At 71.6% G+C, this 230,686-nt stretch carries 199 protein-coding genes and 9 pseudogenes; 86 read left to right on the forward strand and 122 right to left on the reverse strand.

Going from position 1 to position 230,686, the window contains the following annotated elements:
* Positions 1-18: 18 nt before the first annotated feature.
* The 3 genes from BS75_RS00585 to BS75_RS00595 form a co-directional block, all read right to left on the reverse strand.
* Positions 19-357, reverse strand: a complete 339-nt coding sequence (locus tag BS75_RS00585) for a cyclic-phosphate processing receiver domain-containing protein (RefSeq protein ID WP_081982014.1) — start codon at positions 355-357, stop codon at positions 19-21.
* A gap of 160 nt (positions 358-517) precedes the next feature.
* Entirely contained in the window at positions 518-1,081 is a 564-nt protein-coding gene (locus BS75_RS00590) for a hypothetical protein (protein ID WP_152646269.1), read from the reverse strand.
* 439 nt (positions 1,082-1,520) lie between these two features.
* Positions 1,521-2,921: an IS1380 family transposase gene (locus BS75_RS00595; protein WP_034086771.1), complete on the reverse strand. Its 1,401-nt coding sequence runs from the start codon at positions 2,919-2,921 to the stop codon at positions 1,521-1,523.
* Positions 2,922-3,164: 243 nt separating this feature from the next.
* Here BS75_RS00595 and BS75_RS00600 point away from each other — a divergent pair, with 243 nt between their 5' ends.
* Both BS75_RS00600 and BS75_RS00605 read left to right on the forward strand, forming a co-directional pair.
* The gene (locus BS75_RS00600; protein ID WP_081982015.1) at positions 3,165-4,388 is read left to right on the forward strand and encodes an IS701 family transposase; all 1,224 of its coding nucleotides are present in this window, start codon (positions 3,165-3,167) and stop codon (positions 4,386-4,388) included.
* Positions 4,389-4,576: 188 nt separating this feature from the next.
* The gene (locus BS75_RS00605; RefSeq protein WP_042438669.1) at positions 4,577-5,548 is read left to right on the forward strand and encodes an ADP-ribosylglycohydrolase family protein; all 972 of its coding nucleotides are present in this window, start codon (positions 4,577-4,579) and stop codon (positions 5,546-5,548) included.
* A gap of 42 nt (positions 5,549-5,590) precedes the next feature.
* Here BS75_RS00605 and BS75_RS00610 read toward each other — a convergent pair whose 3' ends face one another.
* Complete coding sequence (locus BS75_RS00610) at positions 5,591-5,935, reverse strand: hypothetical protein (protein WP_034086773.1); 345 nt, start codon at positions 5,933-5,935, stop codon at positions 5,591-5,593.
* 106 nt (positions 5,936-6,041) lie between these two features.
* On the opposite strand from BS75_RS00610, the gene BS75_RS00615 reads away from it, so the two are divergent.
* Positions 6,042-6,605, forward strand: coding sequence for a DinB family protein (locus BS75_RS00615; RefSeq protein ID WP_034086774.1), 564 nt, complete (start codon positions 6,042-6,044; stop codon positions 6,603-6,605).
* A gap of 143 nt (positions 6,606-6,748) precedes the next feature.
* Here the strand turns inward: BS75_RS00615 and BS75_RS49025 are convergent, their stop codons facing one another.
* A complete protein-coding gene (locus tag BS75_RS49025; protein WP_231607636.1) occupies positions 6,749-7,483 on the reverse strand; it encodes a transposase family protein in 735 nt (244 codons plus the stop codon).
* 700 nt (positions 7,484-8,183) lie between these two features.
* Here BS75_RS49025 and BS75_RS47630 point away from each other — a divergent pair.
* Both BS75_RS47630 and BS75_RS00625 read left to right on the forward strand, forming a co-directional pair.
* Positions 8,184-8,336 carry a hypothetical protein gene (locus BS75_RS47630; protein WP_156164191.1) on the forward strand — a complete coding sequence of 51 codons (153 nt, stop codon included), beginning with the start codon at positions 8,184-8,186 and terminating at the stop codon, positions 8,334-8,336.
* A 206-nt stretch (positions 8,337-8,542) separates the two neighbouring features.
* Entirely contained in the window at positions 8,543-9,283 is a 741-nt protein-coding gene (locus tag BS75_RS00625) for a DUF6193 family natural product biosynthesis protein (RefSeq protein ID WP_034086775.1), read from the forward strand.
* Positions 9,284-9,325: 42 nt separating this feature from the next.
* On the opposite strand, the pseudogene BS75_RS51260 reads toward BS75_RS00625, so the two are convergent.
* Positions 9,326-9,544 (reverse strand): annotated as a pseudogene (locus BS75_RS51260) (Tn3 family transposase); the annotation flags it as partial.
* 6 nt (positions 9,545-9,550) lie between these two features.
* A complete protein-coding gene (locus BS75_RS00630; protein ID WP_152645963.1) occupies positions 9,551-9,994 on the reverse strand; it encodes a hypothetical protein in 444 nt (147 codons plus the stop codon).
* Between the two features lie 595 nt (positions 9,995-10,589).
* On the opposite strand from BS75_RS00630, the gene BS75_RS00635 reads away from it, so the two are divergent.
* The gene (locus BS75_RS00635; RefSeq protein WP_197091878.1) at positions 10,590-11,030 is read left to right on the forward strand and encodes a 4'-phosphopantetheinyl transferase family protein; all 441 of its coding nucleotides are present in this window, start codon (positions 10,590-10,592) and stop codon (positions 11,028-11,030) included.
* Here BS75_RS00635 and BS75_RS00640 read toward each other — a convergent pair.
* From BS75_RS00640 to BS75_RS00650, 3 genes are read right to left on the reverse strand one after another with little or no spacing between them, the layout of a single operon-like run.
* Positions 11,017-12,294: an MFS transporter gene (locus BS75_RS00640; RefSeq protein ID WP_034086777.1), complete on the reverse strand. Its 1,278-nt coding sequence runs from the start codon at positions 12,292-12,294 to the stop codon at positions 11,017-11,019. The genes BS75_RS00635 and BS75_RS00640 overlap by 14 nt on opposite strands.
* A 22-nt stretch (positions 12,295-12,316) precedes the next feature.
* Entirely contained in the window at positions 12,317-13,612 is a 1,296-nt protein-coding gene (locus BS75_RS00645) for a cytochrome P450 (protein WP_034086778.1), read from the reverse strand.
* Positions 13,599-14,570 (reverse strand): alpha/beta hydrolase, encoded by a 972-nt coding sequence (locus BS75_RS00650; protein WP_034086779.1) that lies wholly within the window; start codon positions 14,568-14,570, stop codon positions 13,599-13,601. Before BS75_RS00650 ends, BS75_RS00645 begins: the two co-directional genes overlap by 14 nt.
* A 222-nt stretch (positions 14,571-14,792) precedes the next feature.
* On the opposite strand from BS75_RS00650, the gene BS75_RS00655 reads away from it, so the two are divergent.
* A complete protein-coding gene (locus BS75_RS00655; protein WP_042438664.1) occupies positions 14,793-16,088 on the forward strand; it encodes a cytochrome P450 in 1,296 nt (431 codons plus the stop codon).
* A gap of 323 nt (positions 16,089-16,411) precedes the next feature.
* Here BS75_RS00655 and BS75_RS00660 read toward each other — a convergent pair whose 3' ends face one another.
* Complete coding sequence (locus BS75_RS00660; RefSeq protein WP_034086780.1) at positions 16,412-17,617, reverse strand: cytochrome P450; 1,206 nt, start codon at positions 17,615-17,617, stop codon at positions 16,412-16,414.
* 235 nt (positions 17,618-17,852) lie between these two features.
* On the opposite strand from BS75_RS00660, the gene BS75_RS00665 reads away from it, so the two are divergent.
* Positions 17,853-18,674, forward strand: coding sequence for an alpha/beta fold hydrolase (locus BS75_RS00665; protein ID WP_034086781.1), 822 nt, complete (start codon positions 17,853-17,855; stop codon positions 18,672-18,674).
* A gap of 4 nt (positions 18,675-18,678) precedes the next feature.
* Here BS75_RS00665 and BS75_RS00670 read toward each other — a convergent pair whose 3' ends face one another.
* The 13 genes from BS75_RS00670 to BS75_RS00730 all read right to left on the reverse strand — a co-directional run bounded on the left by BS75_RS00670 (position 18,679) and on the right by BS75_RS00730 (position 31,791).
* On the reverse strand, positions 18,679-20,265 hold the full coding sequence (locus BS75_RS00670) for an AMP-binding protein (RefSeq protein WP_042438662.1): 1,587 nt from the start codon (positions 20,263-20,265) through the stop codon (positions 18,679-18,681).
* 41 nt (positions 20,266-20,306) lie between these two features.
* Positions 20,307-21,098 carry a DUF3050 domain-containing protein gene (locus tag BS75_RS00675; RefSeq protein ID WP_034086782.1) on the reverse strand — a complete coding sequence of 264 codons (792 nt, stop codon included), beginning with the start codon at positions 21,096-21,098 and terminating at the stop codon, positions 20,307-20,309.
* A 79-nt stretch (positions 21,099-21,177) separates the two neighbouring features.
* Positions 21,178-22,143, reverse strand: coding sequence for an alpha-ketoacid dehydrogenase subunit beta (locus BS75_RS00680; protein ID WP_034086783.1), 966 nt, complete (start codon positions 22,141-22,143; stop codon positions 21,178-21,180).
* Positions 22,140-23,117, reverse strand: coding sequence for a thiamine pyrophosphate-dependent dehydrogenase E1 component subunit alpha (locus BS75_RS00685; RefSeq protein WP_231607637.1), 978 nt, complete (start codon positions 23,115-23,117; stop codon positions 22,140-22,142). The genes BS75_RS00680 and BS75_RS00685 overlap by 4 nt, the downstream gene beginning before the upstream one ends.
* Positions 23,114-24,025 (reverse strand): phytanoyl-CoA dioxygenase family protein, encoded by a 912-nt coding sequence (locus BS75_RS00690; protein WP_034086784.1) that lies wholly within the window; start codon positions 24,023-24,025, stop codon positions 23,114-23,116. Before BS75_RS00690 ends, BS75_RS00685 begins: the two co-directional genes overlap by 4 nt.
* Before the next feature lie 16 nt (positions 24,026-24,041).
* On the reverse strand, positions 24,042-25,070 hold the full coding sequence (hppD, locus tag BS75_RS00695; RefSeq protein ID WP_034086785.1) for a 4-hydroxyphenylpyruvate dioxygenase: 1,029 nt from the start codon (positions 25,068-25,070) through the stop codon (positions 24,042-24,044).
* Between the two features lie 79 nt (positions 25,071-25,149).
* Positions 25,150-26,445, reverse strand: coding sequence for a beta-ketoacyl-[acyl-carrier-protein] synthase family protein (locus tag BS75_RS00700; RefSeq protein WP_042438660.1), 1,296 nt, complete (start codon positions 26,443-26,445; stop codon positions 25,150-25,152).
* Positions 26,442-28,076, reverse strand: coding sequence for a class I adenylate-forming enzyme family protein (locus BS75_RS00705; RefSeq protein WP_034086786.1), 1,635 nt, complete (start codon positions 28,074-28,076; stop codon positions 26,442-26,444). The genes BS75_RS00700 and BS75_RS00705 overlap by 4 nt, the downstream gene beginning before the upstream one ends.
* Entirely contained in the window at positions 28,073-28,660 is a 588-nt protein-coding gene (locus BS75_RS00710) for a beta-ketoacyl synthase chain length factor (protein ID WP_042438657.1), read from the reverse strand. The genes BS75_RS00705 and BS75_RS00710 overlap by 4 nt, the downstream gene beginning before the upstream one ends.
* Positions 28,657-29,781: a beta-ketoacyl synthase N-terminal-like domain-containing protein gene (locus BS75_RS00715; RefSeq protein ID WP_042438655.1), complete on the reverse strand. Its 1,125-nt coding sequence runs from the start codon at positions 29,779-29,781 to the stop codon at positions 28,657-28,659. Before BS75_RS00715 ends, BS75_RS00710 begins: the two co-directional genes overlap by 4 nt.
* A complete protein-coding gene (locus BS75_RS00720; RefSeq protein WP_034086787.1) occupies positions 29,774-30,040 on the reverse strand; it encodes a hypothetical protein in 267 nt (88 codons plus the stop codon). Before BS75_RS00720 ends, BS75_RS00715 begins: the two co-directional genes overlap by 8 nt.
* Entirely contained in the window at positions 30,037-30,306 is a 270-nt protein-coding gene (locus tag BS75_RS00725; protein ID WP_034086788.1) for an acyl carrier protein, read from the reverse strand. The genes BS75_RS00720 and BS75_RS00725 overlap by 4 nt, the downstream gene beginning before the upstream one ends.
* Before the next feature lie 69 nt (positions 30,307-30,375).
* The gene (locus tag BS75_RS00730; protein WP_034086789.1) at positions 30,376-31,791 is read right to left on the reverse strand and encodes a class I adenylate-forming enzyme family protein; all 1,416 of its coding nucleotides are present in this window, start codon (positions 31,789-31,791) and stop codon (positions 30,376-30,378) included.
* A 556-nt stretch (positions 31,792-32,347) separates the two neighbouring features.
* Between BS75_RS00730 and BS75_RS00735 the strand changes: the two genes are divergently transcribed.
* Both BS75_RS00735 and BS75_RS00740 read left to right on the forward strand, forming a co-directional pair.
* Positions 32,348-33,040, forward strand: a complete 693-nt coding sequence (locus BS75_RS00735) for an SGNH/GDSL hydrolase family protein (RefSeq protein ID WP_034086790.1) — start codon at positions 32,348-32,350, stop codon at positions 33,038-33,040.
* Positions 33,037-34,107: a methyltransferase gene (locus tag BS75_RS00740; protein ID WP_052069073.1), complete on the forward strand. Its 1,071-nt coding sequence runs from the start codon at positions 33,037-33,039 to the stop codon at positions 34,105-34,107. The genes BS75_RS00735 and BS75_RS00740 overlap by 4 nt, the downstream gene beginning before the upstream one ends.
* A 6-nt stretch (positions 34,108-34,113) precedes the next feature.
* Here BS75_RS00740 and BS75_RS00745 read toward each other — a convergent pair whose 3' ends face one another.
* The 5 genes from BS75_RS00745 to BS75_RS00770 form a co-directional block, all read right to left on the reverse strand.
* On the reverse strand, positions 34,114-34,614 hold the full coding sequence (locus BS75_RS00745; RefSeq protein WP_034086791.1) for a GNAT family N-acetyltransferase: 501 nt from the start codon (positions 34,612-34,614) through the stop codon (positions 34,114-34,116).
* Between the two features lie 282 nt (positions 34,615-34,896).
* Positions 34,897-35,697, reverse strand: coding sequence for a hypothetical protein (locus BS75_RS00750; RefSeq protein ID WP_034092143.1), 801 nt, complete (start codon positions 35,695-35,697; stop codon positions 34,897-34,899).
* A 5-nt stretch (positions 35,698-35,702) separates the two neighbouring features.
* A complete protein-coding gene (locus BS75_RS00755; protein ID WP_042438696.1) occupies positions 35,703-36,620 on the reverse strand; it encodes a radical SAM protein in 918 nt (305 codons plus the stop codon).
* A gap of 191 nt (positions 36,621-36,811) precedes the next feature.
* Entirely contained in the window at positions 36,812-37,234 is a 423-nt protein-coding gene (locus BS75_RS00760; protein WP_034086792.1) for a helix-turn-helix domain-containing protein, read from the reverse strand.
* Between the two features lie 259 nt (positions 37,235-37,493).
* Complete coding sequence (locus BS75_RS00770; protein WP_034086794.1) at positions 37,494-37,763, reverse strand: hypothetical protein; 270 nt, start codon at positions 37,761-37,763, stop codon at positions 37,494-37,496.
* A 345-nt stretch (positions 37,764-38,108) separates the two neighbouring features.
* Between BS75_RS00770 and BS75_RS00775 the strand changes: the two genes are divergently transcribed.
* The gene (locus BS75_RS00775) at positions 38,109-38,927 is read left to right on the forward strand and encodes a helix-turn-helix domain-containing protein (RefSeq protein ID WP_052069075.1); all 819 of its coding nucleotides are present in this window, start codon (positions 38,109-38,111) and stop codon (positions 38,925-38,927) included.
* Positions 38,927-39,139 carry a DUF397 domain-containing protein gene (locus BS75_RS00780; RefSeq protein ID WP_034086795.1) on the forward strand — a complete coding sequence of 71 codons (213 nt, stop codon included), beginning with the start codon at positions 38,927-38,929 and terminating at the stop codon, positions 39,137-39,139. Before BS75_RS00775 ends, BS75_RS00780 begins: the two co-directional genes overlap by 1 nt.
* Before the next feature lie 268 nt (positions 39,140-39,407).
* Here the strand turns inward: BS75_RS00780 and rho are convergent, their stop codons facing one another.
* Complete coding sequence (rho, locus tag BS75_RS00785) at positions 39,408-40,562, reverse strand: transcription termination factor Rho (RefSeq protein WP_034086796.1); 1,155 nt, start codon at positions 40,560-40,562, stop codon at positions 39,408-39,410.
* A 753-nt stretch (positions 40,563-41,315) separates the two neighbouring features.
* On the opposite strand from rho, the gene BS75_RS00790 reads away from it, so the two are divergent.
* Positions 41,316-44,786, forward strand: a complete 3,471-nt coding sequence (locus BS75_RS00790) for a S8 family serine peptidase (protein WP_034086797.1) — start codon at positions 41,316-41,318, stop codon at positions 44,784-44,786.
* Between the two features lie 156 nt (positions 44,787-44,942).
* Here BS75_RS00790 and BS75_RS00795 read toward each other — a convergent pair whose 3' ends face one another.
* Positions 44,943-46,211: a GDSL-type esterase/lipase family protein gene (locus BS75_RS00795; RefSeq protein WP_063771516.1), complete on the reverse strand. Its 1,269-nt coding sequence runs from the start codon at positions 46,209-46,211 to the stop codon at positions 44,943-44,945.
* 178 nt (positions 46,212-46,389) lie between these two features.
* A pseudogene (locus BS75_RS00800) lies at positions 46,390-46,770 on the reverse strand (MBL fold metallo-hydrolase); the annotation flags it as partial.
* Positions 46,771-46,914: 144 nt separating this feature from the next.
* On the opposite strand from BS75_RS00800, the gene BS75_RS00805 reads away from it, so the two are divergent.
* Positions 46,915-48,294, forward strand: a complete 1,380-nt coding sequence (locus BS75_RS00805) for an MFS transporter (RefSeq protein WP_160312273.1) — start codon at positions 46,915-46,917, stop codon at positions 48,292-48,294.
* Positions 48,295-48,492: 198 nt separating this feature from the next.
* Here BS75_RS00805 and BS75_RS00810 read toward each other — a convergent pair whose 3' ends face one another.
* From BS75_RS00810 to BS75_RS00830, 6 genes are all read right to left on the reverse strand, one after another.
* Entirely contained in the window at positions 48,493-48,975 is a 483-nt protein-coding gene (locus BS75_RS00810) for a hypothetical protein (protein ID WP_034086798.1), read from the reverse strand.
* 28 nt (positions 48,976-49,003) lie between these two features.
* Positions 49,004-49,135, reverse strand: coding sequence for a hypothetical protein (locus BS75_RS51265; protein WP_267970487.1), 132 nt, complete (start codon positions 49,133-49,135; stop codon positions 49,004-49,006).
* 192 nt (positions 49,136-49,327) lie between these two features.
* Positions 49,328-49,864 carry a GNAT family N-acetyltransferase gene (locus BS75_RS00815; RefSeq protein ID WP_034092149.1) on the reverse strand — a complete coding sequence of 179 codons (537 nt, stop codon included), beginning with the start codon at positions 49,862-49,864 and terminating at the stop codon, positions 49,328-49,330.
* A 310-nt stretch (positions 49,865-50,174) separates the two neighbouring features.
* A complete protein-coding gene (locus BS75_RS00820) occupies positions 50,175-50,408 on the reverse strand; it encodes a hypothetical protein (protein ID WP_034086799.1) in 234 nt (77 codons plus the stop codon).
* 34 nt (positions 50,409-50,442) lie between these two features.
* Positions 50,443-50,829, reverse strand: coding sequence for a hypothetical protein (locus BS75_RS00825; protein ID WP_034086800.1), 387 nt, complete (start codon positions 50,827-50,829; stop codon positions 50,443-50,445).
* A gap of 397 nt (positions 50,830-51,226) precedes the next feature.
* The gene (locus BS75_RS00830) at positions 51,227-51,796 is read right to left on the reverse strand and encodes a TetR/AcrR family transcriptional regulator (RefSeq protein WP_034086801.1); all 570 of its coding nucleotides are present in this window, start codon (positions 51,794-51,796) and stop codon (positions 51,227-51,229) included.
* 103 nt (positions 51,797-51,899) lie between these two features.
* Between BS75_RS00830 and BS75_RS00835 the strand changes: the two genes are divergently transcribed.
* Complete coding sequence (locus BS75_RS00835) at positions 51,900-52,811, forward strand: alpha/beta hydrolase family protein (protein WP_034086802.1); 912 nt, start codon at positions 51,900-51,902, stop codon at positions 52,809-52,811.
* 29 nt (positions 52,812-52,840) lie between these two features.
* Here BS75_RS00835 and BS75_RS00840 read toward each other — a convergent pair whose 3' ends face one another.
* Positions 52,841-53,704, reverse strand: coding sequence for a helix-turn-helix transcriptional regulator (locus BS75_RS00840; protein ID WP_042438650.1), 864 nt, complete (start codon positions 53,702-53,704; stop codon positions 52,841-52,843).
* Positions 53,705-54,130: 426 nt separating this feature from the next.
* Between BS75_RS00840 and BS75_RS00845 the strand changes: the two genes are divergently transcribed.
* The gene (locus BS75_RS00845; protein ID WP_034086803.1) at positions 54,131-55,018 is read left to right on the forward strand and encodes an oxidoreductase; all 888 of its coding nucleotides are present in this window, start codon (positions 54,131-54,133) and stop codon (positions 55,016-55,018) included.
* Between the two features lie 196 nt (positions 55,019-55,214).
* Here the strand turns inward: BS75_RS00845 and BS75_RS00850 are convergent, their stop codons facing one another.
* Positions 55,215-55,574 carry a hypothetical protein gene (locus BS75_RS00850; RefSeq protein ID WP_034086804.1) on the reverse strand — a complete coding sequence of 120 codons (360 nt, stop codon included), beginning with the start codon at positions 55,572-55,574 and terminating at the stop codon, positions 55,215-55,217.
* Between the two features lie 278 nt (positions 55,575-55,852).
* Positions 55,853-56,830: an alpha/beta hydrolase gene (locus tag BS75_RS00855; protein ID WP_034086805.1), complete on the reverse strand. Its 978-nt coding sequence runs from the start codon at positions 56,828-56,830 to the stop codon at positions 55,853-55,855.
* A 123-nt stretch (positions 56,831-56,953) separates the two neighbouring features.
* On the opposite strand from BS75_RS00855, the gene BS75_RS00860 reads away from it, so the two are divergent.
* Complete coding sequence (locus BS75_RS00860) at positions 56,954-57,439, forward strand: MarR family winged helix-turn-helix transcriptional regulator (RefSeq protein ID WP_034086806.1); 486 nt, start codon at positions 56,954-56,956, stop codon at positions 57,437-57,439.
* A gap of 213 nt (positions 57,440-57,652) precedes the next feature.
* Here the strand turns inward: BS75_RS00860 and BS75_RS00865 are convergent, their stop codons facing one another.
* A complete protein-coding gene (locus BS75_RS00865) occupies positions 57,653-58,294 on the reverse strand; it encodes a winged helix-turn-helix transcriptional regulator (RefSeq protein ID WP_331281389.1) in 642 nt (213 codons plus the stop codon).
* 87 nt (positions 58,295-58,381) lie between these two features.
* Between BS75_RS00865 and BS75_RS00870 the strand changes: the two genes are divergently transcribed.
* The gene (locus tag BS75_RS00870; RefSeq protein WP_042438647.1) at positions 58,382-59,779 is read left to right on the forward strand and encodes an MFS transporter; all 1,398 of its coding nucleotides are present in this window, start codon (positions 58,382-58,384) and stop codon (positions 59,777-59,779) included.
* Between the two features lie 174 nt (positions 59,780-59,953).
* On the opposite strand, the gene BS75_RS00875 is transcribed toward BS75_RS00870, so the two are convergent.
* Both BS75_RS00875 and BS75_RS00880 read right to left on the reverse strand, forming a co-directional pair.
* A complete protein-coding gene (locus tag BS75_RS00875) occupies positions 59,954-60,487 on the reverse strand; it encodes an RBBP9/YdeN family alpha/beta hydrolase (protein ID WP_034086808.1) in 534 nt (177 codons plus the stop codon).
* A gap of 241 nt (positions 60,488-60,728) precedes the next feature.
* A pseudogene (locus tag BS75_RS00880) lies at positions 60,729-61,127 on the reverse strand (SAM-dependent methyltransferase); the annotation flags it as partial.
* A gap of 331 nt (positions 61,128-61,458) precedes the next feature.
* Between BS75_RS00880 and BS75_RS00885 the strand changes: the two are divergent.
* Complete coding sequence (locus tag BS75_RS00885; RefSeq protein WP_042438645.1) at positions 61,459-62,178, forward strand: DinB family protein; 720 nt, start codon at positions 61,459-61,461, stop codon at positions 62,176-62,178.
* 1 nt (position 62,179) lies between these two features.
* Here BS75_RS00885 and BS75_RS45810 read toward each other — a convergent pair.
* Both BS75_RS45810 and BS75_RS00890 read right to left on the reverse strand, forming a co-directional pair.
* Positions 62,180-62,455, reverse strand: a pseudogene (locus tag BS75_RS45810) (methyltransferase domain-containing protein); the annotation flags it as partial.
* A gap of 173 nt (positions 62,456-62,628) precedes the next feature.
* Entirely contained in the window at positions 62,629-63,123 is a 495-nt protein-coding gene (locus tag BS75_RS00890; RefSeq protein ID WP_052069078.1) for a hypothetical protein, read from the reverse strand.
* Between the two features lie 39 nt (positions 63,124-63,162).
* Between BS75_RS00890 and BS75_RS47635 the strand changes: the two genes are divergently transcribed.
* Complete coding sequence (locus BS75_RS47635; protein WP_152645960.1) at positions 63,163-63,525, forward strand: hypothetical protein; 363 nt, start codon at positions 63,163-63,165, stop codon at positions 63,523-63,525.
* 157 nt (positions 63,526-63,682) lie between these two features.
* On the opposite strand, the gene BS75_RS43840 is transcribed toward BS75_RS47635, so the two are convergent.
* Positions 63,683-64,114: an RICIN domain-containing protein gene (locus tag BS75_RS43840; RefSeq protein WP_197091879.1), complete on the reverse strand. Its 432-nt coding sequence runs from the start codon at positions 64,112-64,114 to the stop codon at positions 63,683-63,685.
* 278 nt (positions 64,115-64,392) lie between these two features.
* Here BS75_RS43840 and BS75_RS00905 point away from each other — a divergent pair, with 278 nt between their 5' ends.
* Together BS75_RS00905 and BS75_RS00910 are read left to right on the forward strand one after the other, a co-directional pair.
* Entirely contained in the window at positions 64,393-66,054 is a 1,662-nt protein-coding gene (locus tag BS75_RS00905; RefSeq protein ID WP_052069080.1) for a DUF2079 domain-containing protein, read from the forward strand.
* Positions 66,055-66,084: 30 nt separating this feature from the next.
* Positions 66,085-66,429, forward strand: a complete 345-nt coding sequence (locus BS75_RS00910; RefSeq protein ID WP_034086811.1) for a VOC family protein — start codon at positions 66,085-66,087, stop codon at positions 66,427-66,429.
* Between the two features lie 175 nt (positions 66,430-66,604).
* Here BS75_RS00910 and BS75_RS49030 read toward each other — a convergent pair whose 3' ends face one another.
* The gene (locus BS75_RS49030) at positions 66,605-66,769 is read right to left on the reverse strand and encodes a hypothetical protein (RefSeq protein WP_169790790.1); all 165 of its coding nucleotides are present in this window, start codon (positions 66,767-66,769) and stop codon (positions 66,605-66,607) included.
* A gap of 930 nt (positions 66,770-67,699) precedes the next feature.
* On the opposite strand from BS75_RS49030, the gene BS75_RS00920 reads away from it, so the two are divergent.
* Both BS75_RS00920 and BS75_RS00925 read left to right on the forward strand, forming a co-directional pair.
* Positions 67,700-68,956, forward strand: coding sequence for a hypothetical protein (locus BS75_RS00920; RefSeq protein WP_152645958.1), 1,257 nt, complete (start codon positions 67,700-67,702; stop codon positions 68,954-68,956).
* 185 nt (positions 68,957-69,141) lie between these two features.
* Positions 69,142-70,149: a hypothetical protein gene (locus BS75_RS00925; protein WP_231607638.1), complete on the forward strand. Its 1,008-nt coding sequence runs from the start codon at positions 69,142-69,144 to the stop codon at positions 70,147-70,149.
* Here BS75_RS00925 and BS75_RS00930 read toward each other — a convergent pair.
* Positions 70,131-71,450, reverse strand: coding sequence for a hypothetical protein (locus BS75_RS00930; protein ID WP_052069081.1), 1,320 nt, complete (start codon positions 71,448-71,450; stop codon positions 70,131-70,133). The genes BS75_RS00925 and BS75_RS00930 overlap by 19 nt on opposite strands.
* A 142-nt stretch (positions 71,451-71,592) precedes the next feature.
* On the opposite strand from BS75_RS00930, the gene BS75_RS00935 reads away from it, so the two are divergent.
* Positions 71,593-72,357 carry a GntR family transcriptional regulator gene (locus BS75_RS00935; protein WP_197091880.1) on the forward strand — a complete coding sequence of 255 codons (765 nt, stop codon included), beginning with the start codon at positions 71,593-71,595 and terminating at the stop codon, positions 72,355-72,357.
* 134 nt (positions 72,358-72,491) lie between these two features.
* Positions 72,492-73,271 carry a polysaccharide lyase family 7 protein gene (locus tag BS75_RS00940; protein WP_081982023.1) on the forward strand — a complete coding sequence of 260 codons (780 nt, stop codon included), beginning with the start codon at positions 72,492-72,494 and terminating at the stop codon, positions 73,269-73,271.
* Positions 73,272-73,627: 356 nt separating this feature from the next.
* On the opposite strand, the gene BS75_RS00945 is transcribed toward BS75_RS00940, so the two are convergent.
* The 6 genes from BS75_RS00945 to BS75_RS00970 form a co-directional block, all read right to left on the reverse strand.
* Positions 73,628-74,524 carry an NAD(+)/NADH kinase gene (locus BS75_RS00945; protein WP_034086816.1) on the reverse strand — a complete coding sequence of 299 codons (897 nt, stop codon included), beginning with the start codon at positions 74,522-74,524 and terminating at the stop codon, positions 73,628-73,630.
* Positions 74,521-75,513 (reverse strand): SPFH domain-containing protein, encoded by a 993-nt coding sequence (locus tag BS75_RS00950; RefSeq protein WP_034086817.1) that lies wholly within the window; start codon positions 75,511-75,513, stop codon positions 74,521-74,523. Before BS75_RS00950 ends, BS75_RS00945 begins: the two co-directional genes overlap by 4 nt.
* A 308-nt stretch (positions 75,514-75,821) precedes the next feature.
* Positions 75,822-76,295, reverse strand: a complete 474-nt coding sequence (locus BS75_RS00955; RefSeq protein WP_034092158.1) for a hypothetical protein — start codon at positions 76,293-76,295, stop codon at positions 75,822-75,824.
* Between the two features lie 142 nt (positions 76,296-76,437).
* The gene (locus BS75_RS00960) at positions 76,438-77,199 is read right to left on the reverse strand and encodes a GNAT family N-acetyltransferase (RefSeq protein ID WP_034086818.1); all 762 of its coding nucleotides are present in this window, start codon (positions 77,197-77,199) and stop codon (positions 76,438-76,440) included.
* A gap of 78 nt (positions 77,200-77,277) precedes the next feature.
* Entirely contained in the window at positions 77,278-78,747 is a 1,470-nt protein-coding gene (locus BS75_RS00965; protein WP_081982024.1) for an MFS transporter, read from the reverse strand.
* A gap of 22 nt (positions 78,748-78,769) precedes the next feature.
* Positions 78,770-79,228, reverse strand: coding sequence for a MarR family winged helix-turn-helix transcriptional regulator (locus BS75_RS00970; protein ID WP_197091881.1), 459 nt, complete (start codon positions 79,226-79,228; stop codon positions 78,770-78,772).
* 147 nt (positions 79,229-79,375) lie between these two features.
* On the opposite strand from BS75_RS00970, the gene BS75_RS00975 reads away from it, so the two are divergent.
* The 3 genes from BS75_RS00975 to BS75_RS00985 all read left to right on the forward strand — a co-directional run bounded on the left by BS75_RS00975 (position 79,376) and on the right by BS75_RS00985 (position 83,726).
* Positions 79,376-80,395 (forward strand): ATP-binding cassette domain-containing protein, encoded by a 1,020-nt coding sequence (locus BS75_RS00975; RefSeq protein WP_034092161.1) that lies wholly within the window; start codon positions 79,376-79,378, stop codon positions 80,393-80,395.
* Positions 80,392-81,228: an ABC transporter permease gene (locus BS75_RS00980; RefSeq protein ID WP_034086819.1), complete on the forward strand. Its 837-nt coding sequence runs from the start codon at positions 80,392-80,394 to the stop codon at positions 81,226-81,228. The genes BS75_RS00975 and BS75_RS00980 overlap by 4 nt, the downstream gene beginning before the upstream one ends.
* 218 nt (positions 81,229-81,446) lie before the next feature.
* Positions 81,447-83,726: a protein kinase domain-containing protein gene (locus BS75_RS00985; protein WP_034086820.1), complete on the forward strand. Its 2,280-nt coding sequence runs from the start codon at positions 81,447-81,449 to the stop codon at positions 83,724-83,726.
* Between the two features lie 78 nt (positions 83,727-83,804).
* On the opposite strand, the gene BS75_RS00990 is transcribed toward BS75_RS00985, so the two are convergent.
* Together BS75_RS00990 and BS75_RS00995 are read right to left on the reverse strand one after the other, a co-directional pair.
* Entirely contained in the window at positions 83,805-84,161 is a 357-nt protein-coding gene (locus BS75_RS00990) for a darcynin family protein (RefSeq protein WP_034092162.1), read from the reverse strand.
* A 94-nt stretch (positions 84,162-84,255) separates the two neighbouring features.
* Positions 84,256-85,149, reverse strand: a complete 894-nt coding sequence (locus BS75_RS00995; RefSeq protein ID WP_034086821.1) for an NAD(P)H-binding protein — start codon at positions 85,147-85,149, stop codon at positions 84,256-84,258.
* A gap of 102 nt (positions 85,150-85,251) precedes the next feature.
* Here BS75_RS00995 and BS75_RS01000 point away from each other — a divergent pair, with 102 nt between their 5' ends.
* Positions 85,252-86,199, forward strand: coding sequence for a LysR family transcriptional regulator (locus BS75_RS01000; RefSeq protein ID WP_034086822.1), 948 nt, complete (start codon positions 85,252-85,254; stop codon positions 86,197-86,199).
* 39 nt (positions 86,200-86,238) lie between these two features.
* Here the strand turns inward: BS75_RS01000 and BS75_RS01005 are convergent, their stop codons facing one another.
* Positions 86,239-88,200: a S53 family peptidase gene (locus tag BS75_RS01005; protein ID WP_231607639.1), complete on the reverse strand. Its 1,962-nt coding sequence runs from the start codon at positions 88,198-88,200 to the stop codon at positions 86,239-86,241.
* A gap of 402 nt (positions 88,201-88,602) precedes the next feature.
* Here BS75_RS01005 and BS75_RS01010 point away from each other — a divergent pair, with 402 nt between their 5' ends.
* Positions 88,603-88,905, forward strand: a complete 303-nt coding sequence (locus BS75_RS01010) for a hypothetical protein (RefSeq protein ID WP_034086823.1) — start codon at positions 88,603-88,605, stop codon at positions 88,903-88,905.
* 79 nt (positions 88,906-88,984) lie between these two features.
* On the opposite strand, the gene BS75_RS01015 is transcribed toward BS75_RS01010, so the two are convergent.
* Both BS75_RS01015 and BS75_RS01020 read right to left on the reverse strand, forming a co-directional pair.
* Positions 88,985-89,515 carry a GNAT family N-acetyltransferase gene (locus BS75_RS01015; protein ID WP_331281390.1) on the reverse strand — a complete coding sequence of 177 codons (531 nt, stop codon included), beginning with the start codon at positions 89,513-89,515 and terminating at the stop codon, positions 88,985-88,987.
* A 200-nt stretch (positions 89,516-89,715) separates the two neighbouring features.
* A complete protein-coding gene (locus BS75_RS01020; RefSeq protein ID WP_152645956.1) occupies positions 89,716-89,901 on the reverse strand; it encodes a hypothetical protein in 186 nt (61 codons plus the stop codon).
* Positions 89,902-90,222: 321 nt separating this feature from the next.
* On the opposite strand from BS75_RS01020, the gene BS75_RS01025 reads away from it, so the two are divergent.
* Positions 90,223-90,546, forward strand: a complete 324-nt coding sequence (locus tag BS75_RS01025) for a nuclear transport factor 2-like protein (protein ID WP_034086826.1) — start codon at positions 90,223-90,225, stop codon at positions 90,544-90,546.
* Positions 90,547-90,848: 302 nt separating this feature from the next.
* Here BS75_RS01025 and BS75_RS01030 read toward each other — a convergent pair whose 3' ends face one another.
* Positions 90,849-91,769 (reverse strand): NAD-dependent epimerase/dehydratase family protein, encoded by a 921-nt coding sequence (locus BS75_RS01030; RefSeq protein WP_034086827.1) that lies wholly within the window; start codon positions 91,767-91,769, stop codon positions 90,849-90,851.
* 50 nt (positions 91,770-91,819) lie between these two features.
* A complete protein-coding gene (locus BS75_RS01035; protein WP_231607640.1) occupies positions 91,820-93,082 on the reverse strand; it encodes an SGNH/GDSL hydrolase family protein in 1,263 nt (420 codons plus the stop codon).
* Positions 93,083-93,212: 130 nt separating this feature from the next.
* Here BS75_RS01035 and BS75_RS01040 point away from each other — a divergent pair, with 130 nt between their 5' ends.
* Positions 93,213-94,193, forward strand: a complete 981-nt coding sequence (locus BS75_RS01040; RefSeq protein WP_042438640.1) for an AraC family transcriptional regulator — start codon at positions 93,213-93,215, stop codon at positions 94,191-94,193.
* Positions 94,194-94,429: 236 nt separating this feature from the next.
* Here the strand turns inward: BS75_RS01040 and BS75_RS01045 are convergent, their stop codons facing one another.
* A complete protein-coding gene (locus BS75_RS01045; protein ID WP_034086829.1) occupies positions 94,430-95,260 on the reverse strand; it encodes a MerR family transcriptional regulator in 831 nt (276 codons plus the stop codon).
* Positions 95,261-95,524: 264 nt separating this feature from the next.
* Here BS75_RS01045 and BS75_RS01050 point away from each other — a divergent pair, with 264 nt between their 5' ends.
* On the forward strand, positions 95,525-96,271 hold the full coding sequence (locus tag BS75_RS01050; RefSeq protein ID WP_152645955.1) for a hypothetical protein: 747 nt from the start codon (positions 95,525-95,527) through the stop codon (positions 96,269-96,271).
* Between the two features lie 95 nt (positions 96,272-96,366).
* Here BS75_RS01050 and BS75_RS01055 read toward each other — a convergent pair whose 3' ends face one another.
* Both BS75_RS01055 and BS75_RS01060 read right to left on the reverse strand, forming a co-directional pair.
* Positions 96,367-97,116, reverse strand: a complete 750-nt coding sequence (locus BS75_RS01055; protein WP_034086831.1) for a hypothetical protein — start codon at positions 97,114-97,116, stop codon at positions 96,367-96,369.
* Positions 97,117-97,454: 338 nt separating this feature from the next.
* Entirely contained in the window at positions 97,455-97,955 is a 501-nt protein-coding gene (locus BS75_RS01060) for a DinB family protein (RefSeq protein WP_231607641.1), read from the reverse strand.
* A 61-nt stretch (positions 97,956-98,016) separates the two neighbouring features.
* Here BS75_RS01060 and BS75_RS01065 point away from each other — a divergent pair, with 61 nt between their 5' ends.
* Complete coding sequence (locus tag BS75_RS01065) at positions 98,017-98,988, forward strand: helix-turn-helix transcriptional regulator (protein WP_034086833.1); 972 nt, start codon at positions 98,017-98,019, stop codon at positions 98,986-98,988.
* A gap of 139 nt (positions 98,989-99,127) precedes the next feature.
* On the opposite strand, the gene BS75_RS01070 is transcribed toward BS75_RS01065, so the two are convergent.
* From BS75_RS01070 to BS75_RS01080, 3 genes are all read right to left on the reverse strand, one after another.
* Positions 99,128-101,770, reverse strand: a complete 2,643-nt coding sequence (locus tag BS75_RS01070; protein ID WP_034086834.1) for a glycoside hydrolase family 48 protein — start codon at positions 101,768-101,770, stop codon at positions 99,128-99,130.
* Positions 101,771-102,391: 621 nt separating this feature from the next.
* Positions 102,392-104,905, reverse strand: a complete 2,514-nt coding sequence (locus tag BS75_RS01075; protein ID WP_042438632.1) for a collagenase — start codon at positions 104,903-104,905, stop codon at positions 102,392-102,394.
* A gap of 140 nt (positions 104,906-105,045) precedes the next feature.
* Positions 105,046-106,002, reverse strand: a complete 957-nt coding sequence (locus BS75_RS01080; protein ID WP_034092166.1) for a LysR family transcriptional regulator — start codon at positions 106,000-106,002, stop codon at positions 105,046-105,048.
* Between the two features lie 402 nt (positions 106,003-106,404).
* Between BS75_RS01080 and BS75_RS43845 the strand changes: the two genes are divergently transcribed.
* A complete protein-coding gene (locus BS75_RS43845; RefSeq protein WP_052069083.1) occupies positions 106,405-108,369 on the forward strand; it encodes an Ig domain-containing protein in 1,965 nt (654 codons plus the stop codon).
* 127 nt (positions 108,370-108,496) lie between these two features.
* On the opposite strand, the gene BS75_RS01095 is transcribed toward BS75_RS43845, so the two are convergent.
* Positions 108,497-109,177, reverse strand: a complete 681-nt coding sequence (locus BS75_RS01095; protein ID WP_042438630.1) for a GntR family transcriptional regulator — start codon at positions 109,175-109,177, stop codon at positions 108,497-108,499.
* A 267-nt stretch (positions 109,178-109,444) separates the two neighbouring features.
* On the opposite strand from BS75_RS01095, the gene BS75_RS01100 reads away from it, so the two are divergent.
* The 6 genes from BS75_RS01100 (at position 109,445) to BS75_RS01125 (ending at position 116,622) form a co-directional block, all read left to right on the forward strand.
* On the forward strand, positions 109,445-110,440 hold the full coding sequence (locus tag BS75_RS01100) for an ABC transporter permease (RefSeq protein ID WP_034086835.1): 996 nt from the start codon (positions 109,445-109,447) through the stop codon (positions 110,438-110,440).
* Between the two features lie 61 nt (positions 110,441-110,501).
* Positions 110,502-112,256, forward strand: a complete 1,755-nt coding sequence (locus tag BS75_RS01105) for an ABC transporter substrate-binding protein (RefSeq protein ID WP_034086836.1) — start codon at positions 110,502-110,504, stop codon at positions 112,254-112,256.
* A gap of 55 nt (positions 112,257-112,311) precedes the next feature.
* Positions 112,312-113,289, forward strand: a complete 978-nt coding sequence (locus BS75_RS01110) for an ABC transporter permease (protein WP_034086837.1) — start codon at positions 112,312-112,314, stop codon at positions 113,287-113,289.
* Positions 113,286-114,329: an ABC transporter ATP-binding protein gene (locus BS75_RS01115; RefSeq protein WP_034086838.1), complete on the forward strand. Its 1,044-nt coding sequence runs from the start codon at positions 113,286-113,288 to the stop codon at positions 114,327-114,329. Before BS75_RS01110 ends, BS75_RS01115 begins: the two co-directional genes overlap by 4 nt.
* Entirely contained in the window at positions 114,326-115,396 is a 1,071-nt protein-coding gene (locus BS75_RS01120) for an ABC transporter ATP-binding protein (protein WP_042438627.1), read from the forward strand. The genes BS75_RS01115 and BS75_RS01120 overlap by 4 nt, the downstream gene beginning before the upstream one ends.
* Positions 115,366-116,622, forward strand: a complete 1,257-nt coding sequence (locus tag BS75_RS01125) for an aminotransferase class V-fold PLP-dependent enzyme (RefSeq protein ID WP_152645954.1) — start codon at positions 115,366-115,368, stop codon at positions 116,620-116,622. Before BS75_RS01120 ends, BS75_RS01125 begins: the two co-directional genes overlap by 31 nt.
* Before the next feature lie 42 nt (positions 116,623-116,664).
* On the opposite strand, the gene BS75_RS01130 is transcribed toward BS75_RS01125, so the two are convergent.
* The 7 genes from BS75_RS01130 to BS75_RS01160 form a co-directional block, all read right to left on the reverse strand.
* The gene (locus tag BS75_RS01130; protein ID WP_331281391.1) at positions 116,665-118,089 is read right to left on the reverse strand and encodes an aldehyde dehydrogenase family protein; all 1,425 of its coding nucleotides are present in this window, start codon (positions 118,087-118,089) and stop codon (positions 116,665-116,667) included.
* A 285-nt stretch (positions 118,090-118,374) separates the two neighbouring features.
* A complete protein-coding gene (locus BS75_RS01135; RefSeq protein WP_034086839.1) occupies positions 118,375-119,817 on the reverse strand; it encodes an aminopeptidase P family protein in 1,443 nt (480 codons plus the stop codon).
* 232 nt (positions 119,818-120,049) lie between these two features.
* Entirely contained in the window at positions 120,050-121,570 is a 1,521-nt protein-coding gene (locus tag BS75_RS01140) for a DEAD/DEAH box helicase (RefSeq protein ID WP_034086840.1), read from the reverse strand.
* Between the two features lie 389 nt (positions 121,571-121,959).
* Positions 121,960-122,163, reverse strand: a complete 204-nt coding sequence (locus tag BS75_RS01145) for a cold-shock protein (RefSeq protein WP_034086841.1) — start codon at positions 122,161-122,163, stop codon at positions 121,960-121,962.
* Positions 122,164-122,472: 309 nt separating this feature from the next.
* Positions 122,473-122,694, reverse strand: coding sequence for a hypothetical protein (locus BS75_RS01150; RefSeq protein WP_034086842.1), 222 nt, complete (start codon positions 122,692-122,694; stop codon positions 122,473-122,475).
* 122 nt (positions 122,695-122,816) lie between these two features.
* Positions 122,817-124,913, reverse strand: a complete 2,097-nt coding sequence (locus BS75_RS45820) for an NEW3 domain-containing protein (RefSeq protein WP_081982029.1) — start codon at positions 124,911-124,913, stop codon at positions 122,817-122,819.
* Between the two features lie 59 nt (positions 124,914-124,972).
* Entirely contained in the window at positions 124,973-126,637 is a 1,665-nt protein-coding gene (locus BS75_RS01160) for a glycoside hydrolase family 27 protein (protein ID WP_231607643.1), read from the reverse strand.
* Between the two features lie 275 nt (positions 126,638-126,912).
* Between BS75_RS01160 and BS75_RS01165 the strand changes: the two genes are divergently transcribed.
* The gene (locus tag BS75_RS01165) at positions 126,913-127,416 is read left to right on the forward strand and encodes a hypothetical protein (protein ID WP_034092175.1); all 504 of its coding nucleotides are present in this window, start codon (positions 126,913-126,915) and stop codon (positions 127,414-127,416) included.
* Here the strand turns inward: BS75_RS01165 and BS75_RS01170 are convergent.
* Positions 127,395-127,868 carry a flavodoxin family protein gene (locus BS75_RS01170; protein WP_034086843.1) on the reverse strand — a complete coding sequence of 158 codons (474 nt, stop codon included), beginning with the start codon at positions 127,866-127,868 and terminating at the stop codon, positions 127,395-127,397. The two genes, BS75_RS01165 and BS75_RS01170, sit on opposite strands and share 22 nt — an antisense overlap.
* A 239-nt stretch (positions 127,869-128,107) precedes the next feature.
* On the opposite strand from BS75_RS01170, the pseudogene BS75_RS43100 reads away from it, so the two are divergent.
* A pseudogene (locus tag BS75_RS43100) lies at positions 128,108-128,607 on the forward strand (transposase); the annotation flags it as partial.
* 29 nt (positions 128,608-128,636) lie between these two features.
* Here the strand turns inward: BS75_RS43100 and BS75_RS01180 are convergent.
* The gene (locus tag BS75_RS01180) at positions 128,637-129,797 is read right to left on the reverse strand and encodes an IS30 family transposase (protein ID WP_034086844.1); all 1,161 of its coding nucleotides are present in this window, start codon (positions 129,795-129,797) and stop codon (positions 128,637-128,639) included.
* Positions 129,798-129,846: 49 nt separating this feature from the next.
* Here BS75_RS01180 and BS75_RS01185 point away from each other — a divergent pair.
* From BS75_RS01185 to BS75_RS43850, 4 genes and pseudogenes are all read left to right on the forward strand, one after another.
* Positions 129,847-130,593, forward strand: a pseudogene (locus BS75_RS01185) (IS256 family transposase); the annotation flags it as partial.
* A gap of 35 nt (positions 130,594-130,628) precedes the next feature.
* A complete protein-coding gene (locus tag BS75_RS01190; protein WP_152645953.1) occupies positions 130,629-131,099 on the forward strand; it encodes a hypothetical protein in 471 nt (156 codons plus the stop codon).
* Positions 131,100-132,058: 959 nt separating this feature from the next.
* A complete protein-coding gene (locus BS75_RS01195) occupies positions 132,059-132,388 on the forward strand; it encodes a CU044_2847 family protein (RefSeq protein ID WP_152645964.1) in 330 nt (109 codons plus the stop codon).
* A complete protein-coding gene (locus BS75_RS43850) occupies positions 132,385-136,821 on the forward strand; it encodes an nSTAND1 domain-containing NTPase (RefSeq protein WP_052069085.1) in 4,437 nt (1,478 codons plus the stop codon). Before BS75_RS01195 ends, BS75_RS43850 begins: the two co-directional genes overlap by 4 nt.
* 134 nt (positions 136,822-136,955) lie before the next feature.
* On the opposite strand, the gene BS75_RS01205 is transcribed toward BS75_RS43850, so the two are convergent.
* Positions 136,956-137,888 carry an IS3 family transposase gene (locus tag BS75_RS01205; RefSeq protein ID WP_052069086.1) on the reverse strand — a complete coding sequence of 311 codons (933 nt, stop codon included), beginning with the start codon at positions 137,886-137,888 and terminating at the stop codon, positions 136,956-136,958.
* Positions 137,889-137,928: 40 nt separating this feature from the next.
* A pseudogene (locus tag BS75_RS52035) lies at positions 137,929-138,153 on the reverse strand (transposase); the annotation flags it as partial.
* A 51-nt stretch (positions 138,154-138,204) separates the two neighbouring features.
* On the opposite strand from BS75_RS52035, the gene BS75_RS52040 reads away from it, so the two are divergent.
* The 4 genes from BS75_RS52040 to BS75_RS01225 all read left to right on the forward strand — a co-directional run bounded on the left by BS75_RS52040 (position 138,205) and on the right by BS75_RS01225 (position 143,370).
* Positions 138,205-138,636: a DddA-like double-stranded DNA deaminase toxin gene (locus tag BS75_RS52040; RefSeq protein ID WP_408022581.1), complete on the forward strand. Its 432-nt coding sequence runs from the start codon at positions 138,205-138,207 to the stop codon at positions 138,634-138,636.
* Between the two features lie 194 nt (positions 138,637-138,830).
* Positions 138,831-139,274: a hypothetical protein gene (locus BS75_RS45835; protein ID WP_231607645.1), complete on the forward strand. Its 444-nt coding sequence runs from the start codon at positions 138,831-138,833 to the stop codon at positions 139,272-139,274.
* A 353-nt stretch (positions 139,275-139,627) separates the two neighbouring features.
* Positions 139,628-140,857: a tyrosine-type recombinase/integrase gene (locus tag BS75_RS01220; protein WP_034086849.1), complete on the forward strand. Its 1,230-nt coding sequence runs from the start codon at positions 139,628-139,630 to the stop codon at positions 140,855-140,857.
* A 131-nt stretch (positions 140,858-140,988) separates the two neighbouring features.
* Positions 140,989-143,370 (forward strand): tyrosine-type recombinase/integrase, encoded by a 2,382-nt coding sequence (locus BS75_RS01225; protein ID WP_156164192.1) that lies wholly within the window; start codon positions 140,989-140,991, stop codon positions 143,368-143,370.
* 17 nt (positions 143,371-143,387) lie between these two features.
* On the opposite strand, the gene BS75_RS01230 is transcribed toward BS75_RS01225, so the two are convergent.
* Positions 143,388-144,746, reverse strand: coding sequence for an ISKra4 family transposase (locus tag BS75_RS01230; protein WP_156164193.1), 1,359 nt, complete (start codon positions 144,744-144,746; stop codon positions 143,388-143,390).
* 56 nt (positions 144,747-144,802) lie between these two features.
* On the opposite strand from BS75_RS01230, the gene BS75_RS01235 reads away from it, so the two are divergent.
* From BS75_RS01235 to BS75_RS01255, 5 genes are all read left to right on the forward strand, one after another.
* Positions 144,803-145,138: a hypothetical protein gene (locus BS75_RS01235; protein WP_052069089.1), complete on the forward strand. Its 336-nt coding sequence runs from the start codon at positions 144,803-144,805 to the stop codon at positions 145,136-145,138.
* 260 nt (positions 145,139-145,398) lie between these two features.
* Positions 145,399-145,830 carry a thioredoxin family protein gene (locus tag BS75_RS45480; protein ID WP_160312347.1) on the forward strand — a complete coding sequence of 144 codons (432 nt, stop codon included), beginning with the start codon at positions 145,399-145,401 and terminating at the stop codon, positions 145,828-145,830.
* Positions 145,827-146,336, forward strand: a complete 510-nt coding sequence (locus BS75_RS01245; protein ID WP_034086850.1) for a hypothetical protein — start codon at positions 145,827-145,829, stop codon at positions 146,334-146,336. The genes BS75_RS45480 and BS75_RS01245 overlap by 4 nt, the downstream gene beginning before the upstream one ends.
* Positions 146,337-146,550: 214 nt before the next feature.
* Complete coding sequence (locus tag BS75_RS01250; protein WP_231607646.1) at positions 146,551-147,198, forward strand: hypothetical protein; 648 nt, start codon at positions 146,551-146,553, stop codon at positions 147,196-147,198.
* Complete coding sequence (locus BS75_RS01255) at positions 147,191-149,074, forward strand: TniQ family protein (protein WP_034086851.1); 1,884 nt, start codon at positions 147,191-147,193, stop codon at positions 149,072-149,074. The genes BS75_RS01250 and BS75_RS01255 overlap by 8 nt, the downstream gene beginning before the upstream one ends.
* 162 nt (positions 149,075-149,236) lie before the next feature.
* On the opposite strand, the gene BS75_RS01260 is transcribed toward BS75_RS01255, so the two are convergent.
* From BS75_RS01260 to BS75_RS52045, 4 genes and pseudogenes are all read right to left on the reverse strand, one after another.
* Positions 149,237-150,136, reverse strand: coding sequence for an aminoglycoside phosphotransferase family protein (locus BS75_RS01260; protein ID WP_034086852.1), 900 nt, complete (start codon positions 150,134-150,136; stop codon positions 149,237-149,239).
* A 184-nt stretch (positions 150,137-150,320) separates the two neighbouring features.
* The gene (tpg, locus tag BS75_RS01265) at positions 150,321-150,875 is read right to left on the reverse strand and encodes a telomere-protecting terminal protein Tpg (RefSeq protein ID WP_034086853.1); all 555 of its coding nucleotides are present in this window, start codon (positions 150,873-150,875) and stop codon (positions 150,321-150,323) included.
* A 28-nt stretch (positions 150,876-150,903) separates the two neighbouring features.
* Positions 150,904-152,847, reverse strand: coding sequence for a telomere-associated protein Tap (tap, locus tag BS75_RS43105; protein ID WP_408022582.1), 1,944 nt, complete (start codon positions 152,845-152,847; stop codon positions 150,904-150,906).
* A pseudogene (locus BS75_RS52045) lies at positions 152,832-153,185 on the reverse strand (hypothetical protein); the annotation flags it as partial. The pseudogene BS75_RS52045 and the gene tap, both read right to left, overlap by 16 nt.
* 137 nt (positions 153,186-153,322) lie before the next feature.
* On the opposite strand from BS75_RS52045, the gene BS75_RS01275 reads away from it, so the two are divergent.
* The 4 genes from BS75_RS01275 (at position 153,323) to BS75_RS01290 (ending at position 162,404) form a co-directional block, all read left to right on the forward strand.
* A complete protein-coding gene (locus tag BS75_RS01275; RefSeq protein ID WP_042440030.1) occupies positions 153,323-156,316 on the forward strand; it encodes an ATP-binding protein in 2,994 nt (997 codons plus the stop codon).
* Between the two features lie 209 nt (positions 156,317-156,525).
* Entirely contained in the window at positions 156,526-156,735 is a 210-nt protein-coding gene (locus BS75_RS01280; RefSeq protein WP_034086854.1) for a hypothetical protein, read from the forward strand.
* Positions 156,736-156,879: 144 nt separating this feature from the next.
* On the forward strand, positions 156,880-159,465 hold the full coding sequence (locus BS75_RS47645; protein WP_152646188.1) for a carboxypeptidase regulatory-like domain-containing protein: 2,586 nt from the start codon (positions 156,880-156,882) through the stop codon (positions 159,463-159,465).
* Between the two features lie 23 nt (positions 159,466-159,488).
* Positions 159,489-162,404 (forward strand): protease-associated domain-containing protein, encoded by a 2,916-nt coding sequence (locus BS75_RS01290; RefSeq protein WP_034086855.1) that lies wholly within the window; start codon positions 159,489-159,491, stop codon positions 162,402-162,404.
* Between the two features lie 82 nt (positions 162,405-162,486).
* Here the strand turns inward: BS75_RS01290 and BS75_RS01295 are convergent, their stop codons facing one another.
* From BS75_RS01295 to BS75_RS01305, 3 genes and pseudogenes are all read right to left on the reverse strand, one after another.
* A complete protein-coding gene (locus BS75_RS01295) occupies positions 162,487-162,732 on the reverse strand; it encodes a hypothetical protein (protein ID WP_034086856.1) in 246 nt (81 codons plus the stop codon).
* Positions 162,729-163,883, reverse strand: coding sequence for an inorganic phosphate transporter (locus BS75_RS01300; protein WP_034086857.1), 1,155 nt, complete (start codon positions 163,881-163,883; stop codon positions 162,729-162,731). The genes BS75_RS01295 and BS75_RS01300 overlap by 4 nt, the downstream gene beginning before the upstream one ends.
* A 162-nt stretch (positions 163,884-164,045) precedes the next feature.
* Positions 164,046-165,125 (reverse strand): annotated as a pseudogene (locus BS75_RS01305) (family 2 encapsulin nanocompartment cargo protein terpene cyclase); the annotation flags it as partial.
* A gap of 504 nt (positions 165,126-165,629) precedes the next feature.
* Here BS75_RS01305 and BS75_RS01310 point away from each other — a divergent pair.
* Complete coding sequence (locus BS75_RS01310) at positions 165,630-166,175, forward strand: DUF5994 family protein (RefSeq protein WP_042440028.1); 546 nt, start codon at positions 165,630-165,632, stop codon at positions 166,173-166,175.
* Between the two features lie 28 nt (positions 166,176-166,203).
* Here BS75_RS01310 and BS75_RS01315 read toward each other — a convergent pair whose 3' ends face one another.
* The gene (locus BS75_RS01315) at positions 166,204-168,579 is read right to left on the reverse strand and encodes a phosphoketolase family protein (protein WP_034086858.1); all 2,376 of its coding nucleotides are present in this window, start codon (positions 168,577-168,579) and stop codon (positions 166,204-166,206) included.
* Between the two features lie 384 nt (positions 168,580-168,963).
* Between BS75_RS01315 and BS75_RS45845 the strand changes: the two genes are divergently transcribed.
* From BS75_RS45845 to BS75_RS01335, 3 genes are all read left to right on the forward strand, one after another.
* Positions 168,964-170,835, forward strand: coding sequence for a PAS domain S-box protein (locus tag BS75_RS45845; protein ID WP_081982037.1), 1,872 nt, complete (start codon positions 168,964-168,966; stop codon positions 170,833-170,835).
* Between the two features lie 97 nt (positions 170,836-170,932).
* Positions 170,933-172,543 carry an MFS transporter gene (locus tag BS75_RS01330; protein WP_034086859.1) on the forward strand — a complete coding sequence of 537 codons (1,611 nt, stop codon included), beginning with the start codon at positions 170,933-170,935 and terminating at the stop codon, positions 172,541-172,543.
* Positions 172,533-173,159 (forward strand): TetR/AcrR family transcriptional regulator, encoded by a 627-nt coding sequence (locus BS75_RS01335; RefSeq protein ID WP_034086860.1) that lies wholly within the window; start codon positions 172,533-172,535, stop codon positions 173,157-173,159. Before BS75_RS01330 ends, BS75_RS01335 begins: the two co-directional genes overlap by 11 nt.
* A 12-nt stretch (positions 173,160-173,171) precedes the next feature.
* Here the strand turns inward: BS75_RS01335 and BS75_RS01340 are convergent, their stop codons facing one another.
* On the reverse strand, positions 173,172-173,696 hold the full coding sequence (locus tag BS75_RS01340; protein ID WP_042440025.1) for a universal stress protein: 525 nt from the start codon (positions 173,694-173,696) through the stop codon (positions 173,172-173,174).
* A gap of 463 nt (positions 173,697-174,159) precedes the next feature.
* On the opposite strand from BS75_RS01340, the gene BS75_RS01345 reads away from it, so the two are divergent.
* The 3 genes from BS75_RS01345 to BS75_RS01355 all read left to right on the forward strand — a co-directional run bounded on the left by BS75_RS01345 (position 174,160) and on the right by BS75_RS01355 (position 176,936).
* Positions 174,160-174,873 carry a hypothetical protein gene (locus BS75_RS01345; protein ID WP_152646187.1) on the forward strand — a complete coding sequence of 238 codons (714 nt, stop codon included), beginning with the start codon at positions 174,160-174,162 and terminating at the stop codon, positions 174,871-174,873.
* 129 nt (positions 174,874-175,002) lie between these two features.
* The gene (locus tag BS75_RS49035; RefSeq protein WP_034086862.1) at positions 175,003-175,488 is read left to right on the forward strand and encodes a hypothetical protein; all 486 of its coding nucleotides are present in this window, start codon (positions 175,003-175,005) and stop codon (positions 175,486-175,488) included.
* A complete protein-coding gene (locus BS75_RS01355; protein WP_052069092.1) occupies positions 175,479-176,936 on the forward strand; it encodes a copper resistance CopC/CopD family protein in 1,458 nt (485 codons plus the stop codon). Before BS75_RS49035 ends, BS75_RS01355 begins: the two co-directional genes overlap by 10 nt.
* Before the next feature lie 7 nt (positions 176,937-176,943).
* Here the strand turns inward: BS75_RS01355 and BS75_RS01360 are convergent, their stop codons facing one another.
* Positions 176,944-177,129, reverse strand: coding sequence for a DUF5808 domain-containing protein (locus tag BS75_RS01360; RefSeq protein ID WP_034086863.1), 186 nt, complete (start codon positions 177,127-177,129; stop codon positions 176,944-176,946).
* 304 nt (positions 177,130-177,433) lie between these two features.
* Here BS75_RS01360 and BS75_RS01365 point away from each other — a divergent pair, with 304 nt between their 5' ends.
* Positions 177,434-178,966 carry a glutamate synthase subunit beta gene (locus BS75_RS01365; RefSeq protein ID WP_034086864.1) on the forward strand — a complete coding sequence of 511 codons (1,533 nt, stop codon included), beginning with the start codon at positions 177,434-177,436 and terminating at the stop codon, positions 178,964-178,966.
* A gap of 50 nt (positions 178,967-179,016) precedes the next feature.
* Here BS75_RS01365 and BS75_RS01370 read toward each other — a convergent pair whose 3' ends face one another.
* Positions 179,017-179,214 (reverse strand): hypothetical protein, encoded by a 198-nt coding sequence (locus BS75_RS01370; protein WP_034086865.1) that lies wholly within the window; start codon positions 179,212-179,214, stop codon positions 179,017-179,019.
* Positions 179,215-179,367: 153 nt separating this feature from the next.
* Here BS75_RS01370 and BS75_RS01375 point away from each other — a divergent pair, with 153 nt between their 5' ends.
* Together BS75_RS01375 and BS75_RS01380 are read left to right on the forward strand one after the other, a co-directional pair.
* Positions 179,368-180,627, forward strand: coding sequence for an MFS transporter (locus tag BS75_RS01375; RefSeq protein WP_197091883.1), 1,260 nt, complete (start codon positions 179,368-179,370; stop codon positions 180,625-180,627).
* 82 nt (positions 180,628-180,709) lie between these two features.
* Positions 180,710-181,297 carry a class I SAM-dependent methyltransferase gene (locus tag BS75_RS01380; RefSeq protein WP_034086866.1) on the forward strand — a complete coding sequence of 196 codons (588 nt, stop codon included), beginning with the start codon at positions 180,710-180,712 and terminating at the stop codon, positions 181,295-181,297.
* 53 nt (positions 181,298-181,350) lie between these two features.
* Here the strand turns inward: BS75_RS01380 and BS75_RS01385 are convergent, their stop codons facing one another.
* The gene (locus BS75_RS01385) at positions 181,351-182,220 is read right to left on the reverse strand and encodes an SDR family NAD(P)-dependent oxidoreductase (protein WP_034086867.1); all 870 of its coding nucleotides are present in this window, start codon (positions 182,218-182,220) and stop codon (positions 181,351-181,353) included.
* 58 nt (positions 182,221-182,278) lie between these two features.
* On the opposite strand from BS75_RS01385, the gene BS75_RS01390 reads away from it, so the two are divergent.
* Positions 182,279-182,959 (forward strand): TetR/AcrR family transcriptional regulator, encoded by a 681-nt coding sequence (locus tag BS75_RS01390; RefSeq protein ID WP_034086868.1) that lies wholly within the window; start codon positions 182,279-182,281, stop codon positions 182,957-182,959.
* 65 nt (positions 182,960-183,024) lie between these two features.
* Here the strand turns inward: BS75_RS01390 and BS75_RS01395 are convergent, their stop codons facing one another.
* A complete protein-coding gene (locus BS75_RS01395) occupies positions 183,025-183,786 on the reverse strand; it encodes a G1 family glutamic endopeptidase (protein WP_052069093.1) in 762 nt (253 codons plus the stop codon).
* A gap of 287 nt (positions 183,787-184,073) precedes the next feature.
* Between BS75_RS01395 and BS75_RS47650 the strand changes: the two genes are divergently transcribed.
* Positions 184,074-184,241, forward strand: a complete 168-nt coding sequence (locus BS75_RS47650) for a hypothetical protein (protein ID WP_231607647.1) — start codon at positions 184,074-184,076, stop codon at positions 184,239-184,241.
* 54 nt (positions 184,242-184,295) lie between these two features.
* Here BS75_RS47650 and BS75_RS01400 read toward each other — a convergent pair whose 3' ends face one another.
* From BS75_RS01400 to BS75_RS01415, 3 genes are all read right to left on the reverse strand, one after another.
* Entirely contained in the window at positions 184,296-185,636 is a 1,341-nt protein-coding gene (locus BS75_RS01400) for a hypothetical protein (protein ID WP_152646186.1), read from the reverse strand.
* A 231-nt stretch (positions 185,637-185,867) separates the two neighbouring features.
* Positions 185,868-187,142: a hypothetical protein gene (locus BS75_RS01405; RefSeq protein WP_052069094.1), complete on the reverse strand. Its 1,275-nt coding sequence runs from the start codon at positions 187,140-187,142 to the stop codon at positions 185,868-185,870.
* A complete protein-coding gene (locus BS75_RS01415; protein ID WP_034086872.1) occupies positions 187,139-187,660 on the reverse strand; it encodes a SigE family RNA polymerase sigma factor in 522 nt (173 codons plus the stop codon). Before BS75_RS01415 ends, BS75_RS01405 begins: the two co-directional genes overlap by 4 nt.
* Before the next feature lie 331 nt (positions 187,661-187,991).
* Between BS75_RS01415 and BS75_RS01420 the strand changes: the two genes are divergently transcribed.
* Complete coding sequence (locus BS75_RS01420; RefSeq protein WP_160312304.1) at positions 187,992-189,641, forward strand: XRE family transcriptional regulator; 1,650 nt, start codon at positions 187,992-187,994, stop codon at positions 189,639-189,641.
* Between the two features lie 221 nt (positions 189,642-189,862).
* On the opposite strand, the gene BS75_RS01425 is transcribed toward BS75_RS01420, so the two are convergent.
* The 3 genes from BS75_RS01425 to BS75_RS01435 form a co-directional block, all read right to left on the reverse strand.
* Positions 189,863-190,582, reverse strand: coding sequence for an alpha/beta fold hydrolase (locus BS75_RS01425; RefSeq protein ID WP_034086873.1), 720 nt, complete (start codon positions 190,580-190,582; stop codon positions 189,863-189,865).
* 172 nt (positions 190,583-190,754) lie between these two features.
* On the reverse strand, positions 190,755-192,065 hold the full coding sequence (locus tag BS75_RS45850) for an MFS transporter (protein WP_081982041.1): 1,311 nt from the start codon (positions 192,063-192,065) through the stop codon (positions 190,755-190,757).
* 74 nt (positions 192,066-192,139) lie between these two features.
* Entirely contained in the window at positions 192,140-193,714 is a 1,575-nt protein-coding gene (locus BS75_RS01435; RefSeq protein ID WP_042440024.1) for a sulfatase family protein, read from the reverse strand.
* Between the two features lie 167 nt (positions 193,715-193,881).
* Here BS75_RS01435 and BS75_RS01440 point away from each other — a divergent pair, with 167 nt between their 5' ends.
* Positions 193,882-195,669, forward strand: coding sequence for a sulfatase (locus BS75_RS01440; RefSeq protein WP_034086874.1), 1,788 nt, complete (start codon positions 193,882-193,884; stop codon positions 195,667-195,669).
* A gap of 46 nt (positions 195,670-195,715) precedes the next feature.
* Here the strand turns inward: BS75_RS01440 and BS75_RS01445 are convergent, their stop codons facing one another.
* On the reverse strand, positions 195,716-196,312 hold the full coding sequence (locus BS75_RS01445; protein ID WP_034086875.1) for a PadR family transcriptional regulator: 597 nt from the start codon (positions 196,310-196,312) through the stop codon (positions 195,716-195,718).
* A gap of 48 nt (positions 196,313-196,360) precedes the next feature.
* A complete protein-coding gene (locus tag BS75_RS01450; protein WP_081982042.1) occupies positions 196,361-197,341 on the reverse strand; it encodes a formylglycine-generating enzyme family protein in 981 nt (326 codons plus the stop codon).
* A gap of 188 nt (positions 197,342-197,529) precedes the next feature.
* Here BS75_RS01450 and BS75_RS01455 point away from each other — a divergent pair, with 188 nt between their 5' ends.
* The 4 genes from BS75_RS01455 (at position 197,530) to BS75_RS01470 (ending at position 201,906) form a co-directional block, all read left to right on the forward strand.
* On the forward strand, positions 197,530-198,759 hold the full coding sequence (locus BS75_RS01455; RefSeq protein WP_063771573.1) for a PP2C family protein-serine/threonine phosphatase: 1,230 nt from the start codon (positions 197,530-197,532) through the stop codon (positions 198,757-198,759).
* A gap of 29 nt (positions 198,760-198,788) precedes the next feature.
* Positions 198,789-199,574 (forward strand): GNAT family N-acetyltransferase, encoded by a 786-nt coding sequence (locus BS75_RS01460; protein ID WP_034086876.1) that lies wholly within the window; start codon positions 198,789-198,791, stop codon positions 199,572-199,574.
* Positions 199,575-199,741: 167 nt separating this feature from the next.
* Positions 199,742-200,452, forward strand: a complete 711-nt coding sequence (locus tag BS75_RS01465) for a Type 1 glutamine amidotransferase-like domain-containing protein (RefSeq protein ID WP_152646185.1) — start codon at positions 199,742-199,744, stop codon at positions 200,450-200,452.
* Between the two features lie 245 nt (positions 200,453-200,697).
* A complete protein-coding gene (locus BS75_RS01470) occupies positions 200,698-201,906 on the forward strand; it encodes an AI-2E family transporter (RefSeq protein WP_408022510.1) in 1,209 nt (402 codons plus the stop codon).
* A 330-nt stretch (positions 201,907-202,236) separates the two neighbouring features.
* Here BS75_RS01470 and BS75_RS01475 read toward each other — a convergent pair whose 3' ends face one another.
* Both BS75_RS01475 and BS75_RS01480 read right to left on the reverse strand, forming a co-directional pair.
* Positions 202,237-203,067, reverse strand: a complete 831-nt coding sequence (locus BS75_RS01475) for an SDR family oxidoreductase (RefSeq protein WP_042440022.1) — start codon at positions 203,065-203,067, stop codon at positions 202,237-202,239.
* A 176-nt stretch (positions 203,068-203,243) separates the two neighbouring features.
* Positions 203,244-203,855 carry a PadR family transcriptional regulator gene (locus tag BS75_RS01480; RefSeq protein ID WP_034086877.1) on the reverse strand — a complete coding sequence of 204 codons (612 nt, stop codon included), beginning with the start codon at positions 203,853-203,855 and terminating at the stop codon, positions 203,244-203,246.
* A 90-nt stretch (positions 203,856-203,945) separates the two neighbouring features.
* On the opposite strand from BS75_RS01480, the gene BS75_RS01485 reads away from it, so the two are divergent.
* From BS75_RS01485 to BS75_RS01500, 4 genes are all read left to right on the forward strand, one after another.
* Entirely contained in the window at positions 203,946-205,094 is a 1,149-nt protein-coding gene (locus tag BS75_RS01485) for an LLM class flavin-dependent oxidoreductase (protein WP_034086878.1), read from the forward strand.
* The gene (locus BS75_RS01490; RefSeq protein ID WP_034086879.1) at positions 205,091-205,822 is read left to right on the forward strand and encodes an SDR family NAD(P)-dependent oxidoreductase; all 732 of its coding nucleotides are present in this window, start codon (positions 205,091-205,093) and stop codon (positions 205,820-205,822) included. The genes BS75_RS01485 and BS75_RS01490 overlap by 4 nt, the downstream gene beginning before the upstream one ends.
* Positions 205,819-206,760: an alpha/beta hydrolase gene (locus BS75_RS01495; protein ID WP_034086880.1), complete on the forward strand. Its 942-nt coding sequence runs from the start codon at positions 205,819-205,821 to the stop codon at positions 206,758-206,760. The genes BS75_RS01490 and BS75_RS01495 overlap by 4 nt, the downstream gene beginning before the upstream one ends.
* A 221-nt stretch (positions 206,761-206,981) precedes the next feature.
* Entirely contained in the window at positions 206,982-209,717 is a 2,736-nt protein-coding gene (locus BS75_RS01500; protein WP_174515084.1) for an FAD/NAD(P)-binding protein, read from the forward strand.
* A gap of 34 nt (positions 209,718-209,751) precedes the next feature.
* On the opposite strand, the gene BS75_RS01505 is transcribed toward BS75_RS01500, so the two are convergent.
* From BS75_RS01505 to BS75_RS01515, 3 genes are all read right to left on the reverse strand, one after another.
* Positions 209,752-211,056: an RNA polymerase sigma factor gene (locus BS75_RS01505; protein WP_034086881.1), complete on the reverse strand. Its 1,305-nt coding sequence runs from the start codon at positions 211,054-211,056 to the stop codon at positions 209,752-209,754.
* Positions 211,056-211,475, reverse strand: coding sequence for a YciI family protein (locus BS75_RS01510; RefSeq protein WP_034086882.1), 420 nt, complete (start codon positions 211,473-211,475; stop codon positions 211,056-211,058). Before BS75_RS01510 ends, BS75_RS01505 begins: the two co-directional genes overlap by 1 nt.
* 121 nt (positions 211,476-211,596) lie before the next feature.
* On the reverse strand, positions 211,597-212,100 hold the full coding sequence (locus BS75_RS01515) for a hypothetical protein (RefSeq protein ID WP_081982043.1): 504 nt from the start codon (positions 212,098-212,100) through the stop codon (positions 211,597-211,599).
* 165 nt (positions 212,101-212,265) lie between these two features.
* On the opposite strand from BS75_RS01515, the gene BS75_RS01520 reads away from it, so the two are divergent.
* On the forward strand, positions 212,266-213,957 hold the full coding sequence (locus tag BS75_RS01520; protein WP_034086883.1) for a DUF885 domain-containing protein: 1,692 nt from the start codon (positions 212,266-212,268) through the stop codon (positions 213,955-213,957).
* Positions 213,958-214,029: 72 nt separating this feature from the next.
* Here the strand turns inward: BS75_RS01520 and BS75_RS43110 are convergent, their stop codons facing one another.
* The 15 genes from BS75_RS43110 to BS75_RS01595 all read right to left on the reverse strand — a co-directional run bounded on the left by BS75_RS43110 (position 214,030) and on the right by BS75_RS01595 (position 227,833).
* Positions 214,030-214,530, reverse strand: a complete 501-nt coding sequence (locus BS75_RS43110) for a hypothetical protein (RefSeq protein WP_231607648.1) — start codon at positions 214,528-214,530, stop codon at positions 214,030-214,032.
* Between the two features lie 264 nt (positions 214,531-214,794).
* The gene (locus BS75_RS01530) at positions 214,795-215,301 is read right to left on the reverse strand and encodes a hypothetical protein (protein ID WP_034086884.1); all 507 of its coding nucleotides are present in this window, start codon (positions 215,299-215,301) and stop codon (positions 214,795-214,797) included.
* A gap of 41 nt (positions 215,302-215,342) precedes the next feature.
* Positions 215,343-215,831, reverse strand: a complete 489-nt coding sequence (locus BS75_RS49795) for a hypothetical protein (RefSeq protein WP_052440105.1) — start codon at positions 215,829-215,831, stop codon at positions 215,343-215,345.
* The gene (locus tag BS75_RS49800) at positions 215,828-216,328 is read right to left on the reverse strand and encodes a hypothetical protein (protein ID WP_034086885.1); all 501 of its coding nucleotides are present in this window, start codon (positions 216,326-216,328) and stop codon (positions 215,828-215,830) included. The genes BS75_RS49795 and BS75_RS49800 overlap by 4 nt, the downstream gene beginning before the upstream one ends.
* Positions 216,325-217,443, reverse strand: a complete 1,119-nt coding sequence (locus BS75_RS49805; RefSeq protein ID WP_052069099.1) for an MCE family protein — start codon at positions 217,441-217,443, stop codon at positions 216,325-216,327. Before BS75_RS49805 ends, BS75_RS49800 begins: the two co-directional genes overlap by 4 nt.
* The gene (locus BS75_RS01550) at positions 217,440-218,564 is read right to left on the reverse strand and encodes an MCE family protein (protein WP_034086886.1); all 1,125 of its coding nucleotides are present in this window, start codon (positions 218,562-218,564) and stop codon (positions 217,440-217,442) included. Before BS75_RS01550 ends, BS75_RS49805 begins: the two co-directional genes overlap by 4 nt.
* Entirely contained in the window at positions 218,561-219,592 is a 1,032-nt protein-coding gene (locus BS75_RS01555) for an MCE family protein (RefSeq protein WP_152646193.1), read from the reverse strand. Before BS75_RS01555 ends, BS75_RS01550 begins: the two co-directional genes overlap by 4 nt.
* Positions 219,589-220,623: an MCE family protein gene (locus tag BS75_RS01560; RefSeq protein ID WP_034086887.1), complete on the reverse strand. Its 1,035-nt coding sequence runs from the start codon at positions 220,621-220,623 to the stop codon at positions 219,589-219,591. Before BS75_RS01560 ends, BS75_RS01555 begins: the two co-directional genes overlap by 4 nt.
* A complete protein-coding gene (locus tag BS75_RS01565; protein WP_034086888.1) occupies positions 220,620-221,651 on the reverse strand; it encodes an MCE family protein in 1,032 nt (343 codons plus the stop codon). Before BS75_RS01565 ends, BS75_RS01560 begins: the two co-directional genes overlap by 4 nt.
* Positions 221,648-222,847, reverse strand: coding sequence for an MCE family protein (locus BS75_RS01570; protein WP_034086889.1), 1,200 nt, complete (start codon positions 222,845-222,847; stop codon positions 221,648-221,650). The genes BS75_RS01565 and BS75_RS01570 overlap by 4 nt, the downstream gene beginning before the upstream one ends.
* Positions 222,844-223,707 carry an MlaE family ABC transporter permease gene (locus BS75_RS01575; protein ID WP_042440081.1) on the reverse strand — a complete coding sequence of 288 codons (864 nt, stop codon included), beginning with the start codon at positions 223,705-223,707 and terminating at the stop codon, positions 222,844-222,846. Before BS75_RS01575 ends, BS75_RS01570 begins: the two co-directional genes overlap by 4 nt.
* Positions 223,708-223,710: 3 nt before the next feature.
* Complete coding sequence (locus tag BS75_RS01580) at positions 223,711-224,484, reverse strand: MlaE family ABC transporter permease (RefSeq protein ID WP_034086890.1); 774 nt, start codon at positions 224,482-224,484, stop codon at positions 223,711-223,713.
* A complete protein-coding gene (locus BS75_RS01585; RefSeq protein WP_034086891.1) occupies positions 224,481-225,449 on the reverse strand; it encodes an ABC transporter ATP-binding protein in 969 nt (322 codons plus the stop codon). The genes BS75_RS01580 and BS75_RS01585 overlap by 4 nt, the downstream gene beginning before the upstream one ends.
* A gap of 18 nt (positions 225,450-225,467) precedes the next feature.
* Positions 225,468-227,042 carry a hypothetical protein gene (locus BS75_RS01590; RefSeq protein WP_152646194.1) on the reverse strand — a complete coding sequence of 525 codons (1,575 nt, stop codon included), beginning with the start codon at positions 227,040-227,042 and terminating at the stop codon, positions 225,468-225,470.
* Between the two features lie 167 nt (positions 227,043-227,209).
* On the reverse strand, positions 227,210-227,833 hold the full coding sequence (locus BS75_RS01595; protein ID WP_034086892.1) for a hypothetical protein: 624 nt from the start codon (positions 227,831-227,833) through the stop codon (positions 227,210-227,212).
* A gap of 327 nt (positions 227,834-228,160) precedes the next feature.
* On the opposite strand from BS75_RS01595, the gene BS75_RS01600 reads away from it, so the two are divergent.
* Positions 228,161-229,414: a helix-turn-helix domain-containing protein gene (locus tag BS75_RS01600; RefSeq protein WP_034086893.1), complete on the forward strand. Its 1,254-nt coding sequence runs from the start codon at positions 228,161-228,163 to the stop codon at positions 229,412-229,414.
* A 49-nt stretch (positions 229,415-229,463) separates the two neighbouring features.
* Positions 229,464-230,432, forward strand: coding sequence for a Ppx/GppA phosphatase family protein (locus tag BS75_RS01605; protein ID WP_042440082.1), 969 nt, complete (start codon positions 229,464-229,466; stop codon positions 230,430-230,432).
* Positions 230,433-230,686 lie beyond the last annotated feature (254 nt).

The following is a 230,686-nucleotide window of genomic DNA, read 5'->3' on the forward strand; positions in this document are numbered from 1 at the left end:
CTGAGGCGGTCGGGCTCCCTAGGCCATTGCCCGCCGGACGCGGTAGTTCCAGCGTCCGAGTGACCGGACCACGGTTTCGGCACCGACAGGGTTGGCGCTGTGAACGAAGACCACTCCGATCTGAAAGGGCCGGCCGTTGAAGGCGGCTTCTTCCAAGAGGGTCACCACCGGCATGATGGTGTCGTCGCCGCCGAGATCGTGGTCGAGCCAGAGCTCGTCGATGAAGCTGTCCCGGTGCTCCTCCAGCAGCTGGATGCCTTCGCAGCTGGTCCGGGCAATTCGCGTGGCCCTGGGGAGCGGTCGGAGGTCGTCTATGCCGAGGACAACGGGCGTCGGCGCGGCGGGGGCTTCTTTCACTGGATTACTGTCCCAGTAGGCGGGCGGGACAACCAAGAGCCGGCCTCGTCCGCAAACTCACAGCCACCCGCCGGGGCAACGCCAGAATCGGACCCCCGACGTGCCCTGGCTGTTCCCCGGTGGCAGCCCGGCGCCCGGCCAGCGGCTGTCGGGCGGCTGCTCAACCCTCGTTGAGCAGCCATGAGTAGAACGCGGCCCCGTCGGATGGGAGCGGAGCGTCCACCTCCTGCTGACGGAGCCAGACGGCAGCCATGGACAGCTCTCCGTAGGACGAGAACTCCTCACCCTGCGCCACGACGACAGCCGCTGCACCGACCCGCCAGGCAGCGAAGTGCCAGGCCTCGGGCTCTGTCTCCAAGGTGAGCGTCAGCTGCGGTTGCCCGAGTACGCCCGACACCAATTCACAGCCGTGCTGCCAACCCTCGAAGAACGGGACAGCGTCAGCAGCGAGAACATCCCACCCGTCGAGCTCGCCGAGCTCATGGAACCCGTCACCGAGCGGGCCGTCCTCGGCCTCGTCGCGCGGATCGAAGTAGCAGAACGGCAGGTGGAAGCTGGGCTGCTGATCCTCCCAGTCCCCCAGCGAGACAGCGGGCACAAGTCGGTGTCCCGACGCGGTCTCGAAGCAATCGTCCTGCTCCCGCCATCCCTGCTCGTCAACGAACTGAGCGAGGCCGGAGCGGATGAAACCCATCCCGGCAAGCTCACCCAGCTGGCTGATCAAGGACGACGTCAGCGGCTGCAACCGAACTCTCAAAGTGACCCCACGGGCTCTCCCGAACGACAACGTGCCAGTCGATCATCCAGGAGCTGCCGAGCCCGCCACGCACCAGGGCCTGAGGCGACTCGGGAGATCGCCCGGGGCACAACCTCCACGCCATCCAGCTCACGCCCTGGCCCTCCACTGGCGTCTTCGAGCGGTCACTCGCTGTTTTGGACCGGCCGGCGCGCCGCCCACGCTGATCCCGAATCCACCGGCTGATCATTTCGGGGTTGCTCTCCTGCCCGTGGACAGTCGGCCGCTGAGGGCACGGGTTTGAGGGTGTGCGGCAGCCGCCGTGCGCGGGTCGCGGCCTGTCCAAGGGGTTGTGCGGTGTGGTGGCCGGTTGGTGGCGGTGTCGCCGGTGGCCGTCAGGCCGTCGCGGTGCGGGATCGGGTGGCGGTCAGGCCACCGGGCGCGGTGGTGGCGAGTGGACGGCCTCGAACAGGCCGGTGAAGGCATCGCGCCAGGGCCAGTGCTCGGGCAGGTGAACTGTCAGCTTCGTGCGGGCGGTGCGCGCGAGCCGGGCTGGGACATTCACCAGGTGGGCGCGCAGGGTGGCGGTGGTGGCCTTGGCGTGGAAGAGCGAGGTCAGCGCGCCGGCTGCCCGCAGCAGGTTGTGCGACATCGCCCACAGGGTCAGCCATGCGGCGTTGGCCTGGAAGTTCCCGGACGGCAGGTGGGCCAGCGGCCCGGACTTCCCGTCCGCGATGGCCTGTTCCACCACGGCGTGCTGCCGGTGGTGCAGTTCGGCCTGCAGTAGCGCGAAGGGGCTGTCGGTGAAGACGGGGTGGTAACGCCAAGCGGTGAACAACTCGCCCTGGCCCTGGGCGGCTTCGGCGTTCAGGCGGCGGACTCGGCGCACGATCAGCCGGGCGGTGACCTGCTCGGACTTCCTTCGGCCGGTGAAGGCGGTGTAGGGGATCTCGGCGACCTCGGCGTCGGAGACCATCTCGCCGGTGTCCGGGTCGACGAAGGCGTCGGGGTAGCGGATCACCGTCCACGCGTCTTGGGGGATGCGGCCGATCGCCCTGGCGATGGAGGAGTTCATGCCGGTGGTCAGGGAGAACCGGGCACCGGCCCGGCGGCAGGCCGCGACCACGTCGGCGGTGTAGAACTTGCTGTCCGCGCGCATCAGGCGTATCCCGTTCGCGCCTGCCTCCTTCGCGATGGCCAGGGCCTCGCCCACGAAGCTTTCGGCTCCGCGAACGTCGGCGGCCTTGCCGCGGCGCAGGCGGACCGCGCCGATTACGGGCCGGGCGATCGGGGTGGAGAAGGTGGCCAGGACTGGGTGCAGGGTGCGCTGGCCCTTGAGGCGGCCGACCTCGGCGCCCTGCTTGGCGTGGCCGTACACGCGGCGGTGGGTCGGGTCGATGTCGATGAACAGCAGCGTGCCGGCGCCGGGCAGCAGCGGGGTGCTGCGGGCCAGTGCGGCCAGGAAGTCGCGGTGCACGCGGTGGAGTTGACGGTTGTGGCCGTGGGTGAAGGAGCGCAGGAAAGTACCCAATGTGGAGGGCGCGCGGACCGAGGTGAAGGCGCGGTCCATCGCGCCGTGCCGCAGCCGCGCCGAGTCGTCGATGCTGTCCGCGCCCGCGCACATCGCGGCGAGCAGCGACATCACCTTGGCTGCCGGGTTGGCGCCGCCGCTGTTGTCGGCGCCCTCGATGCGGAGCACGGACGCGGCCAGCTGCCGCAGGCCGGCCCGCTCGGCCAGCCGGACCAGCGACAGCAGCCCGGCGTCGGCGATCAGGTTCGGCTCATCGAAGACGGCGGAAACCGCTGTGGCGGCATGGCAGGATTGCATCTCGCGGATGTTCTCTCGATCTGGCGACTTGGTTCTGTAGGAAGTCCCATCGTCCCAGGTCAGAGAGCATCCGCGTCGTTATGTCCAGGCCCCGGACAGGTCATTCATCGGTGGATTCGGGCTGATTGACCGTCGATCCGCGTCAAAAACCCCGTGCCATCCACCACCCACCGCTTCTAGTACTACAGCCGGTTGTTCACGTGACGTGATGGCGGCTGGCTCGTTACTCCATTCGTGGGAGTGATGCTGCCGCCAGGTGCGGTGCCGACGGGCGAGTTGAGCGAGGCTGATGTCCGTTCCATGGAGGGTGAGTTGGAGGCGCTGTGTGCCTCGGTGGACGATGTGTTCGCCCGCCCGGCCTCGCGGGAGAACCTGCGGGCGATGATGCGCGGGCTGCTGGCTGAGGTGCCGCGCAAGAACCTGTGGCAGCTGGCCGAGTTCGCCGGTCACCCCAACCCCGACCGGCTGCAGGGCTTCCTGGCCAAGGCGGCGTGGGACGCGGACGAACTGCGCGACCGGGTCCGGGACTATGCCGTCGCCGCCCTGACCGCCCCGGATGCGGTACTCATCGCGGACGAGACTGGTGACATCAAGAAGGGCACCAAGAGCGCCGGGGTGCAGCGGCAGTACACCGGAACCGCAGGCCGGATCGAGAACGCCCAGGTCAGCGTCCACCTGTCCTACGGCTCCAGCCGGGGTCGGACACTGATCGACCGCGAGCTCTACCTCGGGAGGACATGGGCTGGAACCACCGCCGAACATGAACGGCGCAGTGCCGAGCAGGGCATCCCGCCCGAGCGCGCCACGCAAGTGGCCACCAAGCCGGAACTGGCCCGGCGGATGGTGGAACGCGCCGTGCGGGCAGGGGTCCCGTTCTCCTACTTCCTGGCCGACGAGGTCTACGGCCAGGCCCGCGCCCTGCGTGCCTGGCTGGAGGAACAACGCATCCGCTACGTGCTGGCCATCCCCAAGGACGAGGCGCTGCCACTGCCCGACGGGCGCACCCGCCAGGCCCGCGAACTGTACGCGGCCGTGCCCGAGGACGTCTTCGAGCGCCGTTCGTGCGCCGACGGCGCCAAGGGCCCGCGCGACTACGACTGGGCCATCGTCCAACTCGCCCACACTGATCTGGAGTTGGAGCGCCACCTGTTGATCCGGCGTTCCACCGTTCCGAACAAGGTGAACAAGAAGACCGGCGAACTGGTCCGCGAGGTCGCCTACTTCCTGTGCCACGCCGACACCGGCACCACCCTGTCCGCACTGGTGACCGCCGCCGGGCAGCGCTGGATGGTCGAGGAGTCCTTCCAGGTGGCCAAGGGCCAGGTCGGACTCGATGAGCACGAGGTACGCAAATGGTGCTCGTGGTACCGGCACACCACCGTATGCATGCTCGCCATGGCCTTCCTGGCCGACGTCCGGAGCCGGCTAATACCGCACCGTCCACCGACAGTCGACCCCCGACCGTGAACGAGATCCGCCGCCTGTACGACCGCATCGTCCAGGCACCAGTGCGCACCGCCCGCACCTGGCTGACCATGCACTGGCACCGCTGGCGCACCCGCCACCAAACCCGCGCCCGCCACAGCCACTACCGCACCCGAACCGCCCGCGCTCACTCACCGTAAAACCACCGGCTGTAGTACTAGGCTGCCGGCATGGATCGTGACCAGCGGGTGACAGGTGCCGTAGTCGGCTCGGCGGTCGGTGACGCGCTGGGCGCGCCCTTCGAGTTCAGCAGGGAGCGCACGTTCTCCACGCGCTTCCCGGAACCGGACCCCGACAGGGAGATGTGCGGAGGCGGGAGCTGGGATCCCGGCGAGGCCACCGACGACACCCAGATGGCCGTGCACCTTGCCGAGTCACTGCTGGAACGCGACGGCATGGACCTGCCGGACATCTTCGCCCGCTTCCAACGCTGGGCCACCGACGACCCCATGGACATCGGCCTCCAGACCGAGAGCGTGCTCACCAATGGCCACCCCTGGGACCGGGCCGCCGCGGTCCACTTCCAGACCAACCACCTCGCCGCAGGCAACGGCTCCCTGATGCGCGCCACCACCTCCGCTGTCTACTTCGCCCGCGCCGGACAGCAGATCACCATGGACGCGGCCCGCCGCATCGCCGCCCTCACCCACGGCGACCCCGCCGCCTGGGAAGGCACCGCGATCTTCCACGAGCTCGTCAGGATCGCCCTGGACGGCGGCGACCCCATCACTGCCCTGCCCGACATCCTGCCTCTCGTCGACCCGGACCAGCGCCAGCGCTACGCAGTTGTCCTTGCCCCCGACTGGCACCCCGACCGGGCCACCGAGTTCAACGGCGCCGTCTGGCCGTGCCTCGGCTCCGCCGTCTGGGCGCTACGCACCACCTTCTCCTTCGAGGACGCCCTCCGCAGCGCTGTGGACCTGGGCGGCGACACCGACACCGTCGCTGCCGTCACCGGCGGCCTCGCGGGTGCGGTGTACGGAATGGACGCCATACCCGTGTCGTGGATGCGCCCGCTCCATGTTCTCCTGCCGGGATCCGGCGGTCGGGAGCTGGACTTGGCCGACCTGGCGGGACTCGCCGCGCGCCTGGACGGAACTTCCAGGAGTCGGCTGGACCATCACGTTGGAGGCCTGGAGTGAAATCATGATCAATCTCCGTAGCCAACGCGAGCTCTCGCGGCTTCAGCGGTCCTTCGACCAGTCTTGAACGAGCTCCCACGTCGGAGAGGGCTGGTCGCCGACAATCCACGACGCCTCGGGGTACTCGCCCGACAGGTTCGCGACCAGGAACTCGCCGAACCCGCCGTCGAAGCGAAACCACGACCCTGATCGGTTCCAGGCAATGAGTCTTCGCCATCTTCGAACATGCAGGTCGGAGGCTCTGGTGTGGCGCTCGCTGAGGATACTCATGCTGGTCTCGGGCGGAAGCCTGCAGTCTTGATCATCCGCCATGTCATCGGTCGAGGCCCCGCCGGCCGAGTTGTTAATGTCAAACAGCCACTTGCGGAAGCGCGGCCCGAAGGGCACATCAGCTCCCCAGCGTCATCCACCGGTGCGCGGTACGGTCGCGTCCCACGGCCGGCGACGGCATCCGCGAGGGTCGCCAGGTCTCCGTCGTATGTAGTGTACGGAAATGACAAGAAGCGAGCGGCTCGCGGAGCAACTGGACTGGCACTGGCACAGGAACCTGCGGCCGCGGCTGCATGGTCTTACCGATGAGGAGTACTTCTGGGAGCCGGTGCGCGGCTGCTGGAGCATCCGCCCACGTGGCACGTCGGCCGCACCGATGTCGGAAGGTTCGGGGGAATGGACGATGGACTCCGCGTCCTCTGACCCGGTGCCGGCGCCGGTGGCCACGATTGCCTGGCGGCTGGGGCACATGATCGTCTCGTGCCTGGGCTATCGGGTCGGATGGTACTTCGGCGGCCAGGACGTCGACTTCGATGCCTTCGCTTACGCGGGAACCGCTGACGAGGCACTGAACCAGCTCGATGAGATGTACGGGAGATGGAACGCGGGGGTCCGCGAACTCTCGGACGCCGACCTGGAGAATCCGCCCCCGATGGGTCCCGAGGGGTTTCCCATGGAGAACAGGGTCCTGCACGTCAACAGGGAGCTGATCCATCACGGCGCCGAGATTTCCCTGCTGCGCGACCTCTACCGCTGGCAGGACGGAGCCGTGCCGCGCCGAATGTAGGTTTCCGGTAACCGGCGATCGAGCCTCGGAATCCCACGTGGACCCCGTGACGCGTCAGCGGTTGACTTCGAAGTTCGTCAGGACGAGGAGGGCGGTGGCGCGGGCGGGGTCGGTGCGGAGCCTGGTGAGGATCCGCCAGGCTTTCAGGTTCGCGAAGCCGTGTTCGACGGGCGTCCGGCGGCCAGGACCTGGTTGGCCTGCTTTTGACCTGAGGTGAGCTTGCGGGTGCGGGTGGCCTTGTAGCCGGTGACGATGACCTGGTCGTCGGGGTTCTTGGGTTTGTCCACGTCGATGAAGCCGAGGTCGGCGAGAGCACCGAGGCCAGCCGCCTTGAGGTGCTCGACGATCTTGTCGTGGCGGGTGGCGGTGGCGTCGTGTGTCCGGCCCGGCCGGGCGGCGGATATCCACATCAGCCTGCCCCTCTCATCGGTCAGGGCGAGGAAGTGCAGGCCGTGACGATGGTGCTTGCCGGAGTAGTTGGGCCGGTTCGCGGCTCCCGTGCGCCGCTGGGTGGGGATCAGAGTGCCGTCGATCAGAACGACTTCCCCGCCTCGCGCGGCTGTCTTGCGAAGCGCCCGGTCCAGGCGCGGGGCCCTGGCGGCGAGGAGGTCGATCATCTCGTCACGGCAGCGCCGCAGGGTGGACTCGGGCACGCCGTTGCCGCCGGCCGGGTCGAGTAACCGCTGGTCGTGCCGCAGCATCGCCAGCACGAGCACCGCGACCCGGCCCGGCGGCTGTGACCTGAACGGGGAGTTGGTCGCCTTCAGTCGGGATCGCAGCAGCTCGGCGAGGTAGTCGATCGTGCTGGTGGTTCTGGCAACGACGACCTCATGATGCGGATCACCGGGAGTCCGGATCACCGCAGACCGGGCAGTCATACTCGTCGGCCGAGTCCGGAGCAACCGGATGGCCGCAGTAGTCACAAGGCCGCGTGTCCTCGTCGGCCGGGTGCCGGTTCACCGGGCCGTTGTCGCTACAGGTGGCTGCCCGACGCCTCACCAGGCAGCCACCTCGGCTCGGATCCGGGGCAACGCCCATGGCTCCAGTGCGCCTCCGACGAAGTCGGCAAGGAACTGGACCGCGCTGAGCATCCGACCAGAGGCTGGCCGGTCCTCGGCACATGTCGTGTGCGCAGCGACGGGCCAGGTGTGACGACCGGACCGAAGGTGGCCACGGGCGCGCCGGAAGTGGGGCACCAGGCGCGACTGACGGGAAGCCGTCATCGAGCACGACGTGAGCCCCGTCGAGAGCACGGCACTGCCCCCAGGAGCCGGGGCCGCACGTGGTCATACGGACGATACGCCGCCGCGACTGGTCGACCATGGGGATGGCCTCGCCGGGACGACGAGGACTGGACGGCGCGGGCAGTTGCACCCGCATGATCAAACAGTCCATGCCCAGGACACCATCCCGACCCCAACCGGCCAGACCCTTCGATAGGAAGGCAGATTGATGAACGAAGCGGAAAATGAAAGGCGATCAGCTTGCTCGGGTGTAGAATATGAAGACGTAAGGCGGCCTCCAGGGTCGGCGTCAGGATGATGCCGACGGGTCGCCCACCATCAGGGGGACATCACCATGACCAACCAACTCGAAGCGGCTCGGGCGACGATGGACGAGCGTCGGCGGGTGAGCGAGGAGTACCGCCTCGTCCGCGCGGCTCGACTCAACCACCGGGCCCAGCGCGCCACCCAGCGCGCCCGCCGGGCCCTGGCCAGCCTGACCGCATGAACAGCCCTGCCGCAGCGGGCCGTCACCGAAGTACCGGTGACGGCCCGTCCGGTTTTCCAGGCCGGCTGCCGTAGGCGCAACCGGCGTCACCAGCGGTCTTCCCCTTCCGGCCAGCCGGCCGCGTCCTACCGGGTCGTGTCCGTTTCGACCGAAGCGCTTTGAGGCCCGAGCCACTGCTGGGGTGGGGGCTCAGGCACAATCGAGCCGTGCCTACCCCTCCTGATCCTTCCGCTCTGTACCCAGATGTCGCGGCCCTGGGCAGCCTCGCTGCCGCGCTTCGGGCCGAGGCTGAGGGCTGCCTCGGCGCCGTCCCTGTCACATCCTCGGATGCGGATCCGCTGCGCCACGCGGCCGTCGCCAGCACCCTGCCTCACCGCGAGCCGCTGCAGATCAGCGCGTGGTCCCACGAACGTCGGTGGTCGATTCGCGGCACGGAGCCCTTCCAGGGCCTGTCACTCCTCGACGGCAGGACAGAGGATCTGACGGAGGTCGCCAGGGCTGCCCGGGCCTGGCACGACGGGGCAGCTCTGGATGAAATTCGCCGAGCGGTCCCCTTCGTGCACCTGACCGGCAGGACCGAGGTGCCAGACCACCATCCCGCGCGTCTTACGGAATCCGAGTGGCAGAGCATGCGCCAGAAAGCGGCTGAACTGGAGTACACCTGGAAGGAGCCGTACCAAGCCCTGATCGAGGCGGCATACGCCGAACCGGCGCTGCGTGCCCTCTATCCGTTCACCAGCCACTGGGCACTGCGCTTCGCGGCCACCACCCGCCCGGACCTGACCGTCGTCGGACCATGCCTGACGGCGGGCAGCGACGGCACGTTCGGCCTGGGCCGGGGCATCATCACTCCGGACCTCGGCCGGTTCGCCACAGCGCATGAGGCTGTGGCACTGGCCGTCCAGCACCTGCCATCCGGCCTCGGCCCGGTCACGCTCGGCAGATGATCGACACAGGGCCCCTTCACCCCTGGTCTGCCTGGTCCGGGCACGCAATGGTCGCAGGCCGCCAGGCAGTTCCGGCAGCTGGAACGAGTATTCGCCGAGCATGTTGACGTGGTGGCGCACGAACGGCGAAAGACGGGCCACGTCCTGGTCGCGGACCTCGAAGCCGTCGGCGCGGAGCTGGGCGACGGCTTCGTCAAGGTAGCGGGTGTTGAAGAGCACCAGGGCGTTGAGGACCAAGCCGAGCGCGCCGATCTGGTCTTGTCCGAACTAGCTCAGCTCGTCCCAGATGGGAAGCGCGCTGGTGTCGGCAGTCGGATGCGCACCGTCGAACCAGTGCTCGCGCACGGGCTGCGGAGCGTCGAGGCTGAAGCGGCGGCGGGGGCCCGCGGCCCACAGCCAGTTGGTCGGATCGGTGAGGACCCCGTGCAGTTCGGGCCCTGTCACCAGGACAGGGGCGACGGCGCGGTGGCTCTCCCCCTCGTGGACGGCCAGCAGCCCGCGTTCGGCGAGATCGAGGGCCACGCCGGCGAGCTGCGGGACCAGGGCGCGTTGCTCGTCCTCGGTGAAGCTGCGTGGGGGCGGAGCCTGGGCAGCACCGGCCCAGCGCAGGGCCACGCCGTAGTTCTGGACCATCCCGGCCAGGGAGTACCCCGAGATGGCACGACGCATGAGTGTCTGTTCGGCGATCGTCAGCGAATCCCAGGGGTGCATGACGTGCATGCTCTCACTGCGAGCGGCCTGAGCCGTACCTGATTATGCGGCCAGGTCGGCCATCAGCCCAGGTGAGAAGCCTGGCTCCCACTGGAGCCTGTCTGACAAATGATCACCGGACGGGGCAGGCGCGGTTCAATTGCCTTGCCGTTTGGACGCCGGCCGATGATCCTGGGCCGGTGCCAGGACAGGGAAAGCGAAGGCGGCGGCAGGAGGTCGCAAGGGAACGGCTGGCTGCTCGTACCGCGCCGGACGCGGGACGGTGGGACGTGATCGTTGAGACCGAGGACAGCACAGGACTGCGTATCCACGTGCGGTCTGGACACCCCGCGAGTCGGACCGGTGAACCCGGGCTCAGCTGGGTGCAGCTGACGACGCATTAGGCTGGGCCCATGCTCTCAGCCGTGTCGGGACCGGTCGCCGTGCCGCGGGTCGAGGTCCTGGTGGGTCGGGTCGCGGGGGCGAGCGGCAGGCGGCGCGGGGGCTGGCGTTGGAGTTGGCGGCGCGGGTGTGCGGGGTGGCGGTGGCGGGGTTGCGGCTGGAGCGGGCGGCGAGTGGGCGGCCGTACGTGGTCGGCGGCGGGGGGCGGGTGGAGGTGAGCCTGAGTCATGCGCGGGGGGTGGTCGCGGTGGCGGCGAGCCGGGAGTCGGCGGTGGGGGTGGACGTCGAGGCGGTGCGTCCGCTCGCGGTCGGGGCGCTGGCCCGGCGCTGGTTCCCGGCCGACGAGGCGGCGTGGATCGGACGGTGGGGGCCCGGGCGGGAGCCGTCGGCCTTCCTCTGGCTCTGGACCCAGAAGGAGGCGATGGCCAAGGCGCTGGGCCAGGGCCTGGGCGGCGGAGTCGGCCTGCTGCGCGCAGTGGCGCTGCCGGACGAGTGGCCGACCGGGTGGGCGCAGCGGTGCTGGCCGCTCACCGCAGTGCCGGAGGTTGCAGAACTCGCGGTGAGCGCTGGTGAGTTGGACGGGTTGATGGTCGCGGTCGCGGCCGCGGGCCCGGGCGCGGCGCGGGTGGATGTCCGGATCGCTAGAACGGACTGACCGGATCCTGATCCAGGCCGCGCAGGGCGCGGTCGCCCTGCAGCCAGAGGGCGGTGGCGCCGTACAGCGCGGCGGCGAGCAGGATCGCGGTGCGGGCGCCCTGGGAGTCGGCCAGCAGGCCGAAGAGCGAGGGGGCCAGCCAGCTGACGCTGGAGCCGAGCAGTTGGACGGCGTTGCCGGTCTGCGCCTGGAGGTCGTCGGGGGTGATCCGGGTGGCCCGGACCTGGAAGACGATGATCGCGGGCATGATGGTGAAGGTGCTGACGGCGCCCAGCACGGTCATCAGCCAGACCCAGGGCGCGAACGCGATGCCGACCGCGCAGAACGGCAGCAGCCAGGACGTGATCAGCACCCAGGCGCGACCGCCGAGGAGCTTGGCCAGCCGCGGGCCGAGCAGTGAACCGCCCAGCCCGCAGAGGGCGTTGACCGACACCATGGCACCGACCTCGGTCGGGTCGGCCCCCCGGCTGCGGGCCAGCACGATCACCATCAGCAGCATGCCCGCGGCGACCGCGTTCACCGCGGCTCCCCACAGGGCGTACATCCGCAGGTAGGGGTTGCCCAGGACGTAGCGCAGGCCGGCGGTGACGACGCGGCGCAGCGGTTCACGCCGGGCGCCCGTGGCGGGCCGGCGTTCGGGGTCGAGCGGGCTGCGGACCAGGGCCGAGGTGACGGTGATCGCCCCGAAGGAGAGCGCGTCCAGGCCGAACGGGAGCGACTGTGCCAGGCCGAAGAGCGCGCCGCCGACCGGCGGCCCGATCATCGCGGCGGCCTGGCCGCGGGCCTGGGTGAGGGCCATCGCGGCGGGCAGTTGGGCGGACGGGACGACCCGGCGCACCGCGCCGCGGCTGGCGCCGGTGAAGAACGCCGAGGAGCAGCCCTGCACCGCGCCGACCACCATCAGCTGCGGCAGCCAGATGTGGTGGGCCAGCACGGCCGGCACCACGCTGCCGACCGCGAGCAGTTGCAGCAGGGAGGTGACCACCATGATGCGCTTGCGCGGGTAGCGGTCCGCGACCACCCCGGCGGGCAGCAGCATCAGCAGGCTGCCGACCAGGGTGGCGCTGCCGACCAGGCCCGCCTTGGCCGCCGAGCCGGTGGCGGCCAGCACCAGCAGCGGGTAGCAGATGCCCGACATCTGGGTACCGAGCGCGGACACCGCCTGCCCGCTCCACAGCAGGTTGAAGTCGCGGTTGCGGTGCAGCGGTCGCGGCTCGGCGGGCCGGCCGTCGACGTCGTCGTCGGAGGTCTGTTCGGTGGTCACCGGGTGCGCCCCCGTGGTGCGGCTAGCACACGCTGACCGGGAAGTCGGCGAAGCCGCGCAGCACCGTGCCGCGGCGGACCGGGGCGCCGGCGGCGGCCAGCTTCGGGAAGCGCTCCAGCAGCGCGGGGAAGAACACCGCGGCCTGCATCCGGGCCAGCGGCGCGCCCAGGCAGTGGTGCACGCCGCCGCCGAAGGAGAAGACGGTCGGGCCGCCGGTCCTGGTGATGTCGAAGACGTCGGGGTCGGGGAAGGCGCACGGGTCCCGGTTGGCGGCGCCGAGCATCATCACCACCTGCCCGCCCGCCGACACCGGGACGCCGTCGATCACGCCGTCCTCGCCCGCGACCCGGGCCATCGCCTGCACCGGGGTGTCGTAGCGCAGCATCTCCTCCACCGCGCCGCCGACCAACCTCGGTTCGGCGCGCAGCAGTTCCGCCTGGTCGGGATGGGCCAGCAGGGCGGCCAGACCGTTCAGCAGCATGTCGACCATGCTCTCGATGGCGGCGCTGAAGACCAGGGTGAGCGTCTGTTCCAACTCGTCCTGGGTCAGCGGCTCTTCGGCCGAGCCGACCGAGCCCGCCGAGCCCGCCGAGCCCGCCGAGCCCGCCGAGCCCGTCGCACCGGCCGGGTCCGTCGCCGCGACCAGGGCGGTGGTGACGTCGTCGCGGGGGTCGGCCCGGCGGCGGGCCGCGAGTTCGCCGAAGTAGCCGGTGAGCGCGGCCCCGGCACGGTCGATGACCGCGAGGTGGGCGTCCACCCCGCCGCCGTCCACGGCGAGCCGCAGGCCCTCCAGGGGCTCCCGCAGCCGGGGCTGGTCCTCCTCGGGCACGCCGAGCACCTTGCCGATGACCGCGATGGGCAGGCCGGCCGCGAGCACCTCGTGCAGGTCCACGGGCGAGCCGTCGGCCCCCTGCACGGCGACCTGGTCGAGGATCCGGCCGGTCAGGTCGGCCACGTACGCGCGCAGGGCGGCGGCGCGGCGCTGGGTGAAGGCGCCGCCGACCAGCCGGCGCAGTCGGGTGTGGCCGGGCGGGTCCTGGAAGAGGAAGGACTCGGTGGTGGCCCGCAGGCCGGGGTGGTCGCGCCAGTCGGGGCGCTTGAGGTCCATCCAGGCCGCGTTCTGCGCATGGAAGCGGGGGTCGCGGCTGACGGCCACGCAGTCCTCGTAGCGGGTGAGCAGGAGGCCGCCGCCGGGTGTGGGGTGCACCGGGGAGTGCGTCCGCAGCTGCGCGTAGTGCGGGTACGGCTGCGCAGTGCCCTGCGGGGTCCGCAGGGCCGCCAGCGCCTCGGCCACCGGGTCCGCGTCAGGCGAGGTCATCGGCGTGCCCCCGGTCCGCGGCGGTCGGGGCGAACGCCGCCCGCAGTTCCCGGGCCGCCTGGTCGACGGCCGCCCGGCCGCCGTCCAGTACCCCGGACATCGCGAAGAAGCCGTGCACCATGCCCGGGTAGCGGGTGGCGCTGACCGGGACGCCCGACTCCCGCAGCCGTTGCGCGTAGCTCTCGCCCTCGTCGCGCAGCGGGTCGTACTCGGCGGTGATGACGGTGGCCGGGGGCAGCCCGGCCAGGTCCTCGGCGCGCAGCGGGGAGGCCAGCGGGTGGTCGCCGTCCCGGACGTCGGACAGGTAGTGGCCCCAGTACCAGTCCACCGAACGGTGGTTGAAGAGCAGCGGGTCGGAGTTCTCGCGGCGCGAGGGGGTGTCGGCGCGGTAGTCGGTGTTGGGGTACACCAGCAGCTGGTGGACCAGGGCGGGGCCGGAGCGCTCCCGGCCCAGCAGGGTGACCGCGGCCGCGAGGTTGCCGCCGGCGCTGTCGCCGCCGACGGCCAGCCGGGCCGGGTCTATGCCGAGGCTCTCGGCGTGGTCGGCCACCCAGCGCGCGGTGGACCAGCAGTCCTCGACGGCGGCCGGGAAGGGGTGTTCGGGGGCCAGCCGGTAGCCGACCGAGAGGGTGGTGCAGCCGACCGCGTTGGTCAGGCTGCGGCAGAGCGCGTCACAGGTGTCGATGGTGCCGAGCGTCCAGCCGCCGCCGAAGAAGTAGAGCAGCGCGGGGTGCGGGCCCTCGCCGACCGGGCGGTAGACCCGCAGGGTGAGCTCCCCGCCGGGTCCGGGGATGGTCGACTCGGTCACCTGGCCGACCGGTTCGGGGTCCCCGGCGGCGCTGCGGATGTCGGCGAGGTCGGCCGCGCGGGCGCGCTCGACGGTCATCTCGTACAGCGGCGGGGCCGCCGATCGGGCGCGGCGCTCACGAAGGGCCTGGACCTGTGGGTCGAGTGGCATCGGGCTCTCCCGGTCGGGGAACGCAGGGCGGAGGTGCGGTCGGCAGCCTGCCGAGACCCTACGGTGACCATGGAGCAGAGGGCAATGATCCCAACCGAGTTGATCGGTCCTCGACTGAACGCCCGAGCCGGCGGGGACCTCGACGGGGCGGACCCGAGCGCCCCAGAATGACCCCGGCGCGGACCACTGGACCGCTGAACCCCTGATCGAGGAGGCTGGCCGATGGGCGAGGACCGGAGCACCGAACCGGAGGCATCGGAGGAGGAGGCGACCGAGGAGGAGGCAACCGAGGCGCTGCTGGCCCGGCTGGGCACCCCACAGGGGCGCGCCGACCCCTACCCGGTCTACGCCGAGCTGCGTGCCCTGGCACCGGTCTGCCGCAGCCGGCGCGGGCAGGTCTTCCTGACCGGCCACCGGGACTGTGCGGAGCTGGTGCGCAGCACGGCCTTCCGGGCCCAGGGTCCCGACTGGATGGACCGGGTCTCCCCCGGCTGGCGCGAGCGCCCGGGGAAGGTCGCCACCATCGAGGCGATGCTCTTCCGCGACCCGCCCGACCACACCCGCCTGCGCCGGCTGGTCAGCGGCGCCTTCACCGCGCGCCGGATGGCGGCGCTGCGCGAGCAGGTGGGGCAGCTGGCCCGAACCGCGCTGGACGAGATCGCCGACGCGGGGGCGGACGGCGGCGTCGTCGACCTCCAGGCGCTGCTGTCCCGTTCGCTGCCGGTCTCGGTGATCGGGACCATGGTCGGTGTCCCGAAGCAGGACTGGGGGCTGCTCCAGGAGTCCATGTCCGCGATGATGCAGGTGGTCGAACTCAGCGTGGACGAACCGGCGCTGGCCGCCGCGGACCGGGGCGCCGAGACCCTGATGGACTACTTCGCGGCGCTGGTGGCCGACCGCCGCAAGGAGCCCACCGACGACCTCGCCTCGGCGCTGGTGGCGGTGCGCGACGAAGCGTCCGCCGACCGGGAGGGCGGCGGGGAGGGCGGCGGCCTGAGCGAGCCGGAGCTGCTGCAGACCCTGCTGCTGCTCTTCATGGCGGGCGTCGACACCATGGTCAACCACCTGGTGAACGGGACCGCCGCGTTCCTGGCCCACCCGGCCCAGGCCGACCTGCTGCGCGCCGACCCCGCGCTCGCGCCGGGCGCGGTGGAGGAGGCGCTGCGCTACGACGCGCCGATCCAGATCCTGGCCCGGGTGGCCGCCGAGGACGTGACCGTCCGACAGACCCCGGTGGCCGCGGGCACCCTGGTGATCGGGCTGCTGGGCGCCGCCAACCGGGATCCCGAGCGGTTCCCGGACCCGGACGCGTATCTCATCACCCGGCCCGGCACCGGTTCGGTCTCGTTCGGCGGCGGCATGCACTTCTGCCTGGGCGCACCGCTGGCCAGGATCGAGTCGGCGGCCTTCTTCCCGGCCCTGCTGGAGCGGTTCCCGAAGCTTCGCCCAGCCGGCGAACCGGTGCGCCGGGGCATGGTGCTGCGCGGTTTCGAGTATTTCCCGGTGACGCTGCGCTGATATCCCCGGGGAAGTGATCGTCCGGAATTCGATCAACCGGTGTCCGGGTTGTCCATCTTGGCAGGACCGCGATTCCCGACTATCTTGAAATTGCTCCACCGCACGTGCCCTGTCCAGTGTTCCGAACGAATGGAGGCCAGCTATGAGCCGTGTCACCGAGGACCCCAACGTCACCGAGGACTTTGTCGCCGAGGACGCCAGCGTCACCGAGGACTGAGTTCCGACCGGCCCCTTCGGGGGCTGATTCGAACCCGGGCCGGTGCGACCGAATCGCTGATTCGGTCGCACCGGCCCGGCCCGTTCCCACCGGCCGCGTCAGCGCGTCACCAGGCCACCGGGAGGGACAGCAGCGGGTGGATGAGCGCGCCCTCGGCGTACCGGACGTCCTCGGGCGCGATGGCCAGCCGCAGCCCCGGGAACCGCTCGGCCAGGCCGCGCAGCGCGAGCGACAGCTCCAGCCGGGCCAGCGGGGCGCCGGGGCAGAAGTGCGCGCCCAGGCCGAAGGTCAGGTGCGGGTTGGCCGTCCGGTGGATGTCGAAGCGCTCGGGGTCGGGGAAGTGCCGCGGGTCGCGGTTGGCGCCGGGGATCGACACCTGGACGGCCCGCCCGGCCTGCACGCTGCCGGCCGAGAGCGGCGTCTCCTCGGTGGCGACCCGCAGGAAGGCGCCCTCGCTGGGCACTTCGAAGCGCAGCACCTCCTCGACCGCCGGGCCGGTCAGCGCCGGGTCGTCGCGCAGCGCGGCGAACTGCCCGGGGTGGCGCAGCAGCGTGAACACGCCCCGGGCCAGCGTGGACGCGGTGTTCTCGTGGCCGCCGATGAGCAGCGCCGTGACCATCTGGACCAGTTCCGCCTCGGAGAGTCGCTGCTCCACGTCGCAGGCGGCCACCAGGACGTCGACCAGGTCCTGGCCGGGCTCCTTGCGACGCCGGTCCAGGAAGGCCCGGATGTAGGCCAGGAACTCCTTGTTGGCCCGCAGCCGCTCCTCGGTACTGGCCTGGTCGACGGCGAAGAAGACCCCGGTCCACTCCTGGAAGAGCCCGGTGTCCTCGGCCGGCACGCCCACCAGCGCGCACATCACCGCGATCGGCAGCACCCCGGCGAAGTCCTTCACCAGGTCGGACGGCGGCCCGGCGGCGGCGATCGAGTCCAGCAGGCCGTCCACGATCCGCTGGACCACGGGCCGCCAGACCGGCTCCTGGCTGGGGCTGAAGGCGCCCTGGATGGTCTGGCGGAAGCGGCCGTGCTCCGGCGGGTCGTGGTTGATGATCGCGTCGGGGTGGTCGGACATGTCGGCCTCGCGGACCATCCGCGGCGCCCCCGGGTAGCGCAGGTTGCGGCTGAAGCGGCGGTCCCGCAGGACCTTGGCGACGTCCTCGTAGGCGACCACCAGATGCGCCTGGTCGCCGCTGGGCAGCAGCACCTCGCCCAGCGGGCACTGCTCGCGGCGGAGCCGGTGCTGGCGCGAGGAGGTGCCGAACTCGTCGGGGTGCAGCGGGAAGGGAAAAGCGTCGGGCTGTTGGTCGGCCATGGTCTCCACCGGTTCGGGAATGATTGTCAGCGGACAGTCCGAGGGTTTTCCGGATATCTCCTCCGGGAAACCGGTGACGACCGCCCGCGCGACCCGGTGTTAATTCCGGGCGCGGGCGGCTGGATATTCCGGGCACAGTTGTCCGGGGTGCGCTCCGGGGCGATTCCGTGCATTATCCCCGGGGGTGCGCCATGATGTTCCGTGATATCCGTCCTCTCGTACAGGGAGTGTTCCGATGGTGAGTGTGCCGACGTATCCCGGATTCGAGCCGCTGATCGAGATCGCGTCCGGCAGCGGGGACCCGCTGTTCTGCGTGCACCCGGCGGCCGGAATCGCCTGGGAGTACGCGGCGCTGGCGCCGCACCTGGACCCCGGGCGCCGGGTGCTGGCCCTCCAGGCCGAGGGCCTGGCGGATCCGGGGCTGCTCCCGGACTCCGTGGAGCAGGCCGCCGAGCGGTTCCTGGGGCTGGTCCGCGAGGTGCAGCCGCACGGCCCGTACCGGCTGCTCGGCTGGTCCTTCGGCGGCATCGTGGCGCACACCATGGCGGCCCGGCTCCAGGCCGGGGGCGAGCAGGTCGCCCTGCTCGCCCTGCTCGACTGCTTCCCCTACGACCCGGCCAGCCCCGCGCAGGAGCCCACCGAGCAGGAGTACCTCACGACCCTGCTGGAGAACGCCGGCTGCGACCCGCGCCGCCTGGTCGCCCCGGACGGCGCCCCGCTGGACGAGGAGCGCGCCCTGGCCGTGCTGCTGGAGCGCGGGCACCTGCTGGACGGCCTGGAGGACCACCGGCTGGCGGCCGTCCTCCAGGTCTTCCTGCACAACATCCGGCTGCGCCGGCGGTTCACCCCGGAGCTGTTCCGGGGCGACCTGCTGTTCGTCAAGGCCGCGCTGGAGCGGACCGCTCCGCTCAACTCGGCCGAGACCTGGCAGCGTTACGTCGACGGCCGGATCGATTCTCACGAGATCGACACCGAGCACCGGCTGATGATGCGCCGGGAGCCGGCCGCCGGGATCGGCCGGCTGCTGGCGCCGAGGCTGGCGCGGACCGGGCGGTAGGCCGTCACCGGGGCGCCAGGTCGGAGACGGTCCGGCGCTCCGGGTCCTCGTAGTGCCGGGCCCGCAGCGCCCGCTTGTCCACCTTGTCCAGCGCGGTCCGCGGCAGCGACTCCACGAAGTCGATGCCGCGCGGCACGTGCAGCTCGCTCAACTCCGTCTCCACCAGCGCCTGCAGCTCCTCGACCGTGACGGTGGCATCCGGCGCCAGCACCACGTAGGCGTGCACCACCTCGCCCCAGCCCGGGTCCGGCACCCCGATCACCGCGGCCGCCCGGACGTCCGGGTGGGAGCTCAGCACGTCCTCCACCGGGCGGGTGTAGACGTTGGCCGCGCCCACACTGGTGACGATCATGTCCTTCTTGCGGTCCACCAGGAAGAGGTAGCCGTCCTCGTCCAGGTAGCCCAGGTCACCGGTGTGGAGGAAGCCGCCGGCCATGGTCCTGGCACTGCCCTCGGGGTCGTTCCAGTAACCCGTCATGACCAGCGAGCCGGCCACGCAGACCTCGCCGATCTCGCCGGTGCCCAGCAGTTCGTCCTTCTCGCCGTGGATCTCGATCCGGGCGTCCGCGAACGGCTTGCCGGCCGAGGCCAGCCGCTCGGGGTGCTCCGGGTCGTTCACCAGGAACGGCTGGTCGGCGACGAGCGGCAGCTCGCTCAGCCCGTAGACCGGCCGCAGCACCGGCCCGAACCGCTCGATGCCCTGGGCGAGCCGGGTCGGCGAGATCGGACCGCCGCCGCAGTTGAGATAGCGCAGGCTGCTGAGGTCCGCGCCGTCCAGCAGCGGGCTGTCCAGCAGCTCGGACAGCCGGGCCGGTGAGATGAAGGCGCTGGTCAGCCGCTCGTCCCGGACGGTGTCCAGGAAGGCCGGGAGGTCGACCTTCTCGGCCAGCACCAGCAGGCCGTCCTCGGCGAGCGTCAGCAGCGCCGGCATCTGGCCGCTGACGTGGACGAACGCGGTGGTGGACAGGTGGCGCATGCCGAGCTCGCCGATCGAGCGGTAGTAGCCGGCGGCGGCCAGCAGCGCCAGGAAGAAGCGGTGCTCGTGGTGGACCAGCCGGGGCCGTCCGCTGGTGCCGCCGGTGTAGAAGAGCGAGGACGGCTCCGGGGTGCCGGGCGCCCGGACGAACTCCGGGCCGCCCGGCTCGACCGGCTCCAGCAGGTCGGGGCCCGAGCCACCGGGGCCGACGCAGAGGATCTGCAACGGCGCTTCCCTTTGGGTCAGTTCCTCGGTGAGCCGCCCGGTCCGCTCCGGGTCGTAGATCAGCACCTCGACCTGGGCCAGCTCGATGAACTCCACCTGCTCGCGGTAGGGAGGGTAGCGGGCGATCCACACCGTGCGGCAGCCGAGCAGGTGCAGCGCGAGCTGCAGGGCGATCGACTCGGGCAGGTTCCTGACCAGCAGCGCGACCCCGGCGCCGGGACGCACCCCCTGATCGCGCAGCTTGGCCGCCAGGTCCAGGACCATGGTCCGCATCTGGGCGTAGCTCAGCCTGCGCTCGGCGCAGACCACCGCCTCCCTGTCCCCGCAGGCGGCGAAGAGTTCCAGCAGCTGCTCGACGTAGTTGACGCTCGGTGCCGACTGTTCGGTCATCGGTGCCACTTCCTTCTCGATGTGGGTGTGGTGATGGGCGGTCAGCTGAGGGTGGCGGCGTGGATCGCGGTCCAGAGTTCGGTCCGGGCCTCCAGCGCGGTGCGCACCGTCTCGGCGCAGGCCGCCCAGGTGGCGTCGTCCTCGCCGCACAGGTCGATCAGCATCTGCATCGCCATCGGGGTGTGCTGCTCGCCGTCCACCTCGATGTGCCGGGCCAGGTAGTCCTTGAAGGTGCCCAGTTGGCCCTTCTCGTCCTCGATGCTGATCACCTGCTGGAACATCTCGGGGATCAGGTCCTCGCGGCCGAAGGCGAAGGCGGCGGCCTGGCAGTGGACGGGTGCGGTCTCGATGATGCTCCAGGTGACGGCCACGAAGTCGACGGCGGCCTGCGGCGCCGCCGCGAGCTTGAGCGCCTCGGTCACCGCCGTCCCCTCGCGCAGCAACTCCACGAAGGCGGTGATCGGGCCGGTGTCCGCGCCGGACTCCGCCATGCCCGCGATGTAGAGCTCGAAGTGGCTGGTGAAGCCGTCGCCGAGCTCGTCGCTCTCCTCCACCAGCACGATGTCGTTGATCAGTCTTCGGCTCGCGGTCGGCCCGCTGGGCACCCAGGGCACCGAGACGCAGGTCAGGGTGCGCTGCAGGCTCTTGAGCAGCGACATGAAGTCCCAGACCGCGAAGACGTGGGTCTCCTGGAAGGTCCGCACGGCCTCCAGGCTGTTCAGCCGCCCGTACATCGGGTGGCCGAGGACCGTCTGCCGGGCCGGCTCGATGGCCTGTTGGAGGGCGGCGAGTCCGGGGTGCTGACGGTCCCAGTGGTAGCGGTCGGTGCTCATGGGAGGGATCTCCTTACTCGGTGCAGGGCGGTTCGGGGGGCGAGCGGTTCAGGAAGTCGGAACGGGGTCGGGAGCAGGGTCAGTCCATGACGGACCGGACGGCGTGCCGCAGTTGGTCCCGACTGGGCTGGAGGGCACGGTCCAGGCCCAGGGCGAACGGCAGCACGGCGCCGTCCGGCCGGGTGACCCGGCGCGGGGCGGTGCGCAGCGGCGTCCCGCGCTCCACGACGCCGGTGATCACCTCCGCGCCGAACCCGCACATCCGGTTGGAGTCGTCGACCACCACCAGGCGGCCGGTCCGGGCGACCGAGGCGGACAGCGCCGCCCAGTCGAAGGGGTAGACGGTGCGCGGGTCGAAGACCTCCACCGAGATCTCGCCGGCCAGCTCCTCGGCCACCGCGAGCGCGTCGTACACCAGCGCCCCGGCGGCGACCACGGTGACGTCCTCGCCCGGCCGGTGGATCCGGGCCGATCCGATCGGGACGGGCACCAGTTCGGTGGTGACGTCCTCGCGCACGCCCAGCGCACCCGCCGGGGCGAACAGCACCACCGGGTCGGGGTCGCGGATCGCCGAGACGAGCAGGCCGTAGGCGTCGGCCGGGGTGGCCGGGAGCAGGGTCTTCACCCCGACGTGGGCGAAGAGGCTGTACGGGTGGTCCGAGTGCTGGCCCGCCCATCCGTCGCGCGAGCCGGAGCCCGGCACCACGTAGGTGACCGGGGCCGCGATCTGGCCTCCGGTCATCAGCGAGGTCTTGTGGGCCTGGTTGGCGATCTGCTCGAAGACCAGGAAGAGCAGCGAGGGGATCTGGAACTCCACCACCGGCCGCATCCCGGCCAGCGCGGCGCCCAGCGCCAACGAGGTGAACGCCTGCTCGGAGAGCGGGGTGTCCACCACCCGGTCGGCGCCGAAGCGGGCCTGCAGGCCCGGGGTCAGGCCGGCCAGGCCCGCGCCGACGTCCTCCCCGAAGACGCAGACCGCGGGGTCGCGGGCCAACTCGTCGGCGAGCGCCCGGTTGAGGCCCTTGGCGTAGGAGAGCTTGGTCACGTCAGGGCTCCTGCCCGGGGCCGCAGCCCGTCGGCGTACAGGTGGTCGAGCGCACCGGCCGGGTCGGGGTGGGCGCCGGCCAGCGCGAACTCCACTGCCTCGGCCATCAGTCGATCGACCTCCCGGTCGATCTCGGCGCGCCGCCCGGCGCCCGGGTCGCAGCGCTCCAGCGGGTCCCGCTGCCGCCAGGAGTCGATCTCCTCGGCGCTGCGGTAGTTCAGCCTGACCCGGCGCTCCATGGTGTGGTGGCCCTCGAAACGGTAGGTACGGCACTCCAGGAAGGAGGGCCCGGCGCCGGACCGGGCGCGTTCCACCGCCCGCTCGGCGGCCGACCGGACGGCCTCGACGTCCATGCCGTCCACCGCCTCGGCCGGGATCCCGAAGGCGGCCGCGCGCCCGAGCGCCGAGCCGGCCACGCCGGCCCGGACCGACAGTGTGGTGGCGTAGCCGTTGTTCTCGCAGACGAAGAGCACCGGCAGCCGCCAGAGCGCGGCCAGGTTCATCGCCTCCAGCAGTACGCCCTGGTTGAGCGCGCCGTCACCGAAGAAGGTCACCACCACCCGGTCCAGGCCCTGGCGCAGGGCCGCCCAGGCGGCGCCGGCCGCGATCGGCGCGCCGGCGCCCACGATGCCGTTGGCGCCGAGCACCCCGAGCGACAGGTCGGCGGCGTGCATCGAGCCGCCGCGGCCGTGGTTGAGGCCGTTCTCCCGGCCCGCCAGCTCGGCCAGCATCCGGCGCGGGTCGGCGCCCTTGGCCAGCACGTGGCCGTGCCCGCGGTGGGTACTGGTCAGCTGGTCGTCGGCGCGCAGCGCGGCGCAGACGCCGACCGCGACGGCCTCCTGCCCGATGTAGGGGTGGATGCCGCCGACGATCTCGCCGGACTTCACCAGGGACAGCGCGGTCTCCTCGAACGCGCGGATCAGGCGCATCCCCCGGTAGAGCGCCTCCGGGGTCACCGGGCTCGCCGGGCTCACCGGGGGTCCTTCCAGGTGGTCGGGCAGTAGGTCGGATCCGCGTAGTCGGGGTCGCCCCCGGCGGTGCGGCGCACCAGGACGTCGTGGTTGTAGACCACCTGCGTGCCGTCCGCCTTGGTGTACGGGCGGTAGTGGTTGGCGCCGTCCTGCAGGTGCAGCGAGATCGCCCGGCGCGGGCGGACCGAGAGGTTGGCGCCGCTGCCGTGGTAGGTGAGGCAGTGGTGGAAGCTCATGTGGCCGGCCGGGATCACCACCGGGACCTTGGTCACCTCGGCCTCGTTGAACCGGGCGGTCTGCGCCAGGATCTGCTCCAGCTCGCCGCGGTCGCGCTGGGCGAAGTGCCGGGTGGAGTCGTCGCCCTCGACCTCCTTCCACCGGTGGCTGCCGTCCACCATGGTGATGGTGCCCATCTCCTCGTCGCAGTGGTGGAACGGGATGAACGCGGTGAGCATCCGGTCCGAGCTGCAGGTCTGCCAGTAGTGCCGGTCGGCGTGCCAGGGCACCAGGTTGCTCGGCTCCGCCGGGCGCGGCGGCTTGAGGATCAGGGTGGACTGGAAGATCCGGACCTCGTCCGACTCCGCCAGCCTCGCCGCGACCGCGCCGATCAGCGGCTTGCGCAGGATCGCGGCGATCTCCTCGCTCTGGTGGTGGATGTAGTCGTTGTGGCGCTGCACGTCGCCGTCGGCCGGCTGCCAGTCGGCCAGCCGGGCCGGGCGCACGGGCAGCGGACGGTCGACCCGCCCGGCGTAGAAGCGCTCGCTCGCGGCCTCCAGAGTGGCCAACTCCTCTTCGCTGAGCAGGCGCCGGGAGAGGTACCAGCCGTGCTCGGCGTAGCGGCGGACGTCCTCCGGCGAGGGCAGCAGCTCCCGGTCGGCGTCGGTCAGGGTGAACTCGGCCAGTGATGTCACGATTCGCCTTCCTGGGTCAGGCGTGGGAAGCGTCGGTGCGCTCCACGGCCTCGTAGAGTGCCTTGATGTTGGCGCTGCCGAAGGTGAGCGCCCCGCGCCGCTCGATGACCTCCAGGAAGAAGGTGCGGCGCGGGTGGACCGAGCGGGTGAAGATCTGGAAGAGCTGCCCGCCGTGGTCCCGGTCCACCAGGATGTTCAGCCGGCGCAGCGTCTCCAGTGGGATCACCGAGTCGCCGAGCCGCTCGCGCAGTTGGTCGTAGTAGCGCTCGGGGGTGCTGAGGAAGCGCACGCCCCGCCCTTCGAGGGTCTGCACGGAGAGCGCGATGTCGTCGGTGCGGAAGGCCAGGTGCTGGACGCCGACGCCCCGGTGCTGTTCCAGGAACCCGTCGATCTGGCCGGGGTCGCGGCTGGTGTCCGGCTCGATCAGGGTGAGCGTGACCCCGCCGGACGGGCTCTGGACGACGATCGAGTCCATCCCCTGGCTGCCGACCGCGATGTACTCGGTGAAGATCTGCCGCAGGCCCAGCGTCTGCTCCAGGAACTTCACCGTGCGGGCCAGTTCGCCCGAGGGGACGCAGACCGCGAGGTGGTCGAGCTCGACCAGCAGGCCCTCCGGCCCCTCGTCGGCGGGCGCAGGATCGCGCTGGACGAACCGCAGCTCCACGTCGCCGAAGCCGCGGATCGCGGCGCTGACCACCCGGCGGCCGTCCTCCTGGTGGGCGACGGGCGCGGAGAGCGGGTCGGCCCCGGCGGCCACCGCGCTCGCGTAGCAGGCGGCCGCGTCGTCGCAGGAGAGCCCGATCGCCGCCACGCCGTCGCCGTGCCGCCGGACGAACCCGGCCACGGGGTCGGCGGGGTCGTCCGCGGAGGTGAACAGCAGCCGGATGCCGCCCTGACGCAGCAGCACCGCGCTCCGTCCCGCCGGCAGCGGTGCGGCGCCCGGGTGGGGCCCCTCCTGGAAGCCGAAGGTCCCGGCGAGCTCGCGGGCCGCCTCGTCGGCGTTCACGACGTGGAACTCGACATGGTCGATCCGTTGGATGCTCATGGTGCGGTGACCGTCCTCTGCGGGTGCGCTGCGGGTGCTCGGCGATGGGTGCCCGGCCTGCCGGTTCGGGGAGCGGGGATCACTGGTGGGAGGGGTCGGGGACGGCGGTGCCGGCACGGGCCAGCCGGGTGCTCGGCGCGCCGAAGACCAGGCTCAGGTTGTGGCCGCCGAAGGCGAAGGAGTTCGAGAGGGCGGCCCGCACCCGCACCTGCCGCGCCGCGCCGCTCACGTGGTCGAGCTCGCAACCGGGGCCCGGCGCATCGAGGTTGAGGGTCGGCGGCAACAGCCCGTGGCAGAGCGCGAGGATGCTCGCCACGGCCTCCACCGCTCCCCCGGCGCCGAGCAGATGGCCGGTGGCGCCCTTGGTGGAGCTGACCGCCGGGCCCTGGTCGCCGAAGACCGCGCGCAGCGCGGTGGCCTCGGCGACGTCGCCCAACTTGGTGCCGGTGCCGTGGGCGTTGACGTAGCCGACGTCCCCGGGCGACAGTCCGGCCGAGGCGAGGGCCGCCCGCATGGAGTCGGCGGCGCCCTCGCCGTCCGGGCGGGGCGAGGTGGGGTGGTGGGCGTCGGTGCTGGCGCCCCAGCCGAGCAGGTCGGCGTGGCCGGCGGCGCCGCGCGCGTCCGCGTGCTCGGCGCGCTCCAGCACCAGCACGGCACTGCCCTCGCCGAGCACGAAGCCGTTCCTGCGGTGGTCGAAGGGCCGGCTGGCCTCCGTCGGATCCTGCCAACCACTGGCCAGTGCGCGGGCGTTGGTGAAGGCGGCGGCGATCGTCGGATGCAGCGAGGACTCCGCCGCCCCGCAGACCACCACGTCCGCCTCACCGCCGCGGATCAGCCGCAGCCCCTCGGCGATCGACTGGGCGCCCGCCGCGCAGGCCGTCACGATCGACGAACTGTAGCCGCGGATACCGTACTTGATGGCGATCCGGGCCGAGCCCATATTGGAGAGCATGCCGGGCAGCAGGTAGGGGCTCACCCCCGGTCGGCCGCGCAGCTGCCGGTTCTGCGAGTGCTGCTCGAAGGTCTGCAGCCCACCGCCGCCGGTGGACACCACCACGGCGACCCGGCGCGGGTCCACGTCGCGGCCCACCACCAGCCCGGCGTCCGCCATCGCGTCGTCCGCGGCCGCCAGCGCCAGCAGGACGAAGCGGTCGACCGCCTTGGTCTCGGTGCGCGGCAGCACCTCCAGCGGGTCGATCCAGGGGGCGATCCCGGCCGACTCCAGCCAGCCGCCGGCCGGATGGTCCTCGGCCGGACGGCAGAGGCCGGAGCGGCCGGCGAGCAGCGCCTCGAAGAACTCCGCCGGCTTGCGGCCGAGCGGGGTGACCAGGCCCATGCCGGTGACGACCGCGCCGGGCCGCGCCGGGGCGCTCATCTCTCCGCCTCCGCGCCGGCCGCGAGCGCGGCCAGGTGCTGCTCGCGCAGCAGGACCTTGCGCACCTTGCCGGTCGGTCCGAGCGGGATCGCGCTGTCGTCCACCGCGACCACCTGCCGCACCGTCACGGCCACCGCCTCCTCCAACGCGGCCTTGACCTCCTTGGTGCGGTCACGCCCGCGGTCCGCCCCCGCCGCCAGCTGGAGCAGCACGTCGGTGATCACCCGTTCCCCCTCGCGCACGGCGACCACCGTGCAGTCCACCACGTCGGGGCAGGCCACCAGCACCCGCTCCTCGGACATCGCGGTGTGCAGGCGGTGGCCGTCGCCCAGGTCCACCGAGTCCACCGCGCGGTCGACGTGGTAGTAGTAGCCCTCCGCGTCCCGGTAGACCAGGTCGCCGGTGAGGAAGTAGCCGCGCACCCTGGTGCGGTAGGTGGTCGCCGAGTCGTTCCAGTAGCCCAGCGCCAGGGTGGGCGAGCGGGTGCCCAACTCGCCGATCTCGAACGGCTCCAGTGCCTCGCCGGCCGGGTCGAGCACGGCGCAGTCGACGAACGGGTGCGGCTTTCCGACGCAGCGGCCGTAGCGCTCGGTCTCCGGCGTGTGGGTGATGTGGAAGTGCGAGTGGCCCATCTCGGTGGAGCCCAGGCCGTCCACGAAGGCCGAGCCGGCGATGCGCTGCCGGCGCCGGTCCACCAGGGCCTCCCGGCTGCCCTGCGCCACCAGGTGGCGGATGTGCGTCTCGTGGGCGCAGTCGCCGGTGTTCCACCAGAGCGCGACCGAGGCGAGGTCGCGCCCGGACAGGTCGTACCGGGCCAGGTCGGACCAGGTGGCGGCGAAGCCGAGCACGCCGTTCGGGCGCCGCAGCTCGATCGCCTCCAGCACGGCGGCGCCGCTCTGCTCCGACAGCAGGGCGATCTCGGCGTGCGAGCTGAGCGCGAGGTTGAGCGCGATCAGGGTCGCGGCGTGCGCGGCCGGCAGTGCGCTGAGCAGCCGGTCCGACCCCTGCGGACGCGGCAGCGCCAGCCGGTAGCGGACCGCCGCGTACAGGCTGTCGTGCGAGTGGACGACCGCCTTGGGCAGTCCGGTGGTGCCCGAGGAGTGGGTGATCGCCACCGGATCCTGCGGCGCGTGGCGGTAGGCGGGCGGCGCGGCGTCCGGGTCGGCCGCGCCGAGCGAGCCGATCTCGGGCAGCAGCGGCGTGCCGGTGTCGTACCCGGCCAGCGCCGCGCGGTGCCGCTCGTCGGTCAGCACGCCCACCGCAGTCAGCCGCCGGATGTAGCGGGACGCCTTCTCGGCGTCCAGTCGCGGGTTGATCAGGGCCGGGATGGCGCCGAGCCGGGTGAGCGCCAGGGTGGCCAGCACGGCCTCGCCCGCCGCGTCGGCGATCACCACCACCGGGTCCCTGGGGCCGATCCCGAGGGCGGCCAGCGCGGCTGCCCTGGCCCGCACCCGGCGGTCCAACTCCCTTACGGTGAAGGGCGCCCACGCGGGGACCCGGTCGACGTCGGTGTCGAAGGCCAGCATCGGCTGGTCCAGGCCGATGCCGAGGGCCATCCGGGCGGACAGCACGTTTCCGGCGCCGACCTGCGGATCGGCGGCGAGACTGGCACGGATCTGACGGACGCTCACGGTCGCTGGTCCCTTCCTTCACGGGTCACGAGTCTTCGGGGTACTGCCGCGGCGGCGACGAGCACGGCCACCGCGTGGTCCGGTCCGCCCGGCCCACCCTGGTCGGCCGCGACGACCAGGACCTGCTCCGCGTCGCCGTCCTCGATCAGCAGGGCGGCGCAGCCCAGCGCATCGGCCAGGACGGCCTCGGCGGTGTCGCCGAGCGGGGCCGTGCACACCACCGGGCCGTCCAGCCCCCAGCGGGCCGCGACGTGGCCGGCCACGGCGTTGGGGTTGGACTGGTAGAACAGCAGCGGCGGCACCTGCCGCCCCTCGGCCAGCGCGTCCGCGACCACCGCGCGGGTCACCGTGTCGCCGCGGGCGCTGGCGATCAACAGACCGGTGCACGGCGCCGGTTCGAACGGCGGCCGGTCCCGTAGGCAGCGTCCGGCGACCTCGGCGACCAGCGGCTGGAAGCTGGACAGGATGAAGCCGGGCACCGGTGTCACGGTGTCCCCCGGCCCCTGCGGCCACTGCGCGCCGGCCAGCACCACCAGGCCCTGTGCGGCGGCGGGGCCGGCGAGATCGAGGGCCGGCCCGTTCATGCCGCACCCACCAGGAGCGCCGTGTTGGCCCCGCCGAAGGCCGAGTTGAGGCTCAGCGCGTAGCGGGCGGTGCTCGGCCGGGGGTGGTCGAGCACCAGGTCGAGCGGGGACTTCGGGTCGGCCGCGCCCAGCCCGGCCTGCACCGGCAGCCGGCCGCTGCGCAGCGCCCCGACCGTGACCACCAGTTCCAGCAGGGCCGAGCCCTCCAGGGCGTGGCCGTGCGCGCCCTTGGTCGAGCTCACCGGTACCGTGCCGACCGCGTCGCCGAACACCAGCCGCAGCGACTCGACTTCGGCGCTGTCGCCGAGCACGGTGCCGTTGGCGTTGGCGTTCACGTAGCCGACCCGGTCGGCGCCGATCCCGGCCCGGCGCAGCGCGGCGTCGATCGCCCGGGCCAGGCCCAGCCCGTCCGGGCGGGGACGGACCACGTGGTGGGCGTCCCCGGCCCGGCCCCAGCCCGCGAGCACCGCCAGGGCCGGCACCCCGCGGGCCGCGGCGGCCTCCGCCGCCTCCAGCACGACCGTGGCCACGCCGTCACCGAGCAGCACGCCCTTGCGGTCCGCGGCGAACGGCCGGACCTCGCCGTCCCGGGCCAGCGCCCGGCCGGCGTCGAAGAGCGCGTACTGGATCGGCTCGACCAGGTACCCGGCCGCCACCACCACCAGGTCCGCGCGTCCGGAGGCGATCAGCGCGGCGGCGTCGGCGACGGCCGTGCTGCCCGCCACACAGGCCGTGGTGTAGAGGCGGCTCACCGGGAGCAGCCCGCACCGGGCCGGCAGCGCCCGGGAGAGCGGCCCCTCGGGCGTCGGCCCGTCGGCGTGCACCGCCAGCAGCAGCGCGTCGCACGCGACCGCTCGCGGGTCCGCCTGCGCCTGGGCCAGAGCCCGGCCCACCGAGCCGGTCAGCTCCTGGAGCAGCGTTCCGGCGTCCGGCAGCAGCGCGGCCCGGTCGACCCGGAAGGCCTTCGTGCCGAACCGGTCGACGGCGGCGAACGCGGCCGTACCGGCGGTGACCCGGGCCTGCACCAGGGCCGCGCCACGACCGTGCGCGCTGACCGCGTCGAGACCGGTCACCACGACCCGCCTGGCGGTGGCGGGCCGGGGCGACCGCGCGTCACGCATGACCGGCGCTGCCGACCAGCGCCTCGCGCAGCACCTCGGTGGCGACGGTCACGGTGACCATCCGGTCGAGGTCCTCGTCGCTCAGGTCGAGCACCACGCCGTAGCGCTGCTCCACCTCCGTGAGCAGCCAGGTGAGTTCGAGCGAACCTACGACCTCGTCCACCTGGCGGGGTTCACGGCTGCCGAAGGCCGCCAGCATGGCGACCACGTCGTCACGGCCGATCGGGTCGTCACGACCGTCGGGAGAGGCGAGGCTCATTCAGCTCTGCCCGCAGCGTCCACGGCCAGCCGCGCGGCCAGGGCGGTGGCGAACTCGCCGAGGTTCAGCGTCGCCAGGGTCTCGACGTCCTCGTCGCTGAACTTGAGGCCGTAGGCGTCCTCCAACTGGACGGTCAACTCGGCCAGGGCGAGCGACTCCAGGTCGAGGCCGGCGGGTCCGAGGTCGGTCTCGTCGGTGACCTCGTCCACGTCGTAGTTCATGTCCCGCAGCGCCTGGACGATGAAGGTGCTGATCTCCTCTTTCACGGTGCTCTACCTTTCGGACGGCCGCGCCCGGTCGCCCCGCCGCGGCGGGGTGGGTGGTGCGCGGCGGGATCAGGAGGCGGGGTGCTCGGCGGCGGCCCGGCGCAGGGCGGCCGGGTCGCGCAGGGTCTTGCCGGTCGTGGTGCGCGGGAGCCCGGGCAGCACGTGCAGCCGCCGGGGGCGCTTGTAGGGTGCCAACTCCCTTACGAGCGAAGCCTGGACGATGTCGACGGTGGTTCCTTCGAGCGCCAGGTAGGCGTCGATGCCCCCGTCGTGGACGACCACCGCCTCGGTCACTCCGGGCAGCGCCGTCACCGTGCGTTCGACCTCGGTGAGGTCGACCTTGAGACCGCCGATCGAGATCTGCGAGTCGAGTCGGCCCAGCAGGGTCAGCAGGCCGCTGTCCCGGTCCACGGTGGCAGCGTCCCTGGTGTGCAGCCAGCCGTCCGCCCAGCGCGTCGGATCGCTGCTGCCGAGGTAGGGGGAGGCGGCCGCCGCGATCAGCAGCTCGCCGTCCTGGACCCGCACCCGCATACCGTCCGCCGGTTCGACCGAGGGGTGGTGACGGCCGGTCAGATCCGTGGCGATCATACCGAGCTCGGTCATCCCGAACATGGTCCCCAGCGGGACGCCGTAGCGCTCCGTGAACACGGCCGGCAGTCCCGGTCGGACCAGCTCGCCCGCCACGATCATCCGGGTCAGCTGCGGGAAGCGGCGCGCATCGCTCTGGGCGGCCAGCAGTTCGGCGTGGAAGGGGACGCCGAGCACCGTGGTCGGCAGTTCGTCCACCGCCACCGCGTCCAGGATCCCGACGCCGGTCAGCCGCTCGGGGAAGTCCAGTCGGGCACCCGCGTGCAGGCTCTGCAGCAGGCCGCCCACCAGGCCCAGCACATGCACGACGGAGGCGAGCAGCACGATCCTCGCGCCGCGGGCCGGGTAGTCGGCCAGCCCGTCGTAGCGGGCCAGTTCGCGCACCAGGTCCTGCGGGGTGCGGGCGATCACCTTGCTCGGGCCGGTCGAGCCGGAGCTCAGCTGGACCAGGCAGTGGTCGCTCTGCGCCGGGCGGCCGCCCGGCCTTCGGGCGAGGACCGCCTCGACCTCGCTGTAGCCGCGCAGCGCGGCGCCGCCGGTCCGCTCGGCCGTCACCACGAACTGGGGGTCCAGCCGGTCCAGCGCCCGGTCGACCTCGGCCTGCGTCAGCCGGTGGTCGAGCAGACTCACCTGGGCGCCGGACTGCCAGGCGGCCAGCAGCACGGCGATGTACGTCAACGAGGGTGGCAGCCGCAGGACCACCGTGCCGCCGGACACCAGTCCCGCCACAGAGAAACGTTTTTTCTGCTCAGCGACCAGGTCGAGCAGTGCTCCCCGGGTCACGGTGCGGCCCAGCCGCAGACACGGTTCGTCTGCCGGACCGACGAGCAGGTAGTGGTCGACCCAGCCGTCGTGCGGCGGGACCCTCGATGGGTGGGGCGTGGCGGAACCTAACATCGCGTCTCCCGGATAAGGGGGCGATCGGCAGGCGCGAAGCCGGTTTTGGCTTTCTCGCGCCGTAAAATTCCCACACCCGACCGGGCTGGTCAAGGCTCCCTGTGAGGAGGATCTGCGCCGTCGGGGCACGCGGTGAAGGCCCGCACAGAGTGAAGGCCACAGGGACGGGCGCCGTGATCTGGGACCTGTTTTCCGGACGTGACTATTGGGTAGCACTGCACCGGATGGGGGCCTCGGGACCCTTGGGGTCAGGCACCAGCAAAGAAGTCGGCGGGCCTCCGGATCCCGCAATCGACCTGATTCACCCTCACATCGCGGCACGAAAGCCGCAGTTGACGCTTCTCACCGCCGCCCGGACAGAAGGGGTCCAATGGTGTCCGGAACACCCGTAGTCGCACGAGCGCCCCAACTCCTCGCACTCTGCGCAGGCGCTCGCAGAGGTCCGACGATCCCCGGACCGCATCCTGCCGGCTGTCCACCGACCGACATTTCGATATACAACGGCCTTGCAAATATCGGCGTTTGAGTATCGATCACAGAAGGGAACACACCTCCCATGTCCATAGCCCTCACTCCCGGCGAAGTCGCCGACCCCTACTGCCTGCGTGACGGAGAGGCGGCCGCCGTACTCGCCGGGCACCCCTGGCAGCGCTTCGCGGTGCTCGGCGACAGCATCGCCGAGGGCCTGGGCGAGCCCAGCCCCGGCTACCCGGACGAGCCCTGGGTCGACCGGATCGCCGCCGAGCTCGCCGAGCTGCGCCCCGGCTTCGCGTTCCACAACTTCGGCCGCCGCAACACCCCCTCGGAGCAGGTCCGGGCCGAACAGCTCGACGAGGCCCGGGCGTTCGCCCCCGACCTGGCCCTGGTCGCCTGCGGCGGCTTCAACCTCCTCAGCCGCTCCTACGACGCCGACGCCGTCGAGGCGGACCTGCAGGCCATCGTCGAAGGACTGCAGGCCGGCGGGGCCGTGGTGATCACGGTGAGCATGTTCGACGGCTCCTACTCCCCCGCCGTGCCCGAGGAGTACCGCCCCGCGATGCGCGCCCGACTGCACGATCTGGCGGAGCGCACCCAGCGGCTGGCGGGTCGACTGGGCACCGTCCAGGTGAACCTGATCGGCCATCCGGCCTCGCAGGAGGCGGACCTCTACAGCGCGGACGGGCGGCACGGCACCCGGCGCTCGCACGCCATCGCCGCCGCCGAGACCGTCCGCAGCCTCGGCGCGCGGGTGCGCAGGGACCAGCCGTGACGCAGCCCGCTCCGACGGGCGACGGGCAACCCGGGATCGCCGAACGGGCCGCGCTGTTCGGCGTACTGACCGGCGGCTGGATCGCCCAGGCCTGCTACGCGATCACCAAGCTCGGCATCCCCGACCTGCTGGCCGACGGCCCGCGCACCGTGGACGACCTCGCCGCCGCCTGCGACGCCGACCCCCGCGCCCTGCACCGCACCCTGCGCGCGCTCACCGCGAGCGGCCTGCTGCTGCGCAGCGCCCCGCGCAGCTTCGCCCTCACCGCCACCACCCGGCTGCTCTGCTCGGACTACCGGCGCTCCAGCCGCGCCACCGCGCTGATGTTCGGCGAGGAGGTGCACGGCGCCTTCGGCGAGATCATGCACACCCTGCGCACCGGGCAGCCGGCCTTCGAGCACCTCCACGACGTCCCTTTCTACGACTACCTCGGCGAGCACCCGGAGGCCGCCACCACCTTCCACGCCGCGATGGGCGCCGCCGCCGTCCCGGCCGCCCTCGCCGCCTGCGACCTGGCCGGGCTGCGGACCGTCGTCGACATCGGCGGCGGCGAGGGCGGCCTGCTGGCCAAGGTGCTGGCCCGCCACCGCACGGCACACGGCACCCTGGTGGAACTCCCGGAGTCCATCGACCTGGCCCGCGCCCGCCTCACCGAGGCCGGGCTGGCGGACCGCGTCGACCTGGTCGCAGGCAGCTTCTTCGACGAGAGGACCGTCCCGGCCAGCGCCGACCTCTACACGCTCTCGCGCGTCCTGCACAACTGGGACGACCCGAGCGCGGTGGCAATCCTGCACCGGGTCCGCCAGGCGGTGCCACCGGACGGCCGGCTGCTGCTGTTCGAGTACCTGGAGGACCACGAGGAGCCGGCCACCGCCCGTCCTGGCCCCTTCGCCGCACAGGCCAAGCTGATCGACCTGCTGATGCTGGTGATGGTCGACGGCCACGACCGCACCCTCGACCAGTACCGCGACCTGCTGACCGAGGCCGGCTTCGCGATCCGCTCCGTCGTCGCCGCCCCCTCGCACGCCTCCCGCAGCGAGAGCGCGATCGAGGCGGTGCCGGTGTAGCGCGGGCTACGGCCGGAGGGCCAGGTCGCGCCGGTACCAGGTGCCCGACTTGCCGCCGAGGTCGGCCGGGTCCGCCGGGCCGACCGGGGCGAACCCGGCCTTGGTCAGCACCTTCCGGGAGGCGGCATTGGCGTGGGCGGCGGCTGCCCGCAGGGTGCGCAGCCCATGCCGCGCCGCCGCCAACCGGCACAGCTCCCGCACGGTCGCGGTCGCCACGCCGTGGCCGGCGACGTGCTGCGCGACCCGGTAGCCGAGGTCGGCGGAGCCGTCCTCGAAGTCGTACAGGTTGAACCGGCCCAGAACCGAGCCGTCCTCGGCGAGCAGCACGTAGTAGGCGCAGCTGCCGGCCTCCTGCTCGGCCAGCAGGGCGCGGTGCCGGTCGGCGAACCGGTCGTAGAACTCGTCTCCTCGGTCGGAGACCGAGGCAGCGAAGTAGGCGCGGTTCGCCAGCTCGAAGGCCAGGACCGCCGGGGCATGGCCGGCGTCCAGCCGCTGCAACTCGGGCACCTGCGCGACTCTATCCGGACGGCGCGCCGAGGCCACGTGATTTTCCACCGGCGGCAGCCGGGCTCCGTGGCCGAGGGACTCGGCGGCCACGGCGGCGGCCTACGCGGCGCGGGCGAACTCGGGGGTGGTGCGCACCACCTGGCGCAGGAACTCGGCCCGCCGGATGACGTCGCCCGGTGCTCTAGCCCGCGCCGGGCGGCCAGCTCCCCCGGAGCGTCCGACCGCCCTGGGGGATGTCCCGCCGCCGGAGAGGCAGCGAGCCGCTGTTGCGGGGCCGTCTCCTCACACCGAGATCCCTCGGTGAGTCGTCCACTCCTCGGCCGACCGTGCCATCGCGCCGAACCACTCGGCCTCGGGCGACCGCTCGAAGAACCTACGGAGCATGTACACGTACGCAGTAGCGAACGCGTCCACGGACTTCGGATCCGCATTCGCCCATGCAGGGCAGTGAGCCGCCCAGCCCTCGGCAGACTCAGGCGAGTGTCCGGACGAGATGAGTTGCAGGACGAGGCAGGCCGGGTCGATGAACGCCGCCCCGCGCGTCGGCCACGCCCAGTCCACAACCCAGTTGACCCGCTCGCCGATCAGTAGGTTGTCCTCGTTGATGTCGGTGTACAGCAGCGTGTCGCCCCGGAACAGTTCGGCTTCTGCCTCGTTCTGGGCGAAGCGGTCCCACCGGGTCTCCGTCCAGTCTGCGGCGATTCCCGGGAGTTCCAGCCGGCCGACGCGGTTGACCAGTTCAACGATCACGGGGAGGTCCGCCGACCCCGGCGTGAAATCGGCGAACCTTCCCTTGATCACCTCGAAGCCGAGGACTGCCCACGCGTCCTCGTCCGAGTGCCACAGCAGTTCCGGGGAGAGCGGACGGACGAACGGGTTGATCAGCTGTTCCCGGACCAGGGAGTCGAGGCGTCCGCCCGGTTGGTTGCGTACGGCCTTGACGAAGAACGGCCCCTTCTCGCACTCGACCAGGGCAGTGAGGTCGGACATGGAGCCTCGTTCGGTGCGCTGGACGTCGGTCACGTCGCCGGTGTGAGGGTGGATCTGTGCCCAGAATTCCGGGCCGGGAAGGCTGTCGCTCACGTTCGCTACCTCTTCGGGCCGCAGGTGCTCGGCGGGGTGCCGGGGCCGCATTCCGTGTTGTCGTCGGGTCCGCAGGCGCTTTTGGGGCCGCAGTAACTGTCGGGGCCGCAGGGGGCGTTGTCGGGGCCGCACTTCTTGCCCCAGCCGGTCGCCGTCTGGATGGCCGCCACGGCGTCGTGCATGGCCGTGCCGTCGATGATAGAGGCGAGGGGGTCATCCCTGACGTTACCGACACCGATGAACCCCGACATGACGCACGGGGACACCTTCCCCGTGGGGTCGATGGCAGCATGTACGCCGCACTGCCCGCACAGCTCGCTCATGTCCGGCTCGTGGCCCTGCGACCCACGCCCGAACTGTCGTACGCGGTCGACGCGGATGCGGGTCACGCCCAGCGCCGCCAGGTCAGCCCTCGCGGCTTCTCCGTCGTCCGCATCATCCGTGATGATGCCGACCCGCAGGGACACCCCAAGGCTCATGGCCTTCTCGATGTTGGCCCGGGTCTTGCGGTGGCTCGCCCGGCCTGTCACGGCGTCGTGCTTCCCGGCCCGCGACGAGTAGTACGACGTGGCGAGGCTGAGTCCGGCACGCTGGTACAGCTCCCAGTGCTCCGGGGAAGCGTGGACCAGGTTCGAGAACACCTCGACCTCCAGGCCCAACCCCAACGCGTGGTCGGCCAGCTCGCGGAAGTCCGGGTGCATGGTCGGCTCGCCGCCGATGAACTGGACCGTGGCAACGCCGAATGCGGCGGCCTGGTCGAGCGCCCGCGTCCAGTCCTCGCGGGTCATGGTGCCGTGGGTGCCTTCCGGGCCGGACTCGTTGTAGCAGTGAGTGCAGCCAAGCTGGCACTTGCGCGTCAGGTCGAACGACACCGACCGCGTACGGGTTGCCTCGTCCTGACCCGGCTCTATGGTCGTGGTCACGGTCACGTTCCCTTCGTTGGATCGTGCGTGGCCCGTTGGGCGATGCGCCCAACGGGAGGTAGGGCCCCGGCGGGATCGCCCGCCGGGAGTTGGTGCCCGCCCCGGTCCACGGTGGAGAGCCGCGTGGCCGGGGCGGGAGTCTTGGGGAGCCCCGGCCATTCGCCACGGGGGAGGCGGACAGCCGGGGCCGATCAGCGGGTGCGGACGTGCGGACGGGAGGCCTCCGCCTCCATCGGCAAGACGACTTCCGCGTGGGACATCGGGCACTCGGCACCCAACGGGTTCTCGTGCGGCGCCACGTGCCGCCGCGTCACTGCCACCCTCCGAGCGCACCAGGAGTCGGGGCAGCGGATGCCAGTGATGTGTATGACCACGTCGGCGGAGCCGGTCGCCTCGAGTCGCTGGATGTTCACCCGCGTGCTGCCCGGTGCGGACCCTCGCGGGCGGATGGTGACCCCCGCCTCCTTGAGCATCGCCTGCACTGTCCCGGGCGACACGCTCAGCTTGGACGCGATCCGGCGTATCGACGTGGGGAGGGCGTAGAGCCGTACTGCCTCGGTCTTGCTCGCGTCCCAAATCGCCTGCGGGATAAGGCGCTTGTCCGGGTCTCTCATACCTGCTGTCCCCTCCGCGCGTACTCCGGGTAGTTGAGTACGGCCACGTCGGGTTGAGCGGCGTAGTCCGCAGCCATCTGGAGACGTCGCTTCAAGCAGGGCCCGCACCCGGAGACGGGGGCCGTGCCACCCGGCGTGTGGATCGGGCCGAGGTATCGGACCGGCAGCCATTCGAGGCAGAACCAACAGAAGTTCGTGCCCCAGAGTCGGGCATCCTCCTCGGCCACGCTTCGCGCCGGCAACCCGAGATCGAGGGAGATCATCCGTCCTCCCACTGCACCGGGCTGATCTCCCGGGACGCGGCGAGCAGTTTGAGCGCCTCCGTGATCGTCTCCAGGACGGGGACGGACACAGTGCCGAGGCGAACACGTTCCTCCCCGAAGGGATCGACCATGACAGCGGGGGTCGCCCCGTCCAAGCGCAGGAGATGCATCTGCGTCATGAAGTCCAGGCGGGCCACGTAGGTCCGATCGGCGCGCGGTCCCTTCACGGCCGGGGCTTCGTCGCTGTACTCGGTCTGATCGTCCACGGCCCGTGCTCCTTGCTCGATCTTCATGACGCCTTCCGGCCTGCAACAGGCCGGACGCAGCGCGGGCACTCGCAAGGGGGGTACACCTGTGAGGACCGTGGGCCGTCCCCGCTGACGATCGTTTCCGGCCGGAGCTGGCGTCTCGCCCCGGTCGCGGCGTTGACTGTGTAGACGCTCATTTGCATGCCTTCACCAACCATCGCTCGCGCCTCCTTCCCGACGACCTCGGGCATCTGGCGCTGTCCGTGGCCTGTTCGTTTGTATCCCCAGGATCGGCGCGCGAGCGTATTCTCGATAGGCGATTGGGCGTCACGGATCTTCCGTGACAAGCGGATTGGGGTACACGTGAGCGATTCCGAGACCATCGAGGCCACGACCCCGCCGACAGCCGCGAGTCAGTTCGGGCAGGAGGTAGCGCTGTGGCGCGATCACATGGGGATGACCCAACAGCAGCTTGCCGAGGCAACGGACTACACCCGCTCCTACGTGGCAATGGTTGAGACCGGGGAACGTCTCGGCTCCGATCAGTTCGCGAAGAACTGCGACGGCGTGTTCAACACCCCCGAGTCGTTCACACGCTTGAGGGAGCGCCTGTCCCGCGCCGTCCTGCCGCCATGGTTCGAGCCGTACGCCCAGTTGGAGCGGGAGGCACGGATTATCCGGTCCTTCCAGAGTCAGGTGATGCCGGGCTACCTCCAGACCGAGGATTACGCACGGGCGATGCTCGCCGCCGTCCGACCGGAGAACCTTGAGGATCTGGTCAGCGGTCGGATGGCTCGCCGCCGGGTGCTTGAACGTGACGACCGGCCGCATGTATGGCTGATCCTCGATGAGTTGGTACTGCGGCGGACAATCGGCGGACCGGCCGTGATGGCTGCTCAGCTCCAAGAGCTGCTTGAGGCGATGGAGCATCCGCGCACAGTCGTTCAGGTGGTTCCCGAGGACCAGGCGTCGCACGCCGGGCTCGCCGGGCCGTTCACACTGCTCGACCTTGCCGGGGGTGAACAAGTCCTTTGGGTTGACGGGCACTCGCAGGGCAGGATGGGTTACGACAGCGCGGAAACGGCAGCGGCAGTCCACTCCTATGATCTGCTGCGGGCGGTCGCAGAGTCACCCGAGAAGTCCGCCGAGATTGTCTGCACATACCTGGAAAGGCTGAAGTAATGCACAGCGCGATCGAGCTGAACAACGTCAAGTGGCGCAAGTCCACGTACAGCACCAACGGCGGAGATTGCATCGAGCTGGGCGAGGGTATGCCCGGCGTCGCTCCCATCCGTGACTCGAAGGACCCGAGCGGCCCCGCCCTGCTCTTCCCCGCTGCCGCCTTCGCGGCCTTCGTGGGTGCCGTCAAGGCCGGGGAGTTCCCTTCCGTCTGAACTCCCCGCAGCCCCCTTGAGCCCCCTCAGGGCCGACCGTTCGCCCTGAGGGGCTCTCGTGTGCCCCCTCAGACCCGCGCCGCGCCGACCCTCCCCACAAGGCACTCAAGCGCCCGCTGACTCAGAAGAGCAGGAGCCCAACGAGAGTCGATGACAGCGCTGGGGCGCGGTCACTACCACCGTCGGTGGATTGCCGGAGCGGGACCGCCGCGACGGAGTCGTTGGGGAGTGCCGTGCACTGCCCGCGATCCCGAGCCACGGCGGCGGCCTACGCGGCGCGGGCGAACTCGGGGGTGGTGCGGGCCACCTGGCGCAGGAACTCGGCGTTGTCGGCCGTGTGCTTCAACCGCTCCAGCAGCAGCTCGACCGCCTGCTGCGGCGACTGCGCCTGCAGCGCACGGCGGAGCCGGCGAACAGCGTCCAACTCCTCGGGTGAGCAGAGGATCTCCTCCCGGCGGGTGCCGGAGGGGGCGGCGCTGATGGCGGGGAAGACCCGGTGCGCGGCGAGGGTGCGGTCGAGGCGCAGCTCCATGTTCCCGGTGCTCTTCAGTTCCTCGAAGTAGTAGTCGTCGGCGCGGGAGCCGGTGTCCACGAGCGCGGTGGCGATGATGGTCAGCGAGCCGCCGCCCTCGATGTTGCGGGCGGCACCGAAGAGCTGCTTGGGTGCCAGCAGCGCGCCGGCGTCGACGCCGCCGCTGAGGGTGCGGCCGCTGCCCGCGGTGGCGGTCGTGTTGTGGGCGCGACACAGGCGGGTGAGGGAGTCGAGCAGCAGGACGACGTCCTGACCCGACTCGACCAGTCGCTTGGCACGGGCGATGGCGAGGGCCGCGAGAGCGGTGTGGTCCTTGGCGGGGCGGTCGAAGGTGGAGGAGAGCACCTCGCCCTGGACCGACCGGGTCATGTCGGTGACCTCCTCGGGGCGCTCGTCGAGCAGGAGCACCATCAGGTGGCACTCCGGATGGTTGCGGGAGACCGCATCGGCGATGGCCTGCAGGATGAGGGTCTTCCCGGTTTTGGGCGGGGCGACGATCAGCCCCCGCTGACCCTTTCCGACAGGGGCGAGCAGGTCGATCATGCGGGTGGTGAGCCGGCCCGGGTCGGTCTCCAGGCGCAGCCGCTCCTGCGGGTGGATCGGGGTGAGGTCGGCGAAGTGCGGCCGCCCGGCGAGGGCGTCGGGCGCCAGCCCGTTGACGCGCACGACGCGGTCCCCGGCCAGTTCGACGAGGTCGCCGCGGCGCAGTCCGTGGCGCCGGACCTGCTGCGGCGTGAGCCGCAGGTCGTCGGCGCCGGGCAGGTAGCCGTGGGCGCGCAGCATGGTGTTGTTGCCGACCTGGTCGAGGACACCGCTGACGGTGGCCTCCCGGGCGGAGCGGGGTTCGGTTTCGGGCGAGGTCGAGGTCGAGGTTTCGAGTTCGGTGTTCATGGTGGCTCCTTCTGAGAGCAGGTGTGAAAGCAGGGGTGGGGAGCACGCGGGCAGGCGGGGCTTGGCCTCGCGGGGCCTGGCGGCACGGCGCGGCGCGGCGCGGCGCGGTATGGCGCGGTATGGCGCGGCGCGGTATGGCGCGGCGCGGTATGGCGCGGCGCAGGGCGGCACGGCGCGGCGATGGAGAACGCCGGAGGCTGCTGCGTGACGGGTGTGGCACGGAACTGCGGGCTGCGCCTGGTCGCCGGTCGCGAAAGGACGGGCTGCGTCAGGGGGAGCCGGTGGTGCGGAACACACGGGTGGCCGACAGAGCGGCGTTGTCACGTGCTGGAGCTACCGTAGCACCGAGTGGCCATCCCCCGGCAACCCCTTCAGCGGAACCGGTGCTCCTGAACCGTCCAACACCCGGGTGGCGGGATCTGTTCCCGGCCTCTTTCCCAAGCGTCTGCTCCGGGCTCGACGGGCGGGACACCCCGGCTCGGGGTGACGAAATTCGACTGGTGATCAGATTCCTTTCTTCGCAGGTGTGGTGGCCTCAGCTCCGCTGAGCTGCGGACGGCCGGAGACCGGACTTGGCCCTTCCGAATGTGCCACGAGATTGGATAGATCGTCCTCTTGTCAGTGGGGTGTCAGGTGCGCTGGAATGCGTGGGCTTGTCGGGAAGGGTGTTCCGAGGGATGACGCACGTCTCGCAAGTGCCGAACGCATCTCGGGCCGATCTTCCCCGACGCCATGATGGACGAAGGGAAATCGATGATCAGCTGGCACAGGGCCAGACTCGCAGCCGTCACCGTCACAGCCGCCTCCGTGGTCCTCGCGATGGGGACCAGCGCAAACGGAGCACCGACAGTCACCGCCGCCAAGTCCACGGCGGGCGGCGCGGCGGTGCCGGTGATCGTGATTCTGAAGGATCAGCTGACGGCGGTGCCGGCGGATGCCGCGCACCTCAGCGCCCGCAAGCAGCAGACCGCGGCGGCACAGCAGCCGCTGATCGCCATGGCCAAGGCCGCGGGCGCGACGCACATCAGCAGCTATGTGCTGGGCAACGCGTTCTCGGCCACGGTCAGCCCGGCGCTGGAGGCGGACCTGGCGGCCGACCCGGCGGTGGCCTCGGTGCTGCCGGACCTGCCGGTCCCGGTGGCTCCGACCACCACGCCGGCCCCGGTCGCCACCGGTGGCGGGACCAGTACGAAGGGGGCGACCGGCAGGAGCACGACCACGAAGGCCAAGCCCGGGACGACCCAGTACCCCAGCACCGTCTGCCCGTCGAACCCGGCCAAGCCGCTGCTGGAGCCCGAGGCGCTCTACTCCATGCACGTGGCGAGCACCCCCGGGTCGCCCGGCGCCTCGGCACTGGTGGACGGCTCCGGCGTCAAGGTCGGACTGATAGCCGACGGGCTCGACCCGAACAACCCCGACTTCATCCGCGCCAACGGCCAGCATGTCGTCACCGACTACCAGGACTTCTCCGGATCCGGCACCAGCGCCCCCACCGGAGGCGAGGAGGCCTTCGGTGACGCCTCGTCAATTGCTGCTCAGGGACGGGTCAGCTACGACCTGTCGAACTTCGTCAACCCCGCCTACCCGCTGCCGGCCGGCTGCAACATCCGGGTCCAGGGTGTCGCCCCCGGCGCGTCGCTGGTGGTGCTGAAGGCCGACGGAACGCTCTTCACGAACTCCTCAGTCCTGCAGGCCATCAACTACGCCGTGGTCACCGACCACGTGGACGTGCTCAACGAGTCGTTCGGGCAGAACGAGACCCCGGACAGCGGACTGGGCAACGCCCTTGAGGTGTTCAACGGCGAGGCGGTCGCCGCCGGCGTCACCGTCGTCGCGTCCTCCGGTGACGCGGGCGTCACCAGCACGATCGGCAACCCGGGCGCCGACCCCAACGTCATCTCGGTCGGCGCGTCCACCGACTCCCAGCTCTACGAGCAGACCGGCTACGCCCTCGGCCGGAACTCCAACGGCACCTGGGCCAACGACCAGATCTCGGCGCTGTCCTCGGGCGGCTACACCCAGACCGGCCGCACCGTCGACCTGGTCGCCCCGGGCGAGGCCAACTGGGCGCTGTGCTCGACCGATGTCGCCATGTACTCGGAGTGCACCAACTACAACGGCCAGCCGAGCCCGGTCATCGCGTTCGGCGGGACGAGTGAGTCCTCGCCGCTGACCGCGGGCGCGGCGGCGTTGGTCATCGAGGCCTACCGGAACACCCACAACGGCGCCTCCCCCGCACCGGCCCTGGTGAAGTCGCTGCTGGTGGGCACGGCGGAGGACCTCGGGGTACCCGCCTCCGAGCAGGGCGCGGGCCTGGTCGACGCCCGGGCGGCGGTCGAGGCCGCGGAGAGCTACCAGGGCGGCACCGGTACGGCGGCCGACCACAACGTCGCGGTGACGACCGGTCAGCTCGACATCACCGGCCACCCCGGCTCCCGCCACAGCGAGAGCGTCACCGTGGTCAACACCGGTCGCAAGCCGACGACGGTGAGCGCGACCACGCGCACCTTCGTCCCGTTCGGTGACAGCCAGCAGACCGTGCAACTCAACTCGACCACCGACCAGCCGTTCGTGTATCCGACGAACGGAGCGCCCTGGGTCGAGCACCAGGCCACCTTCACCGTCCCGGCCGGGGCCGACCGGCTGTCCGCGGCCATCGCCTGGCAGGGCGTCGCCCAGGCGAGCGGCGGCTCGTCCGTGACCCCGGTGGTCCGGATGACCCTGCTCGACCCGTCCGGCCGGTTCGAGACCAACACCAGGCCGCAGGGCGGCGCGGTCTCGGCCAACTACGGTGCCGTGGACGTGTCGCACCCGGTGGCGGGCACCTGGACGGCGATCCTCTACACCAACGCCGGAACCGACGGCTTCACCGGTCCGGTACTGCTGGACACCGCGACCCAGAAGGCGGTCACCGACGGAGCCGTCAGCCCCTCGTCGCAGACCCTGGCCCCCGGGCGGACCGGCGTGTTCCACGTCCGGCTGACCACCCCGGCGAGCAGCGGTGACAGCTCCGAGTCGGTCGACGTCTCGGCCTCCGACGGCCAGCAGCTCAGCGTCCCGGTCACCCTGCGGGCCCTGATTCCGCTCTCGCACAACACGGGCACCTTCAGCGGGACGCTCATCGGCGGCAACGCGCGCGCGGGCTCGCAGGCGCAGACCGCCACCTACTCCTTCGACGTCCCCAAGGGCAAGAAGGACCTGCAGGTCGGGCTGGCCCTCGGCCAGGACACCAATGTGGCAGTCCAGGGTGTGCTCATCAGCCCGGACAACACTCCGATCGACTCGGAGGGCAACTACCTGCTGAACGCGCAGGGCGTGCCCACCGGCACCGGGGCCACCCTCTCGACCACCGCGATCGACCCGGCCCCCGGCCGGTGGCGGTTCGTGGTCGAGGAGGTCAACCCGGTCAGCGGCGCCGAGCTGTCCCAGCAGTACACGGGCACGGTCGCCTTCGACCGGGACCTGGCCACCGCCAAGGGCCTTCCGACCGGGACCAGGACCCGCCTGGCCGCCGGCGCGCCGACCACGGTGAATGTGACCTACACCAACACCACCGGGGCCCAGCAGTGGATCGGCGTCGACGGCCGCCTCGACACCATGGCGCAGCTGCCGCTGGTGCCGTTCGGCCCGGCGACGGTGCCGCTGCCCCTCTCCTCGACGTTCCCGCCGAGCTTCCTGGTGCCGCCGGGCACGGTGGCGGTCCAGTCCACGGCCACCTCCACCACCCCCGCGCAGCTGGAGCTGGAGAACAGCACCGGCCTGCCGGACGTCTTCGGTGACCTCAACTCCGCGCTGAACGGCGGCACGGTGTCGGTCGCGAACTCGGCCGCCGCCCCCGGGCAGCAGTCGGCACCGGGCTTCTGGGCCACGGTCGTGCAACAGGTCGGCCCGTTCCCGGCCGGCGGCGCGGTCGCGGGCAGCACCACCGTCACGGCGTCGGCGCTCACCCAGGAGTTCGACCCGGCGGTCAGCTCCGGCGTGGGCGACCCGTTCGCCGCCGGTGTGAACGCCTCGGCGGCTCCGGCGGCCCCGGTGCTGGTCCAGCCGGGCGCCCGGGTCACCATCCCGGTGACCATCACGCCCAGCGGCGCGAAGGGCAGCCAGGTGCACGGCGTGCTGTACCTGGTGTCCGGAGCCAACGGAATCAGCGCGACGAACCAGTACGTCGTGTCGGTCTCCGGTGACGTGCTGGCGGCCCTGCCGTACAGCTACAGCATCGGCTGACCCGAGGGCGCACCGTTGAAGGACCTTGCGCGGGAAGGCGATCGCCTTCCCGCGCAAGGTCCTTTCGGACGCCGGGACGACCGGCGGGACGGCGCCCTCGGAGAGCTCCCGGCTCCCGGCCCCCGGCTGTCGGTACGGAGGGGCACGGCGACCCGGCTACGCCCTGCCGAGCGCCTTCGGCAGCAGCAACCGGGACCGCGGCGGGACCGGGCCGACGGCCACCGGTACCGGGCAGGGCACGGCCGAGGTGCGGCTGAGCAGGACCATCCCGGAAGCGTCGCGGCCCGGCGTGTTGTGGCAGGCCCAGTTGCCGGTGGCCCGGGCGGCGATCAGGGTCAGGCAGCGGCCGAGGCCGAGTTGGGCGTAGTAGTTCGGGTGGAAGGACTCCTGGGTCGTGCCCTGGAGGTAGTAGTAGTCGAGGAAGCGCGACCACTCGCTGGTGACCGCCGAGGGACCCTCGGTCCCGGTCGCCTGCCGGGTCGCGGTGGAGCACACCTCACGACCCTGCAGGACGTCGCGCAGATCCAGGAACTGCACGCCCCTGGCGGCGGCCACCGCGGCGAGGCGGTTGGAGATCTGCGGGACCAGCGAGTCGCGGGCCCAGTCCGAGTCCGCGTCCCAGAAGGGGCATCCTCCGGTCTCGATCCGGCTGATACCCCGCTCGGGGTAGCGGTTCTCGTTGCCACGGGGAATCGGCGACGGATAGGACTGCAGCACGATCCGGTAGTCGCGCGCCGAGTACCGGTCGGCGGCCATCACCGCCCTGATCTCGTCGATGGACTTGGCGACACCGGCCATGGCCGCCGCCATCCTCGCGTCGATCGCCTTCTGCTGAGTGGCGTAGCAGTAGGAGTCGTAGGCCACGTAGTCCTCGACGCAGGCCGTGATCACGTCACCGAAGCCGAGATCGTTGCCACCGATGGACAGGGCGATCACCTTGACCTGGTAGTGGGCGGCGACGACCGCGAGCTGGTCGGCCTGCGGGGCCTCGCCCTTGAAGGACTTACCGCCCTGCGAGGCGCGGAAGATGTTGGCTGTGGTCGCGCCGGAGCAGGCGAGGTTGATCTGCGCCTGGGCCACGGTCGGGGCGCTGCGCACCTCGGCGACGTCCGAGCGGTCGCATCCGTTGGCGTAGGTGCTGCCGTAGACGAGAGCGGGGTCGTAGCCGCTGCCGGTCCAGGCGCGGTCCGTGCCGTCCCGGCTGCCGCCGCTGTCGTCGCTGTTGCCCTTCCAGCGACCGGCCTCACCGGAGATGTAGCTGTCCCCCATCGAGACGACGGCGGTGGCCGGGACGGCGCCGGCCGTGGCGGCCGCGGGGACGGCCGTCGCGGCGCGGGCCTGGACGGCCGCGACGGGTGCCAGCGCGAGCGCCGCGCAGACCAGCAGTCCGATCCCCCGGGGACGGTGACGATGGATTCCGAGCACAGTACAGCTCCCGTGAACGAACGCGCGGAGGACGGCGGAGATCCGTGGACACTGTCCCGTCCGACGACGCCCCGAAGCTAACACCCACGCAGTCCGTGCCACCGTCACGGACAGGCGCCGTCGGCCGCTGCCGCCGAACTTTCAGCCGTTCGGCGGGATGGTCAGCAGCGCCCACGGATCAGTCCAGCTGGAGGCGGTCCAGCAGTCCGGCGGCGGCGAAAGCGGCTTCGAGTTCGGCGCGTCCCTCACTGAAGTGGGCCCAGCTGTCGAAGTGGACGGGCACGACCCGGCGGGCTTCCAGGATCGCGGCCGCCTCGGCTGCCTGGGCGCTGTCGAGGGTGAGCAGCGCACCGTCGAACAGTCCGGTGCGGGCCGCACCCGCGAACAGGACGGCGGTGTCGACGGGACCGGTGCGCTCGGCGATGGCCCTGACCAGGTCGAGTGAGGCGTTGTCACCGCTGACGTAGACCGTGGGCAGGTCGGCCGCGCTCAGTACGAAGCCGATGACGTCGCCGCTGACGGGCTCGCAGCCCTCGGGCCCGTGCTGGGCGGACAAGGCCCCCCGACATCGCACCCTCGTGACGGTCCGTCCCTTCTGACCAGCAAGTCAAGGACGTCCGAGCAGTTCGCAGACTGCGTCTGCCGGGATGCCGACTGTCCGGCACCCTTCATGGGTCGCGGGTTGAGCTGGCACACTCAGCTCATGATCGAACGACTGTTAATCAACCGAGCCCACGCAAGGCTCTGGTTAGGCGGCCAAATATCCCAGCTCGGTGACATGGTCTTCGACACGACAGTGTTGTTGTGGATCGTCACCGCTGTGGCCAAGGGCCAGAGTTGGGCACCGGAGGCCGGCTCCGGAGTGCTGATCGCCGAAGTGGTTCCGGTACTGGCGGTGAGCGCGTTCGCCGGCGTCTATGTCGACCGCTGGAACCCGAAACGCACCATGCTGGTGAGCGACGCCCTTCGTGGCCTGTTGATGAGCTCCCTCGTGCTGCTCGCCCTGCTACCCGAGGGGGCCGTCTCCAGAGCCGGGCAGCTGATCTGGATCTATGCCGTGGTGTTCCTGTGCAGCATCGTCTCCCGCTTCTTCCTGCCCGCTCGACTCGGCATCGTCACCGACCTCGTCGCCCCCGAATCGCTGGCCAAGGCGTCGAGCCTCTCAGGCGTCAGCAGTTCGATCGCGGGCCTGATCGGCCCGGTGCTCGCCGCCCCGCTGCTGTTCTCCGCCGGATTGCAGTGGGCCATGATCCTGAATGTGGCAAGCTTCGGCGGCTCCTTCCTGCTCATCGCGGCTGTTCCGTACCGACGTGCGGCCGACGCGGGATCGACCACCCCAGGGGGCGGGACCGCCCCGCAGGTGCGGCGCTCGGGCTTCCGCAGCGAGCTCACCGCCGGGCTCCGGGTGATCTGGCGCAGCCGGGTGCTCCGGGTGCTGGTGATCTGCGCCTTGATAGTGAATCTCGGAGCCGGGCTGCTCACGACCCTGAACGTCTTCTTCGTCCAGAACAACCTGCACACCGACACCAAGTACTACGGCGTACTCGCCACCTGCACCGCAGTCGGTGATCTCATCGGCGCCCTGCTGTCCGCGACCGTAGCCGCCCGACTCGGCGTCAACCGGGCCTTCACCTTCACCCTGGCCCTGTCCGGAGCGATCCTCCTCGTGTACGCCCGACAGTCCGAATTCGCCGTTGCCGCAGCCCTCTTCATCCTGATGTCGCTCCCCATCAGCGTTCTCAACGTGGCGATCACGCCGATCCTGATCGGTGCGACCCCCCGCGAGCTGCTCGGGCGCGTCGCGGGCGTCTTCCAACCGTTGACCCAGGTCACCAACTTGGCCGGCATGGCCCTGGCCGGTTACCTGGCCTCCACCCTCCTCCGTGGGTTCCACCATCGCATCGTCGGTGTCTGGATGGGGACCTACGACCTGATCTTCTCGGTCGCCGGCCTGCTGTTCATCCTCGGCGGGTTCGTCGCCTGGCGGGGCCTGCGCACCGGCTCGGTGTCGACGGAACCGGAGACCGGGGCTGGGACCGGGACCGGAGCACCGGAGACCGCTCCGGACAGCGTTCCCAACTGACCTGATGCGACCGCCGAACTGACCCGGCGGCCGTCCCCGCATGTCGGGACGGCCGCCGCTGTCGCGGGTCCTCCGGGGCCGCCGCGCCCGGCGAGCGGTTGCACAATCACAACCTACGGGCGGGGGGAGAAAATTCGGCAGGCCTGGCTGCAGCGCGCCGAACGCCCGCTCTCTCCGTGCCGCGGCTCCGGTGCCCCGTCAGCCCAGATCCACCTTGTAGATCAACCCCTGCGCGTTCGTCATGATGTTCAGCCGGTTCGGCACGTAGTCGAGGGAGACGGGGGTGTTCGGACCCACGACGCGGGCGTCTTGCTGGGGCAGCGCCGATGCGCTGATCTGGCCCGGCCCTACCGGCAGGCCGTTTGCGACGATGGTCTTGCCCACGAGCAGCCGCTGCCAGCAGTCGAGTGCCTTCTCCAACTGCGGCGACACCAGGTTCGAGGTGAGCGGGCAGGCCGGCGCTGACGAGCGGAGCCCGTCCGCCCGCGCCGCCTGCGCGTTCGGCGCAACGCCGACCAACAGGGCCGCGCTCACGCCGCAGGCGGCACACACCTGCAGAGCGCGCGACAGGAACTTCATGGGACGCGTCGGATGCATCAGGATGTCTCCCTCGATCAGGCGGATCGGGTCTTCGCCCGATCTCCGACCCACCAGACTCCAGGACAATGAGTAGCCGATCAACTTCGTTCAGTCATATTCATCCACTTGGTCAGACCCCGCGCCACGGCAGGGGGACCACGGCGCGCGTCTCCCGGCCGAGTTCCAGCGCGCGCAGCGGGACGGCGGCGACCACCGGCCGACAGGGCGAGTTGCGGGCAACGGCCGGTTCGCGAGGCGTCACCGGGCAACTTGACGCGCCGTCATCGGGAGCTGCCCCAGGGCGCAGCCGGGGCGGCGCGTTCACCAGGGTGCCGGCGGCTCCCCTGCCGTGCCGGACAACGGCCAGGACCCGCTCGTAGTAGATGGCGAGGCTGCTGTCCGGCGGGACAGCGGGTCGGCGGGACAGCGTCCACGGGGCCGAACACCGGGTGCGTCAGAGCTGTCTCGTGGTGAACAGGGTGGTCCCGTACACCGCGTCCACTTCCTTCCGCTCGGTCTCGGTGAACCCGACCTTGGCCAGCACACGGCGAGAAGCGGTGTTCCAGTCCCAGACCGTGGCCCACAGACGTTCGCAGCCAGATGATCTAGCCCATTCCAGAACCGCCAACGAGGCCTCGGTCGCATATCCCTGCCGCCACGCTCGGCGCAGCAGCTCGAATGCCAGTTCCGGTTCCCCCGTCGGTCCTCGCCCGCTGTCGACCAGCCCGCAGTAGCCGATGACGTCGCCGGAGGCCTTCCGCTCGACCGCCAGCAACCCGGTCGACCACAGCTGGTTGGTGCGGATCGAATCCTCCAGCTCCGCGACCGTGGGGTGTCCGTCCGCGTCGATTCGGCGGTGCGGCGGCACGCGTGGATCACGTTCGGTCCACAGCTCACGCTGGACGGCAGCCTCGGCTACCCGCCAAGGCCTCAGCAGCAGGCGGCTCGTCTCGATTACAACTTCGCTGCCCGGACTCGCGCCACCTGTCATGACGGCAACCATCTCACGCGCGAACGCGCTGCCACGTCCCGGGGCGCGCGGTCGGTCCTGCCCCGACGCCATCCAACCGGAGACCGGGCAGGGGTGGACCGGTGCGGCTTCCGCATCCCCCGTCGGGCGCCTGGGTGATGCGCCCTGGGGCTGGGTTCAGCTCCCAGGAGGAGAGGCTCTCGTCGGAGCGGGCGGGCCACAGCGCCAGGTGCCGCTTCCCGGCACGTTTGTGGCGAGCGTCACCTCGGCGTCCCGACCCAGGCTCTGCCGCCGCAGTCGCCGCCGCCGCCGTTCCGCCAGGTCCTCCGGGCTACGCCCGGACACCGCCGCCGGGGCCGCGCAGCGACTGCGCTTCCAGGCCGGTGACGGTGACGCGGGCGGCGATGGACACCGGCTCGGGCGGCGTCGCGGGGGTGTCCCCGGTGTCGCCCTCGTTCCGTGGTGCGGTTCGGCCCCCATGGCACCGGGACAGCGGGCCGCAGCCGGGCCCGCCCTTGTGCCGGTACCGCTGACCGGTGCTGGTGCCGGTGCCGGTGACCAGCACCGGCGCCGGTCAGCGGCGGCCGCCAGCGCGCCGGTCAGCGGCGGCCGCCGGCGCGGCGGTCGTCGGCCAGGGAGGTCAGCGGACCGTACTCGTGGGCGAGCTGCTGCCAGGTCAGCGTGTCGCCGCAGCGCGCCTCGTGGTCGGCGGGGGCGAAGCCCGGCATGGTCCAGGTCCCGGTGGCGGGGGCGCGCAGCCACAGGTCACCGTCGCCGTCGACCACGGTCTGCGGGGTGGGGTCGGGCTCGGCCTGGTCGGTGGGGGCCCAGGTGGCCCTCCCCGGGTGCGACGCGCGGCGCAGCTCGGTGGTGGCGACCTGTGCAGCGAGGTCGCGGGCTCCGCTCTCGACTGCCTCGACCGAGGCGAGACGGTAGGCGTCGGCGAGGTTGGGCAGGGCGGCGGGCTGGTTGCGCTTGGAGCTCAAAGGGGATCCTCCCGACCATTGAGGCGTCATGTCCGTTTTGACGCCTCGGATAGGGGGAGCTTATCCGGGTCCGGCAGCATGCCCGGAGCGGACGGAGCGGACGGAGCGCCCGCCGGGCCCGCCGGGCCGACCAGAACCGTCCCCAGCGCGGTCGACGGCGCCGGAAACCGGCCGCGCGACCCGCACCGACCCGACCACATCTTCTCGGCGCCGATGCCTTCCGCCGACCCGATTCTCCGATTGAGCCGACTCCACCGAACCGGCACGGCACTCCTTCCGGTGAGCCCCGGTCACGACCTCCGCGCGCCGGTGCCGGCCCTGCTCGGCAACAGGGTCGGCCCGGGTGCGGATCGCGGTCCGGCAAGGGCAGGCGGTGGGTGCGGGCCGGGTCCTGTCGCTACGCCTGGCGACGGCATCCGACGAGGAGGGTGGCGACCATCTTCTTGGCGTCGGCCTGGTCGTAGTCGGGGCCGGTGATGCAGAGGTTTCCGATGGCGCGCATGAGCGTGTAGGCGGTGATGCCGGGGCTGAGTTCGTCGGCGGCGGCGCAGGCGTCGAGCAGCGTTGCAAAGGCCGGGACCAGGGTGTCGAGCATCAGGGCGTGGAGGTTCTCCAGCCCTGGATCACCGGACCCCAGGGCGGCGCCGAGGCCGTGCTTGGTCACCAGGAACTCCACGAACGCGTCCGCCCAACGGGTCAGGGCGGTGAACGGGGAGGCCGATCCCTCCAGGAGCTGGGGGGCGAGTGCGGTGCAGGTGTCGATCTGGTGCCGGTAGACGGCGGTGACCAGGTCCGCCCGGGTCGGGAAGTTCCGGTAGATCGTGCCGACGCCGACGCCCGCGCGTTCGGCGATGTCGCGGATGGGGGCCTGGACGCCCTGGTCCACGAAGACCGCCGCCGCGGCCGCCAGCACGCCGCTGCGGGTGCGCTGCGCCTGGGCTTGGCGTACTCCGACCGGTTCCGGCACGGGATCCTCCTCTTGCTCGCGGAACAATGTTCCGCTAAATTGGCGGAACGACGCTCCGCCAAAGTATGGCAGAGCGATCCCATGGAGAAAGTGCAGGTCCCCCATGTCTTCCCGCCACCTCGACCAACGGATCGTCTCGGTCAAGCCCATCACCGTTCCCGCGCCCGGCCGCAGCGTCGACCTGATGGTGAAGGTCACCGCTCCGCTGGTGGGCCAGAACCTGCCCGTCATCGTGTTCTCCCACGGCAACGCATGGTCCCTGGACGGATACGAGCCCCTCGTCGACCGGTGGGCCGCCGCCGGATTCGTCGTGGTGCAGCCCACCCACCTGGACTCCCGCCGCAACGGCATCGGATGGGACGACCCGCGCTTCGCCACCATCTGGCGCGTCCGGATCGCCGACCTCCACGCGGTCCTCGACGGCCTCGGCGACATCCTCCGCCAGGCCGGCGACCTGGAGAGCCGCGTCGACCGTGAGCGCATCGCGGTCGTCGGCCACTCCTGGGGCGCCCAGACCGCCGGCGCGATCCTCGGCGTGCGCGTGCTCGACGCCGACGGCGTTCCCGGAGAGGACTTCTCCCACTCTGCCGTCTCGGCCGGCGCGCTGATCGCCGCGACCGGAACCGGCGACACGCTCACCCCGTTCGCCGCCGAACACCTCCCGTTCATGAGGCCGGACTACTCCACCATGACCACCCCGGCCCTGGTCGTCGCGGGCGGCAAGGACCAGTCGCAGCTCTCCACCCGGGGACCGGAGTGGTTCACCGACGCCTACCACCTCAGCCCGTCCCCGAAGAGCCTGCTCGCCATCGCCGAGGGCGAGCACACCCTGGGCGGCGTGGCCGGCGAGAAGGTCGCCGAGACCACCGACGAGGACCCCGCCCGCGTCGCCCTCGTCGCCGACGCGATCTCCGCCTACCTGCTCGACACCTTCAAGGTCGACGGCGCCGCGTGGACCGACCTCCACAACACCGCTGCGGCCGGCGGAGGTTCGTGGAGCATCTCCAGCAAGTGAACCCGGCTGCCCGCCACGGGCCATGCCCTTCAGTCAGCGGTCTGCGGAGGACCGGTCCGGAAGCGCTGCGCTCCTATCACGCCGAGCAGTTGCAGCTTCTGATGGCTCTCGGTACCGGGTGGGGCCGTGTAGACCAGCAGGGACTGGGACTGGGCCGGGTCCAGTAGGACCTGGCAGTACAGCTCCATCAGGCCCAGCTCCGGGTGGAGCAGCCGCTTGCGCTGCTCGGTCAGTCGCAGGCCGACCTCGTGCGCGTTCCAGCAGGCCGCGAAGTCGGCGCTGCGTTCCAGGAGCGTGTCGGCGAGGTCGGCCGCCCGTGAGTCCGCGCCCTCGCGGGTGACTGCCTCCCGCAGCTGCGAGGTGAAGGTTCGGCCGAGCAGCTCGTGGTCCTGCGGCGGGTAGAGCAGCCGTGCGGTCGGGTCGGTGTACCACCGGTAGACGATGCTGCGTGCCCGGCCCGTGAAGTGCGTCTCGTCGCCGACCAGCGCGACGGAGAGACGGGTCTGCACCAGGGTTTCCCCGAGCCCGGACACGACCTGGGCCGGGGTGTCGTCCAGCCGGTCCAGGATCCGCATCATGCCGGGGCTGACGTGGTCGCCCCGCATGGTCCGGAGCGGGGTGCTGTGGCCTGCCAGCAGGAACAGGTGGTCCCGCTCGTCGCGGGTCAGATGCAGGCCGCGGGCGATCCCGGCCAGCATCTGCTCGGACGGCTGGGGACCGCGCTGCCGTTCCAGTCGGCTGTAGTAGTCGGTGGACATGTCCGCGAGCGCGGCCACCTCCTCGCGGCGCAGCCCGGCGGTGCGACGACGCGAGCCCCGGGGCAGGCCGACGTCCTCGGGTTGCAGCAGCTCGCGGCGCTTGCGCAGGAAGTCCGCCAGTCCGGCCCGGTCCATCAGCGTCTCCTCATCCCAGGGCCGAGAACCACTCGACGACCGTGCGTCCGTACCGCTCCGGCCGGAGGTCGGAGGTCGGAGCGCGCGCCGACCGCCACGCCGGTCTTCTCGTCGTACCGGTGGACGTGGTGGGTGGACAGCCCCGGCACCTTCACGTTCTCCAGCAAGGTCACACTCCAGCATCGTCACATGGTCGCAGGCATCGCTCGCCCGACCGGTCACGAAGGACCGCGTCCACTCCGGATCCAGGCTCACACGCGGCGGCGTGCCCAACAAGGAACTCGCTGTCCACGGCTCGGCGATCCGTGGCTGGGCGGGTCCTTGTTCCGCCCGTGGATTCCGGGTGCAGTGGTGGAGACGGCCGCCGACGCGGCGGATTCGACAGTCGCGCGGACCCAGGGCGCGCCCGGACCGACAGGAAACACCATGACGAAGTGGACCGCCGCAGAACTCCCCGATCTGACCGGGCGCACGGCCGTGGTCACCGGTGCGACGGGAGGCATCGGCCTGATCACGGCCCGGGAACTGGCCGGGGCCGGTGCCCGGGTGGTGCTCGCGGTCCGCGACACCGGCAAGGGCGCGAAGGTCGCCCGCGCCATGGCCGGGGACACGCAGGTGCGGCGCCTGGACGTGTCCAGCCTGGATTCGGTGCGGGCATTCGCGGGCGCGTGGACCGGGGACATCAACATCCTGGTCAACAACGCCGGAATCATGCAGGTCCCCTTGGCCTACACCGCCGACGGCTTCGAGTCCCAGGCGGCGACCAACTACTTCGGCCCGTTCGCCCTCACCAACCTGCTGCTGCCGCACATCACCGACCGCGTCGTCACCGTCTCCTCACAACTGCACCGCCGCGGGCAGGTGCGCACCGACGACCTGAACTGGAGGGCGCGCAGGTACAGCCCGACCACCGCCTACTGCGACTCCAAGCTCGACGTGACCCTGTTCGCGATCGAGCTGGACCGCCGGCTGGCCGCTTCGGGAAGCCGGGTCCGCTCACTGCTGGCGCATCCCGGGATCGCGGCCACGAACCTGACCTCCCACGTCGGCGGATTCCCCGGGTTCATGAGCCGGGCCATGCGGTTCATGACCAACGACGCCGAGATCGGCGCACTGTCGACCCTGTTCGCCGCCGTCGAGGACCTCCCCGGCGGCTCCTACGTCGGCCCGAGCGGCGTCGGCGGCATCAAGGGCCACCCGGCGGTGGGCAAGCCCTCCCGCGCGGCTCTGGACCCGGACACCGCCCGCGCGCTGTGGACCGCCACCGCCGAGCTCACCGGCACCGGCGCCCAACCGGCGCCCAACCGGTCGTGACCGACCAGGACGCGCATCGAGGCATGGTCAGTCCTCGGATCCACTACTCTCGCGGCGGGGCGTGATCCGGTACACCGTCCCGTCTGACGCACATCCAACTGTGGGCTGCGGACTGGAAGTTCATCGACCGCTGACAGGCAGGGGCCCACCGTCACCAGCGTCCTGGTGACGGTGGGCCCCAGTCGGTGGCCCCAGGTCAGGACTTCGTCAAGGTCCAGGAGGTCGACGCCCCGGCGGGACCGGCGATCTGCAGGCCGTGGACGTAGTAGGCCTGGCCCGCACCGTTGAAGCCGGAGCCGGTGAAGGCGGAGGCGGCCCCGTCAGCCCCGGCCGCCTGCCAACCGGCGGCGTAGGAAGGGCCGGCCGCGTCGCCGCGGCCATCGCCGTAGGAGCCTGCGGAGGAGAGCACGCCCGAGCTGGACGCGCCGTCGCCGTTCGCGGTGGCGGAGTGCTGGGCGTAGACGGGCCCGGTGTCCGCCGAGGCGGCACCGGCGGCGCCCATCAGCGCCGAGACCATGATCGTGCCCAGGACCGCAGACTTCGCGAGGTTGCGCATGAGACAACTTCCTTCGTTCGACCAGCCGCACGCGGAATCACCTGCCGCAGAGGGTGATTGGGCCCATTCGCTCCGCCCCCTGGGGCGGTGGCCCGGCCGTGTGCACCCGCGGCCACCGGACGGTATCTGCCCCGCACCCGCCATCCGAATGCACCAAAGCCCTCGCCCTGGTACATGTTCATCCTTTCCGGCGATATATGAATGGAACAGCCTTCTTCGGGACAGTCCCGTCCAGGGGCGTAGCCACAAGCAGGCCGCTGGAGCCCTGTTCGCTCGGATCAGGCCTGGCTGGAGCCCTGGGTGAGGGCTTGGCGCAGGGTGGTGGTGGCGAGGTTGATGGCGGACTGGGCGGCGTGGGTCTCGCGCAGGGCGTTGAGCATGACGAAGTCGTGGATGATGCCCTGGTAGCGGACCGCGGTGACCGCGACGCCGGCGGTGCGGAGCTTGTTGGCGTAGGCCTCGCCCTCGTCGCGCAGGACGTCGGCCTCGCCGGTGATGACCAGGGCCGGGGGCAGGCCGGTGAGTTGCTCGGTGGTGGCGCGCAGCGGGGAGGCGGTGATCTGGGCCCGTTGGGTCTCGTCGGTCGTGTACTGGTCCCAGAACCACTGCATGCCGTCGCGGCGCAGGAAGTAGCCCTCGGCGAACTGGTGGTAGGAGGGGGTGTCGAAGCGGGCGTCGGTGACCGGGTAGAAGAGCACCTGGTGGAGGAGGGTGACGTCGCCGCGCTCCTTCGCCATCAGGGTCAGCGCGGCGGCCATGTTGCCGCCGACGGAGTCGCCGGCCACGGCGATGCGGGTGCCGTCCAGGTCCTTGGTGGCGCCGTGGGTGGTCATCCACTGGGCGACGGCGTAGTTCTGCTCGATGGCGACGGGGTAGCGGGCCTCCGGGGAGAGGTCGTACTCGGGGAAGACCACGGCGGCGCCTGCGCCGACGGCCAGTTCGCGCACCAGGCGGTCGTGGGTGTGGGCGTTGCCGAAGACCCAGCCGGCGCCGTGGATGTAGAGGACGGCGGGCAGGGCCCCGGTGACGCCGGCCGGGCGGACGATCCGGGCCCTGACGCTGCCGGTCGGACCGCCGGGGACGGTGATCCACTCCTCGTCCACCGCCGGCCGGGCGACCTCACCGGACTGGACGTCGTCGACCGCCGCGCGGCCCTCGGCCGGCGGGATCTGGAACAGGTACGGGGGCTGCGCGGTGGCTTCGGCGAACGCGGCGGCCGCGGGTTCGAGGACCGGCGCTGTGGCGTGCTCGGACATGGGGGACTCCTTCGGATCGGGGCTCGGTTCAGCTCGACAGCCAGAAACCTAGTCCACGATTACCTCGTGCACAAGTTTCATTGACACGTGGAAATCGCCCACACTCGGAGCTATCATGATCGGATGACCAGCCGTGATCCCGACCAGCAGCCCGAGCCGGAGCTCTCCCTGCTCCTCGACGACCAGATGTGCTTCGCCCTGTACGCCGCCTCCCGCGCCGTCACCGGGCTCTACCGGCCGATGCTGGAGGAACTCGGGCTCACCTACCCCCAGTACCTCGTACTGCTGGTGCTCTGGAACCAGGACGAGGCCTCCGTCAAGGAGCTCGGCGCCGCGCTCCACCTCGACTACGGCACGCTGACCCCGCTGCTCAAGCGACTGGAGGCCAACGGACTCCTGCGCCGCGAACGCCGCCCCGACGACGAGCGCGCGGTCCGGATCTCGCTCACCGACGCAGGAACGGCCCTGCGCGAGCGCGCCCGCCGCATCCCCACCGCGATCGGCGACGCCATGGGCCTGGACCCCGAAGCGTTCGAACAGACCCGCGCCACCCTGCGACAACTCACGCAGAACGTCACCGCCCGCACCACCCGTACCACCCGTGCCTGACCCACAGCCCGTGGCCCGCAGACGACGGACACGGTCGGCTGCCCCGGGCCCGTGCACGACGTCGGCCTTCAGGACCTGATTGAGGTCTTGAAGGCCGACGCTGTCGTCCGGGGCGGCCGCGGATCGCGGTGCAGCCGATGCTCCGCCCTCCTGCGGGCTCCGCCCGCGCTCAGCCCCCGACCCGCAGGCGATGTGCCACCGTCGGAGCGTGGCTCACCGCCCGGGCGCGGCCTCGGATCCCGGGACGGTCGGGCCCTGGCGGACCCAGCCCGGGGAGTGGATCTCCAGGCGGACGTCCGGGCCGCGCACCTCCGCCCCACAGGTACGGCAGGTCCAGGCCGCGTCCAACGGGTGGTCGGGATGGTCCGGGTGGTCCGCCGGACGGTGCCGCAGTACCACCGGCGGCTCGGCCGTCACCCAGCGGTCGCCCCAGGCGAGCAGGGCCTGGGTGAGCGGGGCGAGGTCCCGCCCGGCCTCGGTGAGGTGGTACTCGTAGCGCGGCGGGCGCTCGCTGTAAGCGCGGCGCTCGACCACCCCCGCCTCCTCCAGAGCGCGCAGCCGGGCGGTGAGCCGGTCGCGCGGGGCACCGGTGTTGCGAACGATCCGGTCGAAGCGGTGATTGCCGTAGAACATCTCGCGCACGGCGAGCAGCGCCCACTTCTCGCCGAGGATCTGCAGCGCGGCGGCGATGGAGCAGGGGCGGCCCGGCAGCGGAACGGCGGCAGAGCGGCCTGCCGCAGGCCGGGAGCCGGCGGGCCGGCCTTCGATGGGCCGGGTGTCGGCGTGCCGGGCGTCGGTGCGCTGGACGTCGGCGGGCTGGGCGTCGGCGGGCTGGACGTCGGTGTGCTGGGTCACTCCACCAGCCTGCCACAGAGGGTTGTGGTTTCAGACTCACTACCGCTAGCGTTCCTGGACATGGAGCTAGTTGGAATATCAAACCCAGTGCCTGTGTCAGCCGACCGGGACCGGCCGCACCGTCGGGTCGCGTTCCTGGTGGTAGCCGCTGCGGTGTTCGTCTCGAACCTCGACCTGTTCATCGTCAACGTCGCCCTTCCGGCGATGCAGCAGCACTTCCACGGCAGCAGCCTGGCCACCCTCTCGTGGGTGCTGAACGGCTACGCCATCGTCTTCGCCGCGCTGCTGGTCGCGGCCGGACGGCTGGCGGACCGGATCGGACACCGCCGGGTGTTCCTCGCCGGTCTGGCCGTCTTCACCCTTGCCTCCGCGCTCTGCGCGCTCGCCCCGGCCGTCGGCTGGCTCGACGCCGCCCGGGTGGTCCAGGCGGCGGGCGCCGCCGCGCTGATGCCGACCTCCCTCGCGCTGCTGCTGGACGCCACTCCCCCGGCCGAGCGCCCCGGCGCCATCCGGGCCTGGGCCTCGATCGGCGGAATCGCCGCCGGGCTCGGACCGGTCCTCGGCGGCCTGCTGGTCGAGGCCGACTGGCGCTGGGTGTTCATCGCCAACGTCCCGGTCGGCGCAGCCGCCATCGCCGTCGGCGCCCGCGTACTGCCCAGGCTGCGCGGCAAGGAGGACGGACCGCTGCCGGACCTGTTCGGCGCGGGACTCCTCACCGCCGCCATCGCCGCTCTCGCCGTGGCCCTGGTCAAGGGCGACGACTGGGGCTGGGACTCGGCCCGGGTCCTCGGCGGGCTGCTCGCGGCCGTCCTGCTGACCGGCTGGTTCCTGCGCCGCTCGGCACGCCACCCCGCTCCCATCGTCGAGCTGCCGCTGCTCCGGGTGCCCAGCTTCGCCGCGGCCAACACCGCCGCGCTGCTGTTCACCGTCGCCTTCGCCGGGATGCTGCTGACCTCGGTCCTGTGGTGCCAGCAGGCCTGGGGGTACTCGGCGCTGCGCACCGGCCTGGCCATCGCCCCGGGCCCACTGCTGGTGCCGCCGGTCGCGCTGGGCAGCGCCGTGCTGGTGCGCAGGCTCGGCGCCGGGCGGCTGGCCGCGCTCGGCACCCTGCTGTTCGCTGCCGGCATCGGCTGGTGGGTCGCCACCATCGGGGTCCGGCCCGGCTACGCCACCGAGCTGCTGCCCGGGATGCTGCTCACCGGCCTGGGTGTGGGGCTGACCCTGCCCACCCTGATCGGGTCCGCCGCAGCGGCGCTGCCGCCCACGCGCTTCGCCACCGGCTCGGCGGTCACCACGATGGCCCGGCAGATCGGCGCGGTGGTGGGCGTGGCGCTGACGGTCAGTCTGATCGGCACCCCGCACGGACCGCAGGCCGCGCTGGACGCCTTCCGACGCGGCTGGACGGCGGTGATCGTGGCGGCGCTGCTGGCCTCTGCGGCCTCCCTGGTACTCGCCGTCGCCCAGCGCCGGGCGGCGGCGAGGTAGCCCCCGGGCCCCGGGCCGCCGTCGCCGACCGGGCAGGGAACGTCGCGGCCATCGGCCAGCACGGCGAACGGGAGCAGCACCCGGACGGCAATCGGGCCCGCACGGCGAACGGGCCCGCACGGCGCTGCTCCCGCAGCCGGCTCCGCAGACAGCCCGCTCCGCAGCGGCGATCCGCTAGTCGATGAGTCTGTCGAGCAGCGGGAACTCCGGGTAGGGCTGGTCGTAGTCCCCGAAATGCCCCTCGTCGCGGATGATCTGCGTGCCGCCCAGCCGATCGAACATGGCGCGCCCCTGCCTGTCGTCGCAGCCGTAGGGGTCATGGGTCGAGTTGACGAAGTACAGCTCGCGGGCGTGGGACTTGATCGCCGCCCAGTCGTAGTCGCCCTGCAGGACCGGCTCGTCCTCGGTGTTCGGCCTGGTGCAGTACCCGGCGACGAGGACGGCCTGGGCCACCGTCACGTCGATGTGTTCAAGGACGGCGAGGAGCAGCGCGGCACCCCCGGAGTGCCCGACCAGTACGGTGCGCTCGTTGAAGTCGTGGTCGGCCAGGACCTTCGGCAGGAACGAGTCGACGGGCTCCACATTGAGGCCGGGGTAGTGCGGGATCGCGACGTCGTAACCCCGCCCGGCCAGCTGTCGGCCCAGCCACGGGTACCAGCAGACCTCGGGGTTCCCACCTGTTCCGTGGAAGATGATGGCGTTCTGCACAGGATGTCCTTTCCTCCGCCGGTGCTACCACCGATGATGCCGGTGCCCACTGACACCCGCCCCGGCTCCGGAGCTGCGAGGCCACCGGTTCGATCAACGGGATTCGATGGTGCTGCCGGGCGCCCCTGTGGGTGACCTGCGCGTTCCCCTGCGCGGTCACCGTCGCGGCGTGGTGCGGCCGGCTCCGGCCGGGTTCCGTCGCGCGGCGCCGGACCCGATGTCGTTTCCTGGCCCTGCGTCCTCAGCCGATCGGCTTCTCCCAGACCGAGACGTGCTGGGCGCTGTCCTCGGCGAAGGGCCTGCGTGTCCACCCCTCCCAGCGCTCACGCAGCCTCAGCCCGGCGAGTTGGGCCATGAGGTCCAGCTCCGCGGGCCAGACGTAGCGGAAGGGGATCGTACGGGCCTCGCCGCGGCCGTCCGGTGTGACCGTGATGTAGTGGCAGGTCGCGTCCTGGGTGACGGTGTCGTAGACGGTGTAGGCCCACTCGGTCGGACCTGTGTTGAACTGGACGATGTTCTGCCCGGCCGGAATCCTGCGCAGTTCCGGAACCATCACCTCGACGACGCAGCAGCCTCCGGGCGCGAGGCGCCCGGCGACGTTGCGGAAGCAGGCGACCTGGTGTGACTGAGCACTGTAGTTGGCGGGTGAGCGCTGACAGTCGAGCGAGGTGATCTGGCGCCTTCTGCAGAGCGCCCGCCCACGCCCTCACTACGTCGGCCTCAAAGTCGAGCTCGACTCACTTGCCGCCTCGCTTGCACAAACGATCGACGCCCGACTACCCGCAGCCCTGGGCGTCAACTACCGCGACCAGAAGTCATCTAGCTAGAAAGTCGCAGTGCGGCCAGGCTGCTGGAACCGGGCCTCTCGGAAACCCGGTGTGGATCATTCTTCGCGCTCGGTCAGGACCTGGAAGAGGCCAAATCAAGCCGGGGAAGCCGGCTTGTCGGTGCTCGGACCTAATATGCGGAGCATGACGCGATACGTTGACGAGGATCTGCACGGTGCGGAGTTCCGCGAGTGCGATCTGACCGGGGCACGCCTGATCGGCGTCGTCATGCAGGATGCCGTGATCGACGGGCTCATCACCAACCTCGTGGTGAACGGTGTTGAGGTCACCGAGTACGTCGAGGCAGAGCTCGACCGGCGTCATCCGGAGCGGGTGCTGATCCGCTCCGAGGACCCTGCCGACCTGCGCGAGGCATCGCGTCGGCTCCGTGCCGGCTGGGCCGCCACGATCGAGCGAATCCGGCGTACGCCCGGCATCGAGCGCCGCAGCATGAACGACGAGTGGTCGGCGGTGCAGACGATGCGCCACCTGGTCTTCGTCCACGACTCGTGGTTCCGCCGCTGCTGCCTGGGCTCGACGGAGCTGTTCACGCCGATGGGCATCGGGACGACTGTCGAGCCCTACCGTGGAGCGCACGGGCTTGACCTCTCGCTGAATCCGGCCCTCGACGAGATCGTGAGCGTGCGTGACGCACAGGCCGCCGAGCTCCAGGCGTGGCTCGACGAGGCCACCGCACCGGCGCTCGCGGCACGAGCGCCGGTGCCCGACGACGATGTCTGGCCGCCGTACGCCCGGGGTCGCTCGGTGCGGCAGTGCCTCGGCACGGTGCTCAACGAGACCTTCGAACACCACGGCTTCTGCGTCCGCGACCTCGACCTGATCGAGGCACAGGACGCCGAGTAGGGATGGAGACGCCGATCCCCTCGGCTCCAGGCTTGGCGCGCAGGCGAGCCACCATCGCCCGGGACAGGTCAATGCCGTGAACCGGAACACCCCGCCGGGCAAGTGGCAACGCGATGCGTCCCGTCCCGACGCCCAGCTCCAGTGCCCTCCCGTTGCCCGCCAACTCCGCGAGGAAGTCCACGGTTTGCCCAATGGCGTCACCCTGGAACTCGGAGCCCGAGGACTCGTCGTACCGCTCTGCTTCACGCTCGCCGAAGTGTCCGTCCGCATCCGTCATCAGCGGACCGAACCTTGGCGGCAGCCGACGGTGCTGACATTTTCGGAGCGGTCACGGCCCCCACCGGGAAGCCGGCGACCACCGGTTCGTGACGCCGCGAGTCGGCCCGCCCGGCAGGCGCACGGCCCGGCCGCACATGGGGCGGCCGGGCCGTCAGCGGCGCGGAGTTCGCGTCACGGTGCGAGCTGCCTGGTCCAGGAGATGGGGTAGGTGGCCGTTACCTTGCCGCTGCAGGTCCTCGTGTACACGGCCGGGCGGCCCGCCGTGTAGGTGATGGTGGCCTCGGTGTAGCGGAGCTCGCCGGGGTGGCCCTTGACCGCAGCGCTGCCCAGAACCTCCACCACGACGGGGTAGTAGTGGATGTGGCCGTGGGCGCAGTAGGGAATGCAGTCATTCTCCCTCTCGGTCCCGTAGGCGCTGGCCAGCTGCGGCGTCCAGCTGGTCCAATGCAGGCCCATCAGCCCGATGCCGTCGTCCGCGCAGGTCAGCACGATCGCCCCCGGCTTGACCTGCGCCCTGCCGGAGCAGTCGGGCACGACGTGTTGCGGAGCGGATGCGGTAGCGGGCGCGGCCGCAGTCGCGCCGCGCGTCACGGTCGCCGCGCCGGCCGCCCCGGGCAGTCCCAGGCCCAGCCCGACCGCGACCGCGATCGTCGCGGCTGCCCCCATCGCGACCGATCTCGAGCGTCCCCAGTGCACGTTCATGTAATGCCCCCCTGTGTCCAGTTGCTGCATCTGACGGACCAGAAGACGCCGCACGTGCCGCTGCGGTTGCGCAGTCTTTCAACAGCCCTGCGACCGCTCGGCAACCGCACCCTGGGTGCAGCCAACCCCGAGCCCGCTGTGCTGGACGGGCTCGACCGCGCCACCGACGCCCTGCGCGGCCTCGGACACCGGGTCACCGACGACGACACCGACCTCCCGGCCGGCCTCCAGTTGCGCCAACTCATCGCCCCGCACCACCGCGACGACCACCTCCTCGCGGTCGCGGCCACCCTGGAGGACAAGAACAAGATCGTCAAGCCCGCCGTGGCCACTGCAGAGCTCTACTTCACCACGCAGGCTTGGTAGACGTCCTGGCGGCCGGCCCGTACCTGGAGGCCCTGCACCGGCACGTAAATGACGTTCGCGCAGATGATGACCGGCCGCCACGAGTGCGGGTGGGCCGACTGCGTCCATGGGGTGGCGATACTGCCCAGATCCGGTGCCTCGGGGCCGGGGCGTCGCCTTACTGCCAGCGCTGGTAGGAGCCGCTGTTGTCGTGGCTCATGTACACGCGGCCGTTGAGGTTGGAGTCCAGGAGGAGGCCGGTGGCCTTGTTGGTGAGCTTCCAGCCCTCGCTGTAGTGGACCTCGTACCAGCGCTGGTTGTTGCCACCGTTGCAGCTGAGCGCGTAGACGCTGCCGGCGGTGCCGTTGGCGCCGGGGGTGTTGTTGCTGTCCAGGCACTGGCGGGTGGCGGTGTTCGTCTCGGTCCAGGTGCCGTCGCCGTTGCTGGAGTCGCTCCAGTTGGTGTAGACGTCGGAGGGTATGCCGGCGCTGATGTCGCGGGTGCCGATCGCCGAGCCGTTGGTGTTGGCGGCGACCTGGGCGAGGTACATGCTGGTGGCCGCGTTCTTCCAGGTGACCACGGAGGTCGTGGCGTCGGCGGTGCTGGTCACGCCGACCACAACGGTGGCGGCCGCGATCAGACAAAGCGCGGTCTTGGCAATGATTTTCAACTGACGTGCCGTTCGTCTTTCGAATCTTCGCCGATTCAGTTCGGGCACAATGAAACATACTTGCATACAATCGGTCAATGCACGGAACGGTAACGGCCGAATTGATGTCGCGTCAGTGGTTCCGTCGACACTCCAGGGGGCCGGAGTGTCTGACTCCAGCCATAAAAGGATCTTGTTATGATCAGCTGGATCGCTCGCCAGCAACCGAGGGAACCCCCATGAACCCTGCGTTCACCAGGCCATTCCCGCAGGCGGCCAAGCGGTCGGCAGGTCAGGACCCCTCGGCCTGGGGGGCGCGGAGCGGCCCTCTGGCCGAGGGCGCCGCCAGCTTCTTCGGCGTCCTCCATATGACGCTTTCCGTGCTGCACGACCGCCAGTTGCATTCCGGCGGATTCGACCTCGGAATCTTCGAGCAAGCCATCAAGGCCTATTCCCGGGGAAGAGCTCCCATCGTTCCACTGAAAGGCCCGGGAGCCAATATCCTCGGCGACCACTTCAGCCCGATCCTGGCTCTCCTCGCACCGGTCTACCGCATCTTCCCCGGCACGTTCACGCTCCTGGCCGCGCAGTCGCTGCTGGCGGCGCTCTCACTGGTGCCGCTCACCCGCTGGGCCCACGCCGCATGCGGACCCAAGGCCGCCTGGTGGACCGCGATCGGCCTGGGCTGCTCATGGGGACTGGCCGAGATGGTGCACTTCGACTTCCACGAAGTGGCCTTCGCCGTACCGCTGCTGGCCTTCGCCCTGACCGCCGCCGGCCAGGAGCGCTGGCGCGCCGCCGCCCTCTGGTCCCTGCCCCTGCTCCTGGTCAAGGAGGACCTCGGCGCTACCGTCGCCGTACTGGGCTGCTACATCGCCTGGAAGGGGCCCCGCCGAACCGGAATCCCCCTGGCCCTGCTCGGCTGCGCCGCCAGCGCCCTGGAAGTCCTGGTCCTGATCCCCGCGGCCAACAGCAACCACACCTTCTCCTACGCCTCCCAGATCAGCGCCGGTCACAGCCCCTGGGCTGCCGCGGCAGCGCTCCTCTGGCCCCCCGTCAAGTGGCTGACCTGCCTCATGGTGCTGGCCCCCACCGGCTTCCTGGCCCTGCGCTCCCCCCTGCTCCTGCTCGCCGCCCCCACCCTGGCCTGGCGCTTCACCGCCGACAACCCCGCCTACTGGGGCACGCACTACCACTACAGCGCCGTGCTCATGCCCATCGTCTTCGCCGCAGCCGTCCACACCCTCGCCGGCCACCGCCGCCCCTCCGCGCGCACCGTGCGCGCGGCTGCCGCCCTCGGACTGGCCTTCACCGCCGCCACCGTCGCCGTGTACCCCCTCCATGAGGTCCTGCTGCCCAAGACCTGGGCCCTGACAGCCCATGACACCGATGCGCGCCGACTGCTGGACATGGTTCCCGACGGCGTACAGATCGCCGCCTCCAACCACTTGGCGGCTCAACTGGTTGCCCGGACCACCGTCACCGAGGCATGCCAGGCCACCGCACCCGAGTGGGTCATCTACGACACCACCGACCCCACCAGCGCAAGTTGCCCCCTGTCCCGTCTCGCCGACACGATCGGGCAGCATCCCCTCGACGGCTACGAGGTGCTGGCGCGCAGTGACGGTATCAGCCTCCTGCGGCGTATCCGACCTTGCCCGCGACCGCCTGCGGTATCCCGTGCACCCTGCCCCGATCGACAAATTATGTGCACCGCTCCGGAACGTCCCGCCACGGCGCTCCCGTGCGAGTCCGCCACCGGATCCCGTCGATCAGCTACCGACGGGAGTACATCGCGGGTCGCCCCGGCCTCACGCCCACGGGCAGCAACGGTGCCAGCACGGCCCACTGTTCGTTCGCCAGATCTCCACGTCCCACGACAAGATCATCGCAGACCTTGATCCACTTTAAACAGACCCTAGCATGACCTCATGACCTTGGATCTGTTTGCAGGCGTCCCCGTCCGCGACTACGCCGCAGCAGCGGCCTGGTACGAGCTCCTCCTCGGCGCCCCGCCGGCATTCCTGCCGAACGACACGGAGGCGGTGTGGGAACTCGCCGACCATCGGTACTTGTACATCGTCGTGCGGCCCGAGCACGCCGGGCACGCCCTGCACACGGTCTTCGTCAGCGACTTCGACGCCCGCATCACCCAGATCGCCGAGCGGGGCCTGGAGCCGGCCCAGCGCGAGACCTACGCCAACGGTGTCCGCAAGGCCACCTTCCGCGACCCGGACGGCAATGCGATCGGGTTCGGCGGCGCCGCACCCGCCTGACGACACCTCCGGCTGGTGGCCCCTCGCATGGACGCTGTCCGTGGATCCTGCCGCGACCTGCTGCCCTGCGGGGTCGGCCCAGAAGCCCGCAGGGCCGACCGAAGCCGGCCCGGCCGGACTCTGACCGCCCGACCGCCCGACCGCCGGGTTCGGCGCATCAGGGCGGCAGCGCTCATCAGCGCTTCAGGAACCGCAGGTAGAACGCCGCGAACACCAGGACGATGCCGACGTTCGCCAGCAACCGCTCCCAGAACTGCTGTCGGAAGAACAGCACATCCACGCCAACCACGACAGCCACCAACGCGAGCACGTAGAGCACGACGACTGCCTGTCTTCCCATCCCCCCTTTCTACTACACGCGGTTGCCCTGGGAGCGGAACGCACGCATCCTCGGTGACGGCCGACCCCACAAAGCCGCCCTCGGTCGCATGGAATGGGACTACCTCGGGTCATCGGTCTGCCAGGGGCAGCGGAACTTTCCGGGCCGCAGGCGCCATGCTTCGAGAGCGCCTGTCGGTTCCGCTTCGTCGGCGGCGATCGCGGAACTGGTCAGGACGGCCCCGATGTCGTGGTCGTCGAATCCGTGGATGCGCTCTGCGTCGTAGTCCCAGGCAGCCAGCCCAGGGCGTCGGCCGGCCCGGCGGCCCGGCCCGTGGCGGCGCCCACTCGGAACATGTGGTCGTCGACCGCGCGACCTCGCGGGGCCGCCAGTCCCAGCACGGCCTCAATCGGTGAGGCCGTGCTGGGCGTGTGCGCTGTCGTCGTCTCGTTCGCGGACTCGTCGGTCATCCCACGATCATGCCGCGCCGGGCGTCGGCCGGTGGCCGACCGCTCGGCGCAGGTCTGCCGTGAGTCGGCCTCATGACCAGGTCGCGGCATGGGAGAAGTCGGAGACGAGTACGGGCTCCAAGGCGCGGGAAGTCCCGGAACCGGAAGACCCGCCTCCAGGCCGGGGCCAAATCACCTGGGACCGGACATACATGACCTGGCATCAAATACTTCGCAATTGCTGCATGACATTGGGAAACCAATGCGGGTATTCCCCCGTAAATGCGACTGTGGGCCTGTTGTGAAAATCCCAAGGGCTGTGTAAGCATTCCGTCGCCCAAGTCGCCACTTGGGCCCCGGCGGTCACAAGGCGTTTGTCACCCTTTGGGACGGTGCGCCTCGGATCCACTGTGACGCGTTTGCCGCCGTTCGCGAACGATGTGGCGGCCCCAGGGGGCTGCCGCAGAACCGAGTGGGGGAACGAATGAAGTCCATGCGAGGTATGACTCGTACGCGGCGCCTGCGAATAGCGGCGCTGCTGGGCACGATCGGCGTGTTCGCGAGCGTTGGGGCCGCACCGCCTGCAGGGGCCGCATCCGGGGCGAAAGCGCCTTCGGCGCCGAACTCCAGCTGCTACCCGAGCGGCGGCTCCTTCCACTGCTACGCGATCGGGTGGGACAACACCCACGGTCCCTACGACGGGATCGGGGTGACCCGCAACGACATCAACATCTCCGGGATAGCTGCGGGTTCGAACTGCGCCGGGGTCCCGGGGAGCGGCTGGAGCATCAGCGGCGGCGTGGCCTACCAGTCGCAGTGGATCACCCTTGCCGGCGCCCAGGGACAGGACTGGGAGGAGCTCGGCACCGGGCACCGCTGCGACTACGAGAACTTCTGGTACTGGGGCTACGGACTGAACGGGGCCTGGTACCCGCTCGGCACCGAGAACCAGAGCTACATCGGCCCCAACGCCCAGCACCGGTTCAGCATCTACCGGACCGGCAACACCTGGCACTACGAGATAGACAACACCGTCATGGGCGCCACGGCCGACTGGGGGACGACGACCGGCACCAGCATCCAGTTCGGCCTGGAGAGTTGGGACGCCGGCGCGAGCACCACCGGTCAGCCGTACTCCGACATCAGCTACCTGAGTTCCGGAACCAGCCACGCCATCAGCGGCCGCCAGGGCACAACCATCGACCCGTGGATGTGCGGACAGTGGAGCTCGGACACCGAGTGGTGGGCCGGCGAAGGCGCGGGCTGCGGATACAAGTCCTCCTCGGTCGCCACCTCCGCCGACGCCCAGGCCGCTCCTGCTCCGGCCGCCGCCGCGCAGGCCGCCCTCCCGCTGAGCGGAACGGCGCGAATCGGCGGCGGACTGACCAGCAGTCAGCTGGTCACCAGCTGCGGGACCAACGCCCGAACGGCGACCGACCAGTGGGGGCAGGCCACCTCGGTCCTCAGGGCCTACGGCAGCTCGGCGAAGTCGGTCACGGACTGGAAGACCCGCTACCTGGGCAAGACCGGCAAGACGCTCGACTCCAGCCAGGTCGACGCGGCCGGCCCGGTCGCGGTGTGCGTGATCGCCGGTGACTACAAGATCCCCACCCCGCCGCCGGCCCAGGGCTCCACCACGCCCACCCCCACGTTCGACCTGGCCGTGGTGACAGTCGACAGTCACGGCACGGTCAAGCCCTTCGCCTACGGGAATGCCACCACCCTGGCCGGTCTCCTCGGTACGGCACCGGCTCAGTAGCCGTTCACCTCGTTCGGGGCCCGGCAGCTGCCGGGCCCCGCTGCGACCCCACTGCGGGGGCATGGCACCCGCCCCGGACCTTCTCGGCGCGGGTGAGTGCGGCGCCATCGGAAAACCTCTTGCTCCCCGGTCCGGCTGCTTGGTGGAATGCAGGAGTTTCGACGGCAGGGGGGAACAGCTTGGCGGTGTTCGGGTGTGCAGGCTGCGGCGCGGTGCTGACGGCGGCGGTGTTGGAGGTGGCACTGCCGATCCACCTGGCCGACACCCACTGGGAGACGCTGCACCCGCCGTTGCTGGAGGCCGGCACCTACGCCGTCGACCCCGCGCCGGCCGGCCCGCCGTGGCGGCAGTGGGACGGGCTCGGAGTGCGCGAGGCGCCGGAGCAGGGGCTGTTCGCGCCGTTCGGCGCACTGTCCGACGGACCGTCGGACACCGTCCTCCTCGCGCCCGGCGACATGCGTGGCACCGGGCTGATCCTTGAGCGGGCCGGGGGCTACTGCATGGGGATCAACGGCAGCGACGGCCCCAACCTCGCGTGCCTGGCCTGCGATCTGCCGGTTGGAACGAGGATGGACGACTGCGGCTGCTGGCAGGTCGTCCGGCTCGTCCCGCAGGCGGTGGTGCGGCTGCCCGGCCCCCCGGAGCGGCCGGTCATGGACTGGGCGGAGCTGCTCGCCACCGGCGCCCTGCAGCACCGGCTGAGCGAGTACTGGGACATCCCGGCGGGCGTGGCCCTCGCCCAGGTGGTGGTGGCTGCCGGGGGCGCACCGGTCGAGGTGGCGCCCGGGCCGGTCGCGGAGCTCCTCGGCCGGGTACTCGGCGCGCTGCTGCCCGCCGGGGAAGGGGCGAAGCGGCTGGACCTGGCGGGCCCGGGGTACGGCGAGCCGGCCACCGACCTGGCGCTGGTGCCGGTCCATCCGCAGACCGGAGACATGTGGCAGCCGCGTGGCGGGTCGGTGCCGGTGCCGGTGCCCATGGATGCCGCGCTCTGGGCCGAACTCGCCTTCCCGCCGCACCGGACGCGACTGCCGGTGGTCGGCGGACTGCCGGCCGGCGTGGAGCGGGACGACCCGCTCCCGCCGCACCCCTGCTACCCGCGCAGTCCGTCCCGGGAGGCGCTCCGCCACACTCTCGCGCGGATGCCCGCTGTCAGGGAACCGTGGCTGCGGGCGATCTACGACCGGGACTGGTGACCCGTCAGGGGCGTTACGGACCCGGACGATGACGCTCCTGCAGCACTGCTCGGCCCGTTGATCAGCAGGAACGGATCGGCCGCCCCGGCCGCCAGCAGGTACCAGGCGGTTGCACCGATGTGCGGGGCGGCGTAGTAGTCGTCGCCGTCGCAGTCGCTGAGGTTGTCGCCGGAGGCGGCGTCGATTCCCTTGCCGTCCTGGTTGGGTGCGGTGGTCTGCGCCAGTTGGATCGAGTTCAGGTAGCCCTGGGCCTTCGCTGCGTCGCCGGGGGCGTTGCGGACGGCGAGGGCGGCTGCGAGGTGGGCGGTGCCCTCGAACCAGACCTTGCTGCGGTCGCACGCGCCGAAGCTCACCCCGGTGAAGCTGCCGCTGGTGACGGCCAGGTTGGTGATGTCCCAGTCGATGGAGGCGGCATAGGTCGGGTCCTTGAAGGCCAGGTAGCTCCAGGTGTTGACGTCCTCGGGCAGGAATCCCTTGTTGAGGGTGACGCCGCTCTCGTCGGTGCCGACCCAGAACTTCTTCGCGTCGGCGTCCCACATCGCGTGGACGAAGGTCTCGGCGTGGGTCGCGGCGGAGGTCCAGGCGCTGTTGCCGGTCTCCTGGGCCAGCATGCTGAAGAAGGCGTACACGTCGATGTTGTGCTCGGTGGACTTCCACTCGATCTTGCTGCTGCCGTCGTAGCCGCCGGTGTAGCCACCTGCGCCCCGGGTGTCGTACGTCTTGCTCCTGACCCAGTCGGCGACGTCGGTCGCGCCGGTCAGGTAGGAGGTGACGTGGGTCCTGGCGTAGAGCTGGACGAGGGCCTGGCCGACCCAGGCCATGTTGCCGACGTCGCTCGTCGGATCGGTGGCCTTGACCTTGCTCGCACTGGTCAGCGGTGTCGGGGCGTAGGCGGCGCGGATGCGTCCGTCGTGGCTGGAGTCGTGGGCCTGCACATACAGCAGGGCGTTGCCGATGACCTGCGCCCGGGCGATGTCGTCGGCCGTGCCACGGGCCAGCAGCGCGTCCACCACCAGGGCGTCGTCGTAGGTCACCGAATCGGTGAAGGTTCCCATCGCCTTGTCGGCGACGAAGCTCTGCACCAGCCGGGGTTCGGTACCGGTGGCGTACTTGTCCATCATGTTGTCCAGGAAGGTGTAGGCGTTCGCCTCGCTGGACGCCGACACCTCGGTCCCGGCCGTTGCTGCCTTCGCGGGGGTCTGCAGGCCGATGGCGCAGGCTGCGACCAGCGCACTTGCAAGGGCCACACCCAGCGGGCCGCGCAGGCCGGACCTTCGCGCGGATCGGTGTTGGTCCGACATGTTCGCACCTCTTGTTCGGTTCGAGGTTCTGCTCGGGCTACGCCAGTCTCGGGGTGACCTTTTGTCATGTCAAGAAGCCTTACTAGATAACCTTCTGTCAATCCAGTTGGCCTGGAACCGGCTTGGACTTACCATTCGACAGGTGACGAGCCATGCCGACACCTCCCCCGCATCGACCGATCGCCCCCGCGTCGCGCCCAAGCGCGCCCGCGCCCGTCAGGCGATCATGGCGCTGATCTCCCAGCACATGGGCGGCGAGGCGCTGCCGTCGGAGCACGAGCTGTGCGAGCAACTCGGGGTCTCGCGCCCGACCCTGAGGGCCGCCGTCGACGAACTCATCGAGGAGGGCGTGCTCGTCCGGCAGCAGGGCCGCGGCACCTTCACCAGCCCGCGCAAGATCGCCCAACCACTGGCCCCCAGCGCCGGCGTGGCCAACTCGTTCCGCGTGCCGCTGACCGAGGGCCTGTGGCAGAGTCGCACGCTCCACTTCGAACGGAGCAGCGCCGGAGCCCGGTTCGGCAGGGAGCTGCAGGTCGCCCCGAACACGCGGATCGTCTTCGTCGAGCGGCTGCGGATCGTCGACGGGACGCCGTTGGCCGTGGAGCGCCTGCGCATTCCGGACCACTTCGTCCCGGACATCACCGCCGAGGACTTCGAGAGCGGTTCCTTCTACCAGCTCCTGCACTCCCGCTACGGGATCACCATGGCCCGCGCCAAGCAGTCGATCGAGGCCACCGTCACCGACGAGCGGGAGTCCGCCTTCCTGGAGACCCCGCCGTACTCCCCGGCGATGCTGCTGGAGGTCACCACCAGGGACACCGGGAACCGCATCATCGAGTACACCAGGTCCGTCTACCGCGGCGACCGCTACCGCATCGACTCGGAGCTCGTCTTCGACGTCCCGTGAGCGAACCACCGGCCCGGCGCAGCGTCAAGCACCGCAGGGGAAAGCTCACTTGGCGCCACCCACGGTGCGCCGGCCGACCGGGGAGCTTTCGCGAACCAGGTTCTGGTTAGGCATCCTTACAATAAGCTCGGCGCATGATGCGAATGAAGTGGACAGCAGCAGCGACCGGCGTGCTCGCCCTGGCTGCCGGAGTCGGTACGACCGCACTGGCCTCGGCCAACCCGGTGAGACCCGCCACCACGAGAGCGGCCGCCCCGATCAGCCTCAGCAGCTGGGACGGCCTGCTGCTCCCCGTCGACTCGGCCGGTCAGCCCTCCGGCAAGGACGCCGAGGTGCTGAGCCCCGCCCGACTGATCTCGCCCTGGCTGACCCAGGACAGCGGCGGGGCCCTGACCTTCTGGGCGCCCTCGGGGGCGGCCACCACCCCCGGCTCGCTGCACTCGCGCACCGAGCTGGAGTCCGCCGACAAGTACGCCGTGGGCACCGAGAAGCACGTGCTCGACGCCACCCTGCAGGTCCTCCGACTGCCGCAGAGCAACCCCGAGATCTGCGTCGCCCAGCTGCACGCCGGTGGCAGCGGGGGTTCGTCCCCCTTCGTCATGGTCGACTACAAGTCCGGCGAGCTCTACGTCATGGTGGCCTCGGGAACGAGCGCCCCGGCGGACTTCTACACCCTGCTCACCGGCGTCCCGCTGGACACCTCGTTCTCCTACCGGGTCGCGGACAACGGCAACGGGACGCTGACGCTCTCCGCGGCGTCCGGCAGCCAGAAGCAGTCCTACACGGTCGCCGTTCCGCGTGTCCTGGTCGGCGCCTCCGGGCACTTCTCGGCGGGCGACTACCAACAGGGCACGGTCAGCGAGGGAGCCGACGACGGCGGCCGGGTCCAGTTCACGGCCCTGACGCAGAGCTAGCCGGCGGGGCCCCGGCGCCGGCAGTCCGCTCAGAGCCGTCGGGGCCCGACGCCGTCCCCGGCGAGCGCGTCACCGGGGTTCAGCAGCGCGCACGCCTTCATCGAGAGACATCCGCAGCCGATGCACCCGGTGAGCTCGGCCTCAAGCCGAACGCCGAGTTCTTCGCCGAGATCGGCGCCCCGGGCGGCAGCGCGAGGCTCGGTCCGGTCGGACGGGACCATCCGACCGTGGCGGCACTGCCGTTGCAGGGCGCCACCGCCCCAGCCCCGCCTCGGATCTGACGACCCGACACCGCGAGGCGCCGCGGGCGGTGCCTCCGGGGTGGCCGGAGCGGCGCACGGACCGGGCCGAGCGGCTCAGCCCAGCAGCTGCAACCGTGCTTCCGCCACCCCGACCCGGACGACCTGGCCCCAGGTGAGCTCCAGTGCGTCCGTCTCCACCCCGTCGCCGAAGGCGACCAGCCGGTCGGACTCCACCGTCAGCGAGAGTCGCTGGTCCTCGGCGAGCAGGCCCTGGACGACCGCGGTGCCGGTGGTCGGCGAGGGCCAGGCCTCACGGACGAACCAGGCCAGCCCGGCGACGGTCGGCGCGGGCAGCCGCAGCGCGCTGCCGCGCTCCAGCCAGGCGGAGCGGCACCAGCCGGTGGCCCCGGTCCCGGTGCCGACCAGCACGCCCGAGCTGGCCTGCGACTCGGCGGCGGAACCCGCCTCCAGCCGGTAGCGTGCGGTCTGGTGGCCCGGCTGGCCGAGATAGACCTCGTTGAGGGCCAGCAGCCGCTGGCCGTCGTCGGCGACGGCCTCGACCATGGTGCGCGGGTCGAGCCGGCGGTCCACCCCCGACCCGACCGAGGCCCGCAGCAGCCCGGCCGCGTCCTCGGCCCGGTGGCGGACCAGGACGCCGGGGTTCCGGCCGGGCTCGGTGTCGATACCCACCACCGGCTGGCCGTCGAGGTACTTGGCGACATTGGCGACCAGCCCGTCCTGGCCGACGACCACGACCACGTCGTCCGGCGCGAAGAGGAAGCGGGACAGGTCGGCGCGCTCCACCCGGGCCCGCCGCCAGTCGGGCGGGACCGCCGCGGCGGCGAGCGCCAGCGCGGATTCGGCCGACCGGTGCCGCTGCTCCACCGGTCCGATCTCCCGCCCCCGACTGCTCAGAAAGAACTCGGCCTGACCGCGCGTTCCATGACGGTCGATCAACTCTTGGTACTCAGTCCGGCGGTGGACGAGTACGGCGCGCGGGGCCAGGCTCACCGGGCGAACCTGCCGATCAGCTCGGTGAGCAGGTCCGGGGTCAGCGTCAGCTGCTCGACCTTGGGCAGGTTCCCGGCCAGTTCCAGCAGGGCCAGCGCGTGCAGCACCGCCGGCTCCACGCTCTGGTGCGCGGCGAGCCGGTCCGCCTCGGCGGCGGCGTTGGCCGCACCGAGGACGCGGACCGCCTCGGCCTCGGCAGTGGCCAGGGTCGTCCGCCGACCCGCCTCGGAGTCGGTGCGCACGGTCGCAGCGGCCGCCTGCTCCTCCGCCTCGCGGCGGGCGTTGGCCCCCTGCTGGGCGACCAACTGCTCCTCCCGACGCGCGAGTTCGATCCGACTGTCGAGCTCGTTGCCGGAGATCGCCCGCTCCCGCTCGACCGCAACGGCACGGCGCTCGTACGTCGCCCGGTCCGCCTCCTGCTGGATCTGTTCGCGGGCCGGGGTGCGCAACGCCCGCTCGACCTCGGGTTCCGGCCGCAGCGCGACCACCCGGACGCCGATCACCTCAAGTCCGGTCTCGCTCAGCCGGGGCTCGGCCCCCAGGCCCTCGGCCATCCGCGCCCGCACCGAGGCGACGCCGTCGGCCAGCGCCTCGGCGAGCGTGGTCCGGGCGAGCAGGTGCAGCGCGTGCTGCTGGGCGGTCTCGGTGAGCAGCGTGCCGATCTGCTCCAACGGCGCCGCGCGCCAGGTCCCGCTGTCGGGGTCGATGCTGAAGTCGAGCCGGGTGGCGGCGGTGGACGGGTCGGTGATCCGGAAGGTCACGGCGGCCTGCACGGTGACATCCTGGAAATCCGCCGTGCGGGCGTGGAAGAGCATCGCCAGTTCGCGGTCGTCTATGGGGACTTCGGAGAGCACCGAGGTGAGCGGCCGGAACCGGAAGGCGAGCCCGGGACCGTCGTGGACGACCCGACCCCGACTCAGGTGCCGGACATGCGAGGTGGGCGCCGCCCGCAGGTGGTGGAGCCCGAAACGGGTACTGATGTCGGCCATGTCGCACCTTCCTTTTCGTCACTCGGACGATATATGGATCCCTCCTTATCGTCAACCTGACACAAACACCCCCGGGCCGGTCCCCCTGCGCTCGGTCGGCACCGGGCCGGAGGCCGCCGGTGCGCCGCCGGTGCGCCGCCGACGACGACCGCGCCGGGGTCTTCGGGGGCGAGGTCCCGCCTTCCCGGTACTGGGCGCCCTGGACCGCCGGTCTCAGCGATAGCCCGGCCCCGGAACCCTGCCGGGCGGGTGACCGCCCGGCAGCGGCCCCACCCCAGCGGCCGACCGGCGGCACCCCCGCAAGCCTGCTACTCGTCTACGCCGGTGGGCGCCGGAGCGTAGATCGTCGGCCAGTCCTCGCCGGACTGGATCGCGGCGACGACCTCGGCGGCGGAGCTGCCCGCCGGCACGTCGAGGACCACCGTCTCCTCCCCGGCCTGCCCGTAGGCGACCGGGTCCACCGTGGTGACCACCCGCAGCAGCCGGACGGCGTCCGGATCGGTCAGGGGCCGCTCGGGAAAGTCCGCAGCCTCGGCGTCCGCGTACGAGAGCAGTCTCGGGTAGGCCATCACGTCGACGGTGAGCCGGTCACCGCGCAGGGCCCGCTCCACCCAGGCGTCGGTCTGGAGGATGTACACCGCGCCGTCGACCTCGGCGCCCCACACCGCGACGCCTGCGACGGCGCGTTCGCCGACCGGACCGGCCGGATCCACGGCCACCACGAGGTGGACGTCCTCCGGGGCGTCCGGGTTGATTCCACTGCACAGCCAGGCGTCCGCCATGGAGTTCCCCTCACCGGTCGAGTGGGTCACCCTACCAAGTCCGGCGTTCCGCCTCGGGAGGGTGCTCGGCGGCGCGCACCGGCGGATCCTCGCCGCCAGCGGTCGAGGCCGTCAGCGGTTGAGGCCGTCAGCGGTTGAGACCTCAGCGGTTGAGGAAGGAGTGGTTGCGGCCGAGTTCGGTGAAGCCGCGGCGGGCGTACCACTCGCGCGGCCAGTCGCTCACGTCCGCGGTGAGGAAGAGCTGCGGGATTCCGGCAGCGGCGGCAAATGCCAGGCCGGTCGCGAGCAGGGTGTCGCCGTGGCCCTGCCCACGGTGCGGCGTGGCGGTGACCAGGTCCTCCAACTGGGCCAGCCCGGCGGTGGGATCGAGGTAGAGGTCGGCCCAGGCCGCGATCTCCCCGTCCGGCGTCCGGGCGGCCAGGAAGAGCACCCGCTCGGCGCCGCGCAGCCGGGCGGAGCGGCGCTCGGTGAGCTGCCGGGCGAGCTCCTCGTCCGGGCTCCAGTCCAGCTGCTGCCGGAACACCGCCGCTCGCAGCTCGGCCAACTCGACCTGGTGCGCGGCGTGTTCGGGCAGTGCACAGCCGGCCGTCCCCCGGGCCATGATCAGCTCGGTGTCCCGGGCGTAGCCGACTGCCGCCAGCACCGGGGTGGCTCGCGCGCCGAGCGCCCCGTCGAGCACCGTGATCCGGTACTGCCGACGTGTCCCGAGGCCCTGCGCGGCCAGGCCGGGCAGGGCTGCCGGGTCGGCGTCCGGGGTGTCGACGATCAGCTGGTTGTGCTCCTGGGAGCGGGAGAAGTCCGGGTCGCGAACGGCGAAGGCCCCGGGCAGCTCGACGATTTCAGCGGCCTGGCGGCGGGCGAAAGCGGCGCGGAAGGCGGTCACACGCTCAAGGAGATCCGACACCTCGTCATAGTCGGCTTCCCCGCTGCCGCAGGCAACAGCTTTTCTCCCGGCGGGCCCTCCCCCGTCGCCGGAGGTTGATCAGCGGCTCGGGCGATCGGCGGGGGACCCGGTGCGCAGAGTGCGGTCGGCGATGGTCATCAGGACCAGGGCGATACTGACGCCGACCATGATCCAGGCAATCAGGTGCATGCCGTGGTCCGACACGCTGGTGTGGAAGACGACGCCGGTGATCGCGGATGCGGCGATCGAGCCGATGTAGCCGAAGGTCCGCAGCAGGCCCGAGGCGGTGCCGAGCAGTTCGGCGGGCGCCTGGCTGTACAGGGCGGTCTGGTTGCCGGCGGCAGCCGTGCCCATGACGATGCCGAAGACCAGCGTGACCACCACGACCCAGCCGATCCAGGCCGACGCGCTGAACAGGAGCACTCCGGCCGATCCGACCAGGCAGGCCAGGGCCGCGGCGATGACCGGGCCCCGGACCAGGTTGCGCCGCGATATCGGTGAGATCACCAGGCCCGAGACGAGCGTCATGGGGAGCAGCAGCAGTCCCGCCTCGGTCTCGGACAGCCCCCGCACGGCCTGGACCCACTGCGTGACGCCGTACAGCACGACGTAGACGCACAGCAGGACCAGTCCGTAGCGCAGATAGGTACTGGTCAGGGCCCGGTTGCCGGCGAGCAGGCGGAAGTCGAGGAACGGGGACCGGGCGCGCAGCTCCCACAGCACCAGGCCGATCCACACAGCCACGGAGACGGCCAGCAGGTACCAGTGCGCGGTGGGCAGGCCGAACAGGAACAGCAGCAGCGCGATCATCGCGGCGGCGAAGCCGGCGATGCCGACCACGTCCAGAACGGCCGCGATGTCACGGGCGCTGCGAGTGCGGTCCAACGGGCCGTCGGCGGACACCCAGAGCAGCGTCGCCACCAGGGCGACCAGCGCGACCAGGACGTTGACGAAGAACACCGCCCGCCAGCCCAGCGCGCCCACCAGCACGCCACCCAGCGGCAGGCCGAGGGAGGCGGTGGCGATACCGGCGATCTGCAGACCGCCCAGCACCCCGCCCGGGGGCCGCTCCAGGCCCGCGTCATGGGCGCGTCGGCGGATCAGCAGCATCGCCGTCGGATAGGCGCACGAGGTGCCCAGACCGATCAGCACCCGGCTGACCAGCAGCGTCAGCAGGTTCTGGGCGAACCCGCCGACCAGTCCGCCGACGACGACCAACCCGATGCCGGTCAGGAAGACGCGTCGCGGTCCGAACACCTCGGCGGCCTTGCCCGCCGTGGGCTGCGCGATCGCGCTGGCCAGGTACAGCGCTGTGACCAGCGCGGCGGTCTGCCCGATCGAGACGCCCAGCCCGTGGGCGATCGGCACCAGCGCGGTGGCGATCAACGAGCTGTTGACGGGGTTGAGCGCCGAGCCGAGGAACAGCGGTGTGGTGAACCGCCACGAGAACGGGTTCTCGGGCGGCGTCGCCGTCGCGGCGGGGGCGCCGGCCGAGGATTCGGTCGAGGCCCCAGGGGTGGACCCGGATGTGGACCCGGTCGAGGGCATCAGATTCTCCCGTACCTGGTGGTCACAGGAGCTCGGCGAGACGTTCCAGCAACCGTGCGGCGGTGTCGAGGGCCGCGATCTCCTCGTCGGTGAACGACTCGGCCAGCGCGCCGGCGATCCGGTCCACGATGACGCTGCGGCCCGAGGTGACAGCGGCCTGTCCCGCCGGGGTCAGGCTCAGGATCATGCGGCGCCCGTCGACGGAGTCCGGCTGCCGCACGACCAGTTCACGCTTTTCGAGGCCGGCCACCGTGGCCCCCATCGCCTGCGGGGTGATCTGCTCGCGCCGGGCCAGCTCCGCGGTCGTGGACGGACCGAGCCGGTCCAGCCGCGACAGCGCCGTCAGCTGGGGCACGCTCAGGTCCCCCTCGGACACCGCCTCCTGGGTGCGGCGCCGGAAAGCCCCGACGCACACCCGCAGCCGGGTGGCGGTCTCATGGACCGCCGCGATCCGCTCGGGCGACTTCTGGATGTCGTTCACCTTTAGAAGGCTAGACTTCCAAAGGTGAACTTGCAAGCCTGACCTTCTATGTTCTCCTCTTCGACCGAACCGCCCGTGTCAGCGATATGTCAGCGGCTGGAGGAGGCCGCCAGCACGGTGTCAGCGGGGCCTGACATCCTGCTGGGCATGAAGCAAATCGACAAGCGCCCCGAAGCCGGCCGCCCGGTGGCGGTGTCCGTGCGGGGACTGGTCAAGCACTTCGGCGAGACCAAGGCCCTGGACGGCGTGGACCTGGATGTGCACGAGGGCACCGTCCTCGGTGTCCTGGGCCCGAACGGCGCCGGCAAGACCACCCTCGTCCGCTGCCTGTCCACCCTGATCGTTCCGGACGCCGGCAAGGCCGTCGTCGCCGGGTACGACGTGGTGCAGCAGCCCCGACAGCTGCGCCGCGTGATCGGCCTCACCGGTCAGTACGCCTCGGTCGACGAGAAGCTCTCCGGCCGCGAGAACCTGTACCTCATCGGCCGGCTGCTCGACCTGTCCCGCAAGGAGGCCCGGTCCCGCGCGGACGCGCTGCTCGAACGGTTCTCGCTCACCGAGGCCGCGACCCGCCCGGCCCGTACCTACTCCGGCGGCATGCGCCGCCGCCTGGACCTCGCCGCGTCGATGATCGGCCGCCCGCACGTCCTGTACCTGGACGAGCCCACGACCGGTCTCGACCCCCGCACCCGCAACGAGGTGTGGACCGAGGTCAAGTCCATGGTGCGGGACGGTGTGACGGTGCTGCTCACCACCCAGTACATGGAGGAGGCCGAGCAGCTGGCCTCCGAGCTGACCATCATCGACCGCGGCAAGGTCATCGCCAACGGCGGCACCGACGAGCTCAAGGCGAAGGTCGGCGGCCGCACCCTGCGGGTCCGCCCGTCCGACCCGCAGGAGCTGCGCCCGTTGGCCGACGCCCTGGACGAGCTGCGGCTGACCGGCTCCGCCACCACCATCGACACCGAGTCCCACGAGGTCCTCGTGCCGATCATCAGCGACGAGCAGCTGACCACCGTGGTCGGCGCGGTCACCGCGCGCGGCCTGACCATCGGCTCGATCACCACCGAACTGCCCAGCCTGGACGAAGTGTTCCTGTCCCTCACCGGCCAGAAGGCATCCGCCCCCCAGGACGCCAGGACCGAACTCCAGGAGGTCGCCGTATGAGCGCCACCCTTGCCTCTCCCACGGCCCCCACCATCACCATCGCGGCCGACCCGAAGATCGGCCTGCGCGGCCACCTGCGCCACACCAGTGCGCTCATCCGCCGCAACCTGCTGTGGATCAAGCAGGACCCCGAGTCCATGATGGACGCGGTCCTGATGCCCGTCATCTTCACGCTGCTCTTCGTCTACGTCTTCGGCGGCTCGATCGGCAAGGCGCTCGGCGGCGGCCAGGGCGCCTACGTCCAGTACGTGATCCCCGGCATGATCGCGATGATGAGCATGAACATCGCCCAGGGCGTCGGCACCGGCTTCAACGAGGACTTCAACAAGGGCATCATGGACCGCTTCCGGTCACTGCCCATAGGCCGGGGCTCCGTCCTGGTCGCGAAGATCGTCGTGGAACTGCTCCGCCTCCTGGTCGCCACCATCGTCGTCATGATCATCGCGCTGCTGGTGGGCTTCCACGTCAACGGCCACTGGGGCGGCCTGCTGGCGTCCATCGGACTGTCCGCGCTGTTCGGCTCCGCCATCATGTGGATCTTCCTGGTGCTCGGCGTGACCATGAAGAACGCCCAGTCCGTGCAGGCGATGGGCTTCCTGGTGATGATGCCGCTGCAGTTCGGCTCGTCGATCTTCGCGCCGACCAGCTCCATGCCGGGCTGGCTGGACAGCTTCACCAAGTACAACCCGATGTCCGGCCTGGCCGACACCGCCCGTGGCCTGATGACCGGCGGCCCGATCGCCCACGGCCTGACCGTGACCCTCGCCTGGACCATCGGCCTCACCGTGATCATGGCACCGATCGCGATCCGCAAGTTCACCCGCAAGACCTGAGCCCCGGCCGCCCGGCTGCTCACCGGTGACGCCGGTGCGAAGGAGGGCAGTTGGGCTGCCGGGTACTCGGTACCGGCGCTGCCGAGCGGGGACCGGGTCGGCCTCGCGCGGAAGCCGACGCGAAGGCGGCTCCTCGCTTGGCTACACTGGCGCCCGCTGCCGCAGCGCCCCCCGGGGTGGACGGGCCGAGAGGCAGCCATCGAGACGGGGGAACCGGCGTGGAGCCACTGGAGCATGACGACCCATCGACGATAGGCCCCTACCGGCTGGTGGCCAGGCTCGGCGTGGGCGGGATGGGGCGGGTGTACCTGGCCCGGTCGGCCGGGGGCCGCACCGTGGCCGTCAAGGTGGTCCGCGCCGACCTCGCCGGGGACCCGGAGTTCCGGACCCGCTTCCGGCGCGAGGTGGCCGCGGCGCAGTCCGTGGACGGCGCCTACACCGCTCCGGTCGTCGACGCCGACCGCGACTCGGCGACCCCCTGGCTGGCCACCGCCTTCGTGCTCGGCCCCTCGCTGGCCGAGGCCGTGGCGCAGTACGGGCCGCTGCCCGAGGACAGTGTCCGGACCCTGGGCGCCGTCCTCGCCGAGGCGCTCGCCTCCGTCCACGGCAGCGGGCTGATCCACCGCGACCTCAAGCCCTCCAATGTGCTGCTGGCCGCTGACGGCCCTCGGCTCATCGACTTCGGCATAGCCCGCGCGCTCGACGGCGAAGGCCTCACCACCACCGGCTTGGTGGTGGGCTCCCCCGGCTTCATGTCCCCCGAGCAGGCCACCGGACGCGGGGTGGGCACCGCCGGGGACGTCTTCTCCCTGGGCTCCGTGCTGGTCTTCGCCGCGACCGGGAGCGGGCCCTTCGGGCAGGACTCGGCCCCCTCGATGCTCTACCGGGTGGTCCACGAGGACCCGGACCTGACCGGGCTGCCCTCCGGCCTGGCCGAGATCCTGCCCGCCTGTCTGGCGAAGGACCCCGCGCGGCGGCCCACCCCGGCGCAGCTGGCTCGGCTGCTGGCCCCGGAGGGCACCCCGACCCGGCTGGCCGGAAGCTGGCTGCCGGCCCAGGTGGCCTCCGGGATCGCCCGGCACGCGGCCCGGGTGATGGAGATGGAGACGCCCGCGCCGCGCAGCGGCTCGGGCGCGCGGGACCCGCGCCTCGGTGACGTGGCGGCCGTCGACCGCCGGGACGACGCGAACGACCCCGGTACCGTGCGCCTCGGGACCCCGTCGGCAGCGCCCGCCTCCGGACCGGCGGCGACGGCGGTGCCGCCGGCCGCGGGGTCCGCGACCCGCCGCAAGGTACTGTTCGGCGCCCTGGGCGTGCTGGGCGTGGTCGTGGCAGGAGGCGGCACCGCGCTGGCGCTGGAGTCCGGTGGCGGTCCGAAGCCGAAGCCGTCCGGCCCCACCACGGGCCCCGGCGGCCACTCCTCCGGGCCATCCGCCAGTGCCTCCCCCACTGGGGGGTTCCCCACCAGGGCCGCGGGCGTCCCGCCGCAGCCGCTGTGGACCTTCCCCGGCAGCGGGATGCAGATCGCACCGGTCCTGGCCACCGGCGGCAAGGTGTACGCCTTCGGGGACGCGAGCACCGCCCTGGACGCCCGCACCGGCAAGGTGCTCTGGACCGGCCCGCAGTTCGCTCCCGGCAATATGTTCGCCACCGCCGGGATGCTGGCCGGAGGCTACCTGATCGGCGTCAACCCGGGAACGCTCGACCTGTTCGGGCTGGACCCGGCCACCGGCGGCCAGCTGTGGAACCTCCACACCATCGGCGCGTACTCCCCCGGGACGCTGCTGGCCGCCGACTCGACCACGGCCTACATGGTCGGCACCGACCTGGCGACCACCTCCAAGACCTACATGCTCGCCATCGACCTGAAGACCCGGACGCTGCGCTGGGCGCAGCAGCGCAACGCCGCCGCCGACTACGAGGTCGCCGGCTCGGTCTCCGGCGGCTACCTCGTCTACGCCAACGACAAGGGCAACGTGGTCGTGCGGAGCACGGCGGACGGTCGGCAGCTGTGGTCGAAGGACTTCTCGAACCCGAACCCGGGTCAGCCGGTGTACCCGCTGATCGTCGGCGGCACCCTCTACATCGGCGGCTCGCCCCTGCTCGGCTTCGACCTCGCGAGCGGCAGGCAGGTGTTCACCGCGAACGCGCCCTCGGGCGACAGCTACCAGCTGCCCCTGGCGGTCGGCGATCGGCTCTTCGTCCAGGACGTGACCGGGAACCTGGTGTTCGCCCTGGACGCCGCGAGCGGTTCGGTGGACTGGCAGACGCCGCTGCAGATCGGGCTGACCGGCGACCCCGCGGTGGCGATCGGGTCCACCCTCTTCGTCGGCGCCAACGCCGACCCGTGCGCGGTGTACGCCTTCACCGAGTCCGGGGGGCACCAGTTGTGGAACTTCCAGGACGGCCAGACCGACAAGGACTGGTACCTCAGCACCGACGGAACGATGCTCTTCGCGGTCCACGGCGACAAGGTCTACGGCCTGCCGCCGGTCTAGGCGGCCGAGTCCGAGGGGTCGGTGACCGCGGTCGGTCACCGACCCCTTCGAGGCCCGGTGGCGCGGCCGGGCGGTGGGTCAGGTGGCGACGGTGGCGACGGGTTCCAGCCCGTAGGTTCGGGCGTAGCCGTTCTCGGTGCCGACGAGGAGGTCGACCACCTCGAAGTAGCGGTCCCAGAACGGGGTTTCACGCAGCGCGTCGATCAGGAGCTGGTAGGCGCGGTGGTCGTCGGCCTCCCACACCCAGACGTCGGTGACGCGCGCGGAGTAGAACTCCGTGTCGTAGAAGCGTGACCGGACGCCGGAGGTCCTGGCCCGGATGGCCGGCAGGACCTGGGTGGTGAAGGCGTCCACGCGTTCCTGGACGGTCAGGGCGAGCCACTCGGGTGTGGTCTTGACCAGCATGAACGCCGTGACCGGCGGTTCGGTGGGCATCAGGGTCTCCAATCGGGGTCTCCAAGGGATGGCAGGTGGTCGTGGTCGGCCGGGCGCCCGGAGTTCCGGGTGTTCCGGCGCCGGGTGCTGGAGTTCAGGAGAGGACGGCGGACTTGAGGGTCTGCGCGCACCACTGCTCGAAGCTGGTGGGCGAGGCGGTGTCCGGGGTGCGGGCGACGCCGGCGTCGAGGCCCGCGTCCTTGGCCCGCTTCATGTCGACGATGCCCTGGACGAATGCCTCGTTGAGGCCGTAGCCGACGAGGGTGCTCTGCAGTTCGTCGAACGGCTGGCGTTCGTAGCGGACCGGGCGGCCCAGCTGCTCGGTCATGATCCGGGCCAGGTCGTTGGGAGAGAGGTCCTGCGGTCCGAGGACCGGGACGCTGTCGGCGCCGGTCCACGAGCGGTCCAGCAGCAGACCGGCGGCAGCGGCCGCGATGTCGGCGACGGCGACGAGGGGGGCCCTGCGGTCGGCGTCGACGACGTCGGTGAAGACGCCCTTCTCGCGGATCGAGGCGGACTCCTCCAGGAGGTTCTCGAAGAAGGACGGGTTGGCCAGGGCCCGGTAGGCGACGCCGGCGCCGATGATGAGGTCGTCCATGGCCAGAGAGGCGGTGACCAGGCCGGCCCGGTCGGCCACCGCGGTACCGCGGCCGAGGGCGGAGACGCCGACGACATGGCCGACGCCGCGGGCGACGAGCGCCTTGACGGCGGGGCGGGTGAAACCGCTGTAGGCGTCCTCGGGGGTCAGCGAGGCGTCCGGGGGGACGAGCCAGAAGACGGCGTCCGCACCCTCGAAGGCCCGGTCGAGGACCTCGGCCTCCGCGTGCGAGCCGGTGATCACCTCGACGCGTCCGCGCGCCGCGTCCGGAAGCCGGGCCGGATCGCGGACGATCACCCGCAGCTCCTCGCCTGCGGCGGGGGCCGACTCCAGGAGCCGGGAGAGCAGCTGACGGCCGATGTTACCGGTGGGAGCAGTAATGACAATCATGAAAACCTCGCAGGTCGCGCGGATCGGGACACCCCCATCCTGCGAGCGCACAGCACGTTGCCACAATGGGAACATCAGCAAGGAGTCATTGACTGAAATGGAATGATGCTGGTGAACAGCCCGGATCCGATCATCGACGCCAATCTCGCCATCGCGCTGGACGCGCTGCTGGCCGAGCACAGCGTCACCCGCGCCGCCGCGCGTCTGCACACCTCACCCGCCGCCATGAGCCGCACCCTCGCCCGACTGCGCCGCATCCTCCAGGACCCGCTGCTGGTCCGGGCCGGACAGACCATGGTGCCCACGCCGCGCGCCCTGGCCCTGCGCGAGGAGGCCGCCGCGGTGGTGGCCCGCCTCGGAGCACTGCTCGGCCCCGGCGCCAGCGTCGACCCCGCCGGCCTGCACTGCACCTTCACCCTCCAGGCCGCCGACCTGGTCGGGGCGGCGCTGGCCCCCGGGCTGCTGCGGCTGGCCCAGCAGGAGGCGCCGGGGGTCTCGTTCCGGGTCCGGGCCGAGGAGTTGGAGGCCGGACCCGCCCTGCGCGACGGCAGGATCGACCTGGAGGTCGGATCCATCGACCACGTGGACCCCGAGACCCGGGTCGAGGAACTGGTCAGCCTCCGGATGGTGGCGGCCGTCCGCTCCGGCCATCCGCTGACCGAAGGGCCGCTGACCGCGGCCCGGCTGGCAGCCGCCGCGCACGTGGCGGTCAGCCGCCGCGGCCGGTTCACCGGCCCCGTCGACACCGCCCTGGCCGAGCAGGACCTCCAGCGGCGGGTCAACGTCGTCCTGCCCAGCCACCTGGCCGCGATGACCCTCGCCGCCCGCAGCGACGTCGTCTGCCTCGTACCCGCCGCACTCCCCGGCGCCGCTCCCTCGCCCCTCACCCACGACGCCGTCGCCCTCGGGCTGCACCTCCTCGACATCCCCCTGGCGCTGCCACCACTGACCATCGGCATGGCCTGGCACCCCCGGCACACGGCCGACGGGGCCCACCGCTGGCTCCGCGACAGCGTCCGCCGGGCTCTCTGCCCGACCGACGGCGGCTGACACCGACGGCGGCTGCCGAGAGCACCGTGGCGGACGCGGTCAGTGGCCGAGGCGCAGGGCGGCGATGAAGGCGGCGCCGTTCGGGGTGCCGATCCCGGTCATGGTGTCGTAGCCCTTGGCGGTCAACTGCTGGGTGTCGGAGCGGTTCTGGGCGTCGAAGACGTCGACGTCCGCGCTGGAGAAGGAGTCGGTCGGCGCGATGTACGCGGCCCGGTTCTGCAACGGCGTGGACCTGTCGAAGGGCAGGGCGTCGTGGAACGCCTGGGTGTCGGCCAGGCGGTAGAGCAGCGGGTCGATGAAGCCGTAGGGAGACTTCTGGCCCTGCTGGGCGTCCGCGACCAGGCCCGCGACCAGCGGGGTGGCCAGGCTGGTACCGCCGTTCGCCACGGTGAGGTAGGGCCCGGGCTTCCCGTCGGGGTCGGTGCTGGTGTAGCCGATCAGCATGCCGGTGTCGGGGTCGGCGTCGGCGGCGATGTCGGGCACCGTCCGGCCGAGCACCGTCTTGCCGGCCACCTTGACCTGTGCCATCGACGCCGGGACGACGCCGTGCTGGTACGACGGCTGCGGGTAGACGTCGCTGACGCCCCCTCCGCCGCCGTTGACGCCGTCGTCGCTCCAGGTGCTGCCGGCCAGTGAGCCGAAGTCGTCGGACCAGCCGGTCTCGAACAACCGGTTCCCGGTGGCCCCGATGCCGAGGGTGGTGCCGCCGACCGCCACCGCGTACGGGTCGGAGTCGGTGACCGTCAGGCCGGGGGTGTCGCCGGAGGCGAAGTACATGCCGACTCCCTCGGCCGCGGCCCGCACGTCGATGGCGTGCACGGTCTGCGGCGACACCTCCCCCAGCGGGATCTGCCACGAGTTCGACGCGATGGAGGCCAGGGGCTGGTGGCCGTTCCCGGTCAGCACGGCCGAGGCGGCGTCCAGCAGCGCCTGGTCCTCGTCGCAGCCGGTGCCCACCACCATCACCTGGTCCGCGCCCGGCGCCATGGCGTAGACGGCTTCGGAGTCCATCTCCGCCTCGACGTCGACGGGGGGCGACTGCGTCGCACGCTCCGTCGCCGCCGAGGGCGCCTTGCAGGCGCTCCCCGCCTGGATCTGCCGGAACTGGGAGGGCTTCGGCAGCGGCAGGTGGTTGCTCCGGGCGTAGGCCGTCAGCGTCTGGAACATCGCGGTCGGCGCCTCCTCCTCGGTCAGCGCCACGGTCTGGCCGCTGCCGGTGTCCTTCGACGTCGCCCCGTAGCCGGCGCGGAGCTGCGCGGCGGAGTACCCGCACACCGGCAGCGAAGCCTGGTTCAGCCCCTGGTAGGCGGGGCGCAGCGGGTGCGCGTGCTGCGCCCAGTACTGGGAGCAGGTCGCCGCCCCGGCCGGGGTGCCGCCCTGCGGAGCCGCCACGGCCGTGCCCCGCGACGCGGCGGACGAGCTGCTCAGTCCCGTCACACCGAGCACGTCGGAGGCCAGCGGGGCGGGCACCGACACCGCGCGGTCGTTCGACGTGAACAGCGACGACCGGCCCGCCGAGCCGTCCGCGGCACCCTTGGCGCGGTACTGGCCGATCCGCACCTGGAAGGCCGACTCGACCGCCGAGACCGGCCCGGTCGCTGACACGTAGTCACGGCCGCCGTCGACCTGTACTCCCGTCAGCCCCTTGCCGCTGAGCCACGCCGCCACCGCCCCGGCCCGCGCGGCGGACGGGCCGAACCTGGCGGTGTAGGCGTCCGGGCTCAGGTAGTGGTGGAACTCGGGGCTGCCCGGCGTGGCCACCGCGTCCGCGTACGCGGAGGCGCCCGCCGCGTCCGCGGTGAGCCACACCTGGACGGTCAGCTGCTGCGTCGCGGGCGCGGCCCCCACCCGCACGGCGGTTCCCACCGCGACGGGGACCGACCCGGGCAGCGCGACGGCAGCCACCGTACGCGCGGAGCCCGGTGCTCCTGCGGCCCCGCCGCCGGCCACCATCGCCGCTGAGGCTGCGATCGCGGCCGCCGTGTGAACAAGCCCTCCCATAATGCTTCCGCCCTCCGGCAACCGCAGCGCCCCCACGGCCGCTGCTCTCCTCCCCGACGACGTAGTTCGCGCACTCCTCGGTTGCGGACCACGCCAACGCACTCTTCGCCCACACTCTCGCCGAAGGCAGCGGGTGAGCCGTCCTCGAGCCGGCCGGCTGCCGCTCGGTCGGAGGCCGGGGCGGTACGCCGTAGGGGACCGGGTGCACCGTGGCACTCAGCCGGATCCTCCGGTTGCACCTCTGAGCCCCATACAGCAACTGCCCTGCTGTCAGGGACACTTCCATTGAAATGACTTTGTCGGCCGATGCGCTGGATACGTTCGCTTCGTTGAAGAACTGTCGTCGGTCGGCCTGACAGGTTCCGCCAGGCCGGGTCGACACACTACCGAAGGGAACTACGGATGTTTTCCAGCGCGGCCATCTTCGGCATGGGGCTCAAGGCCGGTTCGAAGGCGCTGCTCGGCTCCTCGCCGATCGACGAGAACGGCGACCAGTCCGCCGACTACGACAAGTACAGCTACCACTGGGAGCTCCCCAGCCAGGTGCAGGCGGACTCGATCACCAACGGGAACCTCAACTGGCAGACCGTTCAGGTGGATGTGCCCGACAGCACGGCGGGGCAGTCGCTCACCTTCAAGGTCACCATCACCTCCCCGGACGGGGCCAAGAGCCTGAGCGCCTCCCAGTCCTACACCGTCCAGTAGCGGACGGTCGGCAGTGAGCTCGACCGCGCCCGGCGGCACCGGGCGCGGTCGACGCGGCTGCCCCTGCCCGGGGGGAGGGTCAGCTGTCGCCCGGCAGGAGCGAGTACATGAACATGTCCCGGCGTTCGCCGCCCACCTGCTGCCAGCTCCTCATCAGCCCCTCACGGGTGAAGCCGGCGCGCTCGGCAGTCCTCCGGGACCCTTCGTTCCAGGGCTCCACACAGAGTTCGAGACGGGGGATTCCAAGATCCTCAATGGCCCAGCGGGCCACTGCGGTCAGAGCCGCCCCGGCGGCCCGCTGCCCCCGCGCCGACTCGACCACCCAGTAGCCCAGCGATGCCCGCCCCGCGCCGACGGTCCGCAGCCACAGTCCGACGTTGCCCACGGGCCTGCCGTCCTTCGCCACAATGACGAACGGACAACCGGTCCCGGTGGCAGCACGGTCCCATTGACGCTCGACGAAGGCGACTCCCGCCGCTTCGGAGTACGGCGCCGGCACCGTGGTGATCAGCGGGATGTACTCGTCCGCCGCGGCCTCGCGGACCAGCTCCAGGTCGGACAGGGTCCAGGGCCGAAGGGTGAACCCGTCATCCGCTGCGAGCTCAGGCACATCAAGTGGTTCCATGGCCGTATCCTGTCGTCCGCACGGATCGGCCGCATCCGAAAATCCGGAACGGCCCGGCCGGGGTACCCACGTTGATCTTCCACATCTCGTCCACGTCCGGGCCGGACAGCACTTCGGGGGAGCCACCACGGCCGCCCGGCGAGCGGCCGTGGAGTGGACCGGTCAGGCAGACCACTGGAGCGAGGTCAGCTGTCCTCCGGCTGGACCGCGCAGGCCGGGGCGAGGGCCGGCAGGAGCACGCTGACCACGCCACGGCAGGCGGCAGCCTCCTGCTCATTCCTCGGGCCGTCTGCGGCGGCCGACTGGGCGAGGGCCAGCGGTGCCGCCAGCAGCAGGGCACAACAGGTCAGGCCGAGGGCGGAGAACTTCACGGCGGACTTCTTCACGGACGACTGGGCAAGCAACATGTCAGCCCTTTCGATGGCGTGGATCGGCGGATGGTCGAGCCATCCCTATCGAAGCGGCCGACACAAAGCACGGAAGCTCCGCCATCCGTGAGCGTGTCCGAACGGTGCCTTGCCACCGGCGGGCAGGAGCCCTGCTCGCCGCCGGCACGGGAACTCGGCGTCACATCGGCCCGGCGTTCTGGCTCCCCCGCCCCTCCCCCCTTCGGATGACCACTACCAGTCACCAACAGTCACCTTGCGTAATAGCATGGTGGCAGTCGACCCGTTTCCACGAGGAGCTTCGCCATGACCATCGCCACCGCCAAACTCTCCGACCCCACGGTCCGGGCCCTGGTGACTGCGATCAACGACAACGACCGCGCCGCCTTCCTCGCCCTGCTCGCGGAGGGCGCGACCATGTCCGACGACGGATCGGACCGCGATCTCGAACAGTGGGTCGACCGCGAGATCTTCTCCTCGCGCGGACACATGGAGGTACAGACCGAGTCCGACGGTGGCCGCGCGCTGGTCGCGAACTTCCGCAACGAGACCTGGGGCGAGATGCGCACCGCCTGGAGGTTCACGGTCGAGGGGGGCAAGGTGAGCCGCTTCGAGACCGGGCAGGCCTGATCGCAACTGCAGCTGTCGGTCGGCGGATCAGGTCCGCGGGGGGGGTGAGCCGCCCGCCCGGGACGGGGCTCGGCGAGGCATCCGGGTCCTGGAGCGGACGGGTCAGGCAGCGGTGCCGCACCAGGTCCGTCCGCTCGGCCGAAGTCAGTCTCTTCGGCTCGCCGAGGAAGTCCAGGTCCGAATAGAAGAGTCGGCGGACGCGCATCGAGCGGATCACGCGGTGCAGCATAGGCAGCCCCGCCCCGCCCGTGCGGTCGACCGGGATTCCCGTGGGACGGTTTCGCGGGAACCGGCGGAAGGCGCTACCCGGTGAACGCCCCGGCCGTTTCGAGGAGGACCTCGTCGAGCGGGGTCGGCACCAGGCCGAAGGTCTGTGCGGTCAGCGAGGCGTCCAGGAGGCAGGGTCGCAGGTACTGGTACTGCATCTCCCACATCTGCGCGACGATCGGATCGGCGAGGCCGGCGTTGTGCAGGTCCAACGCGGACATGGCGGCCAGTCGGGGCACGGGCGCGCCGGCGAGCTCGGCGAACCGCGTCGCCAACTGGCGTACCGAGCCGTCGGAGACGGGCGGAACGTGCCAGGCCCGTCCCCAGGCCCGCTCGTCCCGGCTGAGGGCGACCAGGGTGCGGGCGACGTCGCCGGGGTAGCCCCAACTGTGCGCTGCGTCCAGGTCCGCCGGAACGGTCGCGGTCTCGCCGGCCAGCACCGGGGGCGCGACCAGCAGGTTGAACACCGACAGTTGGCCGGGGCCGATGAAGTCGCCTGGCCGCACCTCGGTGAAGCGGATCCGGCCCGCTCGGTGGGCGGCGATGGCGTCCGCCCACATCCGTGCCCTGACCCGTCCCTTGACGGTGGTCGGCGACAGGGGACGGTCCTCGGTCAGCGGAGTGTCGGCGGGGCCGTACCCATAGGTGTTGCTCAGGTTGACGTAGCCGGCGCCGGTGCGCTCGGCCGTGGTCAGCAGTGCGGCGGCCAACGCGGGTGTCTCCACCGGCAGCCGGTCGTACGCCGGCGTGGCGCAGTTGAACAGCGTGGTGGCACCGTCCGTCAGCTCGGTCAGCCGGTCGGCGTCGCGGACGTCCGCGGCGATCCGCTCGATCAGCGGATGCTCCGGTCCGCCGCCGCGTCGGCTGAGGATGCGGACGCGGTCACCGGACTCGGCGAGCAGGCGCGCGGTGGCGGTTCCGGAGGCACTGGTTCCGACAATGACATGGAGTGGCATCGTGATCCCTTGAGGTGGTGAACTGGGCTGCTGCGGGCTGCGGGTGGCGCTCAGCCGAGGTCGGCGAGGTCGACGGCGTCTGCCATGGCCCGGTATCCGGCGTCGTTGAGGTGGAGGTGGTCACCGGAGTCGAAGGCGGGGTTGAGCCGGTCCGGGGCGGCAGGGTCGGCCAGGGCGCGATCGAGGTCGACGACGGCGTCGTACCCGCCCGAGGTCCGGATCCAGCTGTTGATGACGGCGCGCTTGGCCTCGCTGCGCGCGGTGGAGAAGGCCGAGGGCCCGGCGGGCAGCACGGTGGCCCCGACGATCCGCAGTCCGGCGGCGCGGCCCTGCCGGATCAGATTGCGGTACCCGGCGATGACCTGCTCGGCGGAGACCTCGGTGTACGGCTCGAAGACCGGGAACGGCGACACCCCGGCCACCTCGCTGATGCCGATGTCGTTGATGCCGAGCAGGATGACCACCGTCCCCAGCCCCGGCTGGCCGAGGACGTCGCGCCGGAAGCGGGCTGTCGCCCGGTCGCCGAGCCAGGCCGAGTCGACCGTCACCCGGTTGCCGCCGATGCCCTGGTTCAGCACGGCGCGCGGTCGGCCCGTCGCGGCCAGCCGTTCGGCGAGCGCGTCCGGGAAGCGGCGGTCGGCGTCCGGGCTGCTTCCCGTTCCGTCGGTGAGCGAGTCGCCGAACAGGGCGATGCCGGACGGCCGTGCCGCTCCCCCGGACACGTCGATGCCGCTCAGGTAGTACCAGGACTGCGTGGTCTCGGTGAACGCCGAGCCCCCGGCGTCGGCCCGGTGGTCACCGGTGGCCCGGTAGCCGGTGGCCAGGGCCTGGGCGTGATACGTCGCCGGGCCGGTCGGTGCGGCCAGGTACAGCGTGACGGCCAGCCGTTCCAGCGCCGCCGTCCCGAAGGGCACCGGGTCGCTCGCGCACTCGGCGCCGGCCGGGACGGTGAAGGTCCGTTCCCCCGCGACGGTGAGGTGGCGCAGCCCGTCCGCCCGGACGGCGGCCCCGCCCGCGCTGCGGGCGACCGTGGCCCCGGCAACCGTGAGCGGACCGGTCCCGTGGAGGTTCGACAGCCGGACCCGGACGGCGTCGCCGCCGACGCTCAACCGGACCACCTGACGGACGCTCTGGAGGGCGAAACCCTGCTCGGACCAGTTGGGCGCGAAACCGGCTCCCGGGCGTTGCATCGAGGTGCTCCAGCCGGCCGCCCAGCCAGTGGTGCCGGGCGCGACGGAGGTTGACGTCGAGTCAGGCCGGGCGGCGGCCGTCGTGGTGGCCGAGCCGGACTGTCGGTGGGGCAGGGAAGGCACAGGCACTCCTCCGGAAGCGGTGGGTGGTGCATCGGTTGCTTCCACCGTAGGGATCCGGAGTTGGACGCTGAATGTCCTTCTGTCCGTACTTCTTGTCCGAGCGTCTCATCGGGCTTGGTACGGTGACGACATGGACGTACTCGGCGACGTACTCGCCGCCATGCGCGCGGGGCGGCCGTATGCAGGGCGCACCCGGTGCTGGGAGCCCTGGGGGGTGCGGTTCCCGGCCGGCGACTCGGCCTGCTGCCACATCGTGCTCCAGGGCGCGTGCTGCCTGATTCCCCCGGAGGGCGCGCCGATCGCCCTCGACGTCGGTGACGTGCTGTTCACCGCCCCGGGACACGGGCATGTGCTGGCGGACCGGCCCGGCAGCCCGCTGGTCGACTTCCGCCCCTCGCGCGACGACCGCTCCCTCATCACCGAGCTGAACATCCCCGGCCCCGGCCCCGCCACGGAGATGCTCTGCGTCTGCTACAGCTTCGACCGCATCCGCCCCCATCCGCTCCTGGCCGACCTGCCGCCGGTGATCCACCTGCCCGCCCGGGTCGGGAGCCACGCCGCGCTCCGTGCCACCGTCGACCTGATCGGCGACGAACTGCGGCGGCCGCGCGTCGGCACCGAGGCGATCCTCGCCCCACTGGTCGACATGCTGCTGATGTACGTCCTGCGGGTCTGGATCGACGAGCAGTCCGGCCACGCCACGACCGGCTGGGCCGCCGCCCTGACCGACACGGCCGTCGCCACCGCGCTGCACCACATCCACCAGCGCCCCGAACACCCCTGGACCGTCGAGGAACTGGCCACCCGCTCCGGCGTCTCCCGTGCCACCTTCGCCAAGCGGTTCACCACGGTCGTCGGCCAACCGCCCCTGGCGTACCTCACCTGGTGGCGGATGACGACGGCGGCCCAACTGCTGCGCGGGACCGACGCGCTGCTCCCGGTCGTCGCCGAACGCAGCGGCTACAGCTCGGAGTTCGCGTTCGCGAAGGCCTTCAAACGCGAGTACGGCATCCCTCCGGGCCGCTACCGACGACAGCCGCCCTCCTTCACCGGTACCGCCGGCTACGCATCCGCCGGGAAGCCCGCACCGACCTCCACCGGCCCTTCCTGACTCCCGGTCGCACGATCGGCTGTCGGCGACGTCGTGGAGGGCCCCGGATCCGACCGGGCCGAGGTCGCAGGGCAGATGGCGTACGGCGGCCGCCACGGCCTCAGGTCGGGCAGTACGACGACCATGCCCGCACCCCAGCCCGCCACCTGCAGGCTCAAAGTCGTGGTGCCAGGGACAGGGGGCCGGTGCCACCGCGTCAGGACATCGTCGTGGGCGCCGGTGCTTCGCGCCTCGGTTCAGCGCAGCGACACGGCGAATTCGGTGTCCGGCCCGGCTCCGGGGTTGGCCGAGTTGAAGATCAGCACGCTGCGCACGCCGTCCGACGGCTGGCGCTGCTGCTCCGAAGCCCACGCGAACAGGGACTCGATGGCGACCTCGGCCTCGGCCCCGCTGCCCCAGGCTCCGGGCGACCCCTGCCGGACGAACGCCTCCTGGTGCGCGGGCTCCTTGCGCAGCGTGAGGTCGGGGAACCTGGCCGCGATCTCGGCGGCCTGGTCGTCGGGGACGGGCCAGCACCACTCGACCGGGCCGTCGCTGTCCCCGCTCACCTCCCCGTGGAAGATCGTGAACGGTGCTCCGGCGATCCCCTCGACCCGGGGGACGCCGCCCCGGGCCAGTCGGTGGATGAACAGCTCTCGGCCCATCGGAATCACCTCGTCCTGGTGCACCCTGCGGATGAGGCCGAGCAGGCTGCGCTCGGGGATCTCGCGGACGGCGACTTCGTACATGGCGGACTTCTTTCCCTGAAGGCGGTCAACGAGGTAGCCGACCAGTTCCCGCTGGGCGGCGCGCTCCCTCTCGGTCGCGGCCCAGTAGGTTCGGATCTCTTCGGCGGCCGACGCCGCCTCCAGGGCCAGCATGTCCCTGATCCGGGCCAGCGGGACACCGATCCGGCGCAGCAGGGCCACCACGCGGGCCCGCTCCAGCTGCGTGTCCGCATACCAGCGGTAGCCGGTCTCCGCGTCGACCTCTGCCGGGACCAGCAGTCCGAGTTCGTCGTACAGACGCAGCGCCTTGGGCGACAGCCGCGACAGACGTGCGAACTCACCGATACTGACCAGGCCCATGACGACTCCCTCGTTCCGGGCGGTTGCCCGGCACGACCACTATGCGGCTTCCCCAAAGGTGAAGGTCAAACAGCACACCGGCCGACGAAGCGCGGCCGCAGGCGGGAGCAGCGCCATCCGCGCTCGGCACCTGACCGCCCCCCGGTCCTCGCATCGCCCGGCGGCCCCGGCCGGCTTTCGCGCCCGCGACGACCACGACATGGGGTTCACCGTTGAGGGTCCTGGAGTCGCCCGACCCGGTGCAACCCGTCCAGGGCCGCCTGCTTGGATGAGCGCATGACGGATTGGTCAGCGCTCACCGACGCATGCGGTTCCGCGGAACACGTGCCTGGCCTCCTGGACCGGTTCGAGGCCGATCCGAGCGGCATGTGGTCCGAGTTGATGGATCACCTGTGTCCGCAGCTGGATACCGCCTTCACCGCCAGTTTCGCCGCGCTTCCGCGCTTGGCCGAGATCGCGGCTGTGGGCAGCCAGGACGCCCTGAGCTGGGTGCTGCCGGCAGCGGGGGCAATCGCCGCGTGCTCCCCCGGGCTGTCCGAGCCCGACAGCCCGCTGACGGTCCACTCGGCTCCGCTGGCGGCTCTGCACGACCTCACTGATCACCGCCTGGGCCGGACAGCCGAGGCCGAGGAGTACGTGAACCTGCTGCAGGCCCTGCTCTCCTTCGAGGGCGTTGAGATCTGGGATCGTTGCCTGGGTGGCCTGCGGACTGGGGAGTACGAGGTCGACTGCCCGTACTGCGGCGTCGACGTGTTCGTCGTCGTCGGCCAGGACGAGTCCTTCTGCTGCACCGAGGACTACGCGTTGCGAGAAGTCGAGAAGTCGCCCCTCCGACCGGCGCCATCGCCGGAGTTGAAGGGGCTGCCTCGGCGGCTGTTCACCCGGGCGACGGCGGACGGGCAGGAGGGTCTGGCTCATGGCGTTCGCCACCTCTTCGGGCGGGCCGCCTGTCCGGACTGCGGGACCGACTTCTCGGTGGCCGAGCGAGTGGCGTCCAGTTGGATTCCCTGATCGACCCGGGACTGCGTACGGGCCTCGCGCGGCTGCTGCCGGTCCGTGCCCTCACCCGGGCCTCGCAGCCGAGGGCCCGGGCCAGGAGCACCAGGTCATCCCTGTTCGTCCGCGCTTCCGGGAGTCGCCGAGCCGCCGTCACCCGCCCCGGGACTCGGGAGGCTGCGCCCGGGAGCGTCGGCGGCTTCGGCCGGTTGCGCCGGACGGCCTGGGCCACCGGGTCGGCGGCGTCCCACAATCGCGGTCATGAGGCCGAACAGGAGCAGGAGCAGAGCGAGGATCGGGAAGACCAGGAGGTCGGCGCCGGAGAGGGGACCGCCATCGATCCCCGGAGTGATCTGGTTCCCCTCGTTCGCCGCGCGGGCGTCGGCCGCTGCGATCGCGGACGTGTTCCCGGATGCCCAGGAGGCGTCCGCCGATGCTACGGCCTCCTCCCCGGGCACCACAGCCTCCCGGACGGATGCGGCGAGCGCCGCGAGCGCCGACTGCGGATCCCTCGGAAAGCGTGCCTGCGCGGCCCGGGCATAGCCGTCGGACACAGCCGAGGGGATGAAGGCCGAGCTGGCTCCCAGCCGGTCCCCCACCAGGACGACACAGCTGTACGGCAGCATCCCCGGCCGATCATTGGAGTAGTCCAGGATGTCGGCCACGTCGTCCGGCGTCCCATCGGCCAGGACGGCAGCACTGTCCGGCAGCTCCGCCGCGCACATCGCACCGTCCGAGGAGCCGACGATCGTCTGCAGGGCCGACAGCTGCCGGGCGCTCACCAGCACCGACGGGGCTATGTACACCGGGTCGTCCCGCAGCGCCAGACCGGCGACGTCGACGGGGCCGAACAAGGTCACCGAGGCTGGAGACGCCGTCGCCGTCGGTGGAGACGGTGAGGACGAAGCCGCGCCCAGGACTGCGGCGATCGTCAGCGCGAACCCCGTCAGGAACAGGACCGGCCTGGCCCGGCCCCGTAACCTGTGCCCACCCGCCGTATCCGCCCCCATCACGGCCCCCTGCCCTGGACGCATCCTGTCCCCCAGCCTCCCACCCGTCCGCTCCCCGGGGAACCCCGAACGCGCCCGCAAGGCCGGCGACCGCCCGCATCCCGGAGCACCGCGTCCGCGATCTCTCCGCCGAGGCCGGAGCGGCCGGAGCGATCCTCCGGTCCCGTGCCCCGGCCTCGGGTGAGCGGTCAACCCATGGTCTTCTGACCGTCGATCGCCTCGCGGAGGATGTCGGCGTGGCCGGCGTGCTGAGCGGTCTCGGCCACGATGTGGATGAGGACCCGCCGTGCGGACCGGCTGGCGCCCGGCGGGAACCAGGGCGCCTCCGGCAGCGGCTGCGCCGCGCCGAGGTCGGGCAGGGTGCGCACCAGCTCGTCGGTGCGCTTCGCGATCAGCTCGTACTCGGCGACGACCCCGGCCAGCGTCTCGTCCTCGTGCAGCACGAAACCGTCGGCGTGCTCGGCGTAGCTGTTCTCGGTCATCGCGATCGCGGCCGGTCCGTCGACGATGAAGTCGATCCAGCCCTTCTCGGTCCGCGCGACATGCTTGATCAGCCCGCCCAGGGTGAGTTCGCTGACGGTGGTGCGCTTCCGGGCCTGGTCGTCGGTCAGTCCCTGCACCGTGTGCAACAGGAACCGTCGGTGTGCGGCGAGGCTTTCCAGCAGGTCATCACGCTCGTTGGTGGTCATGAAAAGAACTCTAGAAGCCATTGCGGTCACTTTCTGACCGCAATGGCGCGAAGCTGGGAACATGGCCAACACCAGTTCCCGAACCCTGCGTCTGCTCTCGTTGCTGCAGAACCACCGGCACTGGCCGGGCGGGGAGCTGGCCGAGCGGCTCGGGGTCTCGGCGCGCACGCTGCGGCGCGACATCGACCGGCTCCGCGAGCTCGGCTACCCGGTCACGGCCAGCCGCGGCGTGGACGGCGGCTACCGGCTCGCCGCCGGTGCGGCGCTGCCCCCGCTGGTCGTCGACGACGACGAGGCGGTCGCGATCGCGGTCGGGATGCAGGCCGCAGCGCTGGGCGCGGTGGCGGGCATCGAGGAGGCCGCGGTGCGCGCGCTGGCCAAGCTGGTGCAGGTGATGCCGCCCCCGCTGCGCCGCCGGGTGGACGCGCTGCGCGCCGCCACCGACCCGTCGAGCTGGAGCGCCCCGACCTCGGCCGCCGCCGACCCGGCGGCGCTCATCGCGCTGGCGCTGGCCTGCCGCGACACCGAGCGGGTCGAGTTCGACTACACCGACCGCAGCGGCGAGCCCTCGCAGCGGCAGGTGGAGCCGCACCGTCTGGTTCCGCTGGGCCGCCGCTGGTACCTGGTGGCCTACGACCTGGTCCGCCACGACTGGCGGACCTTCCGACTCGACCGGCTCGGCGCACCGCGGACCACCGGCCTCCGGTTCCGCCCACGCGAACTGCCCGCCCCCGACGCGGCGGCGTTCGTCCGTGCCCGGGTCGCAACCCAGCCCACAGGTCATGCGGTGGAGGTCCGGGTCCATGCCCCGGCCGCGCAGGTGCAGGCCCGGCTGGGGCAGTGGGCCACCGCCGAACCGATCGACGCCCGGCACTGCCTGCTGCGGATGACCGCCGACACCCTCGACTGGCCCGCCATGGCGCTGGGCAGGCTCGGCGCCGAGTTCGAGGTCGTCACCCCGCCCGAACTGGTGGCGTACCTGAGCGAGTGGAGCGCCCGCTTCGCACGCGCCACCCGGCAGACCGACCGCTGAACAGCCCCCGGCCAGGGCCGGCTCCGCCGGGTGTCGGACCCACCGGGCCCATCCGCTACGTCATGCGGCCGGCCACGCCCGGAGGGTGGGCACCTACAGCCGCGCACCGCTCAGCGGGCGGCGCGCGGCCGGGGGCTGTTCAGGTGGAGGTGACGGTCACCTTCGGGGCCGTGTTGGTGCCGCTGTACGTGGCGCCGAAGCCGAAGCTGGTGCTGGCCCCCGGGGCGATGGCGTTGTTGTAGGACAGGTCGTTGGCGGTGACCGAGGTGCCGGTCTGGGTGTAGCCGGCGTTCCACATGTTGGTGATGGTCTGGTTGCCCGGCCAGGTCCAGGTGACCTGCCAGGTCTTGGTGGCGGTGGTGCCGTTGTTGGTGATGGTGACGTTGCCGTTGAAGCCGGTGCCCCAGTCGCTGCTGACGCTGTAGACGACGGTGCAGCTCCCGCCGGGGGCCGCGGCCGCAGTGGTGACCGAAAGCGCGGTGGAGGCCGCCGAGGTGTCGCCCGCCGGGTCCTGCGCCGTGACCGTGTACGAGTAGGTGGTGGCGGCGGTCAGTCCGGTGTCGGTGTACGAGGTGCCGGTGGTCAGGCCGACCTTGGTCGATCCCCGGTACACGGTGTAACCGGCCACGCTGCTGGACGGGTCGGTGGACGCGGTCCAGGACAGGGTCACCGAGGTGCTCGTCACGTTCGAGGCGGCCAGGCCGGTCGGCACCGTCGGCGGGGTCGCCGTCGGGCCGGTGCCGCTGCCCTCGAACAGCTCGCCGTAGACCGCGTAGGCCATGGCGATGTCCGCCTGCGCCCAGAAGCGGTGGTAGTTGAAGACGGGCGCGGCCCCGCCGTTCAGGTAGGTCTGCACCTGCGACCAGTTCGGGTCGCTCCTGTACCAGGAGCGGATGGAGGTGAAGGTCGCCCCGGGCACGACCGCGTCGCCGTTCGGCATCTTGCCCGACCAGCCGGACGGCACGTACACCGTGGCGCCGAACGAGCTGTAGTCGGTGCGGGTCTCCGGCACCGAGATGCCGATGGTGTCCGCGAAGGTCGCCATCACGTCGAGCAGGCTCTTGGCCAGCGCTCCTGACGTGGTGTCACCCGACTTGGCCGAGTAGTACATCAGGGTCTTGGCGTACGCCGCCGCGACGCCGACGTCGTTGCCGTAGTCGACCACCGAGACGTGCAGCCCGGAGTTGGCCCCCGGGGAGCTCGGGTTCCAGGTGTCCGGCTGCCCGGACCAGCCGAGCGTGGACGGGATCTGGAAGTCCGTCGCGGTGACCGTGGTCTGCGAGACCGCCCAGGCGATCCACTTCTGCAGCAGCGCCTGGGCCTTGGCGTCGCCGGTCACGTAGTAGTACTCCGCGACCCGCTCCATCGACCAGGCCTGGAAGCCGAACCAGTTGTTGCTCGGCGGGTCGTGGTAGACCGGCTCCCAGTCGTAGGCCATGCCGTAGAAGGTCGAGGTGCCGGCGGGCGGGGTGGCGTACTGGCCCTCCCAGCTGTTGGTGCAGCCGCCGGCCATGGCGCCCTCGGCCGACTGGAGCCACTGGTAGAACTCCAGCTGCCGGGTCAGGCTGCCCGACCAGTCGCTCTGCGCGGTCGGGGACTGCGGGGTCAGCGTGGCCACGGTGGACAGGGCCCAGGCCGCCAGCGGGTTCTGGTACCCCTGGTGCGAGGCGCCGTCGCCGATCCGCCAGGCCCAGCCGGCGCCGGGCTCGCCCCCGCCCCAGGCGTAGTACCAGGACAGCAGGTAGTGCTCGGAGCTGCGAGCGGTGCCGGCCGCGCAGGTGCCGGCATTGGTGCAGTCGCCGATCTGCTTGAAGTACTTGTCGAAGAACGCGTACCGCAGGTAGTCGCCCATCTTGGCGGCCTTCGCCACCGAGGCGGCGATCTGGCCCTCGGCGCCCTGGGCCGAGGCCCACCGGTAGGCCCAGTAAGCGGCCTGCACCGCGCGGGAGTCGGCGTCCGGGGCGTCGGTGTACTTCCACTGCTTGGAGTAGGCACTGGTCTGTGCCACGAACAGGTCGAGGTACCCGTTCGGGCCGCCGTAGTTGAACAGGTCGGTGCAGGGCTGCGGGATGGTCAGCCACACCGACTCGGCGGATCCGCGCTGGTAACTGTTGATGTACGAGGGCCCGGCCGCGGTGGGGCCGTTCTCCGCGCCGGTGCCGGGGGCGTTGCCGTAGCCGTACTTGTTGTCGACGTCCAGCAGCCAGTGCATGCCGTAGACGTCCGCGGTGCCGTAGGTCGAGGTCAGCTCGTTGGCCAGCGGGTCCTGGCCGACCGGGACCGAGGTGTTGAGAGCACTCGGGTAGTCGCTGGGCGACGGCCACTCCGGGGCGTAGGTGGCCGGCGAGTCGGGGTTGTACGAGCTGTTGGTCGGCTGGTCGGCGTGCTGGGGGATGATGTAGTGCTCGGCGGTGGTCCAGGCGTTGTTGAACGGCGTCCAGTCACCGGTCACCCGGCCGTAGGTGGCCTCCAGCCACATCCAGAAGCTGAACGCCTCCGAGGTGGTCTGGTGCCCGTAGTCCGGCGCCTCGACGATCAGCGTCTCCACGCTGTGGTAGGGCACCCCGGCCGCACTGAAGTAGCCGTTGGCCGAGTTCTTGATCTTGTTGTACTGGGTCAGGAACTGCTGGGTGTACGGGTCCGTCGCGGTCGTAGCGCCGGTCGTACCCGGTGCGGCGGCGATCGCCGCCGCAGCTCGGCCGATGGCGGGCGCGGCGGCCACGGCCACCAGCGCGCCGCCGACAGCGGCCGCGAACCGCCTCCGGGACAGGGAATCAGTCATGACGGGACTTCTCCTTCGTGGACCTGGGGACTTCGGAAGGGGCCTGGGCGGCACGGGGACTGCGCGTGGTTCAGCGCTCCGCAAGCCGTGGGAGCGCTCCCAATATTCAAGGGCACCGACCCCTTCGCTGAGTGGGTGAAAGGAGGTGGCGACAGCGGTCCGACCCGCATGGCATCTTCAACTCCCGTAGGAAGATGCTTGGATGACGCCGAGTCATATGAATTCAGCTATCCGGGAGCCCGTCAAGGGGGCGCGCTGCGTTCACTTGTCAAACGGATGTCAGGGCGAGGTTGGGCCGACGGACCGTCGGGGGCCTTGACGGGGCCGCATTTGGGGGCGACGATCGGGAGCGCTCCCAGCTGGGCGGCAGGGGCACTCCCGTGGGTGACGGCCGCGCTCGCACAGGTCGCGGCCCGGTGTCCCGGTACCGGCGTCCCGAAGCGTCGACAACGGCCTCTTCCAGCTCGGACCGGTCCTACGGACACCCCCGGGCGCGAGGGCGCCCTTGCTCGGGCCGCCACGGCTGTGGCGGCCCGAGCAAGGGCCCGTGCGTCCGGGAGCACCGCCGGTTGACAGCGGCCCCGCTCCCGACCGCCCGTGGGGCTCAGTACTCCGCGGGGCTCAGTACTCGGTGGTCACGGTGACTCCGCTGAACGCGGAGTCGGCGTACAGGCTGAAGTACCGGTAGCCGGCGGTGGTATTGGTGACGGTGATGGTCTGCGCGGTGCCGGAGCCGGTCGACGCGGCCGTGTGGTTGGCGCCGTCGGCCCAGTCGGTGGGGTCGTAGTACAGGTAGGCGGTCCCGGTGCCGCCGGTCGTGGCGACCGTCAGCGTGGTCGTTCCGGCCGGGAGGTAGATCCAGTAGTAGTCGAGGTTCCCGGCCGTCGCGGACTGGTTCGTCCGGAAGCAGTCCTGGTCCATCTGCTGCGGGTTCGAGCCGGTGCACGGGCTGGTCACGGTCACCGACTGGGAGGTGCTGGACGTCTTCCCGTTGCTGTCGGTCACGATCAGCCCGACGGTGTAGGTTCCGGCCGCCGCGTAGGAGTGCGAGGGGTTCTGCGCCGTGGACGTCGTCCCGTCGCCGAAGTTCCAGGCCCAGTTGGTGATGCTGCCGCTGCCGGACTCGGTGGACCGGTCGGTGAGGCCGGCCGTCAGCCCGGTGGCCGCCGCGCCGAAGGCCGCCGTCGGCGAGCCCTGGGCGCCGCTGGCGATGTTGTCGAGCCAGGTGTTGAAGTCGGCGTCGTAGCGGGTGCCGATGGTGTCGGTGTAGTAGTCGTAGCCGGCGGTGTAGTTGCCGACCCGGTAGTCGTTGAGGATCGCCTGCAGGTCGGCGGGGTGTTCCTCGACCATGTAGCGCACCGCCAGGTAGCTCCACGGGAAGACCCGGTCGTCGTTGCTGTTGGCGTACGTGGTCTGCCACAGGGTGCTCAGCGCGTAGGTGTGCTCGCCGGCGTCGGTCACCGCGTCGGTGTCGGTGACGCCCCGGTAGCCGGCGGAGATGTAGCCGGAGATGCCCTCGATCCACCAGATGTTCGGGTCGACCTCCATGTCCGCCCAGGTGCCCATCGTGTCGTAGCGGGCGTCGAGGAAGTGCGTGTACTCGTAGTTCAGGTTCCAGATGTCGTCCGTGTACCCGTCGGCGCCGGAGTCCTGGTAGAGGATGGAGTAGTCCTGGTTCCCGGGCGTGGCCGGGGTGTTGTAGATGGTGATGCCGCCGTTGTCGGTGGTGATGCCGTAGATCACCGGGCCGTAGATCTCGTAGTCGAGGGAGCTCGCGAAGACGACGATGTTGTCAGTGTCGTTGTACTGGCCGGGGATCGGCCCGCTGTCCTTCACCACGTTCTGGAAGTACGCGTCCTGGCCAGCCAGTTCGGTGCACGCCACGTTCAGTTCGGACGGGCTGAGCGACTGGGCCAGGATGTTGGTCTCCGAGTTGCACGCGTGCGTGATCGGCAGCGCTGCCGCCGTCGCCTGGGCCACCAGGTTGCAGACGCCGTAGTACGAGCAGTCGGCCGCGTCGTAGCCGTTGGCCTGCTGCGCCACGGACATCCACAGCGCGGCGGTCGGGCCGGAGATCGACGAGGCCTGCAGCAGGCCCAGCATCAGCGGCCGCACCTGCGCCTGGAGTGCGGGGATCCGGACGTACGCGGCGAGGTCGTTGCCGGCGTCGGCGTCCATGAACGTGTTGCCGCCGCCGAGCAGGCCGGTGTGGTCCAGCGCGAAGGCGTCGAGTGCGTTGATGACACTCGGATCGGCGGTCAGCGCGGTCACGAAGGCGGGGTTGAAGGCTCCGCGCCACAGCGGGGTGTAGACGTCGTAGATGACGCCGTCCATGCCGCCGACCGCGTCCCAGGAGCTGGTGTACGCGCTGAGCAGCCGCTGGTAGACGCTCAGGTAGTCGCTCTGCAGGTTGGCGCTGTCGCTCAGGATCACCGCGTAGCCGAGGACCTCGCCGTTGCCGGTCGAGACGTCGGCCGTCCGGGGGTCGGCGAAGAAGGTGTTCAGGGCGTTCTCGACGTCCGTGGACAGCGTCGCGTCGTAGCTGCCGACGTCCGTCGTGTCGTAGTACTGGACGTAGTACCCGGCCTCCAGGTACTGGATGAGCTGCCCGATTCCGGTCGAGTCGTCACCGGTGTAGCTCGACGCCAGCCCCTGGTACGCCTGGGCGACGGTGACCATCTGCGACTCGTTGAACAGCGCCTGCGCGTCGCTGCCGGTCACCGTGAACAGCGAGTTGATGCAGTCGCTGGTCGAGTTCTCGACGTACGAGGCCAGCGCCGGGCCGGTCAGGGCGGAGAAGGCGGCCGGGGTGCAGGCCTGGGTGGTGGCGGAGTTCGTGGCCCGGGTCCGGCCGGCGGGCTTCGCCGGGGAGGTCGTGGTCTGCGACGCCGTCGGTCGCTGTGGCGGGAGTTGGCCGACGGCCAGCCGTCCGTACTGGACGGCGGCCGCGTCCGTGCCGCCGGCGAGGGCACCCGTGGGCGCGGGCTCGGCCGGGCGGTGCGATCCGGCGGCGGGCCGGGCCGAGGCGGTCGAACCGGTCGCGGCCAGGGCCGGAGCGGTCGCCACGCCCACCAGCATGGTGACTATCGCCGTGCCGGAGGCCAGCAGTCTGGGCAGGAGGTATCGGCGGGGCATTGCTGCTCCTTCGGAGTGGGGGTCGCTTCGTGAATCGTGCGGGAAGCGTGTGACGCACCGTCTCATCGCACGCAGGCTCGAACAATGCGGGAAGGAACAGCAATTGAAGTGGATCCGTCACAACATCCGGGGCTGCTTCTTTACCGGGGCGACCCTCGGTGGCTCCGGGTGGCGCGGGCCTGCCGGGTCGGGACACCGTCCATCAGGCTCCGGTAGGAGGCGGCGGCCGAGTCCCGGAGCGCCGCCACCAACTCCTCGCCGACGCTGGCCCTGCGCCAGGCCAACAGGTAGCGGCACCGGACGGGCGTGCCGACCAGGGGCCTGACGATGACGCCGGGGATCGGCCGGGTCGTCGCCTGCACCAGGCAGACCCCGAGCCCCTCGGCGATCATGTGCTGCAGCTGGAGCCGGTCGCCGAGGAACTCGTGCACCAGCACCGGACTGAATCCGGCCGCCTCGCAGGCGGCATAGAAGACGCCCGGCCACCCCGCGCCGTCGTCGGGGGTGACGAACCAGGGCTCCTCGGCCAGGTCGGCGAGGTCGATCGCCGCGCAGTGCCTGAGCCGGTGCCCCGAGGGCAGGGCCACGCAGGAGGGCTCGGTGACGATCCCGCAGTGCCCGACGGCCTCGGAGTGCCGCAGCTCCTGCCCCGGGTAGTCCACGCCGATCGCGGCATCGAGCCCGTCCCGCTCCAGCAGGTCGACGATCTGCGAGGACTCGTAGACGCTGCTCACCGTCACCACCAGGCCGGGCAGGTCGTTGCGGATCCGCCCGACCAGTCCGGCCAGGATCGGGGAGTTGGTGGCGGCCAGCCGCAGCACCGGTTGATGGACCGCCTCCTCGGCCGGTTCCCGGCCGACCGCCTCGGCCCGGGCCAGCACGTCGCGCGCGCGGGAGACGACCCCCGCGCCGTAGCGGGTCGGCCGCACGCCCACCGTGTCGCGCTCGAACAGCGGCTTGCCGAGGTGGGCCTCGATCCGGCGCAGCTGCGTGCTCATCGCCTGCTGCGAGCAGCCGAGGCCGGCCGCGGCCCGGCCGATGCTGCCTGCGTCCGCGACCGCGCACAGCGCCCGTAGGTGCCGGAGCTCCAGTTCCATCCGCACTCCCCCACTTCCTCGCAGCGATCGGGCAGTTGTGTGAATGCTAGTCAGAACCCGGATGTCATCCCGGTTTTCGGTCAGCTTGAGGCGAACTCCGGCCCGAGGGACCGGAGTCGTCCCGCCTCGCGCGGGAGGTCCGGTCGGCGCACCGCGGACGGGCGGCGCCGGCCGCCCCTGGCTCTCCCGACAGCGGCGGCCGCTGAGGCGGCGTCAGTGTTCTGGAATCCCCGTGCCCGACAGACCCTTGTGTGTCGTGCGACACGTCAAATATGCTATTGCACTGACGGTGACTGGCCGTCAGAAAGTCAACCCGAGAGGGGACTGTGTCACGTGCGCAGACTCAGATCCGCTGTCTTCCGTCGCGGCCGATCCATCGCCCTCGGCAGCCTCGTCGTTGCCGTGGCCGCCGCAGGCCTGACCAATCCACTGGCCGCCGCGGCCAACCCCCACCCCGCCTCGGCAGGGTGGAGCAGGACCGCGGACGGCAACTGGGTGCAGGTCCAGCCCGGCACCCCGATCGTCGCCAAGAGCGTCGCCCGGCCGAAGGCGGCCGCGCCCCTCGGCAAGCGCAGCGCCACCCCTCCCGGGCCGGCCTCGACCAAGACCTCGGCCGGCAAGACCGGCGGCGGTGAGAAGCCGCAGCTGGCGGACGGTTCGGACCCCGGCGACGGCAACGACGGCGACGGCTCCGTGGCCAACGAGTACGACCTGCAGGTCCAGTACAAGGGCGGCCAGGACTCCAGCGGCGTGATCACCGGTGCGCCCAAGGTGTACCTGGTGGTCTGGGGCTCGCAGTGGGGCACCGCCTCCACCGACTCCAGCGGTGACACCGCCCTCTCGGGCGACCCCGACGGAGCCGTCCCCTACCAGCAGGACTTCTTCAAGGGCCTGGGCAGCGCGGGCGACGGCTGGAGCGCGGTGCTGACCCAGTACTGCGAGGGCATCCCGGCCGGCACCATCCAGTGCCCCTCGACCGCGCCCCACATCCAGTACCCCAAGGCCGGCAGCGTGCTGGCCGGGGTGTGGGTCGACAACAGCGCCGCCGCGCCCCAGTCCGCCACCGAGACCCAGCTCGGGGTCGAGGCGGCCGCCGCCGCGCAGCACTTCGGCAACACCACCGAGGCGCAGAACCGCAATGTGCAGTACGTGATCGACTCGCCGCAGGGCACCGACCCGGACAAGTGGAAGGAGCTCGGCTACTGCGCCTGGCACGACTTCGAGCGCTCCTCGGACGGCCAGCTCGCCTACACCAACATGCCGTACCTGCCCGACGTCGCGGGCTGCGGCGCCAACTGGTTCGGTGAGAACACCCCCCGCGGGCTGCTCGACGGCTACGGGATCATCGGCGGCCACGAGTACGCCGAGACCCTGACCGACCCGAACACCCCCGGCGGCTGGACCGACGCCACCGGCCAGGAGGTCGCCGACAAGTGCGCCTGGATCCCCTACGGCTCCAACGGCGGCCTGTTCTTCGAGAACCTCTCCACCGGTTCCTTCCCGCTGCAGACGATCTGGTCCGACGAGGACCACCTCTGCATGTCCTCCGATCCGATCTCCACCGGACCGGTCCTCACCCTCAGCACCATGTGCAGCCGCACCGACCCACCGGGGCAACCGCTGTCGATACCGGCGGTCGCGGCCGACAGCACCGGCGACGCGGTCACCTACAGCGCGACCGGCCTGCCGAGCGGGCTCTCCATCGCCCCGTCCACCGGCGTCATCTCCGGTACCACCAGCGCCTCCGCCAACGGCTACTCACAGATCACCGTGAACGCCTCCGACACCGCCGGGAACACCGCCACCACCAGCTTCTGGGAGGGGCTGTTCGCCGGCGGGCAGCACGGCTGCTCCGCCGTCCAGCAGCTGATCGACCCCGGCTTCGAGAACGGCTCGGCCGACGTCGACCACACGATGATGACCGATCCCTGGAGCCCGTCCGAGTACAACATCATCACCCCGTCCAGCCTCCACTCGGCGCACTCGGGCAGCTGGTACGCCTGGCTCGGCCAGGACTCCGGCACCACCGACTCGATCACCCAGTACCTCGACACCTACCCGGGGTACAGCTCCGCCAACTTCTCCTTCTGGTTGGACACCGAGACCACCAACACCAGCGCGACCACTCCGGACACGCTGTCGCTGATCGCCATCGACCAGTACACCGGCCAGCCGATCGGCACGGTCAAGACCTGGTCCAGCTACGGATCGAGCCCCGGCTACCAGCAGCAGTCGGTCGACCTCTCGCCGTTCATCGCCAAGGTGGGCTGGGGCACCACCGTCGGCCTCGAACTGGTCTCCAACGAGGCCGGGACCACGCCGGCCACATCGTTCCTGGTGGACGACACCTCGGCCACCGAGTACTGACCCCGTGCGACGCGACCGGCACGACTGATCGCTGACACCGTTCCGGGCGCGCCCAGCATCCTGGGTGCGCCCGGAACCGCGCGCCCGCCGGGCGCGGGCGGCTCCGGCCGCCGGGGCTGAGGGCCGGTCAGTCCTGCGGCGTCGCCCAGAGCGAGCGCACATGTCCCAGATGGAGCGTGATCGCCTCCTCGACCCGGGGCAGGTCCCTGGCGATCATCAGATTCAGCAGCTGCTCGTGCTCCTCGGCCGAGGCGACCAGTCGGCCGGCCTCGACCAGCTGGTTGAGACCGTAGAGGCGGGAGCGCTTGCGCAGGTCGCCGACGGTCTCCACCAGGTGCCGGTTGCCGGTGAAGGCCAGCAGCCCGAGGTGGAACCGGCGGTCCGCCTCGACGTAGGCGATCAGGTCGCCGGACCGGGCCGCCGCGACGATCTCGGCGGCCACCGGCCGCAGCGGCTCCAACTGCTCGGCGGTCGCACCGGCGGCCACCCGCACCGTCGCCGGGATCTCGATCAGCGCGCGGATCTCGGTGAAGTCGTCCAGGTCCTGGTCGGTGAGGCCGACGATCCGGAAGCCCTTGTTGCGCACCACCTCGACCAGCCCCTCCTTGGTCAGGTCGAGCATCGCCTCGCGGACCGGCGTGGCCGAGACACCGAACTCGGACGCCAGCATCGGCGCGGAGTAGACGATCCCGGGACGCAGTCTGCCCGCCACCAGGGCAGCCTGCAGCTCATGCGTGATCAGCTCCCGCAGGCTGCGCCGCTCGTTCATGGACGGCAGATTGAGACCGCTCAGGGGCTCGATGCTCATGGCTCCTCCTCGGTTGTACAACATCATCCTGCACCATCACGCGACACCCGATCGGCCATGTGGCTTCTTGTGCGGAAGCGGCGGGATGAGTGGCTACGAGGCGTCGCAGGCCCGAGAGTTATGCAATTGCACTGTCATATTTGATACTTAACGCTTGACTAGGGCTACCAATGGCGACACAGTCGCTCACAAGACAATAGAGCAACGTGACATTGCACTGGCACTGATGATGCGTGCCGTCCACGTCACCAGCCCCGGGGAGCACTCATGACCGCACTCCTCACCGACCCCCCGCCGTCCGCGAGCGCCGCGACGGCCACCGCCTTCGAAGGCCGTTCGCCCGCCGCGCTCGCCTGGCGCCGCTTCCGCCGGGACCGCACCGGCGTCGCCGCCGGCCTGGTGGTGGCCCTGTTCTTCGTGGTCGGCCTGGGCGCGCCGGTGATCTCCTGGCTCTACGGCAAGAACCCCTACACCACCTACGGCCAGAACCAGCCCGCGCTGCTCGACCAGTTCGGCTACCCCGTCGGCTCGATGGGCGGGATGAGCAGCCACTTCTGGCTGGGCATCGAGCCGGGACTGGGCCGAGACGTCTTCACCCAGCTCATCTACGGCATCCGCACCTCGCTGCTGATCTCGCTGGCCATCGTCCTGATCATCACGGTGATCGGCACCCTGGTCGGGGTCGCGGCCGGCTATGCGGGCCGTTGGATCGACTACTCGGCGAGCCGGGTGATCGACGTGATCCTCTGCTTCCCGGCGACCCTCTTCTTCGTCGCGTTCATCCCGGTCGCGCAGTCGGCCTTCGTCAGCCCGACCGAGGCCGTGCCGACCTGGATGCGGGCGACCACGGTGATCCTGGTGCTCTCCGCCTTCGGCTGGGCCTCCACCGCCCGGCTGCTGCGCGGCCAGGTGCTGTCGCTGCGCGAGCGGGAGTTCGTCCAGTCCGCCCAGGTGATCGGTGTGCCCGCGCGCCGGATCATCCTGCGCGAGCTGCTGCCCAACCTGTGGACGCCGATCCTGATCTCGGTCTCGTTGGCGGTGCCGAACTACGTGACCACCGAGGCCGCCCTCTCCTTCCTGGGGGCGGGCATGGTCGAACCCACCCCCGACTGGGGCCGCATGATCCAGCGCGGCGCCGAGGTCTACAACGCGGACTTCAGCTACATGCTCTTCCCCGGCCTCGCCATGCTGATCTTCGTCCTGGCCTTCAACCTGCTCGGCGACGCCGTGCGGGACGCGCTCGATCCCAAGTCCAGCCGCTGAAGCCCGGCTTGCTCCCGTCCCGACCCGAAGTGCACACCCGATCCCAGCCAAGGAAACTGCCATGCCCCTGAACAGACGTACCGTCAACCTCCTCGCCGCCGCCGTCGCGGCCGGGGCCCTGGTCACCGTCTCGGGCTGCCACGGCTCCAGCGGCAGCGCCGCCGCCGTCACTCCCTCGGGCCCGGCGGCCAAGCAGGCCGTCGCCCTGGGCACCGCGGCCGAGTCGGACGCCCCCGATCCGGCCGTCCCCGGGGCGAAGACCGGCGGCACCGTCACCGTGCTGCAGCAGAACGACTTCAGCCACCTGGACCCGGCCCGGGTCTACAGCTCCGCCAACCAGACCGCCGACCTGCTGCTCACCCGCCAGCTGACCAGCTACCAGTACGTCGACGGGGTCACCCGGCTGGTCGGCGACCTGGCCACCGACACCGGCACGCCCAGCGACGGCGACCGGACCTGGACCTTCACCCTCAAGCAGGGGATCAAGTACCAGGACGGCTCGCCGATCACCGCCCAGGACGTCAAGTACGGCGTGGAGCGGACCTTCGAGTCCGCGCTCAGCGGCGGACCCACCTACCTGCAGACCTGGCTCACCGGCAAGTCGGACTACTCCGCCGCCTACCCCGGGCCCTGGAACGGCCAGGACCTCCCGGCCATCCAGACCCCCGACGCGCACACCATCGTGTTCCACCTCGCCGGCCCGCACGCGGACTTCCCCTACGCGGTGGCGATGCAGGCCTACAGCCCGGTGCCCCGGGCGCACGACACCAAGAGCGCCTTCGACCTCGCCCCCTTCTCCTCCGGCCCCTACATGGTCCAGAGCCACCAGGCCGACAAGTCGATGGTGCTGGTCCGCAGCGCCGGCTGGAGCCAGGCGACCGACCCGGTCCGGCACGCCTACCCCGACGAGTGGAAGTTCGAGTTCGGCGGGCAGCCGCTGGACATCGACCAGCGGCTGATCGCCGCCAACGGCGCCGACCGCACCGCGATGACCTTCAACACCCTGGTCACCAGCGATGTCGCCAAGCAGGTGCTGAGCACCCCGTCGCTGCTGGCCAGGACGGTGGACCAGGTGTCGCCGTTCTCCACCTACTTCGACATCAACAACCGGCGGATCACCGACCCGAAGATCCGCGAGGCCCTGCTGATGGCCTTCCCCCGGCAGCAGGTCCGGCTGGTCTTCGGCGGCCCGCTCTACGGCGACTACACCAATACCATCCTCTCCCCGGTGACCAACGGCTACCAGGCCTACGACCTCTACCACGCCCCGGTCACCGGCGACCCGGTGGCGGCCCAGAAGCTGCTGGCCGCCAGCAGCGACCCGCACCCCACCATCGTCTTCGCCTACCAGGGCACCACCCAGTGGGAGGCGGCGGCCGTGGCCGTCGCCACCGCGCTGGACAAGGCCGGTTTCAAGGTGGTGACCCAGGAGGTGGACAGCAAGGACTACTACGACGAGATCGGCGACGTGAACAACAAGTTCGACCTCTACTGGGCCGGTTGGGGCCCGGACTGGCCCAGCGCGGACACCGTGATCCCCCCGCTCTTCGACGGCCGGCAGATCGCCCCGGACGGCTCCGACACCATGCTCTTCGACAACCCGTCGGTGAACGCCGAGATCGACCGGATCGGCGCCGAGACGGACCTCGCCCAGCAGGACGAGGACTGGGCCGCGCTGGACAAGACGATCATGGGCCAGGTGCCGATCATCCCCTGGGTCGACCTGCGCCAGGTCTCGATGTACGGGCCGGACCTGGGCGGCGTGCACCTGGGCTTCATCGGCACCGTCTACCCGCTGGACGTCTACGTGAAGTGAGCACCGCCCCTCGAAGCCCCCTCGCCCACCCGCCACCTCCCGCCATGGAGCACACGTGCTGCGCTTCCTGATCCGCCGGGCCGCGGGGGCGGCGCTGATCCTGCTGGTGATCAGCGCCGTCACCTACGTCCTCTTCTTCGCCATGCCGTCCGATCCGGCGCTGCTGGCCTGCGGCAAGCAGTGCACCCCGCAGCTGCTCGCCACCATCCGACACACCATGGGGATCGACGCCCCGCTGTGGGTGCAGTACGGGCACTTCCTCGAAGGGATCTTCGTCGGGCGCCACTACGGCGCGGCCGACTGCTCCGCGCCCTGCCTCGGCTACTCCTTCGTCAACGAGCAGCCCGTGCTGCAGACGCTGCTCAACCGCTTCCCGGCGACCCTGTCGCTGGCGCTCGGCGCGGGGGCGCTGGTGCTCAGCTGCGGTGTCGGGCTCGGCATGATCGCCGCGCTGCGGCGCGGCCGGGCGCTCGACAAGGCGTCCATGGGGCTCGCCCTGGTGGGCGCCTCCGTGCAGATCTACTTCTTCGGCATCGTCGTCCGCTACATCTTCGTCGACCAGCTCGCCTGGCTGCCGCTGCCCGGCTACACCTCGCCCGGCAGCTCGCTGACCGGCTGGGCCGGCGGGATGCTGCTGCCCTGGATCACCCTGGCCGTGGTCAATGTCGCCACCTACGCCCGGTTCACCCGCTCCTCGATGCTGGAGGCGCTGGACGAGGAGTACGTGCGCGCGGCCCGCGCCAAGGGGCTGACCCCCTGGGGCGTCTACGTCAAGCACGCCTGGCGGGGGGCGATGACCCCGGTGATCACCATGTTCGGGATCGACCTGGGCCTGTTCCTGGGCGGCGCCGTGATCACCGAGACGACCTTCAACATCCCCGGCATCGGCAAGCTCGCCGTCGACTCCGTGGCCGACTCCGACCTGCCCATGCTGATGGGGACGGTGCTGGTCGCGTCCACGGCCATGGTCGTGGCCAATGTCGCGGTGGACGCCTGCTACGCCCTGATCGACCCCCGGGTGCGTGCGTCATGAGCGAGGAGCCCGAACGGGCGGCCGCCGAGCCGTTCCTGAGCGTGCGGGACCTCTCGGTGCGCTTCGCGACCGAGAGCGGCCAGGTCCAGGCCGTGGACCGGCTCTCCTTCTCCGTGGAGCGCGGACGGACGCTCGGCATCGTCGGCGAGTCCGGCTCCGGGAAGTCCGTCACCAGCCTGGCCGTGCTGGGCCTGCACAACCGCGACCGCACCACCGTCACCGGGAGCATCCGGCTGGACGGCGCCGAGCTGGTCGGCGCGGGCGAGCCGCGGCTCCGCTCGCTGCGCGGCAGCCGGATGGCCATGGTCTTCCAGGACGCGCTGACCGCCCTCTCGCCGTACCACACCGTCGGCGACCAGATCGCGGAGACCTACCGCAGGCACACCCGCTGCACCCGCCGGGCCGCCGCCGAGCGGGCGGTGGAGATGCTCGGCGTGGTGGGCATCCCCTCGCCCCGGACCCGGGTCAAGGACTACCCGCACCAGTTCTCCGGCGGCATGCGCCAGCGGGTGATGATCGCCATGGCCCTGGTCTGCGACCCGGACCTGCTGATCGCGGACGAGCCCACGACCGCGCTGGACGTCACCGTCCAGTCGCAGATCCTGGACCTGCTGGCCGGGCTCCAGGAGACCTTCCGGACCTCGATCGTCCTGATCACCCACGACCTGGGGGTGATCGCGGGCATCGCGCACGACGTCCTGGTGATGTACGCGGGGCGCAATGTCGAGCAGGGCCCGGTGGAGGACGTGCTGATCACCCCTCAGCACCCCTACACCGCCGGGCTGCTGGCCTCGGCGCCGCTGCTGGGCGGGGACGTCGACCTGCCGCTGCGGCCGGTGCCGGGCAATCCGCCGAGCCTGCTGGCGATCCCCGCCGGCTGCGCCTTCCACCCCCGCTGCGGGGCCAGCTCGCTGCTTCCGGCAGGGCACTGCTCCACGGAGCGCCCCGTCCTCAGCGGCACCGCCCCGCACCTGGCCGCCTGCCACCTCGACCGGGAGCAGCGCGCCACCCTCCGCCGGACCGAGGAGACCTCCCGATGACCGAGTTCGCCAAGGCGCCGGCCGCAGCCGCCACTGCCGCTGCCGACTCGTCCGTGCCGCTGCTCGAAGCGGTCGGCCTGACCAAGCACTTCGCGGTCCCGACGGCCGGCCTGCTGCCGTCCCGGCGGTCCGCCCGGCCGGTGCTCCGCGCCGTCGACGGCATCGACCTGGTGGTGCGCGCCGGGGAGAGCCTGGGCGTGGTCGGCGAGTCCGGGTGCGGCAAGTCGACCGCGGGCCGGCTGCTCACCCGGTTGTACGAGCCGACCTCGGGCGTGCTGCGCTACCGGGGCCAGGACATCACCCACGCCTCCCGGCGGGAGCTGGCGCCGATCCGGGCCCAGATCCAGATGGTCTTCCAGGACCCCTATGCCTCGCTCAACCCCCGGCAGACGGTGGGCGGCATCATCGCGACCCCGCTGGAGGTGCACCGGATCGACCCGCCGGGCGGCCGGAAGGCGCGGGTCCAGGAGCTGCTGGAGACGGTCGGCCTCAACCCGGAGCACATCAACCGGTTCCCGCACGAGTTCTCCGGGGGCCAGCGGCAGCGGATCGGCATCGCCCGGTCGCTGGCGCTGGAGCCGCGGGTGATCGTGGCCGACGAGCCGGTGTCCGCGCTGGACGTGTCGATCCAGGCGCAGGTGGTCAACCTGCTCCAGCAGCTCCGCCGCGACCTGGGCATCGCCTTCGTCTTCATCGCCCACGACCTGGCGGTGGTGCGGCACTTCTCGCAGCGGGTGGTCGTGATGTACCTCGGCAAGGTGGTGGAGAGCGCACCTCGGGACGAGCTGTACCGGTCGCCGCAGCACCCCTACACCCAGGCGCTGCTGTCCGCGGTGCCGGAACCCGATCCCCGGCCCGCCGCGCGGGCCGCGGCCTCGGCGGCCCGGATCCGGCTCACCGGCGACCTGCCGAGCCCGGTCGACCCGCCCTCGGGCTGCCGGTTCCGCACCCGCTGCCCCCGGGCGCGGGAGCTCTGCGCCGAGCGGGAGCCGGCGCTGGAGAACCGGTCCGACGGCGACCGCTCCCATCTGACGGCGTGCCACTTCCCCGGGCCGGTCGCCGGATGAGCGGCGGCGGCCGGGCGTGGGCCTGGTCCCGCGCGGGGGGCCGGACCGCGGTGCCGGACGAGGTCCTGCGCTGGGACCGGGAGCACGACCCGGACGAGGTCCGGGCGCTGTGGCCGCTCGACCCCGGCGTCGCGCACCTCAACCACGGCTCCTACGGGGCGGTGCCGCGCCCGGTCCAGCAGGAGCAGGACCGCTGGCGGGCCCGGATGGACGCCAATCCGGTCCGCTTCTTCCGCCGTGAGTGGCAGCCGGCGGTGGCGGAGGCCCGGCTGCGGGCCGCGGACTTCCTCGGCGCCGACCCGGACGGCATCGCCCTGGTGCCCAATGCCACGGCCGGCGCGGGCGCCGTGCTCGCCGCCTTCCCGCTGCGGGCGGGCGACGAGGTGCTGGTGACCGACCACGGCTACGGCGCGGTGACCGCCGCCGCGCGACGCGCCTGCGCCCGGGCCGGTGCCCGGCTGGTCACCGCCGCGTTCCCGCTCGTCTGCACCGAGGAGCAGATCCGCGCGGCGGTCCTGGGCGCGGTGGGGGCGCGGACCAGGCTCGCCGTCCTGGACCACGCGACCTCGCCGACGGCACGGCTGCTCCCGGTCGCCCGGCTGGTCCCGGCGCTGCAGGCGCGGGGTGTGGCGGTGCTCGTCGACGGGGCCCACTCCCCCGGCATGCTCCCGGTCGACCTGGGCGTGCTGCGTCCGGACTTCTGGGTCGGCAACTTCCACAAGTGGGTGTGCGCGCCGCGCGGTGCGGCGGCCCTGTGGGCGGCGCCGCAGCACCGGTCCCGGCTGCCCGCCCCGGTGGTCTCCTGGCGCGAGGACGAGGGCTACCCGCACAGCTTCAGCCTGCCCGGCACGGTCGACAGCAGCGCGATCCTCTCGCTGCCCGCCGCCCTCGCCCTGTTCGAGCGGCTCGGCGGGCAGCGGCGGATCATGGCGCGCAACAACGCGCTGGCCGGCTACGGCCGTTCGGTGCTGGCGGACGCCCTGGGCCTGGGCCGCGCGGAGTACCCGCAGGAGGCCGGGATGTCGATGGCGGCACTGCCGCTGCCCGAACGGCTGGCCGGCCCGGACCGGGTGCAGATGCTGCTCGCCGACCGGGCGGGCGCCGAGACCGCGGTGAGCGAGTGGCAGGGCCGGCTGGTGCTGCGGATCAGCGCCCAGCTGTACAACCGCCCCGAGGAGTACCGGCGGCTGGCGGAGGCGCTGCCCGCGCTGCTCGCCCAGGCCTGAGGGCGGTCGGACGGGGGGCGGCCGGCGCCGCCGGGCGGTCGGTCATCGTCGGCCTCCGGGGAGCAGGCTGACGGTGCGGCTCTCGGTGTAGAACTCCAGCGCGGCCCGGCCCTGTTCGCGCGGCCCCAGGCCGGACGCCTTGCTGCCGCCGAAGGGGAGGTGGAAGTCCACGCCGGTGGTGGGGGCGTTGACCTTGAGCATCCCGACGTGCAGCTGTCCGGCGAGGGCCAGCGCGGTGTCGAGGTCACGGGTGTGGACCGAGGCCACCAGCCCGTGCCGGACGCCGTCGGCCAGGGCGACGGCCTCCTCGACGGTGGCGGCGGTCCGCAGCAGGGCGATCGGTGCGAACACCTCCTCGACGGCCAGGGGGTGGTCGTCGGGTACGCCCTCCACCAGGGTCGGGGCGCTGTACCAGCCGGGCCGGTCGAGCCGGTCGCCGCCGGCCAGCACTCTGCCGCCGGCGGCGGCCACGCCCTGCTGCAGCCGGGTGACCCGGTCCAGCGCGGCGGGTCCGATCAGCGGCCCGCAGGCGGTGCCGGGATCGCCCGGGTCGCCGACGGGGAAGTCCCGCAGCGCGGCGGCCAGGGCCTCCCGCAGCGGCTCGGCGGCGCTGCCGACCGCGATGACCCTGCTGGTGGCGGTGCACTTCTGCCCCGCGTAGCCGGCCACGGCGGCGGCGACATGGCCGGCCACCGACTCGATGTCGGCGTCGGGAAGGACCAGCGCGGCGTTCTGGCCACCGAGTTCGGCCTGCACCGGGATGCCCCGCCCGGTCGCGGCGCGGACCACGCTGCGGCCGACGGCGGTGGAACCGGTGAAGGAGACGACGTCGCTGACGTCGATCAGGGCCGCGCCCTCGTGCGCGCCGCCGGGCAGCAGGGAGAAGACGTCGGCCGGCAGTGCCTCAGCGAGCAGTCCGGCCAGCCTGGCCGCGCAGGCCGTGGCCTCCGGGGCGGGCTTGAGCAGCACGCAGTTGCCGGTGGCCAGGGCCGGTGCGGCCTTCCACAGCGGGATGGCCAGCGGGAAGTTCCAGGGGGTGATCAGTCCGGCCACCCCGTGCGGGTGGCGCCGGGTGTAGAGGAGGCCGTCGCCGGCGGACGGGTCGTGGATCTCGCCGACCGGCAGGTAGGGCGCCTGCGCGTAGTAGCGGAGGATCGCCACCGCCCTGGCGACCTCGCCGCGCGCCTCGGCCGCCGGCTTGCCGACCTCGCGGACGATCAGCGCGGCGAAGCCCTCGGCGTCGGCGGCGAGCGCCGAGGCGGCGGAGTCGAGCGCGCCGGAGCGGAACGCCGCGCCGACCCGCAGCCAGCCGGGCTGGGCGGCCCGGGCACGCTCGGCGGCCCGGGCGACGGCCGCCGCGCCGACCGGTTCGACCAGGGTGACGACGTCTTCCGGGTCGGCGGGGTTGCGGCTGGCGAGTGCGGCCGTCGGGTCGGTCGGCAGGTCGGCCGTGCTGCTGGTGCTCACAGGAGGAACCCTTCGGGGAACGGGTCGATGGGATCGCACAGGTACCGGCCGGTGGCGGTGGGCAGCACCGCCGACGGTCGCGGACCGTGGCGCTGTGCAGGGTGGCCGAGCGGGCGGCGGCGCCCCGGGACCGCGACGCCGACCTGCCTCCACCGACCACATCAGTACTATGTCACACAGCATATGGGTTGGCCAGGGCTCTCCGGGACTCGCCACGAGCACGCCCGGGCAGCAGGAAGCCGCCCTCGATCGGCATGAGCGATCAAGGGCGGCCCGGTGCCGCGGTCAGCGCAGCGACGCCATCCAGGTCTCGACCTCGTCGGCCTGGCGCGGCAGCTCCGACGAGAGGCAGACGGCGCCGTCGCCGGTGATCAGGAAGTCGTCCTCGATCCGGACGCCGATACCGCGCAGCTCCTCCGGGATCGTCAGATCGTCGGGCTGGAAGTACAGGCCCGGCTCGACGGTGAGGACGTGGCCGGCCTCCAGCACGCCGTCCAGGTAGGCCTCGCGGCGGGCGCTCGCGCAGTCGTGGCAGTCCAGGCCGAGCATGTGGCCCGAGCCGCAGACGGTGTACCGGCCGTACAGGGCGGAGTCGGGGGCCGCCGCCGGGCCGCCGGGGCGCAGGCCCCAAGCGTCCAGGCCCTCGGCGACGACCCGCATCGCGGCGTCGTGGAAGTCGCCGAAGCGCGCGCCCGGTCGCAGCGCCGCGATGCCCGCCGACTGGGCGGCGAAGACCAGGTCGTAGACCCGGCGCTGCACATCGGTGAAGTGTCCGTCGATCGGCAGGGTCCGGGTGACGTCGCCGGTGTAGCAGGAGTCGGCCTCGGCCCCGGCGTCCAGCAGCAGCAGCTCCCCCTCCCGCACCGGGCCGTCGTTGCGCATCCAGTGCAGGGTGCAGGCGTGCGCGCCGGCCCCGGCGATGGTCTCGAAGCCCAGCCCGTAGCCCTCCAGCCGGGCCCGCCGGTTGAAGGTGCCCTCGATCCAACGCTCGCCCCGGGCCAGGCCGGTGGCGCGGCGCAGCTCGCCGGCCACGTCGTGGAAGCCGGCGACCGTGGTCCGCACGGCCGAGCGCAGCTGCCCGATCTCCCACTCGTCCTTGACCAGCCGCAACTCCGAGAGGAAGGTCCGCAGTTCGGCCTCGGCCCGGTGGGCCGGCGGCACCAGCGCGTCGACCAGGGCGTCCTCGCCGCGCAGCACCCTGGTCGGGACGGTGCCGCTCAGGGCCCCGGCCAGGGCGTCGCGGGTGTCGGCCGCGATGCCGAAGGCGTCGGCGGTCTCCGCGAGGGTCCGGCGCCGCCCGATCCAGAACTCGCCGTGCTGTCGACTGCGGTAGAACTCGGAGCTGTTCGGTCCGCCGTCGCGCGGCGAGCGCGGGCGGGTGAACACGGTGACCGAGTGCCCGGTCCCGGTGGGCTCGAAGACCAGGACGCTGTCGGGGACGGCCGACGCCCCCTGTTCGGCGGTCAGATGGAGGAAGGCGGAGTGCGGCCGGAACGGATGGTCGAAGTCATTGCTCCGGACCTTGACGCCCCCCGACGGAATGACGATCCGCTCACCGGGGAACCGCTCCGACACCGCCGCCCGCCGCTTGGCCGCGTACACCGCCCCGGGGAGCAAGGGCAGTTCGCGGCCGGTCTCCGCCCAGCCCTGCTGGAACGACGCGGCCAACGCGTCCGGCGTCGCACGATCGTGGCTCCCGGCTCCGTGCACGCCGCCCTGTTGCTCCACCGCATACCTCCCCTTGTCGCCGTCAGGCCGAGAGGAAAGTACCATTTCACATGTGACATAGCTAGATCCGAGCCGCCGCAGGGACCGCGCTGCGGAGGACTGCCGCCTGCCGTCCCTGCCGCATCATCCTCCACCCCGGCGGGATTGCGCCCGGGCAGCGGCACGCACGGAGGGCCCTCGACCTGAGTCGAGGGCCCTCCGTGTACCCGGCCGACGAGGGCCGGGGCTGGAACTACGCGGTGACGGCGGCACGCCGGGGCGCGCGGCTGCGGGCGCCGGGGGCGCCCTGCGCACTGCGGGAACCGGAGGCCGCCGAGCGGTAGCGCTGGTCGCGGCCGGAGGAGCCGCTGCGGCGGGGCCGCTCGACCACCGGGTTGCTGACCACGACCGGCACGCCGGTGGGAACCCGGGCGCCGGTGATGGAGGCGAGTTCGGCGTCGCTGGAGTGGACCTGGCTGGTGCGCGGGGTGATGCCGGCGGTCTGCATCATCCGGGTCATCTCCCGGCGCTGGTTGGGCAGGACCAGGGTGACCACGGTGCCGGACTCGCCGGCGCGGGCGGTGCGGCCGCCGCGGTGCAGGTAGTCCTTGTGGTCGGTCGGCGGGTCGATGTTGACCACCAGGTCGAGGTTGTCCACGTGGATGCCGCGGGCGGCGACGTTGGTGGCGACCAGCGCGGTGACCTGGCCGTTGCGGAACTGGTCCAGGGTGCGGGTGCGCTGGGGCTGGGACTTGCCGCCGTGCAGCGCCGCCGCCTTGACTCCGCTGGCCAGCAGGTCCGCCACCAGCCGGTCGGCGCCGTGGCGGGTGTCGGTGAACATGATGACGCTCCCGGACCGGGAGGCGATGTGGGCCACGGTCGCGTTCTTGTCGCTGTTCTGGACGTGGAGCAGGTGGTGCTCCATGGTGCTGACGGTCGCGGTGGAGGGGTCGACCGAGTGGGTGACCGGGTCGTTCAGGAAGCGGCGGACCAGCCGGTCGACATTGCGGTCCAGCGTGGCCGAGAAGAGCATGGTCTGGCCGCCGGGGGCGACCTGCTCCAGGAGTTCGGTGACCTGGGGCAGGAAGCCCATGTCGGCCATCTGGTCGGCCTCGTCCAGGACGCTCATGGTGACCTGGTCCAGCCGGCAGTCGCCGCGCTCGATGAGGTCCTTGAGCCGGCCGGGGGTGGCGACGACCAGCTCGGCCCCGCGCTGGAGCGCCTGGGCCTGCCGACCGATGGACATCCCGCCGACCACGGTCGCCAGCCGCAGCCGGACCGCGTGGGCATAGGGCGTCAGCGCCTCGGTGACCTGCTGGGCGAGTTCCCGGGTGGGGACCAGTACCAGGGCCAGCGGCTGGCGGGGCTCGGCCCGGCGCCCGGCGGTGCGGGCCAGCACGGCCAGGCCGAAGGCGATGGTCTTGCCGGAGCCGGTACGGCCGCGCCCGAGGACGTCGCGGCCGGCCAGCGAGTTGGGCAGCGTCGCCGCCTGGATCGGGAACGGCGCGGTGACGCCGTGCCGGGCCAGCGTGTCGAGCAGGGCGCGGGGCATGTCCAGGTCGCTGAACGACTCGACCGCCGCGAGCGCGGGCGTGGTGCTGACGGGAAGCGCGAACTCGCCCTGGACGGAGGAGTTCTGACGGCCCCTGGGAGCCGAGGAACGCTGGCCTCCGCCGGAGCGGCGTCCGTAGGAGGAGCCGGAGCCTTCGGCGCGCGAGGCCGAGCGGGCGTGGGGACTGGAGCTGCGGTCGGACGAGCGGCTGGAACGGATCACTGGAGGACCTTCCTCAGGGGGCACGTGTCGAGGAAGGCTCCAGGCCGCAACCGAGCGGGGGAGCTCACACGAACGAGCCAGAAGAATGAATGCGGGGCGTGGACGGTGGAACCGTGCGGCACGTCACCTGCGGTCGGCGCGCACCCGAAGGAAACGGGGCGGCAGAAACCTCGAACCGTGCTCGCGGGATGAGAATCCGGAGAGTCACGGCAGGGGGCGATACCCGAACGCGGCGCTGAGCGTCTCGCGAGGAAGGGTCGCCGGTGGCGGAGCCAGGGAGCCCGAAAAGCGGGCCGGAGAGAACCTCAGGGAGGTGGTGCCACCTGCCCGCGCCACCGTTCGGATGGCGCGGGCAGGTGCTTCGCAGCAACCAGCGCTGCGGTCAGACGTCAGATCGGACGGATGTTCTCGGCCTGCGGGCCCTTCTGGCCCTGCGTGACGTCGAACTCGACCTTCTGGCCCTCAAGCAGCTCGCGGAAGCCCTGGGCGTTGATGTTCGAGTAGTGGGCGAAGACGTCGGCGCCGCCACCGTCCTGCTCGATGAAACCGAAGCCCTTTTCCGCGTTGAACCACTTCACGGTGCCAGTAGCCATATATGTATCTCCTTGATGGGGCGTGTACCGGAGCGCGCATGCCGCGTGCTCCGCACTGCCGTGATGATGACCAGCCCGGAACGTGTCCGGGAAAACAGAAATGCGCCTGTCGGCTACAACCAGCAGGCGCACACATAAGTTCATGGGAACCACAACTGCAACAAGACTCACTGTAGCAGGCGGAGCGGGGGCTGTGGGCCCGGCTCGGCAGAATCGGCGGAGCACGACCGACCGGACCCGGCCGGGGCGACTCGGGGCCTCGCGCGAAGCGCTACGCCCACCGGAGCCCCGGCCGGACCCGGACAGTCGCTAAAGACCGGTCAACTGGGAGTACGGGCTGGTGATGCGCTTGAGGAGCGCGCCGAAGTCGACCACGACCGCGACGCCGGCCTCGACCTCGGTGACCCGGCCCAGGCCGTAGACGTCGTGGGTGACTCGGCTGCCCACCGCGAAGAACCTGTCCGGGGGCTCAGCCGCGGCCTTGAAGGGGCTGGACGGCAAGTAACGCTTGGCCATTCGCATATTTGTCATTACGCCCAGTATGCCCGCAGCGCCCGCGCCCGCGACAGTCCAGGGGCCGTGGAGCCGCGCGCGGCTTCCCGGGGTGGGCCGGGTGGGCGGGGAGACCCCCTCAGATCTCCCCGCCCGGCGGGTCAGCTCTGGCTGAAGCCGGAGAAGTCGGCCTCGCCGATGGTGCCCGCGCTGTGGGAGCAGGTGAACACTCCCACGTCCTGGGTGGCGGTCGCGCCGGGCGCGGTCGCCGTGCCGACCAGCGTCCAGGTGCTGTCGTCGGTGGAGTAGTAGCCGGTGTAGGTGTCGCCGGAGCGGACCAGCTTGAGCCAGGTGGGGTAGGCCGCAGTGCCGCTGCCGCTGTTCGACGGGGCGCTGTTGCTGTCGAGCTGCCCGCTGCCGGTGCTGTCCCACTGCACCACGTAGCCCTCGCCGGGCGCCTCGGCCAGGATCACGTAGCCGGGGGACACACCGGGTTGGGTGATGTCGTCACGGACCATGATCCCCGCCTTGGCCCAGACGCTGGTGTCGGACTGTCCGGTGACCTCGACCACGGTGGTCGAGCCGTCGTGCTCGGCGCCCTGCTGGTAGACGGTGCTGTACTCGTCGGTGCTCCCGTACAGGTCGGCGCCGGCGCCCTGGACGGCCAGGTTGCCGCCCTGCTGCCCGAAGGTGGCGGTGTTGTCGGTGAAGGTCTTCCAGGGCGCCTGCACGGGCGACGGAATGGTGACCGTACCGGGCGTGGTGACCTCCTCGGTGCCGCCGCTCCAGCCCATCGCCGCCGTGGCGTCCAGGGTGTAGTCGGCGATGGGTGCGGGCAGTGTCGCCGGGGGTGTGACCCGGAACGCGGCGATGGCCTCGTGACCGGTGGCGACCCGTCCGAAGGCCGTCTTGGTCAGCGGCTTGACGTTCCATCCGGTCGGCGCCTTCAGTCCGAGCCGGACATTGGTGACCGCGGTCCCGTTGTTGGTGAAAGTGGTCGTCACCGTGCTGGGCTGCCCCGCGACGGCCTGCTGCGGCACGGCGTTGGCCAGGGTGCTGCTCGGCGCGTACTGGCCGGGCCGGGAGGCGGCCGCGACCCGGTACAGGACGGTGCCGTGGGCCGGGACGAAGGCGCTGACCGTGCCGCGGGTCTCGGTGGTGGTGTGCGCCCACAGGTCGCGGACGGTGTAGTCCTTGGCGCTGGGCAGCCCGGCCGCGGCGGCGGTGGTGGAGATGGTCGCGGGGGTGTCGTTCTCGTTGAACAGCGCGACCGCCACGCTGCCGTCGGACAGGGGCTTGGCCAGCACGTCGAGGCCGTTGGCGGAGGAGATCTCCACGCCCTGCTTGCCGAGGCTGTCCTGGTCGACGGCGATGACCTCCTTGTTGCCGTAGATCGCCAGGGTGGCGGGCGAGGCGGTGGTCAGGTCGGTGCCGGAGATCAACGGTGCGGCCATCTCGGCCCACAGCGAGAACTCGGACTGGTCCTCGGTCGGGGTCATCCCGTTGCCGACCTCAAGCATGTCGGGGTCGTTCCAGGCACCGGGGTGGGCTCCGGCCGCGAGCGCGACATTGGTGTGGAAGTTGGAGAGCATCGAGCCGTAGGAGGCGTTGATGTCCCCGGTCGTCCGCCACAGGTTGCCGACCGAGCCGCCCCAGCTCGCCACGTTCTCGTCGCCCCAGTCGCAGAGGCTGAAGACGATCGGGCGGCCGGTGGCGGCCAGGGCGTCGCGCATGGCCGTGTACCTGGTCTGCGCGGGGATGCCCTGGTTGTTGCAGTTGTCGTACTTGAGGTAGTCGACGCCCCAGGACGCGAAGCTGTCGGCGTCCTGCTGCTCGTGGCCGAGGCTGCCGGGGTAGCCGGCGCAGGTGTAGGTGCCGGCCGACTCGTAGATCCCCAGCTTGAGGCCGAGCTTGTGGACGTAGTCGGCGACGCCCTTGATGCCGTCGGGGAACTTGGTCGGGTCGGGCACCAGGTTGCCGGCCGCGTCGCGGTTCGGGCTCATCCAGCAGTCGTCGATGTTGACGTACTCGTAGCCGTCGGCCTTGAGACCGCTGCTGACGATCTTGTCGGCGGTCGCCTCGACGAGCTTCGCGCTCACGTTGCAGCCGAAGGCGTTCCAGTCGTTCCAGCCCATGGGCGGAGTGAGGGCGAGTCCGTTGTCGAGCGCTGCGGCCGGTGTCGCGGCGGTGACCGTGACGACGGCCACCGGCGCCATGGTGAGTGCGGCCGCGAGTAACGTGGCCCAGGTCTTGCGCATGCCTTCTCCTAGGGTGGTGGGATCCGGGCCGGAGCGGGCCGCCCCGGCGCGGGGTGTCGCTACTGCCGGGTCCACTGCTGGTTGGCTCCGCCGTTGCAGCCGTAGACCTCGACCTGGGTGCCGTCGACGTTCCCGGACGGCAGGTTGCCCCCGGTGACATCCAGACAGAGCCCCGACTGGGTCGCGTTGGTGAGGTAGCCGGAGGAGTTCAGCGACCACTTCTGGCTCGCGCTCCCGTCGCAGGGCTGGAGCTGCACCGCCGTGCCCCAGGCGAGGCTGCCGCCCGCCGTGCCGAGGCAGTCGGCGCCCTGGTAGGCGCGCAGGTCACCGGCCGAGGTCGCGGACCACTGCTGGTTGTAGCCGCCGTTGCAGTCCCAGATCTCGATCTTCGTGCCGGGGGCGGTCTGGTTGTCGTAGGCGTCCAGGCAGCGCCCGGACGAGGCGGAGACCAGTTCCGTGGCCGGGCTGATGGTGAGCGGCTGCGGGGTGACCCGGTACATCACCGTGCCGCCGGCCGGGACGGTGGCGCTGATGCTGCCGTCCTGACTGGTCGAGGTGGTGTTCGCCCACAGGTCGTCGAGCGTGTAGCCGGGGGCCGGGGGCAGGCCCACGGCGGCCGCCGTGGTGCTGATCGTGGCGGGGGTGCCGGTCTCGTTGAACAGGGCGACCGCCACGTCGCCGTTGGCGAGGGTCCGCCGCAGCACGTCCAGGCCGTTGTCGTCGGAGACCTCGGTGCCCTGCTCGCCCAGGCTGTCCTGGTCGACGGCGATGACGCCCTTGTTGAGGTAGACGCTCAACGCCTGGGCGCTGATGGGGTCGCCCGCGGTGCCCGCGCTCTCGCCGGCCGAGCGGAAGTCGGCGCCGGAGATCAGCGGAGCGGCGAGGATCGCGGCGACGGAGAGTTCCGACTTCTCCTGGTCGTAGCTGAGGCTCGCGCCGGGCGCGGTGTCGATGTCGTTCCCGGTGGCCAGCATGTCGATGTCGTTCCAGCCGCCCGGGCCGGCGTACTGGGACAGCGAGAGGTCGTCGTGGACCAGCCGCAGCAGGCCCGCGAACGAGGCGTCCCGGTCGCCGTCGATCCGCCACATGTTGGCGACGCTGCTGCCCCACACCCACGGGGTCTCCCCCTGCGCCTGGGGCTGGAGCGACAGGCTCAGCACGATCGGGCGGCCGGTGGCGGCGAGGGCGTCGCGCATCCAGCCGTCGCGGGTCTCCAGCGGCAGCTTCTCGTCGCCGACCCGCTGGGAGGGGTCGCTGGCCTCGCAGTTGTCGTACTTGAGCAGGTCCACGCCCCAGGAGGCGAACAGGGCCGCGTCCTGCTGCTCGTGGTCCAGGCTCCCGGGGAAGCCCTGGCAGGTGTGCAGGGTCGGGCTCTCGTACAGGCCGAGCTTGAGGCCCTTGCTGTGGACGTAGGCGGCGACGGCGGCCATGCCGTCGGGGAACTTCTGCGGGTTCGCCACCAGGTTGCCGTTGGCGTCCCGCGCACTCGCCATCCAGCAGTCGTCGATGTCGACGTAGTCGTAGCCGGCCTGTTCGAGCCCGGAGGAGGCGATGAAGTCGGCGGTCTGCTCGACGAGTTGCTCGGTGACATTGCACCCGAAGGTGTTCCAGTCGTCCCAGCCCATGGGCGGGGTGCGGGCGACGCCGTTGTCCAGCGCCTGGGCGGGAGCGGCGGAGCCGAGGGTCACGCCGAGCGCGGGGACGGCGAGGGAGAGAACCAGCACGATACGCGGCAGAAACGTTCTTCGTCGGGCACGGCGAGGGGCATCGCAGGCGGTGCGTCTCATGGCTGCTCCGGTGTCGTGGACGGCAGGGGCATAGAGGTTTGCATATGTTGATTCTTGCGAATCGAGCGGTCAGGCTCGCCCAGATTCAAACAGACTGTATCCATGTGACATGTCACATGGAAAGAGGTCCGACGCCGCTGCTTTTCGACGGGCCGACGGTCACCGTCACGTCCGGACCCGGGCCGCGCCCTGCCCCTGTCATCATGGCGGGCGTGAACTCTCCCGCTGCGGCGCCCGGTGCCGACCTGGTCCAAGCCCGTTGGCGTGCCCGGGAGGCGCCCTACGGGGACTTCGTCCTGTTCTCCGACGGATCCCTGTCGGTGATGAAGCTCATCCGCTTCTCCCCCGCGGATCGGCTCCATGACCCGCGGGCCGAGCACTGGCAGTGGTGGGAGGTCCTCCGGGCCACCGCGTGGACTCCCACTGACTGGATGGACGTCGACACGACGTTCGCCTCATCCACCTGCGCCGGAAGCCGTGCCCTCGCCGGCGAGTCGTCGGACCACGGCAGCATCGGCTGGGTCGCCCTGACCCGGGACGACGACCAGCAGACCCTGGAGTGGCTCGCGGTCTCCTGCTCGTCCAATCCCTTCGCCGAAGTCGCCCTGGACGGAGCCACGGTGACCGCCACCAGCACCTCGGGCCGCGTCTGGACCTTCCCCCGGAGCGCTCCGCAACAGGTGCGGATCGATGCTCAGGACAGCGCGCCGAGCTGAGCCTGCAGCCGTTCGGCGAACGCGCGCGCGGCCGCCAGGTCGCCGGCGCCGGGCCGCGCCCTGTTGAGGCCGCCGACCAGCTTGAAGGGCAGCCAGGTGTCGAACGCCCGGCACGAGAAGGCGTCGCCCACCTCGAAGCCCTTCTGTTCGAGGAGCCGGGCGAGGGGACGGGTGAAGGGCCGGAACGGCAGTTCCGGCAGCCCGCTGGTGGCCAGGACGAACGCCCTTCGCCGCTCCCCCTCGGGCAGCGACTCGACGAAGCGGAGCAGCCGCGGGTGGAACTTGCCCGAGAAGATCCCCGAGCCGAATCCCACCAGGTCGCAGTCGGCGAGTTCGGCCGGGTCCAGCTGCTCGGGCTCGACGACCGGGGCCGACAGGACCTGGCCCATGACGTCGGCGATCCGCTTCGTGTTGCCGTGGGACACGGACGTGCACACGATGACGGCCTTCATGATCGTTCCCCTTCGGTGTCGGCTTCCCCGGTGGCTGCGGCCGCACGGCGCGGTGCGCTCACAGCCAACCGTTGGACAGGACACCGCCGCAGGATGTGACATCGCCGCACGGGCGGCTGTGCCGTGACACGGTAGTTGGAACTGGTGACGTGGGGTCTGTACGCTCAACGGTGGGACTCCCGAGACAGGGAGTGTAGTTGATGACTAATCAGGTTCTGGATGCTGAGGGGGGCTCCGAGATGCCGCAGGTGCTGGAGGGACTCGAGCTGGGGGCGCTGGACGGGCTGGTGGCCCAGGCCCGGCAGCGTGGTCTGCAGCTGACTGGGGAGGGCGGGCTGCTGCAGGAGCTGACCCGGCGGATCCTGGAGTCCGCGCTCGAGGGTGAGATGACCGACCACCTGGGCGCGGGGATGCACGAGCGCGTCGAGGAGGGTCCGCGGGAGAACCACCGCAACGGGCACCGGGCCAAGACGGTGCAGACCGAGATCGGGCCGGTCGAGATCCAAGTTCCCCGGGACCGGGCCGGCAGCTTCGAGCCGCAGCTGGTCAAGAAGCGTCAGCGGCGGCTGGGCGGGATCGACGAGATGGTGCTTCACTGTCGGCGAAGGGCCTGACGCACGGGGAGATCTCCGCGCACCTGGCCGAGGTCTACGGCGCGAGCGTGTCGAAGCAGACGATCTCCACGATCACCGACAGCGTGCTCGCGGGGATGGTGGAATGGCAGAACCGTCCGCTGGACAGCGGGCGGTTTCCATCAGTCGTTGCGAATTAGCTGGTCATGGGCCGTGTGAGGAATCCTCTCATGGCCTCGATGGGGGTCTTGTCGCCGAGGACGAGGCGGGGGCGGCGGTTGAGTTCGTCGGCTACCGCTCGCAGGTCGTGGGCACTGTGAACGGACAGGTCGGTGCCCTTGGGGAAGTACTGGCGGAGCAATCCGTTGGTGTTCTCATTGGTGCCGCGTTGCCAGGGCGAGTGGGGGTCGCAGAAGTAGATCCGGAACCCGGTCAGGGCGGAGGTGTCCTCGTGCAGTGACATCTCGCGGCCCTGGTCCCAGGTGAGGGTCTTGCGCAGTTGCTGCGGGATGGAAGCGGTCTGGGCGATCAGGGCGTTGCGGACCTGTGGGGCTTTCCAGCCGTCGGGCAGGTGGATGAGTCTGACGTAGCGGGTGGTCCATTCGACCAGGGTGCCGATGGCGGAGCCCTGATGGCATCCGATGATCAGGTCGCCTTCCCAATGTCCCGGAACCGTACGGTCGTTGACTTCGAGCGGCCGTTGATGGACCAGGGTCATATTCTTGATTTTGTTGGGTATTGGAACCCCGCGCCTGTGGGCCTTGCGCTTCTTGCGGCCGGTTCGGAGCTTGCCCTCCTTGAAGCCGAGCAGCCCGGCGTACAGGGCCCGGTAGATCGTCTCGGGGCAGGCCTGCATCGCCGGCTGTTCGGGGTAGGTGCGCGCCAGGAACCGGGAGGTCTGCTGTGGTGACCATTTCCCGGTCAGCTTCTCGCGCACGATGTCTCGCAGGTCCTCGCCGGCCCGGATCTTCTCGGCCTTCGGGCGTCGACGGTTCAGCAGCGCCTGGTTGTGCGCCCACCAGGGCTGGTAGCGGCCGTCTGGCTTGCTGTTGCGCTGGATCTCGCGGTAGATGCTCTGGAAGCTCTTGCCGATCTCGGCGGCGATCTGCTTGACTCCGCGGTCGGCGTGGAGCCCGTCGGCGATGGCGATGCGGTCGTCCTGGGTCAGGAATCGCGGGGATATCGGGGCAGGGTCATCGACGATCATGCTGCCAGCATCTATGAACCACAGGGACCCGCAGCTCGTGGACACCCCTACCTCTCGAGCGGCGGCTGCACCCTTGTACCCCAGGCGCAGCAGTTCGAAGTACCTCCTCTTGACGGCGGTCTCTACCTTGTTCGGCGCGTATCGGGGCATCGAATCGTTCTCCTGTCGAACGTTCGCAATCACCGATAGAACTCAAGGCGTGTACCCGGTCGTCTTCATCGACTGCATCCACGTCAAGATTCGGGACGGCCACGTCGCCAACCGGCCGATCTACATGGCCATCGCCGTCACCACCGAGGGCAACCGCGACATCCTGGGCTTGTGGGCCGGCGACGGCGGCGAGGGAGCCAAGCACTGGATGCAGGTCCTGACCGAGATCAAGAACCGGGGCGTGCGCGACGTCCTCATGCTGGTCTGCGACGGCCTGACCGGCCTGCCCGACGCCGTCAACGCCGTGTGGCCGGACACGATCGTGCAGACGTGCGTCGTCCACCTGCTGCGGAACAGCTTCAAGTACGCCGCCCGCCAGGACTGGGACAAGATTGCCAAGGCACTCAAGCCGATCTACACCGCCGCGACCGAGGAGGCCGCGATGGAACGGTTCCTGGAGTTCGAGCGGGACTGGGGCAGGAAGTACCCGGCGATCATCGGCCTGTGGAACCGGGCCTGGGCCGAGTTCGTGCCCTTCCTCCAGTTCGACGTCGAGATCCGCAAGATCGTCTGCACCACGAACGCGATCGAGAGCGTCAACGCCCGCATCCGCAAGGCCGTCCGCGCCCGCGGACACTTCCCCACGGACGCCGCCGCGCTCAAGTGCGTCTACCTGGCCGTCATGAGCCTGGACCCCACCGGTACCGGCCAACGCCGCTGGGTGATCCGCTGGAAGGCAGCCCTCAACGCCTTCGACATCGCCTTCGACGGCCGCCTCACCACCAACCGCCGCTAACAGAAGTCCCACCGCTCGCTGGACAGACCCGAGAGTTGAACCCGTTCAAATTCTCTGGCACCGTTGGCCCCCAGGTGATCGAATGCGCCTTGGGGAGTTGGGGGAGCGAAGTGCAGGAAGAGCTACTGGGAAATCCGCGATGGCGGATCGCACTATGGACACTGCTGGTCGAGGTCACCAGCCTCACCGCCGGCCTGGCCGTCCCAGGGTGGTTCATCCTGATCTTCTCGTCCGGCTGCTTCAGTCCAGGTCAGTCGGATCAGACCGAACCGCAGAACTTCGACCCAACACTGGTCATCGGCGGGGTGGCCCTGGCCTGTGTCGCCGTGATCAGCGCGGTGATGGCCCTGAAGCTCCTCTTCGCGAGCGAACGCGGCGACGCCAAGCGCGTCCGCTGGCTGCAATGCCAGCTATCGGTGCAACTGGCGCTGATCCTCACCATCGCCGCTCTGATGACGGCACTCCATGACCCCCACCGAATCGACCAGTGCTACCCCACTCACTGACAAAGCCGTCAAACTTCGCTGTCAATCAGTGAAACCTCGCTGTCAACGGACACCCGCCGTTACACCCAGCGGGTGACGCGGGGTCAGCTTCAGTAGTCTTCGCGCCGCCCTGTCCGGGCGGCCCGTTCGCGTTCTTCCCGCTCGGCCCGCTCGATCAGCATTCCACGCAACGGCTCGGAGACGGCGGAGAACCGCGCTTCCAGCGCTGCCCTGGACGCTGCCCGGCTCGGCTGCCGCGCCAGCGGGCGGGGCGCTGGACCGGCTCCGGCTGCCCGGCTCCGGCGCTGGGCCGAGGGGTGGGCATCGGCGGGGTCGGGTTCTGGCTGCTGGGCGTTGCGCCGGTTGACTTCGGCGAGCAGCTGCTGCAGGTCGGTCCGGGCTTGTAGGGTCCGTACGCTGCCCGGTGGCGTCCGCGGCTGCCGTTCGACCGGCGGGACGGGGGGCTGGGTGGCGCTGTGCCGGGTCTTCCAGGCGGTGTGCAGCTTGCTCGGCCCAGTCGGCGACTTGGCGGGCCAGGACGAGCGGTGTCCTGGGTCCTCTGGGCGAGGAAAGCGGCGGCGGCGTCCTGGTATGCCTGCCGGAGGGCGGCCTGCTCATCGGCCTCGGCCTGGGCCGGGGCGTTCCACCTGCTTTGAAGACGAGTTCGTTCATCTCCGTGCGGGAGCGGTCGCTCAGGTCGCCGGTCATTGCTCCGGTGACTGGGCACGCCCGTTGAGCTGGGCACGGTTGACCAGGCAGTCCCTGGGCGTATCGTCGTTCCATCGAGGCACGCCGCCGGTCGTGGACGTGTAATCAAGCGGGTCGTTCGTGGGCGTTGGGGTGGTGCCGGTGGCCCGATCGCGGTTGAATGCCAACTCTTGAGCATGCACATGTCCCGGTGCTGCGGGGCCAGACTCCAGGGGGATCCAGTGAAGTACCTTGTAGAGCTGCCGATAGGCGGTCCAGTTGGTCCGCCTGTGATGGTGGGCGTGGAGATCGAGCAGGCCACCGAGGGCCTCGTCGAGGTGTCGAGGCCCGGCCAGGCGGTCGCACGGGCCACCCGGTCGCTCGGGGAGATGCTCGCCAGCATACGCCCAGTGGCGGAGAGCTTCCTCGACGGCTTCACCGGTATGGCCAATCCGCCCGACGAGATCGGCCTCGAGTTCGGGCTCTCGCTCTCAGCCGACGCGAACCTGGTCGTCGCCACCACCGCGACACAGGCCAATTTCAAGATCACCCTCGCATGGCGCGGGTTGCCGACCCCAGAACCGGAAGCCGGGTCTGTCCGGGCGCCCGAGGGGACGCTATGACGCAGCACGCCCCCCACCTGGAGGGTGCTGGTCCTGAGACCCTGAAGCCCGCCATTCTGCGGATCTACGCGGAAAGGCCCGGCGCAAACGGGGAGAAGACGTCCGCGGGCGTCGGATTCCTCGTCGACGACCAGTTCGCGCTGACGTGCGCGCACGTGGTGTACCAGGCACTCGGTCTGACAGCAGGCGCCCCGAAGCCCGAAGGAGCGGTCATCACAGTAGACCTGCCGCTACTGACGACCGCGTTCGGGAACGGAGCGGTCCTCACCGCGAGTGTCGAAGAGTTGATGCCGCGTCAGCCCACAGGCTCGGGCGACGTGGCGGTGCTCCGGCTGAGCGCGCCTGTACCTGGGGCGCGGCCGGTACGGCTCGTCGAGGCCCACGGAGTCTGGAACCACCGGGCAGGTGCCTTCGGACTGCCGGGCGCGCGTCCGGACGGCGTTTGGCACAGCGGTCTGCTCAAGGCACCGCAGGCCGCCGGATGGATCCAGATGAACCTCGACCCGGCATCAGGCGGCTACGCCGTCTCCCAGGGCTTCAGTGGCGGGCCGGTCTGGGACGAGACGCTGGGCTGCGTGGTCGGCATGATGGCGATCGCCGAAACCGGCGCTCCGGCGGTCAGTTACCTGATCCCCACCGAGCGCCTGGCCGCTGCGTGGCCGCGGTTGCGCGACCTGATTCTGCCCCCGTCCCCCTTCAGGTCCCTCAAGCCGTTCGAGGAATCCGACCAGGTGATCTTCCACGGTCGGCAGGAGGACTCCGAGCGCATCGCAGCGGCAGTCGGCCGACGCGGCTGGACAACGCTGATCGGCCCCACGGGCAGCGGGAAATCTTCCTTGGTCCGTGCTGGGGTTGTTCCTTTGCGGCGCACGGCGGGCGAGATTCCGGTCGTCGTCCGCCCCTCGCACGGCAGCAGTCCCCTACGTGCCCTGGCTGCCGAACTCGTGCCGCTGGTAGCGGGTACCGACAGGCAGGGGCCGCTCTCGGCCGCCGACGACCTCGCCGACCGGCTCGCCCGAGAGGGCCTGCACAACATCGTGCCGCTCATTGTCGGCCAAAACAGCGCCTCGCGGCTGCTGGTGGTGATCGACCAGTTCGAAGAACTGCTCGATCACCACCAAGGCGACATCCTTGCGCTGGTGGCACTGTTTTCCGGCGACAGACGCCCTGCAGCTGTCCGTGTACTGGCCACGCTGCGGGCCGACTTCGTGGAGCCGGTGCTCAGCCATCAGGTTCTCGGGCCCCTGGTCAGCCAGACGTTCGAGGGCCTGATGCCGATGAGCCGCGACCAGTTACGCCAAGCGATCACCCAGCCGGTCGAGACCGTACCGGGCGTCTACTTCGAGCCGCAGCTCGACGGGCAGATCCTCAAGGACACCGGCACCGACCCTGGCGTCCTGCCACTACTGGGCTTCACTCTCGACCTGCTGTGGGGCCACCAGGAGAACGGCATGCTCACCTTCCAGGCCTACCACGCGCTCGGGGGTGTCGCCGGCGCACTGGCCACATACGCCGACAGAGCTTGGGCGGACGTCCCGGACGCGGACAGGGCCGCCGCCCAGCGCCTGCTGCCGCGACTGGTGCGCGTCCCCATCGGGTCCGAAGCTCCCACACGCCGCGTCGTACCGCGCACGGAGCTCAGCGACGACGAGTGGCGCGTCGCCCAGCTCCTGGCCGCCGCCAGACTGCTCGTCATCCGCACCAGAACCGATACCGACCGCGAGAACGCCTCATGTTTAGACGCCGAGTCCGTCGAACTCGCCCATGAAGTGCTCCTCATCGCCTGGCCGATGCTCGCGCAGCAGGTCGCCGCCGACAACGCCTTCCTCACCTGGCACGAATCCCTGCGCCACGACGTCAGCCGGTGGGAGAAGGCGCAGCGCCCTGCCGACCTGCTGCCCACCAGGATCGCGCTCTCCAGTGCCCGTCCGTGGTACCCCGACCGCGCCGACGAACTGAGTCCCGCCGAGCGCCAATACCTGGACCGCGGGCACACTCACGTCCGCACCCGCGCCCGCGCCCGACGAGCAGTAATCGCCTTCGTGTGCGCGCTGGCCCTTGCCGTCGGCGCCACCGCACTGATCGCAAACCAGAATCGTCTGCAGGCCGCCCGCAGCGCCGCCATCACCCGCTCGAACACGCTTGCCGTCGATGCGGCCGCGCTCACACCCACCGATCCCGGGCTCGCCGCGCAACTCGCGGTAGCCGCCTACCGCACTTCGCCGACGCAGGCTGCCGCCGATCAGCTCTACGCCTCCCTTGACACGCCTCTGGACCGGCTCATCGCCACCACCGGCAGCGGCGTGCTAAGGATCGCGGCCCAATCCGATGGCCCGCTCGCGGCGGCGGTGGAGGACGATGGGTCCCTGCGTCTCTGGAACACGGCCGACCCGTCCCATCCGGTGCTGGACGCGTCCGTGCGCTCGTCCGCCGCAGCACTCGCGCTCGCCCCGCGCCTCGACCTGATGGCCGCCGCGTGCACAGGTGGAAAGCGCCTATGCCTGTGGAAGTTGACCAACCCCCATCAGCCCGAGATCACAGCGCAGCTACCGCTCCCCCCGAGCCTGACGGGAGCCAGGATTCAATACACCTCCATGGCTTTCAGCTCGGACGGGAGCCTGCTCGCCGCGGCGACCGAGCAGGGCTACACCCTCGTTTGGTCGGTGGCCGACCCGGCGCATCCGCGCGGAGCTGTCGAGATACCGAACCCGACGTCAGAGCAGGGCGTCATCGCCGGCGTCGCCTTCTCACCCCACGGCCCCCTCCTGGCACAAACGATCCAGGGCGGCACGACCCAACTGTGGAAATTCTCCCCGACCGAAGCAGTGAGAACAGCCACGATCTCCACGGGATACCAATCCGTGGCCTTCAGCCCCAACGGCGACATGCTGGCCGCCGCCGACGTGAACCCCGGACTCTGGAACATCAGCGACCCGGCCCACCCCGCGTCGATCTCCGTCACCACCGCAGTAGCCCCCGCGGACTTGCAGAGCGTCGCCTTCAGTCCCGACGGCAGCACCCTCGCCTACGGCGGGCAGGACACCAACGATCCCAAGGGCGCGCTGTGCCTAGTCGATCTGTCCCCGGCGAACCTCGCGCTGAATGCCGTGTCCACCTGCACGGACACCGGCTTCGACACCTTCGCCCTGGCATATACGACAAGCGGCGCCATCCTCACCGGCGGGCTGGACGGCGTGGTCCGCCTGTGGCGGCAGCCCCTGCCTGAAGTCCCCGACCTGTCGATCACCGGCAGCAGCACATGGGCCCTGAGCCCAGACAACCGACTCCTCGCAGCACCATTACGCGCCAGCAGTTTTTCCGGCACCGACTCACAGGTCGGCGTCTGGGACATATCTGCCCCCGACGGTCCGGTACTGGACGCCACGTTGAGTCTGTCGGCCGGGGTTCAAGATGTCTCGTTCCTCAGCACCAGCGGCCTGCTGACCGTGGCGCACGACGGCACAGTCCAGCTCTGGAATCTTCACGACCCACACCACCCGGTCAAGGCCGCCTCGCTGGGGACCGTCGACTTCCCAGTTGTTCCCAAGGCCTTGGACGGAGCCGACTATATCCTCGGCCCCGGGGTCACTGCCGTGGGAAACCTGGTCGCGATACAGGGCAGCGGCCGACTCCGACTCTGGAGCGTCACCAGCACGCTCACCGCCACCAAGCTCGGCGCGATCCCCATCCCCGACCCATCCAGCGACATCGCGGGCCTCGCCGACACCAACACCGTCAGCGTCATCACCGCAAACGGAATAACGTGGTGGGACATCAGTGATCCGGGTCACCCCACACAGGCCGGCAGTTCGGACGTGGAAAGAGCCGCCGAAGGAAGTCTCGCAAGCGGCACCGGCATCCTCGCCGCCACCACCGGCGTGTCAACGAGCGGCGACAAGCTGGTGGTCTTCGCACTGCCGAGAGGCCACCTGACACACACCAGCCGCCTGCCCCAGGCCGTTGGATCCACCCTCAACATGAGCAGCGACGGCACAAGGCTGGCAATCTCAGGACCAGCCAACGAGACCTTGACCCTCTGGGACGTCCACGATCCCTCCCACCCTCACTCGGTTGGCGCGGTGGGCGCGCTGCAGGACACGGCCGGCGTGACCTTCAGCCAGGACGACCAGCTGATGGCCGACTGGAACAGAGCCTCCATTCAGATATGGGGAACCCTCGGCTCTGCCGCCCCGAGCCTCCTGAGCAGCATCACGATCCCCGCAAACCAAGCCGGCGGAGCGGAAGTATCGGCCTCCTTCCTGTCAGGACACCCGACCATCGCGGTTGCCACCAGCGGCTCGGTGATGTTCTTCGACACCGCACCCACGAACCTCGCCGACCGGTTGTGCACGTACACGGGAGACACGATGACGACCGGCCAGTGGGCGCAATACGCACCCGGCATCCCCTACCGGAATCCCTGCCCACAATGATCACAATGCGATCATGGCCCCCGAGACCATCTCGAAGGGCCCTGGAGCGACGAGAACTTCGGGCAGTGGTACCCCCACGACCGCAAGCCTGGCCTGCCGCCCGCTGGAGGCCGACCGATTTCGAAGACAGTCTTCTATGCTGCTAGTGCTGCGCTAAATGTAGACCTGCTCTCGAATTCATAGGGCGATAGGTAGCCAAGTTCCCGCTGAATCTTGCTTCTATTGTAGTAGGACTCGACATATTCAAATATGGCGGTTTTGACCTGCTTGATTGTTGCCCATACATGCAGGTGAATGAGTTCCTTCTTGAGGGTTGCGTTGAAGGACTCGGCCGCAGCGTTGTCGAAGCAGATCCCCGTCTTTCCTACCGAAGGGATGACCCCGTTGTCAAGGCAGTGGTCGCGAAATCTACTGCCGGTGTACTGGCTGCCACGATCCGTGTGCATCACGGCTTCTCCGTGGCCTGGCCGGCGGTTGCGGATGGCCATATCGAGCGCCTGGACCACCATGTCTTCACGCATATTGTCAGCGATGGACCAGCCGATGAGCTTGCGCGAGTATCCGTCGATCACCGTGGCCATATAGGCCCAGCCCTCTGCGGTATGAATATATGTGATGTCCCCGTACCATATTTGGTCTTTCTTTTCCGGGACGAAGTTGCGCTCGACGAGATCCACCAGGCCCCGTCGGTTCGCGGGGTCCTGGAGGGTGGTGGCCCTGTAGGGCCTGGGGTGGACGCAGGCCAGTCCAGCAGCCCTGGCCAGGCGCCGGACACGCTTGGGCGACACGCGCTCGCCCTGGCGGGCCAGCTGGGCGTGTATCCGATCGATTCCATACCTTCCCTTATTCGTTTTGTCGATGGCGATGATGAGTCGCGTGAGCTCGACATCGCGCCGCGCGTGCCGGGACTCCTCCCTGCCGATCCACGCATAGAAGCCGGCTCGAGATACATGCAGCATCTGGCACATGAAGTTGATGGGATACCTGAAGCGGCGCGGCTTGCCAGCCTGCTCGTCTCTGACTTGCAGGATAAAGGCGAACTTTATTGATTCTGGCTCGCAAACCACGCCGCTGCTTTTTTAGAAAATCCCGCTCCATTCGGAGCTTTCGGTTTTCCTCTTCGAGTTCCTTCATATGGACGCGCTCATCGATAGTAAGCGGCTTGTCTTTGATGCTTCCGCTCCTCTTTGCGGCATTTACCCAGCTCCCGAGGGTTCCCTCGTTCAGGCCGAGGTCCCGGGCGATCTCAGCCACGGGCCGGCCGGAGCTCACTACAAGCTCTACGGCCTCTGCCTTGTATTCCGGAGCGTACTTCTTCCGCTTTGAAACCATCGTGCACTTCCCACTTGACACTGCGATGAACTACTTCCAGTGTCCACGAAAGTGGTCGGGGTCCAGTCCAGAGCGAGACCGCCACGAGCAACACCTCGCCAGAGCCGGGGGCCCACTACTGGGGTCCTGTTGGACCCGGACGGAAAGGTTCTCCAGGGGCCAACAACCAGCGGGGGAACCGATGACAATGTAGAGGAGGCGAACAAGCTCCTTAAAGACCCGAGGAGCGGCATGCAGCGCATCAATCCGAAGGCTCCGTACTACCCTTCGAGTCAGCATCCAGAAACGCGGTTTGCGATCTGGATGCGCAACTCCGGAGCACTGAATGGCAGTGCCGTCATTAACAATGATTACGTATGTGGCCCTCCGCTTGGATGCCAGCCGGCAGTGGAGGCCATACTCCCCCCGGGGTCAAAGTTGACTATCTATTTCGATGGCGGCTCAATTCCGCTATATGGGAAATCACAAATACCACTACCGTAGTGACTTGCTGCCGTCTTCCTTTGCGGCGCGCGACACCACGCGTGTACACTGTGTGCCGAATCCGGGTGAATAGCCTGGCAAGATGGAATGGATGCCTTGACGATATGGGTAACGCAGGGTCCATCTTTGATGGGCAAGAGCATACGAAATGGTCGTACGAACCGTTCGTAAAGGTGGGACCGCTTCGCTTTGGGATGACCCACGAGGAGGTCGCATCAGAGCTAGGTGAACCATTGGCAGCCTGCACATACCGTGAAGGAATTGCCCAGAATGCCTATTTCGGCGGCATCCAACCCAAGGTATTCGCATATTATGGAGACTCGGGCCAACTGGCCTGCGTAGCAATTGATGCGCGCCTCGGTCCACAAGTTGATCTCAATGGACTGCAGCTGGTCGGGCGCGTTCCGTCTCAGATCGAGGACGATTTCATTGACTACGCGGTAGCACATGGGGTACATCAAGTTTCAATGTCGCAGGAAGGAGATCCGGGGGCGGATGAATTTGGGATTGTTCTGCGCGCCCAGCGCGCCGGAGATATGCTTCTTTCGCGGCCAGTATTTGTTGCACGTGAATGGTCGGTCTCTGTATGTGACATTCAAACCGGATTTGTCCCGGATGCTGAATGGCGGGTCCGCTGACCTGGCGGGCAAGATCTCATAACGGGATCTTGAAGTCTCTCGCCGGTCAGCCCTAACCGGTATGGGTGTAGCTCGGATGCGGTGAGGTCGCTTTGTTAGACGGCGAGTTGGAATCGGTGCTGGTCGGCGTGGGGATGGACACGTTCGATCTCTCGCGTGCGGTGGAACCGCCAGTACTCGTCGAAGTCGCCGTTGCTGATGATCGCTCGCAGGGTGAGGACGGCTTCGGCGCCGGGGACGCTCCACCGTGATCCTGTGATCGCCAGGCGGTCGGTGACTGTTGACTGAACTACCACTCCAATCTTCGCAGTTCACAGCATGGGGGTGTGTTGTTGTGGCTACCGTCTGGACGCATGTCTGAGGCGCGTGAAGGCTCCGGTGAGGTCGCGGCATTGGTGGTGCCGCCGGTGGGGGCGGTGGTGGAGACCGCCGATCCTTGGGAGCCGTACCAGCTGCTGGATGCTTCCGGGGCGGCGGTCGGCCCGGTCGCGGAGTACTTGAAGGACTTGCAGGCGATCGGGCGGCCGGCGACGACGCAGCGCTCGTATGCGCTGGCGTTGCTGAGGTGGTTCCGGTTCCTGTGGGCGGTCGAGGTGCCCTGGCAGCAGGCCACCAGGGTGGAGGCGAGGGACTTCAGCAGGTGGCTGCAGGTGGCCGAGAAGCCGAAGAGGGACGGCGCGATCCCGCGGGGACGCGTGAACCCGGTGACCGGCAAGAGCGGTCCCGGGCGCCAGTACGCGCCGCGGACGCGGGCACACAGCGAGACGGTGCTCCGCAGCTTCTACGCCTTCCATCTGGAGATGGGGAGCGGTCCGCTGGTCAACCCGTTCCCGCTGGTCAGAGGCAGAGACGGGGAACGAGCGGGGGCTCACCGGACTCCGACGGCCCCGGTGCGGTTCGACCGCAGCGGTCTCTACCGCCCGAAGATCTCCCAGCAGGCCCCGCGGCGGATCCCGGACGACCGGTTCGACGAGCTGTTCTCCCGGCTGCCTTCGCACCGGGACCGGGCGCTGGTGGCGTTGTGGGTGTCGACGGGGGCCCGGGCGTCGGAGCTGCTGGGGGTGCGGGGCGGGGAAGTGGACCCGGGCCAGCAGCTGGTGACCGTGGTGCGCAAGGGCAGCCGGGCTCTGCAAGCGCTTCCCACGTCCCCGGACGCGCTGGTGTGGTTGCGCCTCTACCAGGCGCAGATGGACGGGCTCATCGAGACAGGGGTGGATGCTCCGTTGTGGTGGACGTTGCGCCGCCCGTTCCGGCCGCTGTCCTATCCGGCGGCATATCGGATGTTCCAGCGGGTCAACGCCATGATCGGAGCGAACTGGAGCCTTCATGATCTTCGGCATACCGCGGCCTACCGGATGGCGAGGGACCCGGGGATGCCGCTGACCGATGTTCAATGGGTCCTGGGACACGCCCAGTTGACCACCACGCAGCTCTATCTCTCTCCTGTTCCGGAGGACGTGATCGCTTCGGTGCTGGCACACCACCGCCGGGCAGCCGACCGCGCCGCCGCGCCGCCGGCGCCGACCGCCCCCGGCTACCGGAGCGAGTCACTCGACGTCCTCTTCGGTCGGGGACCGGCGTGACGAGCAGGGCGCCGGCACCGCTCGGCACGCCAGTCATCGCCCCGCCGCCGGAGCGATCGCCCCGGGGCCGGGATTCGCAGGATCTGCGTCGCCGGTTCCCGCCACGACCGTCACCGACGTGCTGGCCGGCCATGTCCTGGAGTCGCGCGATGGTGCTGTCCCGGCTGGCCGCCCCGCCGCTGACGGTGGGCACGCCCTCGAACCAGCGGCGCCGACGACGTGCCGCCGTCCTGTTCCTGGACTGGCTGGAGCAACACCCCGGCGGGAACTGGCAGGAACGCTGGCAGTCCAGCGGAATCGCCGATGACCCGCGCGCCGACTGGCGCACGGCTGCGGCACAGTGGCTCCAGGACCGCGGACGCACCGGCACGATCGGGCACGAGGGACTCGCCGCCGCGCTCACCTCCGGCCTGGGCCAGCTCATCTACGCCGACGTCCTACGCCCACCGATGGCCTGGCTCGTGACCAGCCCGATCCGGTTCCCCCTGGGCCGGGAGATCCCTCGCCTGCGCGATCCGCGCGGCTTCGCCGCGCTCGCCGTGCAGGCCACCGCGGCAGGGCTGAGTTTCGACCAGCGCCGCCACGCTGCCGAGCAGGTCTCCGTGATTCTGACCGCCAAGGGCGGCACCATCGCCGATATCGCCGTCGGGGACTGCTTGGAGCTGATCGAACTGCGCGACCAGCGCAAGGCCGAAGGCGCCGGCCATCCGGGATGGGGTTTCTACCAACTCCTTTACGCGCTCGGACACTTCCCGCCCGACGCGCCGACCACCCTGCGCATGCTCGACCGCCGCTTCGGCCACCAGCTCAGCGTCGAGGAACTCGTGGACCAGTACGCACCGGCCTGCCGACCGGTGCGTGACCTGCTGGTCGCCTACCTCGCCGAGCACCGCCCCCGCCTGGACTACGCCACGCTCAAGCAACTCGCCTACCACCTGGTGAAACTCTTCTGGAAAGACCTGGAGAACCACCACCCCGGGATCGACTCCCTGCGGCTGCCGCCGGACGTCGCCACCGCCTGGAAGAGCCGCACCTCCAGGAAGACCGTCACCGTCCGCACCGCCGACGGCCGCCGGGTGGAGACGACCGAGCCCCGCACCGACGCCGCCTCCTTGCTGGTCACGGTCCGCGCGTTCTACCTCGACCTGTCCCACTGGGCCAGCGAGGAACCCGAGCGCTGGGCCGCCTGGGCGGTCCCATGCCCGATCCGCCGCACCGACATCGGCGCCACCAAGGACGCCGCCCGCCGCAAGTCGCGGATGGACCAACGCACCCGCGAGCGCCTGCCCCACCTGCCCTCCCTGCGACGCCACGTCGACGACGCCCGCCTCCAGGCGGCCGCCCTGCTCAAAGCAGCCGACCGGACACCACCCGGCGAGATGATCGATCACCCCACCATCGTGCTGCGACGAGCCCGGATCGCCACCGGCACCTCCCGCACCTGGGCCGAGGACCCCGCCACCGGCACACGCCGCGATCTCACGCGCGAGGACGACACCGCGTTCTGGACCTGGGCCGCAGTGGAAGTCCTGCACGCCACCGGGATCCGCATCGAGGAGCTCACCGAACTGTCCCACCACAGCCTGGTCCAATACCGGCTGCCCTCCACCGGCGAACTCGTGCCGCTGCTGCACGTCGCCCCGTCCAAGAACGACCTCGAACGGCTGCTTGTGATCTCACCCGAGCTCGCCGACGTCCTGGCCGCGATCATCCACCGCATCCGCGACGAGGTCGGCGCCGTCCCGATCGTCGTCCCCTACGACGTCCACGAGCACGAGTTCACCCCGGCCATGCCCGTCCTCTTCCAGCACCGCCACGGCGCCGACGCCCGCCCCATCAGCGCGACGACCCTTCGCCGCTGGATCACCGACGCGGCCAACAGCATGGGCGTGACGGATGCCTCGGGCGCGCTGCTGGACTTCAAGCCCCACGATTTCCGCAGGATCTTCGCCACCGAAGCGATCATGAACGGGATGCCGCCCCACATCTGCCAGCTGATCATGGGTCACGCGAACATCAACACGACCATGGGCTACAAGGCCGTCTACCCCGAGGAGGCCATCACCGGCCACCGGGCCTACCTCGCCCGCCGCCGTGACCTGCGGCCCTCCACCGAATACCGGTCCCCTACGGATGAGGAGTGGGAGGAATTCCTCGGTCATTTCGAGCACCGGAAAGTCTCCCTGGGCAGCTGCGGGCGAGCCTACGGCACCGGCTGCATCCACGAGCACGCCTGCATCCGCTGCCCACTTCTGCGGACCGACCCCGCCCAGCTGCCCCGGCTCATCGAGATCCGCGACAACCTCCTCGCCCGGATCGACGAAGCCCGCGAACACGGCTGGCTCGGCGAGGTCGACGGCCTCAACGTCAGCCTCTCCGCCGCCAACAACAAGATCGCCCAACTCCAAGAGTCAGCACACCGGACCACCGACCTCGGCATGCCCCGCTTCCACGACGTCGCCCCGCACACCATCACCCCGAACACCGGCCCGCACCCCGATCCCGGCACCTGAAACGGCCACGCGCTGGTTCAGATAACGATGAGGTGCCGGCAGGCTCCCTCGACGGCTCCGCTGGCGATGGGCCAGCCTTCGGCGAGGGCGGTGTCGTAGCCGAGGTAGTCCTTCTTGCTCTCCAGGTACCGGCAGGCGGCATCGGCGGCCGAGCGCTGGTCCTTCGTCAGGTTCCGCTGGTCGGCCTGGGTCCCGATCGCGGTGACGACGTCGCCGGCGCGGCCGTTCAGCAGGGCGGCTGCGTGGGTGGCGACCCAGGTCTCGGCCGCGGGGTCGGTGGCGGTGTGGAAGCAGCGGGACGCCGCCCACAGCTTCTCGAGCACGTGGACGATGTCGAGGACGATGTGGACGCTCACGCCGCGCCGGGCGGCTTCGGCGTGGATGAGGTCGAGTTGGTGGCAGGCGCCGTCCACCAGGACGATCCAGGGGCGGGCGTGCAGGGGGTCGCGGGATTCGGCCTGGTCGAAGGCGGCAGCCACGACGTCGGCGGCGTCCTGCGCGAGGGAGGCGGTCAACCATTTCCTGCTCGCCTTGGGTCCCGGGCGCGGGACACGCTGTCCGGTGCGGCCGCCGGGCGGGGCGATCACATCGTGCGGGCGGCGCACCGATGGTGCCGCGTCGTAGACCACGGCGACGGTGGCCATGCGTTTGCGGTTCGCCTTCTCGCCGCCGGCCAGGCGGGTGCGGAAGGTGTGCCGGGCCTTCTCGGCGGCCTTGCGGGTGTGCTCGCGCAGGTCCTCGGGCCGCATCACGACCCCTTTCCCGTCCACGGAGAGCACCAGCAGCACCCCGGGGGCCGCGGGTTCGGGCAGGCGGGAGGTGCAGAACGCGGCGGTGTCCACGGCGGCGGCCCGGACCAGGGCTTCGAGCTGGCGTTTCCCGCAGACCTGGCCGCAGGTGCGGGTGACGGCCTCCAGGGCTTGGTCGAAGGAGCCGCGCACCGCCTCGATGACGGCCAGTTTGCGCAGGCCCAGGCTGCAGCGCTCCCCGGGTAGTGCGAGGGCGGCGTCGGCCGGGTGCAGCGCGGTGCGTCCCGGGGCGCGCAGCGCGCACCGGGTCACCGTGACCGTGCCGACGACGGTCGCCAGCAGGCGCCGGTGTCCGGTCTCCAGGCGGCTGTGCCCCTCGAAGACGTCGGCGCGCCGGGCGGGGGCGAGCGCGCCAAGGGTCGCGGCTTCCCGCTGTTCACGCAGGTCGAGGAAGCCCTGCAGGAGCAGGCGCTGCATCTCCCGGCCGCGGGTCGCGATCATCTCCTCCAGGGTGTCGTGGCAGGCGGTGAGTGATTCGGGCCTGGTGAGGTCGGCGATGAGGGAAGTGAAGGAAGAAAACGCGGCTGCAAACGGGTCAGCCGACGCGCCGGGGTCATAGTGTTCCATCGGGCTCTCGCTTCCGGCGGATTCATGGACGTCGCACTCCCGAATCCCGGCAGCACATGCACGGCTACCACGCACCGGCGCTCTGGACCCGGGTCCGACTTCTGGATCACTGGGACATCATGGGCCGAGGCGCGGCATCGGCGTTCCTCGGCGTGCACTCGGGCCACCCGGGCTTCGCCATGATGGCCCTGGACGGCAGCGTGTACGTCTGTGCCTCGACAGGCGAGACCGGCATCGACGTGCTCGCGGTGTCCCACCCCGACCGCTCGGAGAACGTACTGCAACACCTTGCGTGGATGGCCCGCCACGACAGCCCCTATGTCAACCGCGAGTTGAGACAGCGTGTCGCCGCCTGGCATGCCGGGCGACCGGGGAGCCCTTCGGCGCCCTGATGACGTGGCTCAATCATCAATCTGGGTGTGAGCTGGCATCTGGCTACCGCTATCCTCCTGCGACTGATCACTTACGGGAGGGGAACCCCATGCGCCGAATACGTCTGGGTCTGGCGGCTGGGATATCAGCCGTCGCGCTGACTGCAGGTTGTGCCTCCAGCAGTACCACCGCCGCGCAGGCGCCGGCCGCCACCACTACAGCGCCCACCGCAACCACCGTGCCCGCTGCGGGAACGTCTCCCAGCAGCAGTCCCAGTGCCGTGGCGACATCGGCGACCGCTCAAGCTCTGCCTGACGGATACGATGCCACTCGAAACGCGAAAGCCGACATCCAGGCCGCCCTCGCGACGGCGGCGAAGGAACACCGGGAAGTACTGATCGACTTCGGCGCCAACTGGTGCCCGGACTGCAGGGCACTGGACGTGATGTTCCACTCGGCACAGGTCGAACCGCTGCTGCAGAAGGACTACCTCGTGGTCGCCGTCGACGTGGGCCAGTTCAACCACAACATCGACCTCGCCGAACAGTACGTCAACCTGCAGACCAGCGGCATTCCGGCCCTGGTCGTCCTGACGTCCAACGGCACCCTGCGAACCGCCACCAACGACGGATCCTTCTCCAACGCCCGCACCATGGACCCCAGCCAGGTCAGCGCTTTCTTGACTCGCTGGGCACCCAGCGCAAGCCAGTGACCATCTCGCGTTCGTGGGGTGTCGTTCTGGGCTCGACCACGGCGGCAGTCCTCTTCCTCAGCGGATGCGGCACAAACCGGGCCCCTGAACCCACAGGCCACGCCACCGCCCACGGGGTCACGGTCAGCGTCACCCTGGTGCCGGTGGCCAACGGTCAGCGCGAGTTGCGGGCAACCTTCAGCCCGCAACAGCCCGGCTTCCACATCTACAGCATCGACCTCCCCGCACAAGGCATCGACGGACTGGGCATCCCCACCAGGCTTTCAGTTCAAGGCGGTCTCACCGCGGTCGGTAGGCCGACGGCGAGCCTCGCGACGCGCCTCCTACGACCGGCGGGTCTACCGACCGAGCTCCCCGTCTATCCAGACGGCCCGGTTACGTTCACCCTGCCGGTCCGGGAAACCAGCGCCCACCAGGCCGATGTGATCGTCAGTTACGGAGCCTGCAGCGAGAATACGTGCCTCATGCCCGTCAATGATGAAGTGATCCACCTCAGCCTCAACTGACCCGCACCGAACGTCGTGGTCGGGACACTGCCCCACAATCAGGTTCCCGACCACGATGCTCGGTGCACAGAGCAGAGGTCAGAGCAGTGCAATCACGAACCACTCCAACGGACGACATCAAGCAGTAGTGAAGCGCCGTCGCGGACATGTAGTCTATGAATCGTCGCAGTTCAGAGCCAGTATCCGAGCTCCTGCGGTCGGTAAACTGGACGACGTGACCCGCCTGCGGCTACACCGCGCCGATGACCAGGACACCCTGGACCTGATCCGCGAGCTGATGGACCTGAACGTGACGCTCGTCCTGATCGGTGTCGACATCCCCCGCTCCGGCCTGCTGCGAGGCGTCTACATCGACCCGCGCACCAAGCAGTGGGTATTCCCCGACGTCAGACGCGGCAAGAGCCACAACGAAGCAGCCTCCACCCAGACCGAACGCCGCTTCGACATGGTCGACCTCGACCCGTTCGACTACACCACCCCGGCCGGAATCACCGCGTTCCAGGACCACCTCGCCGGAATCGAGGACCAGCTGCGGCTGTTCTACTCCTTCGAGGGGATGCTCACCACGGGCGAGATGCCCGAATACCTCTACCGGCGCACCCACGGCATCGTGGGCCTGCTGCGGCGGCTGATCGAGGACGGCTGCACCGAGGCCATCACCAGCCGCGAGGAACGACTGACACCCGAACTCCTGGCCCGGACCGCCATCCGCCTGGGCAACCTCGCCGACCTCGACCCCGAAGCCGGCGAGATCCTCGAGATCCCGCAGGACGTCCAGCCGCCCGGCAAGGAGAAGAGCAGGAAACGGCCGCGCAACACCGTCTACGACGACCACGGGCAGAGGCCGGCCGCAGATGGCTGACCCGCTCGCGACCGCCAGGATCATCCGACCGCTGAGACGGAGCCTGGACCCCCTCCCCGGCGAATCGCTGTCCGGCTTGGTCCTGCGGCTCTCCCACCAACTGCGGATCTCCCCGGACCGCGTCGTCCGCGACACCGGCCTGGCCGACATCCAGGACAACACCCAGTCCTTGACCAAGCCCGCCTGGGCGATCATCCTGCCCGCGGACAAGACTGCCGACTTCGCCAACGCGACCCGGCTCACCCCCTCCGAGACCACCGCTCTGACCCTGGCCTCCTGGGCCTCCCACTACCCGCCCATCGCCCGTACCCAGGACTACTTCCACCTCGGCCGACCAACACGCCAACTGGACGGACTGTTCACCACCACTGCCCGCTACTGCCCCGCCTGCCTGGCTGGCGACGGCTCCCCCCTCCAAAACCTGCACGGCGGCCCCTGGCGACGCGAATGGCGGCTGCCCGTGTTCTTCCTCTGCCCGCAGCACCAGTGCTTCCTCGAACACCTCTGCCCCACCTGCCACCAGCCCATCGGCAGCCGCTCGAACGGACAACTGATCGCCCGGCCCACCATCCCGGGACTCCATCCCGCCCAGTGCCGACAGCCCCGCCCGCACACCGAGAAGAGACCCCGCAGCCCCGAGGCCCTCTGCCAGGGCCGGCTCGACCAGATCGAACTCCATGCCGCGGACCGCCCCGAGCCTGAACTCATCACGCTGCAAGAGAAGATCACCTCCATGCTCCGCCCGGAACACTCCGCGGAGCTCGCCAGCCAGTACTTCACCGAGTTGCAACTGGTCGCCGCGCTGGCCATCATCACCTGGCCCCTGACAAGGCCGGGAGCCCCCACCACGACGGTGAACGCCGCCGACCTCTATGCCGCCGACCAGGTCGCCCAAGAACCCCGCAAGCACTCCAACGCCCCGCCCACCAATGCCCGGGCCTGCGCCGCCTTCCTCCACGCCGCCGACACCATCTTGGGCACCGACGACCTGCGCGCCGCCCTCGCACCCCTGGCCCCCGTCGAGAACCGCACCCGCACCGGCATCACCCCCAAGCGCCACCTCAGCTGGGACCTCTCGTTCAAGAACCACCGCGACGCCTGCTCGGACCGGTTCCAGCACGTCGCCGAGACCCTGGTCCCCAGCTTCCGCCGCACCAAGCCGGGCGGCCGAAGGATCCCGCTGAGCCGCGTCGGCTACGGCCCCGAACACGTCCCCGCGTTCCTCCCCCAGGAATGGGCCGACCGACACCTGAGCGTGTTCACGGGCATCAGCACCCGCCTCCTGCGACGCACCGCCGCCACCTACCTCGTCCGACGCGCCCAAGGGCGGGGCCTCAACGAAGCCGCACAATTCCTCGGCATCAGCACCAGCGACAAGTCCATCGGATTCGGCACCGTGCTCAGCAGATGGAGCCGCGCCCAGGACAACCTGCACGCCTTCGACATGGCCGTCGACGCCATTGCCGCCGACCTGGAGTCATCCCCCCCGCGTCGACTACCAGCGCCGTCGGCAAGCCCTCGCCACCTGGACCCTTCCACCGGCCGCCTGGACTCACATGGTCGACCGACTCGACGTCCAGCCCGGGAACCGGGCCATCACCGACGACCGCAAGCGGCTCGCCGTCTCCGCCCACATCTGGGCCCGCGTCACCCAAGGCGAGCACCACCACTCCCCCTGCCCACCGGACATCCTCAGCGACCCCGGAGCCCTGAAACGCTGGAGACGCCAGCGCGCCGAGACGGCCCACTGGCTCAGCCAGGCGGACGAACACCCCTTCTACCGCGACCTGAAGTCCCTCCTCAACGGCTACGCGGACCAACTCGCAGACGCGATAGACCGAAACAGTCCACTGCCATAAGCGGCGCCGGTTTGTGACTGAGCGCTTCAGCCGGCGGAGCAACGTGAGGCCGTGGCATGTGCAGCATGACAACCGGGATCGAGCAGTTCTCGGTCTGGACAGTTCCGACGGCCGGGACTACTCCGACCCTGTCAGCGGGGGCACGGCCGCCAGGAAGGCCCGGCCGATCAATGCCGACGTCAAAGGCCCTTCAGGACACGATCAAGCGCCGACCGGCCTGCGGGCCCCCAGTTCGGCTTGCCGCCCGGCAGGCCGCGGTCCCCGTTCTGACCCATCAGCATCAGGAACAGGCTCTTCATCGCAGCCAGACCGCGCGCCCGTCGGACCGCCGCCTCGTCCGCCTGCGTATAGCTGTCGAAGAACCGCGAGGCGCCGCCCGCGGGCAGCAGCACCCAGGCGGCCGCAAGGTCCCAGGCCGGGTCGCCGGCGAAGACATCGCCGAAGTCGACCACGCCCGCCAGTGTCCCCTCCGCGACGACGACGTTCGCGGGATGCAGGTCGCCGTGAACCCACACCCGCGGGCCCTCCCACCCGGGAGCCGCAGCCGCGTCGTCCCACACGGCCCGGATGTCGTCCTCGGCGAAGCGGCCGAGGTCCACGGCCCGCAGGAAATGCTCGAAGCCCTCCCTGCACTCCTTGGGGTGACCGCCGCGGTCCGAGGAGTCCGGCGCCTCGGCGGGCGCCTCCACATGCAGCGCCTTGAGGAAGGCCGCCAAGATGTCGGCCGCATGGTCGCCGCGGGTGATCGAGCTGTGGTCCAGCGGCATCCCCTCAACCCATGTCATGACGGTCCAGATCTTGGGGAAGCGCTCGGACGGCGCACCGTCCCGCACGGGGACCGGGATCGGCAGCGGCAGGCGCGAGGCCAGGGTCGGCAGCCACCGGCGCTCCTTGAGCTGCAGATCCGGGGTGGTGGCCATCCGCTGCATCCGGACCGCCAACTCCTCCCCAAGGCGCCACATCTGGTTGCCCCAACCACCCGCCACCTCGCGGATGGGCAGCGCGGCCAAGTCTGGATGCTGGTCCCGCAGCAGATCGCGGACCAGATCCTCGCTGATCTCAATCTCAGATTCGATCATGCGAAGTCACAGTACTTGAGGCAGGCGGAGGCGACCTTGCTCTTTGGAAGATCCAGCTCCCCGGTTGGATCCCCCAAGCACTCTCGAAAAACCTGCAGGGCACGGTTCCAACAACCGTGACAGAGTTCCAACTATCGTGTCACGGCACAGCGGCGGACCACCGGCCCGAACCGGGCGGCGGAGCTCACCAGTCGAGGTCGAGGTAGTCGATCGAGTTCAGTTCCACCACCAGGCCCTGGGCGCGGCGGCCCCGGTCCTTGAAGTACATCTCCTGCAGGCCCTCGGCGATGATCGCGGCGAGCCGGTCCTCGGCCGCGCCGACCTGGTGGGCCTCGAAGAGGCGCTGGGCGTAGGCGGGGGGCAGGCGCTCGGTGATCCGGCGCAGCCTGGGGTCGTCGGTGGAGCCGGCGGCGGCGGCGTAGCCGAACCGGGCGCGGGTCTCCACGGTGATGCCGCCGGTGGTGGCGGCCCGCTGCGCGGCGCGCCGGCGGACCAGGGGCTGCCAGCGCTGCTTCACCTCGGCGTCGATCCTCGCCGCGAGGACCTTCGGCGGGTTCCTCCGGGTGCCCTTGAGGTAGCGCTCCACGGTGCGCTGGGAGACCCCGAGCGCCTGTGCCACCGCCCGGGTGGAGCCGAGCTGCCGGACCAGGAACTCGGCCCGCTTCTGCGTGCTGACGGGCGGCTTGCGGGTGAACTGGCCCTCCTGCGCGCGCTGGAGGCTGTCGCCGATGGTGCCCACGGTGATCTACTCCTTCGGCCCGGGCCGGCTACTCGTCATCGTCGCGTCCGGCGGACTTGACGTGGCGGGCGGGGTTGAACAGCTTGCGGCGCTCCGGCTGCGGGCGGTCCCCGTCGCCGGGGGCGGGCTCGACCATGTCGATCGCCTCGGTCAGCGCCATGGTGCCCTCGTGCTTGACGTAGCCGGGGTTGACCCCGAGGGTGAAGCCGCCGCGCAGCGGCTTGCCCGCGCTGTCGTAGGGCAGCAGGTCCAGCGGCGAGGGCCCGGCGCTGGGGTAGACCACGCAGTCGGAGAGGACCGCGATCGGGAACCGGCCGGTCCTCGCCATCGCGTTGATCTTGCGGTGCATGCCGACCCGGGCGGTGGAGATGACGGCGGCCCGGATGTCGGGGCGCCAGGTGTCGCGGTCCAGGGCGTACCAGCGCTCACCGGCGCGGTGGCTGCCCTGGGCGCGCTCGCGCATCTTGCCGATCGCGCCCTTGGCGGTGGACTTGATCGCGGCCAGCAGCACCGCCTGCACCGGGTCGGTCCGCTTGTCGCGCAGCAGCTCCATCGCGGCCAGGAAGGCGGCCGGATCCATCCCGGGCACCACGCCGACCTCCGCCATGACGGCCAGGTAGGCGCCGCGCAGCCGCGCGTACCAGGGCTCCAGGTACCGGCCGTGCTCGTGGCGCAGGAACGCCTCGACCGGCTGGACCGGGTGGCCGAGTTCGGCCGCGTAGGCCACGGTCGGGGTCGCGTACCAGGCCGGTCCGGTCGGCCGTTCGCCGTGCGGGGTGAACGGTGACGGCAGCCGCGGGTCCAGGTCGATGCCCGACAGGTCCACCAGCCAGCTGCCGGGGAGCTTCTTGTCGAACGCCGGTCGCGTCACCCGGGTGGGGCCGCCCAGACCCACCGTCAGGGTGCTGGTGGCGGCGAGGAACGCCAGGTTGATGTCGATGCCGACCGCGAACGGCAGCAGGCACTGCTCGTCGGGCAGCAGCTTGGGGTCGCAGATCCAGTCGTACGCCTCCTCGTCGAGGAACTGGTCCCCGGGCCAGTCGACGGCGACCGGGTGCTCGGGCGGGGCCTCCGGCGGCGCCGGGTCGACCGGGCCGTGCAGGGCGCCGGGCGCCGGGACCCGGCTGCGGCTGCCGTCCGGGCCGTACGCGCTGCGGGCGGCCGGGCGCAGGTCGGTCATCAGGGCCAGGCCGGACGCGCCGGTGGAGCCGCGCGGGGTGGTGACCAGGGCCGCGTAGGCGCCGAGGATCCGGGCGACCTGCGGGGCGGGCAGAGCGGCGGTGTCGCCCCAGGAGCGGGAATCCAGCGCCCCCCAGGGCAGCACCGCCAGTTGCACGCAGTACCGCCGCCCCATCGCCTTGGGGTCCTTGAACAGCCGGGTCCACGGGCCGAAGCCGCGCCTGGTCGTCTCCCACTCCGCCTTCGCCAGCGCCTTGACCACCTTGTGGTCCGCGGGCAGCCGCAGCCCCTGACGGTCCGCCAGCTCGGACGGCAGCCCCAGCCGCGCGGCCGCGGCGGCGGTGAGCACGATCAGCGGGTCCCCGGGGAAGCCGCCCGGGCCGGCCGGCGCTGTGCCCAGCTTCTGTCCCAGCGCCCACTTCGCCAGCGCCGGGACCGTCGTCGCCGGACAGGTCAGCACCAGGCCGTCGACACCGTAGGCCTGGCCGTCGCCGTCGAGGACCAGCAGCGGCCCGTCCGGGAACGGGTTCGCCTCGGCCGGCTCGCCGGGCGCGGAACGGCGCCGGACCGGGGCGCGGCCGGGGCGGCCGGGGCGGCCGGGGCGGGCGCGGGCTCCGGAGCAGCGGCGGGTGCAGTCGGTGCGGCGGGCGCGGCGGGCGCGGGGCCGGTCGGCGCGGGCGACGGGGGCTGCGGCCCGGCGGGGGTGGCCGGGAACTTCGCGGCCAGGCCCTCCAGCAGGCGCCGGTAGGCCTCCCGCTTGTCGCCGGTCGGCTCGGTGCGTCCGCCCTCCCAGGACTCCAGCGAGGCGGTGCGGGTCTTCAGCGCCTGGGCGACGGCGGCGACGGTGAGGCCGGCGGCCTCGCGCAGCCGCACCCGCTCGGCCGGGACCGGCAGCACGGCACCGGAGTCCACCGCCGCGAGCAGCGCGTCGACGGAGTCGAACAACGAGTCGGACATCGGGTCACCTGCCGTTCGGAGTGCGGTCGATGTGGCCGCTCCCGTCGGCCCCGGGCCCTGCCCCGGCGAGCCTCCGCACCGGCGGGAACGACACCCCCGGTGCCCGCGTCGCCTGCCCCGACGTGACCAGCACTCCAGCCTCGATTGTCCATAGAGCCGACTCGATGGACGCATCGTAGCGGAGACGGCCGGAGCGACGATCAAGTCGGAGGGTGCGCGCGGCGGCGCCGGTGCCGGGAGCGGCAGGCGGGGTTCCGGTGATCGATCCGGTCTGCGACGATGCCCGGGAGCGATCAGCCCCAGGGAGCGCCATGGCCGGACACGTGAGCATCGGACTCGACGGCGGCGCCGGGCAGGCGGTGATCGGGCGGCCCGGATTCACCGGCCGGGACGCGGAGTTCGCCGCGCTGCGGAGCGCCCTGGAGTCCTCCGCGCCGGCCGTCGCGCTGATCGAGGGCGAGGCCGGGATCGGCAAGAGCCGGTTGCTCGCCGAACTGCTGGACGCGGTTCCGGCGAGCGGGCCGCCGGCGCGCACCCTGGTCGCGGTCTGTCCGCCGTTCCGTCGGCCGCACACCCTCGGTCCGCTGGTGGACGCGATCCGCCAGGGCGTGGACCGGATCGCGGGTCTGGCGCTGAGCCCGCTCGCCGGGGCGCTGCGCCCGCTGTTCCCCGAGTGGGCGGCCGACCTGCCGGCCGCGCCCGAGCCGGCCGAGGACGCCACCGCCGTCCGGCACCGGCTCTTCGGCGCGCTGTGCGAACTGCTGGACCGGATGGACGTCTCGGTCCTCGCCGTCGAGGACGCGCACTGCGCGGACGAGGCGACGCTGGAGTTCCTGCTGTTCCTGTGCGCCCGCCGCACCCAGCAGCTCAGCGTGGTGGTGACCTACCGGCCGGAGGAGCTGCCCGAGGACTCGGCGGTCCGCCGGCTGTTCTCGCCGCTGGCGCCGGGCGCCACCCGGCTGCGGGTCAGCCTCGGCCCGCTGGACGTGGCCGCCACCGCCGGTCTGGTGTCGTCCATGCTGGCCGGGGAGCAGGTGTCGGACGAGTTCGCCGAGTTCGTGCACCGGCGCACCGACGGCATCCCGCTCGCGGTCGAGGAGTCGATCCGGCTGATGGGCGACCGCGCCGACCTGGCGCGGCGGAACGGGGCGTGGGTGCGGCGGGAGATAGCCGACATCGACGTTCCGCCGACCATCAGGGACGCGGTGATGGAGCGGGTCCGCCGGACGTCGCGCTCGGCCCGGACGCTGCTGGAGGCGGCGGCGGTGCTCACCGACCCCGCCCCGGAGGAACTGCTGCTCGCCGTGGCCGGGCTGTCCGGGACGGGCCGGGACGACGGCGGGAGCGAGCCGGACGGGCAGGACGCCCAGGCCGGTCTCGACGAGGCGGTCGGCTCCGGACTGCTGGTGGAGGACCGGCGGGGGCTGCTGGCCTTCCGTCATGTGCTGGCGAGCCGCGCGGTCTACGAGTCGGTGCCGGCGGCGCGGCGGCGGATGCTGCACCGGCGGGCCGGCCACGCGCTCCAGGGGGACTCGCCGCCCCCACTTGCCCAGTTGGCACGGCACTTCCGCGACGCCCGGGACACCGGGGGCTGGAGCCGGTACGCCGAGCAGGCCGCCGACCTGGCCCTCGCCTCGGGTGACAACGCCACCGCCGTCGGCCTGTTGGGCGAGCTGATCACCGAGGCCCGGCTGCCCGGCGGGACGGTCGCGCGGCTGGCCGGAAAACTGCGCTTCGCCACCGCCGAGGACATGAGCCGGGTCCGGGGCGTGGTGCTCTCGCTGCGCGGGGTCCTGGCCGAGCAGCAGCTCGGCGAGCGGGACCAGGCCGAGGTCCGCGCGCAGATCGGTCGGCTGGAGCTGCTGGCGGAGAACCACGCTGCGGGCCGGATCGAGCTGGAGCGGGCGATCCCGCATCTGGGCCACGATCCGGTGGCGGCCGCGCAGGCCATGATCCTGCTGGGCTGGGCGTTCGGCGAGGCCCGACCGGCCGCCACCCATCTGGGCTGGCTGCGGCGGGCCGCCGAGACCATGGCCCTGCCGATGGCGGAGGAGGACCGGATCCGGCTGCGCGTCAACCATGTGACCGGCCTGCTCACCCTGGGCGAGCAGGAGGGATGGACCGAGGCGGCGCTGATCCCGCAGGACGCGCCGACCACGCCGGAACGGCTGCAGATCACCCGCCTCCACCTCAACCTGGGGGCGATGGCCCGCCAGTGGGGCCGCTACCGCGAGGCGCGGCACTACCTGGCGGTGGCCCGCGGGCTGGCGGAGCGCTACCGGTACAACCGCTACTCCACCCTGATCGCCGCGGCCGAGTGCGGCCTGGACTGGTCCACCGGGCGCTGGGAGGGGCTGACCGAGCGGCTGCCCGCCATCGTCGAGGCCACCGAGGGGGCGGCGCTGACCCAGCTGGAGGCCCGGTTGACCGGCCATCGGCTGGCCGCGGCGCGCGGCGAGCGGGCGGCGGCGGAGCAGGGCCTGCGCCAGGTACTGGCCGGGAACAGCAGCGCGCCCGAGTGCGCCCTGGACGCGGCGGGTGCGCTGGCCGCGCTGGCGCTGGCGGACGGCGACGCCGACGCGGCCCTGGCGCTGACCGAGGGACCGCTGTCCATCGTGACCGGCAACGGGATGTGGCTGTCCGGCGTGGACTTCGTGCCGGTCCGGGTCGAGGCGCTGACCGCCGTCGGCGGCGCGCGGACCGCCGAGGCGGAGCGGCTGGTGCGCGGTCTGGCCAAGTGGCTCCGGGGGCGCGACATGCCTGCGGCGCGAGCCGCGCTGTCCTCCTGCCGGGCGCTGCTGGCCGGGGCGCGCGACGAGCGGGAGCGGGCGGCGGCACTGTGGGCGCGGGCCGCCCGGCTGTGGGACGCGCTGCCGCGTCCGTACTCGGCGGCGGCGGCGCGCGAGCGCCGGGCCGCCCTCCTGCTGGCGTGCGGTCACCGCACGGACGGGCTGGCGCTGTTGGAGCAGGTGCGCGCGGACTACGCGGAGCTCGGCGCCGGCGGTGACGCGCTGCGGGCGACGGCCGTGCTGCGGACGTACGGCGTGACGGCCGGGCCGCCCCCGGCGGCCCGGCGCGGCTACGGCAACCGGCTCTCGCCCCGCGAGCTGGAGGTGGCCGGGCTGGTGATCGGCGGCCGGACCAACCGGGACATCGGCGAGGTGCTGTTCCTCTCCCCCAGGACGGTCGCCCGGCATCTCGACTCGGCGATGCGCAAGCTCGGCGTCTCCTCCCGCACCGCGCTGGCGGTGCGCCTGGTGGAGCTGGGCCTGGGGCCCGGCGCCGACGCGGCGGGCGCCGGGTAGGCCCGCAGGACGGACGGCCCGGCCCGCAGGACGGACGGCCCGGCCCGCAGGACGGACGGCCCGGCGCACAGCACGGCCTCTGGGTCGTGCCCGCGTCGAACTTTGGGTCATGCCCATGCTGAACTTTGGGTCGTCCGACGCATCCCCCCTCGCTCCGGCACGTCGAGACTCGACCCACAAGGCGAAGCACTCTGACAGGGGATCAGCACATGGACCGTCCCGACCGGAACCCGGCGACCGCCGAGGAACCCGCCACGAGTGCCCAGGAGACCCCCGGGCCGGCCTCCGAGGGCTCCGCCCCCGCCGTCGAGGACGGGAGCGAGGACGGGGCCGAGGGCGGCCCGGCGCCGGAACCCGCCGCCGGCCCCGAGCGTGGCCGGGGAGCAGCGCCGGGCAGCGACGCCTACCGCCCGCTCTGAGGCCCGCACCGCCCGGATCCCCCACGGTCCCCTCCCCCACCAGTCTCCGAAGCCGGTGCCCGCAACCGGTGCCGCCGTTCCCCCGACCCCCTCAGTGAGCCCGAGCGGCGCCCCGGCGCCGTCCGGGCGGGAAGGCACGTGCACATGCGCATACCTCGACTACTCCGACGGGCACCAGTCACCGGCCCGGTGGTGACCATGGTGGTGGCCGCCCTGGTCGGGCTCGGCCTGGAGCTCCCGGCGCACTCCGCGCCGGCCACCGCCCCGGTCGCCGTCAGCGCCGCCGTCGCGCCGCTGACCACCAGCACCGACACCGGCTGCAACACCACCCCGCGCAAGGGCTTCGCGCGCTGCATGTCCGTCGTGCGGACCCCCGCCGACCATGTGGTGACGCCCGACGTCGTCGCACCGCCCAGCACCGCGCTCGGCCCCGCGGACATCCAGAGCGCCTACAAGCTGCCGACCGCACGCGGCGGGGGCCAGACGGTGGCGATCGTGGACGCCTACGGCGACTCCGACGCCGAGTCCGACCTGGCCGCCTACCGTGCCTACTACGACCTGCCCGCCTGCACCACCGCGAACGGCTGCTTCAAGAAGGTGGACCAGAACGGCGGGACCAACTACCCCTCCGACGACCCCAGTTGGGGAACCGAGACCACGCTGGACCTGGACGCGGTGTCCGCGGCCTGCCCGAACTGCAACATCCTGCTGGTGGAGGGCGACGACTCCTCCTTCGCCAGCCTCGGGACCGCCGAGGACACCGCGGTGGCGCTCGGCGCCAAGTTCGTCTCCAACTCCTACGGCGCCTCCGAGGACCCCAGCCAGGACGCCAACAGCCACTACTACGACCACCCCGGCGTGGTGATCGCCGCGTCGAGCGGCGACACCGGCAACACCGTGATCAACCCGTCCAGCTTCGGCAACGTCGTCGCGGTCGGCGGCACCACCCTGACCAGGGACGCCTCGACCGCGCGCGGCTGGACCGAGGCCGCCTGGAACTCCGGCGGCTCCGGCTGCTCGACCGTCGAGCCCCAACCCGACTTCCAGGCCTCGCTGGACACCCACTGCGCGAACCGGGCGACCGCCGACGTCTCCGCCGACGCGGACCCGGTCAGCGGTCTGGCGATCTACGACACGCTGGGGCAGGGCGGCTGGCTGCAGGTCGGCGGCACCAGCCTGGCCTCGCCGCTGGTCACCGCGATGTACGCACTGGCGGGCACGCCGGCCGCCGGCACCTACCCGGTGACCTACCCCTACCACGACCTGAACCAGGCCGCCGACCTGTTCGACGTCACCCAGGGCTCGAACGGCTCCTGCGGCGACGTCCTGTGCACCGCCGGTCCCGGCTGGGACGGCCCCACCGGTCTGGGCACGCCCGACGGGGTGGGCGCGCTCTCCTACGGCCAGCACGGCGACCTCGTCGGACAGGTGACCGACGCCGCCACCGGGGCGCCGGTCGCCGAGGCCGTCGTCACCGCCTCGCCGGGCGGATACCTCACCCACACCGACTCCACCGGGCACTACGACATCAACGCCGGCGTCGGCACCTACACCGTCGGCGTGACCTCCTACACCTACACCTCGGCCGACCACGCCGGCGCCGACGTCACCCCGAACGCCGACACCACCGTGGACTTCGCGCTCCGGGCCAAGCCGCAGGCGACCGTCTCCGGCACGGTGGCCGACGGCTCCGGGCACGGCTGGCCGCTGTTCGCCCGGATCACCATCGACGGCTATCCGGGCGGTCCGATCTACACGGACCCGTTCACCGGGCACTACAGCGTGACCCTCGCCGGACAGACCACCTACCAGGTGCACGTGGTGCCGGTGTACCCGGGCGTCCTGGACACCCCGGAGGACGGCTACCTCCAGCAGGACACCGCGCTCGCGGTGGGCACCGGCGACGTCGGCCGCGACTTCGGGCTGGCGGTGGACGCCAACGCCTGCACCGCACCGGGATACGGCTGGAACGGCCTGTCCGAGGACTTCGGCGACGCCCACGGCGCCGCCCCGGGCGACGGCTGGACCGTCTCCGGGTCCAAGGCCGGCTGGCGGTTCGACAACCCGGAGGACCGCTCGGCGGTGAACCCGCTCGACAGCCGTTTCGCGGTGGCGGACACCGCGACCACCGGAGGGCGGATGGACACCACCCTCACCTCCCCGGCGGTGAACCTGTCCGGCCAGTCGGCACCGCAGCTCAGCTTCGACTCGGGCTACTACGGCGCGGCCGGGCAGAGTGCGGACGTCCAGCTCAGCACCGACAACGGCCGTACCTGGACCGAGATCTGGCACCGGACCACGGCCAACGGCGCTGGGGCCGTCGACATCCCGGTCCCGCAGGCCGCGGGCAAGCAGGGCGTACGGGTCCGGTTCCGGTTCAGCGGCGGGCACGGCTGGTGGTGGTCGGTGGGCGACGTGCTGCTCGGCACCCACACCTGCACCGCCCTACCCGGCGGCATCGTCAGCGGCCTGGTCACCGACCGCGCCACCGGCAAGCCGGTCCAGGCGAGCGCCGTCGGCGACACCGCCTCGCCCGGCGACTACGCCGTCGCGGCCCCGACGGAGGAGGCGACCGTCTCCGGCTTCTACTCGCTGTTCGTCCCGGCCGGTCCGGCACGACTGAGCGCCACCACCCCCGGCTACGCCGCCGCCACGGCCACCGCCGCCGTCTCCCCGAACCGGACCACCCGGCTGGACTGGTCCCTGGACGCGGCGGGAGGCGCCCGATGACGAACCATCAGGAGAGCGCACACGTGATCGCACGACAGCATCCCCGGTCCTGGCGACGGTTCACCCTGCGCGGACTCGTCGCCGTCGCCCTCGGCCTCGCCGTGGCCCTGCCCGGCGCCGCGAGCGCGGCGAGCCCGGCGGACTCCCACCCCACCGGCGCCCGGACGGCGGTCCCCGGCACCGCGGCCGGGCAGCCGGCCGCCGAGGTCCCGGAAGCGGCCTCGCACGCCCCGGCCCCCGCCCCCGGGCTCCAGCCGGTCGCGCTGCCCGGCCGGTCCGGCAGCTCCTACACCGTCACCCTGCCCACCGGTGACCAGGTCGTGCTCAGCCGGCAGGCCTCCGGCACGTACCTGGCCTCGGCCGCGCCCCGGTCCACGTCCAGGATGACCTTCTCGGTCCTCGGCCGGACGGTCGACCAGGCCCAGGTGTCCGCCCTCCCGGACTCGGCGACGGACTTCATCCAGCTGCACCTGATCGACGCCCGGGCGTTCGACGTGACCTGGCTGGCCGCCCACGGCGACACCGGTGCGGACGCCGTGATCCCGCTGACCGTGCACTACGGCGGCAGCGGCACCGCCGCCGCCCTCACCGCCAGGGCGGGCGCACTGGCCGGCGCCACCGTGGTCCGCGCCGACGCGGGCGACGGGGACGTCGACCTCCAGGTGGTGGCGGCCCGGGCCGGCGCCTTCTGGGCCGCCCTGACCGGCGGCACCGGACGGTCGGCGACCGCGCACGGCACCGCGCGTCCGGCGTTCAGCGGCGGGATCACCGCGGCCTGGCCGACCGGCGACCGGACCCCGGCCTCGCTCGCCCCGGCCGACGCCCCGAGCTCCACCGTCACCTGGACCTTCACCGCCGCCCAGGGCGACGCGGTCTACTGCCCGGTCTTCTCCTGGTTCCAGGGCATCGCGACCGCCACTGCCTGCCCCTACTACCCCGTCCTCATCGGCCTCACCGGGACGGCCGCGGGCCAGACCGCCACCCCGACCGGCGTCACCTGCCTCGACACCAGCCCGTGCAACCGCTACGCGGTGACCTTCAGCGTCCCCAACGGCGTCTACGACGCCCAGGACATGAGCGTCTCGGTCTACCGGCACGGCATGGAGCAACTGGTGGACACCGTCGTGCCGCAGGTGGTGGTGGCCGGGGACAGCACGGTCGACACCGACCTGGACACCGCCGCCAAACTCACCGTGGACACCCCGCAGCCGGCCGTCGACCTGGAGCACTACCTCACCAACAGCCGGGCCACCCCGGGGGTCTACAGCGGCTGGGAGCAGCCCGACAGCTCCGGTCTCGACGAGGCGTGGGCGGTCCCGACCGCACCGGTCACCATCGGCGACTTCCATCTGAGCACCTTCTGGCTGCGCGGCCAGGCACCCGTGTCCGGCTCGATCGGCGGCGGCTCCGGTACCGCCCTCCAGCTGTACTACCCGCGCTACACCGACCTGGACTCCCCCACCTTCAAGCGGTTCTCCGGCACGACCACGGCCCAGGTGGTGAACGTCGGGTACGGCACCGCGGCCGACTTCGCCGGCGTCGACGTCCGGGGCAAGCTGGTGCTGATGCGCCGGGCCTCCGGCATCTACCAGATCCAGTCCGACCAGCTCAGCGCCGCGCTCCAGGCGGGCGCGGCCGGCGTGCTGGTCGATCCGCGCGACGTCGACCCGACCAACCTGCCGGTGGTGCCGGTCGAGCCCGACTGGTGGTGGACCGGCGGGAAACCGGTGCAGATCCCGTTCGCCACGGTCACCCCGGACGAGGCCGCCGCACTGACGGCGCTGCTCGCCAGGGGCCCGGCCACGGTGAGCGTCACCGACCACGGGTACAGCCCCTACTTCTACAACCTGGCGTTCGACCGGGAGGGACGGATCCCGACGGCCCTCCGCTACTCGGTGGACGGCAGCCGACTCGCCCGGCAGAGCACCACCTTCCACAGTTCGCAGCCCGGCAGCGCGACCCAGGTGGAGTCGGTGCTGCACCCCGACGACTTCTTCGCCCTGCTGATCCCCTCGGTGTTCGCGCCGGCCCCCTCGACCGTCCAGGAGTACTACGGACCGGTCTCCCCTGACCTGGTCTGGGACCGGATAACCACCCTGACCACCGCGGCCGGGGTGTCCGGTCCCGACCAGGCGCTGAACGTCTTCGACCGGCCCGGCAGCCGGACCGAGGACTGGTTCGCGGCACCGGAGTCGCTGGGCGTCCCGGCCGTTCCCGACGCCGACTACCGGACCGGAGTGACGCTCGGCCAGCTCTACTTCTGCGCGTTCTGCCGCCAGGGCGACACCTTCTACCCGACGACCTTCCTCACCTCCGGCGCCGACCCGGCGCTGGTGAACAACCCCTACGCCACCTACTCCTTCGCCCCGTCCGCCGTCCACCTCTACCGGGACGGAGTCGAACTGCCGCAGCAGACGGAGGGCACCATGCCCGTCTACCAGCTCTCCGACGGTCCGGCCAGCTACCGCCTCACCGTCGGGGCGGCCGACCTGGACAGCGACTGGACGTTCAGCTCACGGCGCCCGACCGCCGACGCGCTGCCGGAGGCGTTCCGCTGCATGGGCGACTACTTCGGTCAGAGCGGCCCCTGCGACGCCGATCCGCTGATCCAGCTGCGCTACAACGCCTTCGTCGACGCGGGCAACGCGGTGACGGCGGACGCGACGCACCGGATCCAGATCACCCCGTACCTGGGCGCGAACCCGTCCCTGGCCTGTGCCGTCACCAGCTTCACGGTGTGGACCTCCACGGACGGCGGCGGCACCTGGACGCAGTCGGCCGTGTCCCGCTCGTCCTCCGGGGTGTACACCGCCGAGTACCGGGTGCCGTCACTGGCCAGGACCAGCGGCTCCGTCTCCGTCAGGGTCCAGGCCGCCGACGCCGCCGGCGACTCGGTGACCCAGACCTCCTACGACGCCTACCCGCTGACCGCCGGCTGAGCCCGGCGGCCGACCGGCACGGCCGACCGCAGCCCCGCCCCCTCCGGAGGGGGCGGGGCTGCGGTCGCGGACGGCCGGACGGTCAGCTGTGGTTGACGATGACGGCGATGCCCCAGCCGATCGCGGCGAGCACCGCCGCGAAGCAGAGCCCGGCCAGGGCGTAGCCGACCGGCCCGGCCGCGGACCGGCCGGTGGCGGAGCCGCCCGCCGGAGCGGGCGGGCTGAGCAGCCGCAGCCCGATCGCGAACAGGGCCGGCAGGCCGGCCCCGGCGAGCAGTCCGACCACGACGATCTTCCACAGCGCGTTCAGGTTGATCCAGGAGTTCACGAGCCCGCCTCCGTGGGGTGCGGCGCCGGGACTACCGATCCCGTCCATGCGGCGTTGACGTTCTCCGGCGTCACCGCCGGGTGGCGGGAGGCGATGAAGAAGGCGATCGAGGCCAGCACCAGCACGACGAAGATCACCACCACGCCGGGGGTCCCGCCGATCCCGTGGGCGGCCCAGTAGGCCACCGCACCGACCAGGGCGGCGGCCGGCAGCGTGAGCAGCCAGGCCACGACCATCCGGCGGGCGATGTGCCAGCGGACCACGCCGCCCTTCTTGCCCACCCCGGCGCCCAGGATCGATCCGGTGGCCACGTGGGTGGTGGAGAGCGAGTAGCCGAAGTCGGTGGAGGTGAGGATCACCGCGGCCGAGGCGGCCTCGCTGGCCATTCCCTGCGGCGGCTCGATCTCCACCAGTCCCTTGCCCAGCGCCCGGATGACCCGCCACCCGCCGATGTAGGTGCCCAGGGCGATCGCCGCCGCGCAGGAGGCGATCACCCAGGTCGGCGACTTCGCCCCGGTGTGCAGGGTTCCGTTGGCGATCAGGGCCAGCGTGATGATGCCCATGGTCTTCTGCGCGTCGTTGGTGCCGTGGGCGAGCGAGACCATGGAGGCCGAGCCGATCTGGCCGAGCCGGAAGCCGTGCGCGCGCGGGCGTTCGGGGACGTCCCGGGTGAGGCGGTAGACCAGGTAGGTGCCCAGCGCGGCGATGGCCCCGGCGATGAACGGGGAGAGCGCCGCGGGCACGATCACCTTGGAGACCAGGCCCTGCCACTTGACGGCGGAGGAGCCGGCCGCCGCTATGGTCGCGCCCACCACGCCGCCGATCAGCGCGTGCGAGGAGCTGGAGGGGATCCCGAGGAACCAGGTCGCCAGATTCCACAGGATGCTGCCGGTCAGTCCGGCGAAGACCACGGTCAGGGTCACGTCCGTGGTGTCGACCAGGCCGCTGGCGATGGTCGCGGCGACAGCGGTCGACAGGAACGCCCCGGCCAGGTTCAGCACGGCCGAGAGGCCGACCGCGATGCGTGGCGGCAGCGCGCCGGTGACGATCGAGGTGGCCATGGCGTTGCCGGTGTCATGGAATCCATTGGTGAAATCGAATCCCAGCGCGGTGGCTACCACCAGCACCAGAATCGTATCGTTGCCCGTCACAAGCCAGAACCTAGCCCGTCGCCGGACGGGCCCCTGGCTGCTGCGGTCCGGCGCGCCGACTGCGGCGGGTCCGCCATCCGAACGGACCATCGGCCGGGGCGGAGCCCGGAGCACCGATCGCCCGGCCCCGGCGCACAGGGCCGGGGCCGGGCAGCGCGCCGGCTACCAGAAGTCGGGCAGGCTGTAGCGGTTCGTGTTGGTGCAGTGCCAGTGGTGGTTGCCGTCGATCCAGGCGGCCACGCCGCGCAGGAACCGGACCACGGGCGGCAGCGGGTGGGCCGTGGCCGCCTCGGTCGCGGCGGCCTCGAACTCCCGCATCAGCTCGTTGTGGACCTCGACCGCCTTCAGGTAGGCCTCGCGCTCGTCGCACCCCTCGCGCTCGGCGATCACCACCGGCAGGTTCAGGTGCTTGCCCGGGATGGCCAGCTCCTTGGTGTACGAGTACAGGTCGTTGACGATGGTGGTGGCGTTGGAGCCGAGCGCGATCACCCGTTGCAGGGCGGGCAGGGCGTGGAGGTCGGCGGGCAGCTCGTAGCCGTCGACGGTGTCGGTGATGGTCGGGCACGGGCGGAAGTTGTTGAACTGGCGCATCGCCAGGTACTCCCAGACCTCGGGAACGTAGTCCGTCTCGGTCCACGCGGCCTCGGCCAGGTAGCCGAGGTGCAGCCGCGCCATGTCGTGCCGGTACCGGTCCGCCTGGGAGGGCGAGGACGCCTGGGTGAAGTACTGCATGGCGGAGCGGTAGGCACGCCGGGGGGCGTCCGAGTGGAGCGACGCCGCTGCCTCCGGCTGGTACTCCGCCACCGTGTGCAGCGGGTCGAGGGCGATGTGCGCCAGCAGCAGCCGTCCGCCGAGGCCCACCGGCGAGCCGCCGTGGTTCTCGCAGTAGCAGTCGTCCACCGCGTTCTCGGCCGCCATCAGCCGGGCGGCGATCATCAGGTGGTCGATCGAGGGGGCGACCGGGTGGCAGGCGACCATGTAGCGGCCGATGTCGAAGCCGTCGAACTGGTCCTCCCATTCCGGCGGGTACAGCTGGACCTCGTCCATGGCCCACCGCTTGACCCGCCGGCCCACCTCCGCCGACCGCTCGGCATCCGGCTCGGGCACCGGGTGGTAGTACAGGCCGGGGATCGGCGTCCCCGCCCCGGGGGCGTCCACCGGCTCCTCCTCCGGGGCGTCGGGTCGGCCCAGCCGCAGGCCCGACGTGCCGAGACCGCTCGGGCTGCTCAGGATCCGCTCCAGGACCGTGGGATTCACGCCTGCACCGCCTCGGCCACCCGGTGACTCCGGGACCTGACGGGCCGATCGCACTGGTGCGGCCGTACTTTGACAGCGATCCCACTGGGGGACATTGACTACTCCTCACACGCTGCTCCGGTCCGGTGGGCGACCGGACCGTTGGGCGCCGCCGAACAACCCGCCCAGGAGAGTCGGACGTCGGCGACTCCGCTCTATGACTTCACCCCGGAACCGGCCGGCAATCCCCACCCGCCCCGGCGCATCCGCGTGCGGAGCCGGCGCGCACGGCTCCCTCGCGAGCCCGCCTCGGCGGTGGAGTCGCCCCTGCGACCCGCTGCTCGAACGGCGTGACCAGGCCCCGGCCGGTGTTCCGTCCCGCGCGGGCTCACCGCCCGGCGGGACGGCGTAGAGTCGAAGTGCGGAGGACATCTCGCACGCGACCGGTTGTGGCCGCGTCGTCCTCGCGGTGTTCCGGGCGAGTGACCGCCCGGGGTCAGGTTTTCCGCCATGGCGAATTCCACCGAAGACTCACCCTCGATCGCGCTGCACTCCCCCGCGCTGTCCTCCCCCGCGCTGCCGCTGCGCCTGTCGCTGACCCCCGCCGGGGCGCGCTGCCGGCTGGACGGCGCCTGGTGGCCGCGCTCGCGCGACCTGGAACGCGAGCTGCCGTCCCTGGTCGCGGAACTCGACCGGGCCTGGGGACGCATCACTCACGCCACCTTCAACCGGCACCTGTGGCCGGACTCCCCCTACGGGGTGCGGGCCGGATCGCACCAGGTCCGCCTCGGCTGGTTCGACGCCGAGCAGGACCCGGACGAGCTCAGCCTCTTCTCCTACGAGGTCGGCCGCTGGGACCTCCTGGTGGTGCCGCCGGAGGCCGACTCGGAACGCGCCGCCCGGCTGATGGCCTCCGCGTCCCGCTCCGGCAACACGGACACCGCCGCCGCGCTGGTCGAGCCGGACTCCACCGACCGCTGGGGCAAGTCGCGCTGGGACGACACCCGCCCCCGCGACTGGAACGCCGAGGGCGCCACGGTCACGGTCGCGGGCTGAGAGCGCCGGCCGGGGGCGCCGGCGCGGGTCAGTTGCTCCAGCTCCAGTCGGTGACCTCGGGCAGGTCGGTGCCGTGGGCCCGGATCCAGTCGTGGTGCCGCTGGCGGATGTCCACCATCTGCTGGCGCACCCCGGCGGCGCGGACGGCCAGCCCCGGCACCCGGTCGATGACGTCCATGACCAGGCGGTAGCGGTCCAGGTCGTTGCGGACCACCATGTCGAAGGGTGTGGTGGTGGTTCCCGACTCCTTGTAGCCCCGGACGTGCAGGTGCTGGTGGTTGCTGCGGCGGTAGGCCAGCCGGTGGATCAGCCAGGGATAGCCGTGGTAGGCGAAGACCACCGGCTTGTCGGGGGTGAACAGGGCGTCGTAATCGCGGTCGGGCATGCCGTGCGGGTGCTCCTCGGCGGGCATCAGCCGGGCGATGTCGACCACGTTGACGACCCGGACCGACAGGTCCGGCAGGTGGCGCCGGAGCAGGTCGGCGGCGGCCATCACCTCCTGGGTGGGGACGTCGCCGGCGCAGGCCAGGACCACGTCGGGCTCACCGTCCGGGGACTCGGTGCCGGCCCACTCCCAGATGCCGGCGCCCCGGGCGCAGTGGGCGCGGGCCTGGTCCAGGGTGAGCCAGTCGAAGCAGGGCTGCTTGCCGGCCACCACGACGTTGACGTAGTCGCGGCTGCGCAGCACATGGTCGGCCACCGAGAGCAGGGTGTTGGTGTCCGGCGGGAAGTAGACCCGGACGGCTTCCGGGCTCTTGTTCAGGACGTGGTCGACGAAGCCCGGGTCCTGGTGCGAGAAGCCGTTGTGGTCCTGGCGCCACACATGCGAGGTGAGCAGGTAGTTCAGCGAGGCGATCGGTGCGCGCCAGGTGATCCCGCGGGTGGTCCGCAGCCACTTGATGTGCTGGTTGACCATGGAGTCGACGATGTGGACGAAGGCCTCGTAGCAGGAGAACAGTCCGTGCCGCCCGGTCAGCAGGTAGCCCTCCAGCCAGCCCTGGCAGGTGTGCTCGGAGAGGATCTCCATCACCCGCCCGTCATGGGCCAGGTGTTCGTCCACCGGCAGCACCTCCGCCTGCCAGGCCTTGCCGCTGGCGGCGTAGACGGCCTGGAGCCGGTTGGAGGCGGTCTCGTCCGGGCCCACCAGCCGGAAGTCGCGCCGGGCCGCGGTGTCGGCCATCACCTGCTCCAGCAGGTCGCCCAGCACCCGGGTGGGCTCGTGCATCGTGGTGCCGGGCTTGTCGACGGGCACGGCGAACCGCTCCAGCTCGGCGATCGGCAGGTCGCGCAGCAGCAGGCCGCCGTTGGCGTGCGGGTTCGCGCCCAGGCGGCGCTCGCCCTCCGGGATCTGGGCGAGGACCTGCGCGGTGGGCCGGCCCTCGGCGTCGAAGAGCTCCTCCGGGCGGTAGGAGCGCAGCCAGGACTCGAGCTGCGCCAGGTGCTCGGGGTTCTCGTGGATGCCGTCCAGCGGGACCTGGTGGGCGCGCCAGGTGCCCTCGACCGGCACGCCGTCGACCATGGCGGGGCCGGTCCAGCCCTTCGGCGTGCGCAGCACGATCATCGGCCAGTGCACGCGCTCCTGTTCACCGGCGCCGCTGCGGGCCTGCTGCTGGGCGGCGTGGATCCGGTCGACCGCGGTGTCCATGGCGGCGGCCATGGCGCGGTGCACGGCGGCCGGGTCGTCGCCGGTGACGTGGATCGGGTCGTGGCCGTAGCCGCGCAGCAGTTCGTCGAGCTCGGCCTCGGGGATCCGGGCGAGCACCGTCGGGTTGGCGATCTTGTAGCCGTTGAGGTGCAGGATCGGCAGCACCGCTCCGTCGTGGACCGGGTCGAGGAACTTGTTGGAGTGCCAGGACGCCGCCAGCGGGCCGGTCTCGGCCTCGCCGTCGCCGACCACGCAGGTGACCAGCAGGTCGGGGTTGTCCAGGGCGGCGCCGTAGGCGTGCGAGAGCGAGTAGCCGAGCTCGCCGCCCTCGTGGATCGAGCCGGGGGTCTCCGGGGCGACGTGGCTGGGCACGCCGCCGGGGAAGGAGAACTGCCGGAACAGCTTCGCCATGCCGTCCCGGTCGCGGGTGATGTCGGGGTAGGTCCGGGTGTAGCTGCCCTCCAACCAGGAGTTGGCCAGTACCGCCGGACCGCCGTGGCCCGGGCCCCAGACGCAGATCGCGTCCAGGTCGCGGGCCTTGACCACCCGGTTCAGGTGGGTGTGGACCAGGTTCAGACCGGGCGAGGTGCCCCAGTGCCCGAGCAGCCGGGGTTTGACGTGCTCGGCGCGCAGCGGTTCCTGCAGCAGCGGGTTGGCCAGCAGGTAGATCTGACCCACCGCCAGGTAGTTCGCGGCGCGCCAGTGTGCGTCCAGGTCGCTGACCTCGGCGTCGGAGATGCCGGTGACGGTGGTGTTCATGCTCGGGTGGCTCCCTTGGGGCAGACGGCGGACGGGGGCGGAGCGGAAGGGGCTGCAGCCAGACTGCTCCGCGCGGTCCGCGCCACGACAGGGCCGAACGGTCCCCGTCGGCCGGCCCGGTGAGGACCGGTGGTCCCTCACCATGAAACGCGGTCCCACCGGGGATGACCGGGACAACACGCCGTTCCGCCGCGCGGGGCCGAGTTGGGCGACTCGCCCCTCCCCCGCACCTTCGCAATCATTTCTGATCAGTTTCAGTCAGAACAGGTGACAGTCTCGGAGGGGAACCCGATCCGTGGTCAGATATCACCAGCAGTTGACCGGAATGTCTGTCCACTCCAGGCTCCGGCACTGGTGCGGGCGACGCGAGCGCAAGGCGGCACCATGGCGACCACCACCGAGGAACCCTTCCGGGGACTGCTGGAGGCGGCACCGGACGCGATGGTCATCGTCGACGACGCGGGACTGATCCAGCTGGTCAACGCCCAGGCCGAGGCCCTGTTCGGCTACCCGCGCCGGGAACTCCTGGGCCAACCGGTCGAGGTGCTGGTGCCGGAGCGGTTCCGCAGCCGGCACCCCGGGCACCGGCACGGCTACGTCGACACCCGCCGGGTCCGGCCGATGGGCGCCGGACTGGAGCTCTACGGACTGCGCAGGGACGGCACCGAGTTCCCGGTCGAGATCAGCCTCAGCCCGCTGGAGACCCCCGGCGGACCGCTGCTGTCGGCCGCCGTCCGCGACGTCAGCGAACGCAAGGCCGCCGAGACGCTCTTCCGGGGACTGCTGGAGGCGGCCCCGGACGCGATGGTGATCGTCGACGACGCGGGCGTCATCCGGCTGGTCAACGCCCAGACCGAGACCCTCTTCGGCTACCCCCGCGAGGACCTCCTGGGCCAGGACATCGAGATCCTGGTGCCCGAGCGGTTCCGCAGCCAGCACCCCGGACACCGGCACGGCTACGTCGACACCCGCCGGCTCCGGCCGATGGGCGCCGGACTGGAGCTCCACGGACTGCGCAAGGACGGCACCGAGTTCCCGGTCGAGATCAGCCTCAGCCCGCTGGAGACCCCGCAGGGCCCGCTGGTGTCGGCCGCCGTCCGCGACGTCAGCGAACGCAAGGCCGCCGAGGCCACCCTCGCGGAACTCCACGAGCAGCAGCGCCATGTCGCACTCACCCTGCAGCGCAGCCTGATGGGCTCACCGCCGCCGGTGCCCGGCCTGGAGAGCGCCGGCCGCTACTTCCCGGCCCGCCAGGGCGCCGGCGTGGGCGGCGACTGGTTCGACCTGATCGCGCTGGGCACCGGACACGTCGGCGTCCTGATCGGCGACGTGATGGGCCGGGGCCTGGAGGCCGCCGCGGTGATGGGCCAGTTACGCTCGGCGGCCCATGCCCTGGCCAAGACCGGCATGCCGCCGTGGCAACTGGTGCAGGCCCTGGACGCGGTCGTCAGCGAGCTCCCCGACCAGTTCGTGACCTGCTGCTACCTGGTGCTGGACCTGGACCTCGCCGAGCTGACCGTGTGCTCGGCCGGGCACCTGCCCGTCCTGCTGGTCGACCCCGACGGGCGGGCCGGGCGGCTCCCGGTGCCGGTGAGCGTCCCCCTGGGCGTCGGCGAGGTGCCGCACCAGCAGACCACCCTGGCCGTCGCGCCCGGCTCCGTCCTGGCCCTGTACACCGACGGCCTGGTGGAGACCCCGCACAGCGACATCGAGCTGCAGGTCGACGTCCTGACCGCGGCGCTGGAGAAGGCCGTCGCCGACTGGCCCGACCTGGAGTCGGCCGCCGACTCCGTGCTGGCCACCCTGCTCCCCGACCCCGACGACTACGCCGACGACGTGACCCTGCTGCTGGCCCGGATCCCGCGGACCCCGGCCACCACCGCCTGCACGGAGCTGGCCGCCGTTCCCGCCGGCGTCGGCCGGGGCCGGCACTTCCTGCGCCGCACCCTGGACGCCTGGAACCGTCCCGACCTGGCCGACACCGCCTGCCTGCTGGCATCCGAACTGCTCGCCAACGCCGTCCGGCACGCCGGCGGCCCGTTGCGGCTGCGGCTGCGCCTGGACGGGGAGGAGCTGAGCGTCGAGGTCCGCGACTCCAGCCCGGCCGTCCCGCATGCCCGGCACGCGGGCCCGGAGCAGGAGTCGGGCCGGGGCCTGCTCCTGGTCCAGACCCTGGCCACGGCCTGGGGCACCCGACCCGACGGCGAGGGCAAGACCGTGTGGTTCTCCCTGGCCCCGGGCGAGGGTGAGGGCTGAGCGGACCGACCGGAGTTACGAGACTCTGAGGTCTCGGAAATGGTGCTACTCTTTTCGAGACCTCGAAGTCTCGTAACTCGATGAATGGAACACCCTCATGTCCGCCCCTGCTGTCGACCCCACGGTGCACCGCCGCCGCTGGCTGATACTCGGCGTCCTCGTGCTGAGCCTGCTGGTCGTCGTCCTCGACTCCAGCATCCTCAATGTCGCGCTCAAGACCATCGCCGACCCGGTGAAGGGGCTCGGCGCCTCCGAGACCGACCTTGAGTGGGCGACCAACGCCTACACCCTGGCCTTCGCCGGGCTGCTGTTCACCTGGGGCGTCCTGGGCGACCGGATCGGCCGCAAGAAGATGCTGCTGATCGGCATGGTGGTGTTCGGCATCGCCTCGCTGGCCTCGGCGTACTCGCAGTCGCCGGGCGAGCTGATCGGCGCGCGGATCCTGATGGGCGTCGGCGGTGCGGCGGTCATGCCCACCACTCTGGCGATCATCTCCAATGTCTTCGAACCCAAGGAGCGCGCCAAGGCCATCGGCATCTGGTCCGGCGCGGTCGGCATCGCCATCGCCATCGGCCCGATCACCGGCGGCGTGCTGCTGGAGCACTTCTGGTGGGGTTCGGTCTTCCTGGTCAACATCCCGATCGTGGCCGCGGCGCTGCTGCTGATGTTCTTCCTGGTCCCCGACTCCAAGAACCCCGAGCCGGGCCGGTTCGACCCGGTCGGCGTGCCGCTGTCCATCGCCGGCATCACCGCCTTCGTCTACGGCATCATCCGGGCCGGCGACATCGGCTGGCTCAAGCCCGAGGCGCTCGGGATCATCGCCCTCGGCATCGTGTTGCTGGTGCTGTTCGTGCTGTGGGAGCGGAAGACCGACCACCCCGCCCTGAACGTCAAGCTGTTCCGCCACCGGGGCTTCTCGGCCGCGGTCGCCGTCATCGGCCTGGTGTTCCTGGCCCTGATGGGCATGACCTTCTTCCTCTCCTTCTACATGCAGGCGGTGCGCGGCTTCTCCCCGCTGAAGTGCGGCGTACTGCTGATCCCGCTGGCCGTGGCCCAGCTGATCTTCTCCTCCCGCAGCGCGGGCCTGGTCAAGCGCTTCGGCCACAAGGCGGTCACCGCCGGCGGCATGGCCCTGGTCACCCTCGCCCTCGCCTCCTACTTCTTCGCCGGCACCGACTCCCCGATCTGGGTCCTGGAGATCGCCCTGTTCGTGATGGGCATGGGGATGGCCAACGTCATGCCGCCGGCCACCGCCGCGGTCATGGCCTCGGTCCCGCGGGAGAAGGCCGGCGAGGGTTCGGCCATCAGCAACACCGTCCGGCAGGTCGGCGGCGCACTGGGGGTCGCCGTCCTCGGCTCGATCCTCACCTCCGCCTACCGCACCAGGATCACTCCGGTGCTCGACGGCGTCCCGCAGCTGCACTCGGACCCCGGCACGGTGAAGGACCTGTCCAGCTCGATCACCGCCACCCAGGCGTTCGTGGAGAAGGTCGGCCCCAGGGCCGACGCGCTGCTCGAACCCTCCAAGGACGCCTTCGTCCAGGCCATGCACCTGGCCGTGGCCGGCTCGGTGGTCATGGGCGCCATCGGCGTGGTCATCGCCCTGCTCTGGCTGCCCGGCCGCAACCCCCTGGCGCAGGGCGGACCCGCGGCGCCGGCGGTCCCCGCCCAGGCCCGCACCGAGGAGAAGGTGCCGGTTGTCGACTGACACGCCCCCGCCGCACGACCGCCCCACCCGGGGGCGGCCGCGCAGCGCGGACTCCGAGCACGCGATCCTGCGGGCCGCCCTCGACCTCCTGGACGAGGGCACCGACCTCGGCGCGATCAGCATCAACGCCATCGCGGCGCGCGCGGGCGTCGGCAAGAACACCATCTACCGCCGCTGGCCCAACAAGGACGCGCTGCTGGTGGACGCGGTGGCCTCGCTCAACCCCGCCTTGCCGGACCCCGACCGGGAGAGCGTCAGGGAGAACCTGATCCTGCTGCTCAGCGTGCTGGTCACCCGGCTCCAGGACACCAGGGCCACCAGCATCCTCAACGGGATGATGGCGGCCGGCCGGGAGTACCCGCAGCTGCGCGAGCGCTACTACGCCGACGTGGTGGAGCCGCGTCGCGAGGTGACCCGCCGGGTGATCAGGGCCGGGCTCGCCTCCGGGGAACTGCGCTCGGGCCTGGACGCGGACAGCATCGCCTACCTGCTGACCGCATCCCTGATCTGCCGCTCCATCGAGGGCGTCGCGATCGAGGGAGCCCCGGAGGACGTCGCCGCCCGGATCGTGGACGTGGTCCTCTTCGGCATCTCCCGGGCCGAACCGGAGCAGTGACCGGCCGCTCCGTCAGGCGGCGACCGGCGTGAGCGCGCGCTGCGCAGTCGTGTCGGCGTCCGCCCGGGCGGACGCCTCCCACGCCGGCTGCAGCTCCGAGGGGGGAACGGCGACGACGGTGCAGTGGGCGTGGGCCAGGCAGTAGCGGCTGACCGAACCGTGGAACAGCCGCTGCAGCCGGCCCTGCTTGCCGGTGCTGACCACCAGCAGGTCGTCGGCCCGGTCGGCGACCTCGACCAGCGCACGGCCCGGCTGCTCGTCGCGCACCAGCACCGGCTGGACCCGAAGCCCTGCGGGGTATCCGCCGAAGGACTCCACGAACGCAGCGTCCAGCCGCGCCTGCGCCGCCTGCTCCCACACCTTGAGCAGCGGCGGGCACGGGTGGGTGCGGTAGGCGAACTCGCCACCCACGGGGTGCCAGGCCAGTACCGGAACCAGGACGGCGTCGCGGCGCCGCGCCTCCCGCGCCGCGCGCTGGAACGCGGCGCGGCTGGCCGCTGACCCACTGACGCCCACGACGACCCGGTGCTCAGCCATGCTGTTCGCTTCCCTCTGTACCGTCCGACCGGCCGACGCCGATCCGACTTCGATTCCTTGGCAAGACAGCCGCGCTGCCCGTGAATTCATTGGACACCCGAGCAACATGCCACGGAACCGTCCTTGACGCCCCCCTAACGGACAGAGCCCGGCCCTTGACGACAGCTTGATCCCTACCGAACCGCGGCAGCCGGCCGCCGGGGGTCGGTCCAGACCTAATGGACTAGACCTAATTGGTCCAGACCCTTGACGCGTCCAAAACACAGTGCAAACGTACAACTGACCCTGCAGTGAGGCGCGTTGGAAGAAGTGCCGTCTCGTGGCGTACCCCCTCTGCTCCGAGCCGGCGAGTCAGCCGAGGCCGTCGAAGCGGCGTTCACACTGCTCTCGCGGTATCTCTGGCGCACCCTGGCGCGCCCGCTGTGGGTCGTCCGTTCCCCGCGACAGAAGGGATCGATCCACCATGCGCACGAAATCGACCAGACGTGGGTTGGGCGTCGGCCTCGCCACCGTCCTGCTGCTCGCCGGAGTCACGGCGTTCGCCTACGGGGGCCCGGCCGCCGCCGACGCCAACACCACCACCGCCGTGAGCGCCGGCCCCGCCGCGTACACCCAGGCGGTCCCCACCGGGCAGCCCTCGCAGTACAACACGCCGCTGGAGCGGTGTGCCAACGGCGTCGACTACCCGCTCAGCGGCGCCAACCCGATTCTCGGCCAACCGCTCACCACGCAGTTCACCAGCAACGTGGGGCTGTCGGAGTACGTGACCTTCAGCGGCAACCAGTACTACGGCGACTGGCAGTTCGTCTTCACCAACACCTCCGACGAGGTGCTCTCGACGGACTGCGCGGTGCTGGTCTTCCGTGCCCCGTCCGGTTCGGACGACCACAGCTACTCCAGCACCCAGGCGTACGGCCACCCCCAGGAGGACTACCTGGAGGTGCCGCGCGGCGACGGGACCTCCTTCTACATCGTCAGGCTCGACTTCCACGACGTGCCGCTCAGCCAGCGTCAGGTCTCGCCGGGGCAGTCCTTCACCTACGAGATCGGCGGCATCCCGAGCTCCGCGATCACGCTGGACCAGATCCGTGACTCGCTGGCCTTCACCGCCGACCTCACCCTGCAGGCCAACCAGGCGCTGATCGAGCACTACGGCACCAACCGACTCACCAACTAGGCCGGCGCAGCCCCGCCGACCACGCTCGGGGCGGGTCCCGACCCGACCCCCGCCCCGAGCCCGTTCCGCGCCCGGCCGCGCCGACCGGCACTGACGACCGGCACTGATGACCGAGAGTGGGAGTCCACCTTGCGCCGCCAACCCCATCGGCGAACCCGCACCCGGGTCGGCGCCGCGGTGCTCGTCACCGTGGTCGCCGGCTGCTCGGGCCTGCCCCGGCACAGCAGCCCCGCCGCCCCGCCCCTGCCGCAGACGCTGCAGGCCGACTCGGTCGCCTCCGAGGAGTTCGGGCTGCTGGCCGGCGGCGGCTGGGCGCAGGCGTGGGACCTGTGGGCCGAGAGCGCCCGCCAGGTCATGAGCCAGGCCGACTTCGTCCGGCTGAACACCGAGTGCCGGCCGGCGCTCGGCACCCCCTACGTGATCGACGACAGCGTCAAGGTCGACTCGACCACGGTACGGGTCGACTGGCACCGCGCTGCCGCCACCGGCAGCAGCACCCTGGTCTACCAGGCCGGGAAGTGGCAGTTCGTCCCGGACCCGGGCTCCTTGGCGGACTACCGGCTCGGCGTCGAGAAGCTGGTCGAGCGGAGACGGGCGGCGGACGCGTGTCACTGACCCCGACGCGGGCACCGCTACGGCGCTGCGCCGTCACCTTCGCGCTCGCCCTGGCCCTGGCCCTGGCCGGACTGCTCGCCCTGGCCGGTCCGGCCTCGGCACACGCGGACCTCGTCTCCTCCTCCCCCTCGGACGGGGCCGTCGTCGCCGAGGAGCCCGGGCAGGTGACCCTCGTCTTCTCCGAGGCGGTGACGCTGAGGCTGAGCTCCGTCAGAGTGATCGGGCCCGACGGGCGGCGGCTGGACATCGGAGTACCGCAGACCGTGGGTTCCGGCGCCGAACGGATCGCCGTCGACCTCGCCGCCGATCCGCATCGGGGCACCTTCGTCCTGGACTGGCGGGCGACCGCCGCCGACGACGGGCACACCACCTCGGGCGCGCTCACGTTCTCGGTGGGCGCGCCCAGCCGGACCACGGTGGTCAACGGCTTCGGAGCCCCCGACCGGGTCACCGACGCGGTCCTCGACCTGGCGGTCTGGACGGGTCTGGCCGGGCTGGCCCTGCTGGTCGGATCCGCGGCGATCCGTCTGCACTGCCTCCCGGCAGCCGGAGCGGGCGCCGCGCCGGCCCCACCGTCGGCGGCCGAGGGGAACAACGGGACCAGCGCTGAGGACCGGACCGTCCTTCGCTGGCCCGCCACCGTCGGCTGGACGGCCCTGCTCGCCGGGACGCTGGTCCAGCTCTTCGCCTACGGGCCCTCCACCCAGGGGAAGTCCCTCGCGCACCTCCTGGACCGGCCGCTGCTCGCGGCGACCCTGTCCACCCACGAGGGGCACACCCTGGTCGCCCGGATCATCCTGCTGGCCCTGGTCGCGATGGTCGGCGAGCTGCTCCTGCGCCGCGGCCCGGGCCCGGGCGCCGTCGCCGGAGCCGTGGCGGCCGCGGTGCTGACGCTCGCCCTCGCCGCCACCTGGAGCGGGATCAGCCACGCGTCGAGCGGAACCCTCGTCCCGCTCGCGCTCATCGTGACCACGCTGCATGTCACCGCGATGGCGGTGTGGGCCGGCGGGCTGTTCACCATCGCCGTCCTGCTGACCCGCAGTGGGCGTGGCGCCCGCGGACCCGATCCGGAGCTGGGGACCACCACCGCGCGTTTCTCCCGCCTCGCGCTGGGCTCGGTGGTGGTGTTGGCTGCCACCGGCCTCTACCAGGCGTTCCGGGAGGTGGGCAGCTTCGCCGCCCTCACCGGCACGCCCTACGGCAAGCTGCTGCTGGTCAAGACGGCCGTGTTCCTCCTGGTGATCGCCGTCGCCGCCGGGTCGCGCACCCTGGTGTCACGCTCCCGCGAACGGAGCACCGTGGCGCTGCGACGCTCCGTCCTGCTCGAACTGGCCGGCGTCACGGTGGTCCTGGTGCTCACCGTCCTCCTGATCGGCAACGCCCCGGCCCGCGAACCGCACCGGCCCGCGGCAACCGGCGCGGACAGCCGCCCGACGCGACTGCGGTGAGACCGCTTCAGCCCCTGGGCGCACCGGCGATCACGGCGATGGCGATCGGAAGTGCGAACAGCAGCCACGACACGGGGTGGGCGAAGTTCAACGTGCGGCCGAAACCCAGTCGCTTGGGCACCAGAATGCGGCGGTCGTCCCGGTTGAAATAGAACTGGCCGGCCTTCCAGTGCCGATCGTCGTCGCCGCTCACCTTCGGTCTCCCCGCATCGTGATCGAGCCGTGCGCGCTGCTTCCTCCGATTGTGCCCGGTGGGCGACCGCGCACACCCTGCCCGGACCAGGGGACTCCACCAGGCTCCGGGACCGCTACGACGTCGCCGGGCCCGATGCGGCCCTGCCCGGGTGGGCCGGCCGCCGGCGCCGTATCGTGGTGAGCAGGGTGCGGTGCTCCTGCGACGTCGCGGTTGCCACCCGGCTCGCTCGCCGGGCGAGTCCCCGGACGGTGGCGGGCAGCACGCCGCACCGACCGGATTCCTCGGGTGCTTGGAGCCCGCCATGGCCGACGCATGGGGCTTTCTCACAACTCCACGCCGCAACTGGCCGCTGCGTCCCGTTCCCGAACGGGTCGGTGACTGGCAGGACGTCCACGTGCCGGGAGCGCTGCTGCCGATCATCGGCGCGCAGGCGGGGCGCTGCATGGACTGCGGCATCCCCTTCTGCCACAGCAGCTGTCCGCTGGGCAATCTGATCCCCGAGTGGAACCAACTGGTCGAGCAGGACGACTGGGCGGCGGCCAACGAGCGGCTGCACGCGACCAACAACTTCCCCGAGTTCACCGGGCTGACCTGCCCCGCCCCCTGCGAGACCGGCTGCGTGCTGGCCATCAACGCCGATCCCGTGACGATCAAGAACGTTGAGGCGGCCATCGCCGAGTACGCCTGGGAGCACGGCTGGGTGCGCCCCCTGCCGCCGGAGCAGCACTCGGGACGCACGGTCGCGGTCATCGGTTCCGGCCCCGCCGGGCTGGCCTGCGCCCAGCAGCTCACCCGGGCCGGGCACACGGTGGCCGTGTACGAGCGGGACGACCGTCTGGGCGGCCTGCTGCGCTACGGCCTCCCGGCGTTCAAGCTGGAGAAGCACCAGGTGGACCGGCGGATCGAACAGATGCGGGCGGAGGGGACGGTCTTCCGTCCCGGCGTCGCGGTCGGCGTCGACGTCGACGGTGCGGAACTGCTGGCGCGCTATGACGCGATGGTCGTCGCGGTGGGAGCCACCGCCGCCCGCGAGCTCCCGGTGCCCGGGCGTGAGCTGGCCGGCATCCACCAGGCGATGGAGTTCCTGCCGCCGGCCAACCGCGTCCAGGAGGGCGACTACCTGCGGTCCCCGCTGAGTGCGCAGGGCAAGGACGTGGTGATCGTCGGCGGCGGCGACACCGGCGCCGACTGCCTGGGAACGGTGCTGCGCCAGGGAGCGGCCTCGGTGGTGCAGCTGGACATCAGGCCGCGACCGGGTCAGGACCGCGCGCCCGAGGATCCCTGGCCCACCTATCCGCGCATCCACCGGGTCTCGCCGGCCCACGAGGAGGGCCGCGACCTGGCCTGCCTCGGGTCGACCGACGCACATGCCCGGGCCGCCTCACCCGACGGACAGCCCGACGACGACCGTGACGTGCGGGTGTTCGCCGCCTCGACCGTGGAGTTCGAGGGCGACCGCGAGGGCCGCGTCCGCGCCCTGCGCCTGGCCGACGCCGAGACGGGGACGCGCCGGGCCCTCCCCGGCACCGAGCGGGTGATCCCGGCCGAGCTGGTCCTGCTGGCCCTGGGGTTCACCGGCCCGGAGCAGCACAACGGCCTGATGGCGCAGCTCGGTCTGGGCCTGGCCGACAGCGGCGCCTTCGCCCGCGACCCGGACTTCGCCTGCGCCAGGCCCGGGGTGTTCGTCGCGGGTGACGCGGGCCGGGGCCAGTCGGTGATCGTCTGGGCGATCGCCGAGGGCCGGTCCGCGGCCGCCGCGGTCGACCGCTACCTGACCGGCAGCACCACCCTGCCCGCCCCGGTCCGCGCCTCGGACCGGCTCCTCGCCGTGTGACCAGCGCCTCGCCGTATGACCACCGGCCGGGGCACGGCCGGGGCGCGTCCTCAGCGCGAGGGCGAACCGTCGCCCGGCACGGCGGACGCCGTGACGCCGCTGCCCACCGGCTGCGGTGCCACCCCCTGTTGGTGAGCGCCCTGGGTGAAGATCCAGGCCAGCGCGGCAGCGGCAATGATAATCCCGCCCGCTCCCGCCAGCCGAGGATCCACCAGCGGGCTGCGGCCCGGCTCATCCTTGTCGTCCACGGTCCCGATCGTACCGACCGAATACGACGCGGCGTCAGCGGAGGTTCCCCCAGGCGCCGTTGGGCAGCTCCGCACCCGTGGCAGCCAAACCCGGATGGATACTGTCCGAGTCTGCTATAACTCGGACATCAACCATCCGAGATGGAAGTGGACATGACCGACACTCAAGATCAGCCGCAGTCGGCGGCCGCCCCGGCGAGCACCGCGCCCCCGTCCGCACCGCCCAGGGCCGTCCTCGGCCTCGCCGCCCTGGCCCTGTTCGTGGCCTCGGCCAACCTGCGGCCGGCCATCGCCGCCGTCTCCCCCCTGGCCGACCGGATCCAGGCCGGCCTCGGCCTCGACTCCATCGGCGTCTCCCTGCTCACCGCCCTCCCCACCCTCGCCATGGGGCTGTGCGCGCCCCTGGCCGCCGCCGTCGGCCGCAGGATCGGCCTGCACGCCGGGGTGCTGCTCGGGCTCACAGTGATCGCCGTGGGCTCGCTGGCCCGTGGCGCGGCCGCGACCACCTGGCTCCAACTGAGCTGTGCGGCCGTCGTCGGTGGTGGGATCGCGATCGCGCAGACCCTGCTGCCCGCCGTCGTGAAGACCCGGTTCGCCTCCAGGGCGAGCCTGGTCACCGGCCTCTACACGGTTGGTCTCGGCCTCGGCGGCGCGGTGGCGGCGGGCGTGAGCGCCCCGCTGGCCGACGCCTTCGACTCCTGGCCGGGCGCACTGGCCTCCTGGTCGGTCCTGGCGGTCGCGGGCATGGCGGTCTGGCTCGCCGCGAAGCGGTCGCTGGACCTGGACAGCCTGGCCGGCCCCGGCGGACCGGTGACCAAGGGCCTGCCCTGGCGCAGCTCCACGGCCTGGTGCATCACCGTGATCTCGGCCGGGAACTCCGCGCTGTACTACTGCGAGCTCACCTGGATCGCGCCACTGCTCCAACATGACGGCGGGCGCAGCGCGTCCGATGCCGGATTCCTGCTCACGGTGATGATCTCGATCCAGGTCGTCGCCATGCTCACCGTGCCCATGCTGCTCGGCGAGCGGATCGACCGGCGGATCGGCCTGATCGGCACCTCCCTGCTGACCGGCATCGGCTTCCTCGGCTTCGCCCTCAGCCCGGGGGCCGGCGCCTGGGTGTGGCTGGTGGCCATGGGCATCGGCCACGGCGGGCTGTTCACCCTGGTGCTGACCCTGCCGGTGTCGGCCGCCCGGAATCCGGTCCAGGCCGGACGGTTCAGCGCCATGGCGTTCTTCGTCGGCTACGGCTGCGCCGCCGTCCTCCCGGTGGTCGTCGGTGAACTACGGGACGCCACCGGGAACTTCCGGGTCGCCTTCACCGTACTGGCGGCCGTCGCCGCGCTGCTGGTGATCCCCATGTGCCGGATGTCGCCCCGACGGTTCGCGATGGCCGATCCGGCCGCGGACTGATCCGAACCGCCGTGCGGCCACCCGGTGGGCTCATATATCTTGACATGAAGAACCTCGTCATCAAGATACCCAGGAGCATCCGATGGACGCCAAGACCCTCGACGCCTACGAGCGGGACGCGGCCGGGTACGCGGAGGACTGGCACACCCAGCCGACCGACAGCGAGCTGCGCGAGGCCGTGCGCAGCCACTTCCACGTCGGGCCGACCGCCGACATCGGCTGCGGCGCCGGCCGCGACACCTCCTGGCTCGCCGAGGCGGGCTTCGCGGCCGTGGGCTACGACGCCTCGCCGGCCCTGCTGACGGAGGCACGGCGGCGCCACCCCGGCGTCCCGTTCGAGCAGGCCGCGCTGCCGGAACTCGCGGGCGTCGCCGAGGGATCGTTCCAGAACGTCCTCTGCGAGACGGTCATCATGCACCTGCCGCCCGAGGAGCTCGCCCCGTCCCTGCGGCGCCTCACCGCGATCCTGGTGCCGGGCGGGACCCTCTACCTCACCTGGCGGGTCAGCCCGGGGGCCGGCCTGCGCGACGAGCACGGCCGCCTGTACGCCGGCTTCGACGCGAAGACGGTCCGGGACTCGCTGGGGCCGCACACCGTCCTGGTCGACCAGGAGGTCACCAGCGAGTCCTCGGGCCGGACCATTCACCGCCTCATCGTGCGCACCGCCTGATCGTGCGCACCGCCTGATCAGGCGTCCGCCCGGGTGGCCCCCGCCCGCCCGCGTCAGTGCGCCGGGTCGGCGGGGAACGCGACCGGGTAGGACTCGGCGAAGTCGGCCGAGCGGGCGACCTCGCGCCACTTCAGGTCGTCCGCCAGGAGCTGCCGGTCCAGGGCGATCGAGGCCTCCGCCGCATGGACGCCCAGGGGCAGGTGGTGCGGGATGTCGCGGCGCTTGGCCAGCTGCACGAGGATCCCGGCGGCCCGGTCCGGATCGCCGGCCGGGCCGTCGCCGTTCTGCCGCAGCCGCGCGTTGACCGCGCCGACCGTCTCCGCGTACGCCGCCGGGATGTCGTGGACGACCATCGAGGAACCGGCCCAGTCGGTGCGGAATCCGCTGGGCTCGACGACCAGCACCTTCACCCCGAACGGGGCGGTCTCGGCACGCAGCACGCGGCTGAAGCCGTCGATGGCGAACTTGGCCGCCTGGTACGAGGCGATGCCCGGGGAACCGCCGACCCTCCCGCCCACGGAGGAGAACTGCACCACCAGGCCCGACTTCTGTTCCCGCAGGATCGGGATGGCGGCCTTGGTGACGTTGTACACGCCCCAGAAATTCGTCTCGAACTGGGCACGGAAGTCGGCCTCGTCGGCGGTCTCGATCGGCGCGACATTGGCGTAGCCGGCGTTGTTCACCAGCACGTCGATCCGGCCGAAGCACTGCTGCGCCTCGGCGAGGGCCGCCCGCGCGGCCGCCGGGTCGGTCACGTCGAGCGCGATCGGGCGGATCCGGTCGCCGAAGCGCTCGACCAGGTCGGCCAACTGCTCGGGGCGGCGGGCCGTCGCGGCCACGAGGTCGCCGGCTTCGAGCGCCGCACGGACAAGGGTGCGGCCGAAGCCGCGGGAGGAGCCGGTGATGAACCAGGTCTGTTGCATAGACTTAGTAAAACGCCGTTGCGGTAATAGTGCAACCCTGTTCCGCTATCCTCATGGGGTGGACACCTCGGAGTTTCAGCGCGCCCGGTCACCGGAGGCCAAGCGCCTGCGCGAGACCGCGATCCTGGACGCGGCGCGGGAACTCGGCCGCGAGCAGGGCATCAGGAACGTCACCCTGACCGACATCGCCGCCGCAGTGGCGATGCACAAGTCGGCGCTGCTGCGGTACTTCGAGACCCGCGAGGAGATCTTCCTGCGGCTGACCGCGCAGGGCTGGGCGGAGTGGTCCGACTCGCTGTCGGCTCGACTGCGCGCGGCCTCCGATCCGGGCCCGGCCCCGGCATCCGTCGCGCAGGCGTTCGCGGCCACCCTCGCGTCCCGGGGGATGTTCTGCGACCTGCTGGCCCAGGCGCCGCTCAACCTCGAACGCAATGTCTCGCTGGACGCGGTCCGCACCTTCAAACTCGCCACGCTCGCCGCCCGGCAGCCGATCGTCGCAGCCCTGCGCGAGCGGCTGCCCGCCCTGAGCGAACAGGAGCACGGCGACCTGATCGCGACGGCCGTCGCACTGGCCGGGGCGATGTGGCAGATCGCGAACCCGGGCCCGGAGGTCGCCGCGCTCTACCGCAGCGACCCCCGGCTCGCCCACGCCGTCGTCGACCTCGAACCCCGCCTCGCCCGGATCCTGACCGCGACGGCCGGCGGCATGTCCGGCCGGCCGGGCGACGTCCGGGCCTGAGCCGGACCGGGGTAGCGCCGCGGTCCGGCCGGTGGCGTCGGTCGAGCGGCATCAGCCGTCCAGCGTCAGGCGTGCAGCCAGCCGACCGGGAAGGAGGTGCCGTCCAGGGCGCCGTCCTGGGTCAGCAGCACCCCGTTGCGCTCCAGGTTGGTGCTGTTGACCGTCCCCGCGCCGGCGAACGTACCGCCGTTGGCGGTGACGTCGGTGAACTGGATCGAGCTGAAGTCCGGGCAGGGCGGGATGTCCTGGCTGCCTATCGCCTCCACGATCACCTCGGCCGAGCTGAGCGCGGCCGACTTCAGCGACTTGGTGTAGGTCTTGGTCCAGCCCCGGGTGGGGTCGGCCAGCACCAGGGTGAAGGAGCCGCTGCCGTTGGTGACGACGCTGGAGGTCATGGTGTCCCCGGCCTCGATCGGCTCGGAGAAGTAGATGGAGTTGGCCGGGTACATCTCGACCCACGGGTTGTACTGCACCTGGCCGGACTTGGTGCACACCGCGTCCAGCCCGATCTGCTCCACCGTGCTGCTGGTCCATCCGTCCAGTCCGGACCAGAAGGAGATGTCGCCCGCGGTCGCCGAGCAGTTCAGGGCCGGGACCGTCCAGTTGCCGGTGACGGAGTGGTAGGTACCGCCGGTGACGGCGTAGCCGCCCCAGCTGTTGTCGGCCCCGGCATGGCGAACCAGGCTGTGGGCCGGACCGGTTGACGGTATGCCAGTTGTCGACCCGGTGGCGGGGCGCTCGGTCGCCGCGTTGGCGGCGGCCGGGCTGCCCAGGGCGACGAGGGTTGCACCTATCACGAGCAGGCAGGCGGAGGCGGTCTTTGCCATGGGGGTCTCCCTGATGACCGTGCGCGGGGTGTGCGCGGCGGAGTGCCGGACGGAGCGAGCCACAGCCTTCTACATTGAAGTGCGCACGTCAATACACCCACCGGCCAGGCCCGGTCCCGTACTTGCGGCCCCGTGGGGACGGCACCACCGGAGGAGGCCGGCCGGCGCGGCGCGGCTCGTCGGCGTGCCGGTCATCGGCGCCCGCGGCCCGCCCCCTCGGAGCCGCATCCCACTGCGACATCACTTCGGCAGGCATCCGCGCCGCTCAGGGGCGCACCCATCCCAAGATGTCGGCATCACTGCGGCGCAGCCCCCTCCCGACCGCGGCGGCGGTCGGACAGCCCGCGTACGTCACCACTGCGGTGGCCGACATCCTCGGCACCTCGCCTCGTTCGTTCCGCCAGTGGGCCGCCGACCACGCCGCCGCGTTCACGGAGAGCCCGGCGGGCTCGTAGCCCCGTCGAGCCGCGTCGGGGGCGGAAGAACGGGTGAATGCCCAGCACCGCACGTCAGTTGCAGGTTCCGCTGCCGCTGTAGCAGGGGTCCCCGCCGTAGGGCGCGACATACGAGGGCGTCGGCGTCGGCGTCGGCGTGGGACCCGGCTGGGTGACGTACTCGCTGGTGATCTTGATCGTGATCACGTGGTCATGGCTCTTGTAGGCCGTTTCGGCCAGTGCTGCCAGCGAGGGAACCTGCAGGTCACGAAAGGCGACTGTGCTCGGAACCGATCCCGGCGCAGCCGAGGGTGCGCCGTCTGCGCCGTCGGGGACCTCCGGCAAGAGGAGAGCGGGGAGGGCCGGGCCGGCCGAGACCTCCGTCGTCAGGGCGAGGTCGTTGTCACTCCGCCCCGCGTTGAGCACCTCGCCACCGCCGCTGCTGTTCAGATCCCAGCCGTCCTGGGTCAGGGCGCGGGCGACCAGTGTGCTCTCCTTCGCCGGGTCGCCGTCGAAAGCGCCGACCAGGACGACGACGCGCTGACAGGTGATGGGCTTGTACCTGGGCTGTTCACCGAATTCGTCGACGGTGTCGTCGGTCCCGCAGTAGTCGTCGACCATGGTTCCCGCGTTGTCGATCGACGGTACGGCGGAGTGGAGTCGGCTGAGCGAGGCATTGATCGACGCCTCGGCGCCGCTGTCGGCCCGGACCACGGCCGACGAGGCGGCGAACCCCTTCACGTCCGGCGGCGACGGGTTGTACTCGTCGTAGATACTGACGCAGAACCAGAGCCCGAGCAGGCCCGTCACGAGGGTGCCGACGATGACGGCCACCCCGCAGCCGTACTGCCGATCGTGCGTCCGATCGGCCCGCAGATCGATCCGAGAGGCGCCTTGCGGAGCGGCCCGGACGGCCGTGGCGACCAACAGCACGGCCCCGAGCAGGAACTCCCAGCCCGGGCCGCCGTCCAGCACGCGGCCGACAACGCCGCCGTCGAACATCAAGCCCATCGCGGCACAGGTCAACGCTGCCAACAGACTGGGCAGCACCCCCCACAGCTGCCCACGGCGCAGGAGCAGCGTCCCGAAGGCGCCGGCGGCGGCGGGAATCAGCATCACCGTGCCGAACACGGCGAACGGCCCCGCCTCGGCCCCGAACACCAGCAGATCCGTCACCACCGCGACCGAGACCGACTTGGACACCAGGGTCAGCCAGAACCACGAGCGCGACGGCGCGGGCAGGCTCGATCCGGTGCCCGCCAGGTAGCAGCCGGACAGGATGGCGACGGCGAGCGTGAGTACCAGTCCTCCGCCCGTCGGACCGCTCCCGCCGCCCGCGAGCAGTCGCCACAGCGGCACGGCGGCCACCAGTACCGCGGCCCCGATCGCGCTCTGCGTTCTCCATGACGACGTCATGCCCTGTACCCCCGGCGGTTCGGCGCGGTCGGACCCGACCCCGTCACTGAACTACTCAGTGATCATCGCCTGTTGACAGAGGCATCGCCTGAGTACCCGTACTCAGTTCCCCGCACGGCCGGACCGCCGGATCCCCCTCTCACGGCGGGCACCGCACCGGGTGTGAGCGAGCGCACCGCCACCGGGTTCGGCCGTGCGGCTCGACCGGTGGCGGTACGGCGGGCGGTCGGGTCAGCCCTGCCAGAGCGGACTGGTCACCATGGACCGCAGCTGATCCATCGTCAGCAGCAGCGGGGAACCGCCACCGAAGCCGCTCTCGCTCACGATGATGCGCAGGCCGTCCGGGCGCAGCAGGAGCGCCTGGGGTCCGTCGGACATCGGGTCCGTCGGATGGACCGCCTGGGTCAGGACCAGCCTGGATCCGTCGGAGAGCGTCTGTGCGCCCGCGTTGATCCCGGCGAAGGCCGCGCTGGTTCCGGAGCTCCACTGCTCGACCGCGACGTTGAGCCAGACGCGTCGGCTCCCCGCGGAGACGATCACCTGCCCGAACCCCCGGTCATCGGTGTTCGTGCCGATGGTGGCGTGGAATCCCGCCGGAAGCGCCTTGGCGATCGTCGCGTCGATCTCCGAGCGCCAGGGATTGGGGCCGTTGTCCCGGCTGGTGACGCCGGGGCCCGACGGCTGCACGGCCGCGACGGCCGGGGTCCACGACGCACTGGTGACGATCGACTCCACCTCGGCCTCGCTGAGGGGTGGTTCGGAACGGGTGGGCCGCGCCAGACCGAGGAGCGGGTCGCCGGAGCTCGTGGGCACGGTTGCGTTCATCTCCGTGAGCTCCACCTGGTACCCGTCCGGAGTGCTGTAGTAGCCGCTCCAGAGTTTCACCCCCTTGGCCGTGCTGAGCAGGAAATCGCCCTTCCTCAGCTCGAAGCGGTTGCCGTCGGCGAGGTCGGTGGCCGAGCACTGCTGTGCCTGGTCCGGGTCCAGCGCCCAGGCCGCACAGGTGACGCCCGGGGCGTCCGAGGCCCACGGCGTCGTGTAGCGCAGCAGTTCGAGGGTGATGGCGGCGGCTCCGTGCCCGTCGTTGAAGTCCAACTCGACCTGTGGTGGCTCCCCACCCGCCCCGGTGCCGCGGCTCTGGACGTCGGTCACCGTTCCGGGTGGCAGCAGGCGTTCCAGGTTCTTCAGCAACTGCGGGCCGGACTCCGGCTCGGCCCGCACGGCAACTGTCGGCGCAGGTGTCGGCGCGGTCGTGTCCGCCGGCTGCTTGCTGCCGCCGTGCGAGGCGCTCGGTGCTACGGCACGGTCGGCGTCCGCATCGACCAGCACCGCCGTGCCGACCATGGCACCGGCGACCACCAGCGCTGACGCCGATACCGCGATGCGCCGCCGACTGCGCGACCTCCGCCCCCTGGCGACGAGCTCGTCGGTGGTGGGCCCGACCGGGCGCTCGGCCCCGCGCAACGCCACGGTGAGCAGGTCACGCATTCCCTCGTCGTCGTTCATGCATCCTCCTTCTGCAAGTGAGCGGCCGCCAGTGGCACGGCGGAGCGCATCGTCGCGATCCCCCGCGAGGCGTGGCTGCGTACCGTTCCGGGACGCATGTTCAGTGCCTCCGCCGTGGCTTCCACTGTCAGGTCCTCCCAGTAGCGCAGGACGAGCACGGCGCGCTGTTTGACGGGGAGCCCGGCGAGGGCCGTCAGGACGGCCTGGGTCAGCTCGGACCCAGGATCCGGCGCCCCGGCGACGCGGGCGGGGCGCTCGGGGAGGTCCGCGTGCGGAGTCTCCCGCCGCCACATTCTGCGGCGCGAGGCGATGAACACGCTCATCAGCGTGCGCCGCGTGTAGGCCTCGACATTGTCGATCCGCTCCAGCCGCCGCCAGGCCATGACGACCTTCAGCAGCGTCGACTGGACCAGGTCGTCCGCCTCGTGGCGGTCCCCGCACAGCAGAAAGGCACTGCGGAACAGCCGATCCCGCCCGCCCTCGATGAATGCGTGCAATTCACCGTCGTCCTCCTTCATCCCCCGCCCCTTCCATCTGCGGCCTGCACCCCTATAAGAGCGTCGACCAGGGTGGAGTGTTGCAGTCGCGGAGGAGCGGAGGAGCGGAGCGTGCCGGCCGCCGCTGACCGTCCGGGAGGTCGAACTCCTCGCGTGGAAAACGGTCGTGGGCTCGCTGAACCGCGCAGCGGACCTCATAGGCTGGGCCGGTCGGCCCCTACGGGGTCGCGATATCGCGCAGCGGATGCGGGAGGGGCGTTGTCGTCGTGTGTCCGGTGGCCGCCACGGCCAGGCGCAGCTGCGCGTGGCTCCGCTGCCGCCGATCCGCCTTCTCACAATGGAGCACATCAGGGTGGCTGAGGACGAAGAGCGAGCGGCAACCACGTTCGCCGGCCGGCTGCGCCGGTTTCGGCAGCGGGCAGGAATGACACTGGAGGGGCTGGCGAGCGCCTCGGGGGTCAGCGTGCGCACCATCGGCGGGCTGGAGCGCGGTCATATCCTCGGGCCGCAGCGGCGCACGGTGACCGCGCTGGCCGACGGCCTCGGGTTGGACGAGCCGCATCGGGAGGCCCTGGAGCAGCTGGCGGAGGCGGGGCGTCCGCGCCCGGTCACGGCTCCGGCCGGGTGGTGCGTGCCGCCGCGGCCCGTGGCCGAGTTCACCGGACGCGGGCCGCAATTGGCCCAGCTCGCGGCACTGGCCGGCTCCGGGCGCACGGCCTCGGTCGTGGTGCTGTCCGGACCGGGCGGGATCGGCAAGACGACGCTGGCGGTGGAGGCGGGTCGCCGGCTGGCGGACGAGCGCGGCCTCGGGCTGCTCCATCTCGACCTGCGCGGCATGGACCCGGAGCCGCTGGACCCGGGTGCGGCCCTGTTCCGTCTGCTCAAGGCGCTCGGCGTCGGCAACCGGGACATACCCGATGAACTGGACGCCAGGTCGGGTCAGTTGCGCGCGCTGCTCCAGCAGCGGCCGGCGATCGTGGTGCTGGACAACGCCCTCGACGAGCAGCAGGTCCGGCCGCTGCTGCCGGGGACGGGAGCCTCGTTCGTGCTGGTGACCAGTCGCAGGCTGCTGACCGGCCTCCAGGGGGTCGAGCGGCTGGCGGTGCCGGTGCTGGAGGCCCCGGAGGCGCTCGAACTGCTGAGGGCGATCAGCGGTGATGTGGACGGCCCACGCGGTGAGGGCCTGCCGGAGCTGGCCGCGCTGTGCGGCGGGCTGCCGCTGGCCCTGCGGATCATCGGCAACCGGCTGGCCACCAGGCCGGGCTGGAACGCTCGCGAGTTCGCGAAGCGGTTGGCCGACTCGGAGCGGCGGTTGGAGCGGATCAACGCCGGCGACCTGAAGATCACTGTGGCCTTCGGCATGTCGTACGACCAGTTGAGCGCTGCGGCACGCAGGCTGTGCCGCAGGCTGGCGCTGGTACCGGGGCCCGACTTCGCCGCACCGCTGGCCTCGGTGCTGATCGGCTCGTCGGTGGACGAAGCCGAGGATCTGCTGGACGAGTTGCACGAGTTGGGGCTGCTGTCCCAGCGCGGCGACGGACGCTACGGCTTCCACGACCTGATCCGGCTGTTCGCCGGGGACCGGCTCGCGGCCGAGGAGGAGCCCTCGGCCCTGGAGACGCCGACCAGGGCGATGACCGACTGGCTGCTCCGGGCCACCGTTGCGGCCGGTCGCTGGTTCGAGCCCGACTACGGTGCCGCCCCGACGGACGGGCAGCTCTCGGTCGATCTGCCGACCCGGGACGCCGCCGGCAGCTGGCTGCAGACCGAGGCGGACAACTGGTTCGGCGCACTGCACATCGCCGCCACCCACCGATGGGACCGCCAGGTCGTCGAGACCACCGAGGCACTGCACCACTTCTCGGACCGCTGGCTCCAGTGGGCGCACTGGTACGAGCTCTTCGCGCTGGGCGCCGCGGCCGCCGAGCGGCTGGACGACGCCGTGGCACAGGCGAAGCAGTTGACCTACGCGTCACGGGCGCAGGCGCAGCGTCGGGAATAGGCGGTGGCGAGGCTCGCCCTGGCCCGGTCGCGATTTCTCGAACTGGACGCGCCGGAACAGGTCGCCCAGGTCGACCGGCTGCTGGCGGAATGGCGCGACCGCCGGTAGCCGAGCCACGGCCCGGGCCAGGGCCGGTCGGGAACGGGGGTGCATGTTCCCGACCGGCTACGGAAGACGGGGGTCACGGACTGCCCGCCTCCTGGTGGCGGGCGGGTCGTGGGTCAGACCTTGGCGAGCGCGGCCTTGATGAACTCGGCGGTGCGTACGGGTCGCGCGACGAAGGCGATGTGCGATCCGTCGATCTCCTCGGTGGTCGCCGCCATCCGCTGGGCCATGAAGCGCTGGGCCTCGGGGGCGACGGCGTTGTCGTGCCGGGAGACCAGGTACCAGCAGGGGACGGTCCTCCAGCCGGCCGCGGTCGCGTTCTCGCTGAACGCGACTGCGGCGAGCGGCCGTTGGGTGGCGCCCAGGACCCGGGCCAGATCGACGGGCACGTCGGCGCAGAAGGTCTCGCGGAAGTGCTCGCGGTCGACGTACAGGTCGGGGCCGCCGACGGCGCCGGGTGCGTCGTAGGGGGTCGGGCGCACCGAGTCGGCCAGCAGGGTGGCCGGGAAGGGCGCCTGCACGGACCCGCAGCTCTCGCCCTCGTCGAGGCTGAACGCGGCGAGGTAGACCAGGCCCACGACGTTGTCGAGGCCGGCCGAGGCCTGGGTGATCACCGCGCCGCCGTACGAGTGGCCCACCAGCACCACCGGTCCATCGATCGCGGACGTCACGGCGCCTACCGCGGCCGCGTCGTGGGCCAGACCGCGCAGCGGGTTCGGCGGTGCGACCACGCGGTACCCCGCGACGGTCAGCTCGCGGATCACGCCCGAGAAGCCCGAGGCGTCGGCGAACGCCCCGTGGACCAGGACGACGGTGGGTTTGGTCGGATCAGACATCGAGAAGTCTCCTTCGCGGTGGTGACGACGGTGAGCACGATCGACCACGGCGCAAGCCCGCCCCGGGCCGATGCGGCCGTCGGGACCGTGGGCGCTGCGCTTGGCCCGGCCCTCAGTCAACCGTCGGCGCGAGGGGATCACCAGGAAATCCGACGTGCAGGAGTACGGCGGGTCAGTCCTCGGCGGCTTCGAGGGCGGCGGACTCCCGGGCGTAGGGCCGGTACAGGGTGGTCATGAAGAGCCCGTTGGCGAGGCAGAGGACCACCACCAGCCACAGCACCGCGGCGCGCAGCCCGATGGCGTCGCTGAGGTAGCCGACCACGAGGGTGTTGAGCGCCCAGCCCGCCGACTCGGCCGACAGCATCAGCGCGAACGCGGCGCTGCGCAGTTCGGGTCGGGTCACCGCCATCAGGATCGGGCGGTTGGCGCCCGGATTGAACCCCTGGAACAGGCCCAGCGCGGCGAAGAAGGCGATGTAGATCCCGATCGACGGCCAGCTGACCTGGGTGCCCAGCAGGGCGGCGACGGCCCAGGCGAGGGTTGCGGCCTGCCACGTCACCAGCCGTCCGGTGCCCGGCCATCGGCGCTGCGCCCGGTCCACCACGATGCCGCCGAGCACCGTGCCGAGCAGGTAGGCCAACGCGGCCGGCGCGGTCACCAGCGAGGCCTCGGCGTTGCTGAAGTGGAAGACGTCGACCAGATAGACCACCCCGAAGCTGAGCAGCGTGAACTGACTGTTCGTCAACCTCTGGACCAGGATCAGCTGGCGGGTGCGGATGCCCAGCAGCTCGCGCAGCACCGCCCCGGTCAGCCGGTCCGACGGCGCGAGAGTCCGCGCAGGCGGCTGCGCCCGGTCGGCAGCCCCGACCCCCGGGTCCCGGAAGAAGAGCAGGACCAGCACGCCGAACACGACGGTGACCGCGCCGGAGACGAAGAACCCGTAGCGCCAGCCGTCGTGGACCCGGGAGAGCTGGCCCAGGAGCGGGCCGACGACCGCCAGGCCCACGGCGGCACCGCCGTAGAGGTACCCCGAGGCCCGACCCCGGGTGGCGTCCTCGAACAGGTCGGCGAGGATGCCGTTGACCAGCGGTCCGCCCCCGGCGAAGCCGGCGGCCGCGATGGTGAACAGGACCACCAGCTGGGTCCAGTTCTGGGCCAGGCCCGTCGCGATGCTCCAACCGCCCCACAGTCCCGAGGAGATCACCAGGACCGCCTTGCGGTTGGTGCGCTGGGCCAGCGCCGCCCAGGCCGGGCCGGTCACCATGCCGGCCAGCTTCGAGGCGGCGACCAGCACCCCGAGTGCGGACAGCGGTACGCCCAGGGCGGTCCGCAGGGCCGGGAAGAGCACCGTGGCGACGCTGCCCTCGGTACCGTCCATACTGGTCAGTCCGCTGAGCAGGGCGAGTTGACGCCACCGCCCCGGTTGTCCCGCCGGGGCGGTGGGGGCCTGCGGGCTTGCCACGGCGAGGGGCTCCGCCGACATCTGGTCTCCATACGTGTTCAGGGCCGGCTCATCCGGTTGGGTGGTTCTTGCGGTGCCCGGCAGATGCGGGACGGTCAGCTCCGCTGTCCGCCGTGCGTGGCGCGTTCCTGCAGCAGCTGCTGCCAGCGGCCGAGGAGTCGGGGCGTCTGAGGGACCTCGGGCGTGTGCCAGGAGACCGGGACGGTCAGGGCGGCGAGCCGCTCCTCCAGGTCCTGGGCCAGGTGGCTCCGCCCGGTGTCGCGCAGGTGCTGCGCGTACCGGACCGGGTCGTTGTAGTGGGTGGGCCCGGTCTGCAGGGTCGTCTGCATCGGGTCGGGCAGACAGCCGGGCCTGCCCGCGTACCGGTGCCACCACTCGGACAGGTGGGAGCGCATCCGCGCGGCCAACTCGGGTTGGCTGTCGAGCAGATCACGGGTCAGGTAGGGGTCGCCGGTGACGTCGAAGAGCTGTTCCCACTCGGCACGGAAGCATCCGGGGTGGTAGGTGCGGATGTAGAGGTGGTCACGGGTGCGCACGGCGCGCTGGTAGGTGTGGGCGCCGTGGCCCAGCACCAGGTACTCCCGCGACTCGGTCTCCTCGCCGCGGACGGCCCGGGCGAAGGACTCGCCCTGCCAGCCGGCCGGGACGCTCAGGCCGAGCAGGTCGCAGAGAGTCGGGGCGAGGTCGATGTTGTAGAGCAGGGCGTCGTTGCGTCTGGCCTGTTCGGGCAGGTCGTCGGTGACGCCGGGCCAGTACACGACCAACGGGAGCCGGTGGGTGGGTTCGTTGGCCAGGCCGTGCTCGGCGTAGGAGCCCAGCTCGCCGAAGGACTCGCCGTGGTCGGCGCTGACGATCACGGCGGTGTCCTGCGCGATGCCCAACTCCTCCAGGGTGGCCATCAGCAGGCCGAAGTGGTGGTCCCAGTAGCTGATCGCGCCGTCGAAGCCGTTGATCAGGTGCTCGAAGTCGGCGCGGGAGCGGATGGCGTCGGGCATGTTGTGCGGCACCGGTGAGCGGCCGGGTCCGGTGAGGGAGTAGTGCAGGTCCAGCGCGCTGCGCGGCCCGTACACCTCGGCGTGCGCCTCGATGGTCTCCTCGTCCGGCCAGGCCTGCACCGGCCCGGAGGCCGCCATCCGCTCGGTCCACTCCGCCGGCTGGGTGTAGTCGGTGTGCGGTTCCCAGTAGGTCAGGTGCAGGTACCAGTCGTCCTGCTCGGCGTGCCGGCGGAGCCAGTCGATGGCCACCCGGTTGACGTCCTGGGCCTCCTCGTCGCCGAAGCGGTCGGTGGCCCGGATGCTCTCGCGGAAGTTGCCGTGGAAGAAGTACGCCCGGTGGCGCTCGGCGAAGACCGAGACCGCCGCGGTGTAGTAGCCGCCCCAGCCCAGGCGCTGACCGAGCAGCGGACGGTCGGGCTCGGGGCCGTGCCCGGCGTCCAGACGGAACTGCGCGGCCTGGCCGAAGTGCCCGATGACGCCGTTGGTGATGCCGAACTGCCCGCTGGTCAGCGCGGTGCGGGAGGGCAGGCAGGGAGAGTCGGAGCAGTAGTAGCGGTCGAAGGTGACCGACTTGTCCGCCAGCGCCTGCAGGTTCGGGGTGGTCGGCCGGTGGTAGCCGTAAGGGGTGGTGTGGTCGGCGCGAAGGGTGTCCACATCGACGTAGATGATACGCAAGGCGTCCTCGCTGATATGTACTGACGAACCTAAGGTGGATGCCCAGGCTGCTCGACCCATCGACAGGCGTCAAGGTAGGAGGCGGGCTTTGTCACACGAACTTCATGAATCTTGACTACCGCACTCCCGCGTATATCGTCGTGCGTACATATCGAGGAGGGCGCCGCATGAAGGCCGTCATGGTCATGTTCGACACTCTGAACCGGCGGTTCCTGCCGCCCTACGGCGCGGACTGGGTCCACGCGCCGAACTTCACCCGGCTCGCCGAGCGCACCGTCGCCTTCGACAACTGCTACGCCGGGAGCATGCCCTGCATGCCGGCCCGCCGGGAGCTGCACACCGGCCGCTACAACTTCCTGCACCGCAGTTGGGGCCCGCTGGAACCGTTCGACGACTCGGTGCCCGAGCTGCTGAAGAACAACGGCGTCCACACCCATCTGACCACCGACCACCAGCACTACTGGGAGGACGGCGGGGCCACCTACCACGGCCGCTTCAGCACCTTCGAGTTCTTCCGCGGCCAGGAGGGGGACGCCTGGAAGGGGCAGGTCGCCGACCCCGAGATCCCCGACAGCCTCAAGGCCCTCCGGATGGACAGCTGGCGGCAGGACTGGGTCAACCGCGCCCACCTCGCGGACGAGGCCGACCACCCGCAGACCCGCACCTTCGACGCCGGCCTGGAGTTCCTGCACACCAACCACTCCGAGGACGGCTGGTTCCTGCAGATCGAGACCTTCGACCCGCACGAGCCCTTCTTCAGCTACGCCCGGCACAAGGAGCTCTACCCGCACGACTACACCGGCCCGCACTTCGACTGGCCCGACTACAAGCAGGTCCTGGAGACCCCCGAGCAGGTCGAACACGGACGCCTGGAGTACGCGGCCCTGCTGTCCATGTGCGACGCCTCCCTGGGCCGCGTCCTGGACGCCATGGACGAACTCCGGCTGTGGGACGACACCCTGCTGATCGTCAACACCGACCACGGCCTGCTGCTCGGCGAGCACGGCTGGTGGGGGAAGAACGTCCAGCCCTGGTACGACGAGACCATCCACACCCCGCTGTTCGTCTGGGACCCGCGCAGCGCCCGGCAGGGCGAGCGCCGCGCCTCACTGGTGCAGACGATCGACCTGGGTCCCACCCTGCTGGAGTACTTCGGCGTCGACCGCACTCCGGACATGCAGGGCCGGCCCCTGCGCGACACCGTCGCCACCGACGCGCCGGTGCGCGAGGCCGGGCTCTTCGGCGCCTTCGGCGGGCATGTGAGCGTGACCGACGGCCGCTACGTCTACATGCGCGCCTGCGCCGAGCCGGCCAACGGCCCGCTGTCCGAGCACACCCTGATGCCCACCCACATGCGCGGCCGGTTCCGCCCCGAGGAGCTGCGCGGCGCGGAACTGGCGCCGCCGTTCAGCTTCACCAAGGGCGTTCCGCTGCTCAAGGTGCCGGGACACGCCATGTCCAGCCCCTACGCCTTCGGCACCCTGCTGTTCGACCTGGCGGCCGACCCCGGGCAGGAGCACCCGCTCGTCGACGACGAGCTGGAGCTGCGGATGGCCGAACTGCTGACCCGGGAACTGCGCGCGGCCGACGCCCCCGACGAGCAGTACCAGCGCCTCGGCCTCCCCCGCAGCGGTCCGGTGACCGGTGAGCACCTGCTGGCCCGCCGTCAGCAGCCACAGGCGATCGCCGCCCGCCGGCCCGCACCGCGCCCCGAGGACTACCCGGCCGGCCCGGTCAGCGTCCACGTCCCGCTGCGCGAACTGCTGGCGGACCCGGCGGCCGAGGCGGTGCTGCGCCGCCACCTGGCCGGCCTGCTCGACGGCCCCTTCGTCACCATCGCCGCCGGGCTCTCGCTCCTGCAGGTCGCCGCCTTCGCCGTCGGTCTGCTGCCCCGCCAGCGGCTGGACGCCCTGGCGGCCGACCTCGCCACGGTCGCCGCCGACCGGAGCGCCTGACGCCGTGCGGCGCCCCCTGGCCGGGACTGCGGTCAGGGGGCGCCGGTCAGGAGGTGCCGGTCAGCGGGGTGCCGGTCAGCGGGGTGCGGCCTGCCTGGAGGCGCTGCAGCGTGAGCTTCAGCCAGGCGATGTACGCCGCCGTCGACGCGAAGCCCTGCTCGTGGGCGGTGAGATGGATCTCCCTCGCCCAGGCCGGATCGAGCTCCGGGATCTGCGGGTCGTAGCCGGCGACGCCGGCCAACGCCCCGTTCTCGCTGACGTTCCTGAGGCGGTACTCCAGCTCGGTGCGCACGATGTCGATCGCGATGTCGCGGCCGAGCTGCCCCGCGAAGATGAACCTCAGCATGAAATCCGGGTCCATCGGGCGCGACGCCGGCTCGTACGGGGAACGGGCCCACGCCAGCAGCGCCTCGTGGCCGGTCCCGGTGAGCCGGTAGACCTTCGCGTCCGGACGCCCCTCGCGCGGGTCGACCTCGAAGACGACCCACCCCCGCTCGACCATCTTCGCGAGGGTGCGGTAGATCTGCGGCAGCTGCACCCCGTACCCGATGAACCGTCCCGGCCCCTCCATCCAGCGACGCAGGTCGTATCCGGAGAACCGCCCCAGGGACAGGACGCCGAGGATCACGTAGTCGAGTTGCATTCCGCGCTTCCTATGTACCCGAGCAGTTAACAGGCCCCCAGGCTGACCTCACCCGGCAGCGCTGTCAAGATCCGCCGCGCAGCGGAAGCCGGTGTTGCCGCCGGAGGCGTCGACGTCGTTGGCGGTACGGGCGGCCACCCGGTACCGGTTGCAGTAGGAGCTGTGGCACAGGTAGGAGCCGCCGCGGATCACCTTGGCGGTCCCGGACGCCGGGCCGCTCGGGTTCGCGCCGGGACTCCTGTCGTGCTGGGTGGTCCACCAGTCGGCGCACCACTCCCAGACGTTGCCGGACACGTTGTACAGGCCGAAGCCGTTGGGCTCGAAGGCGTCCACCGGCGCGGTGCCCCGGTAGCCGTCGGCGGCCGTGTTCCTGGCCGGGAACGATCCGCGCCAGATGTTGCAGCGGTAGTCGCCGTCCGGGTCCAGCTCGTCGCCCCACGGGTAGCGGCGCTGCTCCAGGCCGCCACGGGCCGCGTACTCCCACTCCGCCTCGGTGGGCAGGCGTTTGCCCGCCCACCGCGCGTACGCGGCGGCGTCGTTCCACGAGACGTGCGCCACCGGGTGGTCCTCGCGGCCCGCCGTCCCGCTGCCCGGCCCCTCCGGACGGGCCCAGTGCGCGCCGCCGACCCCGCACCACCACGGCGTGCGGGCCGGGCGGGGCGAGGCGCGCCGCAGCGCGGCCGGCAGGAACCCCGCGAACACGTAGGACCAGCCGATCCGCTCGGCATCGGTGACATGGCCCGTGGCGGAGACGAACCGCGCGAAGCGGTCGTTGCTGACCGCGTGCGCGTCGATCCGGAAGGAGTCCAGCCGTACGGCGCGCACCGGGCCTTCGCCGTCGGCCGCGAAGCCCTCCGCGTCATCCGTTCCCATCAGGAACTCCCCGCCCGGCACCGTCACCATGCCGGTCGGGTCGGGACCGGCGGCCCGGCGCCCCGGCCAGACCGCGGGCACCGCCGGGACCGCCGCGCCGCGGCCGGACGGAAGGCAGCAGCCCGGCCGGCCGCCCCCACTGTCGCCGGTATCCATCGCAGACTCCTCCCGGTCGGGTCGACTGACCTGCATCCTATATGCCACCGTACATAGTAACCACGGACCGTCCGGGGTCCCGGCGAGGTGCGTCCGGCGCGTTCGCCCCGGCACGCCTGCGGTACCTCCGAGCGACTGGCTCCGCTCCCCGACTCGTGGCCCACCCTGCGCAGGTACACAGTAGGGATATGGGCCTTCGGCAGCGCATCGCTGACCTCGGGCAGCCACGGTCATCGGCCCGGGCGCTGTTGCTGCTGCCGCTCGTGCTCATCGCGGCGATCACCGCCGCCGACATCCTGTCCCCGATCCAGGCGCACCTGGGGCCGCTGCTGGTCATCGCCCCGACCATCACGGCTTCGTTCGCCGGGCCGCGGTGGACCGCCACGATGGGGGCCCTGGCCGTAGCGGCCCAGGCCTTCATCGGTGTCCACTTCGGCGTGCTGCTCACCGACACCGTGATCGTCCAGGTCATCGTGCTGGCCCTGCTCTCGGCCCTCGTCGTGGTCTTCAGCCTCGTACGCGAACAGGGCCGGCGGGAGCTGCTGCAGGTGCGGACCGTGTCCGAAGCCGCACAGAAAGCACTCCTGGGGCCGTTCCCCACCCGGATAGGCCCCCTGCGCTTCGCCGCCCTGTACCTGGCCGCCGAGGACGAGGCCCAGATCGGCGGGGACCTGTACGCCGTGGCGCCCGTCGACCACGCCGTACGGATCATCATCGGCGACGTCCGGGGCAAGGGCCTCCAAGCCATCGGGGAGTCCGGATTCCTGCTCGGCGCCTTCCGCCAGGCATCCCGCCAAAGCCTCACCCTCGACATCCTCGCCGCTGCTCTCGACCAGAGCGTCGCCCAGTACCTGAGCGACCTGAGCGGCCTGGTCGACTCCCCGGACGACATCGCCGAGCACTTCGTCACCGCGATGCTGCTGGAGATCCCCGACGAGGGCGACATGGTCCGGATGACCGACTGCGGTCATCCCCCGCCGCTGCTGATCAGCGCGGGCCGCCTCACGCCCGTGGCCGGCTCGGACCCGGCACCACCACTGGGACTGGGCGCGATGGGAGCAGGCGGCCAGCCCCTCGACACCTTCCGCTTCGGCCCCGGCGACATGATCCTCCTGTACACCGACGGGGTCGTCGAGGCGCGCGACCACCAGGGGGCCTTCTACCCCCTGGCAGAGCGCGTGGCCCAGTGGGTCACGCACACCCCAGAGGTGCTGCTCCGGCACCTGCGGGAAGACCTGCTCGCCCATGCCGGCGGACGCCTGGACGACGACGCGGCCGTCGTCGCCGTGCAGTACGCGGGTGCGCCGGAAATCCTCCGGGACGCCCTCCGCCAGGACGCCGCCACGCAGAATTGTCGGATGCACGTGGTGATCGACAGCGCGGAGGAGGAGTCCGGTTCCACCGGCGGCGGCGCTTAATCACTTGACCCGGTCCGTACGGTGTCCGAATGAAGGACATGCTGATCGACGAACTCCGCACCGCCTACGACGCCCAACTCCGTGGTGTCACCCCGCCCGGCGGCAACGCCCGCATCGAGCACGACGGCCCGTTGACCCGTGTGGTCGGCTGGCACCGCGGCTTCGTCACGGGCCCGCGCGACCTCGGCGTGCACGGGGAGGAACTCGACACGCTCATCGCCCGGCAGCGTGACTTCTACGCTGCCCGTGGCGAGGCGGTCGAGTGGAAGACCCGCGCCCACGATCTCCCCGCCGACCTCACTGACCGACTCGCCACCGCCGGCTTCGTCGCCGAGGACAGCGAGACCGTGCTCATCGGCCAGTCCGCGGACCTCGCGGCCGACCCGGTCCTGCCCGACGGTGTGACCCTCCGCCGTGTCACCGCCACGTCGGACCTCCGGCGCATCGCCGCCATGGAGAGCACCGTCTGGGGCGAGGACTGGAGCTGGCTGGGCGACGACCTGGCCGCCCGGATCGAGAACGCCCCCGACGACACCGTCATCCTCGTCGCCGAGGCAGGCACCGAAGTCGTCTGCGCCGCCTGGTTGGTGTTCAAGGACGGCGCCGACTTCGGCGGTCTCTGGGGCGGCTCGACGCTCAAGGAATGGCGCGGACAGGGCATCTACCGGGCCATGGTCGCCCACCGGGCCCAACTCGCCGTTGCCCGCGGTGTCCGCTACCTCTACGTCGACGCCTCGGTCGACAGCGCCCCGATCCTCACCAGGCTGGGCCTGCACGCGGTCACCACGACGACACCGTACGTCTGGACGCCCTGACCTCGGCCGTCCTTCGGCGGCAGGGCATCGCGGGTGTCCATCGGGGTTCGCACCGTCAGCGCGAGGTTCTTCGTGCTGACGGGCACCATGGAGGTGTCCGCTTGCAGTCTGTTGATCATGTCCTCTAGGTTCGGGCCCATGCGCGAAGTCGTCCTGGGGGGCATGTGGTGACCGGCTCGCTGTTCCTGTCCGGGGGCGGCGGTGCCGAGGACTCGCTCCTGCTGGACTCCGCGTTCGCTTCAGCCGTGGGCTCCGGACCGTTGTGGTACTGGCCCGTCGCGATGGATCCGACCGGAGTCGACTACACCGCCTGTCTGGATTGGGTGACCGGTGTGTTCGCGCCCCTCGGAGTGGACGAGATCCACATGTGGGACGGCGCGGACGGCGAGCCGGCCGCACGCCTCGCGGAGTTCCGCGGGGTGTACATCGGTGGCGGCAACACCTTCCGTCTGCTGGCGGTCCTTCGACGCCACGGCCTCCCACCTGCACTGCAGCGCTTCGTGGAGAACGGCGGAGCCGTCTACGGAGGAAGCGCGGGCGCGGCGGTGCTGGGTGCCGACATCACGACGGTCGCGCACCTCGATGTGGACTCCTGCCACACGACCGACCCTCGCGGCCTCGACCTGTTGGCGGGTCACGGGGTGTTCGTACACCACCGCCGGCAGGACGCGCCACGTGCGCAGGACTGGGCGAGGAGGAACGGCCGACCCGTCGTGGCCCTGGACGAGCGCGCCGGAGCAGTGCTCACGGACGGGCGGTTGACCGCCGTCGGATTCGAACCGGTGTACCTGATCGAAAATCAGGTACGGAGCCTGCAGCCGGGCGAGAGCGTCGTACTGCCACTCACGACGCCGGGCTCCCCTGCTCCGGTGGGGTGACCAGTCCCAGCTCGTACGCCTTGATCACCAGGTGCACCCGGTGGCAGCGGTCCGGCGCCGGGACGTCTGATGCGGGGCTTCGGCCGACGCCCCGGCGGGTGCTGCCGTTCGGGTGAGGACGGGCCCCGCACGGCGCTGCGGTGCCGCCCGCGGGCTCCCGAGGAGCCAGGATCGCCTCCGTACCCCGCAGTTTCGACGGTGCTGCCGACCGTGCCCATGGCGCCCCAGGCGGAAGGGAAGGGCTCGTGGGCAGCGGAACCGGCCCCGACGAGGCCTCGGCACGGCCGAACCGGTCCCGGGTCCGCGGGGCGATCGTCCGCAGCGGGGCCCGCACCGCGCCGGTTCGGCTGCTGATTCGCAGGGCCGTTCCGCGCCCTGGCGGCAGCGGGCGCGACCGCCCGGTGGTCCCGCCGCTGCTCCGGTCGGCGGCCGGCTACGCCTGGCGGCTGCTGGTGGTCGCGGGCGCCGCCTACGCGGGCTTCCTGCTGGTGGAACGGCTGGAGCTGATCGCCATCGCGGTGTTCGTGGCACTGGTGGTCACCTCCGTGCTGCGGCCGGTGGCGGATCGGCTGGCGCACGCGGTCCCCAGGAAGCTGGCCGTGCTGGCGGTCATCCTGGGTGCGCTGCTGCTGGTGGGCGGTCTGCTGTCGCTGATCGGCGAGGCGGTCGCAGCCCAGGCGCCGACACTGCGGGGGGAGTTCAGCAGCGGACTGGGACGGGTGGAGCGCTGGCTGGAGCGGCCGCCGTTCCATGTCGGCCCGGCGGCCCTGTCGGGTCTGCAGAAGAGCCTCGGCAACTACCTCTCCACCCATCGCGCCACCGTGGTCAGCACGGCCGTCAACGGTGCCGGGCGGGTGGTGGAGGTGGCCACCGGGGGTGCCCTGGCCCTGTTCTGTTCGGTGTTCTTCATCCACTCGGGCGACCGGATGTGGCACTGGGTCGCGCAGCAGACGCCCGGCGGAGCCCCGGTCCGGCTGGAGCGCGCGGCGAAGGCGGCCTGGCAGGCCTTCGCCGGCTACACCCGCGGGATCTTCATCGTGGCCGCCAGCAACGCGGTGATGGTCGGCGTCTCCCTGTACCTGTTGCGCGTCCCGCTCGCCCTGCCGCTGACGCTGCTGGAGTTCTTCGCCACCTTCGTCCCGCTGGTCGGCTCGCCGGTCGCGATGGCGGTCGCCGCGGTGGTGGGGCTCGCGGCGCGCGGCCCGGTGACCGCCGCGATCGTGCTGGTGCTGATCGTGGTCATCGGGCAGGTCGAGGGCCATGTGCTGCAGCCGCTGGTGATGGGCTGGGCGGTCCGGCTGCACCCGGTGGTGGTGGCGCTGTCGGTCCTCGCCGGCGGCATCCTCGCCGGGATTCCCGGCGCCGTCGTCGCCGTCCCCGTCGTCTCGGTGGCCTGGGCCGTCGTCCGTGAGCTGCGGACCGCGCCGCCCGCCGAGCGGGGGGCGGGACGGTAGCCACGCCGGGCAGGCGGGGGTCGGCGCCGGCACCGGGGCCGGCACTTCCCCAGCAAGGAGATCCTGCTGGAGGCCGTACTGGTGCAGCACATCGACGACCAGGCGGACGCCGCCCGGCGATGGGCGGCCGCCGCCGAGCCGGTCGCGGCGCTGTTCGGCTTCCTCCTGGACGTGGTCGCGGCGTCCCACCGGCGCAAGCACACCTGCGACGCCCTGACCACGGAGAAGAGTTGGCCGCACCCGACCCTGGCCGCCTCCTCGCGACGGTTCCGCCAGGCACTCGACGAACTGCGGGGCGACCTGCCGCCAGCGGGCACATCGCCGCCCCGGTTACGGGTGCTGACTGCTGACCGACACCACTTCGCCGGTCATGTAGGAGGAGTAGCCGCTGGCCAGGAAGACGATCACGTTGGCCACCTCCCAGGGCTCCGCGTAGCGGCCGAAGGCCTCGCCCGCGGTGAGCTCCGCCAGCAGCTCGGGGGTGGTGACCTTCACCAGGTGCGGGTGCATGGCCAGGCTCGGGGAGACGGCGTTGACCCGCACCCCGAACTCGGCGGCCTCGATCGCGGCGCAGCGGGTCAGCGCCATCACCCCGGCCTTGGCCGCGGCGTAGTGGGACTGCCCGGCCTGGGCCCGCCAGCCCACCACCGAGGCGTTGTTGACGATGACCCCGCCCTGACCCGTCGCCCGGAAGCGGCGCAGCGCGGCGCGGGTGCAGCGCATGGTGCCGGTGAGGGTGACGTCCAGCACCTTGTCCCACTGGGCGTCGTCCATCTCCACCAGTCGGGCGGTGCCACCGAGGCCGGCGTTGTTGACCAGGATGTCCAGCCGCCCGTGCCGCTCCTCGGCCAGCGCGAGCAGCGCCCCGACCTGCTGCTCGTCGGTGACGTCGCAGGGGGCGCCGGTGACCCTGGCCGAACCGAACTCCTCGGTCAGGGCCTCGACGGTCTCCTTGAGCCGGCGGGCGTGGGCGTCGCCGAGGACGACGTCGGCGCCCTCCTCCAGGAAGCGCCGGGCGGTCGCGCCGCCGATCCCGGCCCCGGCGGCGGCCGTGATCACGGCGCTGCGGCCGGCCAGCAGCCCGTGGCCGGGCAGGTACTCGGGCGCGGACGCGGTTGCGGGCGCGGAGGCAGTGGCAGGCACGGAGGCCGGAGTGGTCATGGGCGGGTCTCCCAGGACGGGCCGAGCACCCGCTCGGCGGCGATGGTGCGCCGGAGGCCGTCATCTGCCGCTCCCGGCGCAGGCGTTCGGCCTGTCGGCGACCGACCCCCCGCACGGTAACCCACCAAGCACTTGTTAGGGAGACCACCGGCGTGGTCGCCGCGGCCGCCGGACCGCTACCCGTCCTCGCCGCGCTCGCGCCAGACCTGTTCCAGGTCCTCCAGCATGCCCTCGGCCAGGTCCCGCTCGGCCTGGTAGTAGCGCTCGGCCCACTTCAGGGTGACCGCCGGGTAGACCCACTCCTGATGGTCCCGGGCGGCCTTGATGTCCACCTCGGCCCGACGCCGCATCTCCTCCGCGTACTCGCGGTGCTGCGCCAGCACCCCGCGCATCTGCGCCGGCTCCTGCAGGTGCCCGAGCCACAGCCGCAGCATCGGACCGTGCTTGAGCACCATCGGCTCCACCGGGGCCTCCCGTGCCCAACCGCGCAGGGCGACCGAGCCCGCCTCGGTGATGGCGTAGATCCGCTTGGAGCGCGAGCCCGTGCCCTGGTCGACGATCCGCGAGACCGCCAGGCCGGCCGCCTCCAACCGCTTGAGCTCCCCGTAGATCTGACTGAACGAGGGACTCCAGAAGAAGAAGCCCATGCTCCGGTCGGCCCACTTCTTCAGGTCGTAACCGGAGAGCTCGCGCCCGAAGGAGAGCAGACCGAGCACCGCCCAGCTGGTCACCGGCAGGTTCGGCCGCCCGTCGACCGGGGACTCCTCGGCACCTCGCGCGTCAGCCACGGCCGAAGTCTACGTCCGGCCGCTCCGTCCCTTCCCTTCCCCAGGTATGCCTGTTAGGTATATGTCTAATCGAAATACGGGAGGTTCACCGTGAAGTTCTCGATGATCTTCGAGGCCCAACTCGCCGACCCCACACCCGAACGCGAGCACCAGGTCATCCGCGACTGCGTCGACCAGGCCGTCCGCGCCGAGGAGGTGGGCTTCGACCGGATCTGGGCGGTCGAGCACCACTCGCTCACCCGCTACGCGCACATGAGCGCCTCCGAGATCTTCCTGACCTGGGTCGCCGCCCGCACCAGCCGCATCCGGATCGGCCACGGCGTGGTCACCGTGCCCTTCGGCTACCAGCACCCGGTCCGGGTCGCCGAGCGCGCCGCCATGCTGGACGTGCTCTCCGGCGGGCGGGTCGACCTCGGCGCCGGACGCGGCGCCACCCGCCAGGAGATGTCCATGTACGGGGTCAGCCCCGAGGACACCTACCCGCAGCTGGAGGAGGCGCTGCGGATCGTCGGCCGGGCGTGGCGGAAGGAGGAGTTCGAGTGGCACGGCAGCATCGACATCGGTCCCGGCGCGATCCTGCCCCGCCCGGTGCAGACCCCGCACCCGCCCCTCTTCATGGCCTGCAGCAAGCACGACACCCTGCGCACCGCCGCCGAGTACGGCGTCGGCGCGCTGGTGCTGGGCTTCGCCGGGGCCGAGGACGTCCGGCAGATGCGCAGGGTCTACGACGACGCCATCGCCGCCCGCACCGGCGAGCGCCTCGTCTCCACCGAGGTCAACGACCACTTCTCGGCCCTGTGCCCGACCGTCGTGCTCGACGACGCGGCCGAGGCCTACCGGATCGGCACGCGCGGTCAGCGCTTCTTCGCCGAGTCCATCGCCCACTGGTACGGCGACGGCCCGCTCCCCTCCGAGGACACCGAGGACGTCGACAACGCCGCCGAGATGACGCACCGCGCCGAGGACCTGGTCGCCAGGCTGCACGAGGCCGACATCCCGGTCCGTCCCCAGGAAACCGGCATCCTCAACACCGACCACGCCTACGGCGACGCCGACACCGCCATCGCCTACGTCGAGCGGCTGCGCGAGATCGGCGTGGACGAGGTCATGTGCCTGATCCAGATGGGCACCGTCCCGCAGGAGGCGTGCCTGGAGACCATCCGCCAGTGGGGCGAGAAGGTCATCCCGCACTTCCGCGCCGAGGAGCGGACGGCCACGGAGCAGGGGGCAGGCGCATGAGCCCGCTCGACGGCAGGGTGGCGGTGGTCACCGGTGCGGCGCGCGGCCAGGGAGCCGCCGAGGCGCGGATGCTGGCCGAGGCCGGCGCCCGGGTCGTCCTCACCGACGTGCTGGAGGAGGAGGGCCGGGCCGTCGCCGCCGGGATCGGCGAGGACGGCCTGTTCCTCCGGCACGACGTGACCGACTCCGCCCAGTGGGGCCGGGTGGTCGCCGAGGCCGTCGCCCGCTTCGGCCGGCTCGACGTCCTGGTCAACAACGCCGGCATCTGGCACGCCACGCCGATCGAGAGCGAGACCGAGGCCGCCCTCGACCGGCTGCTGCGGGTCAACCTGCACGGGCCCTTCCTCGGCATCCAGGCCGTCGTGCCGGCCATGCGCGCGGTCGGCGGCGGATCGGTGGTGAACATCTCCTCGGTCGCCGGGATCGTCGGCATCAGGGGCCACACCGCCTACGGATCCAGCAAGTTCGCCCTCCGCGGCCTCACCAGGTCGGCGGCCCTGGACCTGGCGGAGGACCGGATCAGGGTCAACTCCGTCCACCCCGGCGTCATCGACACCCCCATGGTCGCCGGGGCGATCGGGGCCGGGGGCGGTTGGCAGCACATCCCGCTCTCCCGGCCCGGGGCCTCCGACGAGGTCGCCGCCATGGTGCTCTTCCTCGCCTCGGACGCGTCCAGCTACGTCACCGGGGCGGAGTTCGTCGTGGACGGGGGGATGACCGCCAGGTGAACGCCGCCGACCCGCTCTCCGCCGAGGTCCGGGCGCTCGTCGACGCCATGGCGGAGGTCTTCCCCGACCCTGGGCGCGCCCCGCTCACGGCCGAGGCGCTGCGCGCCGCCTCGCGCGCGGGGGTCGGCCGACCGACCCGCCGACTGCCGCTGGTCGAGGACCGCGTGATCCACGGCGACCCGGCCCGGCCCGGTTCTCCCCCCGTCCCGGTGCGGATCTACCACCCGGAGGGCGCGGTCGACGGCGGCCCGGCGGTGGTGTTCCTGCACGGCGGCGGCTGGGTGCTGTGCGACCTGGACACCCATGACGGCCTCTGCCGTGAGCTGGCCGCCCGCACCGGGGCGGCCGTCGTCGGCGTCGACTACCGCCGGGCGCCGGAACACCCCTTCCCCGCCGCCCTGCTGGACGCCTACGCGGTCCTCTGCTGGGCCGCTCGGCGGAGTGCGCGCGTCGCCCTCGCCGGTGACAGCGCGGGCGGCAACCTGGCCGCTGCCGCCGCACTGATGTCGCTGGACCGGGGCGGCCCGCGGATCGCCGCGCAGCTGCTGCTGTACCCGGTGCTCGACCACCGGCTCGACCGACCGTCCGCCACCGCCTACGCGACCGGCTTCTTCCACACCACCGCCCATATGCGCTGGTACTGGCGGCAGTACCTCGGCGCCGACGGTGACGGCGCGGACCCCTACGCCTCCCCCGGCCTGGCCGCCGACCTGTCCGGCCTGCCCCCGGCCTACCTGCTGCTGCCGGAGTGCGACCCGCTGCACGACGAGGGCCGCGCCTACGCCGCACGGCTCGCGGATGCCGGCGTCCCGGTCGAACTCAGCGTCGCCGCGGGGATGTTCCACGGCTTCCTGGGGCTGCGCGGAATCCTTCCCGAGGCGGACGAGGCGCTGGCCGCCGCCGCGTCCTGGCTGCGGGAGGCACTCGGCCGGCCGTGACCGGGTCGGGCCGGGTGGGCCGGGTGGGCCGACTTTTCGTACCGGAACTCCGACACGCCGAGGGGCGCTCACCGCACCCGTGTTGCCGCTGCTCCGAGCCGATTGTTCGTGCGCGCGCAACGTGACCCACACCACTCCGTCACCCAACCCCACCTCTGCGTCGCCGGGTGTCCATATAGTGGGACGGCATCAGTGGGCAGCGCCGTTCGCGGGAGGAAACCATGTCACTGCCGACCCATCAATCCCTGGAGCCCCGGCACACGGTGGCCGTCGTCGGGGCCGGAGCCGCCGGGACCCTCGTGGCGATTCACCTCTGCGAGGCCGCCCACCGCCGGGGCAGCCGACTGGAAATCCTCCTGGTCGATCCCACCGGTGCGCCCGGAACAGGCACCGCCTATGCCACGCGGGATCCCCGGCACCGGCTGAACGTCCCGGCCGGCGGCATGAGTTGCTACCCCGACGACGGCACCCACTTCGTCCGCTGGCTGGTCCGGCACGCCAACACCCGCAGCACCGCCGCGGACTTCGTGCCGCGCGGCCTCTTCGGCTCGTACCTCGCGGACACCCTGGTCGACGCCTCGGCCCGGGCCCGGCCCTCGGTCGCGGTGCGCCACGTCGCCGCCGCCGTCGCCGACATCCGCCGACAGGGCGGCCGCATGGCGCTGGTGCTCGCCGACGGCACCGAACTCGGCGCGGACAGCTGCGTCCTGGCCACCGGTCCGCTGCGCTCCCGGCAGGGCTGGGCGCCCCCGGAGCTGCGCCGCTCCCCGCAGTTCGTGCCGGATCCCTGGGCGCCGGACGCGCTCACCCGGCTGCTCGCCGCCGACGGCGACATCCTGCTCGTCGGCAGCGGGCTGACCGCCGTCGACGTGGCGCTCACCCTCGACCGGCCGGGTCGCACCATCCACGCCGTCTCCCGCGGCGGCGAGTTGCCCCGCCCGCACGCCGTCGCGCCGCTCGCCCCGCTGCCCCCGGACGGGCCCCTGCTCGGGCTCCCGCTGGCCGACCTGCGCCGCGCGGTCCACCGGCACGTCGGCCGCACCATCCGTGCCCACGGCGACTGGCGCCCCGCCGTCGACGGGCTGCGGCCGCTCACCGCCCAGCTCTGGAGCGGCCTCTCGGACGCGGACCGCGCCGAGTTCCTCGCCCGCGACCACTCCCGCTGGAACACCCTGCGGCACCGGATGTCGCCCGCGACCGCGGAGTCCCTCCAACGGCTCCGGGACGCCGGACGGTTCGTTCCCGCCACCGGTCGGGTGGAGGCCGTCCGGCCGCTGCCGGACGGAGCGGAGGGCGCCGACCGGCGCCCCGGACTGGTCGTCGCCCTGAACGGCGGCCGCACCCTCCGGGTCCGCTGGGTGGTGGACTGTACCGGCCCGGCGACGGACCCGGCCCGGTCCGCCGACCCGCTCCACACCGGCCTGCTGGACTCCGGTCTCGCCCGCACCGGCCCGATGCGCATCGGCTACGCGACGGACCCGGACGGCCGGCTCCTCGGCGCCGGCGACACGACGCCCGCGCCGCTGTGGACGCTCGGCGCCCACCGCCGCGGCGAACTCTGGGAGAGCACCGCGGTGCCCGAGATCCGGGTGCAGGCCGCACGCCTCGCGGGCGCCCTGCTCGACGGCGTCACCCCCCGGACCCGCCCGGCCGCCCGCCGGCCCACCGACCAGCTGGGCCTGCCGCTCAGCACCCACCCGGAGGCGGCCACCGCCTACTGCACCGCGCTGGAGGACCTGATGGCGGTCCGGGCCGGCAGCGAGGAGGCCCTTCGGCAGGCCGTCGAGCTCGATCCGGGCTTCGCCCTCGCCCACGCCGCCCTGGCCGCGCTCGGCCACGAGGGCGGTGCCCACGTGGACGTCCCCCGTGCCCTCGCCGACGCCCGTACCGCCGTCCGCGAACGCGGCGACGAACGCGAACGCTCCATGGTCGAGGTGGTGGCCCAGCGCATCCTCGGAGCCGGCGGGGACGCCGCCCTGCTGCGCCACCTCACCGACCACCCCCGGGACGTGCTCGCGCTCGGCATGGCCGTGCCCACCATTGCCTTCTCCGGGGTGGCGGACCTTCAGGAGGACGCCTACCAGCTGGTCGAGCGCACCGCCCCGGACCACGACGGCCACTGGTTCCACACCTCGCTGCTCGCCTTCATCCGACAGGAGCAGAACGACTTCGCGGCCGCCGACCGGCTCGCCCGCCGCGCCCTGGCCGCCGAGCCGGCCGCCGGGCACGCCGCCCACGCCCTCACCCACGTCTACTACGAGCAGGGGGACCACCGGGAGGGGCTGCGCTGGCTCGACGCGTGGATCGACCGCCACGGGCAGGGCACGGCGCACCACGCCCACTTCTCCTGGCACGCCGGCCTGCACGAACTGGCGCTCGACGACGCGGCCGCCGTCCGCCGGCGCTGGCACTCCCAACTCTCGCCGTCCCGGGTGCACGGGATCCGGGCGCTGGTCGACTCCGCCTCGCTGCTCTGGCGGGCCCGGCTGGCAGACCGCTGGCCCGGGGCGACGCCCATCGAGGCGGTGCTCGACTCGATCGGGCAGGAGACCCTGGAGCAGCCCGGCAGTGCCTTCGTCGCCCTCCACAGCGCGGTCGCGCTGGCAGCCGCCGGCGACCTGGTCGGGCTGCACCGGCTGCACCGCCACGCGGCCTGGCACTCCGATCCCGTGCAGTCCGAGGTCATCGCACCGCTCTGCGACGCCATGTCCGCCGCCGTGGAGGAGCGCTGGGGCGAGGCCGCCGACACGCTGACCGCGCTGCGGCCCCTGGCCCGCCGGGTCGGCGGCAGCGCCGCCCAGCGCGAGGTCGTGGAGGAGACCCTGCTCCGTGCGCTGACCGCCTCGGGCCGCTACGCCGACGCGGAACTGCTGCTCCGGGAGCGGCTGGACCGCCGCCCCTCGGCCCTCGACCTCCGCCGGGCGCAGCAGCTGCGGGCGGGCGTGCCGACCGCCTGAGCGGCCGTCACCCTCGGGGCAGCGGGGGTCACCCTCAGGGCAGCGAGGCCGCCTTGCGCAGCAGCACCGACCGTTCGCGGGCGTTGCGGCACAGGCGGGCCGCGAGTTCGAGCTCGGCCCGGGCCTCCTCGGTCCGGCCGAGCCGGCGCAGCAGCTCGCCGCGCACGCTCGGGAGCAGGTGCGACCCCGACAGCCGGTCGGTGGCGACCAGTTCGTCGACGATGGCCAGCCCCTGCTGCGGCCCGGCGGCCATCGCGACGGCGACCGCCCGGTTGAGCTCGACGACGGCGGAGGGCGCGACCCGGCCCAGCGCCTCGTAGAGCAGCACCACGCGCTCCCAGTCGGTCTCCGCCACCGAGGGGGCGGTCGCATGGCAGCCGGCGATCGCGGCCTGGAGTCCGTAGGGCCCCAGGCCGCGTCCGACGGCGGCGGCCCGGCCGATCGCGGCCAGGCCGCGGCGGATCGCGGAGCGGTCCCAGAGCCGCCGGTCCTGGTCCTCCAGCAGCACCGGCTCGCCGTCGGCGCCGGTGCGGGCGGGAAAGCGTGCGGCGGTCAGCTCGCACAGCGCCAGCAGCCCGGACACCTCCGGTTCGTCGGGCAGCAGGGCGGCCAGCATCCGGGTCAGCCGGATCGCCTCGTAGGCCAGGTCGGGGCGGAGCAGCCGGTCGCCGGAGGTCGCCGTCGAGCCCTCGGTGAAGATCACGTACAGCACGCTCAGCACCCCGCCGACGCGCCTGCGGCGCTCCTCGGCCGGCGGCAGCTCGAACGGCACTCCGGCCGCGGCGATCGTCTTCTTGGCCCGGGTGATGCGCGCCTGGACGGTCGGCACCGGCACCAGGAACGCCCGGGCGATCTCCTCGCTCGCCAGCCCGGCGACCGCACGCAGCGTCAGCGCCACCCGCGCCTCGGGCGCGAGCACCGGATGGCAGGCGACGAACATCAGTGCCAGGACGTCGTCGGGCACCTGGTCGGGGTCCCACAGCAGGTCGTCGGAGCGCTCCGGCGGGGTCCCGGCGCCCGAGCTCGCCTCGCCCTCCGCGAGCGGGCCGGAGAGCACCGCGTACCGCTCGTCCAGGGCGGTGCGGCGGCGGTAGTGGTCGATCGCCCGTCGCCGCGCGGTGGCGAGCAGCCAGCCGACCGGGTTGGTCGGCGCGCCCTCGCGCGACCAGCTGACCAGCGCCTCGGCCAGCGCCTCCTGGGCGACGTCCTCGGCCAGCTCGAAGTCCCCGGTGTAGCGGGTCAGCGCGGCGACGATCCGGGCCGACTCGATCCGCCACACGGCCTCCACGGCCCGCCGAGCCGTCTGCGGGCTCGGCGGGCCTGCTGCGGCGTCCGGCATCAGAGCTGGCCGGTCCGCTCACGCCAGGCGCGCTCCTTGGCGATCCACTCGTTGTCCTGCGGGAACTCGTCGATGCCGGGCACCCGGCGCACCTCGCACTTCGAGCCGGCCGGCGCCGGGAGGCGCCTGGCCCACTCGACCGCCTCCTCCTTCGAGGCCACGTCGATCAGGTAGAAGCCGCCGAACAGCTCCTTCGTCTCCCCGTAGGGGCCGTCGGTGACCACCGGCGTCTCGCCGCCGAAGTCGACCACCACCCCCTGCCCCGGGTCGTCCAGGCCCTCGGCGGCGACCAGCACTCCGGCCCGGATCAGCTCCTCGTTGAAGCGGCCCACCGTTTCGAGCATCTCCTCGAACGGGGTGTCCATCATCTTCGCCATGGACTCGTCCGTGCCACGCATGATCAACATGTACTTAGCCATCTTCGGCCTCCTGGGTACGGGGTCGTCCGTCGACCCTCTCACCCCAAGGTCGAACGGCGCGACCGCGGATCGACACGGCGCCGCTCCGGCTTCCGCCGGAGACGACGCCGACTGCGAACCGTCAGGTTCCGCTGGCCCAGAGCGCGGTGCCGGAGCAGTTGCCGCCGGGTGCGTAGACGACCAGGTTGCCGTCGCGCTGGAAGCACACGTAGGCGCCGCCGTGCCCGGAGGTGTTCGACGACCACACCTCAGGTCCGGTGGTCCTGACCACCTCGAAGTTGCCGTCGAACTCCATGACGCCGAGCGTGTTCGCGTGGATGTCGGTGTTGCTCGCCCAGATCGCCTGGCCGACCTCGTTGTAGATCACCAGGTTGCCGTCGCTCTGGTCGACCAGCTCGTAGGCGAGCGTGTACTCGGAGTCCGCGATGCAGATGGCGGTGCCAGAGCCGATCTCGGTGCCCGCGTTGTAGCGGACGTCCGCGCTGTTCTGGCTGCTGCACGCCGAGGGGAACGGGAATCCGTCGGGGTGGATCGCGGACGCCTGGGCCGGGCCCGGGGCGCTGACCAGGGCGCCTGCGGCGACCGCGGTCACGGCGGCCAGCCTGGCGGTGAACGAGAGCTTCATGATTCTCCGTACTGTCGGTAATACCGGTGTCCTGCTTGCTCGTTCATGGATACGCCTGACCACGGGGCCCGGTTGCACGGCACGGTGCCCCGGTTTCACGCTGACGCCGGGCCCGGGGGTGAGATGCCTCTCAATGCGACATGTCGCCCGATCAGCTGCGCGAGAATGGTCTTCGTGCCAGAAGAGAACCTGACCCCGCGCCGGATCGCCGACGACTACGTGGCCCGCATGGCGGCCCACGACCCCTCCATCGCCGCCGCGTTGGGCGAGCGGGTGGGGGCGGACCGGCAGCCGGAGCTGTCCCCGCAGTGGTACGAGGCGGGTGCCGAGCTGGCCCGCGAGGCGCTGACGGCGCTGGACACGGCGACGGCCGGCGCCGCCGGCCCGGCGCCGGACCCGCTGGAGGCGGACTGCGCGCGGCTGCTGCGCGAGCGGCTGACGGCCGAACTCGCCTGCCACGAGGCGGGCGACCACCTGCGGTCGGTGCGCTCGCTCCGCCCTCCGTTCGAGTCGCTGCGGAGCATCTTCACCCTCTCGCCCAGCGAGACCGACGAGGACTGGGCCAACGCCTCCGCCCGGCTGCGGGCCCTGCCCGGAGCGCTGGACGGCTACCGCCGGACGCTGCGCGAGGGCGTCGACCGGGGGCTGCTTTCCGCCCCGCGCCAGGTCGAGGCCGCGATCCGGCAGCTGACCGCCTGGACCGGCGAGGAGAGCGGCGGACCCGGCTGGTTCACCGGCTTCGTCGCGGACGGGCCCGGGGACCGGCGCACCGAACTGGACCGCGACGCGCTCACGGCCACCGCCGCGGTCGCGGAGTTCCGCGACTGGCTGCGCACCGACTACGCCCCGCGGACCCTCGGGGTCCCGGACGCGGTGGGGCGGGAGATGTACCTGCGCTCCGCCCGCCGGGCCACCGGCGCCGACCTGGACGTGGCCGAGGCCTACGCCTGGGGCTGGAGCGAGTTCCACCGCACCCTCGCCGAGATGCGGGTGGCGGCGGACAAGGTGCTGCCCGGCGCCACCGTGCTGGAGGCGATGACCCACCTGAACGAGCACGGCCACGCGATCGAGGGCGAGGAGGGCATCCGGGCCTGGCTCCAGGAGCTGATCGAACAGGCGATCGCGGACCTGGACGGCACCCACTTCGACATCGCGGGCCCGCTGCGCCGGGTGGAGACCCGGATCGCGCCGCCCGGCGGCTCGGTCGCCCCGCACTACTCGGGCCCCAGCCTCGACTTCAGCCGCCCGGGACGCACCTTCCTGCCGGCCCTGGGCCGCACCGTCTTCCCGACCTGGCAGCTGGTCAGCACCTGGTACCACGAGGGCGTGCCGGGCCACCACCTGCAGATCGCCTCGTGGACCGCCGGCCTGACCCGCTACCAGGTGACCCTCGGCAAGATCAGCGCCAATGTCGAGGGCTGGGCCCTGTACGCCGAGCGGCTGATGGACGAGCTGGGCTTCCTCACCGACCCCGCCAACCGGCTCGGCTACCTGGACAAGCAGATGCTGCGGATCATCCGGGTGATCATCGACATCGGCATGCACCTGCGGCTGGAGATCCCGGCCGACTCGCCGTTCCACCCGGGCGAGCGGTGGACCCCGGAACTGGGCACCGCGTTCATGGCCGCCTACCACGGCAGCCCGGCCGCCCGCCGCAACGGCGAGATCGAGCGCTACCTGGGTTGGCCGGGCCAGGCGATCGGCTACAAGCTCGGCGAGCGGGCCTGGCTGCACGGCCGCGCGGAGGCCAGGCGGCGGCAGGGCGCCGGATTCGACCTGAAGACCTGGCACATGGCGGCGCTCGCCCAGGGCTCGCTCGGCCTGGACGACCTGGCGGCAAGCCTGGCCGTCCTCTGAGTCAGGCGCCCGGCTGCCGCTGCTCCGGCGCGCCCCGGTTCGGGGGCGCCCCGGTCCCGGTCTGCTGCCGGGTCAGCCCGCGGCGAAGGTGCCGATGTCGCTGATCCGCCAGACGCCCTTGAGCAGCACCGCCGACACGGTGAACATGGCCGGGGAGTCCTCGCTGTCCGCGGCCGAGCTCGCACCCGTGCCGGTGGTGGTGTCCCGCTGGTCGGCGAAGACCAGCAGCTGGGCCCGGTCGCCGTCGAGCTGCTCCAGCCCGCAGTCGGTGACGGTGGTGGTCAGCACCAGCTTCAGCTTGCCGGCGTCCGCTCGCACGGCGCCCAGCATGCTCGCGTACTGCTTGACGGCCGGGCCGGTCAGCAGCCCGCCGACGGCGTCGTCGGTGCGGGCCGGATCGGCGTAGTCGTAGGAGAAGAGGGTGTTCACCGCCTGGGTGATGCTGCCCTTGACCTGGCTGGTGCGGACCGCGTCGGTGAGCGCGGTGTTGGTCCGGCCGGGGCCGCTGTTCAGGCTCCCGGCCCGGGCCTGGGCGTAGCCAGCGAAGCAGCCGAGCACCACCGTCAGCAGCACCGCCAGCAGCGGGGTGCGGGGCCGGGGCAGCCTGCGCCACCGGCCCCCGGCCGCTCGCCGCGGGCCCTTCGCGGCGGCCGCGGCGGCCGTTGCGGCCGGTGCGGCCGGTGCGGCCGTGTCGGCGCCCGCGCCGGCGGCGCTGCCGCTGCCGGGCCGGGGCGCGGCAGGGTCTCCGTGTCGCCGGCCGCCCTGGAGGCCAGTCGGCGTCGGTGGTTGATGGTCTGGCGGGTGGTGGTCATCGCGCAGTCTCCTTCCGGGTGCCGCTCACGAGTCGGTGCTCGACGCCTGGGCCAGGTCGCTGAGTTTCCAGCCGGTGGCGGTACGGGTCAGCTGTCCCAGCAGTCGGCTCTGCTTGACCGTCGGGCCTGCCCCCGGTTCGGAGACGGTGATCTGGAGGGCCACCATCACCGAGGCCAGCCCGGTGTGCTGGTCCAGCTCGGTGACCGCGCCGGCCAGCACCTTGGCCGTGGTGACCGTGTGCGCCTGCTCCACCTGCTTGCTGAAGTCGGCCTCGCCCTGGCTGAGCTGGGTGTGGAGGTCGCCGGTGGTGGACTGGCTCCAGGAGTTCAGTCCGGCGCTCAGGTGCTGCCAGTCCAGGGTGTTGAGGTTCTGCACCGCCTGCTCCCCCGCCGCCAGCACCTGGTCCCGGCTCTGCGCCAGCGCCGCCGAGCCGTCGTGGGCCGCCGCGTACCAGGACCAGCCGCCCCAGGCCGCCGCAGCCGCGGCCAGCACCGCCAGGCCGCGCGCCGCCACCGTCACCGCTGATGCCACTGTCGTCCCCTCACACTCTGTCGAATCAGCGCCGTGTCGAGTCAACGCTGTGTCATGTCACTGATGCGCCACTGCCCGTCGATCAGCCGGGCGGTCACCGACAACTGCCCCTCCACGGTGCTGGAGCGGGCGCCCTGGCGCTGGGCGGTCTGTGCCACGAAGATCAGCAGCTGCGCCTGGTCCCCGGTCAGGCTGAGCACGCCGCTGTGGGTCACCCGGGTGGTGACGGTCAGCCGCTGGCTCCCGATCTGCCCTTCGACCTGCGCGAAGAGCAGTTGGTACTGGGTCGAGGCGGTGCCGCTGAGCAGGGTGCGCGCGGCCAGCGCGGTGGCCCCGGTGTTCTGCGGGGTGTAGGAGAGGATCCGGCTGAGGGCGCTGTCCACCTGGCTGCTGACCCGGGCGGTGGCCGCCGGGTCGATCACCGCCCGGTCGGCCGAACCGCCGGGCCGGGCCTGCAGCCCGGCGGCGCCGAAGCCCAGGGCCGTGAACCAGAGCGCGGCCGGGAGCACCCAGCGCAGGCCGCGCCTCATGAGGTGCCGCCGGAGATGGTGGTCAGCGCGGAGACCTTCCAACCGGCGCCGGTGCGCACCAGTTGCGCCTGGATGCCCCGCTGTTGCGTCTGCGCGGTGGTTCCGACCGCGCTGACCTGGACCGAGAGGGTGGCCAGCAGGGTCGCGGTGCCGCCGCGCGGGTCCAGCGCGCTGAGCGCGGCCGCGGTCACGCTGCCCACGGCCTCGGTACCGGAACCGGTGAGGCTCGCCAGGCTGCCGCTGGAGCCGCGCTGGAGCCCGTCGTGCAGCGACCCGGTGGTGGCCGCCAGCCAGCTGTGCAGCGAGCTGCCGGCGGCGGCGCCGTCCGCGCTGCTGAGTGCGGTCAGGTCGGCGCGTCCGTCGGCCAGCGCCGCGGCCCGGGCACGGGCCGGGTCGGTGTCCGGCGCCGGCCGGGCGGCCCACCAGCCCACCGCCGCCGCGCAGGCCAGCAGTCCGCCGACGGTGGCCGCCCACCAGCCGATCGACCGCCCGCTCACTGACCGCTCCCGGTCGGGGCGTTGGCCGAGCCCCGGACGTCGACGCCGGTGCTGGGCGGCGAGTCGCAGCCGGCCGCGCTGTTCCAGGGGCCGTCGGTGGTGTCGGTGCCGCTGTGGTGGACCGTGCCGCCGTAGCCGTCGGTGCAGGGCAGCGGCTGGAAGAAGGTGACCGCCATGCTCATGTGCGCCCCGCTGCCGTTGATCGCGGTGGATCCGGCGGCGGCGACCTGGGGAAGCCGGATCAGCAGCTCCTGGATGCCGGCCTGGCGGCCCACCGCCACGTCGGCGGTGGTGAGCAGGTTCGCCAGCAGCACGCCGAGGTTGGGGCCGACGTCCTGCAGCAGCTGGTCGAGCTGGGTGGCGGCCTCGGGGGTGTTGGTGATCAGCTGCCGCAGGTCGCTGTCGGAGCTGTCGAGTTGGGCGGCGAGCTGGTCGGCGCTGGTGGCGAAGGAGCGGATGGCGCCGCCCTCGTCGGCCTGGGTCTGCAGCACCGTTCGACCGTCCGCCAGCAGGGTGCTGGTGGCCGGCAGGGCCCGGTCGGCGGCCTCGGTGAACTGGCTGCTGCTGTCCAGCAGTGCCTGGAGGTTCTGGGCCTGCCCGGTGAACGCGTCGCCGAGCTGGTCGACCACGGTCTGCAGGGCCTGCAGCGGGACGGACTCGGTGAGGGTGTTGACGCTGGTCAGCATGGTGGTGACCGGGGCCGGGGTGCTGGTGTCGGCCTGCCGGACGGTGTCGCCGCCGACCAGGTAGGGGGCCCGGTCGGTGGCGGGCTCCAGGTCGAGGTACTCCTCGCCGGCCACCGACAGGTCCGCCACCTGGGCGTGCAGCTGACGCGGGATGTCGTGGGCGGAGTCGTTCAGGTGCAGGTCGGCCTGGACTCCGTCGTCGGTGAGCCGGATGGGCCCGACCCGGCCGACGGAGACCCCGCGGTAGGTGACGTCCGCGTTCTGGAACAGGCCCCCGGTCTGCGCCAGGTCCACCCGCACCACGTAGTAGCCGGGCATGCCGAACAGGCCGCCCACGTCCGCGTAGTCGGCGCCGAGGTAGCCCAGTACCAGCACGGACAGCGCCAGGAAGGTGACGTTCTTGATCAGGACGACGCGCCTGAGCCTCACTTGGTGCCTCCTCGGACGGCGCTCGCCGACGGCAGCGGGAAGGGCAGGCGCGCGAGCGCCCGGTCGGCGTCGGCCGCGGGGGCCGGCGGGAAGTCGCTGTCGGCCGCGGTCAGCGCGGGGATGATCTGGGTGTCCGGCGGTGCGGCCAGGTCCAGGTAGGTGTTGAGGTAGTCGCCCTTGACGCCGTTCAGCACCTGGTCCGTGAACGGGTAGGTGACCAGCACCTGGAGCGAGTCCGGCAGGTCCTGGCCGGCGTCGGCGAGCCGCTGGAGGGTGGGGGCCAGCCCCTTGAGGTCGGCGACCAGGTCGGCCTGGCTGGCGTTGACGGTGTCCACCGCGACGCCGGACAGGGTGTCCAGCGACTGGAGCATGGTGACCAGCTGCTGCCGCTGCTCGGAGAGGACGGACAGGCCGGGGCTGAGGTCGCTGAGCACCGTGTCGATCTGCTGGTTGCGGGCCGCCAGCGTGGCGGAGAGCTGGTTGAGCCCGTCCAGGGCGGCGGTGATGTCCGAGCGGTGCGCGTCGAGGTCGCCCACCAGCGTGCCGAGTCTGCTGAGCAGGTCGCGGACCTCGGGCACGTTCCCCGCCAGCGCCTGGTTCAGCTCCGTGCTGATGGTCTTCAACTGCTGCACCCCGCCGCCGTTGAGCAGCAGCGACAGCGCCCCGAAGACCTCCTCCACCTCCGGCGAGCGGTTGGTCCTGGCCAGCGGGATCACCGCGCCGTCGGTCAGCGAGCCGGTCGCGGGCTGCTCGGCGGGCGGGCCGGAGAGTTCGATGTACTTCTCGCCCAGCAGGCTGGACTGTTCCAGCGAGGCGTAGGCGTCGGCCGGCAGGTGGACCCCGCCGTTGAGCTCCATGGTGACCACGGCGGTCCAGCTGTCGGGAGCCAGCGCTATCCCGGTGACCCGGCCCACCGCGACGTCGTTGACCTCCACCGACGCCTGCGGGACCAGGCTGAGCACGTCGCTGAAGTCCGCCTTGACGGTGTAGGGGTGGCTGCCCAGGCCGGCCCCGCCGGGCAGCGGCAGGTCCTGCATGGCGGTGTAGCCGGAGCAGCCGGCGGTGCTGAGCACCGCGCCCGCGGCCAGCCAGCAGCAGACGGCCCGCCCGGGCCGGCTCACTGGGTGCCGCCGGTGCTGGGGAAGGGCATCGGGAAGCTGAGCTCGTTCAGGTCGGCCCGGCCGTCGATACTGCCCTTGGCCGGGTCGTAGGCGCCCAACAGGTTGTCCGCGGCCAGCGGCGCGTCGTCGAGCAGCTCCGCCAGCGAGGCCCGCTGCTGGGCCATGGTCCGGGTGATCGGCACCAGCTGGTTCACCACTCCCTGCAGCTGGGCCCGGTTGGACTGGATGAAGCCCTGCACCTGGCCCAGGGCGGTGGACAGCTGCGACAGCGCGGTGCCCAGGTCGGTCCGGTCCTCCGCCAGGAAGCCGCTGACGTCGGCGAGTTCGCCGGTGGCCGACTGCACCTGGCTGTCGTTCTGCTTCAGCATGCTGGTGAAGCTCTGCAGCGAGGTCAGGGTGGCGAAGAGCTCGGTGCTGTTGCCGTTCAACGTCTGTGCGGCGGAACCAAGTTGACTGATGGACTGGCCGATGGCGGTGCCGTTGCCGTTCAGGTTCGCCGCCCCGGTGTCCAGCAGCTGCGACAGCGCGCCGTCGGAGTTGGCGCCCTGCGGGCCGAGGGCGTCGGCCAGTTGGGTGATGCTCTGGTAGAGCTGGTCGACCTCGACGGGGGTGGCGGTGCGGGACTGCGGGATGCTCCCGTGGTCGGTCAGCTGCGGGCCGCCGGTGTAGGCCGGGGTCAGCTGGACGTAGCGGTCGGCGATCAGCGTCGGCGCGACCACCACGGCGTCGGCGTCGGCCGGGACCCTGACCCCCGGGTCGACCGAGAGCACCACCTTGACCTGGGTGCCGTCCGGGGTGACCGACTCGACCGAGCCCTCCTTGACGCCGAGGATCCGCAGGTCCGAACCGGCGTACACGCCGATGGCGCGGTTGAAGTAGGCGGTGATCCGCAGGCCGCCGCCGCCGTTCAGCGAGACCACTCCGGCGGCGGTGCCGCCGCCGACCACCACCACCAGGGCGGTGCCGGCGGCGATGGCGGCCCGGGTGGAGGTCCGGCGCAGCGGTCGCCTGTCCAGTACGGATGTCACTTGCCTTTACCTCCGGTGGTCGGGGACATGCAGCCGGAGGACGACTGCCGGTCGGCGGGCAGGTAGCTGTTCGGAATGAGCCCGCACAGGTAGACGTCGAACCAGCGTCCGTTGCCGAGGGTGTTCCCCAGCTGCTGGTAGTAGGGCCCGGCCAGGGCCAGCACCTGGTCCAGGTTGGACTGGTTGGCCTGGAGCACCGAGACCACCCGGGAGAGCGCACTGAGTGTCGGCGCCAGCTGCTGGTCGTCGTCCTGGACCAGCCCGGTCAGCTCGGCGCCCAGCTCGGTCGTCCCGACCAGCAGCGAGTGGATCGCGTCGCGGCGGCTCTGCACCTCGGCCAGCAGCAGGTTGCCGTCGGTGATCAGGTCGGCCAGCTTGTCGTTCTGGGCGGCCACGGTGCCGGTCAGGGCGGCGCTGGCGGACAGCAGCTGGGCCAGCTGGGCGTCCCGGCTGGAGATGGTCTGCGACAGCGCGGACAGGCCGGTGACCGCCGAGCGGACCGAGGGCGGGGTGTCCTTGAAGGTGTCGGAGATCGCCTGGAAGCTCGCCGCCAGCTGCTTGCTGTCCACCGAGTCCAGGGTCTGCCCCAGCCCGTCCAGCGCCTGGGAGACGTCGAAGGGCGAGCTGGTGCGGCTGCTGGGGATGGTCCGGGAGGGGTTCTGGGCGGCGTCCCCGAGCGGGTCCACCGCCAGGTACTTGGCTCCCAGCAGGGTGCGGATGTCGATGGCGGCGGTGCTGGCGTTGCCGACCCAGGCGCCGCGGACCAGGAACCCGACCTTCACCTGTGCGCCGTCCAGGGCCACCGAGGTGACCTGGCCGACCTTGACCCCGGCCACGCTGACGTCGTCGCCGGCCTCCAGTCCTGAGGACTCGGTGAAGTAGGCGCTGTAGTGGGTGCCGCCGTCGCCGATCAGCGGCAGCGCGTCGGCGTCGTAGGCCGCGAACGACACCAGGGCGCAGGCGACCACGCCGACCAGGCCGACGGTGACCGGGTTGCGGCGCCGCAGCGGAGTGAACAACGGTGGCCTCATGAACCGCACCTCGGCTGGGTGATGGCGATCCCGGTGGGCGGCGCGCTGCCGTCGGAGGTGGTGACTCCGGTGACCGTGGCCTGGCACAGGTAGAGGTTGAGCCAGGAGCCGTAGGAGGCGGTCCGCCCGATCGCGGTGAACTTCTGCGGGGTCTTCTGGAGGAAGTCCTCCAGCTCCGGGGTGCCCGCCTCCAGGTTGTCCGAGAGCCGCCCCAGCTGTGCGATGGAGTCCTTGAGCGGCTGGCGGCCCTGGGCGAGCAGCCCGGCCGTGCTGGTGCTGAGCCCGGAGAGCGCGCTGATGGCCTCGCCGATCGGCTGGCGGTCCGCGGAGAATCCGCTGACCAGCTGCTGGAGGGTGGTCACCAGGGTGGTGAAGCCCTGCTGGTGGCCGTTGACGTTGTCCAGCACCGAGGTCAGGTTGTCGATCACCGAGCCGATCACCTGGTCCTTGGCGGCCAGGGTGTTGGTCAGCGTGCCGACGTCCTGCACCAGCCCGTCGACGGTGCCGCCCTCGCCCTGGAGGACCTCCACGATCTCCTGCGCCAGCTGGTTGGTCTGGTCCGGGTCGAGCCCTTCGAACAGCGGTTGGAAACCGTCGAAGAGCTGGGTGAGGTCCAGCGCGGGCGTGGTGCTCTGCACCGGGATGGTCCCGCCGGGCCGCAGCGACCGGCCGACCGGGCCCACGCCCTGGTCCAGCTCCAGATAGCGCTCGCCGACCAGGTTCAGGTACTTGACCGAGGCGGTCGCCGAGGCGGGCAGGGCGCGCCCGCGCTGCACGTCGAAGTGGACCAGCGCGTAGCGGCGCCCGGTCACCCGCACCCCCTCCACCTGGCCCACCTGGACCCCGGCGATCCGCACGCTGTCGCCCGCCACCAGCCCGGTGACGTCGGTGAACTGCGCGTAGTAGCCGGTGGTGGCGCCGACCGAGGTGTCGGAGACGGCGAGGGCCAGCCCGGTGGTGGCCAGCGAGGTGACCGCGATGAAGACCGCGGACTTGGCCAGCGGCCCGGCCAGGCTGCGCCGCTTCATCGGACCCCCACCTGCGCCCCGCGCAGCACCGGGCCGACCAGCAGGCTGCTCCAGCTGGGCAGGTCGGTGGGCCGGGTCCCGGCCGAGGGTGCCAGAAGTTCGTTGATCAGGGCGTTCTCCTGGGGCGTGTTGGGTCGGCCGGTGTACGGGGTGCTGTAGCAGGCCGGACCGCCGGTGGCGTCGTAGCGCGGGGTGTCCTGCCCGGGCAGGTAGGCCCCGCGCGAGGGCGCCGAGGTCAGGTCGACGTGCAGACCCGGCTCGTCGGTGCCCGCGCCCAGGGCCTTGTTCATCTCCGGGACGAAGTCGGCCAGGGTGCGCAGGGTGCACGGGAACTCGGAGGAGTACTCGCCGAGGAGGGTGAGCGTGCCGCGGCTGTCCGCGGCCAGCCGGATGATGGTCGACTGGTTCTGCTCCAGGAAGGCGGTGGTGCTCCCGGCCGCCGCGGTCGTGGTGGAGTAGAGGTCGGCCAGCTGGCTCTGCTGGTCGGCGACGGTGCCGGTGGTGGTGGCCAGCTCGGTGAGCGCCTGGAGCAGGTCCGGGGCGGCCTGGTTGTAGGAGCGGCTGACCTGGACCAGGTTGTGCAGGTCGCTGTTGAGGGCGGGCAGTTGCGGGTTGAACTTCTTGAGGTAGGTGTCCAGGGTGGTCAGCGTGGTGCCGAGTTCGGCGCCCCGGTCCTGGAGCGCCCCGGCGACGGCGTTCAGCGTGGCCGCGAGCTGGGCCGGCTGGACGTCGTCCAGCAGTGGCAGCAGGTTGTCGAAGACCTGCTCCAGCTCGATCGCGTCGCTGGAGCGGTCCTCCGGGATGACGCTGCCGGCCGTCAGCGCCGGGCCGCTCGCGGTGGCGGGCGGGATCAGCTCCACGAAGCGGGCGCCGAACAGGGTGGTCGGCAGCATCTGCACGGAGACCCCGGCCGGGATCTGCCGCAGCCGGGCGGGCGGGATGGCCAGGGTCAGCGTCGCCCCCGAACCGTTCGCCCTGATCGAGCTGACCCGGCCGACGACCACGCCGTCCAGCTTGACGTCGGCGTCGACCTGCATCTGGTTGCCGACGCTGTCGGTGTGCACCAGGACGCTGTCGGTGTCGCTGAAGTCGTGGTCGTACACCGACACCGAGAGCCAGGCCAGCAGCACCGGCGCCATCAGGAAGCACAGCCCGGCGCCCCGGCGGCGCAGGGTGGAGACCGGCCGGGCGCTCATCCCGCCACCCGCACGGTGGTGGTGGCGCCCCAGATCGCCAGGCTGAGGAAGAAGTCGGTCAGGCTGATGATCACGATGGCGTTGCGCACCGAGCGCCCCACCGCGATCCCCACCCCGGCCGGGCCGCCCTTGGCGTGGAAGCCGTAGTAGCAGTGCGCCAGGATCACCACCACGCTGAAGACCAGCACCTTGAGCGCCGACAGCAGCACGTCCTCCGGTGCCAGGAACAGGTTGAAGTAGTGGTCGTAGACCCCGGAGGACTGGCCCTCGCCGTACACCGTCACCAGCCGCGAGGCCGCGTAGGAGGCGAGCAGTCCCACCCCGTACAGCGGGACGATGGCGACCACCCCGGCGATGATCCGGGTGGTGACCAGGTAGGGCACGCTGCGGATGCCCATCGCCTCGAGCGCGTCGACCTCCTCGTTGATCCGCATCGCGCCCAGTTGTGCGGTGAAGCCCGCGCCCACGGTCGCCGACAGCGCCAGACCGGCCACCAGCGGTGCGATCTCCCGGGTGTTGAAGTAGGCCGAGATGAAGCCGGTGAAGGCGGTGGTCCCGATCTCGTTCATCGCCGAGTAGCCCTGCAGGCCGACCACCGTGCCGGTGGCCAGGGTCATCCCGACCATCACCCCGACGGTGCCGCCGATGACGCCCAGCCCCCCGCTGCCGAAGGCGACTTCGGAGAGCAGCCGGAGCACCTCGCGCAGGTAGCGGCGCAGGGTCCGCGGGATCCACAGCAGCGCGCCCAGATGGAAGATCAGATGGTCGCCGGACTCGTCCAGCCAGCGGAACCAGTTGCGGCGGGGGGCCGCCGGATCGACGACTGCCTCGGGCGCGCTCTCACGCTCGGTCAAGGCCATGGCTCACATGCCCTTCTGCGGGACGAGCTGGAGGTAGACGGCGGTCAGCACCACGTTGACCAGGAAGAGCAGCAGGAAGGTGATCACCACGGACTGGTTCACCGCGTCGCCGACGCCCTTGGGGCCGCCGCGCGGGTTCAGTCCCCGGTGTGCCGCGACCAGGCCGGCGATCAGGCCGAAGATCAGCGCCTTCAGCTCGCCCACATAGATGTCGGGCAGCTGGGCCAGGGCCGAGAAGCTGGAGAGGTAGGCGCCCGGCGTGCCGTGCTGGAGGTAGACGTTGAAGAAGTAGCCGCCGACCACCCCGACCACCGACACCAGCCCGTTCAGCAGCACCGCGACCAGCATCGTGGCCAGCACCCTGGGCACGATCAGCCGCTGGACCGGGGAGACGCCCATGACCTCCATGGCGTCCAGCTCCTCGCGGATCTTGCGCGAGCCCAGGTCGGCGCAGATCGCCGACCCGCCGGCCCCGGCGATCAGCAGGGCCACGATCAGCGGGCTGGCCTGCTGCACCACCGCCAGCACGCTGGCCCCGCCGGTGAACGACTGGGCGCCCAACTGCTGGGTCAGCGAACCGACCTGAAGCGCGATCACCGCGCCGAAGGGGATCGAGACCAGGGCCGCCGGAAGGATGGTGACGCTGGCGACGAACCAGAACTGCTCGACCAGCTCCCGTACTTGGAACGGACGGCGAAAGGTGTCGCGGAACGTGGTCGCGCCCAGCGAGAAGAAGTCCCCGGACTGCCGGAGCGCGGACTGCACCGGATTGCTCATGGCTGCTCCCCTGCGGCCGGGCCGGTGGCCGGGGCGGGTGCGGCGGCGGCGAGCCGGTGCTGGTTCCGGAGCGCCGCCACCCGCTGCCGGCGCCGCTGCACGGCCTGCCGGGGCGGCAGCCCCGGGCTCGGCTCCAGCTGCGCCGGGATCGCCACGGGCGGCGCGGCCGGCAGCTCGCCCTCCAGCTCCATCGTCTGCTGGTCCTTCTCCTCGGCCATGCCGATCGGGCCGATCCGGTGCCCGCCGAGGAACTGCCGGACCACCGGCTCCTCGCTGTTCAGCAGCAGTTCGCGGGGGCCGAAGGCGACCAGCCGGCGGCGGAACAGCATGCCCAGGTTGTCCGGGACGGTGGTGGCGATGTCCAGGTTGTGGGTGACGATCAGCATGGTCGCGTCGATCTGCGCGTTCAGGTCGATCAGCAGCTGCGAGAGGTAGGAGGTGCGCACCGGGTCGAGCCCGGAGTCGGGCTCGTCGCACAGCACGATCTGCGGGTCCAGCACCAGCGCCCGGGCCAGTCCCGCGCGCTTCCGCATCCCGCCGGAGATCTCCCCCGGCAGCTTCGCCTCTGAGCCCAGCAGGCCGACCAGTTCCATCCGCTCCAGCACGGTCCGCCGGATCTCCGACTCCTTCTTGCGGGTGTGCTCGCGCAGCGGGAAGGCGATGTTGTCGTACAGGTTCATCGAACCGAACAGCGCGCCGTCCTGGAACATCACCCCGAAGAGCTTGCGGGCCTCGTAGATCTCGTGCTCCGGGCTGCTGGCCATGTCCACACCGCCGACCAGCACCCGTCCGCGCTCGGGGCGCAGCAGCCCGATCACCGACTTGAGGAAGACCGTCTTGCCGGTCCCGGAGGGCCCGAGCATCACGCTCACCTCGCCGGCCGGGAGGGTGAGGTTCACGTCCTCCCAGACCGTCTGGCTGCCGAAGGACTTGGTGAGTCCCTCGACGGTCACTTCGATCCCCATGTCACTGCCTCTCGCATGTCACTGCCCCGGAGTCTTCGGTGCGCGGCTGGGCAGCACCGGCATCGTGAAGGTGTTGCACACGGTTCCCTGGAAGGTGGTGCAGATGGGGCCCTGGACCAGGTTGAGCGAGTTGCCGGTGCCGGAGACGGCGGCGTCGAACAGCGGGTCGAGGTCCTGTCCCCCGCTGCCGCAGCCGGTGAAGTAGGGGATGGTCAGCTGGTCCTGGCTGATCGGTCCGCCGGTGGCGATCTGGTAGTCGCGGGTCGGGTCGTCACCGGGCAGCCCCTGGTTGCTGGTTCCCACCAGCTTCAGCTGGAGCGGGGTGACCGTCCGGCAGTCGGGGCCGACGTTCAGCGGGGTGCCGTCCACCTCCACGTCGTAGAGCCGCAGGGTCTGCTCCCCGGAGATGGTGGTGACGCTCGCCTCCTGGTAGTACGGGCCCGCCCCGGTGTTGACCACGGTCAGCGGCCCGTGCGGGATCAGCTGCATCTTGGCGGTGGTCGGCATGAAGCCGTAGGTGAGGAAGGTCGTGTCGGCGGGCGGCAGGGTGAGGCTGCCGATCTCCTCCGCCTCGAAGAACGGCGGGCTGACGGTGAAGCTGTAGACGTCGCGCAATACCGCCAGGGTGGCCAGCCCCGGGTCGTCCGCGGGGTTGTTCACCAGCGACGCCTCGCCCAGCTTGCCGACGTTCGCATAGCCGATGGCGTAGGCGCACTCCACCCCGGTGTCGGCCGGGGGCTGGCCGAGCGGGGGGTAGTAGATCGCTCCGGGCGGCGGGGCGATCAGGTCGGAGGGGTTGAGCGACCCGGAGGGGGTGCTCAGGCAGGAGGGGACCTGCGCGGCGGACAGCGCCCGTCGCCGGACCGCGGCGCTCGGGTCGGCCCCGGCCGACGCCGAACTCTGCGGCCTGGGCGCGCTGCTGGCGTAGACGCTGCCGAGGGTCCCGGGCGCGGCCGAGGGCGTGCAGGCGAGCTGCACCGTGCTGCCCCCGGCGACCAGGGACAGGGTCAGCACCGCGGGGGTGACCGTGGTGGTGCTCCCGTCGGGGCCGGCCGTCAGCGCCGCCACCTGCCCGGTGGCGGTGAGCTCCGGGTCGGCGGTGCCCAGTCGTACCGGGGCGACGGTCAGCCCCGACCACTCGGCGGTGTTCCCCGGTTGTGCCGCGCCCGCCGCCCGGGCCCGGGCCGACGTCCGGAGGGTGAGCGTGGACTGCCCGGCGGTTGACTGAACCGCCTTCGTAGCAACGGACTGTGACGCACCGTCGGACTCGGCGACCGAGACCTGGAGCGCGACCGTGCCGGAGACCGAGGCGGCCCCGGCCGGCAGCAGCCCGCGCGGCACGGCGGTCCGGAGCGTCAGCGGTCCGGGCTGCAGCGGGGCCCCGGCGGTGTCGGCGGTCGGGTAGTCCTGGGTCAGCGAGACCTGCAGGGCCTGCGTGCCGTCGGCGAGCAGGCAGGCGTAGGCGACCGTGATCTGCCCGGTGCGCACGTCCGCTCCGGCGTCGGGCCCGGTCATCACCGTCGCGACCAGCACTCCGGCGGCCACGACCCCGGCGAGCAACGGCGCGGGGCGCAGCCCCGTGGCAGAACCCACCTTGTGCCTCCTCGATAGAACTTGTCCAGCGGCGCAGGACAGTACGTGTGGGTAGCAATCAACGACAAGCAGAAAAACACAGGACGAGTCAGAAACTGCTGACCGGGCCGCGAACTTGTCAGAGGATGACAAGTTCGCCGCCCGGCCCTGTCACAAAGTGCGTGGGATCACGGAGAGGTGATCTTCAGCGTGGACGGCGAGACGACGTAGGAGGCCGAGTAGGTGGCCGCGTCGCCGGTGTTGATCAGCCCGAGGCAGCCCGACACGCCGTACGCGTGCAGGTTGCCGCCGCTGATCGCCAGGGTGTGGCTGGAGTTGGTGTAGGTGGCGTTGAGGGTGGCGGGGGTGGTGGAGCTGGTGCCGGCGAAGTTCGCCGAGCACAGGGTGCCGCTGATGCTCGCCTTCACGCCGGTCAGCGTGCCGGTGGTGACACCGGTGGTGGCGTTGTACGAGGTGGCGTTCAGGTCCCAGCTGAGGCCGCTCGGCGTGACCGAGAAGGTGATCCCGAGCGGGCCGGTGCAGCTCTTCCAGGAGACCGCACTGATGGTGGCGATGTCGGTGCCGGACAGGCCGGTGCCGTTGGCGGCGGTGCCCGAGGCGGCGGACGAGGTACAGTCCAGTGCCGCGCCGGTGCTGGTGTCGGTGAGCGTGGGGCTGCTCGCCGACGCCGTGAACGAGCCACCGCCCGAGACGGTCCAGGTGGTGGCGGCGAAGGCCTGGGTGGTGCCGAATCCGACCACTGCCGCGAACGCCGTTGCGGCGACCGCTGTGGCCTTGGAGATGTGGCGCATGGTGATCCTTTCCGGGGGTGGGTTACCCGCTGAACTGCGGTGCGACGGGGACGTTACGCAGCGGTAACCCGGGGCCGCAATGGCCGGAACCGGCCCGCCCGCAAAAGAATTACCGACCGGTAATTTGTTGTCTGCGAGCACACAGTGCCGCTCCCGGCTTTGTCGAAAAATGAGCAACCGCCCCCGGAGGACTGCCCGTTGCGACCGGACCCGACGAATCCTGTTGCGTGACTGTGCAGGCGGCTCGGTCGTGGTCTATGTTGCACGCACCACCGATCTCGTATGCCCGCGTCCTAACTGAGCCGAACAGCGTGGGGGTAGCAGCAGATGACAGAAGTTCGGCAGGCCTCCGCCCGCGCCGGGGCGGCGCTGGGCGCGGTGCCGCGCGAGCTCGCCGTGGTGATGCGGCCCGAATTACCCAGTCTGCTCCGGGAGATGACGGCAGAGATCGTGGCCGCGCTGCCGGAGTACCGGCTCCTGATGGAGGGGCCGGACGCCGGTCTGGTCCATCTGGGCATCAAGCAGAACGTCATCACCTTTGTGAACCAGGTCGCCGCGCCGCAGGCGAACACCCAGCTCCGGGACGAGATCTGCCGGAGTTTCGGGCGGTTCGAGGCCTATCAGGGGCGCAGCCTGGATGTGCTCCAGGACGCCTACCGGATCGGCTGCCAGGTCGCGCTGCGAAGGGCCAGGGAGGTGGGCAACCGCTACCGGCTCTCCGCCGCCGTGCTCATGGCCTTCGCCGATGCGCTGTTCGCCTACATGGGCGAGATCGCGGAACTCTCCCGGGAGGGCTACCTGCGGGCGGTGATCGAGATGGGCGAGGAGCCGGACGGGCGCCGGCGGCGGCTGATGCAGCGGATCCTCACCGGGGCCGGGACGGCCGACAACGCGCTCTCCGAACTGGCGGACCAGGTCGGCTGGCCGCTGCCGGAGGAGATCACCCCGGTCGCCCTGCACCGCGACTCGATCCCCAGCCGCGCCGGGCTCGACCGCCGTGTGCTGGCCGATCTGGGCTGCCCCGAACCGTACCTGCTGTTACCCGGACCGCTGGACGAGGCCGGACAGGCCTTCCTGGCCAAGGCGCTGGCCGGCTGCCGGGCCGCGATCGGGCCGACCGTGGCGCTGGGCCGCGCCGCCGACTCGCTGCGCTGGGCCCGGCAGACCCTGGCCCTGGTCGAGAAGGGAGTGATCCCGGACGGCGCGCCCACGCGCAGCGAGGACAGCCTGCTGACCCTCTGGTTACTGGGCGACCCGGCGCTGATCGGTGAGCTGTCCCGGCGCTGCCTGGCACCGCTGGCGGCGCACACCGCCACCCAGCGCCGGCGGCTGCTGGAGACCCTGCACGTGTGGCTCACCAGCCGGGGAACCGCCGCCCAGATCGCCGAGCAGCTCGGGGTGCACCCGCAGACCTTCCGCTACCGGATGCGGCTGCTGGAGCAGATCTTCGGCGACCAGCTCACCGACCCGACCCAGCGTTTCGCCATCGAGATCGCGCTGCGGGCACTGGCCCTGCACAACGGCCGCCCCGTCCAGCCGCCGCCCGCCGCCGACCCGACGCTGGACCTGCCGGGCCTCTAGCCGAACCCGGCCGAGTGACCGCCGACCACCACCCGGTAACGTACCCGGGATGAGGGTGGCCATCTTGGACGTGGGGGCGTCGTCGGCGCGCCTCGATCTGGTGACCCTGCGGCCGCACCGGCCGCTGCACGCCTCGGTCACGGTCAAGTACCGGACCGGGCTCTCCACGGCCGTGGCACCGGACGGCACCATCGGGGCCGAGCCGGTGGAGCAGCTCTGCCGGGCCGTGGCCGCAGCGGTGCGGACCGCCCGGCGCTCGGGGGCGCGGGAGCTGATCGCCTTCGCCACCTCGGTGGTCCGCGACGCCCCCGACCAGCAGCAGGTCCTCGACCGCGTCGAGGCGGCCAGCGGGGTGCGGCTCGGCTTCCTGACCGGGCGGCAGGACGCGCGGCTGACCTACCTGGCGGCCCGCGCCTGGTCCGGGCCGGACGCCGGGGAGCTGGTCCTGGCCGACATCGGCGGCGGCACCGTGGAGGTGGCCGGCGGCAGCGGGCCCGAGGCCGACTGGGCCCTGTCGCTCCCCCTGGGCGCCCGACGGCTGACCCTCGCCGCCCTGCCCGACGACCCGCCCTGCCACGACCACGTCACCGCGTTGCGCGAGCACGTCGCCGCCGCCCTGGCCGCGCAGCTCGGCGAGCACCTGGCCGAACCGGCCCGGTTCCGCGCCCTCGCGACCTCGCGCACCTTCGCCCAGCTCGCCCGGCTCACCCGCCCGCACCGGGCCCCCGAACGGCTCACCCTGCGGCGCGGCGCGGTCCGGGCGGTGATCCCGCTCCTCGCCGCGATGCCCGCCGCCGACCGCGCCCGGCTCGACGGCGTCTCGGCCTCCCGTGCCCGCCACATCCTCGCCGGAGCCATCGTCGCCGAGGCGCTGATGGACACCTTCCGGCTCAGCCGGCTGCACCTCTGCCCCTGGGCCCTGCGCGAGGGGGTCGCGCTCCGGCGCCGGGAGCAGCTCGAACTCTCCTGCCCCGCCGAGGACATCGACCACCTGCGGCACCCCCTGCCCGGCCGCTGAGGCCGGGCGGGGAGTACCCAGCAGACGGGTGCTCAGGACGCCAGGATCTCGCCCTCGAACGGGCTGCAGAGGCTGCGGTGACGATGTAACCGGCCGGGACGGTCTGGTTGGCGCAGACCGACGTCGCCGTCCTCGGCGTCGCGGCCCGGGCGCCCGCCGCCCCTGGCCCGACGAAGGCGAAGAACGCCAGTGCGACGGCGACGGAGAGGGGAAGCACTCGGTGTACCAACTGCCTGAGACCGCTCATGGACACG

The sequence above is a fragment of the Streptacidiphilus albus JL83 genome (assembly GCF_000744705.1).
Lineage (GTDB): Bacteria > Actinomycetota > Actinomycetes > Streptomycetales > Streptomycetaceae > Streptacidiphilus > Streptacidiphilus albus.

Excerpts from the sequence above, each read along its gene's own strand:
- BS75_RS00595 (WP_034086771.1), bottom strand. The coding sequence starts at position 2,921 with ATGCAATCCTGCCATGCCGCCACAGCGGTTTCCGCCGTCTTCGATGAG.
- BS75_RS00600 (WP_081982015.1), top strand. The coding sequence starts at position 3,165 with ATGCTGCCGCCAGGTGCGGTGCCGACGGGCGAGTTGAGCGAGGCTGAT.
- BS75_RS00605 (WP_042438669.1), top strand. The coding sequence starts at position 4,577 with ATGGATCGTGACCAGCGGGTGACAGGTGCCGTAGTCGGCTCGGCGGTC.
- BS75_RS00615 (WP_034086774.1), top strand. The coding sequence starts at position 6,042 with ATGACAAGAAGCGAGCGGCTCGCGGAGCAACTGGACTGGCACTGGCAC.
- BS75_RS49025 (WP_231607636.1), bottom strand. The coding sequence starts at position 7,483 with ATGACTGCCCGGTCTGCGGTGATCCGGACTCCCGGTGATCCGCATCAT.
- BS75_RS47630 (WP_156164191.1), top strand. The coding sequence starts at position 8,184 with ATGACCAACCAACTCGAAGCGGCTCGGGCGACGATGGACGAGCGTCGG.
- BS75_RS00630 (WP_152645963.1), bottom strand. The coding sequence starts at position 9,994 with ATGCACCCCTGGGATTCGCTGACGATCGCCGAACAGACACTCATGCGT.
- BS75_RS00645 (WP_034086778.1), bottom strand. The coding sequence starts at position 13,612 with ATGACCTCGCCTGACGCGGACCCGGTGGCCGAGGCGCTGGCGGCCCTG.
- BS75_RS00650 (WP_034086779.1), bottom strand. The coding sequence starts at position 14,570 with ATGCCACTCGACCCACAGGTCCAGGCCCTTCGTGAGCGCCGCGCCCGA.
- BS75_RS00655 (WP_042438664.1), top strand. The coding sequence starts at position 14,793 with ATGGGCGAGGACCGGAGCACCGAACCGGAGGCATCGGAGGAGGAGGCG.
- BS75_RS00660 (WP_034086780.1), bottom strand. The coding sequence starts at position 17,617 with ATGGCCGACCAACAGCCCGACGCTTTTCCCTTCCCGCTGCACCCCGAC.
- BS75_RS00665 (WP_034086781.1), top strand. The coding sequence starts at position 17,853 with ATGGTGAGTGTGCCGACGTATCCCGGATTCGAGCCGCTGATCGAGATC.
- BS75_RS00670 (WP_042438662.1), bottom strand. The coding sequence starts at position 20,265 with ATGACCGAACAGTCGGCACCGAGCGTCAACTACGTCGAGCAGCTGCTG.
- BS75_RS00675 (WP_034086782.1), bottom strand. The coding sequence starts at position 21,098 with ATGAGCACCGACCGCTACCACTGGGACCGTCAGCACCCCGGACTCGCC.
- hppD (WP_034086785.1), bottom strand. The coding sequence starts at position 25,070 with ATGAGCATCCAACGGATCGACCATGTCGAGTTCCACGTCGTGAACGCC.
- BS75_RS00700 (WP_042438660.1), bottom strand. The coding sequence starts at position 26,445 with ATGAGCGCCCCGGCGCGGCCCGGCGCGGTCGTCACCGGCATGGGCCTG.
- BS75_RS00710 (WP_042438657.1), bottom strand. The coding sequence starts at position 28,660 with ATGAACGGGCCGGCCCTCGATCTCGCCGGCCCCGCCGCCGCACAGGGC.
- BS75_RS00715 (WP_042438655.1), bottom strand. The coding sequence starts at position 29,781 with ATGCGTGACGCGCGGTCGCCCCGGCCCGCCACCGCCAGGCGGGTCGTG.
- BS75_RS00720 (WP_034086787.1), bottom strand. The coding sequence starts at position 30,040 with ATGAGCCTCGCCTCTCCCGACGGTCGTGACGACCCGATCGGCCGTGAC.
- BS75_RS00730 (WP_034086789.1), bottom strand. The coding sequence starts at position 31,791 with ATGTTAGGTTCCGCCACGCCCCACCCATCGAGGGTCCCGCCGCACGAC.
- BS75_RS00735 (WP_034086790.1), top strand. The coding sequence starts at position 32,348 with ATGTCCATAGCCCTCACTCCCGGCGAAGTCGCCGACCCCTACTGCCTG.
- BS75_RS00760 (WP_034086792.1), bottom strand. The coding sequence starts at position 37,234 with ATGAGAGACCCGGACAAGCGCCTTATCCCGCAGGCGATTTGGGACGCG.
- BS75_RS00780 (WP_034086795.1), top strand. The coding sequence starts at position 38,927 with ATGCACAGCGCGATCGAGCTGAACAACGTCAAGTGGCGCAAGTCCACG.
- rho (WP_034086796.1), bottom strand. The coding sequence starts at position 40,562 with ATGAACACCGAACTCGAAACCTCGACCTCGACCTCGCCCGAAACCGAA.
- BS75_RS00790 (WP_034086797.1), top strand. The coding sequence starts at position 41,316 with ATGATCAGCTGGCACAGGGCCAGACTCGCAGCCGTCACCGTCACAGCC.
- BS75_RS00805 (WP_160312273.1), top strand. The coding sequence starts at position 46,915 with ATGATCGAACGACTGTTAATCAACCGAGCCCACGCAAGGCTCTGGTTA.
- BS75_RS00815 (WP_034092149.1), bottom strand. The coding sequence starts at position 49,864 with ATGACAGGTGGCGCGAGTCCGGGCAGCGAAGTTGTAATCGAGACGAGC.
- BS75_RS00835 (WP_034086802.1), top strand. The coding sequence starts at position 51,900 with ATGTCTTCCCGCCACCTCGACCAACGGATCGTCTCGGTCAAGCCCATC.
- BS75_RS00840 (WP_042438650.1), bottom strand. The coding sequence starts at position 53,704 with ATGGACCGGGCCGGACTGGCGGACTTCCTGCGCAAGCGCCGCGAGCTG.
- BS75_RS00845 (WP_034086803.1), top strand. The coding sequence starts at position 54,131 with ATGACGAAGTGGACCGCCGCAGAACTCCCCGATCTGACCGGGCGCACG.
- BS75_RS00850 (WP_034086804.1), bottom strand. The coding sequence starts at position 55,574 with ATGCGCAACCTCGCGAAGTCTGCGGTCCTGGGCACGATCATGGTCTCG.
- BS75_RS00855 (WP_034086805.1), bottom strand. The coding sequence starts at position 56,830 with ATGTCCGAGCACGCCACAGCGCCGGTCCTCGAACCCGCGGCCGCCGCG.
- BS75_RS00860 (WP_034086806.1), top strand. The coding sequence starts at position 56,954 with ATGACCAGCCGTGATCCCGACCAGCAGCCCGAGCCGGAGCTCTCCCTG.
- BS75_RS00885 (WP_042438645.1), top strand. The coding sequence starts at position 61,459 with ATGACGCGATACGTTGACGAGGATCTGCACGGTGCGGAGTTCCGCGAG.
- BS75_RS00890 (WP_052069078.1), bottom strand. The coding sequence starts at position 63,123 with ATGGGGGCAGCCGCGACGATCGCGGTCGCGGTCGGGCTGGGCCTGGGA.
- BS75_RS47635 (WP_152645960.1), top strand. The coding sequence starts at position 63,163 with ATGCCCCCCTGTGTCCAGTTGCTGCATCTGACGGACCAGAAGACGCCG.
- BS75_RS00905 (WP_052069080.1), top strand. The coding sequence starts at position 64,393 with ATGAACCCTGCGTTCACCAGGCCATTCCCGCAGGCGGCCAAGCGGTCG.
- BS75_RS00910 (WP_034086811.1), top strand. The coding sequence starts at position 66,085 with ATGACCTTGGATCTGTTTGCAGGCGTCCCCGTCCGCGACTACGCCGCA.
- BS75_RS49030 (WP_169790790.1), bottom strand. The coding sequence starts at position 66,769 with ATGGGAAGACAGGCAGTCGTCGTGCTCTACGTGCTCGCGTTGGTGGCT.
- BS75_RS00920 (WP_152645958.1), top strand. The coding sequence starts at position 67,700 with ATGACTCGTACGCGGCGCCTGCGAATAGCGGCGCTGCTGGGCACGATC.
- BS75_RS00930 (WP_052069081.1), bottom strand. The coding sequence starts at position 71,450 with ATGTCGGACCAACACCGATCCGCGCGAAGGTCCGGCCTGCGCGGCCCG.
- BS75_RS00940 (WP_081982023.1), top strand. The coding sequence starts at position 72,492 with ATGATGCGAATGAAGTGGACAGCAGCAGCGACCGGCGTGCTCGCCCTG.
- BS75_RS00950 (WP_034086817.1), bottom strand. The coding sequence starts at position 75,513 with ATGGCCGACATCAGTACCCGTTTCGGGCTCCACCACCTGCGGGCGGCG.
- BS75_RS00955 (WP_034092158.1), bottom strand. The coding sequence starts at position 76,295 with ATGGCGGACGCCTGGCTGTGCAGTGGAATCAACCCGGACGCCCCGGAG.
- BS75_RS00965 (WP_081982024.1), bottom strand. The coding sequence starts at position 78,747 with ATGCCCTCGACCGGGTCCACATCCGGGTCCACCCCTGGGGCCTCGACC.
- BS75_RS00975 (WP_034092161.1), top strand. The coding sequence starts at position 79,376 with ATGAAGCAAATCGACAAGCGCCCCGAAGCCGGCCGCCCGGTGGCGGTG.
- BS75_RS00980 (WP_034086819.1), top strand. The coding sequence starts at position 80,392 with ATGAGCGCCACCCTTGCCTCTCCCACGGCCCCCACCATCACCATCGCG.
- BS75_RS00990 (WP_034092162.1), bottom strand. The coding sequence starts at position 84,161 with ATGCCCACCGAACCGCCGGTCACGGCGTTCATGCTGGTCAAGACCACA.
- BS75_RS00995 (WP_034086821.1), bottom strand. The coding sequence starts at position 85,149 with ATGATTGTCATTACTGCTCCCACCGGTAACATCGGCCGTCAGCTGCTC.
- BS75_RS01000 (WP_034086822.1), top strand. The coding sequence starts at position 85,252 with ATGATGCTGGTGAACAGCCCGGATCCGATCATCGACGCCAATCTCGCC.
- BS75_RS01005 (WP_231607639.1), bottom strand. The coding sequence starts at position 88,200 with ATGGGAGGGCTTGTTCACACGGCGGCCGCGATCGCAGCCTCAGCGGCG.
- BS75_RS01010 (WP_034086823.1), top strand. The coding sequence starts at position 88,603 with ATGTTTTCCAGCGCGGCCATCTTCGGCATGGGGCTCAAGGCCGGTTCG.
- BS75_RS01025 (WP_034086826.1), top strand. The coding sequence starts at position 90,223 with ATGACCATCGCCACCGCCAAACTCTCCGACCCCACGGTCCGGGCCCTG.
- BS75_RS01030 (WP_034086827.1), bottom strand. The coding sequence starts at position 91,769 with ATGCCACTCCATGTCATTGTCGGAACCAGTGCCTCCGGAACCGCCACC.
- BS75_RS01040 (WP_042438640.1), top strand. The coding sequence starts at position 93,213 with ATGGACGTACTCGGCGACGTACTCGCCGCCATGCGCGCGGGGCGGCCG.
- BS75_RS01045 (WP_034086829.1), bottom strand. The coding sequence starts at position 95,260 with ATGGGCCTGGTCAGTATCGGTGAGTTCGCACGTCTGTCGCGGCTGTCG.
- BS75_RS01060 (WP_231607641.1), bottom strand. The coding sequence starts at position 97,955 with ATGACCACCAACGAGCGTGATGACCTGCTGGAAAGCCTCGCCGCACAC.
- BS75_RS01065 (WP_034086833.1), top strand. The coding sequence starts at position 98,017 with ATGGCCAACACCAGTTCCCGAACCCTGCGTCTGCTCTCGTTGCTGCAG.
- BS75_RS01070 (WP_034086834.1), bottom strand. The coding sequence starts at position 101,770 with ATGACTGATTCCCTGTCCCGGAGGCGGTTCGCGGCCGCTGTCGGCGGC.
- BS75_RS01075 (WP_042438632.1), bottom strand. The coding sequence starts at position 104,905 with ATGCCCCGCCGATACCTCCTGCCCAGACTGCTGGCCTCCGGCACGGCG.
- BS75_RS01080 (WP_034092166.1), bottom strand. The coding sequence starts at position 106,002 with ATGGAACTGGAGCTCCGGCACCTACGGGCGCTGTGCGCGGTCGCGGAC.
- BS75_RS01095 (WP_042438630.1), bottom strand. The coding sequence starts at position 109,177 with ATGAGCATCGAGCCCCTGAGCGGTCTCAATCTGCCGTCCATGAACGAG.
- BS75_RS01100 (WP_034086835.1), top strand. The coding sequence starts at position 109,445 with ATGACCGCACTCCTCACCGACCCCCCGCCGTCCGCGAGCGCCGCGACG.
- BS75_RS01105 (WP_034086836.1), top strand. The coding sequence starts at position 110,502 with ATGCCCCTGAACAGACGTACCGTCAACCTCCTCGCCGCCGCCGTCGCG.
- BS75_RS01115 (WP_034086838.1), top strand. The coding sequence starts at position 113,286 with ATGAGCGAGGAGCCCGAACGGGCGGCCGCCGAGCCGTTCCTGAGCGTG.
- BS75_RS01120 (WP_042438627.1), top strand. The coding sequence starts at position 114,326 with ATGACCGAGTTCGCCAAGGCGCCGGCCGCAGCCGCCACTGCCGCTGCC.
- BS75_RS01145 (WP_034086841.1), bottom strand. The coding sequence starts at position 122,163 with ATGGCTACTGGCACCGTGAAGTGGTTCAACGCGGAAAAGGGCTTCGGT.
- BS75_RS01150 (WP_034086842.1), bottom strand. The coding sequence starts at position 122,694 with ATGACAAATATGCGAATGGCCAAGCGTTACTTGCCGTCCAGCCCCTTC.
- BS75_RS45820 (WP_081982029.1), bottom strand. The coding sequence starts at position 124,913 with ATGCGCAAGACCTGGGCCACGTTACTCGCGGCCGCACTCACCATGGCG.
- BS75_RS01170 (WP_034086843.1), bottom strand. The coding sequence starts at position 127,868 with ATGAAGGCCGTCATCGTGTGCACGTCCGTGTCCCACGGCAACACGAAG.
- BS75_RS01180 (WP_034086844.1), bottom strand. The coding sequence starts at position 129,797 with ATGCCCCGATACGCGCCGAACAAGGTAGAGACCGCCGTCAAGAGGAGG.
- BS75_RS01195 (WP_152645964.1), top strand. The coding sequence starts at position 132,059 with ATGGTGGGCGTGGAGATCGAGCAGGCCACCGAGGGCCTCGTCGAGGTG.
- BS75_RS43850 (WP_052069085.1), top strand. The coding sequence starts at position 132,385 with ATGACGCAGCACGCCCCCCACCTGGAGGGTGCTGGTCCTGAGACCCTG.
- BS75_RS45835 (WP_231607645.1), top strand. The coding sequence starts at position 138,831 with ATGACCCACGAGGAGGTCGCATCAGAGCTAGGTGAACCATTGGCAGCC.
- BS75_RS01220 (WP_034086849.1), top strand. The coding sequence starts at position 139,628 with ATGTCTGAGGCGCGTGAAGGCTCCGGTGAGGTCGCGGCATTGGTGGTG.
- BS75_RS01225 (WP_156164192.1), top strand. The coding sequence starts at position 140,989 with ATGTCCTGGAGTCGCGCGATGGTGCTGTCCCGGCTGGCCGCCCCGCCG.
- BS75_RS01230 (WP_156164193.1), bottom strand. The coding sequence starts at position 144,746 with ATGGAACACTATGACCCCGGCGCGTCGGCTGACCCGTTTGCAGCCGCG.
- BS75_RS01235 (WP_052069089.1), top strand. The coding sequence starts at position 144,803 with ATGCACGGCTACCACGCACCGGCGCTCTGGACCCGGGTCCGACTTCTG.
- BS75_RS01255 (WP_034086851.1), top strand. The coding sequence starts at position 147,191 with ATGGCTGACCCGCTCGCGACCGCCAGGATCATCCGACCGCTGAGACGG.
- BS75_RS01260 (WP_034086852.1), bottom strand. The coding sequence starts at position 150,136 with ATGATCGAATCTGAGATTGAGATCAGCGAGGATCTGGTCCGCGATCTG.
- BS75_RS01275 (WP_042440030.1), top strand. The coding sequence starts at position 153,323 with ATGGCCGGACACGTGAGCATCGGACTCGACGGCGGCGCCGGGCAGGCG.
- BS75_RS01280 (WP_034086854.1), top strand. The coding sequence starts at position 156,526 with ATGGACCGTCCCGACCGGAACCCGGCGACCGCCGAGGAACCCGCCACG.
- BS75_RS47645 (WP_152646188.1), top strand. The coding sequence starts at position 156,880 with ATGCGCATACCTCGACTACTCCGACGGGCACCAGTCACCGGCCCGGTG.
- BS75_RS01310 (WP_042440028.1), top strand. The coding sequence starts at position 165,630 with ATGGCGAATTCCACCGAAGACTCACCCTCGATCGCGCTGCACTCCCCC.
- BS75_RS01315 (WP_034086858.1), bottom strand. The coding sequence starts at position 168,579 with ATGAACACCACCGTCACCGGCATCTCCGACGCCGAGGTCAGCGACCTG.
- BS75_RS45845 (WP_081982037.1), top strand. The coding sequence starts at position 168,964 with ATGGCGACCACCACCGAGGAACCCTTCCGGGGACTGCTGGAGGCGGCA.
- BS75_RS01330 (WP_034086859.1), top strand. The coding sequence starts at position 170,933 with ATGTCCGCCCCTGCTGTCGACCCCACGGTGCACCGCCGCCGCTGGCTG.
- BS75_RS01340 (WP_042440025.1), bottom strand. The coding sequence starts at position 173,696 with ATGGCTGAGCACCGGGTCGTCGTGGGCGTCAGTGGGTCAGCGGCCAGC.
- BS75_RS01345 (WP_152646187.1), top strand. The coding sequence starts at position 174,160 with ATGCGCACGAAATCGACCAGACGTGGGTTGGGCGTCGGCCTCGCCACC.
- BS75_RS01365 (WP_034086864.1), top strand. The coding sequence starts at position 177,434 with ATGGCCGACGCATGGGGCTTTCTCACAACTCCACGCCGCAACTGGCCG.
- BS75_RS01375 (WP_197091883.1), top strand. The coding sequence starts at position 179,368 with ATGACCGACACTCAAGATCAGCCGCAGTCGGCGGCCGCCCCGGCGAGC.
- BS75_RS01380 (WP_034086866.1), top strand. The coding sequence starts at position 180,710 with ATGGACGCCAAGACCCTCGACGCCTACGAGCGGGACGCGGCCGGGTAC.
- BS75_RS01385 (WP_034086867.1), bottom strand. The coding sequence starts at position 182,220 with ATGCAACAGACCTGGTTCATCACCGGCTCCTCCCGCGGCTTCGGCCGC.
- BS75_RS01395 (WP_052069093.1), bottom strand. The coding sequence starts at position 183,786 with ATGGCAAAGACCGCCTCCGCCTGCCTGCTCGTGATAGGTGCAACCCTC.
- BS75_RS47650 (WP_231607647.1), top strand. The coding sequence starts at position 184,074 with ATGTCGGCATCACTGCGGCGCAGCCCCCTCCCGACCGCGGCGGCGGTC.
- BS75_RS01400 (WP_152646186.1), bottom strand. The coding sequence starts at position 185,636 with ATGACGTCGTCATGGAGAACGCAGAGCGCGATCGGGGCCGCGGTACTG.
- BS75_RS01405 (WP_052069094.1), bottom strand. The coding sequence starts at position 187,142 with ATGAACGACGACGAGGGAATGCGTGACCTGCTCACCGTGGCGTTGCGC.
- BS75_RS01415 (WP_034086872.1), bottom strand. The coding sequence starts at position 187,660 with ATGAAGGAGGACGACGGTGAATTGCACGCATTCATCGAGGGCGGGCGG.
- BS75_RS01425 (WP_034086873.1), bottom strand. The coding sequence starts at position 190,582 with ATGTCTGATCCGACCAAACCCACCGTCGTCCTGGTCCACGGGGCGTTC.
- BS75_RS45850 (WP_081982041.1), bottom strand. The coding sequence starts at position 192,065 with ATGTCGGCGGAGCCCCTCGCCGTGGCAAGCCCGCAGGCCCCCACCGCC.
- BS75_RS01440 (WP_034086874.1), top strand. The coding sequence starts at position 193,882 with ATGAAGGCCGTCATGGTCATGTTCGACACTCTGAACCGGCGGTTCCTG.
- BS75_RS01445 (WP_034086875.1), bottom strand. The coding sequence starts at position 196,312 with ATGCAACTCGACTACGTGATCCTCGGCGTCCTGTCCCTGGGGCGGTTC.
- BS75_RS01450 (WP_081982042.1), bottom strand. The coding sequence starts at position 197,341 with ATGGATACCGGCGACAGTGGGGGCGGCCGGCCGGGCTGCTGCCTTCCG.
- BS75_RS01455 (WP_063771573.1), top strand. The coding sequence starts at position 197,530 with ATGGGCCTTCGGCAGCGCATCGCTGACCTCGGGCAGCCACGGTCATCG.
- BS75_RS01460 (WP_034086876.1), top strand. The coding sequence starts at position 198,789 with ATGAAGGACATGCTGATCGACGAACTCCGCACCGCCTACGACGCCCAA.
- BS75_RS01475 (WP_042440022.1), bottom strand. The coding sequence starts at position 203,067 with ATGACCACTCCGGCCTCCGTGCCTGCCACTGCCTCCGCGCCCGCAACC.
- BS75_RS01490 (WP_034086879.1), top strand. The coding sequence starts at position 205,091 with ATGAGCCCGCTCGACGGCAGGGTGGCGGTGGTCACCGGTGCGGCGCGC.
- BS75_RS01500 (WP_174515084.1), top strand. The coding sequence starts at position 206,982 with ATGTCACTGCCGACCCATCAATCCCTGGAGCCCCGGCACACGGTGGCC.
- BS75_RS01505 (WP_034086881.1), bottom strand. The coding sequence starts at position 211,056 with ATGCCGGACGCCGCAGCAGGCCCGCCGAGCCCGCAGACGGCTCGGCGG.
- BS75_RS01510 (WP_034086882.1), bottom strand. The coding sequence starts at position 211,475 with ATGGCTAAGTACATGTTGATCATGCGTGGCACGGACGAGTCCATGGCG.
- BS75_RS01515 (WP_081982043.1), bottom strand. The coding sequence starts at position 212,100 with ATGAAGCTCTCGTTCACCGCCAGGCTGGCCGCCGTGACCGCGGTCGCC.
- BS75_RS01520 (WP_034086883.1), top strand. The coding sequence starts at position 212,266 with ATGGTCTTCGTGCCAGAAGAGAACCTGACCCCGCGCCGGATCGCCGAC.
- BS75_RS49795 (WP_052440105.1), bottom strand. The coding sequence starts at position 215,831 with ATGAGGCGCGGCCTGCGCTGGGTGCTCCCGGCCGCGCTCTGGTTCACG.
- BS75_RS01560 (WP_034086887.1), bottom strand. The coding sequence starts at position 220,623 with ATGAGGCCACCGTTGTTCACTCCGCTGCGGCGCCGCAACCCGGTCACC.
- BS75_RS01565 (WP_034086888.1), bottom strand. The coding sequence starts at position 221,651 with ATGAAGCGGCGCAGCCTGGCCGGGCCGCTGGCCAAGTCCGCGGTCTTC.
- BS75_RS01570 (WP_034086889.1), bottom strand. The coding sequence starts at position 222,847 with ATGAGCGCCCGGCCGGTCTCCACCCTGCGCCGCCGGGGCGCCGGGCTG.
- BS75_RS01575 (WP_042440081.1), bottom strand. The coding sequence starts at position 223,707 with ATGGCCTTGACCGAGCGTGAGAGCGCGCCCGAGGCAGTCGTCGATCCG.
- BS75_RS01580 (WP_034086890.1), bottom strand. The coding sequence starts at position 224,484 with ATGAGCAATCCGGTGCAGTCCGCGCTCCGGCAGTCCGGGGACTTCTTC.
- BS75_RS01585 (WP_034086891.1), bottom strand. The coding sequence starts at position 225,449 with ATGGGGATCGAAGTGACCGTCGAGGGACTCACCAAGTCCTTCGGCAGC.
- BS75_RS01595 (WP_034086892.1), bottom strand. The coding sequence starts at position 227,833 with ATGCGCCACATCTCCAAGGCCACAGCGGTCGCCGCAACGGCGTTCGCG.
- BS75_RS01600 (WP_034086893.1), top strand. The coding sequence starts at position 228,161 with ATGACAGAAGTTCGGCAGGCCTCCGCCCGCGCCGGGGCGGCGCTGGGC.
- BS75_RS01605 (WP_042440082.1), top strand. The coding sequence starts at position 229,464 with ATGAGGGTGGCCATCTTGGACGTGGGGGCGTCGTCGGCGCGCCTCGAT.